This window comes from Sphaerochaeta globosa str. Buddy (assembly GCF_000190435.1).
Taxonomy (GTDB): Bacteria; Spirochaetota; Spirochaetia; order Sphaerochaetales; family Sphaerochaetaceae; genus Sphaerochaeta; species Sphaerochaeta globosa.
Genome location: NC_015152.1, coordinates 1,785,902 through 2,013,123, shown reverse-complemented (window position 1 = coordinate 2,013,123; position 227,222 = coordinate 1,785,902). Strand labels below are relative to the sequence as shown.

218 protein-coding genes and 3 tRNA genes (1 of these 221 cut by a window edge) are annotated in these 227,222 nt (G+C 49.6%); 123 read left to right on the top strand and 98 right to left on the bottom strand.

What is annotated here, in order from left to right; all coding sequences use genetic code 11:
* Positions 1-240: 240 nt before the first annotated feature.
* Positions 241-489, bottom strand: a complete 249-nt coding sequence (locus SPIBUDDY_RS09415; protein ID WP_041380703.1) for a hypothetical protein — start codon at positions 487-489, stop codon at positions 241-243.
* A gap of 738 nt (positions 490-1,227) precedes the next feature.
* On the opposite strand from SPIBUDDY_RS09415, the gene SPIBUDDY_RS09410 reads away from it, so the two are divergent.
* The 11 genes from SPIBUDDY_RS09410 to SPIBUDDY_RS09370 all read left to right on the top strand — a co-directional run bounded on the left by SPIBUDDY_RS09410 (position 1,228) and on the right by SPIBUDDY_RS09370 (position 5,732).
* Entirely contained in the window at positions 1,228-1,755 is a 528-nt protein-coding gene (locus SPIBUDDY_RS09410) for a hypothetical protein (protein ID WP_013607524.1), read from the top strand.
* A 66-nt stretch (positions 1,756-1,821) separates the two neighbouring features.
* Positions 1,822-2,022 carry a hypothetical protein gene (locus SPIBUDDY_RS09405; RefSeq protein WP_013607523.1) on the top strand — a complete coding sequence of 67 codons (201 nt, stop codon included), beginning with the start codon at positions 1,822-1,824 and terminating at the stop codon, positions 2,020-2,022.
* A gap of 104 nt (positions 2,023-2,126) precedes the next feature.
* Entirely contained in the window at positions 2,127-2,291 is a 165-nt protein-coding gene (locus SPIBUDDY_RS16275) for a hypothetical protein (RefSeq protein WP_013607522.1), read from the top strand.
* Between the two features lie 10 nt (positions 2,292-2,301).
* Positions 2,302-2,547, top strand: a complete 246-nt coding sequence (locus SPIBUDDY_RS09400) for a hypothetical protein (RefSeq protein ID WP_013607521.1) — start codon at positions 2,302-2,304, stop codon at positions 2,545-2,547.
* Positions 2,547-2,702, top strand: a complete 156-nt coding sequence (locus SPIBUDDY_RS16270) for a hypothetical protein (RefSeq protein WP_013607520.1) — start codon at positions 2,547-2,549, stop codon at positions 2,700-2,702. Before SPIBUDDY_RS09400 ends, SPIBUDDY_RS16270 begins: the two co-directional genes overlap by 1 nt.
* Positions 2,699-2,926 (top strand): hypothetical protein, encoded by a 228-nt coding sequence (locus SPIBUDDY_RS09395; protein ID WP_013607519.1) that lies wholly within the window; start codon positions 2,699-2,701, stop codon positions 2,924-2,926. Before SPIBUDDY_RS16270 ends, SPIBUDDY_RS09395 begins: the two co-directional genes overlap by 4 nt.
* Positions 2,916-3,806 (top strand): ArdC family protein, encoded by an 891-nt coding sequence (locus tag SPIBUDDY_RS09390; protein WP_013607518.1) that lies wholly within the window; start codon positions 2,916-2,918, stop codon positions 3,804-3,806. Before SPIBUDDY_RS09395 ends, SPIBUDDY_RS09390 begins: the two co-directional genes overlap by 11 nt.
* 148 nt (positions 3,807-3,954) lie before the next feature.
* Positions 3,955-4,359 (top strand): hypothetical protein, encoded by a 405-nt coding sequence (locus SPIBUDDY_RS09385; RefSeq protein ID WP_013607517.1) that lies wholly within the window; start codon positions 3,955-3,957, stop codon positions 4,357-4,359.
* A 1-nt stretch (position 4,360) separates the two neighbouring features.
* Positions 4,361-4,831, top strand: coding sequence for a JAB domain-containing protein (locus SPIBUDDY_RS09380; RefSeq protein WP_013607516.1), 471 nt, complete (start codon positions 4,361-4,363; stop codon positions 4,829-4,831).
* Between the two features lie 31 nt (positions 4,832-4,862).
* Positions 4,863-5,174 (top strand): hypothetical protein, encoded by a 312-nt coding sequence (locus tag SPIBUDDY_RS09375; RefSeq protein ID WP_013607515.1) that lies wholly within the window; start codon positions 4,863-4,865, stop codon positions 5,172-5,174.
* A 9-nt stretch (positions 5,175-5,183) separates the two neighbouring features.
* Entirely contained in the window at positions 5,184-5,732 is a 549-nt protein-coding gene (locus tag SPIBUDDY_RS09370; protein WP_013607514.1) for a DUF1281 family ferredoxin-like fold protein, read from the top strand.
* Between the two features lie 205 nt (positions 5,733-5,937).
* Here the strand turns inward: SPIBUDDY_RS09370 and SPIBUDDY_RS09365 are convergent, their stop codons facing one another.
* Entirely contained in the window at positions 5,938-6,297 is a 360-nt protein-coding gene (locus SPIBUDDY_RS09365) for a helix-turn-helix domain-containing protein (RefSeq protein ID WP_013607513.1), read from the bottom strand.
* A 122-nt stretch (positions 6,298-6,419) separates the two neighbouring features.
* Between SPIBUDDY_RS09365 and SPIBUDDY_RS09360 the strand changes: the two genes are divergently transcribed.
* The 17 genes from SPIBUDDY_RS09360 to SPIBUDDY_RS09280 all read left to right on the top strand — a co-directional run bounded on the left by SPIBUDDY_RS09360 (position 6,420) and on the right by SPIBUDDY_RS09280 (position 15,160).
* Positions 6,420-6,743, top strand: a complete 324-nt coding sequence (locus tag SPIBUDDY_RS09360) for a hypothetical protein (RefSeq protein WP_013607512.1) — start codon at positions 6,420-6,422, stop codon at positions 6,741-6,743.
* Positions 6,744-6,838: 95 nt separating this feature from the next.
* Positions 6,839-7,099: a hypothetical protein gene (locus SPIBUDDY_RS09355; protein ID WP_013607511.1), complete on the top strand. Its 261-nt coding sequence runs from the start codon at positions 6,839-6,841 to the stop codon at positions 7,097-7,099.
* Positions 7,100-7,257: 158 nt separating this feature from the next.
* Positions 7,258-8,040, top strand: coding sequence for a hypothetical protein (locus SPIBUDDY_RS09350; RefSeq protein ID WP_245523766.1), 783 nt, complete (start codon positions 7,258-7,260; stop codon positions 8,038-8,040).
* Complete coding sequence (locus SPIBUDDY_RS15705) at positions 8,033-8,896, top strand: ERF family protein (RefSeq protein ID WP_013607509.1); 864 nt, start codon at positions 8,033-8,035, stop codon at positions 8,894-8,896. The genes SPIBUDDY_RS09350 and SPIBUDDY_RS15705 overlap by 8 nt, the downstream gene beginning before the upstream one ends.
* Complete coding sequence (locus tag SPIBUDDY_RS09340) at positions 8,893-9,303, top strand: hypothetical protein (RefSeq protein WP_013607508.1); 411 nt, start codon at positions 8,893-8,895, stop codon at positions 9,301-9,303. Before SPIBUDDY_RS15705 ends, SPIBUDDY_RS09340 begins: the two co-directional genes overlap by 4 nt.
* Before the next feature lie 2 nt (positions 9,304-9,305).
* The gene (locus tag SPIBUDDY_RS09335; RefSeq protein WP_013607507.1) at positions 9,306-9,710 is read left to right on the top strand and encodes a single-stranded DNA-binding protein; all 405 of its coding nucleotides are present in this window, start codon (positions 9,306-9,308) and stop codon (positions 9,708-9,710) included.
* Positions 9,711-9,719: 9 nt separating this feature from the next.
* The gene (locus SPIBUDDY_RS09330; RefSeq protein ID WP_013607506.1) at positions 9,720-9,968 is read left to right on the top strand and encodes a hypothetical protein; all 249 of its coding nucleotides are present in this window, start codon (positions 9,720-9,722) and stop codon (positions 9,966-9,968) included.
* A gap of 13 nt (positions 9,969-9,981) precedes the next feature.
* On the top strand, positions 9,982-10,215 hold the full coding sequence (locus SPIBUDDY_RS09325) for a hypothetical protein (RefSeq protein ID WP_041380701.1): 234 nt from the start codon (positions 9,982-9,984) through the stop codon (positions 10,213-10,215).
* A gap of 10 nt (positions 10,216-10,225) precedes the next feature.
* On the top strand, positions 10,226-10,681 hold the full coding sequence (locus tag SPIBUDDY_RS09320; protein ID WP_013607504.1) for a recombination protein NinG: 456 nt from the start codon (positions 10,226-10,228) through the stop codon (positions 10,679-10,681).
* Positions 10,674-11,015 carry a Lin1244/Lin1753 domain-containing protein gene (locus SPIBUDDY_RS09315; protein ID WP_013607503.1) on the top strand — a complete coding sequence of 114 codons (342 nt, stop codon included), beginning with the start codon at positions 10,674-10,676 and terminating at the stop codon, positions 11,013-11,015. Before SPIBUDDY_RS09320 ends, SPIBUDDY_RS09315 begins: the two co-directional genes overlap by 8 nt.
* Before the next feature lie 598 nt (positions 11,016-11,613).
* Complete coding sequence (gene tas / locus SPIBUDDY_RS09310) at positions 11,614-12,411, top strand: TIGR-Tas system RNA-guided endonuclease (protein WP_013607502.1); 798 nt, start codon at positions 11,614-11,616, stop codon at positions 12,409-12,411.
* Positions 12,412-12,795: a hypothetical protein gene (locus tag SPIBUDDY_RS09305; protein ID WP_013607501.1), complete on the top strand. Its 384-nt coding sequence runs from the start codon at positions 12,412-12,414 to the stop codon at positions 12,793-12,795. It abuts the gene before it with no gap.
* The gene (locus SPIBUDDY_RS09300) at positions 12,782-13,195 is read left to right on the top strand and encodes a helix-turn-helix domain-containing protein (RefSeq protein ID WP_013607500.1); all 414 of its coding nucleotides are present in this window, start codon (positions 12,782-12,784) and stop codon (positions 13,193-13,195) included. Before SPIBUDDY_RS09305 ends, SPIBUDDY_RS09300 begins: the two co-directional genes overlap by 14 nt.
* Position 13,196: 1 nt before the next feature.
* Entirely contained in the window at positions 13,197-13,838 is a 642-nt protein-coding gene (locus tag SPIBUDDY_RS09295) for a hypothetical protein (RefSeq protein WP_013607499.1), read from the top strand.
* Positions 13,835-14,203: a nucleoside triphosphate pyrophosphohydrolase family protein gene (locus tag SPIBUDDY_RS09290; RefSeq protein WP_013607498.1), complete on the top strand. Its 369-nt coding sequence runs from the start codon at positions 13,835-13,837 to the stop codon at positions 14,201-14,203. The genes SPIBUDDY_RS09295 and SPIBUDDY_RS09290 overlap by 4 nt, the downstream gene beginning before the upstream one ends.
* A 53-nt stretch (positions 14,204-14,256) precedes the next feature.
* Positions 14,257-14,460 (top strand): hypothetical protein, encoded by a 204-nt coding sequence (locus SPIBUDDY_RS09285; protein ID WP_041380699.1) that lies wholly within the window; start codon positions 14,257-14,259, stop codon positions 14,458-14,460.
* Between the two features lie 208 nt (positions 14,461-14,668).
* Positions 14,669-15,160: a hypothetical protein gene (locus tag SPIBUDDY_RS09280; protein WP_013607496.1), complete on the top strand. Its 492-nt coding sequence runs from the start codon at positions 14,669-14,671 to the stop codon at positions 15,158-15,160.
* Here the strand turns inward: SPIBUDDY_RS09280 and SPIBUDDY_RS09275 are convergent.
* The 5 genes from SPIBUDDY_RS09275 to SPIBUDDY_RS09255 form a co-directional block, all read right to left on the bottom strand.
* Positions 15,157-16,455, bottom strand: coding sequence for a tyrosine-type recombinase/integrase (locus SPIBUDDY_RS09275; RefSeq protein ID WP_013607495.1), 1,299 nt, complete (start codon positions 16,453-16,455; stop codon positions 15,157-15,159). The genes SPIBUDDY_RS09280 and SPIBUDDY_RS09275 overlap by 4 nt on opposite strands.
* A 120-nt stretch (positions 16,456-16,575) precedes the next feature.
* Positions 16,576-16,659 (bottom strand) — tRNA-Leu (locus SPIBUDDY_RS09270).
* A gap of 9 nt (positions 16,660-16,668) precedes the next feature.
* Positions 16,669-17,136 carry a hypothetical protein gene (locus SPIBUDDY_RS09265; RefSeq protein ID WP_013607494.1) on the bottom strand — a complete coding sequence of 156 codons (468 nt, stop codon included), beginning with the start codon at positions 17,134-17,136 and terminating at the stop codon, positions 16,669-16,671.
* Between the two features lie 105 nt (positions 17,137-17,241).
* Positions 17,242-18,465, bottom strand: a complete 1,224-nt coding sequence (locus SPIBUDDY_RS09260) for a threonine synthase (protein ID WP_013607493.1) — start codon at positions 18,463-18,465, stop codon at positions 17,242-17,244.
* 59 nt (positions 18,466-18,524) lie between these two features.
* Complete coding sequence (locus SPIBUDDY_RS09255; RefSeq protein WP_013607492.1) at positions 18,525-19,994, bottom strand: pyridoxal-phosphate dependent enzyme; 1,470 nt, start codon at positions 19,992-19,994, stop codon at positions 18,525-18,527.
* Between the two features lie 378 nt (positions 19,995-20,372).
* Between SPIBUDDY_RS09255 and ygfK the strand changes: the two genes are divergently transcribed.
* The 7 genes from ygfK (at position 20,373) to ygeW (ending at position 32,940) form a co-directional block, all read left to right on the top strand.
* Positions 20,373-23,612, top strand: a complete 3,240-nt coding sequence (gene ygfK / locus SPIBUDDY_RS09245) for a putative selenate reductase subunit YgfK (protein ID WP_013607491.1) — start codon at positions 20,373-20,375, stop codon at positions 23,610-23,612.
* Between the two features lie 14 nt (positions 23,613-23,626).
* Positions 23,627-24,949 carry a putative aminohydrolase SsnA gene (gene ssnA, locus SPIBUDDY_RS09240; RefSeq protein WP_013607490.1) on the top strand — a complete coding sequence of 441 codons (1,323 nt, stop codon included), beginning with the start codon at positions 23,627-23,629 and terminating at the stop codon, positions 24,947-24,949.
* A 47-nt stretch (positions 24,950-24,996) separates the two neighbouring features.
* Complete coding sequence (locus SPIBUDDY_RS09235; protein WP_013607489.1) at positions 24,997-26,214, top strand: YgeY family selenium metabolism-linked hydrolase; 1,218 nt, start codon at positions 24,997-24,999, stop codon at positions 26,212-26,214.
* Between the two features lie 321 nt (positions 26,215-26,535).
* On the top strand, positions 26,536-27,924 hold the full coding sequence (locus tag SPIBUDDY_RS09230; protein ID WP_013607488.1) for an 8-oxoguanine deaminase: 1,389 nt from the start codon (positions 26,536-26,538) through the stop codon (positions 27,922-27,924).
* The gene (locus SPIBUDDY_RS09225; RefSeq protein ID WP_013607487.1) at positions 27,921-28,754 is read left to right on the top strand and encodes an FAD binding domain-containing protein; all 834 of its coding nucleotides are present in this window, start codon (positions 27,921-27,923) and stop codon (positions 28,752-28,754) included. Before SPIBUDDY_RS09230 ends, SPIBUDDY_RS09225 begins: the two co-directional genes overlap by 4 nt.
* Entirely contained in the window at positions 28,751-31,630 is a 2,880-nt protein-coding gene (locus tag SPIBUDDY_RS09220; RefSeq protein ID WP_013607486.1) for a molybdopterin-dependent oxidoreductase Mo/Fe-S-binding subunit, read from the top strand. Before SPIBUDDY_RS09225 ends, SPIBUDDY_RS09220 begins: the two co-directional genes overlap by 4 nt.
* Before the next feature lie 110 nt (positions 31,631-31,740).
* Positions 31,741-32,940: a knotted carbamoyltransferase YgeW gene (gene ygeW / locus SPIBUDDY_RS09215; protein ID WP_013607485.1), complete on the top strand. Its 1,200-nt coding sequence runs from the start codon at positions 31,741-31,743 to the stop codon at positions 32,938-32,940.
* Positions 32,941-33,000: 60 nt separating this feature from the next.
* On the opposite strand, the gene SPIBUDDY_RS09210 is transcribed toward ygeW, so the two are convergent.
* Both SPIBUDDY_RS09210 and SPIBUDDY_RS09205 read right to left on the bottom strand, forming a co-directional pair.
* The gene (locus SPIBUDDY_RS09210; RefSeq protein ID WP_013607484.1) at positions 33,001-33,363 is read right to left on the bottom strand and encodes a VOC family protein; all 363 of its coding nucleotides are present in this window, start codon (positions 33,361-33,363) and stop codon (positions 33,001-33,003) included.
* A gap of 9 nt (positions 33,364-33,372) precedes the next feature.
* On the bottom strand, positions 33,373-34,581 hold the full coding sequence (locus tag SPIBUDDY_RS09205; protein ID WP_041381274.1) for a BaiN/RdsA family NAD(P)/FAD-dependent oxidoreductase: 1,209 nt from the start codon (positions 34,579-34,581) through the stop codon (positions 33,373-33,375).
* Between the two features lie 62 nt (positions 34,582-34,643).
* On the opposite strand from SPIBUDDY_RS09205, the gene SPIBUDDY_RS09200 reads away from it, so the two are divergent.
* Entirely contained in the window at positions 34,644-35,237 is a 594-nt protein-coding gene (locus SPIBUDDY_RS09200) for a hypothetical protein (RefSeq protein WP_013607482.1), read from the top strand.
* Here SPIBUDDY_RS09200 and SPIBUDDY_RS09195 read toward each other — a convergent pair.
* Positions 35,225-36,229, bottom strand: a complete 1,005-nt coding sequence (locus SPIBUDDY_RS09195; RefSeq protein ID WP_013607481.1) for an NAD-dependent epimerase — start codon at positions 36,227-36,229, stop codon at positions 35,225-35,227. The genes SPIBUDDY_RS09200 and SPIBUDDY_RS09195 overlap by 13 nt on opposite strands.
* A 107-nt stretch (positions 36,230-36,336) precedes the next feature.
* On the bottom strand, positions 36,337-37,623 hold the full coding sequence (locus SPIBUDDY_RS09190; protein WP_013607480.1) for an NCS2 family permease: 1,287 nt from the start codon (positions 37,621-37,623) through the stop codon (positions 36,337-36,339).
* 291 nt (positions 37,624-37,914) lie between these two features.
* Here SPIBUDDY_RS09190 and ade point away from each other — a divergent pair, with 291 nt between their 5' ends.
* Positions 37,915-39,660: an adenine deaminase gene (ade, locus tag SPIBUDDY_RS09185; protein ID WP_013607479.1), complete on the top strand. Its 1,746-nt coding sequence runs from the start codon at positions 37,915-37,917 to the stop codon at positions 39,658-39,660.
* Here ade and SPIBUDDY_RS09180 read toward each other — a convergent pair.
* From SPIBUDDY_RS09180 to SPIBUDDY_RS09170, 3 genes are read right to left on the bottom strand one after another with little or no spacing between them, the layout of a single operon-like run.
* Positions 39,650-40,405, bottom strand: a complete 756-nt coding sequence (locus SPIBUDDY_RS09180; RefSeq protein ID WP_013607478.1) for an ABC transporter ATP-binding protein — start codon at positions 40,403-40,405, stop codon at positions 39,650-39,652. The genes ade and SPIBUDDY_RS09180 overlap by 11 nt on opposite strands.
* Positions 40,402-41,418 carry a FecCD family ABC transporter permease gene (locus tag SPIBUDDY_RS09175; protein ID WP_013607477.1) on the bottom strand — a complete coding sequence of 339 codons (1,017 nt, stop codon included), beginning with the start codon at positions 41,416-41,418 and terminating at the stop codon, positions 40,402-40,404. The genes SPIBUDDY_RS09180 and SPIBUDDY_RS09175 overlap by 4 nt, the downstream gene beginning before the upstream one ends.
* Positions 41,415-42,518, bottom strand: coding sequence for an ABC transporter substrate-binding protein (locus tag SPIBUDDY_RS09170; protein WP_013607476.1), 1,104 nt, complete (start codon positions 42,516-42,518; stop codon positions 41,415-41,417). The genes SPIBUDDY_RS09175 and SPIBUDDY_RS09170 overlap by 4 nt, the downstream gene beginning before the upstream one ends.
* A 148-nt stretch (positions 42,519-42,666) precedes the next feature.
* Between SPIBUDDY_RS09170 and SPIBUDDY_RS09165 the strand changes: the two genes are divergently transcribed.
* From SPIBUDDY_RS09165 to SPIBUDDY_RS09145, 5 genes are read left to right on the top strand one after another with little or no spacing between them, the layout of a single operon-like run.
* Positions 42,667-43,998 carry a glutamate-5-semialdehyde dehydrogenase gene (locus SPIBUDDY_RS09165; protein ID WP_245523765.1) on the top strand — a complete coding sequence of 444 codons (1,332 nt, stop codon included), beginning with the start codon at positions 42,667-42,669 and terminating at the stop codon, positions 43,996-43,998.
* Entirely contained in the window at positions 43,995-45,119 is a 1,125-nt protein-coding gene (gene proB, locus SPIBUDDY_RS09160) for a glutamate 5-kinase (RefSeq protein ID WP_013607474.1), read from the top strand. Before SPIBUDDY_RS09165 ends, proB begins: the two co-directional genes overlap by 4 nt.
* Complete coding sequence (locus SPIBUDDY_RS09155; RefSeq protein ID WP_013607473.1) at positions 45,109-46,029, top strand: glycosyltransferase family 2 protein; 921 nt, start codon at positions 45,109-45,111, stop codon at positions 46,027-46,029. Before proB ends, SPIBUDDY_RS09155 begins: the two co-directional genes overlap by 11 nt.
* A complete protein-coding gene (locus SPIBUDDY_RS09150; RefSeq protein WP_013607472.1) occupies positions 46,026-46,769 on the top strand; it encodes an N-acetylmuramoyl-L-alanine amidase in 744 nt (247 codons plus the stop codon). The genes SPIBUDDY_RS09155 and SPIBUDDY_RS09150 overlap by 4 nt, the downstream gene beginning before the upstream one ends.
* A gap of 13 nt (positions 46,770-46,782) precedes the next feature.
* The gene (locus SPIBUDDY_RS09145; protein WP_013607471.1) at positions 46,783-47,379 is read left to right on the top strand and encodes a GyrI-like domain-containing protein; all 597 of its coding nucleotides are present in this window, start codon (positions 46,783-46,785) and stop codon (positions 47,377-47,379) included.
* A gap of 1 nt (position 47,380) precedes the next feature.
* On the opposite strand, the gene SPIBUDDY_RS09140 is transcribed toward SPIBUDDY_RS09145, so the two are convergent.
* From SPIBUDDY_RS09140 to trmL, 4 genes are read right to left on the bottom strand one after another with little or no spacing between them, the layout of a single operon-like run.
* The gene (locus tag SPIBUDDY_RS09140) at positions 47,381-48,832 is read right to left on the bottom strand and encodes a nicotinate phosphoribosyltransferase (RefSeq protein ID WP_013607470.1); all 1,452 of its coding nucleotides are present in this window, start codon (positions 48,830-48,832) and stop codon (positions 47,381-47,383) included.
* A 3-nt stretch (positions 48,833-48,835) separates the two neighbouring features.
* The gene (gene serS, locus SPIBUDDY_RS09135) at positions 48,836-50,125 is read right to left on the bottom strand and encodes a serine--tRNA ligase (RefSeq protein WP_013607469.1); all 1,290 of its coding nucleotides are present in this window, start codon (positions 50,123-50,125) and stop codon (positions 48,836-48,838) included.
* Positions 50,126-50,135: 10 nt separating this feature from the next.
* Positions 50,136-50,951 (bottom strand): pyrroline-5-carboxylate reductase, encoded by an 816-nt coding sequence (gene proC / locus SPIBUDDY_RS09130; RefSeq protein WP_013607468.1) that lies wholly within the window; start codon positions 50,949-50,951, stop codon positions 50,136-50,138.
* Positions 50,952-50,953: 2 nt separating this feature from the next.
* Positions 50,954-51,454 carry a tRNA (uridine(34)/cytosine(34)/5-carboxymethylaminomethyluridine(34)-2'-O)-methyltransferase TrmL gene (gene trmL, locus SPIBUDDY_RS09125; protein ID WP_013607467.1) on the bottom strand — a complete coding sequence of 167 codons (501 nt, stop codon included), beginning with the start codon at positions 51,452-51,454 and terminating at the stop codon, positions 50,954-50,956.
* 133 nt (positions 51,455-51,587) lie between these two features.
* Here trmL and SPIBUDDY_RS09120 point away from each other — a divergent pair, with 133 nt between their 5' ends.
* Positions 51,588-52,412: an undecaprenyl-diphosphate phosphatase gene (locus tag SPIBUDDY_RS09120; protein ID WP_013607466.1), complete on the top strand. Its 825-nt coding sequence runs from the start codon at positions 51,588-51,590 to the stop codon at positions 52,410-52,412.
* A 1-nt stretch (position 52,413) separates the two neighbouring features.
* Complete coding sequence (locus SPIBUDDY_RS09115; protein ID WP_013607465.1) at positions 52,414-53,562, top strand: MFS transporter; 1,149 nt, start codon at positions 52,414-52,416, stop codon at positions 53,560-53,562.
* Positions 53,563-53,592: 30 nt separating this feature from the next.
* Here SPIBUDDY_RS09115 and SPIBUDDY_RS09110 read toward each other — a convergent pair whose 3' ends face one another.
* The 4 genes from SPIBUDDY_RS09110 to SPIBUDDY_RS09095 all read right to left on the bottom strand — a co-directional run bounded on the left by SPIBUDDY_RS09110 (position 53,593) and on the right by SPIBUDDY_RS09095 (position 57,906).
* Positions 53,593-53,991 (bottom strand): YbaN family protein, encoded by a 399-nt coding sequence (locus tag SPIBUDDY_RS09110; protein WP_013607464.1) that lies wholly within the window; start codon positions 53,989-53,991, stop codon positions 53,593-53,595.
* 152 nt (positions 53,992-54,143) lie between these two features.
* Complete coding sequence (gene dinB / locus SPIBUDDY_RS09105) at positions 54,144-55,340, bottom strand: DNA polymerase IV (protein WP_245523764.1); 1,197 nt, start codon at positions 55,338-55,340, stop codon at positions 54,144-54,146.
* 5 nt (positions 55,341-55,345) lie between these two features.
* A complete protein-coding gene (locus SPIBUDDY_RS09100) occupies positions 55,346-56,428 on the bottom strand; it encodes a D-alanine--D-alanine ligase (protein ID WP_013607462.1) in 1,083 nt (360 codons plus the stop codon).
* Positions 56,425-57,906, bottom strand: a complete 1,482-nt coding sequence (locus SPIBUDDY_RS09095; RefSeq protein WP_013607461.1) for a Mur ligase family protein — start codon at positions 57,904-57,906, stop codon at positions 56,425-56,427. The genes SPIBUDDY_RS09100 and SPIBUDDY_RS09095 overlap by 4 nt, the downstream gene beginning before the upstream one ends.
* Before the next feature lie 93 nt (positions 57,907-57,999).
* Here SPIBUDDY_RS09095 and SPIBUDDY_RS09090 point away from each other — a divergent pair, with 93 nt between their 5' ends.
* From SPIBUDDY_RS09090 to miaA, 8 genes are all read left to right on the top strand, one after another.
* A complete protein-coding gene (locus tag SPIBUDDY_RS09090) occupies positions 58,000-59,076 on the top strand; it encodes a hypothetical protein (RefSeq protein ID WP_013607460.1) in 1,077 nt (358 codons plus the stop codon).
* Positions 59,077-59,155: 79 nt separating this feature from the next.
* A complete protein-coding gene (locus SPIBUDDY_RS16265; protein WP_013607459.1) occupies positions 59,156-59,332 on the top strand; it encodes a hypothetical protein in 177 nt (58 codons plus the stop codon).
* A 68-nt stretch (positions 59,333-59,400) separates the two neighbouring features.
* Positions 59,401-60,861: a glutamate ligase domain-containing protein gene (locus SPIBUDDY_RS09085; protein WP_013607458.1), complete on the top strand. Its 1,461-nt coding sequence runs from the start codon at positions 59,401-59,403 to the stop codon at positions 60,859-60,861.
* Positions 60,858-61,727 carry a YicC/YloC family endoribonuclease gene (locus SPIBUDDY_RS09080; protein ID WP_013607457.1) on the top strand — a complete coding sequence of 290 codons (870 nt, stop codon included), beginning with the start codon at positions 60,858-60,860 and terminating at the stop codon, positions 61,725-61,727. Before SPIBUDDY_RS09085 ends, SPIBUDDY_RS09080 begins: the two co-directional genes overlap by 4 nt.
* A gap of 11 nt (positions 61,728-61,738) precedes the next feature.
* On the top strand, positions 61,739-62,263 hold the full coding sequence (gene cmk / locus SPIBUDDY_RS09075) for a (d)CMP kinase (protein WP_013607456.1): 525 nt from the start codon (positions 61,739-61,741) through the stop codon (positions 62,261-62,263).
* Complete coding sequence (locus SPIBUDDY_RS09070) at positions 62,250-62,717, top strand: hypothetical protein (RefSeq protein ID WP_013607455.1); 468 nt, start codon at positions 62,250-62,252, stop codon at positions 62,715-62,717. The genes cmk and SPIBUDDY_RS09070 overlap by 14 nt, the downstream gene beginning before the upstream one ends.
* Positions 62,718-62,796: 79 nt before the next feature.
* Entirely contained in the window at positions 62,797-63,000 is a 204-nt protein-coding gene (locus SPIBUDDY_RS09065; RefSeq protein ID WP_013607454.1) for a hypothetical protein, read from the top strand.
* Positions 62,966-63,925, top strand: coding sequence for a tRNA (adenosine(37)-N6)-dimethylallyltransferase MiaA (gene miaA, locus SPIBUDDY_RS09060; protein WP_013607453.1), 960 nt, complete (start codon positions 62,966-62,968; stop codon positions 63,923-63,925). Before SPIBUDDY_RS09065 ends, miaA begins: the two co-directional genes overlap by 35 nt.
* Here the strand turns inward: miaA and SPIBUDDY_RS09055 are convergent.
* The 4 genes from SPIBUDDY_RS09055 to SPIBUDDY_RS09040 are packed head-to-tail and all read right to left on the bottom strand — an operon-like array spanning position 63,885 to position 68,963.
* Positions 63,885-65,360: a hypothetical protein gene (locus tag SPIBUDDY_RS09055; protein ID WP_013607452.1), complete on the bottom strand. Its 1,476-nt coding sequence runs from the start codon at positions 65,358-65,360 to the stop codon at positions 63,885-63,887. The genes miaA and SPIBUDDY_RS09055 overlap by 41 nt on opposite strands.
* On the bottom strand, positions 65,347-66,195 hold the full coding sequence (gene amrB, locus SPIBUDDY_RS09050) for an AmmeMemoRadiSam system protein B (protein ID WP_013607451.1): 849 nt from the start codon (positions 66,193-66,195) through the stop codon (positions 65,347-65,349). Before amrB ends, SPIBUDDY_RS09055 begins: the two co-directional genes overlap by 14 nt.
* Entirely contained in the window at positions 66,188-67,618 is a 1,431-nt protein-coding gene (locus SPIBUDDY_RS09045) for an NFACT RNA binding domain-containing protein (RefSeq protein WP_013607450.1), read from the bottom strand. Before SPIBUDDY_RS09045 ends, amrB begins: the two co-directional genes overlap by 8 nt.
* Positions 67,599-68,963 (bottom strand): bifunctional folylpolyglutamate synthase/dihydrofolate synthase, encoded by a 1,365-nt coding sequence (locus SPIBUDDY_RS09040; protein WP_013607449.1) that lies wholly within the window; start codon positions 68,961-68,963, stop codon positions 67,599-67,601. Before SPIBUDDY_RS09040 ends, SPIBUDDY_RS09045 begins: the two co-directional genes overlap by 20 nt.
* Positions 68,964-69,382: 419 nt before the next feature.
* On the opposite strand from SPIBUDDY_RS09040, the gene SPIBUDDY_RS09035 reads away from it, so the two are divergent.
* Both SPIBUDDY_RS09035 and SPIBUDDY_RS09030 read left to right on the top strand, forming a co-directional pair.
* The gene (locus SPIBUDDY_RS09035) at positions 69,383-71,122 is read left to right on the top strand and encodes an AMP-dependent synthetase/ligase (protein ID WP_013607448.1); all 1,740 of its coding nucleotides are present in this window, start codon (positions 69,383-69,385) and stop codon (positions 71,120-71,122) included.
* A gap of 14 nt (positions 71,123-71,136) precedes the next feature.
* A complete protein-coding gene (locus SPIBUDDY_RS09030) occupies positions 71,137-71,442 on the top strand; it encodes a YhbY family RNA-binding protein (protein ID WP_013607447.1) in 306 nt (101 codons plus the stop codon).
* Positions 71,443-71,658: 216 nt separating this feature from the next.
* Here SPIBUDDY_RS09030 and SPIBUDDY_RS09025 read toward each other — a convergent pair whose 3' ends face one another.
* Positions 71,659-73,134: a beta-N-acetylhexosaminidase gene (locus SPIBUDDY_RS09025; RefSeq protein ID WP_013607446.1), complete on the bottom strand. Its 1,476-nt coding sequence runs from the start codon at positions 73,132-73,134 to the stop codon at positions 71,659-71,661.
* Between the two features lie 194 nt (positions 73,135-73,328).
* On the opposite strand from SPIBUDDY_RS09025, the gene SPIBUDDY_RS09020 reads away from it, so the two are divergent.
* The 4 genes from SPIBUDDY_RS09020 (at position 73,329) to SPIBUDDY_RS09005 (ending at position 77,814) form a co-directional block, all read left to right on the top strand.
* Positions 73,329-74,537, top strand: a complete 1,209-nt coding sequence (locus SPIBUDDY_RS09020) for an ROK family transcriptional regulator (protein ID WP_245523763.1) — start codon at positions 73,329-73,331, stop codon at positions 74,535-74,537.
* On the top strand, positions 74,530-75,438 hold the full coding sequence (locus tag SPIBUDDY_RS09015; protein WP_013607444.1) for a carbohydrate ABC transporter permease: 909 nt from the start codon (positions 74,530-74,532) through the stop codon (positions 75,436-75,438). The genes SPIBUDDY_RS09020 and SPIBUDDY_RS09015 overlap by 8 nt, the downstream gene beginning before the upstream one ends.
* Positions 75,439-75,441: 3 nt before the next feature.
* Positions 75,442-76,293: a carbohydrate ABC transporter permease gene (locus tag SPIBUDDY_RS09010; protein ID WP_013607443.1), complete on the top strand. Its 852-nt coding sequence runs from the start codon at positions 75,442-75,444 to the stop codon at positions 76,291-76,293.
* A gap of 162 nt (positions 76,294-76,455) precedes the next feature.
* Complete coding sequence (locus tag SPIBUDDY_RS09005; protein ID WP_013607442.1) at positions 76,456-77,814, top strand: ABC transporter substrate-binding protein; 1,359 nt, start codon at positions 76,456-76,458, stop codon at positions 77,812-77,814.
* A gap of 53 nt (positions 77,815-77,867) precedes the next feature.
* Here the strand turns inward: SPIBUDDY_RS09005 and SPIBUDDY_RS09000 are convergent, their stop codons facing one another.
* Positions 77,868-78,917, bottom strand: a complete 1,050-nt coding sequence (locus SPIBUDDY_RS09000) for a LacI family DNA-binding transcriptional regulator (protein WP_013607441.1) — start codon at positions 78,915-78,917, stop codon at positions 77,868-77,870.
* A 293-nt stretch (positions 78,918-79,210) separates the two neighbouring features.
* On the opposite strand from SPIBUDDY_RS09000, the gene SPIBUDDY_RS08995 reads away from it, so the two are divergent.
* The 4 genes from SPIBUDDY_RS08995 to SPIBUDDY_RS08980 are packed head-to-tail and all read left to right on the top strand — an operon-like array spanning position 79,211 to position 84,314.
* Positions 79,211-81,142, top strand: a complete 1,932-nt coding sequence (locus tag SPIBUDDY_RS08995; protein ID WP_041380692.1) for a glycoside hydrolase family 127 protein — start codon at positions 79,211-79,213, stop codon at positions 81,140-81,142.
* 47 nt (positions 81,143-81,189) lie between these two features.
* The gene (locus SPIBUDDY_RS08990) at positions 81,190-82,536 is read left to right on the top strand and encodes an ABC transporter substrate-binding protein (protein WP_013607439.1); all 1,347 of its coding nucleotides are present in this window, start codon (positions 81,190-81,192) and stop codon (positions 82,534-82,536) included.
* 24 nt (positions 82,537-82,560) lie between these two features.
* The gene (locus SPIBUDDY_RS08985; protein ID WP_013607438.1) at positions 82,561-83,463 is read left to right on the top strand and encodes a carbohydrate ABC transporter permease; all 903 of its coding nucleotides are present in this window, start codon (positions 82,561-82,563) and stop codon (positions 83,461-83,463) included.
* Entirely contained in the window at positions 83,460-84,314 is an 855-nt protein-coding gene (locus SPIBUDDY_RS08980; protein WP_013607437.1) for a carbohydrate ABC transporter permease, read from the top strand. The genes SPIBUDDY_RS08985 and SPIBUDDY_RS08980 overlap by 4 nt, the downstream gene beginning before the upstream one ends.
* A gap of 35 nt (positions 84,315-84,349) precedes the next feature.
* Here the strand turns inward: SPIBUDDY_RS08980 and SPIBUDDY_RS08975 are convergent, their stop codons facing one another.
* Positions 84,350-86,848 carry a beta-mannosidase gene (locus SPIBUDDY_RS08975; protein ID WP_013607436.1) on the bottom strand — a complete coding sequence of 833 codons (2,499 nt, stop codon included), beginning with the start codon at positions 86,846-86,848 and terminating at the stop codon, positions 84,350-84,352.
* A gap of 94 nt (positions 86,849-86,942) precedes the next feature.
* Between SPIBUDDY_RS08975 and SPIBUDDY_RS08970 the strand changes: the two genes are divergently transcribed.
* Positions 86,943-88,331 (top strand): GGDEF domain-containing protein, encoded by a 1,389-nt coding sequence (locus tag SPIBUDDY_RS08970; protein ID WP_081454636.1) that lies wholly within the window; start codon positions 86,943-86,945, stop codon positions 88,329-88,331.
* A gap of 58 nt (positions 88,332-88,389) precedes the next feature.
* On the opposite strand, the gene SPIBUDDY_RS08965 is transcribed toward SPIBUDDY_RS08970, so the two are convergent.
* On the bottom strand, positions 88,390-90,048 hold the full coding sequence (locus SPIBUDDY_RS08965) for a diphosphate--fructose-6-phosphate 1-phosphotransferase (RefSeq protein WP_013607434.1): 1,659 nt from the start codon (positions 90,046-90,048) through the stop codon (positions 88,390-88,392).
* 124 nt (positions 90,049-90,172) lie between these two features.
* Between SPIBUDDY_RS08965 and SPIBUDDY_RS08960 the strand changes: the two genes are divergently transcribed.
* Genes SPIBUDDY_RS08960 through SPIBUDDY_RS16330 form a run of 3 tightly spaced genes read left to right on the top strand, consistent with a single transcriptional unit; the run spans position 90,173 to position 93,636 of the window.
* Complete coding sequence (locus SPIBUDDY_RS08960; RefSeq protein ID WP_013607433.1) at positions 90,173-92,512, top strand: glycoside hydrolase family 2 protein; 2,340 nt, start codon at positions 90,173-90,175, stop codon at positions 92,510-92,512.
* A gap of 4 nt (positions 92,513-92,516) precedes the next feature.
* The gene (locus tag SPIBUDDY_RS08955) at positions 92,517-93,056 is read left to right on the top strand and encodes a YaiI/YqxD family protein (RefSeq protein ID WP_013607432.1); all 540 of its coding nucleotides are present in this window, start codon (positions 92,517-92,519) and stop codon (positions 93,054-93,056) included.
* 25 nt (positions 93,057-93,081) lie between these two features.
* Entirely contained in the window at positions 93,082-93,636 is a 555-nt protein-coding gene (locus SPIBUDDY_RS16330; RefSeq protein ID WP_041380689.1) for a helix-turn-helix transcriptional regulator, read from the top strand.
* A 41-nt stretch (positions 93,637-93,677) separates the two neighbouring features.
* Here SPIBUDDY_RS16330 and asnS read toward each other — a convergent pair whose 3' ends face one another.
* Positions 93,678-95,066: an asparagine--tRNA ligase gene (gene asnS, locus SPIBUDDY_RS08945; protein ID WP_013607430.1), complete on the bottom strand. Its 1,389-nt coding sequence runs from the start codon at positions 95,064-95,066 to the stop codon at positions 93,678-93,680.
* Between the two features lie 232 nt (positions 95,067-95,298).
* On the opposite strand from asnS, the gene SPIBUDDY_RS08940 reads away from it, so the two are divergent.
* The 7 genes from SPIBUDDY_RS08940 to SPIBUDDY_RS08910 all read left to right on the top strand — a co-directional run bounded on the left by SPIBUDDY_RS08940 (position 95,299) and on the right by SPIBUDDY_RS08910 (position 103,441).
* A complete protein-coding gene (locus SPIBUDDY_RS08940; RefSeq protein ID WP_013607429.1) occupies positions 95,299-97,218 on the top strand; it encodes an AMP-dependent synthetase/ligase in 1,920 nt (639 codons plus the stop codon).
* An 89-nt stretch (positions 97,219-97,307) separates the two neighbouring features.
* The gene (locus tag SPIBUDDY_RS08935; RefSeq protein ID WP_013607428.1) at positions 97,308-97,643 is read left to right on the top strand and encodes an arsenate reductase family protein; all 336 of its coding nucleotides are present in this window, start codon (positions 97,308-97,310) and stop codon (positions 97,641-97,643) included.
* On the top strand, positions 97,643-98,416 hold the full coding sequence (locus SPIBUDDY_RS08930; RefSeq protein ID WP_013607427.1) for an MBL fold metallo-hydrolase: 774 nt from the start codon (positions 97,643-97,645) through the stop codon (positions 98,414-98,416). The genes SPIBUDDY_RS08935 and SPIBUDDY_RS08930 overlap by 1 nt, the downstream gene beginning before the upstream one ends.
* Positions 98,413-100,236, top strand: coding sequence for an AMP-binding protein (locus SPIBUDDY_RS08925; protein WP_013607426.1), 1,824 nt, complete (start codon positions 98,413-98,415; stop codon positions 100,234-100,236). Before SPIBUDDY_RS08930 ends, SPIBUDDY_RS08925 begins: the two co-directional genes overlap by 4 nt.
* Positions 100,237-100,279: 43 nt before the next feature.
* Positions 100,280-101,356, top strand: coding sequence for a 3-deoxy-7-phosphoheptulonate synthase (locus SPIBUDDY_RS08920; RefSeq protein ID WP_013607425.1), 1,077 nt, complete (start codon positions 100,280-100,282; stop codon positions 101,354-101,356).
* Positions 101,357-101,369: 13 nt separating this feature from the next.
* Positions 101,370-101,915, top strand: a complete 546-nt coding sequence (locus SPIBUDDY_RS08915; RefSeq protein ID WP_013607424.1) for a DJ-1 family glyoxalase III — start codon at positions 101,370-101,372, stop codon at positions 101,913-101,915.
* Positions 101,916-101,926: 11 nt separating this feature from the next.
* A complete protein-coding gene (locus SPIBUDDY_RS08910; RefSeq protein WP_013607423.1) occupies positions 101,927-103,441 on the top strand; it encodes a DUF1846 domain-containing protein in 1,515 nt (504 codons plus the stop codon).
* 2 nt (positions 103,442-103,443) lie between these two features.
* Here SPIBUDDY_RS08910 and SPIBUDDY_RS08905 read toward each other — a convergent pair whose 3' ends face one another.
* Entirely contained in the window at positions 103,444-104,484 is a 1,041-nt protein-coding gene (locus SPIBUDDY_RS08905) for an AbrB family transcriptional regulator (RefSeq protein ID WP_013607422.1), read from the bottom strand.
* 153 nt (positions 104,485-104,637) lie between these two features.
* On the opposite strand from SPIBUDDY_RS08905, the gene SPIBUDDY_RS08900 reads away from it, so the two are divergent.
* The 4 genes from SPIBUDDY_RS08900 to SPIBUDDY_RS08885 all read left to right on the top strand — a co-directional run bounded on the left by SPIBUDDY_RS08900 (position 104,638) and on the right by SPIBUDDY_RS08885 (position 106,950).
* Positions 104,638-105,045 carry an RrF2 family transcriptional regulator gene (locus SPIBUDDY_RS08900; RefSeq protein ID WP_013607421.1) on the top strand — a complete coding sequence of 136 codons (408 nt, stop codon included), beginning with the start codon at positions 104,638-104,640 and terminating at the stop codon, positions 105,043-105,045.
* On the top strand, positions 105,042-105,458 hold the full coding sequence (locus SPIBUDDY_RS08895; protein WP_013607420.1) for an RrF2 family transcriptional regulator: 417 nt from the start codon (positions 105,042-105,044) through the stop codon (positions 105,456-105,458). The genes SPIBUDDY_RS08900 and SPIBUDDY_RS08895 overlap by 4 nt, the downstream gene beginning before the upstream one ends.
* A 92-nt stretch (positions 105,459-105,550) precedes the next feature.
* Complete coding sequence (cysK, locus tag SPIBUDDY_RS08890) at positions 105,551-106,480, top strand: cysteine synthase A (RefSeq protein WP_013607419.1); 930 nt, start codon at positions 105,551-105,553, stop codon at positions 106,478-106,480.
* A 29-nt stretch (positions 106,481-106,509) separates the two neighbouring features.
* Positions 106,510-106,950 carry a hypothetical protein gene (locus SPIBUDDY_RS08885; protein ID WP_013607418.1) on the top strand — a complete coding sequence of 147 codons (441 nt, stop codon included), beginning with the start codon at positions 106,510-106,512 and terminating at the stop codon, positions 106,948-106,950.
* Here SPIBUDDY_RS08885 and SPIBUDDY_RS08880 read toward each other — a convergent pair.
* Complete coding sequence (locus SPIBUDDY_RS08880; protein ID WP_013607417.1) at positions 106,910-107,554, bottom strand: hypothetical protein; 645 nt, start codon at positions 107,552-107,554, stop codon at positions 106,910-106,912. The two genes, SPIBUDDY_RS08885 and SPIBUDDY_RS08880, sit on opposite strands and share 41 nt — an antisense overlap.
* Positions 107,555-107,627: 73 nt before the next feature.
* On the opposite strand from SPIBUDDY_RS08880, the gene SPIBUDDY_RS08875 reads away from it, so the two are divergent.
* Together SPIBUDDY_RS08875 and SPIBUDDY_RS15700 are read left to right on the top strand one after the other, a co-directional pair.
* The gene (locus SPIBUDDY_RS08875) at positions 107,628-108,389 is read left to right on the top strand and encodes a DNA-3-methyladenine glycosylase family protein (RefSeq protein WP_013607416.1); all 762 of its coding nucleotides are present in this window, start codon (positions 107,628-107,630) and stop codon (positions 108,387-108,389) included.
* On the top strand, positions 108,386-110,092 hold the full coding sequence (locus SPIBUDDY_RS15700) for a cyclase family protein (RefSeq protein WP_013607415.1): 1,707 nt from the start codon (positions 108,386-108,388) through the stop codon (positions 110,090-110,092). The genes SPIBUDDY_RS08875 and SPIBUDDY_RS15700 overlap by 4 nt, the downstream gene beginning before the upstream one ends.
* Here the strand turns inward: SPIBUDDY_RS15700 and SPIBUDDY_RS08865 are convergent.
* A complete protein-coding gene (locus tag SPIBUDDY_RS08865) occupies positions 110,089-110,952 on the bottom strand; it encodes an aldose epimerase family protein (RefSeq protein WP_013607414.1) in 864 nt (287 codons plus the stop codon). The two genes, SPIBUDDY_RS15700 and SPIBUDDY_RS08865, sit on opposite strands and share 4 nt — an antisense overlap.
* Positions 110,953-111,061: 109 nt before the next feature.
* Here SPIBUDDY_RS08865 and SPIBUDDY_RS08860 point away from each other — a divergent pair, with 109 nt between their 5' ends.
* The gene (locus tag SPIBUDDY_RS08860; protein WP_013607413.1) at positions 111,062-111,703 is read left to right on the top strand and encodes a cytidylate kinase-like family protein; all 642 of its coding nucleotides are present in this window, start codon (positions 111,062-111,064) and stop codon (positions 111,701-111,703) included.
* Positions 111,703-112,092 (top strand): NanQ anomerase/TabA/YiaL family protein, encoded by a 390-nt coding sequence (locus SPIBUDDY_RS08855; RefSeq protein WP_013607412.1) that lies wholly within the window; start codon positions 111,703-111,705, stop codon positions 112,090-112,092. Before SPIBUDDY_RS08860 ends, SPIBUDDY_RS08855 begins: the two co-directional genes overlap by 1 nt.
* Here SPIBUDDY_RS08855 and SPIBUDDY_RS08850 read toward each other — a convergent pair.
* Together SPIBUDDY_RS08850 and SPIBUDDY_RS08845 are read right to left on the bottom strand one after the other, a co-directional pair.
* Complete coding sequence (locus SPIBUDDY_RS08850) at positions 112,067-112,723, bottom strand: GntR family transcriptional regulator (protein WP_245523762.1); 657 nt, start codon at positions 112,721-112,723, stop codon at positions 112,067-112,069. The genes SPIBUDDY_RS08855 and SPIBUDDY_RS08850 overlap by 26 nt on opposite strands.
* A gap of 97 nt (positions 112,724-112,820) precedes the next feature.
* On the bottom strand, positions 112,821-114,074 hold the full coding sequence (locus SPIBUDDY_RS08845; RefSeq protein ID WP_013607410.1) for an FKBP-type peptidyl-prolyl cis-trans isomerase N-terminal domain-containing protein: 1,254 nt from the start codon (positions 114,072-114,074) through the stop codon (positions 112,821-112,823).
* A 214-nt stretch (positions 114,075-114,288) separates the two neighbouring features.
* On the opposite strand from SPIBUDDY_RS08845, the gene SPIBUDDY_RS08840 reads away from it, so the two are divergent.
* From SPIBUDDY_RS08840 to SPIBUDDY_RS08820, 5 genes are all read left to right on the top strand, one after another.
* Positions 114,289-114,993: a transposase gene (locus SPIBUDDY_RS08840; protein ID WP_041380684.1), complete on the top strand. Its 705-nt coding sequence runs from the start codon at positions 114,289-114,291 to the stop codon at positions 114,991-114,993.
* Positions 114,935-115,366 carry a transposase gene (locus SPIBUDDY_RS08835; protein ID WP_081454635.1) on the top strand — a complete coding sequence of 144 codons (432 nt, stop codon included), beginning with the start codon at positions 114,935-114,937 and terminating at the stop codon, positions 115,364-115,366. The genes SPIBUDDY_RS08840 and SPIBUDDY_RS08835 overlap by 59 nt, the downstream gene beginning before the upstream one ends.
* A 422-nt stretch (positions 115,367-115,788) precedes the next feature.
* Complete coding sequence (locus SPIBUDDY_RS08830) at positions 115,789-116,298, top strand: nucleoside deaminase (RefSeq protein ID WP_013607409.1); 510 nt, start codon at positions 115,789-115,791, stop codon at positions 116,296-116,298.
* A complete protein-coding gene (locus tag SPIBUDDY_RS08825) occupies positions 116,298-117,317 on the top strand; it encodes a translation initiation factor eIF-2B alpha/beta/delta subunit family protein (RefSeq protein ID WP_013607408.1) in 1,020 nt (339 codons plus the stop codon). The genes SPIBUDDY_RS08830 and SPIBUDDY_RS08825 overlap by 1 nt, the downstream gene beginning before the upstream one ends.
* Positions 117,314-118,021: an MTAP family purine nucleoside phosphorylase gene (locus SPIBUDDY_RS08820; protein WP_013607407.1), complete on the top strand. Its 708-nt coding sequence runs from the start codon at positions 117,314-117,316 to the stop codon at positions 118,019-118,021. The genes SPIBUDDY_RS08825 and SPIBUDDY_RS08820 overlap by 4 nt, the downstream gene beginning before the upstream one ends.
* Here the strand turns inward: SPIBUDDY_RS08820 and SPIBUDDY_RS08815 are convergent.
* The 12 genes from SPIBUDDY_RS08815 to SPIBUDDY_RS08765 all read right to left on the bottom strand — a co-directional run bounded on the left by SPIBUDDY_RS08815 (position 117,982) and on the right by SPIBUDDY_RS08765 (position 129,303).
* Positions 117,982-118,905: a homoserine O-succinyltransferase gene (locus SPIBUDDY_RS08815; protein WP_013607406.1), complete on the bottom strand. Its 924-nt coding sequence runs from the start codon at positions 118,903-118,905 to the stop codon at positions 117,982-117,984. The two genes, SPIBUDDY_RS08820 and SPIBUDDY_RS08815, sit on opposite strands and share 40 nt — an antisense overlap.
* Complete coding sequence (locus tag SPIBUDDY_RS08810; protein WP_013607405.1) at positions 118,896-120,194, bottom strand: O-acetylhomoserine aminocarboxypropyltransferase/cysteine synthase family protein; 1,299 nt, start codon at positions 120,192-120,194, stop codon at positions 118,896-118,898. The genes SPIBUDDY_RS08815 and SPIBUDDY_RS08810 overlap by 10 nt, the downstream gene beginning before the upstream one ends.
* A 339-nt stretch (positions 120,195-120,533) precedes the next feature.
* On the bottom strand, positions 120,534-122,030 hold the full coding sequence (gene putP, locus SPIBUDDY_RS08805; RefSeq protein ID WP_013607404.1) for a sodium/proline symporter PutP: 1,497 nt from the start codon (positions 122,028-122,030) through the stop codon (positions 120,534-120,536).
* Between the two features lie 114 nt (positions 122,031-122,144).
* Positions 122,145-123,191, bottom strand: a complete 1,047-nt coding sequence (locus SPIBUDDY_RS08800) for an extracellular solute-binding protein (RefSeq protein ID WP_041381268.1) — start codon at positions 123,189-123,191, stop codon at positions 122,145-122,147.
* A gap of 42 nt (positions 123,192-123,233) precedes the next feature.
* On the bottom strand, positions 123,234-124,037 hold the full coding sequence (locus tag SPIBUDDY_RS08795) for an ABC transporter permease (protein ID WP_013607402.1): 804 nt from the start codon (positions 124,035-124,037) through the stop codon (positions 123,234-123,236).
* Complete coding sequence (locus tag SPIBUDDY_RS08790; protein ID WP_013607401.1) at positions 124,034-124,975, bottom strand: ABC transporter permease; 942 nt, start codon at positions 124,973-124,975, stop codon at positions 124,034-124,036. Before SPIBUDDY_RS08790 ends, SPIBUDDY_RS08795 begins: the two co-directional genes overlap by 4 nt.
* Positions 124,972-126,102 carry an ABC transporter ATP-binding protein gene (locus SPIBUDDY_RS08785; RefSeq protein ID WP_013607400.1) on the bottom strand — a complete coding sequence of 377 codons (1,131 nt, stop codon included), beginning with the start codon at positions 126,100-126,102 and terminating at the stop codon, positions 124,972-124,974. Before SPIBUDDY_RS08785 ends, SPIBUDDY_RS08790 begins: the two co-directional genes overlap by 4 nt.
* A 286-nt stretch (positions 126,103-126,388) precedes the next feature.
* Positions 126,389-126,580: a hypothetical protein gene (locus SPIBUDDY_RS08780; RefSeq protein ID WP_013607399.1), complete on the bottom strand. Its 192-nt coding sequence runs from the start codon at positions 126,578-126,580 to the stop codon at positions 126,389-126,391.
* Complete coding sequence (locus SPIBUDDY_RS16435) at positions 126,567-126,692, bottom strand: hypothetical protein (protein WP_281047946.1); 126 nt, start codon at positions 126,690-126,692, stop codon at positions 126,567-126,569. The genes SPIBUDDY_RS08780 and SPIBUDDY_RS16435 overlap by 14 nt, the downstream gene beginning before the upstream one ends.
* 691 nt (positions 126,693-127,383) lie before the next feature.
* Positions 127,384-127,842 carry a hypothetical protein gene (locus SPIBUDDY_RS08775; RefSeq protein ID WP_013607398.1) on the bottom strand — a complete coding sequence of 153 codons (459 nt, stop codon included), beginning with the start codon at positions 127,840-127,842 and terminating at the stop codon, positions 127,384-127,386.
* A gap of 10 nt (positions 127,843-127,852) precedes the next feature.
* Positions 127,853-128,620, bottom strand: coding sequence for a S1 family peptidase (locus tag SPIBUDDY_RS08770; RefSeq protein WP_215904710.1), 768 nt, complete (start codon positions 128,618-128,620; stop codon positions 127,853-127,855).
* 609 nt (positions 128,621-129,229) lie between these two features.
* Positions 129,230-129,303 (bottom strand) — tRNA-Arg (locus SPIBUDDY_RS08765).
* 204 nt (positions 129,304-129,507) lie between these two features.
* Between SPIBUDDY_RS08765 and SPIBUDDY_RS08760 the strand changes: the two genes are divergently transcribed.
* Positions 129,508-130,134: a superoxide dismutase gene (locus SPIBUDDY_RS08760; protein ID WP_013607396.1), complete on the top strand. Its 627-nt coding sequence runs from the start codon at positions 129,508-129,510 to the stop codon at positions 130,132-130,134.
* A gap of 230 nt (positions 130,135-130,364) precedes the next feature.
* Positions 130,365-130,778: a DUF4032 domain-containing protein gene (locus SPIBUDDY_RS08755; protein WP_013607395.1), complete on the top strand. Its 414-nt coding sequence runs from the start codon at positions 130,365-130,367 to the stop codon at positions 130,776-130,778.
* 115 nt (positions 130,779-130,893) lie between these two features.
* Here SPIBUDDY_RS08755 and SPIBUDDY_RS08750 read toward each other — a convergent pair whose 3' ends face one another.
* The 7 genes from SPIBUDDY_RS08750 to SPIBUDDY_RS08720 all read right to left on the bottom strand — a co-directional run bounded on the left by SPIBUDDY_RS08750 (position 130,894) and on the right by SPIBUDDY_RS08720 (position 136,500).
* On the bottom strand, positions 130,894-132,369 hold the full coding sequence (locus SPIBUDDY_RS08750; protein WP_013607394.1) for a tripartite tricarboxylate transporter permease: 1,476 nt from the start codon (positions 132,367-132,369) through the stop codon (positions 130,894-130,896).
* A gap of 16 nt (positions 132,370-132,385) precedes the next feature.
* Positions 132,386-132,838 (bottom strand): tripartite tricarboxylate transporter TctB family protein, encoded by a 453-nt coding sequence (locus SPIBUDDY_RS08745; RefSeq protein WP_013607393.1) that lies wholly within the window; start codon positions 132,836-132,838, stop codon positions 132,386-132,388.
* A gap of 64 nt (positions 132,839-132,902) precedes the next feature.
* A complete protein-coding gene (locus SPIBUDDY_RS08740; protein WP_013607392.1) occupies positions 132,903-133,874 on the bottom strand; it encodes a Bug family tripartite tricarboxylate transporter substrate binding protein in 972 nt (323 codons plus the stop codon).
* Between the two features lie 46 nt (positions 133,875-133,920).
* Positions 133,921-134,556: a bifunctional 4-hydroxy-2-oxoglutarate aldolase/2-dehydro-3-deoxy-phosphogluconate aldolase gene (locus tag SPIBUDDY_RS08735; RefSeq protein ID WP_013607391.1), complete on the bottom strand. Its 636-nt coding sequence runs from the start codon at positions 134,554-134,556 to the stop codon at positions 133,921-133,923.
* Complete coding sequence (locus SPIBUDDY_RS08730) at positions 134,553-135,506, bottom strand: sugar kinase (protein WP_013607390.1); 954 nt, start codon at positions 135,504-135,506, stop codon at positions 134,553-134,555. The genes SPIBUDDY_RS08735 and SPIBUDDY_RS08730 overlap by 4 nt, the downstream gene beginning before the upstream one ends.
* Complete coding sequence (locus SPIBUDDY_RS08725) at positions 135,503-136,294, bottom strand: IclR family transcriptional regulator (protein WP_013607389.1); 792 nt, start codon at positions 136,292-136,294, stop codon at positions 135,503-135,505. The genes SPIBUDDY_RS08730 and SPIBUDDY_RS08725 overlap by 4 nt, the downstream gene beginning before the upstream one ends.
* 133 nt (positions 136,295-136,427) lie before the next feature.
* Positions 136,428-136,500, bottom strand: a tRNA-Pro gene (locus SPIBUDDY_RS08720).
* A gap of 60 nt (positions 136,501-136,560) precedes the next feature.
* Between SPIBUDDY_RS08720 and SPIBUDDY_RS08715 the strand changes: the two genes are divergently transcribed.
* Positions 136,561-137,205 (top strand): endonuclease III domain-containing protein, encoded by a 645-nt coding sequence (locus tag SPIBUDDY_RS08715; RefSeq protein WP_013607388.1) that lies wholly within the window; start codon positions 136,561-136,563, stop codon positions 137,203-137,205.
* Here SPIBUDDY_RS08715 and SPIBUDDY_RS08710 read toward each other — a convergent pair.
* Positions 137,150-137,596, bottom strand: a complete 447-nt coding sequence (locus SPIBUDDY_RS08710) for a hypothetical protein (RefSeq protein ID WP_013607387.1) — start codon at positions 137,594-137,596, stop codon at positions 137,150-137,152. The two genes, SPIBUDDY_RS08715 and SPIBUDDY_RS08710, sit on opposite strands and share 56 nt — an antisense overlap.
* A 234-nt stretch (positions 137,597-137,830) precedes the next feature.
* On the opposite strand from SPIBUDDY_RS08710, the gene rpmB reads away from it, so the two are divergent.
* From rpmB to thrC, 3 genes are all read left to right on the top strand, one after another.
* Positions 137,831-138,061 carry a 50S ribosomal protein L28 gene (gene rpmB, locus SPIBUDDY_RS08705; protein WP_013607386.1) on the top strand — a complete coding sequence of 77 codons (231 nt, stop codon included), beginning with the start codon at positions 137,831-137,833 and terminating at the stop codon, positions 138,059-138,061.
* A gap of 117 nt (positions 138,062-138,178) precedes the next feature.
* Positions 138,179-140,575: a bifunctional aspartate kinase/homoserine dehydrogenase I gene (gene thrA / locus SPIBUDDY_RS08700; RefSeq protein WP_013607385.1), complete on the top strand. Its 2,397-nt coding sequence runs from the start codon at positions 138,179-138,181 to the stop codon at positions 140,573-140,575.
* Positions 140,576-140,584: 9 nt separating this feature from the next.
* Positions 140,585-141,853, top strand: a complete 1,269-nt coding sequence (gene thrC / locus SPIBUDDY_RS08695) for a threonine synthase (protein WP_013607384.1) — start codon at positions 140,585-140,587, stop codon at positions 141,851-141,853.
* Positions 141,854-141,905: 52 nt separating this feature from the next.
* Here the strand turns inward: thrC and SPIBUDDY_RS08690 are convergent, their stop codons facing one another.
* The 6 genes from SPIBUDDY_RS08690 to SPIBUDDY_RS08660 all read right to left on the bottom strand — a co-directional run bounded on the left by SPIBUDDY_RS08690 (position 141,906) and on the right by SPIBUDDY_RS08660 (position 156,223).
* On the bottom strand, positions 141,906-144,473 hold the full coding sequence (locus SPIBUDDY_RS08690; protein WP_013607383.1) for a hypothetical protein: 2,568 nt from the start codon (positions 144,471-144,473) through the stop codon (positions 141,906-141,908).
* 11 nt (positions 144,474-144,484) lie between these two features.
* Complete coding sequence (locus SPIBUDDY_RS08685; RefSeq protein ID WP_013607382.1) at positions 144,485-151,354, bottom strand: hypothetical protein; 6,870 nt, start codon at positions 151,352-151,354, stop codon at positions 144,485-144,487.
* Positions 151,355-151,447: 93 nt separating this feature from the next.
* Positions 151,448-152,752 carry an ISL3 family transposase gene (locus SPIBUDDY_RS08680; RefSeq protein WP_013605953.1) on the bottom strand — a complete coding sequence of 435 codons (1,305 nt, stop codon included), beginning with the start codon at positions 152,750-152,752 and terminating at the stop codon, positions 151,448-151,450.
* Between the two features lie 38 nt (positions 152,753-152,790).
* Positions 152,791-153,402, bottom strand: coding sequence for a hypothetical protein (locus SPIBUDDY_RS08675; RefSeq protein ID WP_013607381.1), 612 nt, complete (start codon positions 153,400-153,402; stop codon positions 152,791-152,793).
* Between the two features lie 484 nt (positions 153,403-153,886).
* A complete protein-coding gene (locus SPIBUDDY_RS08665) occupies positions 153,887-155,161 on the bottom strand; it encodes a galactokinase (protein WP_013607380.1) in 1,275 nt (424 codons plus the stop codon).
* A gap of 9 nt (positions 155,162-155,170) precedes the next feature.
* Complete coding sequence (locus tag SPIBUDDY_RS08660) at positions 155,171-156,223, bottom strand: UDP-glucose--hexose-1-phosphate uridylyltransferase (protein ID WP_013607379.1); 1,053 nt, start codon at positions 156,221-156,223, stop codon at positions 155,171-155,173.
* Between the two features lie 87 nt (positions 156,224-156,310).
* Between SPIBUDDY_RS08660 and SPIBUDDY_RS08655 the strand changes: the two genes are divergently transcribed.
* Positions 156,311-157,285 carry a LacI family DNA-binding transcriptional regulator gene (locus SPIBUDDY_RS08655; RefSeq protein ID WP_013607378.1) on the top strand — a complete coding sequence of 325 codons (975 nt, stop codon included), beginning with the start codon at positions 156,311-156,313 and terminating at the stop codon, positions 157,283-157,285.
* A 71-nt stretch (positions 157,286-157,356) separates the two neighbouring features.
* Here the strand turns inward: SPIBUDDY_RS08655 and SPIBUDDY_RS08650 are convergent, their stop codons facing one another.
* The 4 genes from SPIBUDDY_RS08650 to SPIBUDDY_RS08635 are packed head-to-tail and all read right to left on the bottom strand — an operon-like array spanning position 157,357 to position 162,023.
* Positions 157,357-158,877, bottom strand: a complete 1,521-nt coding sequence (locus SPIBUDDY_RS08650) for a RecQ family ATP-dependent DNA helicase (RefSeq protein ID WP_013607377.1) — start codon at positions 158,875-158,877, stop codon at positions 157,357-157,359.
* Positions 158,878-158,908: 31 nt separating this feature from the next.
* Entirely contained in the window at positions 158,909-159,880 is a 972-nt protein-coding gene (locus tag SPIBUDDY_RS08645; protein WP_013607376.1) for an aldo/keto reductase, read from the bottom strand.
* A gap of 14 nt (positions 159,881-159,894) precedes the next feature.
* Positions 159,895-160,839 carry an ADP-ribosylglycohydrolase family protein gene (locus SPIBUDDY_RS08640; RefSeq protein WP_013607375.1) on the bottom strand — a complete coding sequence of 315 codons (945 nt, stop codon included), beginning with the start codon at positions 160,837-160,839 and terminating at the stop codon, positions 159,895-159,897.
* A 53-nt stretch (positions 160,840-160,892) separates the two neighbouring features.
* Positions 160,893-162,023 (bottom strand): aldo/keto reductase, encoded by a 1,131-nt coding sequence (locus SPIBUDDY_RS08635; protein ID WP_013607374.1) that lies wholly within the window; start codon positions 162,021-162,023, stop codon positions 160,893-160,895.
* 136 nt (positions 162,024-162,159) lie between these two features.
* On the opposite strand from SPIBUDDY_RS08635, the gene SPIBUDDY_RS08630 reads away from it, so the two are divergent.
* Together SPIBUDDY_RS08630 and SPIBUDDY_RS08625 are read left to right on the top strand one after the other, a co-directional pair.
* Positions 162,160-163,350, top strand: coding sequence for an MFS transporter (locus SPIBUDDY_RS08630; RefSeq protein ID WP_013607373.1), 1,191 nt, complete (start codon positions 162,160-162,162; stop codon positions 163,348-163,350).
* 46 nt (positions 163,351-163,396) lie between these two features.
* A complete protein-coding gene (locus SPIBUDDY_RS08625) occupies positions 163,397-164,071 on the top strand; it encodes a lysophospholipid acyltransferase family protein (protein ID WP_013607372.1) in 675 nt (224 codons plus the stop codon).
* On the opposite strand, the gene SPIBUDDY_RS08620 is transcribed toward SPIBUDDY_RS08625, so the two are convergent.
* The 3 genes from SPIBUDDY_RS08620 to SPIBUDDY_RS08610 all read right to left on the bottom strand — a co-directional run bounded on the left by SPIBUDDY_RS08620 (position 164,068) and on the right by SPIBUDDY_RS08610 (position 167,897).
* On the bottom strand, positions 164,068-165,288 hold the full coding sequence (locus SPIBUDDY_RS08620) for a lysophospholipid acyltransferase family protein (RefSeq protein WP_013607371.1): 1,221 nt from the start codon (positions 165,286-165,288) through the stop codon (positions 164,068-164,070). The genes SPIBUDDY_RS08625 and SPIBUDDY_RS08620 overlap by 4 nt on opposite strands.
* Positions 165,285-166,598 carry an MFS transporter gene (locus SPIBUDDY_RS08615; RefSeq protein ID WP_013607370.1) on the bottom strand — a complete coding sequence of 438 codons (1,314 nt, stop codon included), beginning with the start codon at positions 166,596-166,598 and terminating at the stop codon, positions 165,285-165,287. The genes SPIBUDDY_RS08620 and SPIBUDDY_RS08615 overlap by 4 nt, the downstream gene beginning before the upstream one ends.
* A 78-nt stretch (positions 166,599-166,676) precedes the next feature.
* On the bottom strand, positions 166,677-167,897 hold the full coding sequence (locus SPIBUDDY_RS08610; protein ID WP_013607369.1) for a serpin family protein: 1,221 nt from the start codon (positions 167,895-167,897) through the stop codon (positions 166,677-166,679).
* 122 nt (positions 167,898-168,019) lie between these two features.
* Here SPIBUDDY_RS08610 and SPIBUDDY_RS08605 point away from each other — a divergent pair, with 122 nt between their 5' ends.
* Complete coding sequence (locus tag SPIBUDDY_RS08605) at positions 168,020-169,552, top strand: 4Fe-4S binding protein (RefSeq protein WP_013607368.1); 1,533 nt, start codon at positions 168,020-168,022, stop codon at positions 169,550-169,552.
* Here the strand turns inward: SPIBUDDY_RS08605 and SPIBUDDY_RS08600 are convergent.
* Positions 169,549-170,430, bottom strand: a complete 882-nt coding sequence (locus tag SPIBUDDY_RS08600; protein ID WP_041381263.1) for an AEC family transporter — start codon at positions 170,428-170,430, stop codon at positions 169,549-169,551. The two genes, SPIBUDDY_RS08605 and SPIBUDDY_RS08600, sit on opposite strands and share 4 nt — an antisense overlap.
* A gap of 151 nt (positions 170,431-170,581) precedes the next feature.
* On the opposite strand from SPIBUDDY_RS08600, the gene SPIBUDDY_RS08595 reads away from it, so the two are divergent.
* Positions 170,582-172,726: a putative bifunctional diguanylate cyclase/phosphodiesterase gene (locus SPIBUDDY_RS08595; RefSeq protein WP_013607366.1), complete on the top strand. Its 2,145-nt coding sequence runs from the start codon at positions 170,582-170,584 to the stop codon at positions 172,724-172,726.
* Here the strand turns inward: SPIBUDDY_RS08595 and SPIBUDDY_RS08590 are convergent.
* From SPIBUDDY_RS08590 to SPIBUDDY_RS08575, 4 genes are all read right to left on the bottom strand, one after another.
* The gene (locus SPIBUDDY_RS08590) at positions 172,698-172,991 is read right to left on the bottom strand and encodes a hypothetical protein (protein ID WP_013607365.1); all 294 of its coding nucleotides are present in this window, start codon (positions 172,989-172,991) and stop codon (positions 172,698-172,700) included. The two genes, SPIBUDDY_RS08595 and SPIBUDDY_RS08590, sit on opposite strands and share 29 nt — an antisense overlap.
* On the bottom strand, positions 172,988-173,935 hold the full coding sequence (locus SPIBUDDY_RS08585) for an alpha/beta hydrolase fold domain-containing protein (RefSeq protein WP_013607364.1): 948 nt from the start codon (positions 173,933-173,935) through the stop codon (positions 172,988-172,990). The genes SPIBUDDY_RS08590 and SPIBUDDY_RS08585 overlap by 4 nt, the downstream gene beginning before the upstream one ends.
* 3 nt (positions 173,936-173,938) lie before the next feature.
* On the bottom strand, positions 173,939-174,688 hold the full coding sequence (locus SPIBUDDY_RS08580; protein WP_013607363.1) for a CPBP family glutamic-type intramembrane protease: 750 nt from the start codon (positions 174,686-174,688) through the stop codon (positions 173,939-173,941).
* A 100-nt stretch (positions 174,689-174,788) separates the two neighbouring features.
* Entirely contained in the window at positions 174,789-175,646 is an 858-nt protein-coding gene (locus SPIBUDDY_RS08575) for an LCCL domain-containing protein (RefSeq protein WP_013607362.1), read from the bottom strand.
* A 198-nt stretch (positions 175,647-175,844) separates the two neighbouring features.
* Between SPIBUDDY_RS08575 and SPIBUDDY_RS08570 the strand changes: the two genes are divergently transcribed.
* On the top strand, positions 175,845-176,942 hold the full coding sequence (locus SPIBUDDY_RS08570) for a PAS domain-containing protein (RefSeq protein WP_013607361.1): 1,098 nt from the start codon (positions 175,845-175,847) through the stop codon (positions 176,940-176,942).
* Here the strand turns inward: SPIBUDDY_RS08570 and SPIBUDDY_RS08565 are convergent.
* The 3 genes from SPIBUDDY_RS08565 to SPIBUDDY_RS08555 all read right to left on the bottom strand — a co-directional run bounded on the left by SPIBUDDY_RS08565 (position 176,917) and on the right by SPIBUDDY_RS08555 (position 179,089).
* A complete protein-coding gene (locus tag SPIBUDDY_RS08565; RefSeq protein ID WP_013607360.1) occupies positions 176,917-178,119 on the bottom strand; it encodes a nucleoside-diphosphate kinase in 1,203 nt (400 codons plus the stop codon). The two genes, SPIBUDDY_RS08570 and SPIBUDDY_RS08565, sit on opposite strands and share 26 nt — an antisense overlap.
* Positions 178,120-178,203: 84 nt before the next feature.
* Positions 178,204-178,755, bottom strand: a complete 552-nt coding sequence (locus SPIBUDDY_RS08560; RefSeq protein ID WP_245523761.1) for a cysteine hydrolase family protein — start codon at positions 178,753-178,755, stop codon at positions 178,204-178,206.
* Complete coding sequence (locus SPIBUDDY_RS08555; protein WP_041381261.1) at positions 178,712-179,089, bottom strand: desulfoferrodoxin family protein; 378 nt, start codon at positions 179,087-179,089, stop codon at positions 178,712-178,714. Before SPIBUDDY_RS08555 ends, SPIBUDDY_RS08560 begins: the two co-directional genes overlap by 44 nt.
* 143 nt (positions 179,090-179,232) lie before the next feature.
* On the opposite strand from SPIBUDDY_RS08555, the gene SPIBUDDY_RS08550 reads away from it, so the two are divergent.
* The 5 genes from SPIBUDDY_RS08550 (at position 179,233) to phoU (ending at position 184,024) form a co-directional block, all read left to right on the top strand.
* Positions 179,233-180,234, top strand: coding sequence for a PstS family phosphate ABC transporter substrate-binding protein (locus SPIBUDDY_RS08550; protein ID WP_013607357.1), 1,002 nt, complete (start codon positions 179,233-179,235; stop codon positions 180,232-180,234).
* A 72-nt stretch (positions 180,235-180,306) separates the two neighbouring features.
* Complete coding sequence (gene pstC / locus SPIBUDDY_RS08545; protein ID WP_013607356.1) at positions 180,307-181,221, top strand: phosphate ABC transporter permease subunit PstC; 915 nt, start codon at positions 180,307-180,309, stop codon at positions 181,219-181,221.
* A gap of 1 nt (position 181,222) precedes the next feature.
* A complete protein-coding gene (gene pstA / locus SPIBUDDY_RS08540) occupies positions 181,223-182,482 on the top strand; it encodes a phosphate ABC transporter permease PstA (RefSeq protein ID WP_013607355.1) in 1,260 nt (419 codons plus the stop codon).
* Positions 182,479-183,309: a phosphate ABC transporter ATP-binding protein PstB gene (pstB, locus tag SPIBUDDY_RS08535; protein WP_013607354.1), complete on the top strand. Its 831-nt coding sequence runs from the start codon at positions 182,479-182,481 to the stop codon at positions 183,307-183,309. Before pstA ends, pstB begins: the two co-directional genes overlap by 4 nt.
* 16 nt (positions 183,310-183,325) lie before the next feature.
* On the top strand, positions 183,326-184,024 hold the full coding sequence (phoU, locus tag SPIBUDDY_RS08530) for a phosphate signaling complex protein PhoU (protein ID WP_013607353.1): 699 nt from the start codon (positions 183,326-183,328) through the stop codon (positions 184,022-184,024).
* An 8-nt stretch (positions 184,025-184,032) separates the two neighbouring features.
* Here the strand turns inward: phoU and SPIBUDDY_RS08525 are convergent, their stop codons facing one another.
* Complete coding sequence (locus tag SPIBUDDY_RS08525; RefSeq protein WP_013607352.1) at positions 184,033-185,868, bottom strand: ATP-binding protein; 1,836 nt, start codon at positions 185,866-185,868, stop codon at positions 184,033-184,035.
* Between the two features lie 174 nt (positions 185,869-186,042).
* Between SPIBUDDY_RS08525 and SPIBUDDY_RS08520 the strand changes: the two genes are divergently transcribed.
* The gene (locus SPIBUDDY_RS08520) at positions 186,043-187,116 is read left to right on the top strand and encodes a lipid II:glycine glycyltransferase FemX (protein ID WP_013607351.1); all 1,074 of its coding nucleotides are present in this window, start codon (positions 186,043-186,045) and stop codon (positions 187,114-187,116) included.
* Here SPIBUDDY_RS08520 and SPIBUDDY_RS08515 read toward each other — a convergent pair.
* Genes SPIBUDDY_RS08515 through yqeC form a run of 4 tightly spaced genes read right to left on the bottom strand, consistent with a single transcriptional unit; the run spans position 187,104 to position 191,762 of the window.
* On the bottom strand, positions 187,104-188,078 hold the full coding sequence (locus tag SPIBUDDY_RS08515; RefSeq protein ID WP_013607350.1) for an XdhC family protein: 975 nt from the start codon (positions 188,076-188,078) through the stop codon (positions 187,104-187,106). The two genes, SPIBUDDY_RS08520 and SPIBUDDY_RS08515, sit on opposite strands and share 13 nt — an antisense overlap.
* The gene (locus SPIBUDDY_RS08510) at positions 188,075-189,199 is read right to left on the bottom strand and encodes an aminotransferase class V-fold PLP-dependent enzyme (RefSeq protein WP_013607349.1); all 1,125 of its coding nucleotides are present in this window, start codon (positions 189,197-189,199) and stop codon (positions 188,075-188,077) included. The genes SPIBUDDY_RS08515 and SPIBUDDY_RS08510 overlap by 4 nt, the downstream gene beginning before the upstream one ends.
* Before the next feature lie 59 nt (positions 189,200-189,258).
* Positions 189,259-191,061 carry a selenium-dependent molybdenum cofactor biosynthesis protein YqeB gene (gene yqeB / locus SPIBUDDY_RS08505; RefSeq protein ID WP_013607348.1) on the bottom strand — a complete coding sequence of 601 codons (1,803 nt, stop codon included), beginning with the start codon at positions 191,059-191,061 and terminating at the stop codon, positions 189,259-189,261.
* Positions 191,058-191,762: a selenium cofactor biosynthesis protein YqeC gene (yqeC, locus tag SPIBUDDY_RS15695; protein ID WP_013607347.1), complete on the bottom strand. Its 705-nt coding sequence runs from the start codon at positions 191,760-191,762 to the stop codon at positions 191,058-191,060. Before yqeC ends, yqeB begins: the two co-directional genes overlap by 4 nt.
* Positions 191,763-191,855: 93 nt before the next feature.
* Here yqeC and SPIBUDDY_RS08495 point away from each other — a divergent pair, with 93 nt between their 5' ends.
* Positions 191,856-192,479 (top strand): hypothetical protein, encoded by a 624-nt coding sequence (locus tag SPIBUDDY_RS08495; protein WP_013607346.1) that lies wholly within the window; start codon positions 191,856-191,858, stop codon positions 192,477-192,479.
* 13 nt (positions 192,480-192,492) lie between these two features.
* Here SPIBUDDY_RS08495 and SPIBUDDY_RS08490 read toward each other — a convergent pair whose 3' ends face one another.
* Together SPIBUDDY_RS08490 and SPIBUDDY_RS08485 are read right to left on the bottom strand one after the other, a co-directional pair.
* Positions 192,493-193,167, bottom strand: a complete 675-nt coding sequence (locus SPIBUDDY_RS08490; RefSeq protein WP_013607345.1) for a response regulator transcription factor — start codon at positions 193,165-193,167, stop codon at positions 192,493-192,495.
* A 119-nt stretch (positions 193,168-193,286) separates the two neighbouring features.
* A complete protein-coding gene (locus SPIBUDDY_RS08485; RefSeq protein ID WP_013607344.1) occupies positions 193,287-194,624 on the bottom strand; it encodes an acetate kinase in 1,338 nt (445 codons plus the stop codon).
* A gap of 129 nt (positions 194,625-194,753) precedes the next feature.
* Here SPIBUDDY_RS08485 and SPIBUDDY_RS08480 point away from each other — a divergent pair, with 129 nt between their 5' ends.
* The gene (locus tag SPIBUDDY_RS08480; RefSeq protein ID WP_013607343.1) at positions 194,754-195,818 is read left to right on the top strand and encodes a hypothetical protein; all 1,065 of its coding nucleotides are present in this window, start codon (positions 194,754-194,756) and stop codon (positions 195,816-195,818) included.
* Here SPIBUDDY_RS08480 and murB read toward each other — a convergent pair.
* Entirely contained in the window at positions 195,778-196,695 is a 918-nt protein-coding gene (murB, locus tag SPIBUDDY_RS08475; protein WP_013607342.1) for a UDP-N-acetylmuramate dehydrogenase, read from the bottom strand. The two genes, SPIBUDDY_RS08480 and murB, sit on opposite strands and share 41 nt — an antisense overlap.
* Before the next feature lie 51 nt (positions 196,696-196,746).
* On the opposite strand from murB, the gene cysS reads away from it, so the two are divergent.
* The 5 genes from cysS to SPIBUDDY_RS08450 all read left to right on the top strand — a co-directional run bounded on the left by cysS (position 196,747) and on the right by SPIBUDDY_RS08450 (position 202,717).
* Positions 196,747-198,162, top strand: coding sequence for a cysteine--tRNA ligase (gene cysS / locus SPIBUDDY_RS08470; RefSeq protein ID WP_013607341.1), 1,416 nt, complete (start codon positions 196,747-196,749; stop codon positions 198,160-198,162).
* A 27-nt stretch (positions 198,163-198,189) separates the two neighbouring features.
* On the top strand, positions 198,190-198,708 hold the full coding sequence (locus SPIBUDDY_RS08465) for an RNA polymerase sigma factor (RefSeq protein ID WP_013607340.1): 519 nt from the start codon (positions 198,190-198,192) through the stop codon (positions 198,706-198,708).
* A gap of 3 nt (positions 198,709-198,711) precedes the next feature.
* Positions 198,712-199,248: an anti-sigma factor family protein gene (locus SPIBUDDY_RS08460; protein WP_013607339.1), complete on the top strand. Its 537-nt coding sequence runs from the start codon at positions 198,712-198,714 to the stop codon at positions 199,246-199,248.
* A 104-nt stretch (positions 199,249-199,352) separates the two neighbouring features.
* Positions 199,353-202,001 carry a valine--tRNA ligase gene (locus SPIBUDDY_RS08455; protein WP_013607338.1) on the top strand — a complete coding sequence of 883 codons (2,649 nt, stop codon included), beginning with the start codon at positions 199,353-199,355 and terminating at the stop codon, positions 201,999-202,001.
* 89 nt (positions 202,002-202,090) lie between these two features.
* Positions 202,091-202,717, top strand: coding sequence for a nitroreductase family protein (locus SPIBUDDY_RS08450; RefSeq protein ID WP_013607337.1), 627 nt, complete (start codon positions 202,091-202,093; stop codon positions 202,715-202,717).
* A 54-nt stretch (positions 202,718-202,771) separates the two neighbouring features.
* On the opposite strand, the gene SPIBUDDY_RS16260 is transcribed toward SPIBUDDY_RS08450, so the two are convergent.
* The 6 genes from SPIBUDDY_RS16260 to SPIBUDDY_RS08425 all read right to left on the bottom strand — a co-directional run bounded on the left by SPIBUDDY_RS16260 (position 202,772) and on the right by SPIBUDDY_RS08425 (position 209,415).
* A complete protein-coding gene (locus tag SPIBUDDY_RS16260; protein WP_013607336.1) occupies positions 202,772-202,945 on the bottom strand; it encodes a hypothetical protein in 174 nt (57 codons plus the stop codon).
* Positions 202,946-203,040: 95 nt separating this feature from the next.
* Positions 203,041-204,192 carry a glycosyltransferase family 2 protein gene (locus SPIBUDDY_RS15690; RefSeq protein WP_013607335.1) on the bottom strand — a complete coding sequence of 384 codons (1,152 nt, stop codon included), beginning with the start codon at positions 204,190-204,192 and terminating at the stop codon, positions 203,041-203,043.
* Positions 204,189-204,935: a hypothetical protein gene (locus SPIBUDDY_RS08440; protein ID WP_013607334.1), complete on the bottom strand. Its 747-nt coding sequence runs from the start codon at positions 204,933-204,935 to the stop codon at positions 204,189-204,191. Before SPIBUDDY_RS08440 ends, SPIBUDDY_RS15690 begins: the two co-directional genes overlap by 4 nt.
* A gap of 4 nt (positions 204,936-204,939) precedes the next feature.
* The gene (locus tag SPIBUDDY_RS08435) at positions 204,940-206,223 is read right to left on the bottom strand and encodes a peptidase U32 family protein (RefSeq protein ID WP_013607333.1); all 1,284 of its coding nucleotides are present in this window, start codon (positions 206,221-206,223) and stop codon (positions 204,940-204,942) included.
* A complete protein-coding gene (gene lon / locus SPIBUDDY_RS08430; RefSeq protein ID WP_013607332.1) occupies positions 206,213-208,684 on the bottom strand; it encodes an endopeptidase La in 2,472 nt (823 codons plus the stop codon). The genes SPIBUDDY_RS08435 and lon overlap by 11 nt, the downstream gene beginning before the upstream one ends.
* A gap of 86 nt (positions 208,685-208,770) precedes the next feature.
* Complete coding sequence (locus SPIBUDDY_RS08425; RefSeq protein ID WP_013607331.1) at positions 208,771-209,415, bottom strand: queuosine precursor transporter; 645 nt, start codon at positions 209,413-209,415, stop codon at positions 208,771-208,773.
* A gap of 113 nt (positions 209,416-209,528) precedes the next feature.
* Between SPIBUDDY_RS08425 and SPIBUDDY_RS08420 the strand changes: the two genes are divergently transcribed.
* Positions 209,529-210,269 (top strand): SDR family NAD(P)-dependent oxidoreductase, encoded by a 741-nt coding sequence (locus SPIBUDDY_RS08420; RefSeq protein WP_013607330.1) that lies wholly within the window; start codon positions 209,529-209,531, stop codon positions 210,267-210,269.
* A 181-nt stretch (positions 210,270-210,450) separates the two neighbouring features.
* Here SPIBUDDY_RS08420 and SPIBUDDY_RS08415 read toward each other — a convergent pair whose 3' ends face one another.
* The 6 genes from SPIBUDDY_RS08415 to SPIBUDDY_RS08390 form a co-directional block, all read right to left on the bottom strand.
* Positions 210,451-211,347 (bottom strand): dihydrodipicolinate synthase family protein, encoded by an 897-nt coding sequence (locus SPIBUDDY_RS08415; protein ID WP_013607329.1) that lies wholly within the window; start codon positions 211,345-211,347, stop codon positions 210,451-210,453.
* Between the two features lie 19 nt (positions 211,348-211,366).
* On the bottom strand, positions 211,367-212,320 hold the full coding sequence (locus tag SPIBUDDY_RS08410; RefSeq protein WP_013607328.1) for an aldo/keto reductase: 954 nt from the start codon (positions 212,318-212,320) through the stop codon (positions 211,367-211,369).
* 12 nt (positions 212,321-212,332) lie between these two features.
* Positions 212,333-213,622 (bottom strand): TRAP transporter large permease, encoded by a 1,290-nt coding sequence (locus SPIBUDDY_RS08405; protein WP_013607327.1) that lies wholly within the window; start codon positions 213,620-213,622, stop codon positions 212,333-212,335.
* 3 nt (positions 213,623-213,625) lie between these two features.
* Positions 213,626-214,126: a TRAP transporter small permease gene (locus SPIBUDDY_RS08400; protein WP_013607326.1), complete on the bottom strand. Its 501-nt coding sequence runs from the start codon at positions 214,124-214,126 to the stop codon at positions 213,626-213,628.
* Between the two features lie 74 nt (positions 214,127-214,200).
* Positions 214,201-215,202: a C4-dicarboxylate TRAP transporter substrate-binding protein gene (locus SPIBUDDY_RS08395; protein ID WP_013607325.1), complete on the bottom strand. Its 1,002-nt coding sequence runs from the start codon at positions 215,200-215,202 to the stop codon at positions 214,201-214,203.
* Between the two features lie 55 nt (positions 215,203-215,257).
* Positions 215,258-215,911, bottom strand: a complete 654-nt coding sequence (locus tag SPIBUDDY_RS08390; RefSeq protein ID WP_013607324.1) for a GntR family transcriptional regulator — start codon at positions 215,909-215,911, stop codon at positions 215,258-215,260.
* Between the two features lie 183 nt (positions 215,912-216,094).
* On the opposite strand from SPIBUDDY_RS08390, the gene arcC reads away from it, so the two are divergent.
* Both arcC and SPIBUDDY_RS08380 read left to right on the top strand, forming a co-directional pair.
* The gene (gene arcC, locus SPIBUDDY_RS08385; protein WP_013607323.1) at positions 216,095-217,039 is read left to right on the top strand and encodes a carbamate kinase; all 945 of its coding nucleotides are present in this window, start codon (positions 216,095-216,097) and stop codon (positions 217,037-217,039) included.
* Positions 217,040-217,046: 7 nt separating this feature from the next.
* Positions 217,047-217,589, top strand: a complete 543-nt coding sequence (locus SPIBUDDY_RS08380) for a hypothetical protein (RefSeq protein ID WP_041380673.1) — start codon at positions 217,047-217,049, stop codon at positions 217,587-217,589.
* On the opposite strand, the gene SPIBUDDY_RS08375 is transcribed toward SPIBUDDY_RS08380, so the two are convergent.
* Positions 217,545-218,819: a lipoprotein N-acyltransferase Lnb domain-containing protein gene (locus tag SPIBUDDY_RS08375; protein WP_041380671.1), complete on the bottom strand. Its 1,275-nt coding sequence runs from the start codon at positions 218,817-218,819 to the stop codon at positions 217,545-217,547. The two genes, SPIBUDDY_RS08380 and SPIBUDDY_RS08375, sit on opposite strands and share 45 nt — an antisense overlap.
* An 85-nt stretch (positions 218,820-218,904) precedes the next feature.
* Here SPIBUDDY_RS08375 and recO point away from each other — a divergent pair, with 85 nt between their 5' ends.
* The 9 genes from recO to SPIBUDDY_RS08330 all read left to right on the top strand — a co-directional run.
* A complete protein-coding gene (gene recO / locus SPIBUDDY_RS08370; RefSeq protein ID WP_013607320.1) occupies positions 218,905-219,660 on the top strand; it encodes a DNA repair protein RecO in 756 nt (251 codons plus the stop codon).
* Positions 219,661-219,736: 76 nt separating this feature from the next.
* Entirely contained in the window at positions 219,737-221,821 is a 2,085-nt protein-coding gene (gene recJ, locus SPIBUDDY_RS08365) for a single-stranded-DNA-specific exonuclease RecJ (protein ID WP_245523760.1), read from the top strand.
* A gap of 93 nt (positions 221,822-221,914) precedes the next feature.
* Complete coding sequence (gene rpsU, locus SPIBUDDY_RS08360) at positions 221,915-222,124, top strand: 30S ribosomal protein S21 (RefSeq protein ID WP_013607318.1); 210 nt, start codon at positions 221,915-221,917, stop codon at positions 222,122-222,124.
* Positions 222,125-222,368: 244 nt separating this feature from the next.
* Positions 222,369-223,253: an NAD(P)-dependent oxidoreductase gene (locus SPIBUDDY_RS08355; RefSeq protein WP_013607317.1), complete on the top strand. Its 885-nt coding sequence runs from the start codon at positions 222,369-222,371 to the stop codon at positions 223,251-223,253.
* Positions 223,253-224,335, top strand: coding sequence for a 3-phosphoserine/phosphohydroxythreonine transaminase (gene serC / locus SPIBUDDY_RS08350; protein ID WP_013607316.1), 1,083 nt, complete (start codon positions 223,253-223,255; stop codon positions 224,333-224,335). Before SPIBUDDY_RS08355 ends, serC begins: the two co-directional genes overlap by 1 nt.
* A 6-nt stretch (positions 224,336-224,341) precedes the next feature.
* On the top strand, positions 224,342-224,797 hold the full coding sequence (locus SPIBUDDY_RS08345; RefSeq protein WP_013607315.1) for an Lrp/AsnC family transcriptional regulator: 456 nt from the start codon (positions 224,342-224,344) through the stop codon (positions 224,795-224,797).
* Between the two features lie 157 nt (positions 224,798-224,954).
* Entirely contained in the window at positions 224,955-225,947 is a 993-nt protein-coding gene (locus tag SPIBUDDY_RS08340) for a dihydroorotate dehydrogenase-like protein (RefSeq protein WP_013607314.1), read from the top strand.
* Between the two features lie 3 nt (positions 225,948-225,950).
* On the top strand, positions 225,951-227,084 hold the full coding sequence (locus SPIBUDDY_RS08335; RefSeq protein WP_013607313.1) for a 1-acyl-sn-glycerol-3-phosphate acyltransferase: 1,134 nt from the start codon (positions 225,951-225,953) through the stop codon (positions 227,082-227,084).
* Between the two features lie 64 nt (positions 227,085-227,148).
* A protein-coding gene (locus SPIBUDDY_RS08330) for a hypothetical protein (protein WP_155816086.1) crosses the window boundary here: on the top strand, positions 227,149-227,222 show its start. It continues 436 nt past the right edge of the window; the window shows 74 of its 510 coding nt (coding positions 1-74); it begins with the start codon at positions 227,149-227,151; its stop codon lies off the right edge, out of view.

Genomic DNA, 227,222 nt, shown 5'->3' with positions numbered 1-227,222 from the left:
ATTGAGCTTGGTATCCACAATAAGGCTTGGTGTGGTATGGGTGTACAAATTGGTGCTTACTACCTGGGTTTAGGTGTCTACTGGTAGCGAGATAACTGGTATCTAAATGGTTAATGAGTGTAGGGAAGCATAGCAAGGGTATTCCCCCCGATTTGGTTCTAGGTTTGTATACCCTTGCTTGACTTTATTTGCCTTGCCTTCTGAATATTCTTTTAATTCACCGGCCAATTATAAAATTCTTCAATCTTGGCTTGGTTCTTCTTTGTTTGGAGCTGTTTTGCTCTCTTGTGCGATATTGGTATATATATTATTACCACTATGGGCAAGGAAGTACCTTAATGCTTCTTTGATAGCTCCCTGTACACTCCCCCCATTTTGTTTCACTGTATCAAGATACGTGATAATATCCATATCATTACTTTTCATTAAATACATACTGTAATAAGATTTATTTTCTTTGTCCCATTGTCTTTTAGCTTCACTTCTCAACTTTTTACCTCTATAAAAAAATATTTTTTCTATCTATTTCATTATAGCATAAGTAGGTGTTACTAACAATGGTGTTACTACCCTAAAAAAGATGAAATAATTTTTAAAACATTGCTTGACATAAGTGTTACTAACCTTTAGTGTATGGGCATACGGTTAGTAACACTAACTGAAACGATAGAACGAAAGGAGGAACTAATAAAACTCACTGGAGCACCAAACTCCAAACAAGCTTTCCTTCAGCTTTCGGGTTGAATAGGTGTTGACTCTAGGGCTTTCGGGCAAGAGGGGAAACAAGGGGAAGTAAGAAGAGGGCCAACGGTACTAGGGACACTGGTACAGAGTTGTAAAACATGGGTTTTTTGACAGAAGTGTGATTTGTCATCATGCGTTACCAGTACAGACGGTTTCGGCTTGCTGTATATGGAATTGAATGGGAAGTATCCGCAAAACTTTGGGACTAACCGCTGTAAACCTTAAAAATAGCACGATTTAGCTGGGTTTCGGGGAACGACAGAGTAGGTACTATCCGATAGCGAAGCCACTATGCCCGAAATGGGAAAGGTGGGTGGACTGAAACTGTAGCCATACAGGAGTAAACACAGGTGAGCAAAAAACCTCCATAGCGTACGCAGGAAGAATTCAAACATTGCATTATTCCCTGTTTTACAGGTAATAGTGGAACGCTTGAGCGTCCCTAAAATTTAAAACGGGCAAAAAATGCCCTAGGAGTGAATCATGAACGCAACCACCAACACCAAGACTGCACAGGCTATCGAAGAGGCAAAACAGGTTATTCTCGCAGTAGGAAAAGTAGACCAAGCCGCAAAAGAAGAGGGTGGGGAATTTGCCGCACAACTGAAACAGGCAACTGATGCTTTATCACTCGCCTTGACTTGGAAAATTGGCCTTGAAACCCATATTGCAGTACTCAAAGACGGTACTGTACGCAAATACATCAAGGTGACAAAAGGTATGCCTAGAGACCTTGATGTAATCCTCCTTGAAGGCAAGGGACATACCATCAAGGTGAAGAGTTATTCCAGGGATGTACGCCACGAGGAAAAGGGAACCAATCCATTGTCATCCGAGCAAGTGGACTATAACAACGCTATGGATTCGTGGCAGGCGAAGTGTGATAAAGAGTCGAAGGCTCGCCTTGAGAAGGTCCTCAAAGATGCCAACACATGGGATGCATTGTGGGGATATGTGGCCCTTATCGAGAGAAACAACGAGATTGCCAAGTCTGAGAAGTATTTCGGCTAAACGACCCAATGATCCACCCGAAGCCCATCAGGAATGGTGGGCTATTTTTTTACATAAGGAGAGCATATGACAATTTTTAAGTTTCTCAACGAGAGGAAAGCAGAGGGTTTAAGCAATGGCGAAGCAATGAAAAAAGCATTCGAATTTGAGCAGTCTGGAGGTAGGTTTGAGGTGATGGGTGACGATGAATTCGTATTCTTCTGCAAGTCGCAAGGGTATGCCGAAGAGCTTATCCCTCTGTTCCGCAGTCTATACATAGGCAATTAAAGTTTACTCACCCTGTGCAGGCAGCAAAGAGAGGTTCAAGTCCTCTCGCAGGGTTTATATCCCCGGCAGGTTAAGTCGGGGAATTTTTATTTAGGAGGCTCAATATGAGCATTTGGCACATGGAAAACGGGGCATTTTTGGAAGAGTACGACTCGATGGATACGGTTATCAGCATGGGTATTCCAACCGACAACCTGTATTACGTGGCTAGTGACAAAAACGGCTTTGAAGTCACCAGCGTCATATCATGGTCAACACCGCTTATCTAGGAGGCGAAGCATGAAAACAGCATACGTTTATTTAGTCGATGGGAAGTATACCGACAGGTACAAATTGGAGCAGATTGACGCTACGCACTTCTATCAAAAGCTCTTGAATGCAGATGGATCAGACAGTAGGCCAGACAGAAAAGGCATGGTCCAGCATGTGGCACAGATAGGCAACAACAAGCCTTTCTATGAGGCAGTGTGGGAGTGGCTTCAAGGCAAGAGAGACCTGCAGAACGTAGGATTTGAGGTTGCATGATGGGAGAGAATCAAAGCAAGATGTGGGAGCAGCTCTGTACGCTGTCAGGGGAAGAAGTGGCACGACTGTTTACCGACTATCACGGGATGCAGTTGTTGGATGAAGGATTTGAATTGCACATGAAATTCGAAGGTTATAAGGAGAGCGAAGAATGAGTTTATACGAAAAAGAACCAATCATGGTCAAGCTGGAAATGAATGTACTCGATCGAAAAGGAGATTGGGTACTCGTCCAATACTTCACCGACCCGACTATTGCGGAAACTTTCCTGTACAACACGAAGGAAGAGAAATGCTACGGAGGGTATCTCGATATAGATGCCGAAGAGCTTACCGAGGATTGGTATAGGCTCACAGGAGATACCCGAAATGAAGAGTGAACAGAAAAATTCCGTGTATGAGATAGTCACGCAAAGAATCATCGATTTCATCGAGCAGAACAACGAACTTCCTTGGAGGAAACCGTGGGCAACGGTTGAATCGGCTCAACAGAATTACAAGAGCAGAAAGCCCTATCAAGGTGTCAATGCCATTCTTACAGGGATGAGTGGATTTTCCAGCCCTTTGTGGTTGACCTTCAAACAGGCAAGAGAACTTGGTGGTTGTGTCAAGAAAGGCGAGAAGTCAACGCCTGTAATTTTCTGGTCAACCATCGAAAGAAAGGTCAAGGATGATGAAATAGAAGATGATGAGACCACCAAGAAATTTGGTTTCTACCGTCTATATTCCGTCTTCAATTCGTCTCAGATAGAGGGTATCGAATTCCCTGAAATCAACAAGCCTACGCAGAATTTCAACCCAATCACCAAGGCTGAAGAAGTCATCAGAAACATGCCAAATTGTCCCCATATCAGCAGGGATGGTAATGGAGCATATTATTCCCCTGTTTTCGATACCGTGACGATTCCTGACACGTTTTTCACACCAGAGGAATTGTACTCAGCTCTGTTTCATGAGCTTGTCCATAGTACAGGACACCCGTCCAGGCTCAACAGGTTCAAACAGGAAGGCGATGACCACAAGTTTGGTAGCCAAACCTACTCAAGGGAAGAGTTGACTGCCGAAATGGGTTCTGCATTTGTTCTCAACTCGCTGAACATCGCAAATGAGAGCACTGACAATAATTCTGCCGCCTATATCAAGAGTTGGCTCAGGGCACTCAGGAATGATCCACAGATGGTCGTTACCGCAGCAAGCAAGGCAGGGAGAGCTGCCAACTATATTATGAACAAGGAGGCAGACAATGTCGTGGGAAACTAATGATGACGTACTAGATATCATCGCATCCACCGGCTCAATCGGTGGGACCAGAATGTAAAAGACGGCCATATTTCTACAGCCGTCCAACCAAAGAATCGAGAAAGCCTGTCACTGATACTGACGGGCTTCTTTTATGGAGAGTAACACAATGAAATACTTTGCACAACTTACAAATAATGAACAGCTGATGCTGCTTGAGAGGCTTGTAAAGGTCCTGAAAAAGGATTTGGGAGAGCATGAGACTATCTATGATGCCGTGGAAGCGGCAATCAACAGCAAGGTCGATGACTTGGAAGATGTTCTTGAAATAAGAATCTGTACTGAATGTGAAGCGTTGATGGTTGAGGGCTACTGCATCGATGGAGGCTCTGAGTATTACTGCTCCGATACCTGTCTGCACGAACACTATTCCAGAGAAGAGTACGATGCAATGTGTGCCGGTCTTGATCCAACCGATGAGGAAGAGTTGGAGACACTCAGAAGCTCAACAGAAGAAGAGCTTGAAGAAATGCGTGGTGGAAGCGACACCTACTTCACCAGTTGGGAGAAATAACATGAGAAGCGATATTATGAAAAAGTACGAAAACCTGAAAAAGCAACAGCTCCTTGATATTTTAGTGAGCTTGTCTGTTGCTGAAACCCCCTCAATCGGAACACCATCCGAAGCTTATACCAAGCTTTTGCAGTGTATACCTCCTGTAGACTTCTTTTACAATGAATACTTCTTCACCGTTACCCTTAATGGAGCACACCAAATTATTGATGCCCACGTTATTTCCAAAGGGCTGGTTAACAGGACATTGGTTCATCCCAGGGAAGTTTTTAGACCTGCAATTTTAGATAATTCCACAGCTATCGTAATAGCTCACAACCATCCTAGTGGAAACCTTGAACCTAGTGCTGAGGATAAGGATGTGACATTTAGAATTAGACAGGCTGGAGATTTGATTGGGATTAGAGTACTTGACCATCTAATCTTTTCGCAAAACGGGTATTTCTCGATGCTTGAATCAGGTATGTTTTAGTATCTATATAAGATACCGAGAAGGGATTAATATGAGTGATTGTATTGAAATAGTGAAACATTATTGCTGGATGGCTAGTTACTTTATAAACAACGATTTAAGTAGCTATACGAAGGGTGAGTTAGCCCAGATTGAGAAGTTTGAGGAAGAGCTGAAGGAAGTGTATGGAGCATCTGTTGAGGTTATTGACTGCTCAGAAGATTCTGAGTTCGGAACACCTGATTACGGTGGTCTGAGAGGCACGCTATCAGCGTACAAAGTCAGGTATGAGCCGAGTGATCTCCCATCAGAATTTTGGGACGATGGATACAAACAAGAGGCTTTGAGAAGCCGTTATTGGTAGGAGGATGATATGGCAAATTGGGTTAAAACTTACGTTAAACTGAAGGGCAAGAAGGAAGAGCTGGACAAGATTGAATCGATGATGACGCTTAAGTATGGAGGAGAGAATTACGAGGAAAACCAAAACTTCTTCAACAGCCTTGTGCCGATGCCTTGCATGCTGCCTGAGCTTGAATGGCTGTACAAACATTGGGGGACTTGTACTGAGGCTGAGGAGCTTTGGTATGACAGGGATGACGATGAGCTTATTGATCTTGCATTTGAAACAGGGTGGGCAACACCACTGAAGATATTTGAAGCAATAACCAGGCATTTCCCATCGGTTGTTTTTGCAGGGTATTACGCTGATGAGAATGCAGGTTTCAACTGCGGTATTATCTTTGGTCGCAAAGGTCGAGTCGATAAGCTTGATATTGGCGAAGGTAGAAAACCTCACATCCGGTTTGCTTCACATGTTTTGGATATGAATGCCGATGGCGAATATTTCGGCAAAAGCTTTGAAGCCCTCTTGGGAAGACCTATTCCGAAAGAGTTCATCGAGGTCGGTTTGGGTGACTAGAAAAATGAGTTATCCACAAGTTATCCACAACCCCAGTAATAGGTTATCTTCTCTTTAGAGATATAAGATGCTTATATTATATATTAAAGCTTAATTATATATAATAAAGCTATTGGTCAATAAGCTTATTGGTCAATAATCAAAATTAAGCTTAATAGCCTAAATGCCAATTAAGCATTTTAGGCTAATTAAGCTTTGAATTAAGTCATTTGCCAAAAGTCTTTTGATTGCTTGCCGCATAAGCTACGAAGTTTTCAATCATTGCTACGACATTCTCTGGGCATTTGGTCAGCAAGTAGGCAATCTCCATGATTCTGTCGTTTTTGATTGCTACAGCGAACTTGGCATCAATGGCATCCTCATCCTCACCGGAAATCAGCCATTTGAGAGAAACCCCGAAATATTTAGCGACCTTGTAAGCAAAATCAGCTCTAGGACTTGCTCCTCTGCCGATTGATGCTGATATGTAAGACGGTGAGAGATCCAATTCCTTGCTCAATTCTGCTTGCGTAATTCTATGTATCCCAAGCAATCCCTGCAATCTATCCCAAAATGTAGTTTCCATAGCCACCTCTTTATAGACTAAGTATACTCATAAAAATTCGAAAAGTGGTTGACAAAAATCAAATTAAATCGATAATGAAATGACAATTCGAAAAAATACGTAACATATGTAAAGGGTTAAGCATGAATAAAATTTTAAGCTATCAGATTGCATCAGAGGAATTTGACAGGCTTGTTGAAGCTGAAAGGAAATACAACGGGCTTATCAAACTCATCAATGCAAACGATTCCAGATTTGTCACGGTGCTCATGATTGCTAATGCACACGGCATAAGCAGACAAGAGGCAATCAATCGTCCTTGGATGCTTCCAAATTTCGGTATTACGGATTTCCAGACCGAAGGAAAGCGGAAAAAACGATTCTGGCGATATGACGAGTACTTGGACTGGATTGCAATACCGGAACATGAACGAATTACAGAATTCCGAGCTTTGAAAAAGCGGTGACGGTTCAGCCGGGTTCAACTCCCGGACATCGCATACCTCCTTTGTTGGAGTTTATCACTAAAAAGCCGCAAGGTTAATGTGGCGAGGAGTATTTTATGACGGTACTGGAACGGAGTCTTTTGGAGAGCATGAATCTGGTTCAACCAGAGGTTGAGAAGATGGCTGTTGAGATTGACGAGCTTAAAGAGAAGCTGGAGAAGGCAACCAAGAATAGCGACATGTGGTATGGGTACTACAACGAAAAAGATTCGAAAGTGAAAAAGCTTGAGGCAGAGATAACAACCCTCAAGGCACAAAAAAAGGAGCAGGAAGTTGCCGCTTCCAACTCCTTCGATAACCTCAAGGAGGCAATCTAATGAAGGTCACAAATAAATTTAACCTACCAGAACCTTACTACAAAAGCTGTCTTCGTGACAATCATCCGAGATTTGGTTGGGATTCATTCTCTGTAACGGAGCTGATGAAGGGCACAAGGGAAATCGTCCTAAATAGACGTTACTGGGAAGAGCTTGAAATGGACTGTGTGGATATGATCTGGACCGTATTCGGTACTGCCGTTCACAGCGTCATGGAAGGCCATGAGAGCGAGAATGAGCTGGCTGAAGAGCGTGTCTCAATTGAGATTCCCTGTGGCGAATATGGTGTCAGAAAGGTCTCTGGCGGCTTTGACCTGTACAACGGTGACACCAAGATTCTCACCGACTACAAGACCACTGGTGTTTTCTCCTACCAGATGAAGCTCCAAGAGGGCACTGACAGTGATTGGGCGAAACAGTTGAGAGTCTACTGGCTGATTCTCCAGAACGCTGGTTTCCCTGTGAAGGGTGTGAGAAACACTGTGTTCCTCAAAGACTGGTCTAAGACCCAAGCAAAGAGGGACCGTTCCTATCCCCAAAAGCCGATTCTCAATATCGACTATGACTTTGGGAGCGTGTTCAGAAGCGATGTTGCGGCTGATATGATTGCCGACCTTTCCTACAAGATCCAAGAGATTCTGCAATACAAGGATGCATTGGAGGAAGAAATTCCAATCTGTACTCCAGACCAACGTTGGGAGAGGGATGAATGTTGGGCAATTATGAAGAAGGGCCGAAAATCAGCAGTCAAACGCCACCTCAAGAAATATGATGCAGAGCAGCATCTTGCATCGCTTGATGCAAACCATTTCATCGAGCATCGACCCGGTGTTCCTGTGAAGTGCATGGATTACTGCAACTGTGCTGAGAAGTGTTCGTTCTACAAAAAATACATGGCTTCAGTTGAGGAACGCCAGAATGAGGAGACCATCAATGAGTAACAATATTTACATGGCAATGGCTGAGGTTATGAGGGATGTTGAGGCTATCGGAAAAGACCAGAAGAACCAACAGCAAGGCTTCAAGTTCCGTGGGATTGACGATGTTTACAATGCCGTCCACCCAATCTTTGCAAAGCATGGTGTCTTCACCGTTCCTACCCTCCTAGCCGAGAGAACCGAGGAGAGGCAGACCAGAAACGGAGGAAACCTCATCTATCGCATCTTGACAATGAAGTACACATTCTATGCCTCCGATGGGTCCAACGTTGAAGCTGTGGTCGTTGGTGAGGGAATGGACAGCGGTGACAAGGGAGCGAACAAGGGCATGGCTATCGCTCACAAGTACGCCCTGCTTCAGACTCTCTGCATTCCTACCGAAGATATGGTTGATCCCGATTCAGAATCTCAAGACCCGAGCAACAAGAAGCCTGACAATCAAGCATCTATATCGAGAGGCCCGGAGAGACAGCCTAAGCCAGAGCCAACAAGTCCAGCCGCTCCGAAGCAAGCTGACAAACCCGTAGTTCCTCCGTACGACCCTGCCAAGGCTTCAATGCCGAAGGTAGCAAGTACGACCAAGGCAATAATCATGAATTCAAATCTGATTGTGCCTGGAATGTTCACAATGAGAAGGGCATGGAATCAGATTCTTGAGATTTGCTCTGGTGACAAGGATTTTGCCAAGGGCCTGTTTGAGCAGTTTGGAGCACCAACTTCCGAGGAGATCACCTACGACATCTATAAGGCTGTGTTCAATGCCATCAAGAATCCTACTGGTGAACCTGATGGACCAGAATTGTTCGAGGGTGACAGTCTGGACAAGGTTCCCTTTGAGGCCAGTGGAGCGATTGCATGAAGCTGACGTTTGTTATTCACGGTAGGGGCTTCCGAGTCCCTGCCGGATATGAAGCTAGGTATGAAAAGCTTCTTGAGCAAGCACTAAAAGGTGACGGAACGATAAAGATTACTGTCGAGCCGAATTACCAGCAGAGAACGATGAAAGAGAATGCTTACTTTCATGTGCTTTGCAAAAGGCTTGCTGAAATGGCTGGAGGGACACCCGAGGATATGAAAGAAATGGCAAAAGCTAAAGCTGTTTCACTTGGGTATCCAGTAGCAACCGATGAAAAAGGTTTTCCTGTTGCAGTGAAGTATGGAGTGAAGGGTATTCCTTCCAGCGAGGCTAACGTTGGGGAGTGTGCATTGTTGATCGAGGCCGTCCATATGATGGCTGCGGAGAACGGTTACAGTCTGGAGGACTAATTATGGCAGATATGTGTTCAATCATGATTACTGGAAGGCTCACTGCTGACAGTGAAATCAAATATGCAGGGCAGACACCGATTCTGAAATTCAGCGTTGCTGTTGGACGATATGACAAAGGACAAACCACTTCTTCTTTCTTTGATGTAGTCCAGTTTTCAAGAGCCGCTGAGGGGCTAACCGGAAAGCTCACAAGAGGAAAGCCTGTTGTTGTCCGGGGAGAAATGAGACAGGAGTTCTGGAGTGCCAACGATGGGTCAAAGCGAAGCCGTTGGGTATTGGTTGCTGATTCGTTCGGTGTACAGCCGCTTGGTGGTGGACAAGAAGACAGGTACGAGCGAGGAGAGCCGACAACGCAGAACATGTATAGCAGTCTAGATGATGATGGTGACGATATTCCTTTCTAGGAGGGTGTAATGGAAATACTGTGCAGAAAGTGTCCTAACAAATGTAAGGATGAAGGCAAAAAGGGTCGTGTTCTCAAGTATTGCGGCAACGCTCCTGAGAACATGAGGATTTTAGAGGATTTTAGGAGAACCGAGAATGTCAGCAGCAAGAAATCCAAGAAAACCAAAACAGCTAAACCTATCCCCGTCGAAAGCAAGGATGTTGTATGGAATGCTTCCGATTGGGTCGTGGAACGCAATCTCAAGGCAGGAGCTTAGCGATCTTTGGGGTATGGGAGACAGGTCGGCAAGACTGGTGATCGCCGAGCTGAGGAAGATGGACTTTGGTGACAATTACATCATCGTCTCATACTCCGATGGCAAGGGCTATTACCGTACTGCAGACATAGCAGAGATTGAGGCGTTTGCCGCTGAAATGAGGTCAAGGGCATTGCAAATCTTTGCTCCCCTCAAGAAGGCGAACAGGATCATCAAAGAATACGGGTCACAGACCCTTGGGCTATAGAGGAGTTTCCATGCCAAGTGCGAGAGAGAAGGCGTTAACCGCATTCCAGAAATACCGAAGATATCTACTAGCAGATGGGAATGGTTTTGCAACATGCATTTCGTGCGGCAAGGTTGGACATGTTTCCAAGATGGATGGCGGTCACTACGAAAGTCGGAAGAACAAGGCAACAGAGCTTGAAGCCGACAATGTGTGGCCTCAGTGCAAATACTGCAATGGGCCTCTGTCTGGAAACCATGTTGCATACAGGAACAACCTGATCTCTCGCATTGGCGTGGAACGTTTACAACGGCTTGAGGATATGGTGATGGCTTCCAAAGGTTCGGAGGAAGCGATGGAAAGATTGCCCAGGATGGATAGGTTGTCTGTAACTACAAAGAAAAAGGACAAGGATTATCTGGAATTGGCGAAGCGTTATGACAAAATCGCCAAGGAATTGGCTAAGGAGAAGCTGATACATGCGTGAGATTTTCTTTTTCAGGCACTATATTACAGAGCTTCAGAATCCCAACATTGCGGCACTGTGGAAGCGGTGGGGAGCAAAGGGATACGGGCTTTACTGGCATGTCTTGGAGAGGCTCTATGCCGATCCTGCACACATGCTGGTCTACAACAAGGTCTTGCATCGTGACCTTGCGAAGGCGGCAAAGTTGAGTAGGCTCAAGGTTGGCATGGTGCTTATCGATATGGCCGCTCTCAGGCTTATCAATGTCAACAATGAGCATATCACTTGTGACCGGGTCGAGAATGAAATCAAGGAAGTAATCAAGTCGAAGAACAGACGCAAAGACGTTTCATAAATCATTCAATTACCGATTTTTGAAAATAACCCATCTATGACGAGTGAACCAACCGAAACGAGAAACCTTGTACAGGCGAGTGAACCAATAAATGCTATGAAACCCAAAATATAGAAGTGGACCAGAAAGATAGATGCGACAACGTACTGAGTGAGCCGATTTAATGGAAGCAAGCGGAATCATTGAGCGAACCAACAGGATGGAAAAATACGTAATTGTGAGTGAACCATAAGAATCAAACAAAAACGGTAGGAAGAGTGGGCCAAGGTTAACCAGAACAACAAAATCAGATGAGCGAACCATGTAAAACGAGAAACACAGCTAATAGAAGTGAACCACTTGGGCGATAAGCACAGAAAATAGAAGTGAACCAAAATGGGAAATAACCCGTAGATTTGAAGTGGACCAAGAGTGAAAACAAGCCCAATTGTCATGAGTGAGCCGTTGCCAAGAATAAAGCAATTATACCTGAAGCGAACCAAGAAATAAGGAACCATTCATTAATCAAGAGTGAACCAAGAGATTAGAAACCATCGTTACTAGGAGTGAACCATTTGGAGTTTATCCAAAAAGTATAACCAAAGAAGAGGAGTTAATTATGTCTGACTATGAAGTGAAGAGACAGAGGATCAAGGGAATCGTGCGAACCATCTATGATTATCAGGATATACGTATCAAGATGGGCAACCGATTAAGATTCAAAGCTGATGGAACTGACCAAAAGACAAATGGGACTGAAATGGCTGTCAATGCAGAGGACATTCCATCCCTTGTTGATGCTTTCCAAGATTCAAAGGAGATCGAGGAGGCTTTGGCCAAGTCGCTCAAGAAGGAACTGAAAGGAATCAAGGTCTACGATGAATTTCTTAAGGGGGTAAGAGGCGTAGGCCCGATGATGGCAGCAGTGATTATTGCTGAATATGACATTCACAAAGCACACACAATCAGTGCAATGAACCAATTCACAGGACTCAACCCCGGGCTTGTCCCCGGAAAGAAACGTGTCGGTGATGCGGTTGTGGCGACTGATACTATGGTACGTGGTGACAAGCTCACTCCCGGATTCATTGCTCCTTTTAATACAAGGCTTAGGACCAAAATGCTTGGAGTGCTTGGCTCATCATTCTTAAAGTCGAAATCACCGTATTCGAAGTACTACTATGACTACAAGAGCCGCCTTCAGAATGAGGATAGAATCATCGAGGGCCGTGATAAGAAATGGTCTGAGACGAGCGACTTGCACCGCCACAATGCGGCAATGCGGTTCATGGTGAAAGCATTCATCAAAGACTTGTATGTTGCTTGGAGGACCGCTGAGGGACTTGTAGTACGCTGTCCGTATGAGGAAGAGTACCTGGGCAGGAAGCATCATTACTACGAAGGCGAAATTGCATAAATGGCAAAGAAACCAACAACCATAATCGCTAGAAGGGTTCAAAGGGAGTTGGGTGATCTTGGTATATACCTTCATAACAAAGCAGTGACCACTACTAGCTGGTACTTTAAGTTTAAGGACGAGAGGATACGAAGCCTCACAGTCAGAGATCATAAGACCAAACCAGAGTACAGATACAAGTGGAATATTGTAATTGGATATACAGGGCCTAAGAAGGTTTTAGATAGGGGTGTTCCACGATACTTCTATTCGGAAAATGAGGTTGATGAGTTTCTGGAACATGTTAGGCGGTATTACCAGACAATACTAAAAAACGAATCAAACTCTGCACAACAAGTAAGTAATACAACGAAAATTATAGGAGCAAATTATGAGAAGTTATGAATCAATAAGAGAATGGCTCATTAAGAGAGCTGAGGTAGTAAGTGTTAGACAAATTGCAAGGGATACTGGTTTAAACCATGCAGCAATCCATCGTCTCATGGACGGAACTGTTTCAAATCCAAGGATTGATACTCTTTCAAAGATTGAGGCTCTCATGGGACCCGAGAATGACAATGTTGCCTATATCAGAGGTACAGAGTTTGTAGCTATCGTTGCAGACGAAGTAGAAAATACAATAAATATCAAAACCAACATTAGCAACAAAGACCAGGCACTTGCTCTTGTCGTAGTAGCCGCTTGCAGGTATTCGATAGGGGAAAACGTAACAAGGAATATGTTGGTTGGGATGGTGTCATCGACATATGAAGCCATAAAAAAACAGGATAAGAAGGTAGGTTGAAATGAGCGTTAAGATTCCTAAAGGTAAAGAAGGCTGTGAGTGGTGCGGAGAGGACGGGTTCATTACTCATATTGATGTTTTTGGTGTGGATCGATATACGGTTCACTTTCAGCCAGCTAAGGTTAAACACGGAGCTTTATCATTCCGTCCCAATATTATACAAAGTGAGTATTGCCTGTCTGTAGAAATGGATGGCAGCACACTAGCAAGAGTATTGTGTGGTGAGACAATCACCTTAGATACTCAAGAAGTAAGTAATGCTCGGACGGTTTATGTAGTTGTTAGTGGTGATGATGAGGACTGGGATGTCGAATGTGTTATGTCCGACAAGGATTTGGCTCAGAGATACTGCGATATAAAGAATATCACCTTCGAGTATCCTTACTGCAGGGTTTATCCATATGTTGTTGACGGAGTCACGGTTGGGGATGCCCCTGTCATGCAAGCAAGGTATTATCTTCAAATACAAGGGGATGTGGATGGAGCAGTCTCATACGGTGAAGTGTATGAGCATCAAGAATCATTTATGGAGTCCGAGGATGTGTTTGCATGTACTGTTGACTTCAATAATGAACGCTCAGTCATGGGAGAATCCGTACTCAAGAAATATAAAGAATTCATAGCAGCAAAGGAAGGCCTATGACAGTAAAGCAGCTCCAAGATAAATGCTTTGGACATGCTCTCACTCATGGCTTCATCAGAAAGAATATGGATATACAAAAGCTTCTTGACGAGGTTCATGGTGAGGTTGATGAGGCTCTCTATGCCAGCGTTGCTGGCAAGAGGGCTGACTATCAGAAGTATTGTGAGGTTGGCAAGGGTAACGAAGCTTTTATTAAGTACGTCAAGGATTCTCTGGAAGATGAGCTTGCCGATACTGTGATGAGGGTTGCTACAATCTGCGGTTATCTTGGAATAGACCTGCAGAAGCATATCGCTGAGAAGATCGCTTTCAACAGAAGCCGTGGGTATCTCCACGGCAAGACCAATAAATCCAGCCTGTCGTAAGATGGGCTTTATCTACATCAAAGAGGTACTAAGGGTTGCATAGGGCAATTCCCGTGATTGCATTCGAGAAAAGGGACACCTGGGTATTCGAATCGATTGCGGATGCCGCCATTGCGTATGGCGTGAACAAGAAAGTCATCCTTGACCGCATCAATGATGGTTGCACACTCAAGGACGGGTACACCACCCTTGATTGGCATTCCAGTGAAGCAGAGACGGTTCAGGAGCTTAGGGAAATGCGAAGGTATATCCTTTAGGCAGATTTTCTTGATCTAGATATGAAACGACTAAAGCAGTTGCATGTCATGACAATGTCATGGCAACCTTGCTCCACCCCTTTGAACAGGTTTTCCCCCAAATAACCCATACATATATTTTATGTGCGATTGACTGCATAAAAATAGTATGGGACTATTCTGCATTACTATATTATAGTAGAGCGCAATCAAAAAGTGGGGGAGCAACTTGAACAAAAACGATACTTGCATCCAGCAATTATTCAATTCCCGGAATTCTCGCAAGTGGCTGGAAGCAGATACTCATGCAAGAGAGCTTGAAAGCAAGGATGGGCAGGATCGAATAGTTCTCCTTGCTGATGAAGAATATTCCATACTGACTTTGAATGATTGCTATGCGACTTTTTCACATTATGAAGATGAGCTGGCTGAAGAGATTCATATTGAAGAAGCTTTTTACAATGCTCAGGATGGGCTGCCGCTCTACGCTTTCTTCGACCTTGTGTTATCAGTGAAAGGTGGTTGTTCGGATTATTTCACCCGTTCATATACAATGCTAATGTCCAAGAATTTTATTATGGAAGAAGCTTCCGAAATTATGGATGACGAAATTTCCATGATGCTCCGGCAAAAGCTACCCCCATGCTCCGACCTGCTGTTCTTGACGCACTACCTGAAGGAGCATTGGGAAAAATTTGGAACGCCATTTGTCTGGGATTAGATAATGTTGCTGAGCCTATCCCGGAGGCCTTGGAGCTGTTCAAGTCGTTTTTTACCGGCACGGTGGTCATAGTCTTGTCGATACTTTGTATGACCCATCAGCTCCTCAACATGGCTCTTCTCAACTTCACCTGCAATCATCGTTTGGAATGTGTGTCTCAAACTGTACTGAGTTCGCCCATTGAGTTCTATGCCCGCTTTTGTGGCAAACGATTTGAAATGCTTTTGTGATGTAAAGGCTGTAACATATCCAGTCTCCACCCTGAATAGGAATTCTTGATCTTTTGGCATTCTTGCAATGTGTAAATCTAACAACCTGCAGCATTGGTCTGAAAGCAATCCAATCTTTGCTTTTATGCCTTTATCGGTAGTTTTGATACGTTTAACTACATTCTTGGTAAAACTGTTGACGGATTGAGAGGTATAGATTCCTCCAAGCTCACGGTAATAATTATCTCTCGTTAATCCAGCAATTTCACCCGGTCTGAATCCTGTGCATTTCATGATATGAAAATAACTAGCCCACATAAGACCACCCCAAACCCAAATTGCCTTGTGGTCAAAATCTGGAAACATAATCAACATTTCTTCTTCAGTGAATGGCTGACGTGGATTCGAATCTTCTGAAATCTTGTCAACCTTACTGCAGGGATTGGTGTCAATTATACCTACATTCACTGCTTCTTTCATGATATTGGAAAGGCACATGAGGATTTTATTCATTGAATTGGTAGCCATCTTTTCACCGCTCGTAGCTTTCCTTATAGAAACAAACCACTCATCAATCATCATGTGGTCAATGTTCCTCATGTAGAGGTCTTTGAATATTGGCAGGATGTAATTGCGATATCTTCCGTCCATTGAATAGTAATAGTGATTTTCGTAATGACGGTTCTTCCTCATATTTTTTGCTCTGAAAGACCTCTCGTCAGTTCTGGTGTAAAAGTTTTCGGAGAATTCCCCAAAAGTTATGTCCTTGCTTTTATTCTCCCTAACCCGATTTTGTGCCCACAACGTTGCGTTCAATTCGTCAGAGTAACCTGAGGATATCCAGGAATCAGACCCCTTGAATTGCACTTGTATGTTGCGTCCTCTTCTTCTGACCAATTTAAAGTCTTCGTGGGCAGGTTTCTGCAGGAAATCGCTTTTGTTCCTAAGTTGGGCTTCTGCCCAAAGGGTTGCATCCTTCTTCGTTGAACAACCCGAAGAGACCCACTTATCAGTTCCATCGAACATGACCTGAATGCATCGACCTTTTCTCTGGGTAATGCTGAATTTTTCTTTCTTGGTTTCCATGCCCCGATTATGAGTAAAAACTTAACGTTTGTAAACAATAAAATGTACACAAAAGTACACTTGTACTCAACTGTGCAATTTTATTTCTATGTAATATAATAAATTAAGTAATAGGAACTTTGCCGAAAACGGGACTTGAACCCGTACGCCCTTGCGAGCAAGGGATTTTAAGTCCCTTGTGTCTACCTATTCCACCATTTCGGCAAGTATGTATCAGTCTTGGGTATCCACCGTCTGAGGCAGGACTGCTGCATCGGTCTTGATCGGAATCAAGCGCTTGATGAACGGTTGCACCCCAACATAGGTTTTCTGGAACTCATCCTCACTTTCTTTCAAAGCTGCCTGCCAAGCTGCCCCAAAGCCGGGACTATTGATCGTAAGGCGATCGACTGCAAGTTGATACACATGCAATCGGGCAACTTCCTTGCGACCCGGTTTTTGTGAGTAGGTGCCCAACGTGATTCGTAGATTCTCATTCTGCTTTTTCAAATCTTCGTTCTGTTCCTTCAGCTTGGAAAGGCCGTCACTTTCTAAATCCATGCGGTCGGTCAACATCCGCTTCAATCGCTCGGTTTCCTTGCTGACTGCAAGGTTTTCCTGATGCCGCTTGACGGACATGATTACCACGAGGACGATAGCCAGTACTACTCCGATACCAAGACCGATTAGAAAGCTCTGCATGCAAATCTCCTCATCACAGAACAAAAGGTACTGTAAGCAGACTCTTTTGTCAAAGGTGAAGAGAGCAAGCGGCATGAATTGATGCTGCTTGCTCCCATTAATCCTTTACTTGAATCGCTTTTGAACAGCCTCAACACTATTCTCAATGGATTCTGGAATGGAAACCGTACCTTGGAAAACAGCCATATCCTTGAATCCGGTCCCTGTCAGCAAAGTACATACCTTCACTTCCGATCCAAACCGTTTGACAAGCATTTCGCTGTCTGCTGCCAATGCCGCCCAGGCACATGCAGCCGCAGGTTCAACAAAAATTCCGGCTTCCTTGGCCAACTCAAGCTGTGCAGCAAGAATTTGCTTGTCATCCACTTCCGTCGCCCAGCCTTCACTTTCGTTGATATACCGGACTGCCATGCGGCCGTTTGCAGGACTTTCAACACTGATGGAGTCGGCACGGGTGGTAGCTTTTGCAAGATTTGAGAAATCGCCGGTTTTCCATGCCCTGCTGATTGCATTGCTCTGCTTGCTTTGTGCACATACCAGATGCGGGATTTTCTTGATGAGTCCAGCTTCCTTCAAGTCATAAAAGCCCTTGTAGACTCCTGCAAAGATGCATCCGTCACCCACCGAAACATATACAACATCAGGCACGCTTCTTCCCATTTGCTCAAAGAGTTCGATAGAGACACTCTTCTTCCCTTCGATGGTCATCGGGTTGTACGCAGTATTGCGGTTAATACCCCCAAACTCCTTGGTATAGGCAATGGAGAGAGCAAACGCATCGTCGTAGGAGCCCTTCACCGGAACAACGGTAGCCCCGTAGAGGACACTCTGCATAAGCTTGTTGATCGGTGCGGTAGCAGGAACGAATAGGATTATCTCAAGTCCATAGGCTGCACCTGCACAACTCATTGCAGCGCCGGCATTTCCAGTGGATGCCAGAGCTATTTTGTGCTGCTTGTGGGCGATTGCTTGGGCTGCGATCAACTGACTGGCCCTGTCCTTGAATGAACCGGAGGGTAGGGCGCTGTCAAGCTTGCAACTGATGTTCTTCAATCCATATTTTTTGCCAAGACGCAGAGGTTTTGCAAGTGGGGTGCCTCCTACCGGATACACTTCGGGAGTGGGAACCGGGTAGGGGAAAAAGTCATACATGCTGACATGTTCTTTGCCTTGCAACGCCTTTAGGTCATCCTGGTTGAGCTTGACAATGACATTGCCTTTTGGAAAAGATGTCCCATCATTCTCATGGGCACACTTCGGACATTGATAGAATACTTCATCCGTTTCATAGACGGTGTGGCAATCACAACACTCATAGGTAAAACGCATACATCCTCCGTAAGAAAAAATGCCGGACACAAGGCCCGGCATTACTCGTCTGAACTGGTCTATTTGGCCAGTACTTCCTTGTTGAATTCCTCAATCATAGCATCAATTTTATCGGCGTAGGCAGGAATCTGCTTCCAGTAGTTCTTGTCGTACCACTGTGCATTAATCTCCTCATACGTCTTGCCCTGCTGTTCAACCCAGGTGTAGTACTTGAGGTTATGTACACGCAGTCTCTCGTAATACGTGAGCTCAAGAGCCCCATCGATGGACTGGTGGTGCAGACAGCCGGCAAGGGCGCGTACTGCAGCGTACTCATCAAAGGCTCCCTGGATCTCGTTCTGTTCAGCGAGGCGGGACGTGTACATCTCAGAGCTATCGGTCAGGACAGTGAAAATTACATCATCCTCTTCCATCTCGTAGTACTTGGCCATTTTGATGGCAGCGAGTACGTTTCCGATACCGCTGATACCGTAGAGGGGGAGATTTTTAATATCCTCTTCACATACGCCCATCTTTTTCAGGTATTCGATGCCGGTCGGCTCATTGAAGAGGCGGTAGACATCCATGCAGTCCTGATCGTCAACGGCGATGACCATGTCGGTGTTCTTTACGTTGTGGACCCAAGGCACGTGCTTATCGCCGATACCTTCAATCCTATGACCGCCAAACCCGTTGCGAAGCAGCGTCGGGCACTGCAAAGCCTCACTAGCTGCAATCTTAAGGTGTGGATACTTGTCCTTCAGGGCATCGCCGGCTGCAAGGGTTCCACCAGAACCTGTTGCTGAAACAAAGCCACGCACATTTTGGGCAGCCACTTGTTCATCCTTCTCAAGAACCTCGAGAATTGAGCCGCCGGTTACGGTGTAATGCCAGAGGTAGTTGCCGAACTCTTCGAATTGGTTGAAAATTACAATATGTGCACCGCGTTCTGCATCCAGTTCGTGGCACTTGTCAAAGATTTCCTTGACATTGGATTCACATCCGGGGGTGGCAATGATTTCGCCGGCTACCGTCTTCAGCCAAGCAAAACGCTCCTGGCTCATTTCCTCGGGGAGGATTGCGATGGATTTGCAACCAAGAAGAGCGCTGTTATAGGCGCCGCCGCGGCAATAGTTGCCGGTGGAAGGCCATACAGCCTGCTGGTTCACTGAATCGAAATTGCCACTGACCAAGGCAGGGGCGAGACAGCCATAGGTTGCCCCGACTTTATGAGCTCCGGTTGGGAACCACTTGCCCACGAGAGCCAGAATTCTAGCTTTCACTCCAGTTAGTTCATGAGGAACTTCAATATAGTTGACACCACCGAAGGTACCGCCGGTTTTGGTGGGTTCGTTTTTCCAGGTAATCCTGAAGAGGTTGGACTTGTCCAAATCCCACAAACCTACATGGGAGAGTTTTGCCTTGACATCCTCAGGTACGGTAGAGGGATCAACCATCTGCTTGAACGTGGGAAGCAGAATTCCCTTTTCTCTGCAGCGTTCGATATTTTTTGCCCGTACTTCTTTATTGACATTCAAATTGATTAGCATGTCTTATCCTCCGTGGTGACACTGTGTTGCTTTTTCCGATTAATCAAGTATACCGTAAAGAAGTAAAATGTAAAGCGATAATTCGTGAAAGTTGAATTTTTGGAATATAATTTGCGTTAAGTGGTAGTATGAATTTGATATTTTATCGAAAAGTACGTTTTTTGGAAGAGTGGATTTCTATTTTCAACGCCTTGAGTGCCTTGATATTCTTCCAAAAAGGAAGAGGAGCCACTCACTTGTATCACAAACTGTTTGTAGACAAATATACGCATAATTTGTTGCGAAATGTTGCATTTTTTATTGACTTCTCTTCAATCTAGATTAGAATGAATAAGGGTCGGGATGCATGCCCGACTAACCTTTTAGGAAGGAGTCAGTATGGGAGATATCATGCGCCCCGTTCCCTTCTCGGAACTTATCAGTCGTATTATCGGTGAATACCGAAATCATCATTCTATTTTTGGCATTGCCGAAGAGCAATTCTATCAGGATTCAGGGAAAAAGAGCATCAAGGTATTCAATCAGAGTTGCAGCACCGCCCTCGGCCCTGCAGCCGGTCCCCATACCCAGCTTGCCCAGAACATTATCGCCAGCTACTTGGTCGGCGGTCGATTCATGGAGCTGAAGACTGTACAGGTCATGGATACCTTGGAGATCGACAAGCCTTGCATTGATGCCCGTGATGAAGCGTACAACGTCGAGTGGTCGACGGAGTTCACGCTTCCCAAAGCTTGGGATGAGTATGCCAAAGCATGGATTATCCTGCATCTCTTGGAAGCTGCAATGCACAAGGGAAAGTTCGAGAAACCCTCGTTCATTTTCAATATGTCTGTAGGCTACAATCTCGAAGGCATCAAGACGGCGAAGATGCAACAGTACATCGACAGCATGATTGATGCCCATAAGGACGAGCGGTTCAATCAATACCTTGCTGAAATGGAAGCCCTGCTCGATGAAGGTATTTTCGAGGGTACCCCGTGGGAGGGACTGGAAAAGAAACTGAAGGGTTTGAGCACAAAAATCAGTGCAACCATCAGCCCATCCACCACACTCAGTACCATGCATGGCTGTCCTCCCAAGGAAATTGAAGCCATTTGTACCTATATGCTCACCGAAAAGAAGGTCGACACCTTTGTAAAGCTTAATCCGACGCTCCTGGGCTACGACCAGGTTCGCAAGATTCTGGATGACCTCGGCTACACCTATATTACCTTGACTCGGGAAAACTTTGAGCATGACTTGCAGTATGGCGATGCCATTGCAATGCTGCACCGGCTTGTGGACCTTGCGAAAAGGGAAGGCCGCGGATTTGGTGTCAAGTTGACCAATACCCTGGGGTCAGTCAATGACCAAGGTGTGTTGGGCGGCAATGAAATGTATATGTCCGGCCGCTCGCTGCTGCCGATTTCAACCACGGTTGCAACACTGTTGAGCAAGGAGTTTGCGGGAAAGCTTCCCGTCTCCTACAGTGGTGGGGCTACCGCCTTTACCGTCAAGAGTCTCTTTGAAAGTGGTATCAGGCCGATTACCTTGGCAACTGATATGCTCAAACCCGGTGGATACACCCGTCTTACGCAAATGGTGCAGACTCTTGAGAAGAGCAAGGCTTGGGATATGAGTGGTATCGACCTTGCTAAGCTTGAGAAACTTTCCAATGATGCACGCTCTGGTTCCTTCAATGAAATCGAGAAGGATTTTAGAGGGGATGACACAATCAAGATTGGCGAGAAGCTGCCGATGTTTGACTGCTATGTCGCTCCCTGTCAGGTGGCATGCCCCATTCATCAGGATGTACCCGAGTATGTCCAGCTTGTCGGCCAGGGTCGTTACAGCGATGCACTCGCTCTCATTTACGACAAGAACGCACTTCCCGCCATCACTGCTCATATCTGCGATCATCAGTGCCAGTTGCATTGTACCCGCATGGACTATGAAGGTGCTGTGAAAATTCGTGATATGAAGCGCATTGCCGTGGAGAACGGTTTCGAGGAGTTCAAGAAACAATGGGAAGGTCCGACTGATAAGACAGAGGTCAAAGCCGCCGTCGTCGGAGCAGGACCTGCCGGACTTTCTGCTGCATACTTCCTTGCCCGTGCCGGTTTCGATACCGCAGTTTTTGAACGAGAAGAGAGTGCCGGTGGAGTGGTCCGTCATGTCATTCCCGGATTCAGGCTTCCTGTTGAAGCCATCGAGAGTGATATCCAGTTCATCAAGGCCCATGGGGTGCAGTTCAACTTTGGTGTAGACACAAAAGAGATGACCGTCCAGGCCCTCAGGGATGAGGGATACTCGTATATCTTCTATGCCATCGGCAGTGAAGTGGACAACGATATTCCCTTGAGCGGTGATAGAAGCCGAGTAAGGCCGTCGCTTTCGTTCCTTTCCGCTTTCCGTAAGGATCCGTCTTCCCTGAGCCTTGGCAAAAACGTCGTTGTTGTCGGAGGTGGAAACACCGCCATGGACAGTGCACGTGCAGCCCTTCGTGTTCCAGGGGTTGAGAAGGTATCGGTCATTTATCGACGAACCGAAGCTGAAATGCCTGCCGACCACGAAGAATACGCACTTGCAAAGAAAGAGAATATTCCGTTCATCTTCCTTGCAAATCCTGAGAGTTTTGACAAAAACATTCTTACCGTCCGCAAGATGGAGCTTGGGGAGAAGGATGCCAGCGGGAGAAGAAAACCGGTTGCAACCGATCAGACATTCACCATCGAAGCCGACACCATGATCACCGCCATCGGGGAACATGCCGACTCCGAGAAGCTTACGTGGTACGGGGTTCCGGTAAATCAGAAGGGCTGGCCCAAGGCTGATGAAGAGACCAAGGAATCCGAGGTCGAGAACGTATTTGTCATTGGTGATGCCCAAAGCGGTCCTTCCACGGTGGTGCAGTGTATTGCCAGCGCAAGAAGCGCGGTTGAAGCTGCCATCGACAAAGTCCTGGGTCCTGAGGAAGAGGAAGATGACTGCGGTTGCGGTCACGACCACGATCACGACCATGACCACGAGTGCACCTGTGAAGATGGCTGTCATTGCGATGACGAAGACGAGGAAGAGGAAGAGATGTCCGACGAAGAGCGGGTGGAACTCGAAAACGACGAGAACGCCTTCTTTGCCGAGGTAGCCGGGAAGAAGAGCAAAATTCTTAGTTCCAAACAGTTTGGGGACGCAGAGTTTGCTGCTACTGAAGCTGCAAGATGTCTTGAATGCTCCTACCTTTGCAACAAATGCGTCGATGTCTGTCCGAACCGTGCAAATGTCGCCATCGATGTCCGCAATACAGGGGTCTTTGCCGACCCATTCCAAATACTGCACCTCGATGCCTACTGCAATGAATGCGGCAACTGTGAAACATTCTGTCCGTATGATGGCGGTCCGTATCGTAAGAAGTTTACGCTTTTCAGCTTGAAAGAGGACTTCGAGAATTCACAGAACAGTGGTTTCTATGCTGAGGGCGAGGATATTCTGGTTCGTCTCGATGGCAAGATATACGAATGCTCTCTGGACAGTGATGGAATTCTGACAGGCGATGAGGAAGGCATTACCGATGAGGTGGCCGCCCTGATCGAGGAAATCTATACTTCCTACAGCTACCTGCTCGGGTACGTGGAAGCATAATTTAGGAGAACGCTGTGGCTACTACTGTTATTACCAATACGACAGTCATGCAGACCCAGAGCCCTTTTACCGTAACCGAAGGTGTTGACATCGTCATCGTCGATGATGTCATCACCAAGGTGGCTAAGGATGCTTCTGTAGGCCTGAAGGCTGATAAGGTTATCGATGGAAGGAACAAGACCGTCATCCCTGGCAATGTCTGTTCTCATCATCATTACTATTCGGGGCTTTCCAGAGGCATGCTTATTTCAGCAGGTCCCCAGGAGGATTTCATCCAGGTGCTGAAGGAGTGGTGGTGGCGTCTTGATCGCGGACTTGATGAGGAAGCTTGTTATTACAGCTCCCTGATTTGTTCCATCGATGCAATCGCCAGTGGAACCACTACCTGCATCGACCACCATGCGAGTCCCAATTATATCGGCGGCAGCCTCGATACGATTGCCAACGGCATGGAGGAAGTAGGCGTCCGCGGTTCCACCTGTTATGAGGTGACGGACCGAAACGGTGGCATGGATGAAGTTGAGGCGGGCGTTGCAGAGAACCTGCGCTTCGCCATGTCGGCAAAAAGCAGACCTTTGGTCCGCGGCATGATCGGCGGTCATGCACCCTTCACCATCCCCGATGAGGGATTGAAGATGATGGCTCAAGCCATGCGCGAGTCAAAGTCCGGTATGCATCTGCATGTTGCGGAAGACAAGTACGATGTCGTATTCAGCCATCACAAGTACCATCTGGATATCATCGACCGACTGGAGAAGTTCGACCTGTTGACCGATAACACCCTGTTGGTACACGGGCTGCATCTCAATGAGAAAGAGATTCAGAAACTCAATGAGCACAACTGTTTCTTTGCCCACAATGGTCGCAGCAACATGAACAACAATGTGGGGTACTGCAAGCATATCCAGAACGTAAAGAACCTGGTCATCGGTACCGATGGCTGCGGCGGCAATATGTTCGAGGAGCTCAAGCTTGCTTTCTTCAAGCATAAGGATCAGGGAGGCTCTTGGTGGCCTAGTGATTATGTTGCAGCTCTGAACCGCGGCAACCGATTGGTGGAAAAGTATTTTGATGGAAAATTCGGAAAGGTTGAATCCGGGTACAAGGCCGATCTGACCATCTGTGATTACCATGCTCCCACCCCCTTGGTTGCGGGCAATGCTGCAAGTCATTTTGTCTGGGGAATGAGCAGCAACTGTGTTGAGAGTGTTATGGTGAATGGGAAGCTGGTGATGGAAAATCGACAATTTCCTCACCTCGATGTACCGAGAATCTACGCCGAGGCAGCCAAGGTTGCCAAGCGCGTATGGGAAAAAGTAGACAAAATCGCTCCCTGAGCGGGCGAGAATGATGATATGACCTATGGTCAAAGGGGAAATGGAAGATGACAATTCACGAACAGATCAGGGCAAAGGCAGCCGAGTACCGTGATTATACGGCTCTCAATCTCTCGAAGATGGTACAGGTTAAGAGCTATAGCTCACAGGAAGAGGATGTTTGCCGCCTTATCGTTACTCTGTGTGAAGAAGCCGGGTTTGATGAAGTGCGTATTGATGGTCTGGGTTCAGTTATCGGACGCGTGGGTAATGGTCCGAAGAAACTCGCCTTTGATGCTCATATCGACACCGTTGAAGTCGGCAACCTGAAGAACTGGAATTTCGATCCGTTCAGCGGTGAGATCAAGGACGGAAAGGTGTGGGGCCGTGGATCTAGCGACCAGAAGGGTGGTGCTGCTTCCATGATCACAGCCGGACGTATTCTCAAGGAACTCGGCTACGGTGGTGAGTATACAGTGTATTTTACCTTCACCGTCATGGAAGAGGATTGCGACGGCATGTGCTGGAAGTATCTGATCGAGGAAGAGAAGTTCCGCCCCGATTTGGTAGTTTCCACCGAACCCACCAGCTGCAGACTGTATCGTGGCCATCGCGGCCGTATGGAGATCCGGGTAATTCTCAAGGGTATTTCCTGCCATGGCAGCGCTCCCGAACGCGGTGTCAGCGCAGCTTACAAGGCAGCAAAGGCAGCCTTGGCAATAGAACAACTGAACAAGGATCTGCAACCCGATGCTGAGAAATTCCTCGGTAAGGGAACCATCACTGTCAGCCAGATGGATGTCAAGGGACCCAGCCAGTGCGCAGTCGCAGACTATGCCATGCTGTATCTCGACCGCCGTTTGACCTGGGGCGAGGATGCAGAGTTGGCCATAAGCCAGGTTCGCGATTACATCAGCAAGGCAACCGGCGACGATCCTTCCTCGTTTGTGGTAGAGATGCCCAACTATGAGAAAATCGGCTGGACCAAGAAGGAGTACTCCCAAGAGCTCTACTTCCCGACTTGGAAGATTGATGCCGATCATCAGTTGGTGAAAGCTGGTGTTGCCGGTCATGAAGCCTTATTCGGCAAGAAGCCAGTGGTGGATAAGTGGACTTTCTCAACCAACTTGGTTGCAACCACCGGCCGCCATAAGATCCCTGCCATCGGTTTCGGCCCTGGCGATGAATCGCAGGCCCACGCTCCGAATGAAATCAACCGAGTTGATGATTTGGAGATTTGTGCAGCGTTCTATGCCATGCTTCCCTACTCGCTGGAGAAGAAGTAAGCACACCGGTATTATCGGTAAGCGTGTTATGGTATACTTCAGCCACAGGGCATCTGCCTTGTGGCTGTTTGAAGCTTGGGTTCTTCCGTTGTATTATAAAATACGCAATGGAGGATTACCCCGCCTTTAGGATACAGAAGGGGCTCTGTCCGAGAGGTGCCATCGATTGAACCAAGGTAGTGGAAGGGACCCCTTACTCTCCACACCTTCCTTGCGGAACAGCCCGCATGCCGAAGCCGAGTTACAGCAAGACCGGCTGTCCATCGTTTCCCAAAGCATTGGAAAAAGCCGATCCTTGCTCATCAAAGGAGATTCGAAGGCATGAGTTCCTCGCTTCTATTGAAAAATATCTATTGCCTCCAACCCACGTTCGACGGACCACAGTATCATGGTGCCGACCTTTTGATCGTAGGGAATAAAGTAGAGGCGATTGCCCCCAACGGGAATCTGCAAGCTACAGGAAAAGTGCGTACGATCGATTGTTCCAAGCATGTGGTAATTCCCGGCTTGGTGAACACCCATCATCATTTTTACCAAACACTTACCCGCAATCATCCTGCAGTTCAGAATGCAAAACTTTTCGATTGGTTGAAGTTCCTCTATGAGGTTTGGAAATACGTCGATGAGGATGCAGTGTATCACTCATCCCTCTTGGCTATGGCCGAGCTGATGAAAACGGGATGCACCCTTACCACCGATCATCATTATTTATATCCCCGCTCCTTCAAGGGTGACTTGATGGGTCTGCAGTTTGAAGCTGCCGATACGCTGGGCATGCGTTTCAGCCCCACCCGTGGTTCGATGAGCCTGAGCAAGAAAGATGGCGGGCTTCCTCCCGATAGTGTTGTGCAGACTGAAGACGAGATTTTGCGTGACAGTGAACGTTGCATCAAGACCTATCACGATGGTGCACCTGATGCCATGCATAAAATTGCCCTGGCTCCCTGCAGCCCCTTCAGTGTCACCAAGAGTCTGATGAAAGACACTGCCACGCTGGCACGTCAATATGGTGTGCGCCTGCATACCCACCTCTGTGAAACCTATGATGAAGCGGACTTCTGCCAACAGATGTATGGCATGAGACCGGTTGCCTTGATGCAGGAGTGCGGTCTCATCGGAGAGGATGTGTGGTATGCCCACGGTATTCACTTCAATGATGAGGAGCTGAAAATCCTTCAGCAGACCAAGACTCATATCGCACACTGTCCTTCTTCCAATATGCGACTTGGCAGCGGCATTTGCCGGGTCAAGGAGATGTTGGAAATGGGCATCAATGTTGCGGTTGCCGTCGACGGTAGTGCAAGCAACGACAGTTCCGACATGCTTGCTGAAGTTCGCCAGACCATGCTGCTGCAGAGAGTCCGCTATGGCTCTGATGCGCTGACTGCCAGCCAGGCTTTCAGCATGGCAAGCGAGAACGGTGCCAAGTTGCTTAACTTTGGAAAGGTCGGAAGACTGGAGAAAGGATGGGCTGCCGACTTGGCAATTTTTGATGTGTCCACACTTCCGTATGCAGGAAGCCAGAGCGATCCTGTGGCCAGTCTGCTGTTCTGCGGAACCAACCATAATACAGATTACACAATCATCAATGGAAAAGTGGTAGTCGACCATGGCCAATTGGTCGGGTATGACGAACAGGAGCTTGCACAGAAAGCGAATGCGATCAGCAAGCGGATGATGGAACAAGCTGGTAGAGGAGAAGTCGTATGATTCAAGAATTTCTCATTGCAACGGATACAGAAGATGCCCTTAGACTGAAGCGCAACAAAGCCAAAAGCGTATGGTATGCCGGAGGGACGGAGATCAACCGGCTCAATTCAGGCGTAGAGGCAAAGATTGCCATAAGCCTTGCGAAGCTGGATTTGAATACCATCACCGATGAAGGTTCCACCATTCGCATCGGCAGCATGGTGACGTTTCAGCAACTCATCGAATCGGATCTGGTTCCCCAGTGGCTGAAGGATGCTGCCTTGACCTGTGGGTCCTTTACCCGCAGGAATATGGCCACCATCGGAGGCAATCTTTCACTGATGAGTGATCACTCCTATTTGTGTGCTGCTTTGCTTGCCTCACGTTGTCGCCTGCTTACGGCAAACCTCACAGAAGGCGGGGCGTACAGCGAAGATAATATTCCCATCAGGGAATATCATACGTATCATCAGCAATTCAGCGGAACGCTCCTTTTGGCTGTAAGTCTTTCCAAGGATGTGCGCTTTGTAGCCTCCAAGCGATATGCAACCAGTGTGCAGAATCGCAGTGCCGTGCATGTAGGATTCGGGGCAACCCTCAACAGTGAGCAAGTCATCGACCATGTACGGGTGTTTGCCGCTGTCCATGGAAGTGGAGTGCAACGCCTCAGTGATGTGGAGAATGCCATCGAAAACGGAGAGTTGACGAGTCGCTCGGATGTCCAGCTGGCTGTGCAACATGCAGTGAAGGCCATCGACGACAGCGTCGGCAGCGCAGAATACAAACGATATATCGCCAGCGAAGGCATCGGCCAGCTCTTTGCCGATTTCCTGAAAGGAGGCGCGAAATGAACAAGATTGCCTTTACGGTAAACGGCAAGAACCATACGACAACCTGCGAGGCTTCTGAAGACTTGCGTTCAGTGCTTGTACGTCTGGGGTACACCAGCGTGCGGGACAGCGATGATCGAGAAGGTTTTGCTGGAAGCGACACAATTATCTATAACGACATTCCGATGTATGCCAACCTCATGCTTGCATCGCAGGCAGAAGGTGCGACTATCCGCACCGCAGAAGGCTTGGGAACAAGCAGAAGCCTCAACGTCGTTCAGCAGGCCCTTATTGATGCGGGAGTGGTGCAGAGTGCCTATAATGCTCCGGCTGCCGCTTTGCTGTTGACTTGGCTGCTCGAACGACAGAGCAATCCCACCAAGGCACAGATCGACGAGGTGCTCAGTGGCATTTTTATCCGTGATACCGGCTATGAACACTACTATCTGGCTGTCAAGCTGGCAGTGGAGCGCATGCAGACCGGTTCCTACAAAAGCGAAATCGCCCCTTCCTTCAGGGATGAGCTGACCTATATCGGCAAGCCCAAGGGGAAAGTGGATGGACCGCAGCTAGTCAGTGGTGAGCCCTGCTTCGTGGAAGACAGGGTGCTTCCTGGATATTACTCGATGGTTGTCCTGCGCAGTCCCTATGCCCATGCCTACATAACCTCGATTGATACCAGCGAAGCGGAGAAGATGGAAGGCGTAATTGCCATCATCACCCATGAGAATTGTCCTGATGTTTTCTATATGCAGGCAGGACAGGGCAATCCTGAGCCCAGTCCGCACGACCGAAGGCTCTTCAACCGCAAGGTCCGCCATGTCGGCGACCGTGTTGCCGCCATCGTTGCAGAGACCGACGAGCAGGCCCGTGCCGCACGGTCGGCAATCAAAGTGGAGTACGAGGTCCTCAAGCCTGTCTTGACGGTTGAGCAGGCTATGGCTGAAGGTGCCCCCTTGATCCACAACGGCATCGTTGAGTATCGCGCAGGGGCCCCCAAGGACTTGGACGAATACAACAAGACAGCCGACCCGAGGGATGGAAAGGTAATCTATCAGTTCCCGCTTCATGGGGATATCCATCACAACGTCGCAAGTGCCGCCCATGGGCATATCGGTGATGTCGAGAAGGGTTTCAAGGAAGCTGACGTGGTAGTGGAAAGAACCTATCAGACCAGCCAGATTCAGTGTACCCCGCTTGAACCGCATATTTGCTATGCAAAAATTGACGGTGGCAGATTGGTTATGCATGCCTCCACCCAGGTGCCTTACCATGTACGGCGCATTGTAGCCTGGGTATGCCAGATTCCCGAGAACAAGATCCGTGTCATCAAGGAACGAGTTGGTGGCGGATACGGCAGCAAGCAGGATATCTTGGTTGAGGATTTGGTTGGGTATGCCACATGGATCACCGGCAAGCCGGTTCTTTACCGAAATACCCGGGAGGAGGAGTTCATTGCAAACTCCACCCGCCACCCGATGCGTGTTACGGTGAAGATGGGCGGCAAGAAGGATGGCTCCATTACTGCAGTGTACATGGATGTCCGTGCAAATACCGGACCCTACGGCAACCATTGCCTCACCGTCCCGATGAATGCATGTTCAAAGACGCTTCCTCTGTTGAAAGTCGACAACATGAAGTTCGATGTCATTACGTACTATACCAACATCGCTCCGACCGGTGCCTATCAGGGCTACGGCGCCCCGAAGGGCAGCTATGCCCTGATGATGTGCATGGCAGAGCTTGCCGACCAACTGGGTGTTGACTACTACGAGATGGCCATGAAGAACAAAGTCGAACCCGGGTACATGCTTGAAATCCTCAAGGGCTTGGGTGAAGGTCGTGAGGGCACGGTTGTTCCCGTTGGTTCCTGCGGTCTTGATGAAGCGTTGGTGAGGGGTGCTCGGATGATACAGTGGGGCAAGAAGGAGAAATCGAGCGATCCCGACTGGAAGATCGGCAAAGGCTTTGCCATGATTCAGCAGGGAAGCGGACTTCCCGGCCTCGACCACTCCAATGCATGGGCCAAGCTTCTGACCGACGGGACCTTCCAGATTTTCAGCGGTGGTGCAGACCTTGGAACCGGATTGGATACCATCAGTGCCAAAATGATCAGCGAGGCTTTCTGCGTACCCCTGGACAAGGTGACGGTAACCAGTGGCGATACAGACAGTTGTACATTCGACACCGGTGCCTATGCGTCCAGTGGAACCTACTTCAGTGGTGGGGCATCATACAAGGCTGCCCAGGATTTGAAGAAGAACCTGCTCGATGAGGCTGCCTACCAAATGCAGGAGAACGCCGAGGATTTGGTCGTCCGTGCTCCGGGTGAGGTGTATAGCACCAAGACGGGCAAGACGCTCAGCTATGCAAAACTCAGCCACGATGCACTTACCGGTACCGGGCGTGGTCAGGTGATGGGAAAGGCTTCCTTCACCACAAACCACAACTCCATTCCCTATGGAGCACATTTTGCCCAGGTCGCCGTCAATGTGCGTACAGGACAAATCAAGGTGCAGAAGTTCTACGCCTTGCAGGATGCGGGAACCCCGATCAACCCGGAACTTGCACTCTGCCAGATGTATGGTGCGGCTCTCAAGTCCATCGGTCATACGCTCTACGAACAGATGATTTTGGATGAGAATGGTGTGTGCCTCAATCCCACGCTTGGTGATTACGGTGTTCCGATGATCAGTGAGAAGCCCGAGGATTTCAAGGCGATCCTGATCGATATCAATGATGAGGCCGGCCCCTATGGAGCCAAATCCATCAGTGAAATCGCCACCAACGGAGCAGCGCCCGCCATAGCCATCGCAATCCATGATGCAGTAGGTGTCTGGATGCGAAATTGGCCCTTTACACCGGAGAAAATCCTGAAGGAGATGGGAAGAATCTAGGGGATTCTTGCAACAAACTGCAACATTAAATCTAGACAACGGCACACCGTCATGGTATAGTGCCATTGTCTGGATTTTTCTATGAACAAAACCAATGGAGGTTCCACAACATGAAGGACAAAGCCACTATTAAGCAGATGATTGAGGAGCTTAAGACCCTCAAAACCGACAACATGTATCTCAATGACTTTTTTCATACCTGGAAGGAGTCTGATGACGAAATTGCAGCTGTGTTCCAGGTAGCGGAAGTTCTGCGTGCCATGCGCGAGAACAATATTTCCACCAAAGTGTTTGATAGTGGCCTTGGAATCTCAATATTCCGCGATAACTCCACCCGAACACGTTTCAGTTTTGCCAGCGCATGCAACCTGCTGGGTCTTGAAGTACAGGACCTGGACGAAAAGACCAGCCAGATCGCCCATGGTGAGACCATCCGCGAGACGGCCAACATGGTCAGCTTCATGGCCGACGTCATTGGTATCCGCGACGACATGTACATTGGCAAGGGCCACACCTACATGAAGACGGTTGCCGAGGCTGTCCAGGATGGCTACGACGATGGCGTTCTTGAGCAGAGACCCACCCTTGTGAACCTCCAATGCGATATCGATCATCCGACCCAGAGTATGGCTGACATGCTGCATGTCATCAATCATTTCGGTGGAGTCGAGAATCTGAAGGGCAAGAAGATTGCCATGACTTGGGCATACAGCCCCTCCTACGGTAAGCCGCTTTCCGTTCCCCAGGGAATCATTGGATTGTTCACCCGTTTTGGGATGGATGTCGTACTTGCCCACCCCGAAGGGTACAATGTAATGGCTGATGTTGAGGAAGTTGCCAAAGAGAATGCAAAGAAGAGCGGTGGTTCCTACAAGCGAGTCGGTTCCATGGCTGAGGCATTCAAGGATGCAGATATTGTCTACCCGAAGAGCTGGGCTCCCTTTGCCGTTATGGAAGAGAGGACCAAGATTGTCGAGCATGGCGACCAGGATGCTCTGAAGGCTCTTGAGAAGAGCTGTCTTGCCAACAACGCCAAGTTCAAGGATTGGACCTGCACCGAGGATTTGATGAAGACCACCAAGGACGGCAAGGCTTTGTACATGCATTGTCTTCCTGCCGACATCAGCGGCGTCTCCTGCAAGGAAGGCGAAGTTGAGGCCTCTGTGTTCGACCGCTATCTGGTTCCCCTCTACAAGGAAGCCAGTTTCAAGCCGTACATCATTGCTTCCATGATTTTCCTCTCCAAGTTCCAGAACCCCTCTGCAAAACTTGACGAGCTGCTCGATTCTGCAGCCAAGAGAATCAAATAAGCTAGTACTTTTAAGCGTTTACACACTACGAGCCGGGAGAAATCCCGGCTCGCAGTATAGTTAGCGCCTCTCGACGAATTGAATTTTCAAGCCATTGGGATCAAGGACATAGAAGAAGCGAACGTGTGGATTGGGAGCGATCGGTCCCTCATAGAGTTCCAAACCCAAGTCCTTGACGGTCTGTATCATCACCTCAAGATCCTCGACGGCAAACCCAAGGCTGATGCCTTTGCCCATAGGCTGCGGTTCTGCATTCGAGCGGTGAACCAACTCAATCTGGGTCTCGGATGTACCCAGAAAGGCCAGTTCGGTGAACTCATTGCTCTTGACCCGCCTTACAAGGGGAAGTCCCACGACCTTCTGATAGAATTCCAAACTTTCTTCCATGTCGGCCACTGTCACTGTTGCCCATACAAAATGCATAGCTTCCTCCTAATTGTGTAGATGCTTGACAGCAAGATAGGCAGTAGAAAAAGCTGCCTGAATATTGAAGCCCCCGCTTTCTCCATCGTAATCGAGTACTTCGCCACAGAAGAAGAGACCTTCTGTGAGATTCGACTCCATGGTCTTTCGATTGACTTGTGCAAGGTCCACGCCTCCCGAGGTGACCATGGCTGACTGGAAACCCTTTGTACTGGATACCGTCATTTCCATGGCGGATGCCAATTGAACCAGTGCTTTTCGCCTTGTCTTATCAAGTGTCGCGGTAGTGGTTTCCTTATCAATGCCTGCCATTTCGACCAATGTTTGTGCAAGGCTTGAAACCATTCCTGTTTCCTTCAGTGCATTGGCTATAAGTTTTTTGGGCGCATTCAACGCCCTGAGGACTGCTTGTTCGGCCTCGCTGTGATTCTCTGCCGTGATCAGGGAAAGCTTGATACGATCCTGCTTGGCAATCAAACGCGAGGCGCAGAGAATTGCCGGTCCTGAAAGCCCGTCGTGGGTGAACAGGACGTCTTTTTGCCTCTGGTCATAGGCTGTGCTCTCAGTGTTGTGGTAGAAAGAAACCCAGGCATTACGTACCGAGTTTCCTGCCAGGTGCTTGAAGGGGTAGGTTTCAATGCTGACGGCGACCAGAGCCGGCTTTGGTGGTACGATGCTGTGCCCCAAGGCTTTTGCCAGTTCATAGCCACTGCCATCACTACCGGTTCTTGGATAACTCATGCCCCCGGTGGCCAAAATAATATTCTTTGTTTCATAGGTAGCGCTTGTTGTTTCGATCAGAAAGCCCGCGTCCTGCTTGGTGATGGCTGCAATCTGAACTCCTGTGACGATAGGTGCCTTGGAATGCCTGACCAAAAAATCGCGCACATCGTGGGCATCAAGACTCTGGGGAAACACTTTACCGTCCTCACGGACGAGCAAGCGAAGCCCACGTTGTTCAAACCATTCGTATACAGAATCCGTGGGGAGGTTCTGTAATGCCGGCAACAGGAAATTGCGTTGTTGCTTGTTTCCGAAATGTGAGAGAAATGCCTCAGCAGGGAGCGTATTGGTAAGATTGCACATCCCCCCTCCGGTGATCAGCAATTTTTTACCCACTTCTTGAGCGTGGTCGAGCAAAAGCGCATTGGTTGTTGTGAGGTTTGCACTGGCAAAAAGGCCGGCAGCACCGCCTCCAATGATGATTACATCGTACATATGCATAGTCTAGCAGAGTCAGACTCTTGTGTCCTACTCCCTCTCGTAGTATATAGCTAATTATGAAGAGAATTGTACTGATCCTTCTGTATCTCAGTATAGTCCTTGTCTCGGCTTGGGCAGGAAGCGGCCTCAGTATGGAGGCGCTCTATCGAAACAAGAGCGGGACAACCCTCATTGGTATGTCGCGTTCAGACTATGAGGGCAAAGAGGCAGAGATTTTGTTTACCAGCAAGAGTACCGTAGATGATGTATATGCTTTCACCTTCTTCGGCGGTTTTACCAAAGCTCTTTCTTTGGTCTCTGATGGAGTGGAAAAAGATGTTTCTTCCGTTCCTCTGGGCTGGTTCTACGGAGTAGGCAATGCAATTCTGGTTCCTTTCGGGGACGGCACCGAGGCAGAGGTGAGTGTCGGGTATGACGCTTCCTACCTGGAGTACCTAAATTATGAGAGCAGGGTTGACCATCTTCGTATCGGCCTGCGTTTTATCCAGACTTCCTATGAAGGCCTGCAGTTCTCCCTAGGCTTGGAGTACTTGCGCCCCTTATGGGGACGGGTGATTTATGATGCACCACCGACCTATGCTGTATATCGGCCGCATTATTCTGGTTCAGCCTTCGCTGTTTCGGTCGGGCTGGGCTATCAGAGCTGGTAGTAGCTCTTGAACCAGCTGACGAAAGAAGCCAGACCATTTTCCAGCGGGGTGTCGGGCTTGAAGTCAAAGTCCTTCATCAAGTCAGTTACATCGGCATACGTTTGGTATACATCGCCGCTTTGCATGGGCAGGTATTCCTTTGTTGCTTCCCTACCTAAACAGGTTTCAAGGATTTCTACGAACCTGCTCAGCCTGACCGGCTTGTTGTTGCCGATGTTGTAGATTTTGTATCGATCCTTGGCTTCATTTGGTTCGGGTGGGTTGGGAATGATTCGTTCAATGGCGGCAATGATATCGTCTACATAGGTAAAATCACGCCACATGTCACCGTTGTTGTACACCTTGATGCCCTTGCCCTCCATAATGCGCTTGGCAAAGGAGAAGTAGGCCATGTCGGGTCTGCCATAGGGACCGTAGACGGTAAAAAAGCGCAGTCCGGTTGAAGGAATCTGGTAGAGGTGGGTATAGGCATGGGCCATCAGCTCATTCGATTTCTTCGTTGCTGCATACAGACTTACCGGATGGTCGACCTGGTCAGTGGTGGAGTAGGGGATTTTACTGTTCAGCCCATAGACGGAAGAGGAAGAAGCATAGACCAGATGCTTGACCGTATGGTGCCGGCAAGCTTCCAGAATATTGAGAAAACCAACCAGGTTCGACTGCAGGTATGCATAGGGATTATCGATGCTGTACCGTACTCCCGCCTGGGCGGCAAGGTTGATGACATAGTCGATGGCGTGCTGCTCAAAGATGTCATCCAGTGCTTTCTTGTCGGCAAGGTCAGCCTTATAGAAGTAGAAGTTGTCACAGGCGAGCAATCGCAGCCGTTCTTCCTTAAGGCTCACCTCGTAATAGTCGTTCAGATTGTCAAACCCGATGACGCTACACCCCTGGCTTAACAGCCTCTGGGTCAAATGAAACCCGATAAAACCGGCAGCACCGGTTACTAGGTACGTCTTCTTTGTATCGAGGGGGACTAAGTTGGTACGCATGCATTGCTCCTTGGCCTTGGTATTGTAACGTAGAAATTTCGAGAAGGGTAGAGGCAAAAGTATGGACCTCCTTGGAAGGAGGTCCAGTAAAAACAGAGCAGAAGCTCTTAGAGAGCGCCGAGAATAATCTTGAGAACGAACAAACCAAATACAACCCAAGTCATCTTCGGGATTTCATTGTTCTTCTTGGTCAACAGCTTGAGCAACACGAATGAGACAATACCGAACATGATACCATCGGCGATGCTGTATGCAACGATCATGAAAATGATGGTAAGGAAGGCCGGAATTGCTTCGGTCATTTCGTTCCATTCAATTTCCTTGACCGGGCTCATCATCATAACACCGACGATGATCAGGGCAGGGGCGGTAGCAGCACTGGGGATCGAGCCGAACAACGGTTCGAGGAACAGTGAGAGTGCGAACAGAATTGCTACAACAAGAGCGGTAAGACCGGTGCGGCCACCTTCGACGACACCAGCGGAGGATTCGACGAAGGTAGTAACGGTGGAGGTACCAAGGATTGCTCCAACGGTGGTTCCGACTGCGTCAGCGAACAGGGCTTCTTTGCAGTTGGGGATCGAGCCGTCTTTCTGGATCATGTCCGCCTTTGTTGCACAGCCGATGAGAGTCCCAACGGTGTCGAACATGTCAACAAAGAGGAAGGTGAACATGATGACGATGAAGTCAATGCTCATGATGTTGGCAAATTCAAAGGGGAAGAAGTAGGGTGTGGGAGGAATATACGAACCACCGGCGTACTTGGTGATTCCAAAAGGAATGCCAATAATGGTGGTGATGGCGATACCGATCAAGAGTGCGCCGTTGACTTTGTAGGCAAGCAGAACGCCGGTGATCAGAAGGCCAATCATGGCAAGACCGGGAGCTCCCTTGAACCAATCGGCATTGAGGCTGACCAGTGTGGCGCCGTCAACGATGATACCTGCATTCTGCATGCCGATGAAGGCGATGAACAGGCCGATACCAACACCGATTGCTCGCTTGAGGTTTGCCGGGATGCTGTTGACGATTGCTTCGCGGATGTTTACAGCAGTGAGAATCAAGAAGATGATACCTTCTACGAATACTGCGGTAAGAGCAAACTGCCAAGTATATCCCATGCCCAACACAACGGTATAGGCAAGGAAAGCGTTCAGACCCATGCCGGGGGCGAGGGCGAACGGCAGGTTGGCCAACAGGGCCATCATCAGAGTGGCAATTGCAGATGCAATGGCGGTTGCTGCAAATACCTTTGAGAAATCCATTCCGGCGTCGGAAAGGATACCAGGGTTGACGGCAAGAATGTAAGCCATGGTGAGGAAGGTGGTAATACCTGCCATAACTTCAGTCTTGACGGTCGTTTTTCGTTCCTTGAGCTTGAAAAACTTTTCCATCTATGCACTCCTTGCAGATGTTTTGAATATCGATATTCTACCGCAAATGATGCATCTCGTACAGAAAAATCGTTGGATTTGTTATTTAACCAAATTTCTTGGTACATTTTCCTCAATGTGGATAAATTAATTCTCATTATTTTGCTATATACTTAAAAAACCAGAGGATTACTATCGAGACAAATTCTTAAAAAGAGCGTGAATTAATGGTTCATTTTTCCCTTGAAGAATCTCGTTAAGGTGGTAAACTAAGAAAAATATGTTGCAATATGTTGCTAAAAAGGAGGGCTCATGGATTCCCTTGATACACTTAAAGAGGTAATCGCGACTGCCTCACTACGAAAAGAAGCCCAACTCTGCATTACCAATGCCCGCGTTTTGGATGTATATAATAAAGAGTGGTTTGAAGCCGATGTCCTGATACAGAACGGATATTTCACAGGCTTTGCAGAACCTGGACATGGTATTGCTGAAACAATTGTGGATGCAGCAAGGCGCTATCTGATACCTGGTCTCATCGACAGCCATGTCCATATAGAGTCCAGTCATGCCACGCCGGCGCAGTTCAGCAACCTCGTCGTTCCCTGCGGAACGACCACTGTCGTTGCCGACCCGCATGAGATTTGCAATGTCTGCGGACTTGACGGACTCTCCTACATGCTCGATGCCTCAGAAAAAAATGCTCTGCAAGCTTTCTTTGTCGTCCCTTCCTGTGTTCCTGCAACCACGTTTGAACATAGTGGAGCGGTCATGCATGCTCCCGATTTGGTCAAACCCTTGCAGCATGAACGGGTTCTCGGCCTTGGGGAGATGATGGACTACCCTGGTGTCATTGCCGGCTCGTCGTTGGTATTGGACAAAATCTGGGAAGCTAAGAAAGCTAGGAAAATTGTTGACGGACATAGCCCGGCTCTCGTAGGATCTGACCTCGATGCTTATGCAGCAGCTGGGATTCACACCGATCACGAATGTGAGACCGAACTAGAACTGAAAGAACGCATCAGGCGTGGTATGTATGTCATGCTGCGTGAAGGCTCGGCCTGCAACAACGTGCTCAACCTCCTTGGCGGGGTGCATGAACGCAATAGCCGACGCTGCCTATTCTGTACCGATGACCGTCAGCCTATAAGCATTCTCAGTGATGGCCACATCAACAACAATGTTAGGCTTGCCGTAGGTGCCGGATTGGATGCGATTGAAGCGCTGTGCATGGCAACAATCAACAGTTGCGATTGTTATCACCTGGTCGACCGTGGTGCCATCGCACCCGGGTTGCGAGCCGATTTCTGTCTATGCAACGACCTCAAGGAATTTTCCATGCATCAGGTGTATATCGGTGGAAAATTGGTTGCCGAAGATGGGCGGATGCTCAACCTCGACGAAAACAGTTTGGATCGGCGCGTGCTTGGACGTATGGACGTTCAGAATTTCAGCAAAGACCGATTAAGACTGCCGCTGTCCGACAACCATGTTCGGGTTATTGATATCGTTGCCGGCGGGGTGGTCACTGAAGCCGGTGAGGGGGTTGTTACTGTCAAGGATGGCCTGTGGGTGCACAATCCTGACCAAGACATAGTCAAGCTTGCCGTCATCGAACGGCATAAAGGGACCGGCAATGTAGCAGTTGCCCTTCTTGGGGGCTACGGTCTGAAAGGTGGAGCGATGGCAACCTCGGTGGCCCATGACTCGCACAACATTATCGTAGCAGGTGACAACGACGATGATATGCATGTATGTGTATCTCATTTGATTGCAAGTGGGGGAGGCATGGTTATTGTAAAGCAGGGAAAAATTCTTGCCTTCTTTGCCCACCCGGTAGCCGGCCTGATGAGTATCGAGGATGGACCGACCATTGCCCGTAACCTACAGAATCTTCACCGAATTGCTATAAGCCAGCTTCAGGTCAGAAAAGAAGTGGATCCCTTTATGACCCTCTGCTTCATGTCCCTGCCTGTCATTCCTGTGTACAAGCTCACCGACATGGGCCTCTTTGATGTCCGTTCGTTCCATTTTGTGCCGCTGGAGCTCAATAAATAAGAGTCTTTCCCTCTACCATGCCAACATGCATCGGTGTTTCGTAGAGGGTTGTAAGCATCTGCGATGTCACCGTCTCTTCCTTGGTGCCATAGCAAAGCATTTTCCCTTTCTTGAGCATGGCCACATGGGTGGCCAGCTCATAGGCAAGATTTGCATCATGGGTGGTGAAAAGCAACGTTTTCCCTTGCTCTGAGAGGCTCTTGAGAATATTGATGACCCGCATGCGGTTGGCAGGATCGAGAGCACTGGTCGGTTCATCCAGCAAAAGAACTTTGCTTTGCTGGGCGATTGCCCTGGCTAGCAGCAGCAGTTGGTGTTCACCCCCGGAGAGACTGGTGATAGGACGGTCCTCATAGGCTGCGAGTCCTACTTCCTTGAGTGCTTGGGAGGCAATTTCTGCATCCTCCTGGGTCGGGATTCCCATTTGTGAAAGGTAGGGACTTCGGCCGAAGAGTGTATACTCAAGCAGCGTAAAGGAAAAGTTATAGTGCTCGCTCTGAGGAACCAAGGCAAGCGTTCTGCCCAGTTCCTTGCGCCCGTATGAGGAGAGATCCTTACCAAACAGGGAAACATCGCCGACTTTATTCCAACCCAGCAGTATGTCAAGCAGCGTCGACTTCCCAGCCCCATTTGAGCCGAGAATTGCGACCGACTGTCCCTCCTCGACACTGAATGAAATCTCATCAAGAGCTTTCGTCCCCCCCGGGTAGGTATAGCTTATTTGCCTGAGTTCGAGCGCTTTCATGCTTTTCCCTCCTGATGCTTGAGCGAGAGGATGACGATGAAGACGAAGGCGCCCAAAAAGCTGGTCAACAAACCGATGGGAATTTCGGTAGGAAGCAGTGTCCTGCCTATCGTATCGCAGATCAAGAGGAACATGGAACCGAGAATCATGGAAGCAGGAAAGCTGAAGGAGCTGTCAGAACCGAACAGTTTACGGCCCAGGTGGGGAGTGATCAAGCCAACCCATCCGATGAGACCGGTGATTGAGATGGTGAGGGTGGTTCCCACCGTTGCCACGACAAGCAGGATGAGGCGGTCTCGCCTGGGATTCAATCCAACACTGAAGGAAGTTTTTTCCTGCAATGAGAGCAGATTGAGTTTCCAGCGGTAGCTGAATAGGACTGCCATGCACAGCACTACGATGCTGAGAATGGAAAAAACCTGATTCCAAGAGGCATTCCACAGGCCTCCCATCATCCAGAAGGTAATGTCCTGCAGGTCTTTTGTCGGTTCCGCCACCAACTTGACTACGCCTAAGGCACTACTGAAGATGGCAGAAACGGCAATACCACTGAGAACCAGGCGCAGCAGTGCTCCACCAAAACGAAAACGCTGGGCCAAGACGTAGGAAGCAAGCAGGGCAACCAATCCGAACAATGTGGCACTGAGCTGGACGAAGACGCTGCTGCCGGTTCCCAGAACGATCATCAGGGCAGCTCCAAAGGCCGATCCTTGGCTGACGCCCAGAAATCCCGGCTCAACCAAAGGGTTGGAGAACAACATTTGGAAGGTGAATCCACTGGCACTGAGCATGGCCCCGCTCAAGAGGGCCAGCAGTATTCTTGGAAGCCGTACCTGCAGCAGGATGGTGGTGACCATCGGGTCATTCCAATCGGAAGGAAAGGTAAACCCTGGCTTGGGATACCGGCCGGCAAAGAGAAAGAGTGCGGACAGCATGAGGGTGATCACCAAAAACAGTGACAACAGTGCCCTCCGTCTTTTCTGCTCTGCTGTGTACGGCGTTACAGCGCTCATTTGGAGTTTGAGGCTATCGAAGTGCGATAGAGGTCCAAGAGAACCTCCAATTTTGCTTCGTCGGCAATATGGTAGAACTCCTGATAGAACGTCCTCACCGCAGCTTCCATATCCAAGTCGGCGAACAGGGTCGGATATGCCTGTTTTGCCAACCATTGAAGGCCGAGTATCCAGGAAGCAACCGGTTGGATGTAGTTCATCATGTCGTACGGGCTCGCCTTGATTTGACCTGTCTTGACTGCATCGAGGTTTGCCCATACCTCTGAGTTCATCACAGCCTTCTGGTACTGCTCGCTGGCATCCTTATAGCTGACTAATACAATCAGGTCGGCATCCCATGCTGCAATCTGTTCAAAACTGACGGTCGACCAACCATTGGCAGCCTTGTTGGCCCCTTTCCAGACAGCATGTGCCCCAGCTGTTTCCACCATCCATGTCTGCATCCAACCATCGGGAGCAATTTTATAGGCAAATGTTGCATCAGAGCGTTCTGCCTGCAGCAACAGCACGTTGATTTTTTCTTGTGGCTTAAGAGTCTTTACCTTGTCTGTGATGTATTGCACACGTTCTTCATAGAGGCCGATCAATGCTTCGGCTCGGCTGGTGTTCTTCAATAATTTGCCCAGCTGCCTGAGCTCGGTTTTCCAGTCTTCATAGGACTCGAGGTTCATGGTGTAGTTGGGAATACCCAAGGCGTCGAGCTTACGGGCGATGCTTTCAAAGTGAGTGGCTTTCATAAGTACCAGGTCGCTGTTCTTGCTTGCAATCTCCTCAACGCTGGCAGTTTGGCTGATGCGCGGCTTCTGATTCAGTTCCGGTCTGATGAATGAGAAGAAATCTCCCAAACCTTGATCGGTTTTGGGCAGGGTGAGATCCATTTCAGCTACTTCCTCAAACAGAAAAAGAGCGTTTGCCGGCATATTGCCGGCCTTGCCTGCAATGAGGATGCTTGAAGGTTTTTCTGCCAGTTTGAGCGTACGGTTGTTGGCATCAGTTGCCGTATAGTAGTCTGAATCAAGCATGGCTGATTCAGCTGAAGCTTGAGCAAAAAGGAGGGCAGGTAGCAAAAAGATGCAGAGTAAGAGTGAACGAATCTTCATGAAGAGACTCCTTGGTGTTGCGGTTGGTTGCAGTTTACCATTGTATTTTTAAAAGTGCAATCGGATTTCGCCATAGTCGCCTTCTCTTTTCACCTTGATACCTTTGTGCATTCAGTTTACTGTATAGACAGCACAAAGAAGGACCTGAATGATGGAGACAAACGCATTACACCAGCGGATCCGAGCTCTCAGGGCAAATGCCAAGCTGCTCTCTTCCAGCACGCAGGAAGAGAGAAATGCACTCTTGCTCGCCATAGCCGAGAATCTGCAAACAACATACCCAGCCATTGCGTCTGCAAACCAAGCAGATGTCATTGCGGCACGTGCACAGGGACAAAAGGAATCGCTTATCAAACGCTTGATCTTTTCCGAGGAAAAGCTTGAGGCCTCCCTGGCAGGACTGAAACAAGTAGCACAGCTTGCTGACCCGATTGGAAGAGTGAAACAGCGCCGCTTGCTCGATACCGGCCTGCTGCTTGAACAGGTAAGCTTCCCCATCGGGGTGATCGGCATGATTTTTGAAGCACGACCGGATGCCCTCATCCAGATAGTCTCGCTCTGTTTGAAGAGCGGCAATGGCATAATTCTCAAAGGGGGAAAGGAAGCCCAACGAACCAACACGGTTTTGGTGGAAGTCATCAAGCAAAGCTGTGCATCCTCAAGCCTGGGTGATCAGTGGTTGACGCTGTTGGAAAGTCATGGCGATGTGGACCAGATTCTGGGAATGGAAGAGGACATCGACCTGCTCATTCCCAGAGGGACCAACCAATTTGTAAAATATGTGATGGAGCATACATCGATTCCTGTGCTCGGCCATGCTGATGGGATTTGCCATCTGTACATCGATGAAGCAGCAGACTTGGACAAGGCAATCGAGATCGCCTATGACTCAAAAACGCAGTATCCTGCTGCCTGCAATGCAATTGAGACCATTCTGGTGCATAAAAAGGTTGCCAGATCATTATTGCCTGGCTTGGCAAAGAGGCTCTCTGATGCAAACGTGGTCATCCATGGTGATCGTGAAGTCTGCTCTCTCATTTCTGCCATACCGTATCAAGACGGTGATTGGAAGTGCGAATACCTGCAAAATGAACTGAACATCCATATGGTGGATTCCCTGCAGATGGCAATCGATCATATCGAGGAGTATGGCTCACACCATACCGATGTCATTGTCAGTGAAGACCCCCAAGCGATGAGAACCTTCTTCTCCCTCGTCGATAGTGCCGATGTTTTTGCCAACTGCTCTACGAGGTTTGCTGATGGCTATCGGTTTGGACTGGGAGCTGAAGTCGGCATCAGCACGGCCAAGATTCATGCCCGTGGGCCTGTTGGCCTGGAAGGGTTGATGAGTACCAAGTACCTGATACGGGGAAGCGGGCAGGTAGTCTCCACCTACACCGGCTCTGAGCCCCGGCAATTCCTGCATGAAGAGCTTTCCTTGGAAGGGGACTCCTTGCTTTCAGGAGAAACGGTATGAGTCGTGATATACAGGATGTTAAGCGCATTGTATTGAAAGTAGGTACAAACCTGCTCAGTACGAAGGATGGCATTGACGAGGCGTGCATTGAAGGCATCGTGGGCCAGATTGCCGTTCTGATGCAGAAAAACTATCAGGTTCTGTTGGTCACCAGCGGCGCCATCGGCATGGGAGCGAAAGAACTGCATCTCAAAGGACCGGTCAAGCAGGTCGCAATGCGACAAGCCTGTGCTTCGATCGGCCAGCCGCTTTTAATGTCCAGCTATCGCAAAGCATTCAAAAAGCATGCTCTGGTATGTTCGCAGATTCTGCTTACCCGCAAGGATTTGAACAATCGTCACACGTATGTGAACCTGCGTAATAGTATTTTTACGCTCTTGGATTTAGGAGTGATACCCATCTTCAATGAGAATGACGTTGTCAGCACAGCCGAAATTGGTTCGGCTTTCGGGGATAATGACCGCATGAGTGCAATGGTTGCAAGCAAGATCGATGCCGATTTGCTGATCATTCTCACCGACATCCCCGGCCTCTATACCGCCGATCCCAAGAAGGACAGTGAGGCCAAATTGCTTCATGAGATAGAAGTCCTGGATGAAACGATACTCGGTTATGCCGGAGGTGCTGGCTCCACCTATTCAACCGGGGGTATGAAGACCAAGCTTTTAGCTGCGAAAATTGCTTCGATTGCCGGATGTGCGACCATTATCGCCAGCGGATATGAAGAGCGGGCATTGCTCAGGATTGTGGAAGCTGAGCAGTTGGGAACCTACATCCACCCTGCAAAGCGGCTCAGCCAACGGGAGCGGTGGATTCTCAACAACTCCCATTTGGGGTCGATAGAGGTGGATGATGGGGCAAAACAAGCCTTGCTTTCCAAGAAGAGTCTGCTCCCCAAGGGTGTGGTCAGAGTGCATGGGGTCTTCAGTGAAGGCGATGTGATCCAAATCTGTTCGGTTGACGGCAAGCCGTTTGCCAAGGCAGTTCCGTACCTCAACAGCACCGACATTGCAAGTGTAGCGGGACACAGCAGCAAGGATATCCAACTGATTCTAGGGACCGGTTACAAGGACGTAATTTTCCGTCCTGAGGATTTGGTGTTGCTCGACGATGTTGAATAACTATCGGATTTACCGCAGGAAGCAGGAGCTCGGAAGTAGAATCACTCGGTTGCATAACACCGAGCAGCTTGCCATCGGTATTCTCGATTCGGGAAATCTGGAACAGCTGACCAGTTGTCTGGATTGGTATGTGCAACAGATGAACTACAGCCTGCATGTTGTCACCCAGGAAGGTCGCTTCGACATTCCCAGCATGCAGGAAGCCTACAAGGATGTGACGTTTCTGGTTTTCACCAGCCACACCTTCACGGGAGAAAAGGTCAATGCCGTAGCCAATGAATGCAGGACAAACCTTTTTCTGATTGTTCGTACGGACTTGTTGCTGGTCAAGTTCGATGGTCCTTCCCTGTTGGAGGCCATGGCGCAAAGCGAACATCCGGCAGCCTTTGCTGCAGTTGTAGCCAATGCGTATCGGGAAATCGTACCTTGCAGGAGGATGCCCCGTCTGAGAGAGCGGGAATTGGATCCTGATTCCGGCTTTCCCAGTCTTGATGAAACAGCAAGCCTTCCCTCACTCTATCCGTTCATGTGTCTCGGTCTTTACGACCGGGCACTGTTTCAGAGGCTTCGGGGCTTCGACGAATCAATCCATAGTGAATATTGGCAGGCCTTGGATTGGGGCCTGCGTTGCCACCTGCTGGGTTACACCATTTCCATCAGCAGTGCCCTCTTGGTACAGTTCCCCAATCGGGAAAGTGTCATTGAGGATCGCAGTGAAGCGGAAGGGTATCTCAGGTGTTATACCAAGGCACTTAGTGTACAACAAATCAATACCAAAAACATCGCAAGGAAATATAAGGGGTTTTTCGACAAGGAGGTCTATCAGACTGAGGTGAAGAAACGGATGCTCTGGCTGCAAAAGCTTGACTTTGCCCAACTTTGCGCCCGTTGGCCCAAGGAGGATATGTGAAGAAGGTTCTTGGTTTCGTATCTATTCTAATTATGTGTACCACCCTCTATGCGGCCTCAGACCCCTTCTTCTATCCAGTGCAGACACTTATTCTGGATGCAGGGCATGGAGGACATGACCCGGGAGCTTCCTATGCCTGGAGTTTTGCCGGGGGGACCGTATATGAACGCGACTTGACATTGGATATCACCAAGCGCCTGTATGCACTGCTGGCTGTTTCCCACCCCGAATTGCAACTGGTCATGACCCGTAGCGATGACACCTACCTCAGTCTAGAGCAACGTTCAGCGTTGGCCTATTCACTTGCGCTCAGACCGCAGAGCAGCGCCCTCTTTGTCTCCATACATATCAATAGCGCCCAAGCCAAGGATGCCTCGGGGTTTGAGATTCTCACCAAGCAGCAAAGCAAGCGGGTGAGCTTCCTCGATGATAAGACTCCTATCGAAAATATCAGTATGTTTTCCTCGCACTCTATTCTTTCGCTCAATCGACTACTCAATCATCGCAACCTTGTGGTAGCTTCCAATTTTGAAAAGACGTTATCTGAACGTCTGGTCACCAGCCGCAACCGGGGTGTGAAGGAGCGGGATATTTATGTCCTGAATGCAAGCAGAATGCCTTCGGTGCTGGTTGAAGTGGGCTTTTTGACCAATGAAGAGGACGCTCGGAATCTCGTTTCACCCCAATATCGACAGCGTGTAGCACAAGTATTGGCTTCAGCCATTGAACTCTGCCTGTGAAAGGGGGCTCAATTTGCACGAGTATGATGTAAAAAAGGTGCACAAGAATCTCTACTCTCCTTCCCTTGAACCCACGTTGGTGCAGGTTCCCCAACAGGTTTATTGCATGGTCGAAGGCGAGGGGAGGGCACAGGATGAGGCCTACGAGGTGGCGGTCAAACTCCTCTTTGCCATGAGTACCGCCTTGCAAAAGGAATTCGGCAGGCATCGGTTGTATCAGAGTTTCATCATCGCCCCGCTTGAGTGTGTCTGGTCACCGCTCCAGGAGGAGAACCGCCAGACGTGGCGATACAGCGCTATGATCGCCCAGCCTGATTGGCTGGACGAACAGATTTTTCTGCAGGTTCGCGACCAAGTGGCCTTTACGCAAGGCCTTCCTGCCTTGGATGTGCATTTGGGCTCACTTGAGGAGGGGTTGTGTGTTACGATCCTACATATCGGTTCGTATAAGGATGAAGGACGCAGTATGGAATCCATGCAAGCCTTCTGTGATACCCACTCACTGAAAAGAGTGGGAACCTCACACCGGGAAATATATCTGAGCAATCCCAGCCATACACACAGCAGTCTGCTCAACACTGTGCTCCGTTTCCCGGTCGAACGAATCTAAATCACAACTCTTCCTTGACCTTTCTTCGTTGTGCAACCAACAAATCCATTTTCAGCTTCTTGAGTTTCGAAGAGAGGCTGACCTTGTAGATATGCGGGTTGATCTGGCGTAAAAAGCTCTTATGGAAGGTCCCCAAATTCTTTTGGGCGTACGCTTGGATCGCTTGCACGGTAGGTTTCTCCCCGACACGTTTGCCCTGATGCATGCGTATCTCGAGCAAAGGTTCGCAACGGGAGTACCGCTCGCTCAGCATCTCAAAGAAATCGGCTTCGGCAAAGGGGTGGTAGAACGTGTACTTCTTGCCAGGTACAATTTGCTCGTGATGAAGCGTAACCAGGTCGGCAATCGCCCCGCCCTCAGCGTCATAGAATCGATAGACTTGCTTGATACCGGGATTGGTTGTCTTTTCGAAGCTATTGGAAATCTTCATCGTCGGAACGATTGTCCCGTCTTCCTTCAGTTTTGCTGCAAGCTTGTAGACACCGTTCAGCGAGGCTTGGCTTCCTCCTGTGACCAGGTGGGTACCGATACCCCAACTGTCGATGGGGACTTCATCGTGCACCAGCGTCTGCACAATTTCTTCGGTCAGGTCATTGGAGACTACGATTTTTGCATTTGCAAGGCCTGCATCATCGAGCTTTTTACGAATGACACGGGGCAGGTAGGAAAGGTCTCCGCTGTCTATGCGTACTCCAATGGGTTTGCCGATTTTCTTCTGCTCAAGCCCGACGATGATGGCGTTGTCGATTCCCGACCCCAGTGTGTCATAGGTATCGATGAGCAGGACAGTATTGTCCGGATACAGCTTTGCATAGGCGCGGAAGGACTCCAATTCGCTGGAAAAACTCATAATCCAAGAGTGGGCCATAGTCCCTGCCACGGGAATATTGAAAGTCTTTCCGGCGAGCGTGTTACTGGTTACCTGACAGCCTCCGATGAAGGCAGCCCTGCTTGCCGAGAGCGCACCGTCGTTTCCTTGGGCACGCCTAAGACCGAACTCCATCAAGCTGCCTCGATTACTGGCCAGTGCCATACGAGAAGCCTTGGTGGCGATGAGGCTTTGGAAATTGAGGGTATTCAGCAACAGGCCCTCGATGAGCTGGGCTTCTATGAGGTTGGTGTGAACGCGAAGCAAAGGTTCGCTGGGAAAGACCACCGTTCCTTCCTCGATGGCAAAAATGTCACCTTCAAAACGGTAGTCTTTCAAATATGCAAGGAAGGAAGGGTCGAACATACCCAAGCTGCCCAAGTACTCGATGTCCTCATCACTGAATTGAATTCCTTCCAGCTTGTCTATCAAGTCATGAAGGCCGGCAAATACTACATACCCGCCTTCGAAAGGGTTGGTCCGGTAAAACATGTCAAAGACAACCTGTGGATTGTGCTTGTTCAAGAAATACCCTTGCATCATCGTCAATTCATAGAAATCGGTCACCAAGGCGCTTGTATACATCGTTTATTTTCCTTTTGCTCTCGTCTCAATCTTGGCAAAGCCGGTATACGGTACCAAGATCTGAGGAATGAGTACCGAACCATCTTCAGTTTGATAGTTCTCCAGGATTGCGACCATGGCACGGCTGAGTGCGATGGCAGTTCCGTTGAGCATGTGTACAAATTGGGTTTTCCCTTCTTCATCGCGATACCGGATGGAAAGGGAACGGGCCTGGTAGTCGGTGCAGTTGCTGGTGGAAGTAACCTCACCATACTCACCGTCCTCTCCGCGGCCGGGCATCCAAGCTTCAATATCAAATTTTCGATAGGCGGGGGCTCCGAGGTCTCCTGTACACGTATCGACAACGCGATAGGCAAGACCGAGACCGCTGAAAATCTCCTCTTCGATAGAAAGCAGCTCCTGATGGTACGCCTCTGACTGCTCAGGCAGACAATAAATGAACATCTCAAGCTTGGAGAATTGGTGTACGCGATACAATCCCTTGGAGTATTGTCCTGCACCACCTGCTTCCCTGCGGAAACAATGGGAGAGTCCTGCCATTTTTATCGGCAACTGCTCACGATCCAGAATTTGGTCGGCATAATACCCACCCAAGGTAATTTCAGCAGTACCTACCAGACAGGTTCCTGTTCCTTCAAGGGTATAGATGTTGCTCTCCTCCCCGCGGGGATTGAAACCGATACCGCTGAGAATTTCTTCCTTGGCAATGTCCGGTGTAATGAACGGGGTGAATCCCCTTCTGATAACAATATCCGTGGCATAGCGCTCCAGTGCCATCTGAAGCAGAACAGCCTCCCGCTTGAGATAGTAAAATTTCGGTCCACTGACTCTGGTGGCGGTATCGAAATCGATGAGGTCGAGCGTCTCCCCAAGCTGCACATGGTCTTTTGCCTTGAAGGAGAACTGAGGAACGGTACCGACGAACTTGATGGCGGTATTGTCCTTGTCTTCCTTGCCCACGGGCGCCTGGGGATGAGCATAGTTGGGGATAGTCCTTGCTTGGCTTTGGAAGGTTTGCTCGACTGCACTCAATTGCTCTTCGACTGAAGCAATACTCTCCTTGAGCATTTTACCCTCGGTGATAAGGGTTGTTCTGGTCTCGGCATCAAGCTTGCCCTTCATCTTTTGGGCATTCTCATTCCGTTTTGCCCTCAGGTTCTCGGCTTCCTGCATCAAAGCCGAGCGGCTTTCCTGCAACTCAATGATTGCGTCGATATCGACATGCATATTTCGTACGCGGATGTTTTGGGCAATCTCATCACGTCTGGCTTTCAACTCTTTCAAATCAATCATATTCTTTCTTTCACCTCTTCTCGGTAGTATCACGGACTTGCATTGCTTTCGCTTCCATTTCCCTTGATTTCTCGCAACTAGCCTCGACGGCCTGCATCACCACTGCATCGAAGGCTCCTTCGGCAAGGGTTTGCATCCCTTCAATGGTAGTCCCGCCGGCAGAGCATACCATGGTGGCAAGTGCCACTGGATGCTGCTTGGAACTGGAAAGCAAGGCATTGGTGCTGTTCATCGTTGCACTGACAATCTGCAGCGCCTGGGGATAGGCAATACCTTCCCGTACTCCTCCCATGCTCAGGGCATGGCAGAATTGTAGCATAAAGGCTATTGCCGAACCGCTGATGCCGATGAATGCTGAGAACTGGTTCTCATTCAGCAAAAATGCCTGCCCAAACGACTGGGCAATGTTTTGGGCATATGCAAGGTGCTCGGCAGAGCACTTCTGATGGCCTGCATAGGCTGTCACGGCTGCCTTTTCGGAGGCTGCAATGTTGGGCATGAAACGAACTACCTGCTCGGTTTGCAATTCTTTTTCCAAAACAGCAAGAGGTACTCCGGCAGCAATGGAAATCCAATGTTTTCTGCTGCTGTTGTGCTGTCTCAAGATTGGGTAGAGCGAGGGTAGCACCTGCGGCTTCACGGCAAGCAGGATGCACTGTGCCTTGTCCAGCAACTCTTGTAGGCTGGATGCCGCTTCGATGTGGGCAAACCGGGTAAGCGTATCCACCTTCTGTGTGTCGCTGTCATAGACGATCGCCCCGTCGGTAAGGCTTTGTGCAATTGCACCGCCCATGTTACCGCATCCAATGATTCCGAGCTTCTGCATGCTTACTCCTTCCAGGAAAGGCGATGCAACGTTCCCGTCGTGCTAAGGTCGGAAAACTGTGCCTGCCTGAGATATTCATAGGTGGCAATAGCCACACTGTTGGATAGATTCAAACTACGGGCCTGTGAACGCATAGGAATGCGTACACAGGTTTTTTGATGTTCAACGAGGATTGACTCCGGAATTCCTGCACTTTCCTTGCCGAAAACCAGATAGGTCTCCTCGGGATAGGTCAGCTCGGTATAGGAGTGTTTTGCCTTGGTGGTAAAGAAGTAGAGGTTTTCCCCACTCTTTTTTTGGAAAAATTCGTCCACATTTGCATACTCGCATAGCGTCAGCAAAGGCCAATAATCGAGGCCGGCACGCCTGAGGTGTTTTTCCGAAAGGCTGAAGCCAAGGGGATGGACCAGATGCAGCGTAGCCCCGACTGCAGCGCAGGTACGGGCGATGTTGCCGGTATTCTGTGGTATTTCTGGTTCAAACAGGACAATATGCAGTGCCATGGACTTCTCCCTTAAGCAAATCTACCACTTGCAGGGAATCAGTACAAGGTGGTCTGACTTACCGCTTTGCCATTAATCAACCTTGTAATGGCTCAAAGTTTGGTCTAGACTTGCTGCAGTTCGGAGGTATGGTATGGCTGAGATGCTGAAGTCATTGGTTTTAGGAATCGTGCAAGGGATTACCGAGTGGCTGCCGATCAGCTCAACCGGGCATTTACTGCTCCTTGATGAAGTGCTCCACCTTCGTCTAGGCGAGAATGCGAAAGAGTTGTTTATGGTCATCATCCAACTGGCATCCATTCTTGCCGTCGTAGTACTATACTTTTCCACGCTTAACCCCTTTTCAGCAAAGAAGAGCAAACAGGAACGCAGTGCAACCTACCTACTCTGGGTTAAAGTCCTGATTGCAACCATTCCCGCCGGCATTGCGGGTGTGCTGCTGGATGATTTCATGGATGAGCACCTCTATCGCTGGCCGGTCATCGCCATTGCTCTGTTCTCCTATGGGGTTCTGTACCTGTTTTTGGAGAAGAGCAGTATCGGAAGAGCTCAAAAGAGGGTGAAGAATCTTAGCTCGCTCACCCATAAGGATGCACTGTTTCTCGGATTGTTCCAGATGCTTGCCTTGGTTCCCGGAACCAGTCGTTCAGGTTCAACTATCCTGGGTGGCATCATTATCGGACTTGAGCGGCAGGTGGCCGCCCAGTTCTCCTTCTTCATGGCTATTCCTATCATGGCCGGCGCCTCACTGCTGAAGCTGCTGAAGCTGGGCTTTTCCTATACCCGTGAGGAGTACATCCTGTTGATAATCGGGTTTGTCAGCTCATTTCTAGTCTCCCTGGTTTGTATCAAAGCACTTATCGCCTATGTGCGTAAGCATGATTTCTCAGTTTTCGGTCTCTACCGAATCGTACTTGCGGTTGTAGTTTCCGTCTATTTCTTGACGATAGGAGCCTAGGATGCGGCTGTTGATACTCATTTACCTTGCCTTTATCAGCCTCGGGCTTCCTGACGGGGTGTTGGGCAGTGTCTGGCCGGTCATGCGCTTGGAACTTGGTCTGCCGCTTGCAAGCGCCGGCCTGATCGGAGCCATCGGCTCGATTGGCACAGTGGCGTCTGCCTTACTCAGCTACCGCCTGATCAACCGGTTTGGAACCGCAAAGGTAACACTGGTCAGTGTGCTGCTGACATCCATTGCACTTTTTGGGTATTCAATTTCCTCTTCACTTCCCGCCTTGATGCTTTTCGCCATCCCCCTTGGCCTGGGAGCCGGGTCGGTGGACTCCGCGTTGAACAACTATGTCGCACTCCACTACGAAGCAAGGCATATGAATTGGCTTCACTCCTTCTGGGGGCTGGGTGCGACAAGCGGCCCTGCCGTGATGGGTTTGGTCCTCTCTCTTCATTTGAGTTATCGGGCAGGGTATCGCACCCTTGCAGTACTGCAACTTCTGTTGGTGGTTGCCCTGAGTGCTTCGGTGCCTTTGTTTGAACGACCGAAGAAACAGCCGATCGAATCGAACAAAAACAGCCAAGGACCAAGGAAGAAGCACAAGGCTTTGCCGTTCGCCCTCTTGGGCTTCTTTCTGTATTGTGCCTTGGAAGTTTCCACAGGATTATGGGCGGTAAGCTATCTGGTTGAAGTGAAGGGACTGCTTCCCGGTGAAGCCGCCCTCTACGGTTCGCTCTTTTTCTTGGGAATCACCTCAGGACGTATAGTCAGCGGATTTGTTTCCATGCGGATTTCCAATACCAAGTTGATCTATCTAGGGTTGGGCATTTGCCTGGTAGGTCTGTTGTCCCTGAGCATTTCGCCTCTTCCCTTTGCGGGCTACTCGCTCTTATTGCTGGGTTTCGGGTGCGCTCCGGTCTTTCCGAGTATGATTCACGAAACTCCCAGGAGGTTTTCCATTGAATCAAGTCAGCGAATCATCGGTCTGCAGATGGCCTCAGCCTATATAGGAAGTACGCTGACACCGCCTCTCTTTGGTGTGCTGGGGACGGTGGTGGGCCTTAGGTGGATGCCCCTGATGCAGCTAAGCATTCTACTGCTGCTTTTTCTTTGCATGGTGATGCTTGGTCGCCTGACCAAGGTCAATACTCTCTGATCGAGCTCTCAATAGGGGCATGTTTCCCTATTACGTCAGTTTGCTTGGTGCAACCCGGGGCCGTGGCTTTATGCTGATGATATAGATGCTGACAATGCTTCCTATGGTAGCAAGCATCGCAATCAACATCGGTTTTTGCAGCAGGAAAAAGGTAAAGGAAAGGCTTGCCCAAAGTAGTAGCAATACCTTGATTTTCACAGTCTTTGGAATGCCTGTGCCTTCTTTCCAATGTTTCAGGTACGGGCCGAAGGTCCTGTTTCGTTCAAGCCAGCGTGCCAGCTTCTGATTGGAAAATGAAAACAGCAGGGCAGCAAGCAGGATGAACGGGGTGGTGGGAAGTATGGGAAGGAGAATGCCCAAAAAACCAAGCCCAACGCACAGAAGACCCAGTATCGCCAACATGACTCGTAGTGCTTTATGTCTTACCAAGTGGATGACTCCTTAGTCGCTATACTACAAGAAATATTAAAAGAAAGTAAAGTACTAAGAATTATCGAAAATTGTGCGCAATACAGTTCTCAAGATACCGGTACGCTCAGCAGCCTGAAAGAAGGAGGCCAACAAATCTCAAAGCCGATGGGTTATGCAAGAGGGCTGCCATTGGTATCCGGCATTTCGCTCTTTCGTTCCAGGTTGGTCGCTTTGACAACCTGCTTTCCTTCTTTATGCAACTTCAGGACAACTTGCTCCAGTTTTCTCTTTTTCTCATAAGGATCTTGGAAAAGCTCTTCCTGCAGCGGCCGCTCTCCGCTGTACAACTGATACATTCCGAGGCCTATGAGACGTACCGGTTTGCCCTCACTCCATTTTTGCAGCAAAAGAGTTTTTGCATACTGGAATATCTGTTCTGCACTGTAGATGGTCGACTGAGGGGTAACTTGCACCGTGAGGGTGGTAAAGTCGGGAAACCGCAGTTTCAGTCCGACAGTGCGTCCCATTTGCTTCTCCTCGAGTGCGCGGAACATGACGTCATGGCTCATCCACAAGAGCGTCTGCTCAAGTGCCTCAGTAGTACAGACATCCTCGGCAAAGGTCGTCTCGGTGGAGATGGAATGACTTTTCGCCTCTTCCTTGAAAATGCCCGGATCGACACCCCGGCAGGCAAGGTACAGAAACTGTCCCATGCTGCGACCAAACAATGCTTGCAGTGTTTGCTCGCTGTAGGTTCTCAGTTCCTGCGTGCTGGTGATGTGATGCTTTGCCAATACCTGTTGGGTAACCTTTCCCACCCCCCAAAGCTTTTTGAGTCCCACTGCATCGATGAAGGCAATTTCCTTGCCGATTGAAACCCTGCAGAGTCCGTCGGGTTTGTCGTAGTCACTGGCCATTTTGGCTATGAATCTGCTTGGCCCAATTCCTACCGAGATGGTTAGTCCAGTCTCCTTGTTGACTTTTTCTTTGAGTAGCTTCCCCGCTTCACGCGGAAGGCCGAAAAGCCGGAAGGTCCCACTCATATCCAGAAAGGCTTCGTCGATGGAAATTTGATGGACATCGCTGGAAAACGTTTTAAGAATTTCCATGACTTGCTTGCTCATCTCGCTGTAGCGCTGCATACGCGGCTTCACTACAACGGCCTGCGGGCAAAGGCGCAGAGCTTGAGCCATGGGCATCGCCGAATGGACGCCAAAGACTCTCGCTTCGTAGCTGGCCGTAGCGACTACCGAGCGTTTGCTCATGCCCCCGATAAGCAGGCATTTGCCCTGGTAGTCAGGGTTGTCCAAAACCTCCACCGAGGCATAGAACGCATCCATATCAACATGAAAAATTACAGTTTCCATACGCATCAATATCCGGGTGGTGTATAGATTCGCAGCTTTTCTTGTGCATTGCGCAGTAAGGCATTTTCCACCAAATGCTTGCAGACAGAAGAAAGGTCATAGCCAACCGAGGCAAGCAGGGCGGGGTAGTGACTTGTGTCGGTCAAGCCGGGAGAGGTATTGATTTCATTGAGATAGATCCGATTTTCACTGACAAAAAAATCGATGCGTGCATACCCATCACCCTTTATTGCCAAGAATGCCTTGCGTGCATAGTTTTTAATGATTGTTTCAGTTGTGTCATCAAGACCGCTGGGGATTCTGATATGGGCGGTATCGACCTTGCCGTACTTGTGTTCGTAGCTGAGAAAGCCTACTGTTTCCTTGGCGGGGTCGATCACCAAGCCCGGTCCTGCCACCACAAGACCTTTGTCCCGGGTTTCCAGAACTGCGGTTTCCAATTCTTGCAAGGGATGGATGAGCAGCTGGATAAGAACACGCTCGCTGTAACGGCGAGCCAGTTCAACAGCCTGCTGCAAGGCCTTGGCGTCACAGTCCTTCAAGGCACTGACGCCTACCGAAGAGCCACTGTTCTCAGGTTTTACAAATAGATCAGGGCCAAGGGTGCTTCGGGCACGCTCTAGAAGTGTAGTATACTCAACCTGCTGCACGGCATTCTTATCCAGCAACAGCGTCGGTACGGTGGGTATGAGTGCCTGCATAAACAGTTCAGAAGCCAAATGCTTATGCATGCCTAAGGCACTTGAGACGGTATCGCAGCCGCAGAGCGGGAGACGGCAGAGCATGCATAGGCCTTGCAGGTTTCCATCCTCGCCGCCATAACCGTGGGTGGTGGCAAAGACTGCATCGATATCCAGTTTTGCATCTTGGACGTAGAGTCCGAGACCAGGAACTGCATGAATGGGTATGGTGGCATCGATTGATTTGCTTAGCAGATTGGGCTGTAAATACCATCGGCCATCGAGGGCGATGGCGATAAGCAGTACACGATACCCTGCTTGCTTGAGGGCCCGATGCACTGTCAGGGCACTGGCGATGGAAACCTCATGTTCGGTGGATCTTCCCCCATAGACAAGGGCTATGGTCATTTCCGTTTTTCCTCTTCAAGTCGAAGCGCCATTTCTACTTCCTCGACTTCATCCCAGCTGATTTTCCCATCCATGCGCTCAATGGTTTTTTCATGGCCTTTGCCCAAAAAAAGGAGGGTGTCACCACATTGGGCGATTGATACAGCCTTGCGGATCGCCTCACGGCGGCTTTCAATCTCCCATACCCTGCAAGCAGGATTGTTCATATGGAAGCGTAGGTCAGAAAAAATCTGCTGATTGCCTTCGCGCCTGGGGTCTTCTTCTGTGAGAATGATAGTCGAACAATACTTGTTTGCAATCTTTCCCATCGGAGATCGCTTGGATGTGTCACGCTCTCCGGCACACCCGAATACGGCGATGATGTCACCTCCTTCGCAGGTCCGTTTGGCGAAGAAAAAGATTCCATCGTAGGCGTCGGCGGTATGGGCGAAGTCAATGATGGTCCTCACTCCCAATGTGTTCTCAATCTGTTGCATCCTGCCCTTGACCGGCTTGAGGCTCTTGATCAGCACAAGCAATGCGGTGACATCGATTCCAAGCAAATGGCTTGCACAGAAGGTTGCCAACAGGGCGTTGGTTGCCAGACTGGGAAGCAAAAGCGAGGTCTGGATGCGTTGATCCAGAATATCGACCACCACTCCCTGGTACCCCATGAATTCAATCCGCAGCATCACATCCTTTCCCAGTATCAAGGCTTTGGTGGTGCTTCTGAGTTCGGCTGTGAAAGCTTCGAGTTTTGCGTTGTCGGTGCTGGTTACAAACAGGCCGCCATCCTTGAGCGACCGAACCAGATTTACCTTGGCCTGGGTATACTCCTCAAGACTATGGTGAAACTCCAAGTGCTCACTGGTGACCTTGGTGACGATAGCGGCTTCAAAGTGTATGCCGGCCAGGCGGTCGAATGTATCGCTCAGGGCATGACTGGTACACTCCAGTATTACTTTCTGCACCTTGTTTTCAACGCAACGGCGCAAGAATACATGCAACTGGTCTGGTTCTGGTGTGCTCTGGCGGAAAGGAGAGTCGACTTTTCCCGATCCGTCATCCATGCTGACAGTAGTGAGCAACCCTGTTTTGACTCCGTTTGCTTCAAGGATTTGGTAGAGGTAATCACACGTAGTGCTTTTGCCGTCGGTACCGCTAACCCCGATGATGCCCAGCTTGTCCTGGGAATTGTCATTGAGTGCAGAGCACATGAGAGCAAAGGCTGTATGGGGTTTATGGACCTGGTGCCACTGAACCTTGGCAGGCAGGTTCAGATTTGAGAGGTTCTGGTCGCTGATAATGCAGACAGCCCCATGCTCGATTGCTTCCTGAATATAGAGGATTCCATCGGTACGCAAGCCGTGGAAGGCGAAGAAGACAGAGTTTGCCGTGCATTGCTTGGAGTGCTGGCTTATGGTTTCAATGAGTATGGAGGCGTTCTGCGGCGTAGAATCAATGCCGATAGCCTCCAGTAAGGTTCGTAGGGTTTTCATTGCCTTATGGTACTTCACATTCTCAAGCTTTGCAAACAACTGGTGGCTTGTTGTTCTGTTTTTTGTTATGCTTAGTCAAAGTGAGGTAAGACGATGGCCAAAAGGATGATGCTGAGCAGTCTTGTGCTGATGCTGTGTGTATCAGCGGCTTTCTCGCTTCCTTTGGACTTGGCCTCCAGCTCATCCTGGGGTATGGCAAATGCCGGACTTTCACTCGATTATGAAAGTGATTCTTTTCTGGCAAACCCTGCCTTGTTGGGTCAGGACAAAGACAAGGATACTTCGTTCTTGTCCTCGTTTCGCTTTCAGGATGCATTGGTTGCTTCCAACTATACCCTTTCCCCATTTGCGACACGATTGGAAAATCCCGTAGCGGATTGGTCACTATCCTTCATTTCAGGCAACCTGGCTTTTTCAATACAGAATAGGAATTCCTTGGAGGACCGTCAGATTTATTCGAATGCGTCTGATTACACGGGAAAGAGAAAAACACTATTCCAGTTTGACTGGGCTATTTCCCGTTCCGTTTTTTCCTTCGGGGTAACAGCCCGGGCTGTTGCCACCAGCGAACGAAGCTTGGTGACGATCATGGACGATAGGATTTTCCTCGATTACTTCGTCGAGACCGCTGTGGGCAGGTACGAGGCTGTGGACGATGTCTCCAGTGTAACCTTCGGAGTGGGGATTCTCTTGGATTACGAGTGGTTCAAAATGGGAGTGGTAAGCGACCAACTGGCCTACGGCAGTGCCGAACAGTCGTTGGTAATCAGTGTCGATTCCCTGCTGAAGACGCTCGACTGGGGTTTTTCATTCAGCTCTGCCACCTACGATGGGAGTAATCAGTTGCATCTTTTGAAATTTCAGGGTGCCTTGGATTTTGTAAATCTCGGATCCGATCAGGATCGGCAGCTGAGGCTGGGCCTTTCAGCGAAATTACAGCTGCTGCCCACCTGGTCGGTCAACCTGCAGATGGGGTATAGTGAAGACAAACCAACACCGTCGGACCTTTTGAAAGTTTCGCTGGCACAAGGCAGTCAGACGCTCGCCCTCAATGCCCAGTTCGATACCGTAAAAGTCAGCATCGGCTGCAGCTGGCCTACTGCGTGGTACTCCAAAACCCCTACTTCCGAGCGGGCGGTTCTCCTTCTCGGGGCGACCTTGATTCTATGAAATTACTCTACTTGACACACGCGTATGACCACTATATAGTCAAACGGTAGAACGTTTGAACCTGTAAGGAGTAGAGTATATGTCCAAAGCACATAGAGGCAGTGGGATCAGGAGCGAATTGAACCATGGACGTGGTCAGTGCCCCGTTTGCAAAAGAACCGAAGTCAAGGTAATGTATGAAGTGACCATTGAAGGTCAGAAAACCAAGATTTGCAAGCCTTGCAATGCCCACCTCAAGGCAACTGCATCCAACTAAGAGCATCTGTTGGGAATGAGACTGTCCTCTGTGGCAGTCTTTTTTTTATGAAAAAAGTGGGAGTTGGTATGGATTTTCAAGCACAGCGTTGGTATCTGGTAGGGATGAAGGGTACAGGAATGGCTAGCCTTGCCGTCCTGCTTACCCATATGGGCTGCCAGGTACGAGGCTGTGATAGGGATGAACTCTTCTTCACCGACGCCCTGCTTGCAAACCATGGACTGGTTTGTGATGTTGGTTTTGCTGAAAGCTTGTTGAGCAGCGACATCACCTCGGTCATTTACAGCAGTGCCTATCCCCTGACGACACCCATCCTCAAGGCAGCCAACGAGAGGAATCTTATGCTGTATTCGTATCCGGCTTTCATCGCACTTCTTACGAAGCGCCAGGATAGTTATGCGGTGGCGGGCACGCATGGCAAGACGACGACATGTTCGGTTGCATCCCATTTGCTTGGCCAGGCAACGAAGTCACAATTCCCGTTTTATGCAGTCTATGGGTCCTCCCAGAGCGGGCTTGACCGTTATCCCTACTATGGTTCTGAGTGTGCTCTTTTTGAAGCGTGCGAGTATCAGGATCACTTTCTTTCCTATGATTTGCGAGCTGTATTGGTTACTTCCATTGAATATGACCATCCTGATTATTTCCAATCGATTGATCAGGTTAAGCGGAGTTTTGAATCGTTGGTCACCAACCTCAAGGGCGGGGGCATTTTCCTATACTGCGCAGACGACGAGGGCGCCTCAGCCTTGTCAGCCTATGTGCTTGCCCATCGTAAGGACATCACCGTCGTTGCCTATGGCTTTTCTGCCCCTGGACCGTTCAGAATTATGAGAAATGGCCCCGATCGATATACACTTGCCGTATTGGAGGACCTTCCCTTTACCATCCAGGCCAAAGCCGAAGCCTTGGTATGTGACCACATCGGAGCGTTGGTCCTGTCCTTGGCCATGATACTCGATCGTCCCGAGCCTAAGCTCTATGTTCAGGATCAAGGCCTCATCACCGATGAGGTGCTGCCAACCTTGGTTGCCTCTCTTTCCCGGCATCTGCGTTCCTATACTGCATGCATCGGTCGCACCGAGGTTCTGTTTACCCAGGACGGGGTGGTGTATATCGATGACTATGCCCACCATCCGACAGAAATTCACACTTCCTTGGAAGAGCTGCGTGCACGCTATCCCCGGTATAAGATGCTTGTGATTTTCTGTCCTCATACCGCTAGTCGGACCCTTGCATTTCACCACGAGTTTGTAGAACAACTTGCTCAGTGTGATGCGCTCATCGTGCAAGCTACGTATGCTTCGGCCAGAGGGGATGGCCCCACTGCTGAGGATCCTGCAGAGGATCTTGTGCGCCAGGTTGGTTCTCTTCTGCCGAATCGCTGTGCCTATGCAAAAGACGAGCAAACGGCCGAAGCCTTAGGTTCGCTCTGGTTGCAAGAGAGGTGGTTGTGTATTACGATGGGTGCGGGTAATAATCGTTTCCTTTGCGAGCGCATTGCCCGCCGAAGAAGGAGTCATTCATGAAAAGCATGACCGGATACGGATTCAGTGAATCCGTGGGTGAGCAGTTCCAGCTCGCCGTGGAGCTGAAGTCGTACAACAATCGGTATTTGGATATCAATCACAATATTCCGTATATGCTTGCTCCCTATGAGATGGAAATCGACAAAAAAATTACCGATTTTGCCAGCCGCGGACACGTGGAAGTGAACATTCGGGTCAAGAACTTGGCCAGTGACGTACAACTTTATGTCGATGAACAAGCAGTGAAGAATTATTCCGAAGCGTTTGCTTCCATCGCAGCACTCAGCGGCAAGGCCCTCAAGCCGCAACTCTCTGATTATCTGGGAAGTGAAGGGGTGCTGGTGAGTTTGAAGGGCAACGATAGCGAGCGCTATCGGCAGGTCTTGTTTGAAACACTGCAGGCAGCTCTTGTACAGTTCTCGGAGAGCAAGGTTCGCGAAGGGTCTTCCACCCAGCGAGACCTGGTTCGGTTGGGCACTGTCGTCAGTGAAGGTCTGGATGTCATAAAAAGTCATGCGAACGAGCTTGAGCAGATGGTCAAGGATACCTTGCGATCCCGTTTTGTGGAAATGCTTGGTGATCAGAACTACGACGAAAACAGGATTTTGCAGGAAGTTGCCGTCATGCTCGTCAAATATTCGGTTCATGAGGAGATCAAGCGTCTGGGCGTACACCTGAAGGAGTATTTCTCCCTGCTTGAAAGATCAGAGCCGGTCGGTAAACGCCTGGACTTTCTCTGTCAGGAGATGAATCGGGAGATAAATACCATCGGAAGCAAGAGCCAGATGGTTGAACTGAACATCCAGGTTGTTAAGATGAAGGATGGTCTGGAAAATATTCGTGAACAAATCCGCAACATTGAGTAACGGGGGAAAGCGTGCGCATTGCAATTAGTGGAAAGAGCGGCTGTGGAAATACCACGGTCTCTCAGTTGGTGGCCGAGAATTTGGGATATCCCATGATTAATTTTACGTTCCGTACGCTCAGTGAAGAGAAGGGGATCGAGTTCTGGACTTTCTGCAAGATGGCGGAAGAAAGCGATGAGTTCGACCTTGAGGTGGACAAAAGGCAGGTAGAGATGGCTCTCGCACAGCCTGACTGTGTTCTAGGCAGCCGCCTGGCCATTTGGATGCTCAAGCAAGCCGATCTCAAAGTATATCTAACCGCAAGTTCCATCGAACGTGCGCGCAGGATAACCCAGCGCGAAGGGGGGACTCTCTCTGAGCGCCTGGAGCAGACTCAAATGCGTGATGCCAATGACAGTGCACGATACCTGCGCTTGTACAACATAGACAACAGCGATACAACGGTGGCGGACTTGGTAATCGATACGTCCGAGTTGGAACCCGAGCAAATCGCCGCCCTCATTGTCAAGGAGGCCAAGGCTCGTGAGAAACGCTAAGGCAACCCTGCTCATCCTTCTTCTGCTTGCAAGCTTCACCCTGGAGGCTGGACCGTATGTGGGCATAACCCAGTCGACGATGTCAACCGGGTTGGAAGTAGGCATGCTCAGTCGAACGTTTGAGCAGAACCTTGCTCTTTCACTGCCATCGGCTTCGCCTTCGTTTGAAACACCCAGTGTACAAACGACGATGCTCTATCGTTTTGGGCATTTTTCCCCTTTGATGATAGGCATGGGTATGAAAGCCCAGCTGGGATGGGAGCATGCCGTAGGCTATGAGCTTGGTTTGGGGTTTGCACTGTCTCTCTCCTACGAATTCCTTTTCTCAAGGGGGATTGTGTTCGTTGAAGGATCCTATCTTCCTTGGATTACAGCGCAAGGGTCGGCCATCGATGCATCAGTGAGGGATATGGTGAGGCAGTACATCCGCTTCGGTTACCGCCAAGTTTTATAAGGTCTGTACATTTTAGTAGAAAATCTCTATGATAAAAGAGTTGTATCATTACTGTCTTTTAGGGACAAGGAGTTGAACGGTGAGCATTCCATTGAATAGCCTTATTGATTATGAGGGCAATATCTATCAGATTACCTGCGTGGCGATCAAAGAGGCGATTATCCTGAGCAATCCCGGATGCGGCGGAAAAGAAATTGAGGAGAACAACGGCAAGATTGTCAGTGAAGTCCTCACGAGAGCTCTAAAAGGTGAAATCCATTTCGAAGCACCCGACGAAGAGTAACGCATTCGAACCCATTATTTTCATCTTCGGCCCTACCGGGGTCGGAAAGACAGAACTTCTGCTGGATCTTGATCCGCAGAGGTTTTCTGTTATCAATGCAGACTCGATCCAAGTCTATCGACATCTCGATATAGGGTCGGCAAAAGCCTCAAAGGCGGTTCGTTCTGCGATTGAGCATCACCTGATCGATATTTGCGACCCCTGGGAGCAGTTTTCCGTAGGCAATTTCATAGAGCGAGCCGACCAAGCCTGTCAAATGATTCATGACCAAGGAAAAATTCCTGTGATCAGCGGGGGGACCGCCTATTATTTCAAGCATTTCCTGTATGGGCTCAGTGAAGCACCACTCAGTGATGAGAATATCCGCAAGTCCCTTTCCCAACGCATCGAAACCGAGGGCAGGGAATGGGCATACCAGTACCTTCAGCGGATCGATCCCATCAGTGCCAAGCGTATCCATCCCAGTGATATGTATCGGGTAAGTCGAGCTTTGGAAGTGTGGGAAACCAGCGGAAGGCCTTTGAGTAGTTATACGATTCCCACAACTGTGCGCAATGGTATGAAGCCATTGGTCATTGGTCTGATTCGCGAAAGCGAAGTGCTTCGTCGTCGGTTGAACCTGAGGGTGCAGGCGATGTTCGATGAAGGGCTGGTGGAAGAAATCAGGGACCTTTTGAAAATGGGGGCTCAGTCTTGGTGGCCGGGCTTGCAGGGTATCGGGTACCGCGAATTCTTCCAAGCGATGGAGCATGGTGAGTGGTCACGTGCGATCATTGCCGACCAAATAGAACGAAACAGCCGCTTGTATGCAAAGCGGCAGATGACGTTCTTTAAAAGTTTTGCTGATGCCAAATGGTTCGACCCTGAAAATAAGGCAACCATTCTCACTGAGATTGAGCGCTACCTTCAAGGCGGGAGTAGGTAGGGACAACGATGCTTTGTAGGGGTTGTACCGACACTGAACTGATATCGGTAATCTCATACCATCCACGTTTTCCCCTCTCCACCGTAAACTGCTGCTCGATTTGATAGGTAAAGATTCGCATTCCCTTCTCAGCTTGTTCCGTCACCTCTTCCTCATTGCTGTAGGAGTAGGGTGTATAGAGCTTTCCCTCTGCAATAAAGGTTCTCTCATCGACGGGTTTGACCTGTAGATCTGCTACCCCGTAGAGGAATGTTCCTTCGAGAATGGCGGGCTTGCCTTCATTGATCCAGCGATTCGGATCGATTTGCGTGTTGATCCCTTCATATGCCTGTCTCGTTTGGCGGGTTACAAAGAGGTTGGTCACCTCCATGCTTGCCGGATTTTTCGTCTTCTTGGCAAGGGATGCTTCCATTTTCTGCAGGTCAAGTGCATTTTGGCCGGCATAGAATTCCTCAATGATTGTAATCGGCGGCATGCCCGCAGTATAGGGGGGGGCGAGCGATGTCTGGATGCGGCTGGTGGTGAACCATGCCACTGCGATAACGCTCACTGCCACGGTTATGACGATCCACCCTTTCTTTCTCCAAAATCTGTTCCGCCCGGCCCGCTTTTTTTGTCCTTCGAGAAATGAAGCACAAGCAGGGATTGCACTGAGGTCCTCTCGTTTTCTGGGCTCTTTGAGCATCGGCAGGTCCCATATAAGCTTTTCTGTTTGGGCTAGGAAAAAAGCGAGTGCTTTCTGGCTTTCCAGATTGCCGCTCACATCACGCATTTTTGTCAGGCTCAAGGACAGGGTTTTATCGATGAAACTGGTAGTAGCCTTGTTGAGATTGACCGAACACAATGCAAGCGGTACCGCCTTGAAGGCATCTTCACGGGTGTCCTTGTCATAAAAGGGAGCGAAGCCCACAGCGGCAAAGTACAAGAAGGCGGTTAGTTGGTCGATGAGGGCAAACGGTGCATGGATGCCATGGTGGACCCACGCTCCTAGGTGATAGAACCGCTTCTGCTCATCCGAACAGGAAGCAAATAAATCTGCAACATCCTGGGGAAGGATGAGCAGGCTTCCATCCTCGACACCCCAGACCCTCCATAACGGCAGAATGCCGCTGCTCAGGTCCAGAAAGGAGGAGGGCAGACCCATCAATGCACTGGCAAGATCCCGTACCAAGCTAAGTGCATGATTGCGCTTGGTGCTGGCAATTTGTTCGAATGCAAAAATCTCAAGAGGGTCGAAATAGATGCAGCGCTTCCCATCGACGACCGTCAAACCTTTCCAATACCACCGGGAGAGTGTGCCGTCTTTGTACAGATACCCATGTGCTTTCTCTCCCTGCAGCAGGTAGGTCGGCAGTTCCATGCTCTGATCGCCGATGACGATCAGGCGCATGAGCCGGTCATCGATGGTATATTCAAATGTCTCATTGGTAATCATGGGAAGCTCCTAGCGTGGCACTGATATGCCAGACATGTTTTTCAGGGTCATCAAGTTCGGCTTCGATGGTCTCATATTCCTTGCCGCCAAGGAACATCGCCGTGATGTCCCAGTGCCCGTTTGCCCAGCTCTGGGCGGCCACAGCATCCAAGCTGGCAGCATTGCAGCTGCTGATGGTGTGTGTACGAAGGCCCTCACATAGGCTAGAGCCCTTTGAAAGAGTTCTGACAAAAGCAGCGGCGTGCTTTGCAGCCTCCGTTGCCGGCAGAACGGCATTGGCATTGGACGAAACAATGAATAGCACCTGTGGGGCGAGCTTGGTGATAGCCTGGAGTACTTTGGTATAGACGGCAAGTTGGGCTCTGTTGCAGCTTCCACAAAGAAGCGGGAGCGTCGGCGTATCGCCAAAGTAGCTTTGGATAAAGGGAAGGGTAAGTTCAAGAGCCGGTTCTTCGATAAAATAGCTATCCTGCTTCACCACCTGTGTAGGAAACATGGTACAAAGTTTGTCAGCGAGGGAGGTTGCAAACAGATGGTCAAATCCTGCTATGGTTATGCCTTCCGATTCAGGGGTGAACAGAAAAGCCGGCTCATCCTCGCTGAGCACCTCCTGGTGCAAGGGACCAAGGAATACGACCAATGAGGGTTTGAGCATCTGAACCTGTTCAAAAGAGCGGTGCAATGCTTCAGAAACCATGCTGTAGGAAGCGTGGGGAACAAGCACCGCGCAAGGCAGTGAGCAGGGTTTCACTGATGCTGGCCTTGGTTTTGTACACTCATCAAGCTTTGTACGGTCTTCAGGGTAGAAAATCATGTGATGTTGGGATTTAAGCATTGTCATCTTCCAAAAGTAATCGTCTTAGCCTTGTTTCGTCCAGTGTTATACTTAAGTTTTTTTCCTGAGTTGGCAACACCAAGCCGGTTTTTCCGCCTTTTACTCTCCTCAGGTGTTTGACCTGTGTGTAGTAGAGGTCGGCCTTTCCCTCCTTTTTTGCCTTGCTGAATACGACAGCCAGGTTGGCCGCATCCAACAGGACTACAAGCGGGACAGTCTTGTTTTTGATGAACTTGATGAATACATAGCCTCCGGGTACATCACGGGTATGCATCCAGTAATCGTTGCCCCTTGCATAGTGGCGCAATAGCTCATCGTTCTCCTTGGCATTGCGGCCGACCAGCAACGTGAACTGCCCGCTTTGCATCGTCAACCCAGGGGAATGGACCTTGTCGTGTGCTTTGGTTTCGGCGCTTGCCAGTTCGCGTTTCATTGCCCTGATGGCATTCTGTGGCTCTGTTGCTTCAAGCAGTTGTACGTAGTGAGCTTCCCTCTCGGCAAGCTGGGCTTTCGCCTTCACCACTTCGCTCAGTGCATTTTCGTAGGAACCTTTTGCTTTCTGATATCTTTCATAGTAGAGAAGGATGTTTTCCCTTCCCTTGAGCTTTGGGTCGAGCTCGATGACTCGTTTTTCCGAGCTTTCCCAATCGTCCAGTTCAATGCTGTCCTGGTTGTCCTTCAGTAGATGTTGGTAGGCGCTCAACAGATCGGCTGTCATTTTGTGCCGATCATAGCCTTCATTGGCCTTAAGGGTGTGCATTTGACTTGCCAAGGTGGTTTGTAGTGTTTTCAACTCCCGATCGCGTTTTGCCTCTACTTTGCGTAGGAGCTCTTGGAACGTCAGCTCGTTGCTTTGGCTTCCATACTCCATCTCAATCTGGCGGTTGAAGGAGGTATCAGTGCGAGAGCGCACGACAAATCGATCGTCCTCTCCTGTTTTTGGTTCGCCTATAATGAATGGCTGGCCGCTCTGCTCTCCCCTAGCGGGACGACGATACAGAAGTTCAAGGATGATGTCCTGCTCATCGGTAATGATTACATTGGCCCCCGGACCGCTATAGAAGCGCATGTACAGGTTAAGAAGCGTACCATGGTTGTCCAGCTTGAGATGGACCATGCGGTCATACGGTTGCTGAAAGACTTCCACCACCTTGGACCCTTCAAGGTGGGCTCTGAGGAACTGGATGAAGCGTTGCAGTTTTGCAGTCTTGCCCTGTTGGGCCACACTGAGGCTCTCGCTGGCCAAGTGCAAGCGGGAAAATGGGGTGCCCAACTCAGTATACAGTGTCCATCTGCCAATTGTCTGATGGTAAAAGTTCCAACTTATGGCATGAAAGTCATGTTGTACTGTCTGTTGCAGTGAGCTGCCGACCAGCGGCAATTCCTCAAGGATGAGCGCAATTTCACGCCAGTTGAGACTCATAGGTACTCCGTATCTGCTCAAAAGCAGCTTTCACACCCCCTGCAAGGTAAAATGATCCGCAAACCATGATGGCAGAGCTATTGCTTGTCATTGAGTAAGCAGCTTTAAGAGCCTGTGTATTGTCTTCGACTAACAAAATCTGATAGGTCTGCGACCGCTTTCGGGCAAGGTCGCAGAATAGGGCATACAGGCTTGCAATATCACTCTTCTTGTACGTTCCGGGACGACTGATGATGATCTGCTGGAAATGGTCTAGCACCAAGTTTGCCATGTGATGGTGATCCTTGTCCTCCAAGGCTCCGTAAATGATGGTGTTCGTCCCCTCGTGATGCAATGAACTGAAACTGGAAAGCAGGGCTTTCAAGGAGTGGGTTGTGTGTGCCCCATCGACATAGAGACAGGGCGAGGTGGATAGTTGTTGGAACCGTCCGGGAATCTGGTTTTTCTCAATGGCCGGGATGACTTTTTCGTTGTAGAGGCCCAGTGTTCTGAGCACAAGCAGGGCAAGGGCGCTATTTTGTGCCTGTACACTGCCGCGCATCGAGAGCAGCAAGTGCTCCTCTGTCCCATCCTTCCATTGATACCGAACAAGTTCTCCCTCGGTGGTGGTTTTGCTTGACAACTCCTTGATGGACTCGCTGAGCAGATAGGTGGGGCTGTGCATCGCTTTGGCCTCAGCAAGAAAAACAGACATGGCGGCTTCTTCTTCAAAGCCTATGAAGGTTGGCACTCCGTTCTTGATGATTTTGCTCTTCTCTGCGGCAATTTTCTCGATGGTATCACCCAAAATTTTCGTATGCTCAAGCTCGATGGGGCACAGTACGCAAGCTTCAGCTGTGATGGTATTGGTCGCGTCCAGCCTTCCACCCAGGCCGGTCTCTATGACTGCCCAATCACAGGCGCTGTTCTTGAAAAGCATGTAGGCATAGGCGGTGTAGAGTTCGAATGTCGTTGGATTGGTTTCTCCCCACTGGTCGGTGAAATGAAATCCTTGCACCAGAATCTGCAACTCCTTACCGGTCTGTACGAGCAAGTCATCGCTGAAGAAGGTTCCGCTGAGACTGAAACGTTCGCGGTAGTCAACCAGATGAGGGGAGAGATACAGACCAGTCTTGTATCCCAAAGCGGTAAGGGCGCTTGCAAGATAGCTGGCCGTCGAGCCTTTGCCCTTCGAGCCGGCCAGATGAATTTTCTTAAAAGACAGCTCAGGATTACCTAGGTAGGCAAGCAAGGAATGCATGCGGTCCAAGCGGTATGTTCTGGTTGTATAGTGCGTGGTCTGCTTCTCAAGATTGGGGAAACTCTCCATGAAGCGGACTACATCGTCAAAGCATGTAATTACCATGTAGTATATACCTCGTCGTAAACTGTAGACGCAACGCCTGTTTTGGTCAACGCAAAGTAATCGATTCCTGACCTGCTGTTGCAATCTCCACAGAATAGATACCCCCAAGAATGAGAAATGATAGGACTTACCCATTTCTCTTTGCTAGCAAGTATTGCTTTCGTAATTCAGGGTACGGCCAATATCGCCATCAGCGATACTGATTTGTAAGGAAATTACTCGTAGTACCTGCAGAAGGATAAGCTTTTCAGATTGTCACTCCCGCTCTTTGTACAGTTCCTGCATAAAGATGCATACACAGGGGCAAAAGTGCATTACACAATGACGTATAGTGAATTTGTGTCATGATAATCTTGATTTTATACGATTCTTCTGCCTATAGTAGAGTAAGTTGTAGTGAATTATCGAGGAGATGGATTATGGCACAACAGAAACATGCACCTAAACCGTGGGATTTTCTGGACGAGTACCGCGGTAAAGTATTCCAAGGTCAATGGCCTACTATTGTAGAGATGTTTGAGATATCGGTAAGTCGCTATCCTAATAATAAATGTTTCACTGCTTTTGTCCCTAAAAAGGAGACGTTTACCTATACACAAGCACATCAGTATGTACTGAAGACGGCAAACTATCTCGCCTCAAAAGGGGTGGGCAAGGGTGTCAAGGTTGCGGTATCGGGTAAGAACAGTCCCGAATGGGCGATTGCATATCTGGGAATCTTATTTTGCGGTGCTATCGTAGTCCCCCTGGATAACATGCTGAGCAATAAGGACATGGCAAAACTTATGGACTTTGCCGGGGTAAAAATCCTGTTTGCCGACTCTGACAGACTCGAGAATTTCGATAGTGAGAACAAGCTTGGGTTGTCCGAAAGAATTAGTCTTGAACCAACTAAAGAGCATACTTTTGTGATGGAGTTGGATGCCAAGGAAATGAAGCGGGACAAGGCACAAAGTGAAGATACCGCTGCCATTCTGTTCACCAGTGGTACAACGGGAACCCCCAAAGGTGTCATGCTCAGCCATTTCAACATGATAAGTGACTGTTATCTGGCCCAGGGCAACATGACACTCTATCCTACCGATGTATTCTATGCCATTCTTCCCATCCACCATGCCTATACCATGATGGCCGTTTTCTTTGAGGCACTCAGTGTGGGAGCTTCCATTGTATTCGGCAAGAAGTTGATCATCAGCCAAGTCCTCAAGGAGCTGAAAGAGGGTGAGGTAAATATGTTCCTCGCAGTTCCGATGCTCTTCAACAAAATGATTGCTGCACTGATGAATGGTGTTCGGGAGAAAGGCATCGTGTTGTATGGAATCATCCGGTTCCTCATGGGTGTTTCCGGACTGCTGAAGAAAGTGTTCAAGGTGAATGTCGGTAAGAAAATGTTTGGTTTCCTGCTCAAGAAACTCTCGTTGGACAAGAACCGCATCTGCATAAGCGGCGGTGGTCCCCTGCCGGCTAGCACGTTCAAGATGTTCAATGAGCTGGGAATCGACTTTGTCCAGGGTTACGGCCTGACTGAGACCAGCCCGATTACCCACCTCAATCCGATCGAGGCATATATTGAAACTTCGGTTGGCAAGAAAGTTCCTCAGGTCGAAGTCAAAATTGTGAATCCCGATAGCGATGGCAATGGGATTATCTATATCAAGGGACCCATGGTCATGCAGGGCTACTACAACAATCCTGAAGCTACGAAAGAAGTGCTCGAGGATGGGTGGCTCAATACCGGTGACGTCGGTTATCAGGATGCGCAGGGCTATCTGTATCTGACGGGACGTGCGAAGAACATCATTGTTACCGATGGTGGTAAGAATGTGTTCCCCGAGGAGATCGAGGACCATTTCCAGCTTTACAGCGAGATAGAAACCATCTGCGTGCTCGGGTATCTGGTCGATAAGAAGACCAAGAGCGAAGGCATTCGGGCTTTGGTGTACCCAGCAGAAAAGTGGCGGGATGAAATGGCCAAACAGCACGGTGCGCAGGCCAAGAAAAAGATTGAGGAACGCATAAATCAAATTATTGGTGAAGTAAACAAGGAATTGCAATCCTACAAGAAGATTACCCGTGTGAATGTCATCGATGAACCGCTTGAAATGACGAGTACTAAAAAAGTTAAACGCTTCGTAGTTGCACAAAAGTACAAAGACTAATTATAGTACTACGTATGAATAGCAGTGTAAGAAGTTTTCTGAAGGCACAGGCTCACTCCCTCAAGCCGATTGTCATGGTCGGCAAGAGTGGATTGGAAGAGCGGGTGATAGCAGCCATGAACGAAGCCTTGGGCAGTCATGAGCTGGTCAAAGTAAAGTTTCAGGCCTTCAAGGATGAGATACGTCCTCTCGCAGAGGAGCTGGCAGTGAAGACCAAGAGTGAATTGGTCAGCATCATTGGCTTCATTGCAACGTTTTATCGTGAGAGTGAGGAACATTTGATTCATATTCCCAAGGATTTGCTGAAAAAGGGCGAGTAGGGATAGGCTGGAACAAATAAGGCATCAGGGTGAAATACTCTGGTGCTTTTTTCTTGTTATACTTGTTTTTGTTTTTTTTACTTTTTCTTGTATGTATTTCTTATAGAAATAAGACAGGCCCGCCGTCCAACGGAGGCAGGGCCTGCATAGAGAAAATCCACCAGAAGGTGTACTTACTTCATAGCACAGACGATGGATTCACACAATATGCCTTGTCTATGCTCCTCGATAACAGTTGATGTCCAAAGCCTGACAAAGCTCTGTCAACACACCTCGTGTTTCCAAGGTCATTTCTGCTTTTTGATTCTTCCAAAGTTGCTGGGCGAGAATCATAAGGCGGGGGAATAGTAAATACTCAGCCTGGCGTGAGGTGGTTACCTTTTCCGTCCATAGGTTTCCCTGTGATCCCAATACAGAGGTTTTTGTGCTCGCTTCCATTATAGAGGGAGTTGGTGTGAAACGGGCTACCTGCTCAAGTGTGCTGACACCCAGGTTTCCCATCTCCTCCTCACTGTCTTGGTGTTTGTAGTCGAAATAACAACCCTCGGTATTGGGGCACATAATCACTTCATGGCCGCGTTTGCTTGCTTCCAATCCACCCGCAAGGCCTCTCCATGACATGACGATCAAATCCTCTGGGAGTCCTAACAGTTCGGTTCCCTCAAGCACCTCATCCCATCCGATGGGACGCTTGCCTGCTTTATGCACCATTTCGCAAACTTCTTTGGTCATCCAACTTTGGAGTTGCCGGGCATCGGTTAACCCTAATTGCCGGACTCGGTTCTGACAGCGGGGACACTGCCGCCAAGCGGTATGCGGACATTCGTCACCGCCGATATGGATATAGGGATCAGTGAAAAGCTCAGCAATTTGGGTGATGGCATCGGAAAGGAAGGCCATCAGCTCATCACTACCGGGGCACATTACCTCTTCAAAGATTCCAAAGCGATCCTGTGTTTCATACGGCCCTCCTGTACATCCGAACTGAGGATAGGCAGCAAGCAACGCCGATGCATGGCCTGGAGTCTCAATTTCAGGAACTACCAGCATGTGACGTGCATGTGCATACGCTTGTACTTCAAGGATTTCACTACGGGTGTACAGCTGGCCGTACGTTCTGCCGTCGGTGTATTGCAACTCTGTTCTTTTGGCTGCAATGCTCTCCAATTTGGGCCAATTCTCAAGAGGGATACGCCAGCCTTGGTCGTCGGTCAGATGCCAATGGAAACGATTGAGGTGGAATAGGGATGCCACATCGATGAGTTTTTTCAAGAAGGCTGGGGTGAACTGATGTCTGCTGCAGTCGATCATGAAACCGCGCCAAGGAAAATCCGGTGCATCCTCGACTTTGCAGCAGGGCAACAGGTTGCCACTGAGCATGGCTAGCTTGCGGATGGTGCTCAAGCCTCTGAAAGCGCCGTCGCTGGTTGTTGCTTTGACCACAATCTGGGTCTTGGTGATGGTCAGCACATACGCTTCGCTTCCCAAGCCCTCTTGGTGTTTGAAGAGAATATCCTCACCACCAGCCTTGCAGCCGAGCACTTCGAGTGAAAACGCATGCAGGTCTTCAAATCCTGCTTCTGCTGCAATACTGATGCGTGGGTGCAGACGAAAGACGCCTTCCCGATCCTCTATGAACCGGGGTTGGGGGACGATGAGCTCGCTTGCTTTACGGACATGGTGTGTTTGCATGGATTCTTGGTACCATGGCTTTGCCTACAAGTCAAGTTCAAACGTTGTACAAACCGCTGGACAAGGAAGCAAAATTATCTGCTTGACAGGTGGGATGGTGGATGGTAGGCTTTGTTTGTACAGAGAGCGAACAAACTAATGGAAGTGTAACTTCACTTCGATACCGAGGTCGTAGACCAAGTATACTGAGGCTTATGAGAATCAACAATAATAATTTCCAGAAGAATGCCAACACCTCACTTGTTGCTCAGCTTATCTGGAAGAGTCCAGGAATCAGCAGGGTTGATATCGCGCGGGAGTTGAATCTCTATCGTTCGACGGTTACCAACATTATTTCCACCCTTATCGATGACGAAGTCGTCTATGAAGGGGAGGAAGGAAGCGGCATGAGCCGGGGCGGTCGCAAGCCGATCATCCTCAGACTGAACGATAAGTTCGGCTGTGTCGTGGGTTTCGATATCCAACCCTCCCATTATCGGGCGGTAATTCTTGATATAACCGGCAGTCTTCTGTTCCAAGACAAAGGCAAACTTCCCGAAGTGGATTTTGATGGAATCATCACCTTCTTGATGGAAATAGTTCTCAAGCAGGTGGAAAAGCTTGGTATTCCGCTTCTAGCCGTGGTTGCGGGAATTCCCGGGATTGTGGATACGGAGAATGGCGTGATTCTCTATGCCGAGCCGTTTGATTTGCATAATTATGATTTTTATTCGTTCTTCACAAAGAACTATGATGTGCTGGTCTTTGTTGAAAATGATGCCAACTGTACTGCCTGGCTTGAGATGACCATCAACCGTAATGTCAATTTAGGCGATTTTGTGTGCATGATAGCCGACTACCACGAAGGCAGCTATCAGTTCGGTGACCGAGCCGGAATCGGTGTAGGTATAGGACTGTCCATCGGAGGGAAGGTGTATCATGGGTCGCATCATAGCAGTGGTGAAATTTGTACGCTTAGCTGGCGCGGTCACAATATCGGTCAGACTGGATTGCCGGAGGACCTGCTGATCAAGTCGGTTACCGATGAACAAGCTTGGAAGACTTGGATGGTAGACCTCTTCAGCTCATTGGTTCCGGTTCTCTCGGTCTTTGACCCAAGAGTGTTTTTCATTCATGGCAAACCCTTCTCCGACGAGCAGAGAATTCGTGATCTGCTTACTAACGATTGTCCGCAATTTTTGGATTTACTGAAGAAAATTCACTGCAAGCTTATTTTCGATACACAGGACGAGTCCGTGGTTGCGAAAGGGGCGGCAATGATGTTCCTGCAGAAATTATTTGCAGTTCCCGAGCTCTCTGAAATTGAATGTCGCACCCATTTTGACTGGGAGGATGTGATTGCACAGGCTTATCCCATGAAAAAGTCATACAGGAAACCGCGGTTGGAGGTTTCGCATGCCTAAAGCGCACACGTTGGCGGACACGAAGAAGGAGCAGAAAAGGGCATACTGGATGCTTGTCCTTCCCGGCTTCCTCATCTATGTATCGGTGATGGCGTTCCCTACCATATTCTCTGTGATCCTCAGCGTCACCGACTACAATGGAGGAAAACTCTTTGGGGGAAAACCGGTCTCGTTTGTAGGTTTCAAATGGTATGCCCGCCTGTTTGTGGATGAGTACTTCTACCTTGCCCTGAAAAATAATCTCTGGATTGTTTGTGTTTCGGTATTCGGTCAGATTCCGCTGGGATTCTTCCTTGCCTATGTGCTGCATAGGGGATTGGTGAAAAAGGGTGATTTCTTCCAGACCATGATCTACCTTCCCACCGTCATTTCCACGGTCGTCATTGGTATTCTTTGGAAGTCGTTCTTCGCCCCCTATGGAGCGTTCCCTGAGTTGGTTCGGCTGTTCAATCCCACGTATGAGTTTGGTATCAGCAACCATCCCATCCTGCCGGTTCTCTTTGTAATTCTCTGGATGTATACCGGCATGTATATGATCATATTCATGGCAAACTTGCAGAAGATTGACGGTGCCGTCATCGAAGCAGCCCGCATTGATGGCGCTTCGGAAGGCCAAACGCTGCGTTACGTAATCCTTCCGGCTCTTTCGGGTGTGTTGGTTGTATCGGCAATCCTCGCAATCAGCGGCTCGCTGAAGAGTTTCGACCTCATTTATGTAATGACTGGAGGAGGTCCGGCGAATCGGACTACCGTCCTGTCCATCTATATGTTTGACAAGGCATTCAAGGGTGCTCCCAACTATCCGCTGGCCAATGCAATCAGCACGGTCATGGTAATCATCAGTTTCTCCCTCATCGGTCTTACCAAGTGGGTTGAACGCAGATTTGGTGGGAAGGAGTAGCATATGAATGATATCAAGGATACTAAATCAGTCAGCGCAAGAATCAATATATTTTTTACCTATGCCGTGATGGTGTTCTTCACCTTGATGGCGGCATATCCTCTGTTGTGGTTGGTCATGAACTCCTTCAAGACGACCACTGAGTTTCAGATGAACAAGTTGGGTCTTCCTAAAGAGTGGGTGATGGTCAACTACCAGGATGCTTGGATTCGCGGTAAGTTTCCTCGTTTGATTCTCAATAGTTTCATCTATACCGGCATTACCACCATCGCCACCTTGGTCTTCTCTTTCATGGCCGGTTTTGCTTTTGCCAAGATTCCCAACAAGGCGACCAAGTTCCTGCATGGTACCTTTGTCATTGGATTGCTTCTCACATTGCAGTCGATCATGGTTCCACTCTTTCTCATCATCAATTGGGTAGGGCTGTATAATACCAGCCTTGGTGTCTTGATCCCCTATATCGGCATTGCCATGCCGATGGGCATCTACCTTGGTACTGAGTTCATTAAGGCGATTCCTGATGCCTTGGTGGAATCAGCACGCATCGATGGGGCGACGTACCTGAAGATTTTCATTTCCATCATTGTACCCATGGCTGCACCGGTGGGCGTTACGGTGGCAATCATGACCGTTACCGGTACTTGGAATGAGTTTATGTTGATTAATATCTTGACCAGCAGCGATGCACTGAAAAGCCTTCCCGTAGGTGTGCAGAAGTTTGCCGGTGCACTGTCCAGTGACTTTGGCAAGCAGTTTGCTGCCTTGGTCATCGGCTTGGTTCCGATGCTTGTTTTCTATTTGGCATTCAGAAAAGAGATCACCAAAGGTGTTGCCGCAGGAGCGGTGAAGGGCTGACAAAGGATTTTGTTTGACAGCCCTAAAAGAGCATGATAGCATTAGTTTGTACAAAGTATGAACTATTAAAATGGTTACTTCACCCTTGTATGAGGGGTGAGAAAAAATGAGCGCAAGGGACTATCCAAGCGCAATTGATGGACAAGTCATTAGGAGGTAAAAATGACTGGATTCAAGAGAGTTTCTGTACTGGCTCTTGCATTGCTGATGGTCGTGACATCGGTATTTGCACAGGGAACCAAGGAAGATGCAGCAGCAGGAAAGCAGATTGAGCTGACCGTGTTGAACTACATCGACATGTCTGAACCAAACAGCGCAAATGATATTACGATGATTTGGGACAAATTCGAAGCAGAGAACCCCGATATCAAGTTGGTACGTGAAGATCTGTTCAATGAGCCGTTCCATCAGAAAACAGAAGCCTATGTAGCCAGCGGCCAGGTTCCTGACGTTCTGTATATGTGGCCAAGTGGACGTTCGACCAGCCTGCATACCACCAAGAGCGTAAAAGACCTGAAGCCCTTCCTTGTGAAGGACGGTCTCGTGGACCAATACAATCCCGCTACGGTTGCCCCTCAGTTTGCTGGCTACCTTGCCATGCTTCCCAATGGTGTAACAACCACCCATATGCTGTATGTCAACACCAAAGTGCTCCGCGACAATGGCCTTGCCATGCCGAAGAGTTATGCTGACATGAAAGCAATGGTTGCCCCGCTGAAGGCAAAGGGTATTGATTTGATCGCCATGGACAACATGGACGCTTGGGTCATGCAGAGCTGCCTGTTCTCAATGGTAGTAGGCCGCTTCGGTGGTGTTGACTGGTATGACCAACTTGCTGCCGGCAAGATTTCCTTCACCGATGAATGGTTCGTCAAATCCTTGGACCTGATCGATGATATGTACAAGTCCGGTATGATCAACCGCAACAGCCTGACCAGCCCCTACGGTTCATCCCGTGGCAGTTTCGCAGCAGGCAAGGCCGCTTTCTATATCGATGGCGACTGGTCCACTGGTGCCTTCCAGACTGATATCACCACCGGAAAGGCATTGGTCAGCCCTGCATTGCAGCAGAGTGATTTCGAGTTGATGGTTATTCCCAATCTTCCCGGCGAAGTAATTCATAACTCCAACAGTGGTGTTATGGGTACCGGCTGGGGCATGAGCGCCAACATTCCTGCAGGCTCTGCCAAAGAAGCAGCTGCTTGGAGATTGATCAAGTACTTGCAGGGCGAGTATGTCCAGACCTACCGCCTCTCCACTGGTGCTTCCTTCCCCTCAAACCTCAACGTTGATGTGGAAAAAGTTGTTAAGGAGAGAAATCTTGAGCCGTTCATTGCAAAGAGAGCAGCATATTACGCCGCTCATACTCCGATCACCCCGGTTGTTGATGGTGTGTTGCACAGTGATGTGTACAACGTAATCAACGTCGGCTTGCAGGAGATTGGTCTTGGCTCGAAGGCCCCGAAGCTGATCGCTGCTGAAGTGCAGAAAGCTTGGGAGACCTGGAAGAAGAACCAATAATCAGGTACGTTAGATTGCAAGGCAGGAAGGCTGTAATGGCTTTCCTGCCTTTTTTATACTTGGTGTAGGGAAGAATGAAATCCCGTAGACTCCCGTTCAATAATGGCGCAATCGAGCAGAATACGACTCGGGTGAGTTTTTTCTTTGTTCTCAATCATATCCAGCAGTATGGAAGCTGCAGTATGGCCAATCTCAAAGAGTGGCAGGGCCACAGTGGAAAGGGAGGGACGGCAGACCGAAGAGATTTCACGGTTGTCAAAACCGATGAGAGCCACATCTCTGCCGACCTCGATTCCATGTTGATTGCAGTAATCCAATACTCCCATTGCCATTAGATCGTTCATGGCAAAAATGGCTGTTGCCCCTCGTTCAAGGAGTTCAGCAGCGCATTGATAGCCTTGGTCCCGTGTCCAGTCGGCATAGCAGATGAAATGTGGATTATACGGTACCGAGTGCTCATACAGCGATTCCTGAATGCCAAATAGGCGGTTGTTTGTATGAAAGGAGTCCTTCACACCTGCTACAACGCCTATCTTTGTGTGACCTTTTGCCAGCAGGAGATTGGTTACCTTCTTCGCAGCTTCACGATCGTCAAAGATGACTGCAGGAATGGATGGGTCCTCACTGTAACAGTAAGCACATACAAAGCGCGTGCTTTCATTGCGGGAGAGTATGGTCAGTGCATGGCTGTGACAGCCGATATAAATAATACCATCGACTTGCTTGCTCAACATCTGATCCATCATATCCAGCACAAGACGATTCTTTTGATCGGCATTGCCGCTCTCATGGCCAAAGAGTTTGTCAAAACGCAAATTTCCCAGAATATAATGAAACGAGCGAGATTCACAACAGACACCGATACCATCAATGATATCAGGGGTATTGAAGACCGTCAGGTCCTCGGCAATGATACCCAATGTCTTGCTGGTACCCGTCTTGAGATGTCTTGCATTGAGATTGGGGCGGTAATTGAGTTTTTTGGCTGCATCGAGGACCAATAGTTCAGTCTCCTTGCTGACACCGGTTTGATTATTCAGAACCTTGGAGACGGTTGCAATCGATACCCCTACATATTGTGCGAGTTCCCTTATGGTTGCCATAGAGTAGAGTATAGCATGAATAACGTTTATATCCAGCGTAGAATACCTTGATTGTAACTGCTTTCAGATGAATAAAATCCATATTCTAATAAAAAACGTTTACTATTTACAGCTTCTACTAATTCTGTGAGAAATTATGTAATTGCTATAAATATAGAAAATAAAATCTTTACAAATAAGAAAACTGGTTGTAATCTACTAATATAAATATTAAACGTTTACCATAGATATAGTAAATATGGCTAGAAACAGTGAAACAACGGATGTAAAAATAAACGTTTACCATGAGGGATATGATGCAAGAAAGCCTGTGTAGTGTAGATTTACGGAGCATAGAGATAACAGACCCACTCTTCTCCCACTATGTTTCCATGATTAGTGATGTGGTTATCCCCTACCAATGGGAAATTCTGAATGATAGGGTGGAAGGAGCTGTTCGCTCACACTGTCTGGAAAACTTCCGAATAGCAAGTAAACAAACTCAGGGGTCTTTCTATGGGCAGGTGTTTCAGGATAGCGATGTGTACAAATGGCTGGAAGCCCTTTCCTATTGTCTGTTGAGAGGAAAAGCCATGTCATTTATTCCTATCGCTGATGAGGTAATCGCTTTATTGGAAAGTGCACAACAAAGCGATGGGTATCTGCATACCTACCATATCATCAATGGACTTGATAAGCGTTGGACCAACTTGCTTGAGGCGCATGAGCTTTATTGTGCAGGGTATCTGATAGAGGCTGCAATAGCTTACCATGAAGCAACAGGAAAGGAACGCCTTTTGGGTGTAGCCCTTCGTTTTGCCGACTTGATTTGTGCTACATTCGGTCCTGCAGACAACCAGATACACGGATATCCAGGACATGAGGAGATTGAGCTGGCACTTATACGGCTCTATCGGCATACACACACGAAACGGTATCTGCAAACTGCCCAATACTTTCTGGAAACTCGAGGATCAGAACCGAATTATTTTGTTTCTGAAATTGCCAACCGAAAAGGACCGTGTCTGTTTGAAGAGTTCAGGGACTATGACCTTTGCTATTCACAGGCCCATCAACGACCGGTGGATCAAAGAAGTGCAGAAGGCCACGCGGTACGAGCTCTCTATTTATATTGTGCAATGGCTGATTTTGCTCAGGAAAAGGGTGATGAAGCTTACCGGATAGCCTGTGAAGCATTGTGGGAGAGCATCGAGCAAAAACGGATGTACATTACAGGTTCTGTGGGCTCCTCAGGGCTTCTTGAACGATTTACCACTGATTACGATCTTCCCAATGATAGAAACTATGGGGAAAGTTGTGCATCGGTTGCTCTGATGATGTTCGGTCGTCGTATGGCCAAGCTGACCGGAATGGCACGCTATCATGATACGGTTGAGCGAGCACTCTTCAATACAGTGCTTAGCGGTATAAGCGCTGATGGACTGCATTACTTCTACGTCAATCCGCTGGAAGTCTGGCCAGAGGCATGTATGCCTTTCACCAGTATGGCTCATGTAAAACCGGTCAGGAAGAAATGGTTTTCCGTAGCCTGCTGCCCCACCAACATCGCACGGACATTGGCTAACCTTGGCAGTTATATCTATGAAAGCAACGGAAATTCTGTAGTTGTCAACCAACTCATCTCATCCAGTATTGTCATAGAAATTGGAAAGGAGAAAAGAATTCTGCATTTGGATGTATCTGATTCAGGCAGAAGTCATCTCACCTTGTCGTGCGATAAAGACCTTTTGGTACAACTACGTCTGCCATGGTATGCCAATCATCCAACTTGTAAGGAGGATGGGACTAAAAGAGAGGTAATTGTAGCACATGGCTATGTACAGATACAACTTCATGCAGGGAAAACCGTGACCATGGATCTGCATGTTGAGCCACAATGGATGGCTGCCAATCCTCAGGTTCGGGCCGACCAGCACCGGGTTGCTTTGCAGTATGGACCGTTTGTGTTCTGCCTTGAGGAGACGGACAATTCTGCAAACCTCGCATCCCTTGTCGTCGATAGTACGAGAAAGCCCACTGTATCCGGGTTTTTGGAGGAATTGCCAGGCAAACTACCAATATTGGGCTATGAAGCCTGGAAAGTGGAAAGCGAAGAACAAGGACCCTTGTATCGGAAAGCTTCGTATAGGCTGAAACCACGTCAGGTACGTGCGATTCCCTATTGTATGTGGGGAAATCGTGAAAAAGGGGAGATGTTGGTCTTCCAATATTTGAAAACTGTGTGAAAATCCAAACCAGCAGAGCTGGTCTGAAAACAAAAGGAAGGTAGAACATGAAAAAAAGAGGTTTCTTGACTGTACTGCTATGCATCCTTATAGCAGTGGTGTTGCCTGCAGCAGGTTCCAAGGAAACAGCAATGGAAAGCCAGAAGGTGAGTATCACCTATTCGTTCTGGGGTACTCCTGATGAAGGAGCTGCCGTACAAAAGGTTGCTGATCAGTTCAATGCATCGCAGGATAGGATTTCTGTAGAAATCATGGCAATTCCGCATGATACCTATGTGACCAAGCTCAATACGCTTGCAACGGCAAGGAATTTGCCTGACTGCGGTATTATGAGCGAGGCCGGAGTACTGCAGTTTGCAGAGAACGGACTGTTGTATGACATTTCGAATATGTATGGGGCGGGTGAATCCAAGCCTTTGGATTCATTGGCATTCCGCTACCAGGGAAAGCCGGTTGCCTACTCGGCAGCAAATGAGATTCTGTTGCTCTATTACAACAAGGCTATGTTCGATAAGGCGGGAATCGCGTACCCCCCGACCGATGCGAAGAATGCATGGACGTGGGATGAGTTTGTACAGGTTTCCAAACTACTTACCTTGGATGCAAATGGTAACAATGCGACCAGCTCTGCCTTTAATCCCAACACGATTGTTCAGTACGGTTGCATGGTGGAGAACTTGACATGGCAGTTGGAGGTATGGTGCCTGAGCAACGGAAGCGGTTTCTATACAGAGGATGGGAGCAAAGTCATCATTAACGAAGCAGCTGCAACTGAAGCACTGCAGAAGATTGCCGATCTTCATCTGGTGCATCATGTCGCCCCGATTTCCTCCGGACTGACCGACGACGGTGTCCAACGTTCACTGATTGCAGGCACGTGTGCCATGACTACCAACGGAGCTTGGAATGTAGGAACCAGCCTCGCTTCTGCACGTTCTGAAGGGTTGAACTACGGTGTAGCGGTACTTCCTTACATGAAAGAGAAAGTAACCATTTGTACCGGAGGCCCGAATGTTGTATTCAGCCAGACAAAGCATCCAAAGGAAGCGATGGAATGGGTGAAGTGGTACATGCAGGAAGAGAATAGCTGGTCACTGATCGAGACAGGCATCTGGATGCCAATTCTTGAGAAGTGGTACACCGATGAGTCTTTTACCCGCAAATGGGTGGAAAATCCAAATTTCCCGCCGTATGATGACTACAAGAAAGCGGTGGTGGACTACGCAAGGGACTATTCTCGTTCAACATCATGGTACTATGTGAACAATACCAATGACTTCAACACTCTCCTGGGTTCTGTCCTTGGCGAAGTGTGGACAGGAAAGAAATCGGCCAAAGATGCAATTGGGCAGAGCTATCCTCAATTAGTCTCCGCTTTCAAGGGCGAGCTGTAACAAATTAAGGGTAGGGGGCTAAGGATGAGAAGTTTGAACGCACGCCAAAAAAGTGAAAGCAGGGCAGCCTATATCTGTCTGTTTCCCTCAATTATTGGTTTGGTCTTTCTCACCTACCTTCCCTTGCTCAGTGTTTGCATATTAGGGTTTTTTAAATGGGGAAAGGGGGCGGTAGAGCCGATTTTTGTGGGCTTTGACAACTACCGCCGTCTTTTTACCACCGATCCCTATTTTTCTGATTCTCTGAAAGTCACGTTGCTGTTCAGTCTTCTTTCGGTTGTGATGAGCATGGCTTACTCCCTTTTTATTGCCATGCTGCTCAACCGAAAGATTAAGGGCCGGCTGTTCTTCAGAGCAATTTTTTATCTTCCTTATGTACTGCCGGCTATGGCCGTTTACATAGGTTGGTCTTGGTTGTATGAGTCCAATTTTGGGTTGTTCAACTACATCCTCTCTGCCTTAGGATGTACGAAAGTCAAGTTTCTTGCCGATTCTTCGTTGGTTGTTCCTTCCTTGGCGCTAATCGCCGTTTGGCTGGCAGGCAATCTCATAGTAATCTTCCTTGCAGGACTTCAAAATGTACCAAAAGTATACCATGACGCAGCCGAGATTGATGGGGCGAACAGCTTTCAACGGTTTGTGCATGTTACCGTTCCCTGTATGACACCGATACTCTTCTACAACCTACTCATGGCGCTGATTACCAATATGCAGATAGTCACTCCTGCCTTGGCATTAACCAACGGAGGACCCGGGAATGCTTCCACTTTCATGACGTATCTGATGTATCGATATGCCTTTGTAAGTAATCAACTGGGGTATGCCGGTGCTATCTCCTTTGTGTTTTTCCTCATCATTGCAGTATTTACGATTCTCTTGTTTGCAACCAGCAAACACTGGATTTTCTATGAGGGGGAGAAGGCATGAATACGCTACAAAGCAAGCAAAAGCTGAAAAGGATGTTTGATATTCTTACATTTGGGATATTGTTTGTTCTGGGAGCATTGGTCCTATTGCCTATTTGGTGGATGGTACGTTCCAGCCTGATGACCAATACCGAATTGTATGCTTTCCCCCCGGCCTTCTTTCCCGACAAATGGCTCTTTTCCAACTATGCAGCAACCCTGGAATTCTTTCCATTTTTCAAGTACCTGGGGAATACCCTTACGATCATTGTCCCTTCCGTGTTGGGTGGAACCCTGACAGCAACGATGGGAGGCTATGCTTTTGCCCGGCTTCGCTTCAAAGGAAAAGACTTTCTCTTTTTGCTGTGTGTAGGGTCAATGTTGCTTCCCACAATGGTTACCTTGCTTCCCTTGTATATTCTTTGGACCCGCTTGCTTGGTGTCTACGACTCCTATCTGCCGTTGGTGCTTCCTCATTTTTGTGGTGGTGGAGCTTTCAATATTTTCTTGATTCGTCAGTTCATCAAATCCATTCCGAGGGAGCTGGATGAAGCCGCTACCATTGATGGAGCAGGCCCACTGCGAGTTTTGGCCTCCATCATTGTTCCCGCCATCAGATCAGCCATGATTGTAGTTGCCCTTCTGTTGTTCATCATGCTCTGGAATGATTTATTGCAGCAGATCATCTACATCAATAGTCTGGATAAATTCACCATAGCCTTGGGACTCTCCCAATTCAAGGGAAGTCTGGGAACCGATTGGTCGATGATCATGAGCGCCACCTGCATGTCCTTTGTCCCGGGTATCCTATTCTACTTGGTTGGACAGCGATATTTTATTGAAGGCATCGTCATGACAGGCATGAAGCAATAAAAATACCCTGCAAGCTTTCCTGCAGGGTATTGATGCTATTTGCTGCTGCTGAATACGTCGAAGACCTTCAGCTTCTCCTTGAACTGCAAAGCGGTAATACTCTCATGAGTCTTGAAGAACACCACCTTCTGCGCTGTAGGTCGGATATTGAAAAGGTTGTCACTGAAAACCCCCTTCAGGTCCTGGGCATCGAGAGCGACCTCGAATGCAGGATGGGTGCAGCTCACGGTGACCAAGAAACCCCCGCTCGCTTTTTCTATGTGCGTTTCAATACCAGGATCGCAGAGTTGGCAAGCTTTGGGTTTATCCAGAAGCAGGCAGTTCTCAATGTACAGGTCATCGCTCTTGAGCTTGAGATAGATAAATGTTTTTTGTCTATCGATTTTGGGTTTCTTCTTCAAGTCGATGGTGCACATATGGGTGCTGCTTTTTGCATCGATGGTAAGCCGATATTCCTGCTTGCCGAGCTTTTGGCCGTCGAACGTGCAGAACTTCACTGAGAGCTTTGCATCCTCAATACCCTTCGGCCCGTCATTGACGATGTACACCTCAACCTTGCCATCCTCCTTCTGATAGGCGATGGGAAGGGCAGGGGCATAGAAGCGCTTTGCAGCATAGTGCAAGAGCTTCCACTTGAGGGTATAGTCGATTGAGGACCAGGAAGCTACCGGCCAGTTGTCATTGAGTTGCCAGTACAACGTACCCATGCAATGGGGCATGGTGGTTCTCCAGTACTCTATGGCCATTTTCATGGCAGTAGCCTGCTGAACCTGACTGAGATACAGCATCTGTTCAAAGTTGGTTGGAAAGCGGTAATAGCGGCTGAAGTTCTCGATTATGATGGAATTTCCCCTGGGATTCTTCTGGTGGTGTTCCATTTCGACGCTGGTAAGATTCCACATGGAGGGATGGGCATACGTTGCGACAGTGGATAATGAAGGGAAGCTCTGATAGCCAAATTCACTGACAAACCGAGGCTTGATTGAATAATACTCCTCGAAGCTCTTTCCCTCATGCCAGACCGACCAGAAGTGCATGTCACCGCGTTTGTCATTGTGCCAGTTGTCTGAGAAGTCGCTGGGACCTGCCGACGGACTGCTGGGCCACCACGTTCGATTGGGATCGAGCTCTTTGATGACCTTTCCAACGACGCCTTCGTTGAGCCGGTCATAGTCGATGACATAGCGATATGGATTCTTGCGTGACTCCTCATACCAGCTGATGGCCCCCAAGTCCTCGTTGTTTCCGCACCACAGGGCCAGGCTTGGGTGGTCGTGCAGACGATTGACTTGGTAGCGGAGCTCCGCCTCGACACTAGCGAGGAAGGAGGGATCGGATGGGTACATAGAGCAGCTGAACATGCAATCCTGCCAAAGCAGAATGCCTTTTTCGTCACAAAGCTCGTAGAAATCCTCTTTCTCGTATAATCCACCACCCCAGATCCGCAGCATGTTCATGTTGGCATCCATTGCGTACTGCAGCAGTTGTTCATAGCGGTCCCGCTTCAGGCGGCCCATGAAGGCATCCATGGGAATCCAGTTGGCGCCCTTGGCAAAAATATCCCTGCCGTTGACAGAGAAAACCATACCTTTGCCGCCCTCTGCATCTTCCTCGGTTTTAACAACCAATGTCCTGAAACCGATACGTTTGGATACTTCTTGGCTTCCTATGGTCAGGTTTAGGGGATACAGCACTGCTTTCCCTTCGCCGTTCGGCCACCAACGTTGTACCTTGTTGCAGACAAGATGAAAGGTAATCTTGTTCAATCCAACCTGGGTTTCAATGGATCCCTGTTGTGTAACGCCTGAACAGGTTGCACTGCAAGGCAGGATCTGAGCTTTTTGGGCATTGAAAATGACCTGTACAACCAAGTCCCAGCTATCATCGGAGAGCGGTTTCGTGTCGCAGGTGACGCTTTCGATAATGCCTTCGTCGGCAAAGGTCAGCTGGATCGGCTCATAGATGCCGAAACTCAGTATGCATGGACCCCAATCCCACCCGCTGTGGCATTGGGTTTTGCGCACCAAGTTCCGATGTTTTGCCGAAACCGGATAGACTGAGTACGGAATGGGGTAGGCAAGCTTCGCGGCTTCTTTGATGGCATGATTCTCTGCACTGGTGAAAATCAGTTTGATGCTGTTTTGCCCTACCTGCAATGCAGAACCGATGTCAAAGCGCCAACGTCTGAATTGGTTGTCGCAGCTGCCTATGTGTGCATCATTGACCAGTATATCTATGATGGTATCGGCCATAGTCAGGGTGAGGATTGCATGAGTATCGCGTAGGTCAGCCTCGGAAATCGAGAATGTGCGCTGTAAAACCCAATCGTTTTGTCCGACCCATTGGATATCCAGTTCCTGTGTTCCAAGGTAGGGGTCCGGTATAATTGAAGCAGCGAGCAAAGCCGAATGAATGTCGCCGGGCAGGGTACAGGGGATGTGGTCATGGTTCAGGAAATATTTACAATGCGGGGCAATCTTTTCTGTATCGAGCGGATAGAGATTCCAGACTCCGTTACTATCGAGTGTGTGCATGAATGGTGACCTCCGATGGCAGAGTATACCATAGGCAAGGGCGGCTGCGTCGAAAAAGCTTGAGGTGCTCCTGCCGGCAACCTATACTTGAGCCATGAGGCAAAGAAGGAACGTGAATCAGGGAGCCTCATCGTACGAGGCTCACCATACGCAAGACTCCACGCTAAAGCTTGGGGCGTTGCTGCAGGCAATTTTTGTTACGGTTCTCCTTCTGTTGATAACGTATACCCTCTACCAAGGGTGGAATGAACGGCTGGTGGAACGGGGAAAGCAAGCAGGACAGTCGGAGTTGTTGGGCATACGGAAAAATCTCTTTCTGTTGATGGGAAATCAGGAAATGTTTACCGCCCTGTACGGACAAAGAATAGAAGAGAGCCTTTTTATCGGGGAGGTGCCCAAGCTCGCCGACCTTGCCACCTATCTCGACTTCTTGAAAAAAACGCATCCATCCTTCAGCTTTGCAACTCTCGACCGTGAGATGGTGGTGCTTGACCGGTATCCAACTTTGGGACCCTATGGAATAGGATACAACTATCAGAATATTGAGCAGTATGCATCGCACATCATGCAAACACTCCTCAATGATAGTGCAACCTTGGACGGTCCCATCAAAGATGAGGATCATAGAAACTATTTGGTAAGCCGATATGCTCTATCCGACAACCGCGCCCACTGGGGCCTGCTAACCCTCTATTTCGACTTTGAGCAGTTCCTCATAGAAGCAGGGGCCGATGAGGTTTCCAGCCAGTATCAGGTGTCGATGAATTTCTCACACGAAGGAGGAGAAGAAACCTTCGTATGGGGTGCTGAGTCACTCGCTAGTGAGGATGCTGTTTCCATGGACTTGTCATATTCGTCGCTACGCTGGAATATGAAATTGGCACCCAAAGATTCTTGGGTTGCATTCTCCCTGCCGTTGTTGCTTTACGGAATAGTCAGTACTCTCGTCTGTTTGGCAATAGGGGTGCTGATTTACTTGCATCAAATCCGCTACGAGTTGGTGAAAGCACGCTCGCGCACCGACAGCCTGACCGGCTTGCTCAACCGCAGGGAATTTCTCAATTTACTTTCACAAACCGATTCGGGTGAACAATCGTATGCCGTAGCATTGATCGACATCGACAACTTCAAGGAAATCAACGATACCTACGGACATCTCAACGGGGACAAGGCCTTGCTTTCCCTGGTGGAGACACTCAAGCACCATATCCGCATGAGCGATGTCATCGCACGATTCGGGGGTGATGAGTTTATTCTGCTGTTTCGTGACTGCTCCAACATCGACTTCTGCAAACGCCTTTTCCAAGCGATCAGGCATACGAACGTGGAACTCGAGGGGAAGCAGGTCGAAGTGGTAATCAGCATGGGAATCGCATTTTCCGCTGATGAAGAAAAAAGCCCACAGGCTCTTATCGCTACCGCCGATCGTCGACTCTACCAAGCCAAGCTTGGTGGGAAAGGCCGACTTTGCAGTTTTGGCTGAACATGAAAGAGACCGGGGCGTTCAACCCGGTCTCATTTCCTAATCTAGTGGGAGTTGCTTAGTTGGATTGCTCCAAAGTCAGCGTGACTGTAGTTCTGTCACACACCTCGGCTGGACCAAAGTACTGTACAGCTCCGGGATAGGTGAAGCATGTCTTGCGTGCCCACTGTGCGCGATGCTCGGCAAAGTATTTGAACGGCTTGCCTTGTAGCTCTACCAAAGCTTTCTTGATAACAGGTTTCTTCTCCCCATGACGAACTTCCATGTTCATCATCATGGTGATGGGAATCCCGCCTGCATTCCACTCATTCGCCGGTGCACAGAGGTTTGTTATCGAACTGAGGTAACCGCTCACCCCTGCTGCGATGAGGCAGAAAGCATTATACCCAAGGCTGTAACAGTAATCAGCATCAAAATTGGTCGGGAAGGCACAACGTCCCTCATACCCGAAGAAGTGCGTCATCGAGCTGAACTTGCCCTTGTAGGTGTGCTCAGCCTTCAGCTGCTTCAGTCGTGCGTCAACCATGGTGGAGAGCAGTTTGTCGGTCTCGATGCGCGATACCTGCACATTCCCGTGCGGGTCGCGGTCCATCAACAGCTGCTTCTGGATCTCATCGGGAAGAATGGTGAAGACTTCCCGGCTGTTATTGCTCAAACGGCTGCTGACGAAGTCGATGCGCTGCTCACTGTCGGAAAGGGCATTGAAAGCACTCTCTTCTTTGGAAAGCAGGTGGTTGATCTCGTCGATCAAAGCCTTGATCTCGGGAATGAACTCAACCAAACCCTCGGGAATGAGTACTACACCGAAGTTGTTTCCATCCTCAGCGCGATCGCGGACAGTCTGAGCAATGTACTCTACAATGCTGACCAGGCTCTGCTTGTTCGCCTCAACCTCTTCGCTGATCAGACACACATTCGGCTGGGTCTGGAGAGCGCATTCCAATGCGATGTGGCTGGCACTGCGGCCCATGAGTTTGATGAAGTGCCAATATTTCTTGGCACTGTTGGCGTCACGGGCGATATTACCGATCAATTCGCTGTAGGTTTTGGTAGCGGTGTCGAAGCCGAAGGAAATCTCAATGAATTCATTCTTCAAGTCGCCGTCGATGGTTTTGGGACAGCCCATTACCTGGATGCCATGTTGCTTCTGCAAGAAATATTCTGCAAGAACTGCTGCATTGGTGTTTGAGTCGTCACCACCGATGATGACCAGGGCGCTGATAGCGTGCTTCTTGCACACCTGGGCGCAAACTTCAAACTGCTGTTGCGTCTCGAGCTTGGTTCGACCACTGCCGATGATGTCAAAGCCACCGGTATTGCGAAACGATTGCAGGAACTCGCTGCTGATAATCTGGTAGGAGTCTTCCAGAATACCGGAGGGACCACCTTTGAACCCGTAGAGGGTGTTTTCGGGATTTGCTGCCTTGAGGGCATCGAACAATCCACTGATGACATTGTGTCCACCGGGAGCTTGGCCGCCGCTGAGAATGACACCGACATTGCGCTGTACTTTGACGGCTTTGTTGTCGCCTTCAGTGAAGGTGATCCTGCTCATTCCATAGGTATGAGGGAACAGTGCCTTGATGGCATCGGCATCGGTTGGGGCACCGGTTGCCTCGCCGAAAGCGGGGGCAATGCTGGCGATGTCCTTTCTAAGAATTGCGGGCAGCTTTGGCTGGTACGCATATCGAACCTGCTGCAAAGGGGAAATGTCCATAATGAACTCCTGTCAAATTTGGTGTCTGAACATGCTAACCATAGAACAAAAAGGCCCTGTGTTTCAAGCATAGACACTTGCTTGGCGACTCCTGGGCTGGTATATACAAAGAAGGGGGACAACGATGTACCAAGAGATTCCCGCCAACAATGGTTGGTCTTTTTTTCCGGGCTTTGAAGAAGCGTTTCTGAAACCTGATTTTGACAGCAGTTCGTGGCCACAGGTAGACCTGCCGCACAGCCCCCACCTGTTTGAGATTGGCTATAAAAAAGAGGGTTTTCATCAGGGTTTATCGACCTACCGACGCAAATTCTCCGTCCAAAAGGAGGAAAAACACCTGCTTGCCCTCCGGTTCGACGGTATCGCAAACAGTGCTGTTTTCTACTGCAATGGCAAGCAGGTTGGCAGTTGCACGGGACCCTACCTGCCGTATACCCTTGAACTCGGAACATTGGAGGAATGTGTTCTTACCGTTGTCGTCGATGCTACGGAAAATCCGCAGTTTCCTCCCTTCGGTGGAAGTATGGATTACATCACCTTTTGCGGCATCTATCGCTTGGTCACCCTGATCATCAAAGAAAACGAGAGCCTGTCCTTCGTGTATGCATCGAGTACCGAAGCTGATAGTGTGCACATTCATGGCAGGGCAGTAAACAGTGAATCTCGCAGAGTGCAGGTTCGCTTGTATGACCAAGAAGTACTCCTTGCCAAAGGAGAGACCGTCATAGAGAAGGGCTCCTTCTCACTTTCACTTGGCAACCTTTCTCTTAAGCGTTGGTCTTTGAACGACCCCTATCAGTACACCGTGGAAGTTACACTTGCCGATAAGCAAACCAAGGTTGTCCGCTTCGGCAGCAGGTCGGCCGAATTCAGAAGCGACGGTTTCTATCTCAACTCAGAAAAGCTTGTACTGACAGGACTCAACCGTCACCAAGATTACCCCTATGTGGGGTATGCAGCACCCCCGAGCCTACAGCGTGAGGATGCGAAGTTGTTGAAGGCTATCGGAGTAAATCTGGTACGAACCAGCCATTATCCGCAAGATCCGAGTTTTCTGAGTGCCTGTGATGAACTGGGCCTGCTGGTTTTCGAGGAAATTCCCGGATGGCAGCACATCGGAGGGCAGGAGGCATGGAGAAAGGCTTGTCTTGAAAACACACAGGCGATGATCGAGCGGGATTGCAATCACCCAAGCATCATCCTGTGGGGTGTGCGGGTCAACGAATCAGCTGACGATCATGAACTCTACCAAGCAACAAACGCTCTTGCGAGAAACCTCGATCCCTATCGTCAGACAGGGGGGGTGCGCAATCTCAAGCACAGTGAATTCCTTGAGGATGTCTATACCTACAACGATTTTTCCTATGCCGGCAAGGGAAAGGGACTTCAGAAGAAAACGAACGTGTGCCCCCGCCAGGTACCGTACCTTGTGACTGAATACTGTGGTCATATCTATCCGACCAAGCGATTCGATCCGCCTATGGTGCGTAGCGAGCATGCCCTCAGGCATTATCGGATCCTTGATGCAGCACACGCTACTGTCGGGCTCTCTGGTGCCATCGGCTGGTGCATGCACGACTATTACACCCATGCAAATTTCGGTAGCGGAGACCAGATCTGCTACCATGGGGTCACCGACCTGGCACGCAACCTGAAGGCTGCGGCCTTTGTCTACCAGAGCCAGCTGGACGAGAAGCCCCTGCTTTGCGTGCTGTCCAGCATGGAAGGGGGAGACCATCCGAATGCCTGCCTCGACCAAGCGGTGGTTGCCACCAACTGTGATGCGGTACGACTTTGGTTCAATGAGGATGAGGTGGGACTTTTCTACCCCGACAGGAGGCAATTCCCCCACCTGGCCCATCCCCCTGTCATTATCAGGGACTTTATCGGCGATCGACTTAAAGCAGAGGCTTATCTTACCGAAAAGCAGAGGAAAGCCCTTGCAAGACTCCTAGGCAAGGTTGGCAGGCAAGCTGTACAGCTGACCCTCCTCGATACTGCCAAATTGGGCTTCTTCCTAGCTCGCCATCGAAAGAAATATGGCGATGCGGTACGCATGTTCAATACGTATGTGGGCAACTGGGGAAGCAAAGAAGCCGTTTGGCGTTTCGAAGGTTTGATCGATGGGAAGGTGGTGGCCCGACAGGTCATTGAGCAAGCCCTTGCTCCTTCTTTACAGCTCAAGTGCTCGACGAACACACTCTCCTTGGGCCTTTCTACCTATGATATGGCCCAAGTCCAGGTGCTGATAACCAAAGCCGGGCAACTGCTGCCCCTCAGTTATGCCTGTATCGGTTTCTCAGTCAGTGTTGAAGGTCCTCTTATTTTAGCTAGTCCCTCGGTCAGTTGCACCGTAGGAGGTAGTGCAGTGATTTACGTGAGAACGAAACAAGAGGCCGGTGAGGCAACGCTGACGGTTCACTCTGCATTGGGTGACACAACAATACATTTTGCAGTAGGCTAGTTGCATGGTGAAGTTGTATATAGATGCCGACTCCTGTCCGAAAAATCTTCGTCAGATCGTGTTGAAAGCGATAATGAGGCACAATCTTGTCTCGTTCTTTGTCGCCGACCGTCCGCTGAAGGATATTGAAATTGCCTATCAGGAACACACCTCCTTGCTGCGAAAAGCGGCCAAGGAGGCAGGGGAAACCGATGCGAAGGTCCTGCGCTCAATAAAAAGCACCATTACCATGGTTATCGTACAGCCGGGAATGGATAGTGCCGACGATTGGATAGTCGAACAAGCCGTTGCCCCGGCTATGGCTATCACCCATGATATCCCGCTTGCCAGCCGCTTGGTGGAAAAAGGCTTGACCGTTCTCGATGACCGCGGCAAGACGTATACGCGTGAGAATATGGCAGAACGCCTTTCGGTGCGTAATGCAATGACAGAGTTTCGGGAAATGGGATTGTTTGCCGAGAAGCATGAGCGTATGGGAAACAAGCAGATCAAGGCCTTCAGCGATGCTTTCGACACTCTGTTGACTGCGATGCTGAAGCAATAAAGGAAATCGCTGTTCTTAGTGGGTAATGAAACGAACAGCCGTTCTTCTGTATCACAGCGTATTGGAACGTGAGCAACTGCTCTGTCGCTTGTCACCGATATCCTTTCTTGAGCTCGATTGCAAGAAACTCGAAGGAAAGGAATGCATGGAATACCGCGCACCGGTAATCTGTTTTGCACGCGACCTGCCTACAGCCCTGCACCTTAAGCAGCAGGTGAGCTGTCCATACTTGCTGCTGTTCTGTCCGCCTTCGCTTTTGGGGATGTGCAGCCTGCTGGAGGATGCACATTGCAGGGCGCAAAGTCTTTCGTGCTCCGTTTCAACCCTGCAGCAGACTCTGCTTTGCTGTACCGATGTACGGGAAAAAGAGTGTGTACAGGAACAGGTGGTCGCACTGACCAGACGTGAAGAACAGGTGCTGGCCTTGATGATCAGCGGACAGGACATACAGTCGATTGCTCTGATTCTTGGCATTAAACGTTCTACGGTTGTCGCCCACAAGAAGCATATGTTTTTGAAAAGCGGGGTGCATACCACCAGCCAATTGGTGGTATGGGCCATGCTCAAGCAGGTGTGCTAGCGATACAAATGAAAGGCGGTGGATGTACCACCGCCGGAATGCTAGAAATCAGCGAGCTTGGGAGCTCTGGGGTAGGGAATGACATCTCGGATGTTGCCCATACCGGTGATGTACTGAACCGCCCGTTCAAAGCCAAGTCCGAATCCTGCATGGGGAACCGAGCCAAAGCGCCTGAGGTCGAGGTACCACCAATAGTCCTTGGGGTCGAGCTTGAGTTGCTGCATGCGAGCGATCAGGGTGTCAAGGTTTGCTTCACGCTCACTGCCTCCGATGATCTCGCCGAGGCGGGGAACAAGGACATCCATGCCCCGCACCGTCTTTTCGTCGGCGTTGAGCCTCATATAGAAGGCCTTGATCTCCTTGGGATAGTCGGTGACGATGACCGGGCGCTTGCACACCACTTCAGTCAAGAATTTTTCGTGTTCACTCTGCAGGTCACTTCCCCAGGCTACAGGGAACTCAAAAAGCTCATTGTGCCTTTCCAGTTCCTTGACCGCTTCGGTGTAGGTCATGTGTGCGAAGGGAGTCTCTACGATGTGCTGGAGTGTCTGCTCCATGCCGGCTTCCACAAACTTGCTGAAAAAGGCCATATCCTCAGGGCATTTCTCCAAAACAGTCTTGAAGAGGTACTTCAAAAAGGATTCTGCAACTTCCATGTTGCCGTCGAGCTCACAGAAAGCCATTTCAGGTTCAACCATCCAGAATTCGGCAAGATGACGTTTGGTGTTGGAATTCTCTGCACGGAAGGTCGGCCCGAAGGTGTAAATATTCTTCAGTGCCATCGCGTAGGTTTCACCTTCCAATTGTCCACTTACCGTCAAAAAAGCTTCACGACCGAAAAAGTCCTTGGAATAGTCGATTTTTCCTTCCTCGGTCTTGGGGATGTTATGCAAGTCCAAGGTGGTTACCAAAAATTGCTCACCGGCCCCTTCTGCATCGCTGGCACTGATGATGGGCGTATTTACATAGGCGAATCCTCGTTCCTGGAAGAACTGATGCACCGCATAGCTGAGAGTGTTGCGCACTCTCGCCACTGCTCCGAACATATTGGTTCTTGCCCTGAGATGGGAAATTTCGCGCAAATATTCAATGGTATGTCGCTTTTTCTGCAAAGGATAGGTATCAACCGGGCATTCACCAACCAAGGTGATGTCGCTTGAGGCCATTTCCACGGCTTGGTCGCCGCCGGCACTCTCTACGATGGGGCCTTTGCAGATTACCGAACATCCGGTGGTAATGGCAGAAAGGATATTTTGGTCGGCAAGTGTATCCTTGTCGATGACCACTTGCAGTCCCTTCAGGCATGATCCGTCATTTACCTCAAGGAAGCATACATTCTTGCTGTCACGCTTGGTTCTAACCCAACCTTCGGCGGTGACGATCTCTGTGGATGGTGTTCTCTTGAGCAATGCTGAAATTCGTTCTTTCATGGATCAAAACTCCTTCTCGTATTGAGCCATTATGATTCCTTTGCCGCTAAAGAGTCAATAATCCTCACAGTTTGGGAGGGGAGGAAATGCTGGTCCCAGTTTGCTGTTTCGATGCTTGATCAAGATGTTTTATAAGATAAGAAGGAAAAACGAGTTATGCTCTATTTTGACAGATTGACAAATTATGATAATGTGTATATATAATAGATATATTCCTACAGGGAGGCCTCGTATGTATAAGACCATTCCTCAAACATTTGAGCAAATAGTAGCACAATATCCTGCCTATGCAGTGCAGATGAGTAAGGATAAGAATGGAGTTTTTTCTTCAACATCCTATTTGGAACTATCCAGCGAGGTAAATAGTCTTGCCGCCTCCCTCTCCAAGCGCGGAGTAAAGCGCGGCGATCTCGTTGGTTTGATCAGCGACAACCGAAGCGAGTGGCTTGCCGGTGATTTGGCCATTCTCAGTCTTGGAGCCGCCGATGTCCCCCGCGGCCGCGACGCAATGCCGTACGAGATCAGCTTTATTCTCGGTGTCACCGAAGCTCGTTTCTGCTTTGTGGAGAATGCTGTACAGCTGAGAAAGCTAGTGAATCTGCTGGACAAGCTTCCCCTGCTCAAGCACCTGATAGTCATGGACCAGGAATTCGATATGCAAATGGCTGCAGAGGTAGCGAAACCTGAAGATGTCCAGATTCTGTTCTATCGCGACCTGGTCAAGGAAGGACGCACCCTTCTGGATGATCGAAACGTTGCTCGTTATATCGAGAATGAACGCAAGAAGGGTACCATCGATGAAGTTGCCACCATTATCTTCACCAGCGGTACTACCGGCGACCCCAAGGGTGTTATGCTTACCCATAAGAACTTTGCCTACCAGCTGGAAGCGGTTCCCAAGCTGATCCAGAAATTCGCTCCCGCCCAGAGATGGCTCAGCGTATTGCCCGTCTGGCACTCTTTTGAACGGATTTTACAGTATGTCATCATCAGCAATGCTTCCACCATTGCCTATTCCAAGCCGCTTGGTTCGATTCTCCTTGCCGACCTTGCTGTGGTAAATCCCCACTGGATGGGCTCGGTCCCCAGAATTTGGGAGGCGGTGAAAGCTGGTGTCTTTGCCAGTATGAAGAATAAGAGTCCGATTGCAAAAGGCCTGTTTGCCTTCTTTGTGCAAATTGCCCGGCTCTACAGCCATAACAAGGATTTGCTTTTGGGAGAAGTAGCAACCTTCCAAAAACGCAACAGGGTTTTGGACGTATTGGTCTCTTTCCTGCCCACGGTCTTGTTGTACCCCCTGTATAAACTTGGAAACAAGCTTGTGTTCTCGAAGGTGAAGCATAAGCTTGGAAAGAATTTCATTGCCGGAGTCAGCGGCGGTGGTTCCCTCAGTGAAGGCGTCGACCTTTTCTTCGCCTCGATCGGCATCAAGCTGCTTGACGGGTACGGTCTCACTGAAAGCGCTCCGGTCGTCGCTGTGCGTCCGTTGTCCCATGGGGTGAAGCGTACCATTACTGCATTGGAAGGCACTGAGGTTCGGATCGTTGATGAGACGGGCATTGAAGTGAAGCCCGGACAGAAGGGCGTCATCCAGGTCAGAGGTCCCCAGGTCATGAAGGGCTACTACAAGCGACAGGACCTTACCGACCGCGTACTTTCAAAGGATGGTTGGCTGGATACAGGAGACCTTGGCATGTGGACGCATAAAGGCGAGTTTGCCATCCGTGGTCGGGCCAAGGATACCATCGTGCTCAGTGGTGGTGAGAATCTTGAGCCGGTTCCCATCGAAGCCAAGTTGTGCGAGAGCGAGTTCATCGAAAGTGCCGTGGTGCTCGGCCAGGACCAGAAGTATCTGGGTGCTTTGATCGTACTGAATAAGAAACGCATTGAGGAATACCTCACCGAGAAGCAGATTCCTTACCTTGTCGACAAGCTTTCTTCCATGAAAGAGGTGAAAGAGCTCATTGAGAAGACAGTAGGCGAGATTGTCAGCAGCAAACAAGGTTTCAAGAGTTTTGAGCATATTGTGAAGTTCAAGCTGTTGGCAAAGAGTTTCGAGGTAGGCAAGGAGCTCAGCGCCAAGCAGGAACTCAAGCGTTTTGAGATCCAACGGCTCTATCAAAATGAGATTCAGGAGCTATTTGTCAGTTAATTGACACCCATGGCCTTGCTGTCAGCTTTATTGCTTTTTTCTCCTGTCTTCTATACTATAAGAGTATACAATGGAATTCAGGGGATGCAATGATTCAGATCATCGGCACTAAGAAGTGTAAAGAGACAGCGAAGGCCATACGTGCCTGCAAGGAGCGTACCATTACGTTCCAATTTGTAGACTTGGCAGAACGCGAACTCTCCGCCGGTGAATGGAAGTCGCTTTTTTCTACCCATACTCCGCTCTCACTGGTTGACAGTGAGAGCGCTTACTATAGCAAGGAAGGGTATTCGTATCGAGAATTCGATGCTGAACAGGAATTGGTGGAGCATCCCCAACTGTTGAAAACCCCTATCCTTCGGTCCAAAGGTCGAGTACATGTAGGATTTGATCTGCAGGTTTTGACTGAGTGGGGAGCACAGTAATGTTGCAATATGCCGTGCTTGGCAGCGGTTCCAGTGGAAACAGTTATGTGTTTTCCGATGGCTGTACCTCCATTCTCATCGACCAAGGCTACAGTGTTGTTGAGTTGAGACGGCGCCTCGATCGTTTTGGTATAGACCTGGATACGGTGAAAGCGGTAGCTGTCACCCATCTGCATCCCGACCATGCCAAAGGGGTAGGCACCCTGTGTCGAAAACAAGGCGTGCAAACTCTCATCAGCACACGGTCGATAGGCGAACAAAAGCAATTGTTTGAAAAGCTTTGCATTCCTGAAAACCAGGTTACCCCTGTTGCTCCGTTCGAGATGATTACGATAGGTCCCTTTTGCCTGTTTTGTTTTGCTACCAGTCATGATAGTGCAGGATCGGTAGGGTGGTTTGTCACCTATGAGGATCAAAGTCTGATGGTACTCACCGATACCGGTCTTACCACAGAAGAGCACAAGATGCTTGCCAAGGATGCCAAAATTCTCTTTTTGGAAGCAAACTATGACAAGCAGATGTTGCAAAACGGTCCGTATCCCCTTTACCTGAAACGACGTATCGATGGTTCGTATGGCCATCTTTCAAACGAGCAAGCCCTATCTTTTTTACAAGAAAGTGGTTTCGCCGGCGAGCATATCTATTTCATTCATTTATCAGATGTGAACAATGATCCCGCCCTCTTGGAGAAAGCAGCACACCGGTGTATCCAAACACCATTTACGGTGTGCCATAAGAACCAATGGTATGGTCCACAACGGGAGGCGCTATGAAGAAAAGCAAGAAAAACAAGGAAAAACGTCAAGTATGGTCGTATCGCAAGATTCGTAAGCTCAAGCGCGAGGACGGCCTGACGATGAAGGCAGTCACCAGCTACACGATGGAATCGGTGGTTGAGTGTACCGTTAGCAGGAATGCCAAGCACATTGCCCTGCGTACCTATGGTGAGGATGAGGGCGAGGTAACCTATGCCCAGCTGAAAACCATGAAAGATGCCATCGGTGTCTTTCTTTTGGAGCATGGATATGTTCGAGGCGATCGTATCGCCATCATGGGCGAAAGCTGTCCCACCTGGCTTATTGCCTACTTCGGCATAACCAGCATCGGATGTACGGCAGTGCCCGTTCTCCCCGATTTCTCCGCGAAGGAAGCCTGCCAGATTCTGGCGCACTCCAAGGCGAAAGGCATTGTTGTCAATGCAAAGAACTTTGAGAAGGTAATTCCGTTTGTGAAGGATAATCCCTCCCTTTTAGTTCGAATGGAAGACCTCTTCCACATCCCCGATCCCATCAGCAGCCAACTGACCGACCGCCAACAGTTTGCGGCGGCTCCCGGTCGCGATATCCGCAGGCGCAAGCTGGACAAGAAGGCGGAAGAGCTCAGGCTCTCCTCGCTTGCCAGGGAAGAGGATCTTGCATCCTTGATCTATACCAGCGGGACTACGGGAAACAGCAAGGGAGTCATGCTCACCCACAAGAATTTAGTTTGGAATGCGGACATCTCCACCGATGTCTATGTCAACCTCAAGCCCGGTGACAAAGTCCTTTCCATTCTTCCGATCAGCCATGTATATGAGTTCACTACCGGTCAGATTCTGGAACTGATGCGAGGCTGTGAGATCGTCTATCTTGGCAAGGCTCCTGCCCCCTCCATCCTGCTTCCCGCCCTCAAGGAAGTCAGACCCAGAATTGTAATGACTGTTCCCCTGCTCATGGAGAAGGTGTACCGCAGTTCGGTCGTTCCTGTGCTCAGGGACAACAAGAATCTGCAGAAATGGCTTAAGCATGCCGTTGTCAGGCGTTTCATCTGCCGCGTCATCGGCCGCAAGCTCAAGATGACCTTCGGTGGAAGACTGAAGTTCTTCGGTATCGGCGGAGCTCCGCTGGACCGTGAGGTGGAACAATTTCTCAGCGATGCAAAGTTCCCGTATGCCATCGGCTACGGTTTGACTGAAACAGCTCCCCTGATTGCCGGAGGCCAACCGAAGAAGCACTATGTGGGTGCCATTGGAAAATTGGTGGAGCACGTGGAAGTCAAGCTTGAAAATCCCGATCCCGCAACCGGGGTGGGCGAAATTCTGGTCAAGGGACCCAATGTCATGCAGGGCTACTACGATAATGATGCACTCAACGCAGAGGTCTTTACCAGCGATGGGTACTTCAGGACCGGAGACTTGGGACACTTGGACAAGCATGGAAGGCTGTCCATCAAGGGTAGGACCAAGACCATGATCCTGGGCAGCGGCGGTGAGAATATTTATCCGGAGCTGATCGAGGCAGTCATCAATAATCAGAGTTATGTCACCGAATCCTTGGTGGTTCCTGAGAACGGAGGCCTGATCGCCCTGGTTAAGATTGACTTTGACATGTTCGCCCAAAAAATGGCAATCAATGTCAACGATGCCAAAACCGAGGCTCTCAAGTATGTGGCAAAGCTGCGTGAGGATGTGAACAAGGAGCTCAGTGCCTTCAGTAGGATCAGCGCCGTTGAGTTGCAGGAAGAACCGTTCCAGCGTACGCCAACCCAGAAAATCAAGCGATTCCTCTATTCCAGAATCAAAGATGATGGGTCAAAGGAGAAACCACAGACTTGAGTCTTGAGCCGTTGGTATGGTATATCTTTCAAAAGGAAAAACCATGGCAAACGTAGACATCAGGATTCGAAAGGTGGAGGCTCTGGCCACACCGGATGAACTGTACACACAGTTTCCGGTGGATGAGGCAACCAGCGAATCCATTCACCAGACACGGCAGACCGTGAATGATATTATCCAAGGAAGGGACCGGCGATTGTTGGCAATCGTAGGTCCCTGTTCTCTGCATGACCCTGTTGCAGCAATCGATTATGCGAAAAAGCTCAAGGTTCTTTCATCTGAGATCGAGGATGAGATGTTTGTGGTCATGCGTACCTATTTCGAGAAACCTCGGACGGTGGCAGGCTGGAAAGGCCTCATTCTGGATCCAAAAATGGATGGGAGCTACGATATCGGCGGGGGAATCGCACTTGCCAGGTCCTTGTTGCTTGAGATTGTCAAACTCGGCCTTCCCGTCGGTTGTGAGGTGCTCGATCCCATCATTCCCCAGTACATCGATGAATTGATGAGCTGGTCGAGTATCGGGGCGAGGACCACCGAAAGCCAGATACATCGTAACCTTGCCAGTGGATTGAGCGTGGCGGTAGGCTTTAAGAACAGTACAAGCGGAGATTTGGTCAGTGCGGTGAATGCGATCAAGAGTGCCTACCAACCGGCTTCTTTCATCGGTATGGACGGCAAGGGAGCCAGTGCAATCTTCCGTACTACGGGAAACGATTGCTGCCATCTCATTCTTCGCGGGGGGGACCAGAGTCCGAATTACTATGAGGACGATGTTGAGAGTGCCCGCATTCTTTTGGAAAAGGAAGGTCTTGTACCGGCGATCATCGTCGATTGCAGCCACTCCAACTCCCGTAAGAACTATGAACGACAAAAGCGGGTGTTGCGTTCGATTATCGATCAGGTCTGCTGGGGAGAGAAATCCATTCGTGGTTTCATGCTGGAGAGCAATCTTTTACCCGGTTGCCAGAAAATTCCTTCCGACTTGTCAAACCTCAAGTATGGGGTGTCTGTAACCGACGCCTGCATCGGATGGGATGAAACTCAGCGAATAGTATTGCATGCTTGCGAATTGCTTCGTAAGGCTCGACTGGAAGGCGGTAGCGTCCAACCGCTATAGCACAGGAGGTAGTATGGTTCCTTCAGTATTGGTGATTCTTGCAGAGGGCTTTGAGGAAGTGGAAGCGGTCACCCCGATTGATTTGCTCAGGCGTAGCGGGGCCAAGGTCACCGTTGCCGGTCTTGATGATTTGTTGGTCAAGGGCTCCCATGGTTTGGTCGTGGGGTGTGACCGACACCTGAGTGAGTGCATGGATGATTCGTACGACTGCGTGGTGCTGCCAGGCGGTGGGAAAGGGTCTTTGAACCTTGCTTCCTCTTTCACTGTTCTTGAGGCGGTGATAAAAACTGCACAAAAAGGCTTTGTAGCCGCCATTTGTGCCGCTCCGGCGGTAGTATTGGGAAAGACAGGCTTGCTTGACGGCAAGCGTGTAACCGGCTATCCGTCTACTGAGGAGCACTGTCCCGGGCTGGTGCTGGAGAATGAGCGGGTGATCACCGATGGAAGGCTTATTACAGCCCAGGCTGCAGGAAGTGCCGTTCAATTTTCCTTGGCCATCATCGCGGCATTGTTTGATACAAAGACTGCAGATTCAATTGCAGAGCAAATTAAATTTTAGGGGTACAAAGTATGGAGATTGGGTTTGATAACGAGAAGTACCTTTCCGAGCAGAGACATTTCATCCTCGAACGGGTGAAGCAGAGTGACGGAAAGTTGTATCTCGAGTGCGGGGGAAAGTTGCTCTTCGATTATCATGCAGCCCGGGTGCTCCCGGGTTTTGATCCGAATGTGAAAATGCGGGTTTTCCAGTCTCTGAAAGACCAGATCGATGTCATTATCTGCATTCACAGCGGCGATATCGAGCGACGCAAGATGCGCAGTGATTTCGGTATCACCTACGACACCGATGTCTTTAAGATGATCGACGATTTTTCCAAATGGGGTCTGACAGTCACCCGGGTGGTCATCACCCGCTTTGATGAGGAACCAGGGGCGGTGCATTTCAAGAATATCCTCGAACAGCGCGGAATTACTGTGTATACCCATAAAGCCACCCGTGGATACCCAAACGATGTGGATTTGATTGTAAGCGACGAGGGCTATGGGGCCAATCCCTACATCGAGACTGATCGTCCGGTGGTTATTGTAACCGGGCCCGGTCCTGGTTCCGGCAAGCTGGGGACCTGTCTTTCTCAGATGTATCATGACTACAAGGATGGAAGGCACAGCGGATACTCAAAGTTTGAGACCTTTCCCATCTGGAACCTGCCGATCGACCATCCTGTCAACATCGCGTATGAGAGCGCGACTGCTGATTTGGGAGACAAGAATCTCATCGATCATTTTCATGCGAGTGCGTATTCAACCATTACGGTAAATTATTCGCGCGACTTGGAAGCCTATCCGCTGTTGAACAGGATACTCAGCAAGATTACCGGAACCGATTGTGTGTACAAGAGCCCTACCGACATGGGGGTGAATCGTTGCGGGTTCGGCATCATCAATGACGCAGTGGTCCGCAAGGCCGGTCAGCAGGAGATCATCCGCCGCTACTATCGTGCAGCCTGTGAATATGTACAGGGCATTGGAAGCAAGGAGACTGTGGAGCGCAGCCGCTCGATCATGGAAGGCGCCAAGCTTTCCATCACCGATCGCATGGTGGTTCCTGCCGCACAAAATGCCTTGGAATCTGGAATTTCCCGGGGCAAGGGGCTCAATGGGATTGTGTGTGCCGCCGCAATCGAACTGCCTGATGGACGGATAGTGACAGGGTGCAACTCACCTTTTTTGCATGCATCCTCGGCTCTGATTCTTAATGCAGTGAAAATGCTTGCAAACATCGATCATGAAGTTGACCTCATACCGCCGGCCATTGTGCAATCGGTTACAGCGATGAAACGCGATGTACTGAAAGGTAGGGGGGTGAGCCTGAATCTCGATGAGGTGCTCATTTGCTTGGCCATGAGTTGTGCAATCAGCGAGGATGCAAAAAAAGCCTCGGCTGTTCTTCCCTCCCTGAACGGGTGCGAAGTCCACATGACCCATATCCCTTCCTCCGGTGACTCATCGGGTTTGAGGAAATTGGCTTTGAATGTGACCAGTGAACCTAGGTTTCCGACCTCGAATCTCTACAATCCGGCGTAGTTTCAACCAAACATCCCGGCGAGTACGGGAAGTACCCCCAAAACGGCCAAAATGCGGAACGTATGCATCAGGACGATTTTGGGGGTTTCCAATCCCAGCTCATCACTGATCAACCCCATCTCCTGGATGCCTCCGGGGGTGGAGGAGAAAAGCGCGGTGGCCCAATCCATCTTGCACACCTTATGTAGGATGAAAGCGCTCAAAAAGGCCATGACAAACAGTTCGACAGTAAGAATGAGGGCAGGGACGATCAGAATATCCACTTCCATAAAGGTTTGGGCGGTAATTTTACTGCCGATGTACGTGCCGGCAAAAATCTGTACCAGTACTTTGACTTTGCTCGGATAGCAAGCATTTTGGCCGACGATATTCAGGATGGCGACTGCTATGATGGAACCGAGAATTGCTCCTGCCGGAACGTTGAGCACATACAGAAGCAACCCCCCGCCCAAGGCGCAGGCAAACGTCAGGATATAGTGCAGCAAGGTTTTTGTACGTTTCTGTGTGCCCTGATTTACCTTTTGTTCACTATCAAAAGGTGGATGCTTGATTTTAAGCATGGATCTGATCATCGGGGGGAATACGATGATTACCAAGGTGAGCCTAAAGAGCTGCAGGAGGGCAACATGCTCCATCACCGCTCCGAAGTCGGTTGCCACCAAGGCGAGGTCGGAGACTCCACCGGGGGCGCAGGCAAAGAACGAAGTCATGAAGCTCAGCACTGTTGTGTCTTCCATGATGAAGGCGAAAACCAGGTTTGTTGCCAAAAGGACGGTGACCAAGACGATGACCGGCACTGCCATTGTCTTCAGTGATTGAACATCGGAGCGTGAAAACCGGGTTCCGATGACCAGTCCGGAAATAATCTGTACTACGATTCGCAAGGTATAGGGATAGGCTGGCAGCATGGTGGAAAAACTGTTGAACAGCATGACTGCAAGCATGGCACCCACAAGGGCCCCAGCAGGAAGTCGGAATTTTCTGAGCAACAAACCACCAACGGCTCCCACCACATGCAGTAGAACAAGAAGAAGTAAATTCATAAGGAATCCTTGCAATTTGAAATGGAGTAAGGAAGGCTGTTGCAGTGGCAACCCCTATCAGGTGCTGATTGTATCACAAGATTTGCTTTAGAGAAACATTGATAGCCTTCCAGAGAGCTTGACGTGCATCTATGGTACTGATACCTTCTAGATATGAAATTATCGACAAAAGGTAGGTACTCCCTTCAGACCATGGTGTATTTAGCCACGTGTAGGGAAAACTGCAGTATACGTAGTATCAGCGAGGCCACCGGTATCAGCAGTGGATATCTTGAGCAACTGATGATTCCTCTTCGCCGTGCCGGTCTTGTGCAAGCAGAGCGCGGTGTACAGGGTGGCTATCGCCTTGCGAAGAGCGGCATCACCTGCGCTGAGGTGCTTTCTGCCAGTGAGGGTGATTTCGAGCCGGTTCCCTGCCGAAACTGCCCCAGGACCGATGCCTGCAAGACGCATCAGATTTGGACCATGTTGCAAAGCACCGTTGTGGATTTTACCAGCCAAGTCACCATTGATGAACTCGCCTCTCATTTGGTGGAGAGTGAAGCGGGGGGTGGCATATGAAAATTTCAACACGAGGTCGGTACGGTCTGAGACTGCTCGTTGACATCGCCGAGCATTCCAATGAGGGACCCATCGCTCTCACGGTCGTGGCCAAGCGGCAGGACCTCAGTGAGAAATACCTTCAGCAAGTGGCTTTGCTGCTTACCCGGGGTGGCTTTTTGACTTCGGTCAAAGGATCGGGTGGTGGGTATCTGCTTGAACGCAGTCCTGCATCCATGATGATTTACGATGTGCTTGATCTCTTGGAGGGCAACATCTGTTTTGAGGAGCCCGTGCAAGGCGAGGAGAATGCCATCGAGCGTGTCATCAGATTGCATGTCTATCAGAAGCTCGACCAAGAGGTGAAGAAAGTCTTTGAGGGATTGACGTTGGCCGATGTAACCAAGGCTGCGTGGTTCACCTACGTCATCTAGGGGCGGGGGCTTGACGAAAACGCCTCCTGAAATTACTATTATATCTACAACAATACTAGGATATAAAAACCAGCCGTAGGAGGCCCCGAACCATGAGTACACACATATATCAGAACATCACGGAGAAAATTGGCAATACCCCTTTGATCCGTCTCAATCGGCTCAATACTACCAAAGCAACCATTTTGGTGAAGGTGGAGAGTTTCAATCCGCTTTCCAGCGTGAAGGATCGTATCGCCTTGGCGATGATCGAAGGGGCGGAAAAACGTGGTCTGCTTACCAGCGGTTCGGTCATCATCGAACCTACCAGCGGAAACACCGGTGTAGGGCTTGCCTATATTGCCGCAGTGAAGGGCTACCGCCTTATCATCACCATGCCCGAGACCATGAGCATTGAAAGACGGAAGTTGCTCTCTGCTTTGGGTGCGGAACTTGTTCTTACCGATGGCTCGCTTGGAATGAAGGGTGCCATTGCCAAGGCAGAAGAAATTGCCCGCCATACGAAACACTCGTTCATTCCCTCCCAATTCGAGAATCCAGACAATCCAAGTGTCCATTATGCGACAACCGGTCCGGAAATATGGGCGGACAGCGGTGAGAATGTTGATCTCTTTATTGCGGGGGTTGGTACCGGTGGAACCATAACGGGAGTGGGTCGCTACCTTAAGGAGAAGAATCCGTCGGTCAAGATTGTGGCTGTCGAGCCTGCAACCAGTCCCGTGCTCAGTGAAGGGTATGGCGGACCGCATAAAATCCAGGGAATCGGTGCAGGGTTTGTTCCCAATACCCTCGATCGCTCGGTCATCGATGAGATTTGCACGGTAGAGGATGCAAAAGCCGGGGATGCTGCCAGACAGGCTGCCAAGCTGGACGGCCTGCTTGTTGGTATATCCAGCGGTGCCGCCTTAAGTGCTGCACTTTCCTATGCACAGAAAGACGAATGGGCGGGCAAGACTATCGTGGTATTGCTCCCCGACAGTGGAGAGCGGTATCTTTCGACCTGGCTGTTCGACGAGGCTTGAGAAGCTGGACATCCGTGGTACAATAGGGTATGAGAGAGCTGTTCAGGTATCCAGGTATCCAAGCAGCCCGAACGGCTGCTTCCTATCGGTTGCTGAGTCCGAATGAGCTTCACTCGATGGGTGTTGCCCATATCGAGCGGACGTTGGCGCAGCAAGAGTACAAAATCCTTTTTCAGAGTGGAAGCCCGACCCGCTTCCCTCAGCTGAAGGCCTTCAAAAAAGGGGAGTGCTTGTGGTGGGTCGTGGTAGAGGCCGCTATGTACCCGCATATTCCCCAACTCAGCGACGATGTTGGCCTTGAGGTGCTCAAGTATGCCCGGTCGGAAGAAGCCTTGGTCATGTACGCCCCGGTGATGTTCATCAATACAAAATCACAAAACCTCTCCCTTCCCAGCCAAAATGGAACCTTCTCGGCCCTATTCAACGGCTTTATCGAAGTGAGCAAACAGTCGCTTCGTGAAGGTAGGTAGGTTTCATTCGTTTGAAACTGTCCTTGTCCGGGCCCCAATCCAGTGCGAACGCTGCCGACAGGGGGAAGCTGAGTACCTTCTCGATGAAAAACTCTTCACTGCATGCTACTTCAAACAACCCCAGTTCCAACGATTCTCTCACCCCGCTTTCCAAAGCCACTTTTGCTTGCCTAAGGAGTCTGTACAAATCCGGCTCAAACGCTGAATCGACCATTGCCTGCAGCAACGGGCTTTCCAGGTACTTGATGGAAAGCTCAGTAAGCCTGTCCGATTGTGTTCCCAGGGCAAGCAGGATGGCGTTCCCACTCTGATATGATACCGCTACCAAGGCTTTTCCCTCATGCTCAGTTGCCAGTTCCAATGCAACATCGAGTACTCGACATTGTTCGATTTCACTCAGCGATGCAAATTTGTGTGCCAGAAGTGGATAGTCATAGAGGTGCAGATCTGCAAAACTGAAAGGGTAGAGCAAGGAAAAGTCACGGGGTGGTAACGAGGCTTCAATCCTGCCTAGTTGTTTCAGCTGGCCCACATCGAACAGCCCCAGCAGGGAGCCACTCTGTGCAATCAGATGTTCATAACGGATTTGCTGCAGGGTTTCCATGCAATGCCTCCTGTGTTGTCTATACTGGTTCGCTTTGCTTGCATTAGCTTCAGCGCTTTGCTACAGTAGCCACATGAGTGCGTCGATTCATCTAGAAGCAACCCTATTCTCAGGCCAAAGTTTTGCATGGACACAGCAGGATGGCATCTATCAGGCTGTGCTGAATCAGGAACTGGTCAGTTTCACTGAAGAGAGCTTTCATACCGTAGTTTCCTCCAACCCACAGCTTCGTCACTATTTCGACATGGATTGGGAGTATGAAAAGGCCCTCTCCCATCTGAGCTCTCTGGATGGGCATCTTTCTGAAGCAATACAGTCCTATAGGGGAATCCATATACTCAATCAGGACCCCTGGGAGGTTCTGATGAGTTTCTTGCTCAGCCAGAACAACAACATCAAGCGCATCAGATCGATGTACCAGAAGTTGTCAGAGGTGTATGGGGCGCATATCGAAGGGCCTTGGTATGCATTCCCGCGCCCTCAACACCTGCAAGGGGTGACACAAAGGGAACTGCGTGCATTGGGCATGGGATTTCGTGCTCCCTATCTGCTGGATGCCATACAAAACCATGCTATACTTGCCGGCATTCCCCTTCTTTCCGATCAGAAGGCATCCGAGGAGCTGCAAACCATCAAGGGCGTAGGGCCGAAGGTGGCCTTGTGCATCCTTGCTTTTGCGTATCATCGACAGCAGGCCTTTCCTTTGGATACCTGGATGCTGAAGGTAATGAAAACCTACTATCCCGGCCGAGACGCTTCCTACTTTGCACCCTACGCAGCACTCGCCCAGCAGTACCTGTTCCACTATGAGCGCACCCAAGGAGGCCGGTCGTGATTCCCTTTACCATTGTGGGTCTTCGGTTTGACCATCTGAGCCCTCCAGAGCAAGCTGTTTTTGCATTCGAGGAAGGACGGCTTAGCGATGCTTGTGTCAAGATTAAGAAGCAGACGCAGAGCCGGTCGGTCATGCTGCTTGGTACCTGTGACCGCATCGAGCTTTGGTGTGAGGAGCCTCGGACCAGCCTTGTAGAGCCCCTACTCAGAGGTCTCTCCCTTTCACCGCTGGCTTGGGCCAAAGAGGTGTATACCATCAAAGCGCAAGAGAGTCTGATGCACTGTTTTTCCTTGGCATGCGGACTGCTCAGCCCCCTTTTCGGGGAAGACCAGATTATCAGCCAAATACAGCAAGCGTTCAATCGTAGTGTGCAGGTCGGTTGCGCTTCTTCGATGCTTGCTTACTTGGTGCGGGAAGTCGTTACAACGGCGAAACAGGTCCAGACAACGGTCGACCTGCAAATTGTGGACCAGAGTGTGGCAGAGTACGTACATAGGTTCCTCGCTCCCTATGCGGGACAGCAGATTCTCGTACTGGGGAGCAGTGCCCTTTCGCGTTCGGTCGCATCGTATCTGGCAGAACGAGGATTTGTGATATGGATGACGTTTCGTGACACCGATAAGGTCGATCTGTTGCTTCCTCCCAAGGTGCACGCCATAGCGTACGACCAACGGTTTTCGTACCTGCCCAGGTGCTTTGTCGTCATCAGCGCTACCAAGGGTATGGAGTATACGATACGAAAAGACCAGGTACAGGGGCCGCACCTCTACCTGGATCTGGCACCGGTCAGGGATATCGATCCCGGTATAGACGGGGTGATCCGCATCGAAGACTTGGCGATCCCTCTTGTCCAGCGGGAGCAGCAAACTTCAAAAGCCTTGGCAATCATTGAAATCGCCTGCCGCAAGGTGGATCAGTATATCGCCTATCGGAGTGCGGTGCCTGAACTGCAGAATCTCGCCATCGATGCTGCAAACGATTTGGTGTACCGCCTGCAGGCTCCCCTGAAGGCTCTCGGTGAAGAGAAGGCAGTTTTGGGTCCGAGCATCTACGAGACTGCAAGAAAAGCCTTCAGCCATTACCTCTATGCACAAAAGAAGGCCCAGTCAATGTATTGTCATCTTGATCTTACCAAACCGCTTGAAAACGGTCAGAGCAGCTATGCCGGGGACCCCCCTGTCGTCCTTTCCGCCTTTCATACCTTGGAAAGGGAAGGGTGGCGGTTGACGCACCTGCAATTCGGTTCGCATGCAGGCACGCATATGGATAGTCCTGCCCACATGCTCGAGCAAGGGTTGTATCTGGATGAATTTCCTGTTTCGCGATTCTTTGCAACAGCCTATGTATTGGATTGTGCTGACCTTGGGACCATCAGCATCGATGCCTTGTCGGCAATCCCATCCGGTTGTGATGCTGTGCTTTTCTTCACAAAAGGCGGCTCTTATTTGGATGAGGAGGCTGCAGCCTACCTCGTAGAGCGGGGTATACAAATCGTGGGCTTTGACACGGCCAACTGTGACCGTGATGGGGATCTGTCCTTTCCCATCCATCATATCATGCTGGGCGGTGGAGCCCTCATTCTCGAGAATCTGGTGAACCTCGAACGCATTCTCCACCGCTCGGTACAACTGACGGCCCTCCCACTCTTTTTTACGCATGCAGACGGCGCCCCTGCAAGAGTGGTTGCGACCTATGAGGTCTAGAACACGGTGAAGGTATTGCAGAAGGTTCTGCTTTCTCCTTGCGCCAGGTGCATCATTCCTTCCATTTCTGAAAGCTCACTCTTACGGCTGGCATCCTGAAAACTGTACATCGGTTCTACGCAGACATAGGGAGCCTGGGCTTTTTCCTTCGTCCAGATGACCAGGGTGGGAAGATCCCCCCGGTCGATGGTGACTCCTGCCTTGCCGTTCTTGCTTTTCAGGCTGACAAAGCGGCTTTTCAGGCCGTTGAGAACGATCGGACCCTTGTCCAACTCTTGTAGGCTGAGAGCGAGGGTGCTTTGCTTGTCCAGAAAGCCTGCCTGCTTGGCAAAAATTCCCTGTACCGGATAGAGGCGGTCTGCACTCTCCTGTGTTTCAAACTCGATATAATACGATTGTAGCGGAGCATCGGGGCCGTTCATAGCCAAACTGAAAGCAGGGTGCCATCCGAAGGTGCAGGATAAAGCTTCCTTGGCGGTAATGACGGCTTTGCTGCTGTAGCCGTTGTCCAATAGGGTATGGGTGACCGTCAGGCTGAACTCATAGGGGTAGAAGGCACGGGTTTGCTCGTTTGCATGCAAGACAAACGTTGCCTCATTCTTTTTCTGGGTGACAACATCGAATTGCAGGTCGCGGGCAAATCCATTGACCGGCATAGCATAGGTTTTGCCTTTTGCTTGTACTTTGCCATCTTTGAGCGGTCCTGTTACGGGAAAGAGCAGCGGGGTATGACGAGCCCAATAGACGGGGTTGCCATCAAAGATATACTGGATATTGGTGTGTGTGTTGTACAGTGAGTGAATCTCGGCACCCACTTCTGAAATTTCCATTACGAGATTGTTCTGGTGTAAGGTAATCATGCAATTTCTCCCTTACAGGCATCCTACGGCAACTTCTGCCTTGTTGCAAGTTCCCTTAGGCATACCTAGTGCGTATGTGGTATACTGTAGGCAGTGGAGGAACCTGCATATGAGTACAAACGTAGTGTTTACAATCGGCAGACAATTCGGAAGCGGAGGCAGGCAGGTAGGGAAAACCTTGGCAGAGAAGCTTGGCATACCCTTCTACGATAAGGAACTCATCGCCATCAGCGCCCGCGACAGCGGACTGAGCGAGGCCCTGTTCTCGAATGCGGATGAGAAAGCCACCAGCAGCATCTTCTATTCATTGGTGATGGGCAACTATCCTATGGCCAGCGGGGCGTTGGGTGTAACGGAAATGCCGTTGAACGACCAGCTGTTCCTTATCCAGAGCAAAACGATCAAGCGTCTAGCCTCAGAGGGCTCCTGCGTCATCGTAGGCCGCTGCGCCGACTATATTCTCAGGGATATGGACAATGTTGTGAACATTTTCGTACATGCCGACCTGAAAAACCGAGTTGAAAGGGCGGTACGCGTGTACGAAGTCCCTGAGAACAAGGCAGAGGATGTTTGTCTGAAGGCAGACAAGCAGCGTGCAAACTTCTACAACTACTACAGTGACCGGAAGTGGGGCATGTGTCGGACGTACGATTTGAGTTTGGACAGCGGCATGCTGGGTATCGAAGGATGTGCAGATCAGATCATCTCGTTTGAGAAACTGTGGCGTGCTCATAAGGGTCAGGGTATTTAATGCTGTTGGACCTTTTAGACAACCTTGAATGGTATCGCCTTTTGCATCCGAAGATGCAGACAGTCATCGATATTCTGGATCGCAGCCTTCCGTATGAGGATGCGGTGGGTCAGCACAGAGTTGATAATCTTTCCTACCAGATTCTTACCTACATGACCGATGAGCAAGGCGTCATGCAGAGTGCAGCTGAACGGCAGTTGCATGTGATGCTCGAGGGTGAGGAGCTTTTCAGCCTGCAGGATGATGGACAACCTTTGGTGGTTGCCCGCTTTACAGTCAGCTCGTTTGTATTGGTAGCAAAAGGAGAAGTGTATCGGCATCAACAGGTGCTCAATACCTCCTGTGCTGTCAAGAAGGTGGTTTTTAGATTGCCTGAGTCTGAGCTCTGAACCGATCACGTTTACGCCAGAGGTGGGAGAGCATGAAACGCTCTCCCTCTTTTTCGTTCCGATCCCTGATCGCCTGAACGATGCGGCGATGTTCTGCCTGTGTTTTGGTGATACCGCGGTCGGTGATGTTTTGGGCGAAAAGCAGGGCGGCTTCACTGAGGTTCAGCCGGCTGTAGGTGAGAACGAGCAGGTTGTTGCCCGAGAGCTTGACCAACTCAAGATGGAACTGGTAATGCAGGCTGCTGAAGGTCTGTACATCGAAGGTCCTGCCTCCTTTCCAGAGTTCATCCATGCTGTCGAGAATCTGCTCCAATACTGATGGGTCGGCGCCGTTCTCACAGGCAAGTCGCATGGCGAGTGCTTCCAGATAAGCCCTGACTTCGGTCAGCTGTTGATAATCAACCATGGTGATGTCTTTGACATAGCTACCGCTGTGGGCGATGATGACCACAAACCCATCCTGCTCCAACCGTTTGAGGGCTTCACGGACCGGGGTTCGGGAACATGAGAAGTCCTTGGCTAAGGTATTCTCGGAAAGCTTTGCCCCGTTAGGGAGCAACCCTTGCCGAATCTGATGTTTGAGATGGTTGTAGATTGTATCAATCAGTTGGCTTTTACTCTGTGTGTCCATCGGATGCAGTATAACCAATGCCATCGTTTATGCATAGCATAAGACAAAATAATGGCCGCAAGCATAAGCTGCGGCCATACAAAGTACCTTAGGATGCTTATTGGTCGATTCCAACCAACTCGATATCGAAAATCAGTAGAGCGTTGGGAAGAATGGTCTCAGTACCCATCTCACCATAGCCGAGGCTGGGGTGAATCCAGGTTCTGAGCACGCTGCCGGTATTCATGGTGAGCAATGCTTCGGTGAATCCAGGGATCAAGCCATCAACCGGGAAGTGAGCAGTCTGTCCCATGTCGTAGGAGCTTTCAACTACGGTCCCGTCGATGAGCTGCAGCTGGTAATTGACCTCAACGGTATTGGTGATCACCGGTTTGGCACCGGTTGCCTCAGTGAGCACCTGATATTGCAGACCGCTGGAAGTGGTGATGACTCCCTCATTGGCCTTGTTCTGCTCGAGGAAAGCTTCAGCATCAGCGAGGTTGCTGACGGCAATCTCGGCAATCCATGTCTGGTAATCCTCTTCCAGAATCTGCTGGTACTCGGTGAAAGCCACCTGCATTTCAGCATCGTTCATCAACAGTTGATTCTCACAGGCAAAGTCCAAGGCACCCTGGGCATACAAATCGCCATTGACCGTAATTCCCTGTCCAGCCATATTGAGGGCCAGCAGGTAGCCGTAGGTGTAGCTGAATGCATCGGACAAATCCTCAGGTTTTGCAAAGGAAGCAACATCACTGATGCTTGCATAGCGCTTGCCGTAGTCGGTATTGGCCAGCCCTGCATTCCAGATTTTCTCCTGGTAGTCATTGACATTCGCATACAGCTCTTCGAGCGTGTAGTACCCTTGGGGGACTTCGCTTAAGGAATCCTTGTATCCATCGAGTGCTCCCTTTACATAGTAGCCTGCATCGAAGAACAAGCCCTGGGAGGAGAAGGACTGGATCAGCAGGTACCCGTAGGTGTAGCTGAATCGGTCGGTCAAGCTCTCAAGCTCGGTAGCCCTGTCCATGCTGATGGAGTAGGGGAAAACACCCAAGGTTACCAAGGGGTTGATGTACCGGATGTTTACGGCCTTATTGTTGTCAAGGACCACTTCCACGTAATCTCCGGCTGCCAAGCTGGCAACAGGATAACTTGCATCAGTATACGAGCCTGCCTGGAACACAATATCCTCATTCCCGGTGGTTCTTGCTACCAGCTCTACCTGGCCGTTCTGATTGACTGAAGTAAGGATGCGTACGGTCAGAGCTGCTGGGTCGCTCTCTTTCATACCCATCGCGAAGAGGGTTGCAGAAACGAGGATCATGGCCAGCAGGGTCACGACCACCTTTGTTCGATTACTCTTATTCATAGAGGCTCTTGCAAAATAGCAAATGCCTGATATTTTCATTCTTCTGAGCTACTTGAGGCAGCTTCAGAAGCTCATCCTTGCTGCAAACAAGCACGTTATTTGGATATTTGTATAGAAATGGACCTGACAATCCTTTATAATATGATTAACTACAAACAATTAGAAGGAGAGCAGGTCCATTAAAAGCATAGCAGAAATCCTCGGCGGTTGCCAGATGGTATTCGGTATTTCTTTCGACATCCAAGAGGTTTTCGAAGGGTATGTGACCGCCGAACACCGTACGTTCATCCAGATGCTGCAGGTGCTAGAGGAATTCCTGCCGGCGTGCGACGGCAAGGCAAGCCTGCTTGGGCGCAAAGGCTATGATGAGACGGCGATGATCCGTTCGGCCCTGGCCAAGCAGTTTTTCAAGATTCCCACCGTCACCTCGCTTCGCAACCGCCTGCTCAGCGATCCGTCGCTGCGGCAGGTCTGCGGGTTCACCTCCGTACCGAGTGAGGCCACCTTCAGCAGGAAATTTGCATCCCATGCACGCCAAAAACTCATGGAGAAGGCGCTGGGCCCCTTGGTAAGCTCCTATCTGGACGGCCGCATCGTGGGTCATGTCAGCCGGGACTCCACAGCCATCGAGGCGCGCGAGAAGGCCGTGAACAAGAAGAAGGAAGTAATCCCGAGGGGGAAACCCGGCAGGCCCAGGAAAGGCTCTGAGTCGAAAACCAAGAAGCAAAACGTTCTGCAGAAGCAACTTGGCCAGACTGCCGAACAGGCAGTCGAGGAATTGAACTCCCAGTGCAGCTGGGGATGCAAGCGCACAAGCCAGGGCACCCGCAACTATTGGAAGGGCTACAAGCTTCACCTGGATGTCACCGACAGCGGCATTCCCCGTCAGCACCATCGTCACGGGTGCCAACGTACATGACAGCCAAGCGGCGATTCCCTTGGAGCGGATGACCGGGCAGCGGATCAAACACCTGTACTCGCTGATGGACAGCGCCTACGATGCAAAGCCCATCAAGGACTTCATCATCGGAAACGGCAGGATGCCCATCATCGACCCGAACAAGCGGCGCAAGCAGCAACGGGTCCTCTCCCCCTCTGAAAAGCAGCGGTTCAGGATCCGTTCGACCGTGGAGAGGTCCAACTCCCACCTGAAGGATTGGCTTATTCCGCCGAAGATCATGGTCAGGGGGACGGAGAAGGTCTCCCACTGCCTGATGACCGGCGTGCTGTGCCTTGCTGCAATCAAGATACTGCAGTATTGCATCCTGCCGGGCATCCAGAAAACTGCGTAACACCACAAAGAGCAATGATGCATTAGCCTATCGTGGGGTAGGTGTGTCTTCTTGCACTCGATTATCGATGGACCGGGCGTATTTACTCGTTTGAAGCCCTTGATTGGACGGTTCGCTCCTCTTAATCAATGGTATTAGTATCGTCGGATGGATTCAATTTCTCAATGAATCCTCATTTTGCAAGAGCCTCCATAGTCATTCCTTTTTGTAGGGTGGTTGCTTCTCTAGCAACTTCTCCATACTGTACGTTCTCTCAAGTCAAACGTCAATGCTCGATTTTTCAAGAATTTGCTGACTCTTTTCCTTATTGTACTACATTATCATCAGATAGGTCCATTCTTGTAGTTTTGTGAACTTGCACCTCATTGCCAACAGGAACATTGCATGCTAGGGTTAGTGCACATCAAAGAGAGGAAGAAGCTATGAGCATCATAAAACGCAGCACACCCAATGAGCAGGATATACAACTTCTGTACCAGACCGTTCGCATCGCACATACTGCAAAAGAGCAGGGAAACCACCCTTTCGGGGCCCTGCTTGCAGACAAGGATGGCAACATCCTTCTCGAACAAGGCAACAGCTATGAGGAAGGGGGTTCTGCTATGCACGCAGAGACACTGCTTCTCTTCAAGGCAAGCAGGCTGTACGCACCCGACTTCTTGGCGACCTGCTCGCTGTATACCAATGCAGAGCCGTGCGTCATGTGCACCGGTGCGATGTATTGGACCAATGTGCGACGGCTTGTATATGGCATCACCGAAGCCAAATTGCTTGAGCTGACGGGTGCCGATGAGCAGAATCCCACCTTCGACCTTCCCAGCCACGAAGTATTGGCCCACGGGCAAAAGGATATCGAGGTCGTAGGTCCTACCGACGATGAGGATCTCGTACAAGCAATTGTTTCCGACCATCTTTCGTTCTGGGTGCACTGATGATCGAGCTTCCGTATGTGCTCAGGCATGAGAATATCTGCCGCTTGGAAGGCAATAGGTTGTTGATCGGAGACCGGAGGGTTTTTCCCTTCGAGAAACGATTTGAGGTCTGTGCGAATGTCCAGGAGGTTGCCCGCTCGTTGCAGGCGATGGTAACCCAGGGGGGAGGGCCGCTTGAGGTAGCCTTGCAAACCATGATCCTGGTCACCAATCAGATGCAACAAGGATTGTTGGGCCATGGCTTTGAAACACTCACCGATGCTGCAAAGCTTCTCATCGCTGCCAGGCCGACCAATACGACCATGCACAGGGCCCTTTCCCATTTGCTTGCCGCTGTACAGCCGAAGCAAGCGGATCTCGAAGAACTAGCAAGTGCTTTGAAGCAAGAAGTTTCTTCGATGTTGGATGGATACGATCAGCTCTATCATCAGATGGGGCGTTTGGGAAGCTCTCTGATAGCCGACCGTTCTGTCATCCTGACCACCTGCTTTGCCGAGCATACCTTTCTGCTCTCCTTGGCCTATGCGAAAGAGAGCGGTAAGGAAGTACGCGTCCTGGCCAATGAGACCAGGCCCTACCTGCAAGGCTCAAGGTTGACAGCCGTGAGTCTTGAGGAGATGGACATCGAGGTCAATGTCATTACCGATGGCATGGGTGCAACCTTTATGGAGGCAGGGAAGGTGGATGCGTACATGACAGCGGTCGACCTGCTCTGCATGGACGGGACGGTGGTGAACAAGGTGGGAACGCTTGCCAATGCCATAGCCGCACGATACGCATCCGTTCCCTACTATGCTTTCAGCATCTCCCCCGATCCCAGCAAGCAGGGGAGAGCCGATGTTACAATGGAAATGCGTCCCCCCCAAGAGGTTAAGCGATGTATGGGCTCAGCCACGACGTTGGATTCAATCAAAGCCCTCTATCCGGCTTTCGACAGTATTCCCGCCCAACTGGTAACAGCCCTCGTTACCCCCAAAGGGATACTCAAACCGGAAGAAATACAAAGGAACTTTTCATGAAAGCAATTATTGGTGGAACCGGTGTCGATTCCTTGGAAGGTCTTACACTCAAGAAAACGGTTGTAGGAACTCCCTATGGAAAGGTTGCGTTGTTCGTAGGTGATGATTTGGTCTTCCTGCCCCGCCACGGCTCTGATCACAGTGTCCCTCCCCATTTGATCAATTATCGGGCCAATGTGGCTGCTTTGGCTGCCTTGGGGGTGCAAGAGGCCGTCGGCATCTATGCAGTAGGCTCCATTTCAAAAGCACTTGAGCCCGGGGATATCGGCATTGTCTCTGACTTTATCGACGTCAGTGGGGGCGCTCGGGAACACACCTTCCACATCGGAGGCTCCAGCGGCGTAAGGCATTGTGCGATGGACGAGGTATTCGATGTTGCGCTTAGTAATCGCATGAAGGCACTCGCTCCTTACCTCAAGGATGCTGGGGTGTATGTGTGTACAAACGGACCGCGTTTGGAGACCAAGGCGGAAATCCGTATGTTTGCACACATGGGTTGTGATGTGGTAGGGATGACGTTGGCCACCGAGGTGGGCTTGCTTGCGGAAGCCGGCATCCGCACGCTCGCCCTTGCATACAGTATCAACTGGGCCGCAGGGGTCGAGCAGGCGAATGTGAGCTTTATCGGTGATGCCCAGATAGAAGCCTTGAAGGAACAGATGACTCAGCTGTGCTGCAAGGCTTTGCTGATCTCCTCCAACTGATACGGGGTGTTCTGGTAGACCTGATAGTTCAGCCAGTTGCTGAACAGCAGGTGTGCATGTGACCGCCAGCGCACCGCAACTTCCCCGTTTTCATAGTAGTTGACGGGAATTTGGGGATTCATTCCTGCTGCGAGGTCGCGCTGGTATTCATCGTGCAATGTCAGCTCGTCGTATTCGCTGTGTCCGGTGACAAACGTTTTTCTTCCATCCTTGCTTGCAGCTACATAGACACCTGCCTCTTTTGAGTCGGCAAGAACCTCTAGGTCCTCATGGGCATAGAGGCTTTCCTCGTCAAGGGCTGTGTGACGCGAGTGCGGCGCCCAAAATACATCATCGAATCCCCGAACCAAGGGAGTGCCTTTTTTGCGTACGCTATGACTGTATACACCTGAGAGCTTTTTCGGAAGTTGGTGTTTCCCTATCCCATAGTAGTGGTAGAGGGCAGCCTGGGCCGCCCAGCAGACAAAGAAGGATGCATATACATGCAAGTCGGCCCAAGACAGGATGCTTGTCAGTTCCTGCCAATAGGCAACTTCTTCAAAGGCCAGGGTCTCGACCGGGCTGCCGGTGATGATGAGTGCGTCGAAATGACGGTCTCGTACTTGGTCGAACGTCTGATAGAACGTCTGCAAGTAAGAAACCGGGGTGTTCTTGCTCTGATAGGTTGCCGTAGTCAGGAAAGTCAGCTCGACCTGCAGGGCTGTGTTGCCCAAAAGCCTGAGAAACTGTTCTTCCGTGCGGCTCTTGTTGGGCATCAAATTGAGCAAGGCCACCTGCAGAGGTCGTATATCCTGATGGATTGCCCGCTCCTTGGTCATAAAGAAAATGTTTTCCTGTTTCAGCACGAGAGCGGCAGGCAGATCTTGGGGTATGGTTACCGGCATACTGGTCCTCCTATCGCATCAAAGGCTTGGGCCAAGTCGTCGATCAAATCCTGGGCATGCTCACAGCCTATGGAAAGGCGGATGGTCGTCCCCTTTATTCCCTGGCTTTCCTGCTCTTCTGCATTCAACTGGGAATGGGTGGTGGTGGCCGGATGGATGACCAGCGACTTCACATCGGCAACATTGGCGAGCAGGCTGAAGAGCTTCAATGAGTCGATGAAGGCCCTGGCCTCTTTTTCCGTTCCCTTTATGTCGAAGGTGAAGATGCTGATGCCTCCCTTGGGGAAGTATCGCTTGTACAAAGCATGATAGGCATTGTCCGTAAGGCTGGGGTGACGCACAACATCGACCAAGGGGTGCTTGGACAGGAACGCCACCACCTCAAGGGTGTTCTCAACGTGGCGAGTCACTCTGAGGGCAAGGGTTTCGAGGCCTTGGAGGAAGAAAAAGGAATGGAAGGGGGACAGGCAAGAGCCGGTATCACGCAGAAGGACGGCACGGGCTTTGGTGATCCACGCAGCACGACCGCCCGCTTCGGTGAAGCTGATCCCGTGATAGCTGGGATTGGGTTCGGTGATCGACGGAAATTTGCCGCTTGCCTTCCAATCGAAATTGCCGCTGTCGACGATGACTCCCCCGAGGCTTGTCCCATGGCCGCCGATGAACTTCGTTGCAGAATGGACGACAATGTCGGCTCCCAGCTCGATGGGCCGAACCAGATAGGGTGTGGCAAAGGTATTGTCCACCACCAAGGGAATTTTGTGACGGTGGGCGAGGGCCGCCAACGCCTCAAGGTCGCACAAGGTGGCATTGGGATTTCCTATCGTCTCCACAAAGAGTGCCTTTGTTGCATCGGTGATCGCCTGTTCGACCTCACCCAGATTCGAAGCATCTACGAACGTGGTGGTAATACCCCACTCGCACAGCGTATGCGAGAGCAGGTTGTAGGTGCCCCCGTAGATGGTCTTTGCCGATACGATGTGTTCTCCCTGCTTGGCGAGGTTGAGCAGGGAATAGGTGATCGCTGCCGACCCGCTGGATACGGCAAGGGCGGCAATGCCTCCTTCAAGGGCGGCTATGCGTTGCTCAAAAGCATCCTGGGTGGGATTTGTAAGCCGGCTGTAAATGTTTCCGGGTTCGCTTAGGTTGAAGCGTGCCTCGGCGTGGGCACAATTGTCAAACACATAACTGGTCGTCTGATAAATCGGAACAGCTCTTGCTCCGGTTGCACTGTCAGCCCGTTCTTGGCCCGCATGGAGGGCGATTGTTTCAAAATGATAGGTAGCCATAGGGATTCTCCTGGTGTATGAATGCACGAACGTCTGTTCGTGGGCAGTGAGACCAGAAGCGTCACATGTGGTCGACTATCGATCCACAACGAGGATGTTTTGCTTGTTTCATGAAAGTACCTTGGAGTTCTTAGGTGAGTGCCGTGCGGCACATCATAGGATCAGAGGATTCAGTTGCGCTTTGCATCTGCATCATGGTGTGCCTCCTCCAAGTAAAATATCCTACCGAAAGGCTGGATTATGCCGAAGTATAAAGTCAGGTTGTTGTTGCGTCAAGAGGTTATTCTACAAAATTAGGAAAATAGTAAAAAACCGGGGATTGCTCCCCGGTTCAACCTGTCAGTCTTCGATGGCCATATAGGCATCGAATTCTGCCACCATCGCCTTATCTGGATTTTTTTCCAGAAGGCTGAATATCACCATAAGAATGGAAGCGAATATGAAGCCGGGAAGCAGTTCGTAGACATCAAAGAGGCCACCGGACAGTTGCTTCCAGATAATGACTGTCAGTCCACCACCCACCATGGCTGCAATGGCTCCATTACGGGTTGCCCGTCTCCAGAAGAGGGCTGCGATGATGACTGGCCCGAAGGTTGCACCAAATCCCGCCCATGCATAACTGACAACGTCGAAAATAGAAGAGTTGGGGTCCATTGCCAAAAAAATGGCAATGATGGTGACGGCGATAACAGTAATACGACTTACCAAAAGGGTCTCCTTATCGGAGGCGTTCTTGCGAAGCATTGCCTTGTAAACGTCTTTGCTGAAGGCTGAGGAGGCAACAAGCAACTGGCTATCAGCGGTACTCATACTGGCGGCAAGAATGGCACATAGGAAGAAACCGGCAATGAATGTGGGGAATATTTTCTGCATGCTTGCAATGAATACTGCCTCTGCTGCACTTTGGCTGGCGTAGGTCGTTGGCAGGAGGAAAATCTTGCCTACAACACCAACGAGCAGTGCTGCCGCCATTGCAATGGTAACCCAGATCATGGCAATCCTACGGCTGGTCTTAACTTCAGCATTGCTGCGAATTGACATGAACCGTACCAGGATGTGGGGCATGCCGAAGTAGCCAAGGCCCCAAGCCAGCGCGCTGAGAATCTGCAAAAAGCCGTAGGTCGTTCCCGGAGGGGTGATGAACGGGTTGATGAAGTGTTGACCGAATTCTGCGAGTTTGGTGAAAGTATGAACGGGACCACCTGCCATAAAAAGGGCAAGAATTCCGGTCGCAACAAGGGCTATGAACATCAAGCTTCCTTGAACGAAGTCTGTTGCAACGACAGCCAGGTACCCGCCGAGCAGAGTATATCCAAGAATGACTACCACTCCAAGGATGAGTGCGACGTAGTAATTCATGCCGAAGACGGAGGTGAAGAGCTTCGCACAAGCAAGGAACCCGCTGGCTGTATACACGACAAAAAACACAAGAATGATAATCGAGCTGATAATCTGCAGTGTTTTTGATTTGTCGTGGAACCGATTGGTCAAAAACTCGGGGATGGTGATGGAATCCTTAGCATGGATGGTATACTTGCGCATTCGTTTGGCAACGAAGAGCCAATTGAGGTACGTCCCCACCAAAAGTCCCACTGCAGTCCAGAAGGCTTCCTGCAGGCCGGTAAAGTAGGCAAGTCCGGGAAGGCCCATTAAGAGCCAACCACTCATGTCGGATGCCTCAGCACTGAGGGCGGTGAACCAGGGACCGATGGATCGTCCGCCAAGGAAGTAGTCGCTGGTGGACTTGGTCTTGCGGAACGTAAAGAACCCGATGGCCAGCATGAGGCCAAGATAGAGTGCAAAGGCGATACCGGTAATAATTTGATAGCTATTCATGGATCATTCTCTCCCCAACAAAAGCATGTTGGTTCAGAATACCTGTTGTAAAACCACGTTGCAAGAGTAAACTAGAACAGAATGTAAAAATCATGCATAAATATGCAAGAATTTCTAATGATACCGTATGACTTGCCACAGCTGATTGTATAATTCCAAATCAGATCCTAAATCGCTGATGTTGTCAGAATGGGAAAGATCTTCGATGGAAAAGAACGGTTGTTCTGTTTTCATGAAGGCAGCGGCTCCTGTATTGGTAGTGGGAGGAAGGCTGAAGGTATCCAAGAAAACGGCATAATTTTTCGGTTCGTGGATGAAATTGATGAAGGCATGGGCTGCCTCCAAATTTCTCGATCCTTTGGGTATGACCATGTTGTCGATGTACATCATTCCACCTTCAGGAGGGATGAAGAAGTCAATCGACGACCACTTCTCCTTGCTGATTTCAGCAAACACATTCTCCGGATACGCGTGTACTACAACGAATTCACCTCTGCTGAACGCCTTGCCGAACGATTCAGAATCGAACTTTACCAGATTGGGCTTCCACTTGGTGTTGATGAGGTCGGCAGCTTGCTGCAGCTGATCGCGGTCTATGGAGTTGCCGCTATATCCCAGATGTTTGAGGGCCGCTCCCATTACTTCGCGCATGTCATCGAGCATGGACATGCTCCCGGCCATGCGGATATCGGAGAAAATGTCCCACGTGCGCTCATACCCGGCAGGAGCTCGCTGTGTATTCACAGCGATGCCGCTAGAACCCATGAAGTAGGGGACGCTATAGCGGAAGGCAGGGTCGTAGTCTGCTTTTTCCCTGAACAAGGGCGAGAGGTACTTGAGGTTTGGAATCATGGTATGGTCGAGCTCGGTCAACAGACCAAGCTTGATCATAATCGCTGTGTAATCAGAGGAAGGGAATATGAGGTCGTATCCCTCATTGCCGCCCGCCATGATTTTTGCAAACATCTCTTCGTTGGAGGCAAAATTATCGATAACTACATCAATACCGGTTTCTTTCTCAAACTGGGCCACCAAAGCATCCGGAGTGTAATACGTCCAGTTGTACAGATACAGCTTGCTGTTCTGCTGTGCGGGTTTCCTGCAACCCATGCCGGTAAGCATGAGTAAGCAGACAACCAGTATGGAAAAATACCGGAACATCTTGTGCACGACGCACCTCCAAATGAGATCATGCCTCCAACCTTAGCTGCTCGCAGCCACAGTTTTTAGGAATTTCCTGAAGATGAATGCGATGACCATGGTACCGAGAATCATAACGAACGACAGTGCGTTGATCACCGGGGAGACGCCGTAGCGAATCATCGAATATACATACAGCGGAAGGGTACCCGAACCAGGTCCGGATACGAAGAATGTAATGACAAAGTCCTCAAGGGACATGGTAATACACATCAAAAAGCCCGAGAGTACTGCCGGAATAATGCTGGGTATAATGACTTTGGTTAATGTCTGCCGTTCATTGGCACCCAAGTCCCTTGCTGCTTCCACGGTGGAATAGTCGAACTCATCGAGGCGTGCTGTGACCATCATGAACACAAAGGGGAGGTTGAACGTCGTATGAGCTGCATAAATGGTAAACATGCCCAAGCGTACCTTGACCGCTGAGAAAAAAATCAACATGGAAATACCGATGATGACTTCGGGAAGGACCATCGGAAGGTAGCTTACGGTCGTGATGTAGTTGCGGCCATGGAAGCGATACCACTTAATGCCGATGGCTGCAAGAGAGCCGAGTACGGTTGCCGTAATGGAGCTGGTAAGCGCTATGACCAAGCTGTTTCTGAATGCTGCCCACAATGAGGGGCTGTCAAAAATCAGCGTCTTATACCACACCAGCGAGGCGTGGTCCCATTGCATTCCCTTTGCGTTGTTGAAGGAAAAGAATACTACAACAAACAAGGGGATGAACAGAAAGACTATTACCAGGGCCAACATTCCGTAGGAGAAAGAGAATCCTGATTTGCTTGAGTATCTGTGGTAGTTCATTTGGCACCTCGATGGTTGTGATGTGCCCTGATGTTGTGCTCAAGTGCCTGTTGGGTGGTTTTCTTTGAACCGCCTTCCTTCTGCATTTGCTCTCGTTTGCCGTTGTACAGCATCCAGAATACCCCAACCAGGGAGATGAGGGTGAGTATCATGGAGAAAGCCGAAGCCAACGGCCAGTTTCTTGTTTTTGAAACCTGGTCGACGATGATATTGCCGATCATGGTTGAGTCCTTGCCGCCAACCAACAGCGGAACAGTGTATGCTCCAAAGATCGGGATGAAGGTAAAAATGAATGCCGTGCTCAACCCACTCTTGATATTGGGGAACATCACTCTGACAATCGAGCCGAGTTTTGTTGCTCCAAGGTCGCGTGCTGCATCGAGCAGGGAAAAATCAAACTTGTCGATGGTGGTGAACAAAGGCAGGATGGCGAACGGCAGGTACATGTAGATGAGAACCAACACGACAGCCCCGTTGTTGTAGATGAGTTTCAGACCTTCATCAATCAGGCCGAGTTTCATAAGCAGGCTGTTGATGAAGCCCTCGGTGGATAGAATGGAAATCCAAGCGTAGATTCTGATCAGCGAATTGGTCCAGAACGGAATGATAATGAGGAAAAGCAGGAAGGTCTGGTGCTTGCTCTTCGCCATGGCATAGCCGCAGGGTATGGCTATGAGAATGCACAGGAATGTGGAGAGTATACTAATCCATAACGTTCGCAGGACCACCATGCCGAAACTGGGATTGAACATCTGTTTGTAGGCAGTGAGGGTGAATTCCCACTCCACACCCCCGTACAAACCACGCTTCATGAAACTATAGAGAATGATGATACCCAAGGGGACCGTGAAAAAGAGGGTGAACCACAAGCCCATGGGACCACCATACATGGTTCCGAGCATTTGTTCACGTTCCCTTGGCTTGAGGGTCTTTTTCATCGGTCGGTATCCTTTACCAGATAGCCGTCAGCTGCTGTCCAACTGACGTAGACAGAATCCTTCCATTCAATGTCGGGACCATCCTCAAGGAATACGGTGTGCTGCTTGAAGACTTTAACCTGGGTGGAAGGCACCCGTTCGAGTTTGACATAAAATTTGGATTGGAATCCCGAATACACCGGTTCATCAACCACGCCCTTGAAGGTGTTGAGTTCTTTCACGGTACTGCGGGGAGGGTTGGCGGAGATCCGTACTTTCTCCGGACGTACGGTAAAATCGAGTGCAGCTCCAATTGCCTGGGGTTCATAATCGGTAACCGATATTTCCCCTTGCAAGGCTGGAACGTCGACACGTATCAGATATTCGCCTTCATACGGTTCGCAGGAGACTACCGTACACGGGAAGCTGTTTGATTCGCCGATGAACTGGGCAACAAAACGAGTTGCCGGAGCCTCGTAAATTTCGTAGGGAGTACCAATCTGCAGAACCTTGCCTCTGTTCATGACGGCAATACGATCTGAAACAGAGAGTGCTTCGCTCTGGTCGTGCGTGACATAGATGAATGTGATTCCAACTTTGTCATGGATTTGGTCCAGTTCAACCAGCAGGTTTTGGCGAAGCTTTGCATCGAGGGCGGATAAAGGCTCGTCAAGCAACAGTACTCGTGGTTCGTTGATGAGCGCCCTGGCAATGGCAACGCGCTGCTTTTGACCGCCGCTGAGCATTGAGGGTTTTTTATTGACATGGTCTTCAAGCTGCACGAGGCGCACGTATTCCATGACTTTGGTTTCGATGGTTTGCTTGTCTACACGTCTGAGACGTAGAGGGAAGGCAATATTTTCGTAGACCGTTAGGTGGGGGAATAATGCGTAGGTCTGGAATACAGTGTTGGATTGCCTTTTATCCGGCGGCAAGGGCAAAATGTCCTTGTTGTCGAACGCCACGCTTCCAGAATCAGGGTAATCAAACCCAGCGATAATCCTAAGCAGGGTGGTTTTGCCACACCCGGAAGGCCCCAGCAGTGAGAAGAACTCACCTTTGTTTATCTTGACACTCACATCGTCGAGTGCCTTGAAATCGCCATAGGAGCGGGAAACCCGTTCGACAGAAACTTCAACACCTTTCAATCTTTTCCATTCCCTCCACTCGTTTCAGGCATAGAATTTCCATAGTTGGAGACTATGGAGCCTTCACGATTCAATGCGAATATCGAATATTTATCCACCTCTGTCAACTAGTTTACCTAAAATTCCTTTACATTTAAAAATACTAAAACAAAATATTACAAAATAACAACTTATAATTACAAAACCTTTCAGACAATTCAGGGTCTGAACGATGAGTTTTCTTGTTGGTAAACGCTATCCCAGTATTGTGATACTGTCCAGCGATTTAAGCCTTTCTGCTGTACGGTCAGTGAAGAAAATCTATACGTACAACCTCCCCTGTATCAGGATCCTCCCGGTAGACGGCCGGTCCTTCTTCATCATAGCCAAACCATTTGACGCGAGTGAAACGCAGTAGTTTGGCTTCCTTTGGAAAGTCGAAGACCCGACAATAATCGAAGTGATGTTGTGCCTGGATGCGAAGATCAAATGGCAGCATCAGTCAAGCCTCCTCTAGTTTCTGCCTGAAGGAAAAACAACCTGAAGAACAGTTGTTCACTGCGCTGTCTCTGAGGCGATACACCTAAGAAGTCCACAAAGATGCCTCTCATGGCATAAGCGTAGGACCTTCTACGCGAGGCGTCAAGATTGAACTATGACACTTCCCTTGCAATTATCATGAGATATGTCAAAAGCCGAAGTTTTTTAGACGGATTCTTTCAGGAAATCGATGCGAACCACCATCCCCGTCTCCGGATTCTTTCTATAAACAGCAGGGCCTACTTCGTCGTAGCCATACCAAATTAGTCGAGTATATTCTCTCAAATCATCATTACTCATTGAGAAGACTTTACAGTAATCAAACAAACAATTGACCTGAACACGTATATCATATGCAAGCAAAATCAATACCTCTTTTTCCCAGTGGGGATGTAAAGCAGTACGAGTAAATGTAGAGGGTCAAGTCTTTCACATGAGGATTTAGCCCAATCAGAAATGCCCGAATTCACACTACGTCAAGGTATGTCAGAAGTCAAGGAAAAGGTATAGGAAATCAAGAAGAAAGATACTATTCATAGAATCAGACCGCTTGATCGAATACACCAGGAGGAGGCGAGATAAGACCTACTGCTTAGAAGGCGCCATTGTGGGTTTATCAACCGCTATCAATGACAATCATAAGAGATTAATTGATAAAGAAATATAAGCAGATAAGAATAGGTAGTTTTATCAGCAACTATCAGCGTATATACATCAATATTAGAGGTTGTTAGGAAATTTGATTTAGAATTGGTGTAGTAGTTACAAAGCTTCCATCTCATCATAATACGTTGAGCAATATGCATTTTTTCCGACCTTAATAGCAGCACAAACGATAAGTACAATAATCGGAGCCAAATAAGTTGCTGGTATTCCAAATTTGATTCCCATGTATGCTGAGACATTAGTAATAATTATAGTTCTTAATGTATCACTTTCTTTGAAAAACTCTTCTCTATTTGTAGAGTATTCTGGATGACCGCATATTAATTTATTGAGTTCTTTTAAGAAATTTGGCCATAAAGCCTTCTTTGATTCTTTAGATTCCTTGCTTGTAAACGGTTCTCCACCAAATGGTTGCATATTGTCAGGGCCAGAAGTTAAGAAATATGTTTCTGCAGCTGATAAGTAAGCTTCTTTCTCACCGAGCAATTCAATAACTAGTCTTCGTTGGAATTTTGGAAGTTGAGATATGACATCAGAAAAATCTTGAGATTGCATAATTAGACTCCTACTCTTCGAGCATCTCGGAAATATACTCAGCAGAAATACACTGAGTTGTCTGGTTAAGTTCTCTAGGATTAATGCCCCCAAGAGATATTCCACAATCGATGGCATATGCGCCAGCTAGCATTCCCACAATCTTATTTTTAGTGGGAGAAAAAACAATACTTCCAGATTGTCCCGGTCTGGATTGAATATTTAAAACACCAAACTTTGATTTGATATTACTGCTAGACAACAAGATCTTCGCTCCAAGCTCTGCCTGCTGTGCTGTAAAAACTCTTCTGCCCTCAACACAATGTGGAAAGCCGAAAACCCAAAGTGTTTCTAGTATAGAAGTATCATCAAATGAGCCCAATGGAATCAAATTACCAGAATAGCTTATGTCAGTTTTCAAAATTGTAATATCAGAAAAAGGATTCTGTGAGACAATCTCAGCAGGAATTGGTTTGCATTCAGTATTGGAAACGTCTTGATATGAGTTAATCTCCAAGATTTCAGGGAAAAAAATAAAGAGATTAGAAGTATTTCCACCAATAACATGTGTTGATGTTGCTATTAGGTTGTTTTTAATTAAGAAACATGTTCCTAACATTTCATAGAACTGAGTGCTCTGATTAAATTTACCCAGAACAAAGCATGTTTTGCAGAAATAATTAAGCAAATTATTCCGGGATTGGTTCACAAATGTATTTAGTGTATTTAGACCTGTAAAATCAGAACTTGTCATTATTTTGACCCCCATTGCAATACTAAGACAAATATTATCACTCATTGACTAGGTTGACAATGTAAATTATGAATTAAGTACCTCTGGTTAATCTATTACTCCATATCTGGCCGTTTAGGCATAATCAGGACTCTTTGGCTTTCTCCTGATAAAGACAAAACCTTGGCTCAATTATCAAGGCTCTGCAAGGAAATTCTTTGAACTCTTTTCTTCTGTTGCTATGCATATTTTGAACAAGCTTACTTACCAAAATCACCGAATGTAGCGGGACTCAGAGGTTTAGATTATGTGAATCAGAAAGCCCATGAAATGTGTTCTCATGCTCCAGGATCAGCTCAGCTCTCTGAATCATCAATAGCACAACTCTGCTTTTCCCTGCTGTAGCCAGGATGAAATTGAAATACACATACTCATCCTATCTCCAAATCATCCTCAGCGCTTCGAGGTCGCTCTCAAACAAGTTCTTCCGCACTTCCTGTGAGAATACCTCTCTGTTCATCGGCAGAACTGCTGGTGACCCATCGCTTGAAAGATCTTTATCTTGCTTCTTGATGTAGATCACGATGTAGCTTAGGGTAGGGTAGTCTGGTATATAAAGAAAGGATACCGGTTTTGTAGCCAGTATCCTCTTTCTTTATAGTGGTTTGTTTGTACTACGCCAAGTAGGAATCGAACCTACGACCTACTGCTTAGAAGGCAGTTGCTCTATCCAACTGAGCTATTGGCGCATGCTTACAGGTACCATAGTACCGGAAACGTGGAAACCTTAGCGTAAATTAGAAAAAAGGTAAAGATGCCTTACAAAGAAACGTATTGGAATAGATACAATGGTGTTCCATTATATTTATACTTGCCTAATGGGAGAATATTGGGTATACTCAGTTTACCTAGTAAATTACTAGGAATAACAGTACTTGTTAGGAGGTACGTAGATGTTTACGCAAGTTGCACTTTCCTATGGATATGCCGACCTACAGCCCCATATCGACGAACTGACCATGGTGACCCACTATACGAAGCACCATGCAGCCTATACCAATAATCTGAACGCCGCCCTGGATAAGGACGCAAGCCTTAAGAATCGTTCCATTGAGGATATTCTCTTACATTTGGATACCATCAAGGATGAGGCGCTGCGGACGAGCGTGCGAAACAATGGCGGCGGGTACGCAAACCACAACCTGTATTTTGCTACGCTTTCACCGAATGCCACCCTCAGCCCCACAGGAATTCTTGAAAGGCGAATAACACAAGAGTTTGGCAGTCTCGATGCCCTGAAGGATGAGCTGAGTAAACAAGCAGCTGGAAGGTTCGGATCAGGATGGGCGTTCTTGGTAGCCCAGGCCGATGGAAAGCTTTCCGTGGTGAATACACCCAATCAGGATACCCCTCTGATGACCAAGAACGGGGGAGTCCCCATTCTTGGCATTGATGTCTGGGAGCATGCCTACTATCTGAAGTACAAGAATGTGAGAGCCGACTATATCAAAGCATTCTGGTCGGTACTTGACTGGGCTGAGGTACAGAAACGGTATGAGCAAGTGATTAAGTATCAGTAATTCATACCATTCATTTCGATGCCCTTCTTCATAATCTGGAGGAGGGCATTTTTTGTACATCAAAACTGTAATATGAATATACAAACTGTATGATAGTATCTGGTTAAAGACTGAAATATCCAAATAGAGAGCGGCACAATACAAATATATTAGTCTTTTAGTACTTGCTATCAAATGCCATAAATCCTTACAATACCAGTGTAAACAGAGAAAAACAAAAGGAGCAAATCATGCAGAATAATGATTTACACAAAAAAGAAAGTATTGAATTCCTGATCAAGAACACCGATATGTTCCTTGATGCAGATTACGAGAAGCTTGCTTCTCAAATAGAAGGTCATCGCTACTTCTTAGGGAAGAACCTGCAAATGCCCATTACCTGGGATGAAGCAGTCTACTCTTGGATGAGCAACCTCTACGAACCCATCAGTCAGGTGATGGAAACTTGGACTACGCAGATGAGCTTCCCCGGAAAAAGGAAAGCAGACCTGTTCTTCGAAGTGTGTGACCATCTGTACTACCTCAGTGTAGCAAAACAGAGTGAAGTGAACGCATATGATGCAGTGCTTGATTATAACGCACAGTACGGAAAGACCCTCGGAAGGATCCTTGCCAAACTGATGTCCTTCAACCACGCAGCGTAAGAGATATATCTCCAGTTTATTTGTAACTCATAGGGTGGCGTTGCCACCTTATGTTGTTTATGGACACCAAAGGCCGCTTTTCTTGGAAGCGGCCTTTGTATAATCATTGCAGCACTTACGCTACGCGCTTTTTCTTCAATACATCGCCGACTACCGGTCCAAGCAACGTGATCAACGTCAAAATGACAAAGACCCATGCAATCGGGGAAGCAAAGAAGATGGAGTAGGAACCTTCGCTCATCAGTAAAGCCCGTCTATAGTTGGTTTCCGCCATCGGTCCGAGGATTAAGCCAAGCACGGCAGGGGAGACCGAGATATCGGCCTTCTGCATGAAGTAGCCAAGAATACCGAAGAAGAGCATGACACCCACATCGAAGAAGTTGGTGTTGATGGCATACGAGCCAACCACACAGAGAATGAAAATCATGGGTGTGAGGATTGCCTTCGGAACAGAGAGCACCTTCACAAACAACTTCAAGCTGGAAAGCCCCAGCACCAACATCGTAACATTTGCAACAAACATACCCAAGAATATTGAATAGACCAAGGTTGTATGTTCGGTGAACAAAAGAGGCCCCGGCTGCAACCCTTGTACCGTAAGGGCACCAATAAGGATTGCTGCAACTGCATCACCGGGAACACCCATGGTGAGCATAGGAATCAAGGCACCGCCGGTTACACCATTGTTGCCAGCCTCTGGAGCAGCAATACCCTCGGGTATACCGGTGCCGAAGCGTTCAGGATGTTTGGACATACGCTTTGCCTGTCCATAAGAAACAAACGCTCCGATTTCTGCCCCGGCTCCGGGAACAATGCCGATGATTGTGCCGATGACACCAGAAATGGGCGTGATTTTGAGAATCACTTTCCAGTCGCTCTTGCTCGGCCAAACTTTGGAAATTTTCTGGGTGACCTGGTCGGGAACAAAAATCTTCTCAACAGTTGAGAAAGCTTGACTCATCGCAAACAGACCGATCATAACTGGAATGAATGACATCCCGCTGAGCAGATTGATATTGTTGAATGTGAATCGGGGATAGCCGGTGATATTGTCGATCCCGATGAACGAGAGGCTGATACCCAAAGCACCGCACAGCACACCTTTTGCCAGACTGTTTCCTGAAATGGAGGCGATGATGGAAAGGCCGAAGACTGCAAGCAGAAAGAATTCGGGGGCGCTGAAGCGCAGAGCAAGCTTTGCAAGCTGCGGGGAGATCAACCACAAGGCCAAAACACTGACAACTCCTCCAATAAAGGAAGACACCGTAGAAATACCCAAAGCACGGCCACTTTCACCGCGCTTGGAAAATTCATACCCGTCCAAGACCGTGGCCGCGGCAGCCGGCGTTCCCGGAGTCCTGAGTAGGATTGCAGAAATGGATCCACCATAAATTGCGCCCACATAGACACCGATAAGCAACAGAATACCGGGAATAGCTTCCATACCGAAGGTAAGCGGTAGAACCAGGGCTACACCCATAGTTGCTGTAAGACCAGGAAGCGCTCCGATGCAAATGCCGGTAAAAACTCCCAAAATGATAAAAAGGAGTATCTGGAAGCTGAATACTGAGCTTAATACTTCTAGTAGCATGTTATTCCTCCCTTGCCTATATGAGCAAGCCAAAACGCATCGGCACATTGAGTACTGAACCGAAGAGCAAGAAGATGCCAATGGAAAACAACACACCAATCAAGATGCATTTCCACCAAGAACGTTTTCCAAACCATTTGATATACAGAGTAAGCATGATAGAGCTGGTAACGATGAATCCAATCAGGGGAAATGTTATTGCATAGACAATAAGCCCTGCCATGGTGATGTACACATTCAAGACGTTCTTGCTTTTCAGGTCGATTTCTGTATCCTTTTCCTTCGGCATACGGAGCGTCAGAAGGGCAAGAGTCAGTGCTGAGATAAGGATGAGACCGGCTATCAGGATGGGGAACATGCCGGGCCCGGGAACCCCATGATTACTGGGAGGATATCCCAAAGAGATGGCGATGATAACAATCGCAAAAGCGGCAAACACGCCGCTGACAATAAAATTGGCTTTTTTCATAGGTACGATTCCTTTGCGGGAAGGGTTACCACAGCACCAAGCGGTGCTGTGGTACGTAAATAGGTTACTGCTGCTTCAGTCCAAGCTCTGCGATCAGGGCCTTGAACATCTCATTGTCCGTAGCGAGTTTTTTGCCATAGGTTGCGCTGTCCAGTACATCAATGATGTTGTTGCTGCCGTTCATGAATTTCACGAAAGCATCGGACTTCGCTGCCTGGCTGAAAATGGAGTAAATCTTGTCGACGATCGGCTGAGGAGTGTCCTTGGGTACACCAAGCCCTCTCCAGGTACCGATAGCAACGTCGTATCCCAATTCCTTTGCGGTGGGAATGTTCGGGGTTGCTGCAATGCGCTCGGGAGCGAGAACTGCGAGCACCTTCAGATTACCGGCTGCTACCTGGCTTGCAACCTCTGCATAACTAACCGTTACTGCATCGATATGGCCGCCAAGCAAGCTGGTGATGGCAGGAGCTGCACCTTCAAACGGAATGTGGTTGAAAGAAACGCCGGCTGTCTTTCCAAGGCCTGCAGCTGCCAGGTGCCAAATTGCTCCGACACCGGAGTTACCGACACGCATGGTCTTGGTCTTTGCTGCATCCAAGAAATCTTTGAGTGTGTTGTACGGTGAGTTAGCCTGAACGGTTACAGCACTGTAAGCACTGTTGACCATCATGATCGGCTTGAACTGGTCATAGTACAGACCGGCACCGGTTCCGGTGTGCGGAAGGGTTACCAATTCAACGGTGATCATGGTAATGACACTACCATCGGCCTTTGCATTTGCACCATACGACATACCGACAGCACCACCGCCACCGGTTCTGTTCTCAACAGCAATGTTCTTCGGGAAGGATGCTTTTGCAGCATCTACCAGAGCACGAGCAACCAAGTCGGTTCCACCACCAGCAGAATAGGGAACAATTACCGAGACCGGTCCGCTGGGATAGGAGTCAGCTGTAGCTTCAGCAGTGCCTTGGGCAAATGCTGAACCAAGAACGAGAGACAGAAGCACCAACAAAACGAGGAGTTTCTTCATTTTCTCACCTCTTTCCTTTGTGAATATATTTCGCAAAACTACGAAATCAACGTTGATTGGCTTGCTCAATAAAGAGCTTAGCACGCTGTGTGATGGTCTCCCAAGCTTTTTGTTTGGAAAGCTCGGGATTTGCCAGATACGAGCCGACACCCACAGCAAAGGATCCGGCTTTCATGAATGCGGCAGTATTTTCAACAGAGACTCCTCCCACAGGAAGCAGTTTCATGCCATTGAATGGGCCGAGGAGGTCTTTAATATATTGAGGCCCTACACCGCCGGCGGGAAAAATCTTCAGCAAAGGAGCTCCACAGCGGTGGGCGCTATAGAGCTCAGTCGGGGTAAAAACACCAGGGACAGGAAGTACATCGTGGGAAAGGCAGTACTCGATAACCTTGATATCGAGCAGAGGGGAGAGCACGAACTGAGCCCCGGCTCTAATGCACTCTCGAGCCATGTTCACATCCAGTACCGTTCCAGCCCCTACCAAAAGGCTCTCATCCAAACGTGCCTTTTCAATGATTGCAAGTGACTGATTGGTGTTCATGGTCACTTCCAAGCAAGAGACTCCACCTTTCTTGAGTGCGGCAATCACGTTTGCCGCCGCTTCATATTCAATTCCCCTGATAATGGAAATTACTTTGCTGGTTCCAATGGTCTGCAATACAGTCTGTATGTGTGTCATCGTTCGATTTCCTTCTCATCCAACATCAAATCATCAAAGGCCTTGCGATCGGGTAAGCCTTCCACATCACCATAGCTGCTTACCGCCAACGCTCCCATCAGAGCACCCATCCTAGCGCAGTGCTGGATGGGGCTTCCCTCCAGGATTCCTGCAAGAAAACCCGCATTGAATGCATCGCCTGCCCCTATGGTATCCACTACCTTTACCGGATAGGGTGGGATATCGAAAATCCCTGTTGCATCGGCAACATAGGCCCCATCCCCACCACGCTTGATTCCTACGGCTTTAGCCCCTTTTTCCAGCAACAGGGAAGCAATACGGTGTCGGTCATTGCTGGCAAGCAGCAGTTCCCCTTCATCTTCTCCCATCAGAACAATGTCAGCCTGAACAATGAGCGGTGACAAGGTGCGCTTGGCCTCTGCTTCACTCCATAGCTTGCGACGGATATTCGGATCGAAACTGATAGGAATGCCTTCTTGTTTTGCAAACGAGAAGAGTTCATACACCACATCCCTGCAGGATGCGCTCAAAGCCGGAGTAATGCCTGAAAGGTGCAAAATCTTTGCTCCTTTCAGGTATTCCCAATCGAGGTCACGAACTTTCAGCGTACTGGCAGCCGATCCTTTCCTGTAATAGAAGACTTGGGAAGCCAAGTTTGCGGAGAATTGCTTGAACATAATACCTGAAGGCCCTTCGTCACTGACCAAAACATGGCTGGTATCGACACCCTCGGCGCGTAATTCACGAATGATGTACTGTCCGAACTCATCGGTGCCGACCTTGCTGACCCAGCTGGTGGGATGCCCAAGCTTGGAAAGCCCCACCGCTACGTTGCTCTCAGCCCCTGCAACCACTTTGCTAAACTGCTGGACATACCGAAGTTTGGTGTGTGCATTGGGTATAAATGCTACCAGACTCTCTCCGATGGTGATTACTTGGCTGCCCTTCATACTAACTCTCCACTATAGATCCAATGGTTGCGGTGCTCACTGATGATCTTTCGTATTTGTGCTTTCGCATCGAGCAAAAGCGTTTTAAACAAAGCTTCCCGCTCCTGGGTATATCTAAATTCAGGCACTGCAATGCTCATTCCCGCGAGTATTGCACCGTCCACATCAATGGCGGTTGCCACGCATTGAATACCGTCGGTCGACTCTCCGTTTTCATAGGAGAACCCTGTACGTCGTATTTCGGCAAGCTGTCCATTGAGTTCAGCAACAGTTTTAATTGTTTTTCCGGTCACAGGCTTAAGCGTGCCAGCCGGATAAAACTGTTCCATTTGTTCCTTGGAAAACTGACTGAGCAGTGCTTTGCCATATCCGGTACTATAGGCAGGCAGCTTATTGCCGGGGTTGGATATCACCCTGAACTGGGAGAAAAGGTCCATTTTCACCAAGTACAAAACATCCAGATCGGAAAGTACGCCGAAATAGAGTGTCTCGTTGGTTTTCTGATTGACCGAAAGCAGTACGCTCCTGATCTGCTCCAGAATATCGACATTATTGATGAATTTGTTGCCGTACACAAACAGACTCTCCCCGGCGTAGTACTGTTCTTCCCTATGGTTGTAGTTAAGGTATTTGCGTGCAGAGAGGGTGGTGACCAGCGGATGCAGACTGCTCTTGGGAATTTCAAGTCGACGGGCAATGTCGGCAAGGGTGATTCCTGTCGGATGTTCTGCAACCAATTCCAATATGTCAAGAATTCTCGCTGTGGTTCGGTGCGTAGATTCAGTCATATTTTCCCTTTAGAGTTCGTATATACGAACGGTGTTCGCTTATACGTATATGATACACCAAATCGGTAGATTGTAAAGAAAGTTTTCTCACTGAGCATGAAAAAAGGCAACCAAAACTGGTTGCCTTCATGAATCGGGGCGAAAGGACTCGAACCTTCGATATCCTGCTCCCAAAGCAGGTGCCCTAGCCACTGGGCTACGCCCCGAAACTTTCTGGAGTATACGCACTTGAGAAGCTAAGCGTCAAGGGGTACCATAGAAAGCCTATGAATAAGAAACAACGCATGCAAGAGATATTTTCAACCTTGGATACCCTGCTTCCCCAAACCATACAGTTTTTGGAACAACGCGATCCCTTCCGATTCCTCATCAGTGTCATTCTTTCGGCACAAACAACCGACAGGATTGTGAATGTTGTCGCCAAGGAGTTGTTTGCCAAGTACCCGGACAAGCAAACCCTTGCCCAAGCTTCGTCAGAGGATGTTGAAAGCATTATTTACCCCACCGGATACTATCGCAACAAGGCTAAGCACATTATCGCCTGCTCCGAGGCCCTCTTGGATTGCGACCTGCCCGATACCATGGAAGAATTGGTCAAGCTTCCCGGGGTAGGGCGCAAAACAGCCAGTTGTGTGCTGGGAGACATCTACGGTAAATGCGCAATTATAGTAGATACTCACTTCTCTCGGGTGGTGAACCGCTTGGGCTTGGTCGATACCAAGGACCCGGAGAAGGTGGAAAAACAGATAGCTGTTCTTTTGGATGACCCCAAGCAGTACCGCTTCTCAATGACGGCCAATCTTTTTGGCAGGACAGTGTGCCATGCCAAGAAACCGGAGTGTGAGAACTGTCCGCTCAGCTCTCTTTGCCCGAGTCGAGATGCCTTTCTGAAAGCACGTTCCAAAGGGTGAGATCCTCTGTTCTCTCAACCGTGAGCATTGCAAGGCTGACACTGTTGATGGTAAAACTCTGGATAGGAACCGATACCTGCTCAGACCCGAGATAGATGCCCGAAATTGGGTAATCGGTGGCGAGCTCGTTGCGCAACGGGGCCAAAACCTCTCTCTCTAGAGGAAGAAAGAGTTGGCCTTCTTCGAAATGAAGGGTTCCGTCAATTAAAATTGGAAGCTGGGGACAGGATACGAACGGCACACTCGAAGAGGGGTCGCAAGGTCCAAGGATGATACAAGGCTCGAGACAGCAAAAGCAGCTCTGTCCGCTTTTTTCGAACAACAGAGTCCTGATTTTGATTAACTTGGTTCTTAGGTCGTTACCCAACCTGAGGATATAATAGCTCTCCATACACTAAGGATAGCTAAGCTGACAAAGCTCGGCAAGGGAAAAAATAGAAAAGATGTACCCTTTCTCTTTACACAAAAGCCGTTATCTGGTAATTTGGCTAAGGTTGAAGTCTCCAATGCGATAACCTTGTGGAACTGCTCACGGACAAGAGGTTGCCCGTACAAGGATAGCCGTGACTTTAACAGGCCTCGGTTCGGCCAAATAACGAATTATTTTGACAAGGTGGATATAGCTATGGCTCGTAGATGTGAGATTTGCGGAAAAGGAACGGTAGCCGGAAACAGTGTTCCGAGAAAAGGTCAGGCCAAGAAGCATGGTGGTGTCGGTCAGCACATTGGCGTAACCACGAAGCGCGTATTCCGCCCCAATCTCGTAACGATCAAGACTTTGATCAATGGTACTCCTCGCACCATTAAGATTTGCACTCGTTGCCTGAGAAGCGGAAAGGTCGAGAAGCTCGTATAACAGCTTTTGTTACACTATCTCGATCGACAGAGAGCCCACTACTGGGCTCTTTTTGTATATTTTGGCGACGCGTTTGTTCAGTGAGTTGTTCATTATCTTGAAATGGGGGTAGTTGCTATGAGCAGTATTCGTGTACATGCAGTAGAGAGCGCCAACCTAGTCTCTAAAGATGGTTGTGAGAAGATTTTACGTATTTTCAAATCGGCAAAGGAGACTCATCAGGTCTTCGTGCTGGCACCGCTTAGGGATACGGAGTTTGAGCTTTCCAGCCTCCTGCTCTCGGCAAAAGGGCGCGATGAGCGGCTCTGGTCGCTTCAGGAGCAACGGTTCTCCAGCTGGACGATGTTGGTTGAAACCATACTATCCGTCCCCTCGGGTAAAAAAGTGCTGGAACGCATCAAGCAGGGGTTTGCAGACATAGAAGACATACTTCGTTCTGTATGGTTGGTGGAGGAAGTCTCCAGTGGTGTACAGCGCTATCTTGAGAAGCTCTGCGACAGCTGGATAGCTGATCTGCTCTGTCACTACGCGACTACCAGCGGAATCACAGCCGACATGGCTGAGTACGGTGCTGTTTCATCCATCGCTCCCCAAACATATCAAATGCTCTTCGTATATGGCCAGCTTCCCCAAGCAGAGGGCTCTTTCTTGCGTGATGGCAGAAGTGAATATGCAGCCTCACACCTTGCCGGGGTACTGGGTGCACAGGGGGTGACATTCTGGAACAACACTTCGCTGTTGAAGAATGCAGACAGCAATGAGGTTCCTTCCGCTTTGGTAATCCGTTCGCTTTCCTATTCAGAAGCCACCGAACTTTCCTTCTTTGGTGCTCCGGTAATCCATCCGCAAGCCTTGCTGCCGGCGATCAACAAATCCATCAACGTACAACTTCGTTGGTGGGGGCAGGAGGATGAAGAGGGTACCAGTATCAGCAAGGATGGTGAGGGTGAGCAACTCAATAGGGTGAAGGGTTTTTCCATCATCCATGACATAGCCCTGATCAACGTCGAAGGTGCAGGCATGAGCGGTGTGATCGGTATTGCCAGCCGCCTGTTCAGTGCCATGCGCAAAGCCTCCATATCGGTAGTCTTGATCAGCCAGGCAAGCAGTGAATACTCAATCTGCTTTGCCGTACCTGAAAGTCAAATGGAGAATGCCTGCTCTGTCGCAAAAGATGCCTTCGCCCACGAAATGAACGAACATCTGATCCAGAGCATCGAAGGGGAGCCTGGTTTGGCCATCCTCGCAGCTGTAGGCAAACAAATGACCGGCCAAGCCGGAATTGCCGGCAAGTTTTTCTCATCGCTGGGCAGGGCCGGCGTCAACGTGATAGCCATCGCCCAAGGCTCAAGCGAAACCAACATCAGTGCGGTAATCAAAGGCAGTGATTCCAAAAAGGCCCTTAGGGCCCTGCATGCCCGTTTTTTCCTCTCCAAGCAGGCCCTTTCGGTCGGCCTGATCGGACCTGGGAACATCGGCAGCACCCTGCTTGAGCAAATTGCCTCTGAAAGCCATCGGCTGAAAGAACAATTCGGTGTTGATATTCATATTCGCGGTATTGCCAATTCCAAGAAAATGATGCTCGATCAGGACGGAATCGATCCGAGCCACTGGAAAGAACGCTTCGAAACAGAAGCCGTTCCCTTGGACCTCGAGCTGTTCACCCGGCACATAGGGGCGACCTATTTTCCCCATTCGCTTCTGATCGATTGTACCACCAGCAGTCTTCTGGCCCAGCAGTACGACAGTTGGCTTGAGATGGGTATTCACGTCATTACCCCGAACAAGAAGGCCGGTACCGCCCCGATGGCCTATTACAACAAGCTCTTTGACACTTGTCTGAGAACCGGCCGTCGGTTTCTGTACGAGACCACGGTAGGGGCGGGACTGCCGGTGATCTGCACCCTGAAGGACCTGGTCCAGACCGGTGATCGGATTCACCGCATCGAAGGTATCGTCAGCGGGACCTTGGCTTGGCTTTTCTCCACCTACGATGGGACGGTTCCGTTCAGCACCCTGGTTCGGAAGGCCAAGGAAATGGGATATACGGAACCCGATCCTCGTGACGACCTATCAGGAATGGATGTCGGACGCAAGACCGTCATCCTCGCACGAGAGATGGGCTATGAGGTTGAATTTGAGGATATTCCCATCCAAAGCATGGTTCCCGATGGCATGGCTTCGCTTTCCATCGAGGCCTTTATGCAGAATTTGGAAGCGTTGGATCTTTCTATTGAACAAGCATATCGTACAGCTGCTCTGAAGCAGGAAAAACTTCGCTATGTCGGTATTGTTGATGAACAGGGCTCTTGCAGCGCAACGCTTGCGAGCTTCGGGGTGGACCATCCCTTTGCCCAGACCAGTGGAACCGACAATGTCATTTGTTTTACCACCGACCGGTACCTAACCCAGCCGTTGGTGATCAAGGGGCCTGGGGCAGGGCGGGAAGTTACTGCCGGTGGTGTATTCTCCGATATGCTGCGTCTTGCAGCATATCTCGGTGCAAGAATTTAGGAGGTAGGAATGAAGTTTGTATCAACACGCGGTAAAGAGCCGGCAGTCACTGCCAGTGAAGCCATTATGCAAGGACTGGCCCCGGATGGGGGCCTGTATGTTCCCCAATCGTTTCCTGCCCTGACGCATCTTGCAATCCATGAGATATCCAGCTACCCCGAACTTGCGTTCGAAGTTCTCGCACCCTTTTTTGAAGATGATCCACTGAAGGATGACCTTGCAGAAATCTGCATGGATGCCTTCAATTTTCCCGTTCCCTTGGTTACGCTTCGGGACCAGGAGACGGTTCTTGAACTTTTCCACGGCCCTACGGCAGCGTTCAAGGATTTCGGGGCCCGCTTCCTTGCAGCATGCATGGAGCGCATGCTTACCAAAGAGCAACGCAAGCTCACTATCCTGGTTGCCACCAGCGGTGATACCGGAGGGGCGGTAGCCGCAGCGTTTGCCGGTCGTAAAGGCATTGACGTGAAGGTATTGTATCCCAAGGGCCGGGTGAGCGGACGCCAACAGCAACAACTTACCTGCTGGGGTGGGAATATTCAGGCGTATGAGGTTGACGGATCCTTCGATGACTGCCAGAAAATGGTCAAGGATGCCTTCATGGATTCGGAACTCTCCCAGCAATGGGGACTCTCCAGTGCCAATTCCATCAATCTGGGGCGGCTCCTTCCCCAGAGTGTGTACTACGTGTTTGCTTCCCATCTCTATACCCAGGCGTTCGGCAAAAAACCGATCTTCATTATTCCCAGCGGCAACGTCGGCAACAGCTGTGCAGCTTTCTGGGCTTTGACGATGGGAGCTCCCATCGAGCAGATTGTTCTTTCGGTGAATGAGAATAAAACCATTCCCGACTTCCTAAGTAGCGGAACCTACCAGACACGAGCTTCGGTGCAAACCTTGGCAAATGCCATGGATGTAGGGGCCCCGAGCAATATGGAACGTCTTTTCAACCTCTATCCGAATACCGATACCCTCAGAAGCATGATCAGCGCCTATGCCGTAAACGACCAAACGATTGAAGCCACGATCAAGGAGGTCTATGAGGAGCTTGGGTATATTCTTTGCCCTCATACGGCTACAGGAGAAAGGGTCAGACGGGACCATTTTGCAGGCAAGCCCACCATTGTGGTTTCTACCGCCCACCCGGCCAAGTTTGAGCAAGTGGTCGAGCCATTGATCAAACAGACCGTTGAGGTTCCTGAGAATCTGGCCAAGTTGCTTATGAAGCCTTCCAGCTTCAAGGCGATCGGCACTGATTACAGGCAGTTGTTCAACTAACATGAAACAGGGCAGCGAACGCTGCCCTGTTTGCCAATCCAAGTACTCCAATCTATTTGCTGAAAACTCCCTTGACGGTCAGCGTTGAGGTGATTGCATCGTCGTTGTTGTCCAGCAGGGAATCATAGAAACTCACATCGAGATTGGATGAAAGGGTAATCAGGCCAAGACGTTTTTCCAGTGCAAAGGAACCGGTGACCTTGTAGGCCTCAAGTGATGCCCTGAAGGCTTGGTCGAATGAAGCGGTGAAACTGATAGTATCGAAGAACGTTTCCTTTATACCGAACTTGGCATCATAGCCAAAGGCAGTGATGGAGTTTGCTTCCGTGCTCCAAGCATGATCGAACCCCAGTGAGAGTGTATAGCGGCTGAAGTTTACACTGCCCGAGAGAGCATAACTCAACTCAAAGAAGGAAGTGCCATCCTTGACGCCGTCAACGGTAAGCTGGGTGACATAGGAATCTTTGGTCTTCGCACCAAAATTCGTAGTCACCGTGCCCATTTTATACCGGGCGCTGCGCCATCTCAATTCCCCTGTATGGGTGAGGGTCACATCGCTCTCCGTCGAGGTTCTGATTGCCGTAGCAACAGTAGCATCGGCGGCATCCTTCGCCAAAGCCTCAGCATTGGTCGTTTCCCATGCAAAGGTGTAATCGAAGCCAAGGGTTCCCAGCAGCTTATGCTGCGGGGTGTCCACTCCAGCTTGTGCGGTATGCACGATATGGGAGATGTCGTTGGCGGTAGGAGTCGAACTCGGGGCAAGATCGGGTTTGATCAGGGCAATGATATCGTTGAAAAGAATATCGGCGATGTTGTCCATCTTGAAGGAGTAGCCGCCACGGAACGAAAAATCTCCGGCTTTCTTTTCCACCGTAGAGCCAAAGGTGAATTCATCGGTTGCCACCGAGGAACCCAAGCTCTTGTAGGTTGCATCGGTCTTACGCACCCATGCCAGCAAGCCAAGATTCGGCACCTTCACATCCAAGCCGTAGCTGATGCCCCACAGGTCCTTGTCGATGATACCCGAGACCAACCCGTTGGAGGGGAGGAAGTAGTCGAGAATCGGGAAGATTGCATGCACCTTGTCCAAATACCCTACATAGGTGCTGAGATCAGGTCCTCCTTGTCCTTCCAAATCGGTTGCCAATTGGTTCACATCCACAATGGTGCTTGCATTCTCGTTGTACAGGCTTAATGAGAACGAGGCATCCACACTGAAATGCTTGTTCCAATGCCCGGTGGAGAGACCGAAGAGCATGTTCTGGTCGGGCAGCACACTGCCAAGGTCGTACAATGTTCCAATATCCGATGTTGCCCCGCTTTGCTTGAGGTCGGTATATCGGCCTTGCAGTGAGCTGATGAAGGAGAGGTTTGTCTGTAAATACCAAGCTTTCTTGACCTTTATGGCAAACTGGAAGCCGAAAAAGTTCTGCGGCCAAGCCACTTGATAGAGACCCAGATCAGTAAGACCCTTGCTGACTTTCAATTCCAAGAAGCTCAAGTCGAGACCGATCGAGGTACCCCTGAAACCCATTTCATTGATGGTCTCTTTCTGGAATGTTGTTTTCTGGTCACCGAACTGGTAGGTCAGGGCAGGACCGAAGAACGAGACCTTTACCAGAAACTGATTGTCATTGTCGAACTTCCTGGCGACCTCACCCGTATAGTCAAACTCATTGGCGAAATCAATCGGGTTATACAGATTGAGAATGTTCTGCAAATCGGCCTGCAAGGTATTGGGATACGCTTCAGTAATGTCGAAAAGTGAAACAGTATCCTTCAATGTTCCCAATACTTGCAACCCTACCGGGCCTGCCTTGAGATAGGCATCACCACCGACTTCGTAGGTGAGGTTGAGCTGATGGTCCAAATCTGAAAAAAGTGTTTCCAAGTCGCTGGCGTTGGCACTTTTTCCCATTCCAAGGATGTACTCGAGCTCCACATTCGTCCTGTATCCGGCAGTGGCCTGGAACATCGGGGCTTTCTCTGCTTGGACAGTGAAACGAATCTCCTCGGTGGCAGTATTGCCGTAACGGTCGGTCATGGTAATGTTCGCTATACTCTCTGTCTGATTGGTTGGAGTAACCAAGAATGAGAGATATTGGTTGAAAACGCCGCTGCGCGTTGCCTCCTGTCCATCGAGGGTTACGGTGAAACTGCTCAGTGCACTCTCATCGATTACTTCAAAGATTACCACTTGTTCCTTGCCGAGCGCCAAATCTGCACTCTTGGGAGAAACCAGTTTCAGCTTCGGGGCTGTGGTGTCCTTGATCAATCGGGCTTTCTGCTCACCGATCTGGGGAGTTCTGAATACAGTTCCATCCGTATTCTGCATGACTGCGAAATAGACCAGCTCTTCCTCAGTCAGATACGTGTACGGAATGTTGGCCACCCACATGCCCCGCTCTTCGGTGAATTCACTGTACAGCGGATCGCGTGCGCCGGTCTGATAGAAGAAGAAGCGTGCCTCCTTGATGGTCCCCTCAGCTTTTGAGGGGGTGAGTGTAACCTTGAGGTTCTGATACGCAGGTACCGCATTCTTAACATCGACTTCCAGGGCATAGAGGAGGAAGGTTGTCAGTACAAGTACTATAACAAGTAGGGTGTGTTTGTATTTCATGTTCTTCCTCCTTACATCCCGAATCCGGGTGCGCCACCGCTAAAACCACCACCTAATCCGCCACCAAAACCACCACCTAATCCGCCACTAAAACCACCACCAGCTCCGCCACTAAAACCACCACCAGATCCGCCACTAAAACCACCACCACCACCAAAGAACGCGTCCATATACCCTCCAAGTCCTGGATCAGGGGCGCCTCCTCCCATACCTGGGCCGAATGGAGGCGGATAATTGGGCGGCATGAAGGAGTCAATAGGCATCCCCATTTGGAAATAGTTGGATGGAGGAGGCGGGGGAGTCGGCTCGTTGTCAGGCCCTTGCGATCCTGGAGGAATATCAATATTTGTTCCTCCGCTTACTTGTTGTTCGACTGGTGTTGGAATCGAAGAGAGTATTTGTACCGGCTTCAACACAGACACAGTCGATCCGTCACTACCGACAGCTTCGGCTGTGATGATATGCTCTCCCTCACTGATGTCTGCAAGGCTGTCAAAAGCGAGAGTGTTTCCTGTACCAAGCACTCCATCGAGATGGGAACGCCAGCTAAAGGCTGAGGCTTCCAGCATTTCTCCGTTACGGTCGAAGCCTTCTGCGTGCAAGCTTGTAGCCGCCCCTTTTTGGAGGATCAATGCTTCGGTCCCTTCAAGCAGGGAGAGCGTCATGCGGTCGAGTACCTGCAGCCTCACGGAGGTTTGGGCAACGATATTGCCACCTGCATACGCTAGGGCGGTAATCGAGCGTTCTCCAGCTTTGAGATCAGCCTGGGTCAAGTCAAGCGAGAAGCCACTTGCCACCGGTTCGGAGGAGAGGTCATGCATCCATGTGACCTGGTTGACTCCCGTCAAATCGGCCAAGGTTGCATGAATGACCACTGAGTCGGTTGTCTTGTCAAAGATTGCCGGCACATCCTCTAGGAAGATTCCCTTCCTGCCGGCAAAAAGGTTCAGGCTGGTAGCCGAGGTTCGTTTTATACCGGGTTCCTGGGCAGTGAGTACTACTTCATAGACTCCTTCCTTGGCAAATTGAGCGGGGGCAATGGTTGTTCGCACCGTCTTTCTGCCTTCTCCAAATTCCCAGGTGAGTTTCTGCTCAGATCCATTGATCGTAAGCGAGAAGGTGGGTTCTGTGAAACCCGTCAATGCTGCCTCCATCACAATATCCTGACCGACTCTCAGTACGGAGTCGGAAAGAGGACTGATAATGGAGAGGGTGGCATCGGAAGTGAAAGCGAGCGTGAAGTCCTTGCGTAGGATTTCCGCTTGACTCGCATCCCCGGTGCTGTCCGAAAGGATCATGGTAACGAGGGCATTTTCCCTGAGCAGTTGTGTAAGCTCGGTAAACAGGAGATAGGTTTCCTTTCCCTCTTTCTCCAGCACCCTGTTGCCCTGTCTGATCCGCCAGGTAACCTTGGGTTGTATGCCTCCTTCAACGCTGGCCTTCAGTGCCAATGGGGGCGAAGCCTCAGCGATGAGATAGGAAGGAAGACCGTTGTTCACCACGACATCGACCAGCTTCAGCGGCTCGTAGAAGGAGACTGAAACCTGGGAAGCACCCTTGCTTTGGCTTATATCGGTTGCTTCTGCCTGTATCGTCGTCCTACCGGTTTGAGTCGGGATATAGATGAGGGGATTTCCAACTCCAATCACCTTCTGGTCCGCGGTGGTCCACTGTACTGCACCGCTGAACACCTGATCATCCTCGATTGCAGCCGAAAGGATGATAGGCTGTCCGACCTGATAAGCAGTTCCTTCGGTCAACGTGGTAATGGTGACCTTCGGCGGTGCATTGACCGTAAAGGCAACCGAGGCTTGTTTTCGTTGGCCTTCAGCCTGGTAGGTAGCCGTCAAGGTATACAGTCCACTCTGGGTTGGTGCTGTGAGGGCTCGAATATCGGCGATGGGATTGCCGTTGAGGCTCCAACTTACCGACTCTGCCTTGGCTCCTTGAGGAAGGCCGACCAGTGTCGGGCGTAGAGGTATTGCGGCATTTACCAGACTTCCATGCATCCAGTTGATGCTCAGGTCGATCGGCTCATTCTGTACATCGACGGTAATCCGTTTTCTTGCACGTTCCCTTGAGGATACATCGGTGTAGAAGGCGGTAATCTCCACCTTTCCAATGGCCTTGCTGACAAACTTTGCCTCTCTGCCTCCCAATGTCTCCTTTGCAAGCGCCGGATTATCCAGATACTGGATTTCCCAGCGATACGAACCGCCTTCATCGGCAACCGGTGAAGCTATCAGAGGAATCTCCAAATTCCTGTAGTAGCTCTTGTCTTCTTGCGGTGAGTGCAAACTCATGGCAAGCGTTGCCTCGGCAACGGTAAAGCGAACACTTTGGGTGGTTCTTTCTCCCATGGAATCGATGGTGGAAGCGCTTAGGGTATGCGGGCCCACATCGTTGGCAACCAAAAGCCTTGAAGCATTGGCTGCGAGCGGGATTCCATCAAGGGTGTACAGGATGGTTTGGTTTGTCAGTTTGTCTTCTGCATCAAACGCTGTTGCTGACCATTTCAGATTGTCAGTCGTGTATTGAATCGGCGGCACTGACAAACTTAGGCTTGGGCTCGTATTCTTGTTCAGCGTGAAGCTGACCATACGCTCCCTGCTTCTTGAGAAAGCAGTGGTGACCAACGTGAGTTGCACATTGCCTGTCAATCCACTTGGATTGAATTGGGCCTGGCTTCCTACGGCCACCACGCGATCTCCCAACTTCCACAGGAACGTTGCCCCACTCTCGCCGCTGGCTTTGAGTTCAACCGGTTTGGCATCCGAGTAGGTCAGGCTTTGTCCATTGGATGGAGCGAGGATGGTGGGTTGCACAATGTCACGGACCGTTATTGTCAGCTCACCGCTGGTGCGTTGCATACCTTCGTTGTCGTAGCGGCTCTGGATGGTGAACGTGCCTGCCTTGTCAGCGGCAAATTCATAGGAAAGCCCGCTCACATTCGTGGTTTGGTTATTTAGGAACCAACGGATGTGTTGTGCTGCATCGCTGACATTCACTGCTGATCCCGCTACCTTTTCAACTCCGACCAGACAGGTAACCGGATTTCCCAATACGACTTCCATCGCGCCTGTATTTCCCATCAGGTTCAACTGGAAATCACTTTGTACTTCCACTTGTACTTGAGCTGATATAGTATTTCCGCCCAGATCGCGAGCACTGGCCGAAATCATATGGCGTCCTGCTGAAAGTTTTCCCAGATTCCCGGTCAAGAAATTGCTGTTCCGCACGATTTGGTTGTCCACTCTCCAGGTAATGAGATTCTGACTTCCGCTCTTGACCTCGAGGCTACCCAGCACTTCGCTATCGGGTGACAGCCTTTGTCCCTCTTTCGGTGAGGTGATAGCGATGGAAAGAGGTTTGTAGACCACTATCTGCTTTTCTGCTAGCTTGGTGTTCCCATATATGTCGGTGGAGCGAACTCCCAGGACATGGGTTCCAGGCGGCAGTGAGGCGATGGTATACCTACGGTTTGCCGGCATGCGTTCTTCCTGGTACACCTTCCCATCGACCAGATACGTAAGCGATGCCGTCAGATCGGTGGACTGCTGCATCACCAGATTTGCCGTGACGGTGACGCGCTGTCCTTCCTGAACGCTGTCGGGTGCAGTAATCGAACCAACATAGGGCATGGTGGCAACATCGATATCGCGACCGGATATACCGCTTTGGTTTGTGGGTTCATACTCACCGAGTGTCCCATCGGTCAGCCGCACCGAGGTTGCAATTCCCTTCAGATCGATGGAATGTTTTCCTGGATTAAGGGTGACGGTTGAACCTGAATGGAGTTGCGTGTCAACCATCCACACAAGCCTGTCAATATCCCGGCTTTCAGCCATCAAGGGCAGCGGAGTGCCTGCTGGATAGAACTTGTAGGTATTCAGAATTTGCGGCATGATAATGCTGTAATAGGGATCTAGAATCCTTACATTGAAGTTCCTATCCACGCTAATCTCGTTACGGAGCGCCCGAACAGTCAAGACCGCATTCTTTTTATTTTTCGGGAACTGGATTGCAAGGCGTTCGTTTGCACCTACAACGGTGCCGTCCAAAAGCCACGTGAAAGTTTCGTCAGTCTCACCGCGGACCATGAAGTTGTACGCAAGGCCCGCAATCAATCGGTCGTTGTCCACAAGCCCTGAAACCTCAAACTTCGGGGGAGTTCTGTCAACAACCCTGAACGTAACAATCTGTGGTTCCGTTCGCTGCAGTTCGCTTGTTCCCGTCAAGTTGTACAGGCCACTTACCGCAAGGGTGTATTGGCCGACGGCCAGTGAGTTCCAATTGAACTGATCGGTGATCGCCGTACCATTGAGTGTCATGGCATAGGAAACAACATCCACACCTTCTAGTGTCGGTATGGGTATCTGACCTTTTGCAAACTGCATGTTGGATTTGGGATTGGTGATAACAACCGTCGGGTTGATGATCCGAACCCGCCACTCCTGGGTAACTTTCTGGCCGTAGGCATCCGCTATGCTTGCACGAACCGTATAGAGCCCGGGTCCCCAACTTTGATGGGAAATGCTCTCTGCAGTGACTCTCCTGATCTCGGTATCAGCTGAGTGGATGGTCCATTCTGGAGTGATGAGGGTGTTTTCGCTCGCCCCTTTTACCATGAATACGACTGGCTTATTCTGTACCTGACTGATCAGGGAGGTTGCCGGAGTAAACGTGGTTATCACCGGAGGTTTCTCACTATACACCGTGAGATTGAAGGAGTTGGCTTCAAGCCCTGTAAATGTGGTAAGTCCTCCAGAGGGGTTCAGAGCCTCCACCTTATACCCTGCACGGATGGTATGAGTGCCTGTTTTTGTGATGGTGTAATCCCAATCAGGAACTTCAATCCCGTCAATTTGCCAGAACAGGTCGCCGTCCACAACCGAAGCTGCGATAGGAATTCTACTTCCTGTTACATAGGCCGCAACCGAGGGTTTGGTACTATAGACAGCAGGATTTGCAATCTGCAATTGTATGGATTTGCTACTTCTCACCCCGTCACGATTTACAGCATGATAGGTTGCATTCACGAGTTTTTTCTGTATCGAAGCAGCAGGAGTATAGGTAGTACCTGTCAGCCGCGCTCCATCGACTTCCCAATATTGACTGGTAATCGGGGATGCAGAACTGACTTCCGCAGACAAGGTGTATGATTTGCCTGCAACCAGCTTTGACCCATCGGATGGGGATGTAAGGATGATCACCGGTGGTTGCAAGTCTTTGATGGTAATGGAAACAGGGTTGGAGCTTTCTCCGTATTCCTTTGGGTTCCCCAAGGGATCGACGACATTCCAGAAGGCTCTGGCATACAAGGTGTACGTTCCGATGCCGATCGAAGAGAGGTCCAGCGTCGAGCCGTTGATTAGTTTGTTGTTGAAAAACCAAACTACGCGATCAGCATTCGGCGCGTTGATAACCGGAGTAAGACTTGCAGTAAGTGGATGTACAGATTGTGTCAGCGGTGAGGTTATAGCAATCTGAGGATCGATGACCAATACCCGCAACGATGAGCTGCTAGCTTTTTGATAGATATCGGTAGCAGTAAGGGTTATGGTATAGTCTCCAACAGATGTCGGATTAAAGCTCGCTTGGCTGGAAGAGGTGCTAAATGAGCCTGAAGCAGCTCCGCTGTATGTCCATTGTGTGCTCTGAATCGTATTATCCCCGCTCACCTGTGAAAGAAGGTCCAGCGAAGTACCCAGTACGATTTCCACTTCTTTAGTCGGTCTGGTGATAGCAACCACCGGTCCGCTTCCGACTGCCGTGATGGTTTGGTTTGCGGATTGCACAGTTTTCGTATTGCCATTGATGTCCGCCGGACTTGTTCCACGGGCAAAGAGGGTGAAGGTCCCACTTTCACTGAAGGTGTAGCTGATGCTATTTCCTTCTCCTATCACCGTGTTGTCCAAATACCAGGAAACATTCTGTAAATCCTTGCTGGCTTGGGTATCGAGTGAGAGAGTAAGCGAGCTATCCTGGGCAACGGTGCGGGTTGTCCCTCCTTGGAGTGCTATGGCGGGGTCAAGAACGGTTAGGTAGAGTTTGGAGGAGTCCTTGCTGAGGTTGAGGCTGTCCACAACATTGATATACGCCAAAAGGCTGTTTGCCGGGTAGCGACGTGTTGGGGTATAGGCGATGCTTGTCCCATTTTTTGTTTCTGTGCCAATTCTCCACTGTGCACTTTTTTGGGTGGCGTCATCGCTGAACGTAGGAGTTGCCAAGAAGTTGTACGACTGGCCGACAAACAACACGGCATTGTTGATAGGATCTTCAACATCGATAGAAAGATTGGTATGGGCTATGGTGGTAAACGATTTTATAATGCCGCTCGTACTTGGGAAGAAATTGGTATTGTCCTTGTTTATCGGCATCACATGCCAGGTATAGGTTGTGCTGGGGACTAACAGGGTATTCGGGGTATAGCTGTTGCTGGTCGTGTATCCATAATATTGGCCGTTGAGGTAAATACGGTACTCTTTCACCCACGACTCGTAATCGTCATTGAAACTCCAGGAGAATTCCGGGCGGAAGGGAGAGGAAAGATCAACCGAGGTTGCAAATTTAGGAGTAGGGAATTTGATGGAAGTAGTGGTGCTGTCCACCAGATACCCTGCGGCATCCTTGAATTCGATGGCAAAGGAGTAGGTTTCTCCTGCTCGGAACGTAATGCCGGACAAATCATAGGTGACTTCCCCATTAGGCAAGTCACCCGGATATCCCTTCAGTGCATCACTGGCTGAAGCTGTAACCCGGTTGTGATTCTTGGTGAGGACTTCGGTGACGCCAGGTCCCGAAATAGAGAGTTTGGTTGTAGAGGTATTGGGAATCGTGCTATCGCTGTAATAGGGAATCTCCGGTACACGGAATGTCAATTCCTTTGTTCCAACTTCTGGAGTTGTGAGAACTGCAATGGTCCCTACGGTAATTACCTTGAAACGGCCTTTCGCTGTTTATAGTGGGTAGCTCTACATGATTGGCTGCAGGGGAAGGGACAATTCTCCACAGACGAAGTAGATCATATTCATGAAGTTCCTCATGTTCCTGAAGCCTCTCGCACGGCTCTTGATGATGCTTATCTTCGAGTTGAACCCCTCCAGGATTGCATTGGTCCTCAGGGTCTGGAAGTAGTTGAGAATCTCCACCGCATTCCTGGTCAGGCACTGTGCAAACTTGCGGATTTCCATGACCGCCGAGTTGGCGAATCTGATGGCCAGCCGCTCAAAGTCAGACACCATGTCCTCGTCATAGGCCTTGTGGGTCTCATAGAAATCCTGCAGCTCAAGACGGCAGCTGTAGGCCTGGACCGTATCCAGATATTCGACCTGGAGCAGTTGGCCGAGCCGCTCCCGCTGCCTGTCGGTGAGGTTGTCGGGGTTCTTCAGCCAGATGTACCGCGTCTCTTTCAGGTCCTTTGTCTTTGCGGCGTTCTTGCTGCGCATTTCCCGTTTCCTGGTATTGTCCACCGCATCCGAACAATTCTTGACCACATGGAACTTGTCCACGGTGACGACGGCCTCGGGAAAGCTCTCCCCCAGGACGCTGCGGTAGCCGTGGATCATGTCGCTGGTGGCAACCTTCACCTGCCCGGGTTTTCCGTCCTTCTCCTTGAAACGCTCAAGAAAACGTTTCACGGCATCCTTGTCTTTTCCTTCCGTCACAAAGAGTACCCTCGCTTTCCCCGCCTGCCTGCGCCTTCCAGCCTCATCGGTGACGACATCGGGATGGGAGAGGAATACCGTGATGTAGTTGTGACCCTTGTGGCTGTACTCGTCCACCCCTATCGCACTGACATCCGAGAAGTCCTGGTCCTTGAGGGCCTCCCCCACATGGTAATCGATCAGGCGCCACAGCTTGGTGTCGTGCTCCCCGATCTCACGGGCAACCGTCCTGACCGGCATATGCTTCACCAGGGTGAGTATCACCCCCTCCATCATCAAGGTGAAGCCGCTGCCGCTTCTTGCCCAGGGCACCGGGACGGTCCTCACCTTGCCGTCGGGCGTGATGATCCTGGGAACCCTCGCCGTGATGTAGCAGCGATACTGGAAGAAATTGAGATGCCTCCAGGTTCTCTCCCGTGTGTCGTGGACCTTGCAGCCCTGGTCGAAGCCTGGACACGGGAAACTCGACCCTTCCTCAAAATCGATCCGTATGTGGAGTTCCAACAGCGTTGGCTGCTTCTCGGACGGAACCATCTCCAGTGAAGTGATGCGCCAAGGTTCCTCAAGGCCCAATCCGAGGCTGAAAAGTTTCTGAATATGCGGATCGATCATCTGCTTTGCTCCTTGCTCTAAACATAGCAAATTACCCTCTATTCATGAATACCCAATTGAGTCTTACCCACCAGAAACAGCGAATAACCCTTGAAACTGACGGACTGCTTTGCTTTGATTACACTACCGGTAGCATCGTTTTCGTTTGCCAATTCATAGGCGGTGAGTGAAAGCGTATATTCACCTTCCGGAATGCTGCGGTTGGAACTGGAAAAGAAGTCGGAGGTGATCGAGTCCATACTCGTGACACCAAACGCATCCCTGATTGATTGGGGAGCCGACCCTCCACGTACATTTCCTGTATAGCTAAGCAAGTCGGTATTGGTGAATGTCAGCGACTGATTGGCGGTAAACTGTTTCACAATTTCCGCTGTTGCCGTGTTCTCACCGGTAATGGAGGTACTGTCGATTTTCAGTTCCAGAATGAGGAGCAGCCACGCAGGGGTGGCATCGTTGGAGATGGTGATGGAGACCATGGGAGTAGTGAGAATGTCCCCAAGTTTGAAGTTTGCTTTCCTGCTGGTTACCAGATTACCCGGTATAGAGAGTACTCTTGAGGTTGCTCGGCTTACTTTGGCAGTAAGGGGAGACACTACGACGCATGCGAGCAATATGATGCACAGAGCAATGAGTAATACGTTACGTTTCATACCTACCTCCAACCCGATTCAAGAACGAATATTTCCAAACACCTTTGTGGTGTTTTCAGGAAATGGGAAGGAGTACCTTCGCTTTCATTGATGCATCTGCATCCATGAAAGGACAACAATCATACAGTGAAGGAACGACGGGGTAATGAGGGCTGAATAAGGAGTGCAAGGTATCCTCTATGCCGCAAAACGTTCCCAATCACATACTCATGTTCAAGTGCAATTTTGGATTTGTCAATATAGCCGATGTATCTAGGAGTGAAGAACATTTGGCCTTCAATTTTCTCTTTGTCCTCCAGGAATGCTGGAACGCTCAGAGTCTTCTGGAAATTATGCGGTTACGTCCAATTAGTTGTCAATTATTGTAGGTTTTGTAGGTGTTTGTTCGAAATTCACACCTCTGAAAGAACAATGGGTTTACAAATTTTCCGGTGCGATAAAAAAAGCAGGCCATTTAGGACCTGCTTAGATACATGCTCGTTTGTTAGTCTGCTATGCAGCAAGCCGGCTTGCTTCGCACAGCAATCGTGGTGACGCTTTTCTTGCCGAAGACAGCTTCCATGCCTTGTACATAGCGTTCTAGGTCAGCCTTTGGTACATAGGCTTGGATGGTACCGGCAAAGCCGCCTCCATGCACCCTGACCGTAGCAGTACCGCCAAGCATGGCTTTTGTCATGGCGATGGCAAGACTCAGCCCCTGATCCTCGGGGAAGAAGGAAGGGTAGAGATTCTGCAGGAAGCAGAAGGAACTCTCTCCGCTTTGTCTCACAAACTCCAGGTAGGAGTTGATCTCATTATCCTTCAGAGCCTTGAGCATGCTCTCTACCCGTTCATTCTCTGCGAAGAAGTGTATCGCGCGAAGGATGCAACGGTCGTTGTTCAATGTTTTTCGAAGCTCGGGCAAAGCCTTGGTAAAGGCTTCTTGATCTACTTCACGCAAATGGTGTTTGCCAAAGAAGGATGCAACTTGCCGCATTTCAGTGGGAACCGATGCATACGAGGGGGTAAGGTCGGCATGGTTTCCACCGGTATCGACAATACACAGATGGTAGCCCTGCTCAGAGAAGGAGTATTGGATCGGCTGGATGACGGGATTGGCTTCGTCTGCAAAATCGATGCCGATAATCCCTCCATAGGCACAAGCCATTTGGTCCATCAAACCCGAAGGCTTGCCGAAGTACGTGTTCTCACTGAATTTGCCGATGATGGCCAAGTCTACGGGAGTGAGTGCATCGACATTGTACAGATGATTGAAAATGGTCCCGCATAGTACTTCAACTGCTGCAGAAGAGGAAAGGCCGGAACCCTTGAGCACCCGGCTGGTGGTATTTGCCTGCCAGCCTCCGATAGTCAGTCCCCGCTTCCTAAAAGCCGCAGCAATCCCACGAACCAAGGCTTCGGTGGTGTTCTTCTCGCTCTCCTGTACTGCAAGGTTTGCCAAGTCCACTTCCACCGAAGGATACCCTTCGCTGGTGAGAATAACCTTCAGATCCTCGCGTTTGGTAACGGCTGCGATGGTATCGAGGTTGATGGTCGCCGCCAGGACGCGACCGAGGTTGTGGTCGGTATGATTTCCTCCCAGCTCGGTTCGCCCGGCAGTGGAGTAGAGGGATGGATTTTCATGCCCAAACAGCCTCTGATGCTTTTCGACGAGCTGGACAAAACGCATATCCATATCAGCTGCATCGAAGGTATCACCATACAAAGCTGGGTAGTGTTCGTGTAACAGTCCTTGTTCTATTGCGTGCTTGGTTGCCATAGGTATCTCCTAGTGTAGAGTGCTTCGATAGTGCACATCGCTTTGTTCTCTGAGCTTTTGAGCAGCCTGCTCAGCGGTGATATCGCGCTGGGGCATAGCCATCATCTCATAGCCTACCATGAATTTCTTGACGGTGGCGCTGCGTAGCAAAGGCGGGAAATAGTGCAGGTGCATGGTGTGTCCCGGATAGGCCTTCCCATCGGTAGGTTTCTGATGTACTCCCATGGAGTAGGGGAAGCTGGTTTGGAATACATTGTCGTAGCGGATTCCCAGCTGCTGCATCGTGTAGGCGAGGTCTTTTCGTTCTTCTTCGGACAGATCGCAAAGGCTCTGCAAATTTCTTTTGTAGGGGAGAATCATGGTTTCATACGGCCAAACAGCCCAGAAGGGAACAACAGCGAGAAAGTGCTTGCCTTGGACGACCACCCGTTCGCCAACCTCTTGTTCAAAAAGAGCATAGTCCATCAACATAGTGCTTGTATGGTTTGCGTAGTACATCGCTTCCTGTACAAGTTCGGTTGCTGGAATGTCCGGAATGATTTGTTCGCTCCAAATCTGTGCATGCGGATGGGGATTCGAACACCCCATGATCGCCCCACGGTTCTCGAAAATCTGCACGTAGTTGATCTTCTCGTTGCTTCCAATCGTCTCATATTCCTTCTGCCAGACTGAGAGGACTTTCTCGATATCCTCTATCTCCATCCTAGCAAGGGTAAGGTCATGTCGGGCTGAGAAGCAGACTACTCTGCATTGACCGCTTTCACCATTCGCCTTAAGCAGTCCATGCGGACCCATTTCGATTGCATCGCTGGGTGTGGTAGGCAGCAAGGAGGCAAAATCATTGTCAAACACATACACATCCTGATAGTCAGGGTTCCGCTCTCCGCCCGAGCGCTGGTTGCCCGGACATAGGTAACACGTGCTATCGTACGAGGGAAGCTCTTGCAGATTGGGCTTCTCAACCTGTCCGTTCCAAGGACGCTTGGTCCGGTGGGGCGAGACTTTCACCCACTGTGCGAGCAGCGGATTATACCGGTTGTGTGTATCGAATTGTAAATCCATAGCTGTTACATCCCTCTTGCTTTCTTAAATGTACACGTGTACACTACACCTGTGACAATGCTTTGTCAACGAAAAATGGAGGCCCTGATGAGAATTACCCGCGACAGTGTCGCCTCCCTTGCGAATGTCAGCAGTGCAACGGTTTCCCGAGTCTACAATGCCCCCGATTCAGTCTCTGCTGATTTGCGGCAGCGAGTCTTTGAGGCGGCAGAGACGCTGGGCTACTCGCCCAACTGTCTTGCCGCAAGTTTGAGGCGCAAGGGCACCGGAACGCTTGCGTTTGTCGAGTTCAATAAAACAGGCAGACCCTATTATTGGGGGAATTTTCCCAGCTTCGATTGGTTCTTCGGCAGATCCCTGCGGGGTGTGCAGCAAGTCATCGGCCAAAGCTCCTGGCAGTTGCGGTTTTACAACGTACGTACCAAAGAAGATATGCAAGCACTCCAAAAGCAGTGTGATGGAATCCTTTCCTATGACGTTGATATGAGCGAAGAGCTGGCTTTGTTTGAGGATATTTCCATTCCCTATGTACTCTCGCATCATCTGCACGAAAGTACGCAGGGCCTGTGTGTACGTACCGACAACCGGTACGGGGGAGTACTGCAAGGAAACTACCTCAGGGACAAGGGGTGTGTCAGGCCTTTATACATCACGGGGTTTATTGAAAGTGTAATGCCGCATGCTGAACGCTTGGAAGGCTTTCTGAGTGTCTACCCCGAAGCAAGGGTGCTGCATACAAGTATTGGAGCTGCTACCTCGATTACATCGATACTGCCTCAGATAGAACAGATACTTAGCTCTGACCATATTGACGGAATTGCAGCGGTGAACGACCTTACCCTCTTTGATGTACTGATGCGTCTGCCACTGGACATGCCTGCAGTAGGGTACGATGCTTCTCCCTTCTCGGCACTTCTCGGTGCCAAGGCGGCAAGCGTGGATATCCAATGTGGACAACTTTATCAGAAAGCCACCCAGAAGCTTTTACTGCTGCTCAGTGGCCAGCAGGAAGAGAGTAGTACCATCCAACCCCGTTTGGTTATCGGTTCGGCGGGGATGTGAGCAGCAACAACAATTTTTTCCATGAACGTGTGAGTTTTCTTATAGGAGGCTTGAACTGTTGCTCCAACTGCTTAATCGGCAGGAATGGACGGGGCATGGTCTGGTAGGTCTGCTGTGGTACATGCTCGGTTTTCTTTCGTTCCATACGTAAGTTTTTTATAGAAGTGATGTGCTGTCAAGAGTGTCACATACGTTTTGCAGGGAAGATACAGGCGTCTAGAGCGCCTGGTCATGCACACCTTTCCCTCTGAAAGCAGCAAAAGCAAAGCTGAGCGTATCTCCTTCTGCCTCCACGAAGAAAGTGTTTTGGAGAAGCTGTTGTAGGCTGCTTGGGATGTAAGCAGCGTAGAGAGAGAACTGGGACTGTAGCGCAATGGATGCCAGGCAATACTGCCAAGCAGTGCATCCTCTCCTTGTCGTTTTGCATCTACGGTATGGCTACATACATCACAACCGTTGCAGAAATCCAGTGACTCACCGAGTTCTGCAAGCAGACTCTCCCGATAACATGCATCCACTGAAAAGAAGAGTTGGGTAAGTTTTCCTTTTTCTGTGCCGTCGAGGAGGATGAAAGCCCTGCTTTGCCTCCCATCGCGTCCACCACGGCCGCTTTCCTGCAAATAGGAGAGGGCATCGTCTGGAAGCTCTCGGTGGATGACTGTCCTGATGTTGCTCTTGTCCACTCCCATACCGAACGCGTTGGTTGAAAAGAGGACGCCTTCCTGCTGGTTTCCAAACCAGCTTTCCAAGGCTTTGCGTTGGTTGGAATCCAAGCCTGCATGATAGTACCTGCAAGGGATTTGAGGATGGGTTCTTTGCAAGGCGTTGCAGGCAAAGAGCGTGCTTTCGCGCGTATTGCAGAAAACAAGTGCTGGACGGAAGTTCTTTTGTGCAAGCAGAGCTGCCAAGGTATGGTCTTTGCTCAGTGTACGAAAAACATGGTAGCTGATATTCGGCCGGTCACTGCTACAGCGTACCAGATGAGGTTTGCCCCTGGTGAATATGAGATCATTCAGACCTTGGATGACTGCCTGGTCGGCTGTTGCCGTAAAGCAAAGGATTTGTTTGATGGGCAGGAAGGCGAGCAAGGGAGCGAGGGATGCAAAAACAGGTCTGAAGCCCTCCCCCCAGCGAACAATGGTATGGGCTTCATCGACTACCAACAGACTGATGGTATGATGGGCAAGTTCACAAAAGACTGCCTGTTGGCTCAAGCATTCTGCATTGGTGATGACCACTTTGCAGCGGTGGTCGTCCAGAAGGGAGAACAATGCTTTTCTCTGCTCCCTCGATTGCCCTCCCTGGATGGCGATGCATGCGATCCCCAGCTTGGTAAACCGCCTTACTTGGTCGTTCATCAAGGAGCGTAAAGGGTAGACGATGACAGTCAGGCCTTCGACTAGCAAGGAAGGGAGCATGAAGCACAAGCTTTTGCCGCTGCCGGTGGGCAGGGTTACCAAAAGCCCTTTGTGGTTCACATTCTGTGCATCGAGCTCAAGAATGCGTTGGATGACAACCGATTGAAACGGTCTGAGCATTTGTATGCCGAAGACCGTTGACGCAAGATCTTTGATGGTGTGATCCAACTCCATGCCCCAAAGGCGGCATTGAAGCTGGATTGCTTCAGCTTCGTTCCTCGGTGCGGTCGTGGGCGGGAGGAAGCGGGGGGCTGATTATATCCAGTTGTTGTAGCACTTCCTTGCTTAATGGATGGGAAAGTGCATCCAGCGATGGTCTGAGTTGGTCGATATCGGCTGCACCCAAAATTGGGGCGGTGACCGCAGGATTCGAGAGTATCCACGAAATTCCCAGTGTTGCAGGGTGCATGCCAAGCTGAGCTGCATAGGAAGCAAACGAGGCTCCGACCTGCTCATAGAAGGCTCCCTCATACCGAATTTTGTACTTGGGATTTTCTATCAGGCGGCCACTCTTCCTTCCCTCAGGACTCACATACCTTCCGGTGAGCAATCCTCCGGCGAGAGGACTGTAGGTGATCACTCCCATTCCCTCAGCGCGTGCCATGGGAAAGAGTTCCACCTCAGCCATTCTCTTGGCAAGGTTGTACATCGGCTGGATGCACTGTACACCGACGAGATTTTTCAGCTCGCTCACCCGAAGCAGTCGCTCAACCTGATAGGCGGCATAGTTGCTCACCCCGATACTCAGGACCTTTCCTTCACGCACGAAACTGTCGAGGGTTCTCAACACTTCTTCCTCGCTCGTGGTAGGATCGAAATGGTGCAGAAAGAAAACATCCACATAGTCGGTTCCAAGGCGCTTGAGACTCTGATGCAGGGCATTGCGCAGGTTTTTGGCGGAGCAACCCTTGTCGTTCACCCCGTCCCCCATAGCTCCATACGCTTTGGTCGTTATCACCACCTTGTCACGCTCAGCTGCAATGAAGGAACCCAGATACTCTTCAGCGAGGCCTTTCTGATACACATTGGCGCAGTCGAAGAAGTTGACACCCTTCTCCCTGCACAGGTTGTACATCGCCTGTGACTGGGCCTTGTCGGCACGTGAGCCGAACGACATGGTGCCGAAGCACAGCTGCGATACCATGATGCCGGTTTTTCCTAACGGTTTGTATTCCATCACATCCTCCAATCTCAAGCTAATTCGAGCAAGCTTTTTGCAAGCGAAGCTGCCAACTTCTCCATATGTATCGTTTCCCGTTTGAAGAGGGTTTGTTTCTTGATCATCGACTCAAGGGCCGCTGAAGGGAATATTTCATCGATCCAGCGTTCGGGAATGCACTGGCTTCCATACAAGCCTGCAGCCAAGCCTCCATAGACGGCGCACGTAAGCCGAGCGTTTCCCCCTCGCATCACCAGTGCCTGCATTCCCGCTTCGTAGGAATCGAAAGCGATCAGGGTGTGCATGACAACTAAAAGGGTTGTAAGGACGAAGGTGCTCTGTTTTGCATCATACAAGGGAAGCGGTTTCTGATTGATGGCTGCCTGCAAGCAAGTGATGATGCGCTCATCGAAGCGGCTGCGTTTTGCAAAGCTTTGCAGCTCTGTCACAAACGTGAGGCCTTGGTCATACCCTTGCTCCAACAGTGAAGCAAACCCGTAGGAGAGCAGCAATGCTGCTTGCAAAGAAAGATCACTGCTGCTGGTGATCTGATTCTCTGCCTTGAGAAAGGTGAGCCACTTTCCCTGGCTCTGTGATACTTTCAAAATCCCGTGAATGGGGGAGCGGGTGAGAGACAGGCTGTGGTCAGCCTTGGATGGCTCGGTCTGAAGAATGTGGCTGACATGCTCGGAGGGGCCATCCCCTTCCTGGATATATTTTCTATAGCTGGCTTTTACATGGTGGACGTCGCATGCCTTGTTGCTTGCAATACTGAGACCAAGCAGGGTTGGTAAGTCACTGACATCGCTTGACATTCCGCATAGGGGCCGGACTTCTTCCAATGTGTAGAGTTCCTGTATCCCCTCGGGACACAATACTTCCACCTCGCTCGCTTCCATGCCATCGGTCTGGCTGCCCATCCCATCACCCGTATACCATCCTGTAAGGATTGCAATTGCTTTCTCTTGGTTGTCCATCACCTCACTCCTGGCCTCACGATATAGTAACTTGGGAAAAAAGACGAGAGCCCTCAGAACCGCAGTGATTCCAGTTCACTGTGTACCCGTTTCAGGTCCTCAGGGATATTGATATGCTGAGGGCACAAGGGGACACACTGACCGCATTCGGTGCAGGAAGTCGGGCGTTTGCCCAGCTCCTTGGCATTCTCCCACTGCGCCTGTATCACCTGATAGGAGTCAAACATCCTCTGCTTGTTCCACAGGGCAAAATTGCCGGGAATGTCGACACCGAAGGGACAGGGCATGCAATACTTGCAGCCCGTACAACCGTTTCCGACTCTGTCACGCATGGTTTGTCCGATTGCATCGAGGGTAGCACGCTCAGCCTTTGAAAGCCTTTTGGGAGACTGAAACGTTTTTAGGTTCTCTATCACCTGTTCAGGTGTGGACATGCCGCTGAGAATTACCTTCACATTTGGATGGTCGGCGACCCACCTTAGTGCATAGGAAGCACTCGAGGCCGAAGGATCGAGTGCCTTGAGTTTTGCTTCGAGGTCGGGGGGAAGATTGGCCAGCAAACCACCTTTTATGGGCTCCATCACGATGACGGGTATACCCAGCTTGGTACTCAAATCATATCCCTTATCTCCCGCCTGGTCCTCGGTATCCAGATAGTTGTACTGCAGTTGGCAAAAGTCCCAGGTCCTGGAGGCGGCGATATATTCGAAATCCTCATAGATTGAGTGAAAGGAGAAGCCTAGCTGTTTGATCTTGCCTACCTTCTGCTGTTCTTCAAGATAGCTGACCACCCCAAGCTCTTGCATACGTACGTAGGCTTGTTTATCAATGGCATGGATGAGGTAAAAATCGAAGTACTGATGCTGCAGGCGTTCCAACTGTTCAGAAAATAGGCGTTTTGCATCATCCAGTGTTTTTACGAGCCATTGCGGCAGTTTGGTTGCCAGTTGGTAGGTGTTTCTTGGATATTGCTTGAGAAACGAACCCAAAAAAAGTTCGCTCTCCCCATTGTGATAGGTATAGGCGGTATCGAAATAGGTGACTCCGCTCTCATAGGCCTCTTTGAGCATTTCAGATGCAACTGCTCTGTCGATGCTGAGCGTATCAGAAAGCGGCAGGCGCATCGCGCCGAAGCCCAAGAGGGAGGTAGTGAGGTCGGCTTTCTCCCATGTTCTCGTTTCCATGGCGGTCTCCTTCGTTGAATATGTCATTCAGCATACCATGAATTCTGCAAATATTGGGTATTCAATGGGTACATTTCTTGCCTCCTGTACGTTCTAGGCGTATGATGGGCAAGGTTTGCCTACAAGGGGGAGGAACATGCGATACACAAGAAACATTGGTTTGGCCTATGCATTCTCATTTTCCCTCAGCCTCTCCTTCACCCATGGCCTTTGGATGATCTACCTTGCCGGCAAGGGTTTCTCCCTGATGCAGTTGGGTCTGCTCGAGGCAATCTTTCATAGTACTTCGTTTCTGATGGAAGTCCCAACCGGTTCGGTAGCTGATATCTGGGGAAGAAAGGCAAGCCGCATTGCAGGCAGGGTCAGTTATACCCTGAGTCTGGTTTTCATGCTGTACAGCTCCACATTCCTCTTGCAGGTACTTGCCTTTGTGTTGAGTGCATTGGGATACAACCTTGAATCGGGAGCCGGCGATGCCCTGCTGTATGACTCACTGCTGCTTGATGGTCAACAAGATCGATACATCAAGGTGAAGGGCAACGATGAGCTGATCAACCAGATAGGGTCAATCCTGTCCTTCTTGGTGGGGGGCTATCTTGCTTCCCTCAATTTCGCTCTCGCGTTCTATGCGACCATCGGTTCTGCCGTCATTGGCTTATGCATAGCGCTTTTCTTTCGTGAACCGGAGTTGGAAAAGCAGGAAAGCAGAGTGAGAACGTCGGTCTGGGCATCGGTACTTTCCTCCTTGAAAAGCCAAATTCTGGACAGTGGCAAGGTATTCAAAAAAACACCGCGTATCGGTTTTTTCATTCTTTTCAGTGAGTCATTGTTCGCCTTCATGGTTTGCTTGTTTTTCTATTTGCAGAACCATTGGACACACCTGGGCTATGATCCAGCATCAATCGGTATCGTGTTTTCCATCCATGCAGCAGTTGCAGCATTCTTCTCGGTGAAAGCACATGCGATTGAGAAACGAATCGGTCAAAAAGGATTACTAGTCTGCTGTCCTCTCATGCTGCTTGTCACGCTTTGGGGAGTGGCGCTCACGCCCTATTCGATGGCCTTCTACGTATTGTCAGCATCCATTGAAGGATTGTTGATCCCCACTATTTCGACCTATCTGAATCAATTGATTCCCTCCAAGTTCAGAGCGACCATCCTCAGTTTCCAGAGCATGGCCTACAGCCTGTTCATGATTGCCATTTTCCCCTTGGTCGGACTTGTGGGCAACCTTGTTTCCTTGAGGGTTGCCTTCGCTTTACTGGCCTGTCTTGCCACTTTGCTGGTGATACCCTACTTGGTTATGCTATCCAAGCAGAAAAGGTGACCATGTACTTCTTGGCAGGAGGGGGGCAGTCTGCTATTATGAGGCAATGAAACTGTCAGAACGCATGATCAACAGCCTGCTGAGGACATTCTTCAGGCTCTTTTTTCGCATCGACCGCAGTGAGCTTGCCAAAGTCCCGCAAGCCGGCCCTCTTTTGATGATGGTGAACCACACCTCGAATTTGGAGGGACCGATGCTGTATGCTTTCCTCCAACCCCGTCCGTTGCATGCCATTGCAAAGCAGGAACTGTGGGAACACAAGTTCATGGCGTATCTGATGAACACGTGGAAGAGTATTCCTGTTGATCGGCAGAATATGGGCAGAAGCACGATGGATGCTTGTTTCAAGGTGCTGGATGAGCAGCACATCCTTGCCATCGCTCCTGAAGGGACGCGTAGCAAAGATGGATGCCTGCAGGAAGGCAAGGGAGGCGTTGCCTTCATCGCCCATAAGAAGGATGTCCCGATGATTCCCGTAGTTGTCATGGGCTTCAATTCGTTCTCCAAGAACATCAAACGCCTGAAACGGACCGTTATCACCATCAAGGTTGGGGAAGTTTTCGAGATTATCCAGAAGGGAGGGCGCATTGATGGCGATACCCGCCAAGCCCTTGCGGATGAGATCATGCTCCGCCTTGCGATGCTGATGCCCAACGAGAGAAGGGGTCATTACAAGGACCATCCGATTTCCTTTACCTTGACGAAGACAGTCAAAGCTTAAGGCACCAAATCATCACTGGTTTTCTGTAAACCTTGAAATACCGCTTCATGCATGAGGTCCAGGCGCTTTCGGCGTCCGCCTTTCTGTGTTTCTTGGCATTGGAAACGAATTGGATCCCCGATGAGAATGGTGGCTCGCTTTCTTTTGGGACTGTAGCGGGTGTTTATTGAGCCTCCAGCAAGACGATTGTTGACATCCAGAAGGTTCAGCGCAACTTCAATATTGCGATTCTGCTTATTGCTTCCCTCTGCGTAGAAGGGGTCCAGGTATTCCAGGATATCGACAACTTGGCTGATACGTAAAAAGTGGAGGGCTCCTGCCTGCCTGTAGGCAATGCTTGCCTGCTTTACAAACGGGCGTGGACTTTCTTTCTGGTTGAACAGGGTGTCCTCACCTGCATAGCGGAGCCCGAAAAGTCTATCCAATAGTTTCCCTTCTCCACAGGTAAGCCCTGCTTGCTGTTCTCCGAGTGTAAGCAAGGCTTCACAAAGCAGATTCCTGCGTACAAGGAAATCGGGTTCATCCGAAAGCGGAAGGCCAAAGAACGAAGCAACCAGCTGGAGACTTTTTTCACAAGCTTCCAGTAGCCGCCCTCGATCGTCTTGGTTGGTAAGGAGAAGCCCGGTTTCTGCCTGCCAACGCCTGAGCAGGGAATCTAGACTGTTGGTATAATGGTAGCCAATGGCGATGGGGAGAATGGTTACATCCTTGTTGCTTTCCAAAGCCCAGGAAGCCATGGTTGCAACCCCCATTTCAATAGGTTGGCAACGGTGGCTGTGATAGGTGACCTGTCCTTCCGGTGCCAGTGTGAGAGGAAAACGCCCCTGACTTACTTCCTTGCGCAGATAGCGCATGCCTTCCTTGTTGTTCCCGCGATTCTGTACTGCTACAAACCCCAGGCGTGGGAAGAGAAACTTAGTTGCCTTTCCAGCCCAGTTCAGGACATCCCGTCCATAGAGAAACGTCAGATGACTTTCTTTTACAGCCGCCAACAGGGCAGGGGCATCCTCCTTCGCTGTATGTCTGAAGGCAATGATGAGACTCTGCTTCCCCTCTCTGAAGGTTTGTATTTCCCGTGTAAGAATAGGGCGGTTAACCACTTTCAGGGTGTTGATGCCCAGTGCAAACCGCACATAGGGCCTCCCAATGATGCGGCTGAATCGGTAGATAGACCTGCTGAAGTGCGGGGTGGGGAATTGTTCAGTAGATTTGTTCACGCGTTGTCCCGCTTTGCAATCATCTGTTCATAGTAGACCCGGTCTATGGGATAGGTGCGCAAAATCCAAATACCGGCAATATACCAGAGAAGCGGCAAGGGTCCGCAAATGAGCACAATGCCGATTTTTGCAACCTCACTGATGTGTTCACTCTGATATCCGAACAAGGCAAGTATCCATCCATTCAGTGCGAGGGCCAATGCTTGTCCGAGTTTGCTGGAGAACGTCCAGAGGCTGGAAAAAACTCCCTCACGCCTTCCTTTGTTCCTTGTCACCGCGTCATACTCGACAATGTCGGGAAGAATGGAATGAGGCATTACATAGTGGGTGGAAAGCCCAACCCCTGCAAAACCCATCACAATGACTCCGAAGGTAGGTCCGAGCTTGGTCCCTAGCAGGCTGAACAGCATTACCGCTACGGACATAATGGACATGCCGATCATATAGCACGCCTTCTTCCCGATGCGTTTGGATACCTGGACCCAAATCGGGATACACAGCAGGCTGAAGGACAATAGGGCGACAAGGGCGAGTTGGAAAAGGCCTTCGTTGCCGAATATGTAGGCGAAATAGTAGACCAGCGCACCTTGGATCATGGAAGTGCCGGTGATGAAAAACGTCCAGGGAAGCAAGGCGGAGAGGAATACCTTCTCCTTCATCACATCGGCAAACGTGGATGCAAAGCCATCGAGCTCGCTCGTTCCTGAATAGGTGGGCTCCTTGATGGCGAAAATTGTTGCCAAGGTGGAAAAGAGCATGACTGCTCCCATGAAGGTTCCCATCATCGACCATCCCACCGAGACGGAGCTGAACAAGCCGATGATCGGCATGACCAATGCCGCTCCCACAAAGGTTCCCACTACGGCGAAACTCATGCGGTATCCAGTGAGGATTGTCCGTTGGTTGTAGTCTTCGGTCAACTCCGGCAGCAAGGCAGCGTAGGGGATGTTGACCAAGGTATAGGCAGTATTGAGTGTACAGTACAGGAAGGTGACATACACAAACAGTCTCATCTGGCTGGAAAGTTGGACAGGAGTGAACATCAGACCCATGCAGAAAAAGGAGATGATGGCCCCTACAAACATGTAGGGCCTTCTGCGTCCCCATCGGGTACGGGTCCGGTCTGATACATAGCCGGTGATCGGATCGGTGATGGCATCCCATACTTTGCCGATCATCAGGGCGGTACCGGCAAGGGCCGGCAAAAGGCCGATGATATCGGTGAGGTAAAAGAGCAGGTAAAAGCCCATGATGGTGAAAAAGAGATTGCCGCCCAAGTCTCCTATGCCGAACCCGAGCTTGGTACGCATGCTAAGGTTTTTGATGATGTGCCTCCACGTTTTTAGCAGTGTACATCACCGGATGTCGCTTCTCAAGAACGTTTTGCGTTATGGCTTCGGATTCTCCAGTACTCCCATGAAGAGCGGGATATGCATTTCAAGGTCCAAAATCGCATAGACGAAGGGCCGATTGAAAATCAGGCGCAAGGAACTCTGAGGTGCCATGCTGGTTGCTTTCATCATGACAGCGGTGACGGCTGCGGCTTCTGTACCGGCCTCATCGACACGGATGAATGTCTTGTGCAGTACCTCGTCGATGACAGCTTCGGGCTGTTTGGAAGCAAGCATGGCTGAGAAATCAGCCTTGTTCGTATCGAATGCGTACTGCATTCCCATAGCTTGGAGTTCATCCACCAAGCTGTCGGAGTATCTGCTCTCGAATTTGGGAAAGGAAAGGTCGATGTTCGTATACTGTGCCTCTTCAAATGCTGCAAAGAGTGAAGATGAGAAACCCTCATGTTTCTGCTGTGAGAGGAAGGACTGCAAATCCTTTTCCTCATCGACCAGGATGGCTGTTAGGATATATCGCTCGTTCTTATAGGGCAAAAAAAGGTAGGAAGCCCCATTCTGATGGAGATAGGGAAAATGGCCTTCTTGATTCAGGAACAACGAAGAGACATCACCTTGGGTTGTGTGGAAGGTCAAAGGCCGAGTCGCCCTTTCCTCGAATTCGTTTCTCCATGCATCCTTGAAGCTGATGGCGTTGATCACATAGAGAATCATGGAAGGCTCTACGCTATCGATGATGCTGTCGATGGCACCTTTGGTGGCATCCTTGACCCAGTCATTGATGGTTTTTGTGTTTTTGGGGGAGAGAAAATCGAGATTCCGAGCTTGTCCCTGATATGACTTTCTGACTCGGGAAAGAAAGGACGAGGAAAGTGTTACGTTTTCATTTGCCCACAAGCTGTTTGCGATGCTTACTTCCTTGGAAGTTTGTTTCAGGTAAGCAAGGCTCGCCAGATTCAATGCTTCCATGGAAAGTGAAGAGTCGGTGAGCACCCTAAGCATTTGGTCCTGCGTCTCTCCCTCAGCCCCGTTTGCAGTCATCGCGAGGGCGAGCAGCACAGAAAGGGGGGAAACCATCCGATTGGAGGCTTTTGCATCATGGGCAAAGAATAACTTGTCTGAAAACCCTTGTACTGACTTGACAAACAGCTCTGCCTGCTGCTCTTCTGAAAGCAGAGGCTTTTGTTGTTCCTGTACCGGCATGGCCGCCAAGGAAATACCGAGTAGCAGTACGAGCAAGGAAAGCGTAAGGGTTCGCATATCGTCCTCCTGATGAATACAAAGTGTAGCATACCCAGTAGGTTTTACCGATACTGAAGCAATGCTCCATATAGTTCACACAATCAGCTCATACGCTGGTACGAAATAGGAGAGGGCAAATCGTGAAAACGCTGAAGAAGAAGCATATTCGAATCCGAACAATCGTGCAGATTGTTTTTTTTGTCTGGGTGGTAGTGGTCATAGCCTTGGGAACGGCGGCAGAGCGGGGAGTAGTACTTCCGTTTACCCCCAGTACCGCTTCGTTGCACGCAATCTGTCCCTTCGGCGGCGTGGTGACGGCATGGAATTTGATTACCGAGGGTACCTTGGTCAAGAAAATCCATGATTCCTCGGTAATTTTAGGGGTCCTCGGACTGTTGCTTGCCTTGCTGTTCGGACCGGTCATCTGCGGTTGGATTTGTCCATTCGGAACATTCCAAGAGTGGGTAGGGCGTATTGGGAGAAAAATTTTCAAGCGACGCTACAATACCTTCGTTCCCCAAAAGATAGATCGATGGCTTAGACTGCTTCGCTACGTTGTGTTGGTGTGGGTATTGGTCATGACCAGTGTCTCAGCAACCTTGGTGTTCCAAGCCTACGATCCTTATTATGCACTCTTCTCATTCCTGCGCAGCGAGTTCTCCCTTGCCGGGACCATTATACTGGGCATTGTCGTTCTCCTCTCACTCTTTGTGGAACGCCCCTTCTGCAAGTATGCGTGTCCCTATGGAGCGTTGCTGGGCATCTTCAACCGGTTCCGAATTTTCAAGGTCCGCCGCGTTGAACAGACATGTATCAGCTGTTCCAAGTGCAATCGTGCATGCCCGATGAATATCGATGTGCAAGGTGGGGCCGCCGTTACTTCTGCACAGTGTATTTCATGCATGGAGTGCACCAGCGACCGCGCCTGTCCGGTGCCCAAGACGGTAACAACAGGCATAAAAGCCGATAAGGCAGTAGTCTCGACGAACAAGGTTGGTCTTTTGACTACAGCCATCCTTGTCGGAGGAATTCTCCTATCAGTTGCCCTGGGACTTTGGAGTACGGTATCCAGCAAACAGCCGGCCTTGATCAAGAGCGGTGACTTCGCCGGTTATGCCAATCCTGCCGACATTCGTGGCTCATATACCTACCGTGATGTCCTTAAGAGCTTTTCGATTCCCGAAGCATCCATACTTGCGGCATTCCAAAGAACTTCGCTCGATGAACGGCTGGGAGATTTGGAGACCCTTTGGGCTGGTGTAATTGCTGAAGGAGCTGAAGTCGGAACTGATTCGATCAGGCTGTTCGTCTCACTCTATACGGGTATTCCCTATGAGGCGGAAGAGACAACCCTGCTGCCTAAGAGTGCCATTGAGGTATTGGTCAGGGAAGGAAAGAATACTGATCCAAATTTTGAGCGCTATACGCGTGACGCGGTTACGCTGCCCGAAGGCCTTTCCACCCAACCTGTGGTTGTGAAGCCGGAAGCTGAAAGTGGTACCCTTACCTTTACCGGTAAGACAACACTTGGGGATTTATTGATCGCAGGCTACAAACAAGAGGAAGTGGAAGCCATTCTCGGCCCCCTGAAGAAAACCGACTCCATCAAGACGGTTGCTGAGAGCCAAGGCTTGAGTTTCTCTGAGGTTAAAACCAAAATACTCGAGCTTTAGCCTGCCAAGGCAAACGAGAGGGGAATGGTAATGACTCCCAGCAGTGTGGATGCCAGAACCATGGTGCTGGCAAACTGGTTGGGCAGTCCATACCGCAGCGGAAGGATACTGGTGAACATGGCAGAAGGCAGGGCGGTGGCGACAATGACCACCGTCCTGGTCAACCCGGTTAGGCCGAAAGCCATGGCAGCAAGATAGCCGATGAGGTAGCCTCCCACAAAACGCAGCAATAGAGCTCCTATGAGGTTCCAGCTAAAGGTGAACTTGATCGATCGTATGGAGACTCCCAGAGCAAAAGCTGCCAGGGGGGAGGCGGCTTCTCCTGCAAAGGTGAAGGTTGCCACAAGGCTGGAGGGCATGCTCAACGGTGTCAGCCGAAAAAGAAAGCCCAGCACCACTGCCCAGAGAATTGGGGAATGGAACATGGACAGCAAGCTCTTTTTGCTGAAGCCGCCTGTTATGACCAGAATGCCGAGGGTGAACATGAAAATGCCCTGTACTTGGTCATAGATGAGGATGAGATTCATAGCCTCCATACCTCCCCAGAGTTTCATCAGGGGGATGCCTAAGAAGCCTGAGTTCATGAATACAAGGGGAGGGACGGTCGAACGGATATCCTCTTTGGCGAGCTTTGCCCAAAGAAATGCTGCTGCAAATAACAGAATACAGACCAAGGCGGATGCCTTGGATATATCGCTGATGGCTTGGCCGCTGAGGTCGCTTTCTGTCAGGGAGATGAAAATGAGTGCCGGCATAAAGAAATCCGAGACTACGTTCACCAAATCCTGTACCTTGATTGTGTATAAGGCGCTGAGCACATAACCACCCAAAACAACGAGCAGGATGGGCAGCATTTGTAAAAATGATGAGGCTATCATGAGGGGTACTATAGGAGAAAGAACATTTGCTTGCAAGCCTGCATGCTCTGCTTGAGAAATTGTAAAAAAATATGAGCATATAATCAGAGATTCCTTGATTCTCCTCTTTCTTGCGATATACTGAAGACACACCAGCGGTGTAAGGAGCTGTATGCGAAATACTCGCTTGTATAGTAATTGGAAAGCCCTGCCGAACAAGGGTGTTCATATACAGCGAAGAGGACATGTCGCCATTCGGCTCATTCTCGCGGGTTTCCCTATTGTCTTGATCATTATTCTCGCATTTTTTCTCTTCTACACCCGCCTCGATGCATTGCTGGATGAAGAAAAGCAAAATCAGTATGAGCATCGGGCCCGCCAATGTGCCGACCTCATCACCTTCCAAATAGAGGCTGACCGCAATCGGCTTATTGCCCTGGCTCAATCGCTTTCTACGCTCTCTGCACAAGAAAGCCTCGAGGTTGTGCACGGCATTGTCAATGCAGATATCAATCTCGTTCTTGACCAACATTCATCAATGACTCAATCCTTCACCGTAGATTCCCAGCAAATGATCCATAGCGTCGCCTTGCAGCTCGCCGACGGCAAACAAGCCTTTCTGCAACTGAAAGTCAATCCGCTATCGTATTATAATTTGCTTGCGTGTCCAGAGTATTCGGAAAGTTCGAGTATGCTCTGGGCGGCAGAACATGGTGAGATACTCTGGCACTTCAAGGATGATGCACAGCAATTTGAGCCGAAGACGTTGCAAGAAATGGTTCCAGCGTGGAAGCAAGGGCAACAGATGCAAACCCTGCAAAAGACTGGATTGTCCTTCATTTCCATTATGCCCCTTGGCGATGGCTATGGCTATTTTGTCCTTGAAAGTCAAGACAGGCTACTTGAGATGGCGTATCTGACAATTCTCCAAGCTTCGCTTTCCATGGCTGTTTTGGTCTCTCTGCTTTTACTTTCTCTTTTGGTCTACCTGCTCTACAAAGACCATGTGTACGAACAAGAGCTCATGCATCTGGCATTTCAGGATGAATTGACCGGGTTGCCGAACAAAAACCATTTCGTACAGGAGTCCTCCCTGTTGCTTGAGCGGGCGCGTAGTCCCTATGCAGTCATCATTTTCGATATTGGAAAGTTCAAGCTTATCAATGACCACTTCGGCTATGCCTTCGGGGACTCTCTCTTGGTGCATTTCTCCAAAGTCCTGCCACGCTATACAACCAAGGACGGTGTGTGCGCCCGCCTTAGCGGGGACAAGTTCATTCTTTTATGCAGTTATCGGGAAAAAGAGACCTTGGAACGAAGAATCAGTGTTATCACTGAAGAACTCAAAAGGTTTTCATTTCCTGGTACGTCTCCCTTCCAGCTGGACATACTCATCGGTGTCTCCTTGATCGAGGGCAACAAGGTACCCATCAACCAAGCCGTCGACAAGGCACTGTTCGCCCTCTCTGCACTCAAGGAACGGCAGACCAGCGGCCACCTCTACTACGACGAAGTATTGCGTTCCCAGTTGCTTGAGGAGAGTGAATTGGAAAAGGTATTCACCAAAGCACTCAAGGATGGTGAATTTCATATCGTACTTCAGCCAAAGTACTCGCTTACGACTCGTCACCTGGTCGGCTGTGAAGCCTTGGTGAGGTGGGATCATCCGAGCAAAGGCTTGTTGCCTCCTTCCCAGTTCATCCCCTTGCTGGAAAAACACAATCTTTTGGTGACACTGGATATGTTTGTGCTTGAGCAAGTTTGCAAGCTCGTCAGGCAATGGCAAAGCAAAGGCTTGCCGATTCACCCGATTTCAGTCAATCAATCACGCTCCTACCTCTTCAATACCCATTATGACCAATCACTGGTCGATATGATCGACCGCTATGAAGTACCCCACCATCTCATTGAGTTCGAGTTGACTGAAAGCCTGTTCCTCAACGATGTAAAGCATCTTTCCCTGGTACTGGCTTCGCTGCGATCTCACTCGTTTCTCGTATCCCTTGACGATTTTGGCAGCGGTTACTCCTCCCTTACCATGCTCAAGGATGTTGCCATCGATGTAATAAAATTGGACCAGGGCTTCCTCAAGGGTAGTGATGAGCATCAAAGAGGAATGGTTGTTGTCCAGCACATTATCTCCTTGGCGAACCAGTTAGGCATCACAACTGTAGCAGAAGGCGTTGAAACCCGCGAACAGGTGCAGATGCTCCAACAGCTGGGTTGTGATGTCGTTCAGGGGTTCTTTTTCAGCCAACCCTTGCAGGTAGCGGAGTATGAAGCGCTGCTTATCGATGACCGTCTCCCTTCTTCCTGACCAAGGAGAGGGTTCCGAAACCTCCCACAATTGCCAGATAGAAGCCAAACTCATACCACCATCCTGTATTGTGTACTGCATAGATGCGTATGGCTGGATTGAACAGGCGTACGATAAGGGCGATGGGGGCCATCCAACCATGCCATACACCCAAGAAGAATCCTGCTACGTTTGACGTCGGCTGCATTGCATCACGTGCAAGGCAGCCGCTGAGAAGCAAAATCACTATAAGGGAAACACAAAGCAATAGTACTGGTTTCTTCATATCCGGCCTCCAATAATATGAGCAATTCTGGTTTGGGCGCGTCGTGCTTCAGGAATGGGGAAGAGCGGATAGTCATGATTCATCCGCTTTGCTTCATGATATTCCAACATGACCAACTCCTGTTTTGCCTTTCGCTTCAGTGAGCGGGCATCGGCAAGAAAAAGTTCATGGGTCCCTACAAACAGGGTGATCGGTGCTAATCCAACAAGCGAACCGTACAATGGGCTCACCCGCCAATCCTTTGGGTCGACCTCCCCGCTCCAAGCTTTTCCATAGAGGAGCAGCTGTTCCTTGGAAAGCATGGGGTCGCTCTTTTGGAGAAAGTCGGTAGCCGGGTTGGCTAAGGCAATATCCAGCCAGGGGGAGAGAAGGATGATGTGATCAAGTTCTTTCTTCTGCCTCTCGTCCATGCTCTGTGCCAGGGCAAGGGCAAGTCCACCACCTGCAGAATCTCCCATAAGGGTGAGATGATCACTTTCCTGCATCCTGTAGAGCCGCAGAAGGGACGGCAGTACCTTGGTGACCTGGTGGTCGGGAGCCTTTGGGTAAATGGGAACGATGATGCGACAATTGCTGAGGCGCATGATGCGTTCAAGGAACATCCAGTGTGCGAACGAAGGTTGTTCGACATAGGCCCCGCCGTGAAGGAAAAACACCAAGTTGTGCGATCGTTTGTCCCCAAGGCTGAATACCTGCATGTTCTCAAAGGCGAATTCCTCTATGGTGGCAAGCAGGCTCAGGCCCAAGGGCAAGGTGTATACTTGCCGATTGAGAAGTGCCAACTCATCCAGACTCTTATACAAAGGGACCAAACTTTGGTGAATTCTCAGATAGAGCAACCGTTCACCCATGAAACTGGACGCACTGCGTTTCTCCCGGATTCTCACTATGACGGAAAAGGCCGTCAGAACTCCAAGGAACAACAGCAGTGCACGAATATCCATAGGCTAGAGGATGAAGAAGCGCAAAATCGCTTGGTTGAAGAGGTGGGTGAGGGCATGGGCGAGCATTGCGTACTGCAGGCCTTTTTGTATATACAGAAGCCCAAACACAAAACCCAGCACTCCATTGAGCAAGAAAGCCCGACCGACCAAAAGGGGAGTAAGGGAACCGAAGGCCATCTGCGTCGCAGGAAGGTGTCCGAGTGCAAACAAAAGTGCGGCTAGGGTATTTGCCGTCCAGTAATACCAACGGGGAAGAGGCTTCCCGTTCTTGGTTTTTCTTCCTATAAGATCAAATATGAATACCACAAGCGAGAGGAAAAAAAGACGAAGCATAATCTCTTCGATAATGCCTCCGTAGAGCATGGAGAAAAGAAGGGAAACAAGCGTAAAGGATTCCTTGGTATAAACGGCTTTGATTTGTGGGATCAAGGGAGCAAAGAGAAAGTAATCACTGACCATCACCAAGGCACAGCCAAAGCCCACGAGTATGGTATATATCGTTTCTTTTCTGACGAAGGCAAATGGTTTGATCAAGTCGGTTTTCTGTGCAAGCAGGTAGCCCACGTAGGAGAGAGTGAGGGTATAGATGAAGGCTACCTGGATAAGGGAAGAGAATACAAGCAGTGCGACAGGAGCGTCCATGCCTCCTTGACGCATGACGGTGATATTCGTCATCGCCAGATAGATACTGCATAGCACGCCTACAGGCAATAATCTCAATCCTAATTGTAAGGCACTCTTCTGTAATTTCATGATCAGCTCCTAGGCTCTGACTGTATCTCACTCGTTCTTTGATGACAAGAGAAGAGGGCTGCACTGCAGCCCTCCTCAAGCATTAAGACTCGGTAATCGATCAAAGGACGAAGGTGAATGCATCGATCGGAGCATCAAACTCGTAGCTGGAGATGCCGTTTTTCTCCGAACCGGCAAAGAACGCACGCCTGGGCAACTGCTCCACGGTAACCTTTCCCCCTGCAGCAACGGTAATCAGGCCCGTATGAACGGCAGCACTTCCGATGGGCGTATCACCGGTATAGGGATCTGAGCCCCAAACGTCTCTTAGTGATCCTCCCGCCGGCAAGCTGACGGTCATTCTCTCTCCGATTTCAAGACCGAGCTCCCGTACTGTGTCGGACCATTCGATGTTGACTCCTCCTGTGGATTCCAAGGAAATGGGATTTCCCTGTGCATCCACAAAGATGAAACTCAACGGCCATGATTCGTACGAGCCCGAAACCACTCCGTTACGTAAAAGGCCGCCATAGCTGGTACGGCCATCGGTAATCTCGATGGTGACTTCGCCGCCCTTTGCAAAGGTGATCAAGCCCATGTGTACCGCGGCAGTTCCAATGGAACTGTCGGTGGTATAGACTCCCAGCCCATAGATTGCGGATTCAAACCCATTGGCAGGGAGCTGAAGCGTAACCCGATCACCGATGATGTTGGTAAAACTTTCGGGATTCTGATCCCAGGCTGCAAGCGAAGGCAGCTTTCCTTTGACAGTCTGGGAAGGCGCAGCCTCTTCCTCAATTTCCGCTTCCACCACAGCTGCAGGTTCAACCTCCACTACTTCGGCTTGTTTTGCCTCTTTGGAATATTCAAGATTCAGACTCGGTCCACCGGGCCCAATTTCAAAGGAACCGGATGTGCACCCGATGAGCAGACCGATGAGCAAAAGAACGCTCATCCCCTTCAGCATACCTGTTTTCATGGTTACCCCTCCTAGAGTATGCGGGGCATAGCACAAGTTCGTAGCAAGATTTTGTTGTACCACACCCCAAAAATTGCAATCGACGATATTAGCATACTCTGCATAGGGAGAAACCGAAAGAGGCAGCTCCTGTCATTTTTTGATTTTGTCCTTGCAGGAAAGACTTGCTTGCTACACACTTGAATCAGGAGAGACCGCATGGAACTGATACACAATCCAGATCATCGCATTGAGCAACTGAAGCACTATTTAGGCCTCCTTTGTAGTGGTACGACCGATAAAGAGACCTATCTGAGGTATGCCGGTGTGTTGGAAAGCGCTACTGCCTTCGAAGCAAACAGCGCTCTTGAGTCGATACTCTCTGCTACTAGGGATGTAACGGTGTATACCGCCGCTGTTGCCCGATTCATACGCTCCGTCGGCAAAGGCTTGGAAAGCCAAAGCCTGCCCCGCTATCCCCAGTATTCGTTGTTTGCCTCCCTCGATGAGGAGAATCGGCGGATTGTCCGATATATGGAGGATTTGCAAACCCTGGCAAAAGAGCTGCAAAAGCAAAAGAGTGCAGACCTTTCCCCTCTGCTGGAGAAAACAGCCTCTTTTCATCTGATCAAAGAGCACTATGCACGGTTGCAGAATGAGCTCTTTCCGCTCTTTGAGAAAGCAAGCACCGAGCATAGTTGTGTCAAGTTGATGTGGGCGATTCAGGATACAGCCCTTGGTTTCCAGAAGGAAGTACTTGCTTATGGAGGCAAGGACCTTGGAGCACTATGGAAGGTCTTCGGCCAGTTTTATGTACAGGTTGGAATTCTGAGTTATCGGGAGCAATATATTCTGCTTCCCGTAGCATACCGTGCGCTTTCAACGCAGCAGGAAGTGGGACCGATGCAATCACCGTTCAAGAAATTTGTGAGCAGAACCGGGGCCCTGTCGCAAGAGGAGTTGGAACGAATTTTCTCGATTCTCCCGTTTGACATCGCCTTCATCGGCAGCGATGACCGCCTGAAGTTCTATTCAGACCCACCGCATCGCATATTTGTGCGTACACCCGAAGTCATCGGACGGTTGGTACAAAACTGCCACCCTCCCAAGAGTGTGCATACCGTCCAAGCCATCCTCGACTCCTTCAAAGAAGGGAGGGAGGATTCGGCTGAATTTTATCTGGTAATGAAAGGGAAATTCATCCACATCCAGTACTACGCAGTGCGTAGTACTGATGGTGAGTACCTAGGTTGCATGGAAGTAACCCAGGACGCAACGCATCTCAGGTCTCTTACAGGTGAGAAGCGGCTGCCTTAGAGGCTAAATACTCCGAAATCAGGGAATAACAGAAGTTTTCCTCAGCTTTCAGGACGCCCATCTCACGCTGTGCATTCTCTGCAGAGTCGCTGGCGTGGGCAGCATTGACACGGATATTGGAACCAAACTCTCGTCTGATCGTACCTGCTGTAGCCTTGTTCGGGTCGGTCGCCCCCAAAATGGTGCGGATTTTCTGCACCGCATCCTTGCCTTCATAGACGAGGACCATGCATTTGACCAAACCGGGCTTGTCCAAGTCCTCAGGCTTGCATTCGCTGGGTTTGAGTCCTGCCATGAACTCTACAATCCGCTCGAACTGCTCTTCCGAATACTTGTCGCCGAAGCTGCTGGTCAGAATGTCCTGCATCTGCACATCGAGGTGCACATTGAACTCGTGCTCGAGCAACTCTCGTGCCTGCATGCCGTAGATGGGTGCAAGTTTGGCCTTCAGCCCTTCCTTGGTGGGACCATAGAACTGTAGTGCCTGGTTGACGGACATCTTGAGTACCTTGATACCGACGATTCTCAGCCCGCTGCGGCTGAACATGTCGATGATCATACCGGGTCTGCTTGAAGCATACTTCCAGTTGTCCGGCTTGATGATGACCAATGTCCGCTGTACATCGGCATAATATTCTTCGGGTCTGTTAATGATGATGTTGCTCTGAACTGCAAGCCAGGGTTTGAAAAGGGCAAGGGTGGCATCAGCTTCTATCTGGGACTGGGCAGTAATTACTGCAGGCTCAAAGTATCTGACTTTTTCCTGGCTCTCATCGGTGAAAATCAAATCGGCATAGGTATCGCGAATCGATTCTCCGATAACGGTTTCAACGCTTCCGGTCTCTTTCTGGAAAGAACCCACCACCTGGGAAAGCTGTTCACAGGGATTTTCGCCTTTGAACAACAATAAAAGTGAGCGATGCCGCACGCCAAGGGATGGACCCATGCTCTGTTCGATATAGTCAGAGAGCAGATCGGATATCTTGAAACCTTCGACTTTCTTTCTATTCTTGATGATACTTGCATATTCACTGGCGAACTGTTGGTCCATTGCAACCATTTGCACGCCGACTAGTTCCAATGAAATGCGGGAGAGGAGTCTGGATAGTACCCCGCCGGTTCTACTTTTTGCGACCGTATAGGGTGTCACCAGAACATACGATAAGGACTGTTCCATGAGCAGCCTCCTTCTAGGGATGTCTGTATATCGTATCCTACAAGGCAGGCGGTGAGTTTGTCCATCGGGTTACGGGCAAACGACCTAAAATACTTCTATTTGACAGGACCTCATCGTCTCCAGTGCTGCATGATGAGCTTGTATACTGGTTCCTGCACAACAAGCACTATCAACCACTATGGGAAGCTCAGGGCAGAACGCCTTGATAAGCAACGCATTGGAAACAACGCAAATGTCGGTACAGACCCCAACCAGCTGTACCTGACTGATCTCAGGATGCAGGGAAATCCACTGTGCAAGTGCAACGGAACCAAACGTTGGTTTCTCAAAACAGTGTGCAGTACTGAGCAAACGCTGAAGTGAAGGCACCAACGAGTGGCCTTCGCTTCCCTTGATGCAATGCTCTACTGCCAGATGCCTGCCTTCACTGGTTGCAAGGTAGTCGCTTTGATGGGTGTCCAAGGTATAGGCAAGCAGTCCTTCGTGCCGACTGATTTTCTGTTCCACCTTGCTGACTACTTTTTCAGCTTCCTTGGAGCCCAGGCTCCCGCTTATGAAATCCTGTTGCATGTCGATGACGACAAGCAGGGATTTAGAATGAGACTTTGAAGAGTCCGTGGACATTGCAGTAGACATATACATCTCCATGATCTTTATCGGTGAATACCGTCGTTGCAGGGCTGTTGCTCTTGATGTCGCTGCGCCTGATCGTCTGCTTGGTGACAAGAACGATGCAGGTGATCTGATGGTCCTCACTCTGCGGATGGGGCTTTTTGCCTACCTCCACATACAAGAGTCCTGAACGATGCTTCAACACGGGCAAATGATACTCATCGGCTTGGTCCTCGGTTTTTGCGGTAAGCAGTTGCATGCTCTGCCCGCAACAGGTCAGCGAGTGACCTCCGTTATCGATGAGCTCCACAAGCGAGTGACAGACTGGACAGCGATAAAAAAGAAGTTTCTTTGCCATACCTATAAGGTACTGAGGTTGGACGAAAGAGGAAAGGGGTAGGGCCCCTGCAATGTTCAATGAAATATTCATGGTCTCTGCACACTTTTCTCATATATTGCCCGTACGCTATGGCCATCACAGTTCCCAATATGGAGGAAACCATGAAAAAAGCAACTATCGTAATGATCGCCATTTTGGCTCTTCTGATGCTTCCCGTCTTTGGTGCAGGATCGAAGGAAGCAAAACCGCAGGAAACTACTCAATTCGCCTGGGTTGAAGAACAGGGAGTCAATGGACTTCCCGGTGTCAACCCGATCAAGGTAAGCGGAAATATCATCACAGCCGGCAGTTCCACCGTGTATCCCTTGTCCGAACGAATGGCTGAGCGTTTCAAGCAGGAAGGCTACAGCGGTGTCATCACCATCGATTCCATAGGCAGCGGTGCAGGCTTTGAGCGTTTTACCGTAGCCGGTGAAACCGATATCGCCAATGCGAGCCGCGCCATCAAGGCCAAGGAAATCGAGGCTGCCAAGCTCATCGGCCGCTCTCCCATCGAGTTCCGTGTCGGCACCGATGCCCTTGCTGTCGTGGTGAGCAACCAGAATACCTTTGCAAAGAATGTTACCAAGGAAGAGCTGGCCAAACTGTTCAGTACCGCCAAGAATTGGTCTGACGTAAATCCCGCTTGGCCCAATGAACCGATCCAGCGCTTCATCCCCGGAACCGATAGCGGCACCTTCGACTACTTCAGTGAAGAAGTGTTCAAGAACAATCCCGAGCCGATGCTTTCAGCCCAGAACCTGCAACTCAGTGAGGATGACAACATTCTGGTACAGGGAATCAAGGGTTCTCCCTACGCCGTCGGATTCTTCGGATATGCCTACTACGCCGAGAATGCAGACAGCCTTAGCATCCTCTCGATCAACTCCGTACAAGCAAGCAAGGCGAATGTCGACAACGGGACCTATCCCTTGGCAAGGCCGCTTTTCATCTACAGTGATGCACAGATCATGAGAAGTAAGAGCCAGGTTGCAGCCTTCATCGACTTCTACCTCAGCTATGTCAATGAAGAGGTCATCGGTGTAGGGTACTTCCCGGCTAATGACGAGGAACTTGAGAAAGGTCGCCAGACCTGGCTCAAAGCAATGAACGGCACCTACTAAGAAATGAGATTGAAAGAGGGTATAGGCCGCAGTATGCGGCCTATGGCCTTCCTTGAAAAGGATGTTGCATCTATGCCGACCCAAAATACACAGTTCAGAAAGAAACATCGATTGCATGAACGGATCATCGAAGCAATCATGTTTTTATTCGCCCTGTTTTCCTTACTGATTACTGTCGGGATTGTAGTCATTTTGCTACGTGAGTCCTATCTGTTCTTCAGCGATCCGAAAGTCAATCTGCTGGGGTTTCTAACCGGTAAGGATTGGCAGCCGATGATCGACCAGTTCGGCTTTCTTCCCTTGCTCAACGCAACCTTCACCACCAGCATCATAGCGATGTTGCTGGGCATCCCCGTAGGGCTGTTTGTGGCAGTGTACCTTGCAGAATATGCGAGTGACCGCATGCGGGGCATTCTTAAACCCACGTTGGAAGTGCTAGCCGGCATTCCGACCATCGTCTATGGGTATTTCGCCCTTACTTTCATGACGCCACTCTTACGAATGCTGTTTGGACAAGAGCGCGTGGAAATCTACAACACTGGTTCCGCCGGCTTGGTAATCGGCATTCTCGTCCTCCCTTTGATTGCCACCATGGCCGAGGATGCAATCAGCTCGGTGCCCAAGGAGTTGCGTCTGGCCTCCTATGCATTGGGAGGGACAAAGATTGAAACCACCTTCCAAGTGGTAATTCCTGCCGCATTGAGTGGTCTTTCGGCTACCTTCCTGTTAGCTCTCTCAAGGGCAATCGGAGAGACGATGGTTGTCGCTCTCGCCGCGGGGGCTGGTCCGAAACTGACTGCCGATCCCTTCAAGGCAGCTGAGACGATTACCGGGTACATCGTACGAATCAGCGGGGGGGATGTCAGTTACAACTCTGTTGACTACAACAGCATTTTCGCCCTTGGTCTGGTGCTCTTTCTGATCACCTTTACGCTGAATCTGATATCCCGAAAGATTTCCAACGTGTTCCATCAGGAGTATGAATAATATGCAAAGTTCCTTCGCATTTGGCACACAAGAGAATGTTCTCCGGTTGATGGAGAAGCGAAGAAGAGCCTCGGTGGTTTGGCAGGCAGTCTTTTTGCTGGCAACTTCCCTGGCGATTCTGTTCCTGGTGTTGTTGCTGGTCTCGGTCATCGACTCCACCTTCGGTTTTGCTGCCCTGCAGTATGATGTTGAACCGAAAACCCTTATTGCAGGCAAGCAGCACCTCTCCGAGTTTTCTCATCTGGAACTTGAACAGGTTGCAAAGAGCCGGCTCTCGGGCGGCATCCTTCGGCGTGTGGAGTACGAGAAACCTATCGCTGACCGCTCCGACAAGGATTTGATCGCCCTTATCGAGCAGCATGTGATCAAGCCCACCGTTCTCAGGACGTGGGGCCTTTGGGATTCCTTGGTGAACCAGGGACAAATCGATGCATACCTCTCTGAACAGGAAGGCGCGCATCTGACATTCAAGAGCTGGCTTACCTTTGACTTCCTCGTAGCCGACCAGAGTGCAAATCCTTTGTATGCAGGTATCAGAACCGCCTTGCTGGGCTCGTTGTGGATTATTCTAATCACGTTCCTGTTTGCCTTTCCCATCGGGGTCGGCTCGGCTGTCTATCTGCAGGAATATGCCCCCGATACGAAAGTATCCCGGATTTTGCAGCTTAATATATTCAACCTCAGCGCCGTGCCTTCGATCATCTATGGCCTATTGGGGTTGGCAGTCTTTGTCCGGGCGATGGAAGGTTTTACCAGCGGCTCATTCTTCTCAAGGGTTGCCGATTCCACCGCCAATGGAAGAACCATCCTAAGTGGTGGCCTGACACTGGGCTTGCTCGTGTTGCCCATTATCATCATCAACACCCAAGAAGCACTGAAAGCCGTCCCTGATACCCTGAGAATGTCCAGTTATGGTATTGGGGCAACCAAATGGCAGACCATTTGGGGGCAGGTATTGCCGGTCTCAATCGACCGGATTCTTACCGGGACCATTCTTGCCCTCTCAAGGGCCCTTGGAGAAACAGCTCCCTTGGTGGTCATCGGAGCATCCACGTTCATCAGTGTCGACCCTTCAGGAATTTTTTCCAAGTTTACGACATTGCCCATTCAGATTTATCAGTGGTCCGCACGACCCCAGGGTGCATATCGCAATGTGGCGGGAGCTGCGATCATTGCCCTTTTGATCCTGCTCATGGCTCTGAACAGCAGCGCCATCATACTACGAGACAAACTATCCAAGAAGAAGAGGATGGAATCATGAATACTACCAATTTGGCCGAGAATCTGCAGCTGCCCTTCCAAAGTGAGAGCAGTGTGGAGCCTCTGAAAACCATTATCAGCCTTGATAATGTCAACATCCGCTATGGCTCCTTTCATGCGGTGAAGGATGCAAGTATGGAAATCTATGAGCATCAGGTCACCGCGTTCATCGGGCCCTCGGGATGTGGAAAAAGTACTGTGCTGAGAAGCATCAACCGCATGAATGACATGATTCGCGGTGCAACACTGCAAGGCAAGGTCTTGTTCAATGGACAGGACCTCTACGAGAAATCTGTCGATCCCGTTCTGATTCGAAGACGAATCGGCATGGTTTTCCAGAAACCCAATCCGTTCCCCAAATCCATTTATGAGAATATTGCCTGGGGAGCACGGGTGAATGGATACCGGGGCGATTACGATGAATTGGTTGAGACCAGCCTGCAGAGAGCTGCCTTGTGGGATGAGGTCAAGGATAAGCTCAAGCAGAATGCCCTGCGCCTCAGCGGCGGGCAACAACAGAGGCTGTGCATCGCCCGTACCATTGCCGTACAACCGGAAGTGATACTCATGGATGAACCCGCTTCAGCACTCGATCCCATCGCCACCTCGAGAATTGAGGAGCTGATCCTTCAGCTGAAGCAGTCCTACACCATCATCATTGTCACACATAATATGGGACAGGCCAGCCGTGTCTCCGACTACACGGCCTTTTTCATGGTGGATCAGAACAGAACCGGATACCTACAGGAGTACGAAGCAACCGAGCAACTGTTCCTCAATCCGGTACACAAGAAGACTGAAGAGTATATATCGGGAAAATTCGGTTGATCGAAGGAGGTACGACATGGACGAAAAACATACCAGTATGCTGGATGAGAAAATGCGGTTTTTTCAGGAGTTGTTGATCCAGATGGTGAACAGGGTGGAGGAGTCAATCCTGTTGGCCCATGCAGCGTTCAGCAATCACGATGAGGAATTGGCAAAGAAAGTCATTGCCAATGATTGGTTCATAGACCAACTGCAGGAGATGGTGGAGAACGACGGGGTACGTCTGCTTATCAGCGAAGCTCCGTACGGCCATTATATGCGCCATATTATTGCAGGTATGAAAATTGTTTCCAGTCTGGAGCGCATGGGAGACCATGCCGCCCACCTCGCAAAAATGACAAGGTGGGAGGAGTCTCCGCAGTTTGCCCCCTTTGTCCAGCGCATCAGCGAGATGGCCTTGCTCGGGGCTACCATGACGCGCCGTGCAGTGGAAGCCTTCATCGATGTCAAGGCTGAGAAGGCTATCGAGGTGGCTGCCATGGATGACCAGATGGATCAGCTGCGTGATGACCTCAATCGTGATTTGTATGCACTGAAGCCTGAGACGGAGAAAGAGATGGAACGGATTTTAAATCTCTACTATCTGACCAAGGAAATGGAGCGCCTCGGTGATCACGTGACGACCATCTGCCGCTGGATTGTCTACATGGAGAAAGGGCAGCGCCCCAAACTCAATGGACCGAAACTGCAGAATCAAGCCATCCCGAGAGTCTGATTCCTGTATTATGGGGCGTTGTGGTACAACGAATCACTGCGCTCTTCCAATTCCTGCAATATTGAGCCACTTCGAGGCAGCTTGAGAATAAACAGGCTGCCTTTTCCTACCTCGCTTTGCACCGCAACACTACCATGGTGCACAGCAGTGATGTGCTTGACGATGGAAAGTCCCAGCCCGGTTCCCCCTTGGCTTCGGCTGCGTGCCGCGTCCACCCGGTAGAACCGCTCAAAAATTCGTTCCTGATCTTCTTTGGGTATCCCGATTCCTTCATCCTTGACCGTGAAGGTGGCTGTTTCATCATCCACGTGACAACCAAGCACGACGACGGATCGTTCGGCGGAATAGGTCAGTGCATTGATTACCAGATTTGTAAGAGCCTGGGTGAGCAGCATCCCGTTGCAGAGAACTTCGTACTCCGATGGATTATCCACCACCAGGCTCAGCGTACTCTGCTTCTCCTCGAATCGATACTTGCAACTCTGAACGGTCTCCTCAAGTATCTGCTCGATGCGTGTCCAAGCCATGGTTGGATGGGCGTTTGTCTGTTCGAGGCTGGAAAGCAGCAACAGGTCATCGACGATTCTCTGCATGCCTGCAGCCTGGCGATGGATGATTTGGGTGAATCGTTGGTATTCCTGATCGTTCTTTGCTTGCAGCAGGGCCTCTGAGAATCCCGTAATGGAAGTAATGGGTGTTTTCAGCTCGTGGGAGACATTTGCGACAAAATCTTTTCGTATTTGCTCCAAGCGGGTGAGTTCGGTCATATCCTGGATGGAAACAACCAGTGAGTTGACTTGCCCTGAATCGGTGGTAAGCGCTGAACAGAGGAATCGAAGGGTTTTTGTTTTTCGCTTTCCGATTACAGAGGCGGTCTGCCCATAGAGATGGTTGTATTGCGCTATGGTAAGGGAATTGCTTCCACCTTCCTTATAGCAAGTGTTGCAAAGTGCAATGACCTGAGGTGCACTGATCACCTCACTGAGGCGGCGACCCAAAAGATTCCCATTCAGCAGCTTGGCTGCTTCCTGGTTGGCCACCTCGACAGTAAGTGTAGTGTCCAAGAGGAGAATGCCTTCATGCAGGTTGTCCAGAATGGCCTTAAGCCGATTGTGCGCCGTCTCTACGCTTTCCATATTGGTACGCAACAGATGCGCCATTTGCTGAAGCGATGTTGCAAGTTCGGCCATTTCCCTGGGACGTTGGATGGTTAGTGATGTCTTGAGTTGCCCTTGGGAATAGCGTTTAACCAAGTCTTGTATTTTCTTCAAGGGCTTGGTGATCAAGAGAATCGATATTGTGGCTATGAGTAAGCCCAGAACTACAAGAATTGTCAAATTTGCAAGAAACAGATTCTGATAGGTTTGTTGGAACCCTTTCAGCTGGTTCAAGGTCTTGGAAACGCGCAGAACTGCGATGCTGGGATGGCCTTCTATAGAGAGGGCATAATACAGAACAGGAAGGTTTTCAGTGGTGCTGGGTCGCTCGCTCTGGGAACTTCCCGTGGATAAAGCCTGCTGTACTTCCTGTCGATACAGATGGTTGTTCAAATCAGAAAGCGGGTATTCGGAGTCAAAGAGCACCACCCCGTCTAGTGCGATCAGGGTGATTCTGGTTGCCGTGGATTGGGCGTATGCATCGAAGTGCCCTTCCTGCCATGGATGTGAATACTGTGCGATGAGATTTCTGAGGTATTCGCCATTCTCTTGCAGTTCGGCATAGGTGGTCTCCCTCAGTGCAGCGTTGAATGCCCGATTGGAGAAACCGAAACTGAGAATAAGGCTCAAGAGGAGGATGAGAAGGGTGGAAACAAGCAGATTGGAACGGATGCTTGAAAATTTCATGGTACCAACTCCCAAACAAGGAAAGGATTGTGCATAGGTGTACTGTAGCAAGGATGAAGTGAGGGACACAAGGATGAGGCACCAAATTCATAGTTTTCTCATATCTTCATCCGCTCTTCCTTCTTTTTTCTTTTCGTGATATGGTTTTCCAAAAATCATATTAGGGAGCATGCGATGAACGTCAGTGTGCAGGAGAAAGAACCTGCGTACCTCTATGATACTCCGCTGTTGCATCAATCCTCATTTTGGTCACAAGTAAAACAAAAACAAGGTTTCGAAACGAAAGCTTTCGATTTGAAAGTCCGCTCAGAAGACTTGCAGGGGTCTCCAGCCTCCTCTTATGTCCTGGACGACGTGCTGGTGCAACTGGTGCCTGTCAACAGGGAGCAGACCATCGGCTATGTACCCTACGGGCCGGTACTCAGTCCCCAAGAGGACCGCATGGGGCTATTCTTGGAAGAGCTATCCATGAATCTTCAACAGAAGCTGCCACGACACTGCATCCTGTTGCGGTATGACCTTCCTTGGCGCACCATCTGGGAGGATGAGGATTTACCGCTGTCACTGCAGAACCTGAGATTGAATTGGGGTACCAGCAGGCACAACTTGCAAAAGTCTGTCTCCAACCAACTTCCCAGCGATACCATGCTCATCGACCTCAGGCCTAGTGAGGAAGAAATACTCTCAAGAATGCATTATAAAACGCGCTACAACATCAATCTAGCATTGCGAAAAGGAGTGGAGGTACGTCAGGTGGGACACGACCACCTCGATACCTTCTATGCATTGTATCGCGAGACGTGTGAACGCAATCGCATCAATCTGCATGACCGATCTTTTTTTGAATCCCTCTACGGACCTTCGGATGAGAGTGCCGGAGTGACGTTGCTCATGGCCTTTTTTGAGGGAAAACCGTTGAGTGCCATGTTCCTCAGCCGCTCGAAGAATCGAGCGACCTATCTCTATGGCGCTTCATCGTCAGAACTGAGAAACACCATGAGCACCTATGCCCTGCAGTGGGGTGCCATAACGCTGGCAAAAAGCTGGAACTGCAACGAGTATGACTTGTTTGGTGTATCACCCTCCCAGGAAAAGGACCATCCGATGAGTGGGCTGTACTCCTTCAAAAAAGGGTTCGGGGGTAGTTTGCTGCACCGCATGGGCTGCTGGGATTTCGCCTACAATGAGGAGGACGCAAGAAACCTCTTTGCCTATGAGATGGTGGGAGAGGGCTATCACCACCGCTGAAAGAGCACGCGCACCATCCCCCCGCAAATCATCCCAAGCTCTGAGGCCTTTGCATTGGACAGGTTATAGACGGCCACCTGCTCGGCGATGGTGCACTCTTTTTGCATCTGTTTGGCCGTCTCTAGTGCCTTGGCTTCCACAGCACCCCCTCCGATGGTCCCTTCAACCGTTCCATCCTCAAACACTACCAGCTGAAAGCCTACCTCGCAGGGAGCCGAACCGGTTTTTTCTATCACCCGGGCCAAGACGTAGCTCTGCCTGCTATGGGCAAGGTGGGTGAGCAGATTCCTGTCCAGCTGTACTGCTTGCGGTGTCAATCGGGCTGTCTGGATAATCTGGGCAAGAATGGAGATGGCGATTTCAGCGGCGGTCACCGCCTTGATGGGAAGTCCGATCGGGGAGTGGACTTGATCAAGTTGTGCTTGGGTAAACCCAAGGCTCAGCAGATTTGAAAAGGTTGCCGCAACCTTGGTTTTACTGCCGATCATACCGATATACCGGTGGGGAAGGTTCAGAATTTTTTGTAGACACACTTGGTCAAACATGTGACCACGCGTAGCAATGACGAAGTAGGGTCGGATCCACGTCTGTTTGCACTCCAACACTTCTTCAAAAGGCGCACACAGACAGCTCTCAGAAGGAAATCGTTCGTGATTGCAATACTCTTTTCGTTCATCGATGATTGTCGTGTGATACCCAAGCCGCCTTGCGTACGTTGCAAGCTCCAAAGCGATGTGGCCGCCTCCGCAGATGACCAGTTCCACGTCGGTTTGCAGTAGTTCTGTCAGCACCTCTCCAGTTTCCCAGTCCGGTTCGCTGTCATATCGCCAAGCAAGCAGCTGCCCATCCTGGGAGAGCTCCTCACAGCCTACAGAGGGGCCGCTTATCAGTGTTTTCCGAATGACATCGCCTTTTTGTAATGCGTGAAGCAACAGTGCTTGGTAGGAAGTAGGGTTAATCACGATAAAAGCTCCTTCATTGCCGCAATGGTATAGTCTATCTGTTCGCTCGTCGTCGCCCAACCGCAGCTGAATCGTATGGTTCCCGTCTGCAGCGTTCCCAAGCTTTGGTGGGCAAGGGGAGCACAATGCAGGCCGTAGCGAGTCTGGATGCCATATTCCGATCCAAGACGGTAGGCAAGTTCGGCAAGGTCGAATCCTTGCACGATGATGCTGAGTACGCTGGTGCGCTCCTGCATGGTTTTGGGCCCAATGACGGTGATTCGGCCGTCTGAGAGAAAATAGGAGAGTAATCGGCTGCAACTTGTACGATCAGCATCGCCTTTCTTGGGCAGAAAATCCAATGCGGCAGAAAGTCCGACGATTCCTACAATGTTTTGTGTCCCCGCTTCCAGTCTGTCAGGAAACGTTTCGGGCATGGCAAAGCTGTCACTTCTGCTGCCCGTCCCCCCTCCGACGGTGGGAACTATGTTGTTTGCAAGTTGCTCTGAGAGGACAAGGCCCCCAACTCCTTGCGGTCCGGCAAGGCCTTTGTGGCCGGTGAAGGCGATTGCATCGATCAAGGTGGGCTGGAGCCGGCAATCGACGGTGGGTGTTCCTTGGGCCGCATCGATGCAGGTCCAAAGTCCGTAGCTTTGGGCAAGCATTGCCGCCTTTTGGATAGGCTGGATGGTCCCCGTTACATTGGATGCACTGCTCAGTATGAGAGCCTTGGTTTTAGCTTTGATCAGAGCCGGCATCGCCTCAGGGATAAGTCTGCCTTCGCTGTCGCACGGAATGATTGAGTAGGGAATACCATGCACATGCAGGGCTCGCATGACTGCGTTGTGCTCTACGCCGCTGACCAAGACATGGTCGTCACGTGTCAGAAGGCCCGCAATCAAGGTGTTCAGGGCAGTGGTGACATTCAGCGAGAATGTTACCAGGCGAGGGTTGTCCGAGCCAAAAAGTTTAGCCAGTTTGGCCCTGCAGTCCATCACATTTTCCATGGCTTGGAAGGCATGCTCATAGCTGCCCCTACCGGGATTGGCTGCATTCTCAGTCAGGTAGTCATTCATTGCCTGAACTACTCCCACGGCTTTGGGAAAGGAGGTGGAGGCATTGTCCAAATAGATTCTGCGCATGGTATCAGTGTAGCCGAAAGCAATGTATTAATCCATTAAAGTTTTAAAAAATCAATGGCTTATGCTCGGTTGAGAAACGCATCCAAGGCCTCAAGTACAGCTCCTGCTATGGCATAGGCCTTCTCGCTGACTGTAGTATGATCAGCCTCTTCTCCCCTTGGGTCGATATCGGCCACCTTGAAATGTTCACTGACAGTAAGACCCGAATTGAGCAAGCCCCTCAGCTTGCCATCAATCGGGGCGACAATCGGCTCTCCATCCACCCAGGCGATGATACTGCCTTTACTTACTATATCCCCAACTTTGCATGCAGCTTTGAAAACTCCACTTTTGGGGGAGTGGAGCACCCGCTCCTTGCCAAATCCATCCACTAAGCCTGGGATGCCGGTATTTGCTATAGCACACCCTTTTCTGATGATGCGTCCAAGGCTGTGTCCCCGCTTGGTCTCTATGACCACATCAGCATCCACTCCCGCCTCAAAGCCCGGACCGAGGGCAATGACGAACGGAGCGTCGTCGATGCGGGTCCCCAGATTTCGTTTCGCGATAATTGCATCCACAACACAGACGGGATTGACTTCTGCAATGCATTGCATGTCAGGATCACAAAGGATGGGGATACGCTTCTCATCCAGCACGTTGAACGCCTCTTTGACACTGCTGCAACGTTGCGCTTGGACGCCCTCGACTATTACCGTACCGCTATACATGGCTTGGGCGAGGCTGACGGTGGTTCGGATGACTGTCGGCTGTTCGGTCTCCAGAACGATAACCCGATAGCCACTGCGATGAAGCCTGAGGATTACTCCTGTTGCCAAATCGCCGCCCCCCCGAACCAATACGACCTTTTTGCCCAGGTTCTTCATGCTGCCACCGCTTGCGTTATGAAATACTTTCATGACTTCTGCAATGACCGACACAGCAATTTCCTGGGGTGTTTCACTTGCCAAGTCAAGTCCGATAGGGCAGTAAAGCTTTTCCAGTGCCTCAGAATCGAGATGAAAAGAGGTAACAAGTTTTTTAGCTTTGTGACGCGAGCCGAGTACCCCAAGGTATGCAATATCTTTTTCCAGCAACAGTTTGGCGGCTTGCTGGTCGAACGCGTGGCTTGCGATGATACAAGCGGTATGATGATTGCAGTCCACATCCCCCAGGGCCATTTCAAGGGTCGGGGCAACGACGCGTCGCTTGGCGTGAGGAAATAAATCCGCTGTCGCAAATTCACTTCGCGTCTCTACCACTTGGGTGGACAACCCGACAAAATGGGCAAGATTGGCTATCGCTTGATTCACATGACCACCTCCGATAAGCAGCAGGCCATGCGCTTGGACCGGCACACTCAGGTGGCACATCCAGTTGGAATTTTGTATGTAGCGTGCCCTGTCCTCTGCGAGTGCTTGCTTGGCTTGGGTGAGGAACTCAGCATGGACATCGCCGATGGTAGCCCCTCCTTCAGAGAGCCCTAAAAGGGAGAGCGACGGCAGGATCTGTAGGCCCATGACATGGTGCATCTGATGTTCTTGCCATACACCGAACTGCAGGAAAGCCGTTTGTACAGCTTCGTTGGTAGAGGCAAGCAACAAGAGGTGCACTGTCCCGGCATCGGCAATTTCTGCCTGCGCAACTTGGTACTTGAGATACCGATACGGCTCCCCGTTTTGTAAGAGAACCAAGGCCTGCCTTTGTGCATAGGCTTCAGTCTCTCCTCCCCCGATGGTACCGGTGATGGTTCCCTCTTCATCGACAACCATCGAGCCTTGGCTTCGGCTTGCAGAACCCTCTGTTTTAAGGATGCTGATATACACAAATTTCTTGGCCTCACCAATGAGCGTGACAGCCTGCTGTACTACTATTGTATTCATACTACCTTCCTGTAAAAAAGTCTGTCGGTCTGCATGGAACCAAAAAAGAGCGGTGCCCGGTCATACCTTGAGCTAAGGTGGGACATGGTATCAAACGTTGTGCTTTCCGCCTGATTGCAAAGCACCAGCGTTTTTCCTATTGCCGCTTTCAATACGCCTTGTGGATGCGTCAACAACTGGAGATAGGCATTTTCATCTGCGATACGATCGGGATCTCCCTCCCATCCAAAGCAACATTGGCCAAGAGGTTGATCCCAACCGGACATACCGACCACTGCCAGCGTTGTGGTGGTGAAATCTGGTACGACTGGGTCTCGTTCACTGTGAAGCTTCAAAGGTTTGTGCTGTGCTCCATCAGCTTCAAGCAGCAGAACATCGTATGTTGCAGTAAAGGCTTGTAGCTCTTCAAGGGGAGGAGCAAGTGCCTTCTCTGTGCCTTGGAGGGCATAGAAGACCTTCTGCCCTTTTGATGGTTTGTAGAGCTGGATGCGTTCATCGCTGAAGTAGGTGTCGCAAAGGTAGTCTCGTTTGGAAGGGAGCTCGAGCTTGGTGGTCGTAGAGACCAAAACCCGTTTGCCACGCTGGGCGTACAGCGATGCGAGTGCAATCAGGGTGGTGGTTTTTCCTCCGCTTCCCGTGATGCTGATGCAATGAGTGTCCTCATCGATGTACGTACTGAGTGCAGCAAGCAAACTAGCCATGAAAAAAACTGTAGCACTAGTTGCGCTTTGTTGCAACAAAAGAGGATTTCTTTTATCACTGGTACAAGTACGAGGAGTTGGTATGCTCATTTCATGAAAGAAGAACACGATGAAACGGGCGGCGTCGATATTGTGGATGACCGCTATGTGCTGTGTATTGTGGATAACCAGGGAATGCATCCCCGCTATTACCGTGGCAGAGCCGATACCCCCCTCGGTCAGGCGAATTTTTTTGGCAAGGTAGGGCAAGCCCCGTTGCTTATGCCCTCTGGCGATCTTGCCGCCCTGGCTCTTTTGCGGTTGGGTGAAGAACAGGTGGTAATCAAGGATGAGTCAGAGCATTTTGCCGTATGGGCTGCGGCAGGGGTAAAACGGGGTCAGCAAATGGCAAGGTTTGCTGCACTTCAGCTGTTTGCAAAACACCATCCATCCGACTCTCTCAGCGAGAAAGATACGCAGCATCTGTTTCTGTTGCAGGATGCAGAATTAACAGCACTCCTTTCTGTGGTAGAAACCAGTCAAACCCTCGCTGAAGCAGTTCTTGGGGGAGTTGGTGATGCTACAACCTACAGCAAAGCGTTGAGAAATGAGGAGAAAAGCCGTCAAGACCCGGTTATTGGCAAAACGATTCCCAACCAGAGGGAAGCTTCACTGTTCAGCGAAGACGACACCAGTTTTTTAGCGAAACTCGATCGAGAACTGAAAAAACTGCAATGAGTGAACGAGCAAATCAGTTCTCTTTGTAGGAATAGCCAATACCCCATACAGTTTTGATTCTTGAGCCGTACGTACCGAGTTTCCTTCTGATGGTTGCTACTTGGACATCGATGGATCGATCGGTGACGGGGTAATCGCTTCCTTTGATCCTGGTGATCATCTGATTTCGGGTAAAGACTTGTTCGGCATTGCCGGCAAGCAGGTAGAGCAGTGCGAACTCGGTGGCGGTAAGCTCGACTTCTTGGTTGTCCACCATGCACAAGTGCCTGGTTTGGTCCATGACCAAGCCTGCATGGTGTACCACAGATGGGGTTTGCACCTGTTCAAAGCGCCTCAGGACGGCACGGATTTTACTGCTCAGCACATTCATGCTGAATGGTTTGGTGAGGTAGTCATCGGCTCCAAGTTCCAAAGCCGTTATGATGTCACTCTCATCCCCCTTTGCCGATACCACAATGATGGGAGTGGTGTCGTTGAGGGAGAAGCGTAGGGTTTTGATGAACGAAAGCCCATCCATGACCGGCATCATGATATCAAGTATGATCAGGTCGACGGTTTGTGTTCCAAGGACCTGAAGAGCCTGCTTGCCGTGTTCAGCTTCTAGGACAGCGTAGCCGTTGCTGGTGAGGGTGTAGCGTTCCAGTTCCCGGATATCAGAATCGTCTTCAACTACCAGAATCGTATTCATACCGTAACGGTAGTATACAATCCGTTCAGAAGGCAAGAGTTGAGAGGGTTTTTCACAGATTATTCACACCTATGAAAAAGGACGCCCGAAGGCGTCCCCATGTGCAGTGTACTATTTGCTTAGCGAGGAATGGCAAGAATGGATGCAAGCTCGGGATTCTTTACGAGGTTCTTTTTCAGATCCCTTTCTCGACCCTTGTTTACATACGTCTTCTCTTCGAACGTATAATGGAAGTTGGTATGGACATCGTAGGTGCCATTCATCAAGGCATAGGCATCCTCGGTCATGACCAGCTCTTCGTCGGTGGGAATTACCAGAATCTTGACCACAGAGTCGTCGGTGCTGATTTCAAACTCACCGTTTCTGCTGAAGCAGACGTCGTTCTTGTGCTCATCAAGCTTTGCCCCGATCGCCTCAAGGCCCTTGCAGGCACCCAGGCGGACGTGGCGAGCCATTTCACCTACACCGGCAGTGAAGACGATTGCATCGAGCTTGCCATCAAGCAGCGTGGCATACCCACCGATGTACTTCTTCAGTCTGCGGCACTCCATGTCGATCGCCAGCTTTGCACGATGGTCGCCTTCCTGGCTTGCTTTGAGTACATCGCGGCGGTCGCTCTTTCCACACAGGCCGATCAAACCACTCTTCTTGTTCAGGGCGGTGTCCATCTCCCTGGCGCTCATACCGGTGTTCTCCATCATATAGGGAATAATTGCCGGATCGATATCGCCGCTGCGTGAGCCCATTACCAGGCCCTCAAGCGGGGTGAGACCCATGGAGGTATCTACACATACACCATTCTTTACCGCACACACGGAAGCTCCGTTGCCGATATGACAGATGATGACGTTGGTATCCTTGTTTTCTTTGCCAAGGACTACAGCAGCACGCTTTGCACAATACAGGTGGCTGGTTCCGTGGAAACCGTAGCGTCGTACGTTGTACTTGGTGTACCACTCATACGGAACGGCATACATGAACGCTTCATCGGGCATGGTTTGGTGCCAAGCGGTATCCAGAACAATAGCCTGGGGAACATCGGGCATTGCCTTGCGGGCGGCCTCGATGCCCATGATGTTGGCGGGCATGTGAAGCGGTCCGAGGGGGATGACTTTCTTCAGCTGTTCAATGACCTCATCAGTAACCAATGCAGACTGCTTGAACACCTCGCCCCCATGCAGAACCCGGTGTCCGACTGCTCCGATCTCTTTCAGGTCCTTGATGACGCCATACTCTTCATCAAGCAACATGCGGATGATCAGTTCGATGGCTTCCTTATGGGTGGGGGAGGAAAACTCTGCGTGGTACTCCTCCTTGCCGTTGGCTTTATGTTCGATAGTGGAATATTCCAGTCCGATTCTCTCTACAACACCTACAGCAAGAATATCCTTGTTTGCCCAGTCGTAGACTTGGTACTTGGCAGAAGAGCTGCCACAATTCAGGGTCAGAATTACCATGAAAGACTCCTATAGTTTCGTATGGTTTACCTATACTTTGGAATGTTGATTGATTCCAAGTCATTAAATCACTATTAAGCAGAATAATCAACCTGAAGCAAAACAGGAAGTGCTAGGTCTTTTCCTATCATGAAGGTAGCTCTCGTATGCTTGATGCTTTGTCCGTTTTCCCTGCTCTTCGGGCAACAAATACTCAATCTGTCCTTGGTTCCCCAGCAGGGGCTCTACCAAGCTGTCCATACCTATTCGAATGAGAGCTTCGCCCTACAATATGAACTGAAGGCGAACGTGAGAGACGAAAGCATACAGGATAGACTTGTCTCTGCTATGTATGGGGCATTCTCCTACACCGATAGTCTTTGGCTTTCAGATTATGCATTTCTTTCGAAGCGGTCGTGGAAAGCCTTGCGGTATCAGAGGCCTGGTTTTTCACTTGCACTCTTGGACGATGGGAATCAGCAGAAATCCGCCATGTTGAGAGCCGGCTCGTTCTCAGCTTTCTATCTGTTTGGGCCAAAGAACATCCAATCTGATGAAATCGAGTGTATTTGGGATCGGTACCTCTTCGGTCAAAACTGCATTGTCCACTATACATATGAAGGTAACCGGGCATTTTTTGTTTTGGAAGGGCTTTGGGGAGAGTATCGAAGGCTCGATTTCTCTACTACGTTGGGCCTCAACCTTGGGCCGTGGACCCTTCAGAGCCAATTCAGGGGACAAGGGTATTTGAAAATGCGCACGGTGAGCATCCAGGTACAGCACAAGGGACTCGAGGTGCAGCATACATGGACTACAAGCCTGGGGTTGGCACCTATTTACAGCGGCCAGTATCAGACGATGAACCTGACCCTTGAAACCAAGGCAACCTATAAACAGATTCGGCTGCTCTACGAACAGAGCTTTGCCTTTGATGCACAAGGATCTCGTGCATGTGACAGGGAAATGCAACTTTTCTACAGTACAGCTTTCATGCAGGTTGGTTTGCGCTTTACGGGCGAGCCAGGCCCGATTGTATCCTTTACCAGCGGGTCGTCAAATGTGGTTTGGCAAGCTTGTTCACTCGCTGCAACCTTTATCTTTCAACGCAGCTGGGGCTCGGTTAGGCTTGTGTTCCATCCCTCAAACGGTTTGACGATTTCGTACGCCTATGTCCTTACCAGCGGCCTACATAGTGAATCTCTTCCTCAAGCATGACCTGGTGTTTTTCGAATACCTGATGACGTACATACTCAATAAGTTCTTTCACGTCACCGCTGGTCGCGCGTTTATGGGTATTGATAATGAAATTTGCATGACGTTGTGAGACTTTCGCCCCGCCGATCGTATACCCTTTGAGGCCGCATTCATCGATGAGCTGGCCGGCATGCAATCCTTGTGGGTTCTTGAAAATACAGCCGATGCTTGGATTGTCATACTGCCCATTCTGCTTTCGTTTGGCTTTCACCTCATCCTTGCGCTTGCGGGCTTCGTTGGTTTGGGTAATCGGAAAGAGTCGGAATCCTGCTTCGTAGATTATGATGTCGTTTCGGTTGGAGAAAGGGGTATTACGATAGGAAAAATCTTCGCGGTGAATCTGCTTTCGGTGCAATTTCCCGTCGAGGGTCATGTAATCGACATAATATAAAAGATCAGCAATATGAATCCCATGGGCTCCACTATTGCCTGCTATAGCCCCTCCGACAGTGCCCGGAAGACCTCCCAGCAGCTCCAACCCACCCAGCCCATCCTCAATGGCTAAGTCGATGGCCCGGTCCAGAAGCAGACCGCTGCGAACGCAAAACATCTGCCCTTGGACATGGCGGCGGGTGAGATGGGAGGTGATGATGGTCAGACCTTCAATACCTTTGTCACTTATCAGACTATTTGTTCCACCACCGAGGACGGTGATGGGAAGATTTTGTCTCTGAGCATACTCAAGAAGGGCTCTCAGTTCCTCAAAATCGGAGGGGTAGGCGGCCAGATCGGCTTTACCGCCGGTATGGATGCCAGAGTGAATAGCCAGTTCAACCTGCTCGATGAGCAGGTGATCAAGGTTGATTTTTTCATCGCTATTGCGTACATTGATATGCATGGATACATCTTACCCCCTTTTTCTGGGGTGGGCAACCTAAAGGAGCTCTGCATGCCTGTCCTTCTCTACAATACGATGAGTCGAGCTTTGGAACCATTCCATCCAATAAAAGAGTCTGAAGTAGGACTCTATTCCTGTGGACCAACAGTCTATAATTATGCACATATCGGCAATTTACGGACCTTTTTATTTGAGGATCTCCTAAAACGAACCTTGCGTGTTTCCGGATTCACGGTAAATCATGTAATGAATATCACCGATGTCGGGCATCTGACCGGAGATGGCGATGACGGTGAGGACAAGCTTGAGAAGATGGCTCATACAACCAATCGCACGGCATGGGAAATAGCCGCCTTCTATACTGAAGCTTTCTTCAAGGATTATGATGACCTGAACATGATCAGGCCCAGCACTGTTTGCAAGGCCACCGATCATGTCCAGCAGATGATTGATTTAATCAAACGCCTTGAAGCGGGTGGGCATACGTATATAAGCGGCGGTAATGTATACTTCAGCATTGATTCCATCCCCGACTATGGCAAGCTTGCCAGACTTGACCTTGATGCGCTCAGAACTGCAGTGCGCGAGGATGTCGAGGTGGACGGGAATAAGAAGAACAGCAAGGATTTCGTGCTCTGGTTTACCAAGAGTAAACATGGGGAACAAGCCATGATGTGGGACTCTCCGTGGGGCAGGGGTTTTCCCGGTTGGCATATCGAATGCTCGGCGATGAGCATGCACTACTTGGGCGAGTCGTTTGACATCCACTGTGGAGGCATCGATGCAATACCGGTGCACCATACCAATGAAATTGCCCAAAGCGAAGCTGCTACAGGCAAGGGTTGGGTCAACTACTGGCTGCATGGCGAATTTTTGCTTGATGAAACGGGAAAGATGAGCAAAAGTAAAGGGGAATTCCTTACCTTGAGCCTGCTTACGAGTAAAGGCTATGAGCCGATGGATTACCGCTACTTCTGCCTTGGCGGGCACTACCGCAGCCAGTTGAAGTTCAGCTTTGATTCACTGTCCACAGCCCGTACCGCACGACGCAATGTCTATGATCGGATTCAGAATCTCCTCACACAGGGAGCTAAGCAGGTAGTGTTGCAACGCGATGAGGCCTTGGCTTACCAAACTGCGTTCCTCCAGCACATTCAGAATGATTTGAATACTCCTCGAGCTCTTGCGGACCTGTGGGGAGTTCTCAAGGATGAAAATCTGAGCATCGATGAGAAATACTCACTGTGTCTGTTCTTCGACCAAGTGTTTGGTTTGAAGTTCGACTCAATTACCAAGGCCGAGGAGCAAACGTTCCCTTCCCAGGCATTAGCGTTGCTCGATCAACGCACAGAAGCCAAGAAGGCGAGAAACTGGGCGCTTGCGGATTCATTGCGTTCAGAATTGGAATCTATGGGCTATGTTGTCAAAGATACACCTTCGGGAAGCTCTTTGGAAAAAAAGATGTAACTTGGTTACTGGTGAGTTGTTAACGTTATGGAAATACAGAGCAACGATGAGCGAGCGTTCAAGCAGGTCTATGAAGCGGTATTCCCGATATTGATGCGTGTGGTTTATCACGTAACCAATAATCAGGACCTTGCTGAAGAGATTTGCCAGGAAGCTTTCATCAGGTTTTTTGACAAGGGGATGGAGTTTGCCACTCTTGATGATGCCAAATATTGGCTGATCAGGGTGTCGAAAAACCTTGCCATCAACCAAGTAAAACGGAAAGCCCGGGAGATGGGCATGGTTGAGAAGCTGAAGAAGTTTCCCACCATGCATGCCAATACTTCCGACGGCGCCCAGGTACTGGTGGAGAAGGAAACCCGCAAACTCGTTCAGGATGCAATAGATCAGCTTCCTGAGAAGTTCCGGCTAGTCATCGTGATGAAAGAGTATACCGACATGGATTACAAGCAGATTGCGAGTGTGCTCCATATTTCCGAAAGTAACGTGAAGGTACGAGTCTATCGGGCACGCAAAATGCTCGAGTCGATTCTCAGCCAGGAGTAGAGCATGTGTGTGGATGACGAACTGTTGAATACCTATCTTGACGAAGAGTTGCAAGAGCCTTGGAAAACCCAGGTTCAGGAACATCTTTCCTACTGCAATGCCTGTCGCCAACGCTTGGAGCAGCTGCGCTCATTGCATCAGAAAATGTATGATGCCAGGTTACGGGACTCAGACATACAGGCTCGCCAGGATCGGGTGCTTGCTTACTTTGAGAAGACCCGGTTTCCTTCTACAAACAAAAAAATGCACATTTTTCGCAAAAAGGTTCAAATCAAACTGGTTCCAGCCTTGATTACCAGTGCTGCTGCGTTTGTGGTGGTTTTTATTGGTGCCTTCATGTTGTTCGGGACGCAACCCCAGATGGGACAGGAAATCCTGCCTGGAGTTGTCGCCCCTATTGATAGTGCTCACATTCGGCAGGTGACCGATGTTCAGAAACCTTCTCTTGATATGTTCAGTCTGGAGCAGATTGTTCAGCATCTTGACGCCATGGGGTATGCTGTCAAGTTGGAATTGAAGGCCGTGACTCCTCTCGAATAAGAGATAATTCCTCTCGCTCTCATGTTGAAGGCTCTACATTCACTTGTAGAGCCTTCCCTATTTTGCTACTATGGGTAGACTCTTTTTCGAGTAGGAGGCAGCGTGTGAAGGCAGTTGAATTATCCAAGGCCTATGATCCCAAATCATTTGAGGACAGAATATATCAGACATGGATGGAGAAGGGGATGTTCAAGCCCGTAGCGGGAGAACAATCACCCTTTACCGTCGTTATGCCTCCTCCCAACGTAACCGGAATTCTGCACATGGGTCATGCGTTGAACAACTCCCTGCAAGACATCCTGACTCGGTATTACCGCATGACTGGCAGACCCACCCTTTGGGTGCCGGGAACAGACCATGCAGGTATTGCCACCCAGAATATTGTGGAGCGCCAGCTGGCCAAGGAAGGTCTGCGAAGACAGGACCTCGGGCGTGACCGTTTCATTGAGCGCACATGGCAGGTCAAGGAAAAGCACCATGGCATCATCAAGCAGCAGTTGCAGAAGATTGGCTCCAGCTGTGATTGGGATCATGAACGCTTCACCATGGACGAAGGTCTCAGCCAGGCAGTGCGAGAGAGTTTTGTCACCCTCTATGAGCGTGGACTCATCTATAAAGGCGAATACCTGGTCAACTACTGCCCGAAGTGTGGAACTGCGTTGGCTGATGATGAAGTTGAATATCAGCCGGTCAGTGCATTCCTGTATGACGTTCGCTATCCTTATAGCGATGGAAGCGGGTTTATAACCGTTGCCACCACTCGACCTGAAACCATGTTCGGTGACGTTGCCGTTGCTGTAAATCCCGAAGATGAGCGCTATACCCATCTTATCGGGGCGTTGCTCGACCTTCCCTTGACCGACCGTAAGATACCCATTATTGCCGATGCTTTCGTCGATAAGAGCTTTGGGACCGGTATGGTGAAGATTACTCCCGCCCACGATCCAAACGACTGGCAATGCGGCAAGCGGCACAACCTTGAAAAGGTCAACGTACTCAATCCTGACGGAACGCTCAATGAGAACTGTCCACAGAAATACCGCAATTTCAGTGCCGTTGAGGCACGAGGGATGGTGGTTGCGGACTTGAAAGAGCAGGGTTTTCTGGTCAAGGAAGTTGCCCATAACCACGATGTAGGACATTGCTATCGCTGCAATACCATCATCGAACCGTATTTGTCCAACCAATGGTTTGTCAGTATGAAGGGTATGGCAGAAAAGGCCCTGCAGGCTTGGAGAGACGAGAAGGTTGTTTTCTATCCCAAGCGTTGGGAGAATACCTATACCCATTGGCTGGAGAACATCCATGACTGGTGTATCAGTCGCCAGCTTTGGTGGGGTCATCGCATTCCTGTGTGGGAATGCCAGGACTGTAAGCAGGTCATTGTAGCAAGACAAGATCCCACCGAATGCCCGAATTGCCACAGCGCGAACCTTGTACAGGAAACCGATGTGCTGGACACTTGGTTCAGTTCATGGCTCTGGCCGTTCAGTACCTTGGGTTGGCCCCAAAAGACTGCAGACCTTGCAACCTATTTCCCAACTTCCACCTTGGTTACCGCCTATGACATTATTTTCTTCTGGGTTTCCCGAATGATTATGGCGTCGCTCGAATTGATGGGGGAGGTTCCCTTCCGGGATATTTACATCACCGGTCTGGTACGAGACAAGCAGGGCAGGAAGATGAGCAAGAGCCTGGGCAATGGTATCGATCCGCTGGAAGTGATTGATCAATACGGTGCCGATGCGATGAAGTTCACCCTTAGTTACATGGCTACCCAAGGCCAGGACATTCTCATCGACATGGACTCCTTCAGGCTTGGCTCTCGCTTTGCCAACAAGGTTTGGAATGCCGCCCGCTTCCTTTTGATGAATCTCGAGGGGGTAAATCTAATTCCCGTCTCTATGGTGACCCTCACCACGATGGATACGTGGATTTACAACCAGCTCAACGTGGCTGCTCAGAACGTGCAGATAGCCCTGGAAAACTATAAGTTCAACGATGGCGCCCAGGCTGTATATGATTTCTTCTGGAACGACTTCTGCGACTGGTATGTCGAAAGTGCTAAACGCGGTCTGTATAGTGATGATCCTGCAGTAAAGGAACGCCAAGTTTCCCTTTTGTTGGACCTCCTGGCCGAGTCGATGCGCCTCATGCATCCCTTTGCCTCGTTCATCAGTGAAGAGATTTATCAGAAGCTTCCCAATGTTGAAGGGCTTTTGATCAACAGCACCTACCCATCGTTTAGAAGCGACCGTGTCTATACCGAAGACGCCTTGAAGGTGCAAAGACTGCAGGAAGCAGTTACCTCGCTGAGGGCGCTTCGCTCTGATCTGGGTATCGCAGTGGAACGAAAAATCCGGGTGGTCGTCAAGTGCGACCCTGACTTCGTCGCCGCATCCTTCTTTGAGGAACAGAAAAATCTCATTGCAGGGTTTGTTGGGGCTTCCTCTTTGGAAGTTGACAACAGCATGGCAACCGACAAGGCGGTTCCTGTTGCAGGTACCGGCTATGAGATGTATGTCTTTGTCCGTGAGGCCATCGATGTGGAGAAAGAGGTACTGAAACTGGGCTCGGATATTGAGAAAAACCGCAAGAGTCTTGAAGCAGTGCTAGCCAAGCTCTCCAATGAGAAATTCACCTCCAATGCGAAAGCGGAGGCGATAGAAAAGGAACAAGGCAAGAAGGCTGAGTTTGAAGAGAAAATTGAGAAAGGTGAAAAACACCTGGCCCTGCTAAAAACCTTCCTGTAAAACTGTCGGTGCTCCTTCGGGAGCACATTTTTTTGCCCCTGCTGTCTGCATTATGACGTATGATGGCATAGTGAAAGGGGAGGGCTAGTATGGAATTCTACGAGGTTGTGAATTCGAGAAGAACGATACGTGATTTTGAGCATGCAGTCATTGAGGATGCCACCATAGAAAGAATTCTCAAGGCGGGTTTACAGGCTCCGTCCAATGACCACATGCGTGATTGGCACTTCATCGTGATTAAGGACAAGCATGCTATTCACAAACTGATAGATATCATTCCCAGAGGAATTTCAGATGCCGCAATGGCTGCCTTGATCAAGGATTGGAATCTGAGCGATCCGATACAGCAGGCCTGCTACAAGGATGCTGTTCCCAAACAATATCGAATGTTTGCCGAGGCCTCCTGTTTGGTAGTACCGCTCTTCAAACAGAAAACAGCTGTGCTCGGGGCCGAAAACCTTTCACAGCTCAATGGATTTGCATCCATATGGTGTTGTATTGAAAACATGCTTCTGGCGGCCACTGATGAACAGTACGCCTGTACACTGCGTATTCCCCTTGGACAGGAAGAGCCATGGACCAGACAGCTCTTGAACTATCCTAAGGATTACCTCATGCCTTGTCTGATTGCTATCGGCAAGCCGCGCCCTGATGCTGCAAGGGTCAAACAAACAGAATACTCAGTGCAAGAGAGAATCCATCTGAACCAGTGGTGAGGGGTGGAGCTAAAGAAATGGCGTCCCCTAAAGGACGCCATACTGAAGACTGGCTTATTCGCCTTTTTCTTCCTGAATTTCTTTTCTGCGGTCCTTGCAAAGCTTGGCCATTTCTGCGAGAGCCTTTCGTGCTCTTGCCGCCGATACCTTTACTCCTTTTTCAGTGAACTTTTGGTTCTCTGTGAGGTACGTTTCATACTGCATGACAATCTGTTCGTGAATAGTCATTGATTCCTCCATGTGTCTAGGTTACCTAATTCTATCACGCTTTCATGCCAGTGCAAGGGAAAAACCTGCATATAACGCGTTAATTTAGCGTTTTTTTAGGAAATTACGCGTCCTTTCCATTCAAATCCCTTACCACTGAGACGTAAAAGCATTCCATTGAGGTACATCAGCACTACCAACAGGATGGTTACCGGACCGAAAAGGCCCGCCTTTTTTGAGAATCCAAAGTACATTGCACAGCGTTTCCAGGTCGCAAAGAGCAGGAAGCTGCCAAGCAACGTGAAGAGAAATGGAAGGAAAAACAGCTGGTTCGAAACGGCAAGCACTCCAAACCAAAGACCCAACAGAGGGGAGAAGCTGAGCAACAACAGTACAAGCACAATAACGAGAATCAGAAGGAATCCGAGAATGCCTTGCTTGACCACTCCGTTGATTGAACGCTCAAGACTCTTCCATCCCTGATTGAAAGAAGTGAACATTTCGCACTGCAGGGCTGTCTGCATGGGAGCGAACAGTTGCTTGTACCCCCGTTTTGCACATAAGCGTGCAAGCGCCACATCGTCGCAAATCTGACTCTTGATCGGGACGAAGCCTCCCAGTGCATCCAGAACATCGCGCTTGATCAGCAAGTACTGACCGATGGCCATGGAAAAAAGCGGCCACTGCAACGATGCCTGGTAGCGGAAAGGAACGAACAGCGCAGGATTGAAGAGCATGACACTGACCAGTACCTCAATACCCAGGGATTTTGCTATCTGCTTTGGATAGCCGCTGATCATAGAGCCCCCCTGCTTCTCAAGCAGTGCAAGTCCGTAGGCAACGGAGTCGACAGTATGCTGGGTATCGGCATCGGAGAACAGGATATACTTGCCTTTGGCAGCCTCATAGAGCTGTTGCATAGCAAAAAGCTTTCCCCTCCAACGTTTTTCCAATACACGACCCTGGATTAGGCGAACACGACAATCCTGTGCTTGCAAAGCAAGGACCTTTGAAGCTGTGGCATCGGTGGAGTTGTCATCAAGCACAAGAATCTCAAGATTGACATGAGTCTGTTTCAGCAAGGAACGTACACATGCTTCAATGTGGTGTTCCTCGTTACGCGCCGGGATGGCTATGGTGACCAATTCCTGGCTTTCAGGGTCCTGCCAGTTCTTGGTTATCCGATCAAAATACCGCCTGTTGCTCGTATAGAGAAACGCCGACCATAGGCCGACAAAAAGAATTATGCTGGAAAGCAATACAATCATAGGTGTGCTTGGACCTCTTTAAGGTATGTATCGAGCGTTGGATCGAAGTGGTAGAGAGACTTTGCAGCCTCCAAGTAGCCCTTTGCAGTCGCCCACTCTTTGCGCTTCATGCTGACTACACCAATACTGCTGTACAGACTGGCTGTATCCCATCGCGAAAGGACCGGTTTTGCTTCATTGAGCAACATCAAGTAGATTTGCAGTGCCTTGTTCACATCACCGCCTGCAATCGAAGGAGCGTACAAAAGGCTGCTGGCCTTCATGAGTTGTGCATATACCTGCTGGGGATACAGTTTGTAAGCTTCTTTGATTTTCGCATTGCTGCTGATTCCTTTTCCCAAGCTTTTAGGATTGATAAGATAGTAGATGGAATCGATTTCTGCTTCCAGAATGAGAGCAAAATACGAGTTTTTCTGCAGTGCAGGCAAATCTTGCTCTGCTTCCTTGAGCAGCTCTTTGGAACGAATGAGGTTCTTCGGTTCAATTTCGGTATACAGCCGCCCAAGCAAGGTTGCTGTACGAATAGACAGCACAGACCGTTGCTGCTCTTCCACAAGGGACTGAAGAAGCTTTATCCGCAACTCTTCGCCTTTTTGCACATCGCCTTCATCCCGCACTGCTTGCACAAACTGTACAAAGGCAGGAATTTCTTGAAGAAACGAAAAATCATCCACCAAGGCTGCACTTGGAAGCGAGAGGAGTGTACCAATGCACACAACAAGGGTGAAAAGGATTCGCTTCATAGTGCTATTTAACCATAGTTTCACGACGGATGATATAGCCGGTCTGCAGCGATTTATCGGTTTTCAGATATTGCACTTTCCCATGGTCGGCTTGTGAAATCGGCTGAAAATTCTCATCAAGCAGACAAAAGGCATCGTCTTCGATGCGATAGACATCACTTCCGATATATTCGATGGCCATTCCCTGGCGCAGTTGATTTTTCAAATCCATTGCCCAGATTCCCTTTTCAATCTGCTTTCCGATGAACCCACAGAAAAGATAATTCCTGAGGTACCCCTGTTCGGTGCTTTTGTCGATTCCCTGTCCCATTGTAGGGTCAACCGGTCCATGACCGAAGAAAAAACCGGTGGAATACTCACGATGGCTGATATCAAAGAGGTCCTGACGAAACAGTTTCCAGCTATCAGAGCCCGTACCGATGGCATCCAAGGCCTTGCGATACGCCCTCGAAACAACGGCAACATAGTAGCTGCTTTTCATTCTGCCTTCTATCTTGAGTGAGTCGACTCCTGCATCGATAAGTTCTTGCAGATGGTCGATCATGCACAGGTCCTTGGAGGAGAGAATGGTGGTATAACCATCCTCTTCGCGTATGGGGTAGTACACACCTGTACGCTGTTCCTCTTGCAGGGCCAGTTCACCGCTTGCCAATACCTGGGCAAGTTCCTCAGATTGGGCTAGTTGGTAATTCCATCGGCATGTATGGCTGCAATCACCTCTGTTCGCACTACGTCCGGCCAAATGGCTGGAGAGGAGACAACGGCCCGAATACGCCATACACATTGCACCATGGACAAATACCTCGAGCTGGAGATCGGGATTGGCATCCTTGATACGCCTGATATCCTCGAGCGGGGTCTCTCTGCCCAAGATGACTCGGCTGAATCCCATTTTGTGGTACATCGATGCACTGCTGGAGTTGGTACAGCTTGCCTGGGTTGAGAGGTGGAGCTCAACCGAAGGTCCCAGTGCATCCTGTAGCAGCGGCACCAAGCCGATATCGCTGATGATGAATGCATCAAACGGCCAGGTTTTGATGAGTGGCAACTGCTCTTTGAGCGAGGCAAGATTTGCTTCGTCAAAGAGCATGTTAAGCGTACAGTACAGACGCTTGCCACTATCGAGCTTCAGTTGCTTTACCTGCTCTAAGTCCTCTGCTGTAAAGTTTTTCGCATTTGAACGAAGGGAGAAGTCCGAAAGACCCAGATATGCTGCGTCAGCTCCATAGGCGAACGCAAGACGCAGCTTCTCAAGATTACCTGCCGGACTGAGCAGCTCAATGCTCACTCAATGCCTCCCTGACTGCCAGGGCAATCGCTTTGCTGATAGCTTCGATTTCACTGGTGTTGGTCTTTGGGACAACGGGGAGAATCGGTTCCATGACCGAGCGCTTGCCGTCATCCGGGAAGGCATAGGAGAGTACCTGCTCAACTGAACCGACCAAGTGGAAGGTGATGCCGCTCTTTAATGCATCGTCCAGCTTGTCCAAGTCGCGCTTGTTGAATTGGGGAATGATGATCGTGTCGATCTTGTTCCTTCTGGCAGCAAGCACCTTCTCCTTGAGTCCTCCGATAGGCATTACCTTACCTTTGAGCGTCAGCTCTCCTGTCATCGCAAGGTTGGGTGCCATCGTCTGGCCGGTTACCAAGCTGTAGAGGGCGACTGTCATGGTTACGCCTGCCGACGGGCCATCCTTGGGAGTAGCCCCTTCGGGTACATGCAAGTGTATTGCATTATTCTCAAACCAACTGGGATCGATCTTATGTTCCTTGGCATGCGCCTTCAGGTATGTGTAAGCGATGCTCACCGACTCCTGCATGACCTCTCCAAGCTGACCGGTGAGTTTGATCTCGCCTTTTCCCGGAGTATTCTGCGCTTCGATGATCAGGGTATCGCCACCCATGCTGGTCCATGCAAGACCGATTGCCATTCCCGGGCGGTCGGCTTTGAGAATTTCATCTTCCACAAAAACCGGCTCTCCAAGGAATTCATGCAACAATACATCGTCGATGACCACCGGCAATGTTTCCGGCTTGCTCTCGATCAAACGAAGTGCAACCTTGCGATTGATCTTATGCAGTGACTTCTCGAAATTTCTGACTCCTGCCTCTCTGGCATACTCATCGGCAATCTTTCTGAGAATAGCCGGTGTGTACTTGATTTCATCCTTGGTCAGGCCATGCTTCTCCATCGACTTGGGTACCAGGTATTTCTTTCCGATGGCCAGCTTTTCCTCGCTGGTATAGCCGGAGAGCTGGATGATTTCCATGCGGTCCAAGAGGGGCCTGGGAATGGTATCGAGCGTGTTGGCGGTACAGATGAACAGAACCTCACTTACATCGAAGGGGATGTCAAGGTAGGTATCACGGAAGGAGGAATTCTGCTCGGGGTCGAGTACCTCAAGCAATGCACTGGCAGGATCTCCCTGGTAGGAGACACCCATCTTGTCAATTTCATCGATGAGGAAAACTGGGTTCTTAGCCTTGGTAATCCTGAGCCCTTGGATGATTTTTCCAGGCATCGCCCCGATATAGGTCCTTCTGTGGCCCTTGATCTCGCTCTCATCATTCATGCCGCCGACTGAGAAGCGGAAGTACTGCTTCTTCAGCGAACGGGCAATGGAAATACCCACGCTGGTCTTGCCGACTCCCGGAGGGCCGACAAGGCAAATGATGGAACCCTTGGTATCCTGCTTTTTCTTGCGGACTGCAAGGAACTCAAGAATTCGGTCTTTTACATCCTTCATACCGTAGTGATCCCGTTCAAGAATCTTGCGGGCGCTTTCGATGCTGAAGTTCTCCGCCTTGGGTTCCTTCCACGGCAGGTCGCTGATGATTTCCAAATACGTACGGCTGATGGAGTACTCAGGACTTGAGGGATCCATAGCTTCGAATCGAGCCATCTCACGGTCCACCGTTTCCTGGGCTTCAGTTGAGAGGGGGAGGCCCTTGAATTTTGCCTTGAGTCGGTTTATCAACTCAACCTTGGGGTTGGTTGTCAATCCCAGCTCTTGTTGGATGGACTTGAGCTCCTCGCGTAGGAAGTACTCTCTCTGGTTCTTCTCAATCTTCTGGTTTACCCTGGCTTGGATTTTTGCCTGCACCTGGGCGATATTCTGCTCGTTCTTGATGAATACCAATACTTTTTCTATGCGCCTACGCACCACCAGTGTTTCAAGAATGGCTTGCTGCTGCTTGCGTTCGACATTCAGGATGCTTGCGATGAAGTCGGCAAGCTTGCCCGGATGGTCGATATTGACCATGTTCAGGCGCATCTCCTCACTGAAGATTTGGTTGTTCTTGGTAAGCATTTTCATCTCGGAGAGCAAGAGCCGGGTCCATGCCCTCAGCTCCTCCGGTTCATCCTCTATGTCCTCGAGGTATTGCACCTCGGCAACAAGGTACGGACCGCTTGGGTAGTACTGCTTGGTCTCAAAACGCTTGAGCGTAGAGATGAATATGCTAATGCCCCCGTCGGGGAGCTTGATTTTCTTAACGATTTTGGCAACAGTTCCCACACTGTACAGGTTCTCTTGGGAGTACTCCTCGCTCTCGGTTTCATCCTTGATGAGCAAAAGTCCCAAAAAGCCACCATGTTTGATAGCCTGGTTGACGATTTCGACATCCTGATTGTCGGTGATCATCAACGGGGTAAACAGTCCAGGGAACACAGGGTTTCCCGTGACTGGAAGAATAAACAAATTATTGGGAAGCAGTTGCTCGATCGGCAATAGTTCCTGTTCAGACATAGCGCCTCCATATAACAATTACATACGGGCGGCAATGACGCCCGCCCGAACTAAAGGTAATAAAACTTCTTCCTAAAGGAAAGTGGCTAGTTCTCTTCTTTGGAAAGCCATTTTACCCCAAGGTAACAGAATGGGGTATCCAATAGGGCAAAGACAACCTTGAACAGCCAATAGGGAATTATGAGGCTGAAGACAAAAGCAACCGTGAATTTTGGGGTGGTCTGATAAAAAGCAATGAACATGAAAATGACGGTATCGATGAATTGGCTGGTGATGGTACTGAGGTTGTTTCTCAGCCAAAGCTTTTTGCCGTTGCTTAATTTCTTGAAAAATAGGAAAATATTTACATCGACTGTCTGGCTGATAGAAAAGCTGACCAGTGAGGCCAGGCTCATGCGCATGCTCATTCCAAAGATTTGGCGGTACGCTTGCTGTAATTCCCAACTGGGGTGTGGGGCAACCTGCACGAATAGTGCTGTTGTTACAAAAAGGATTACCAGCATAATGATGGAATAGTGCACAAAAAGCGAGGCGTGTTCGTGACCCTTCACTTCACCGACAATATCGGTGACCAAAAAGAGGACCGGCATAAAGAAAATTCCCACAGAAACCCTGACACCAAAAAGGTTTATGATTTTGCTTCCTACCGTATTAACCAATACTATTCCTGTTATGTAGAGAGCAAAGAGAAAGAGTTCCTTTTTGTTCATGCCTTGCGACTGTTTATCCATGCTGTCCTCACTTGGCGCAAGTGTAGCGAAAAGGGTGGGCAGGGTCAAATAGGGACGCAAACTGAAGAATTGTTCCCTGCTTTCTTGTATACTGTATTCCTAAGGAGTCAACGATGAGATTAGCAAACAAACGGGTGATTATCACTGGGGGGAATCGGGGAATCGGTAGAGCAATCACCGAGCGTTTTCTCAAAGAAGGGGCACGGGTGGCACTTCTTGTACGCCGTGATGTTTCTCCCTTCATCAAGGAACTTACCGATAAAGGGTATAGCGTACAGGCAAGGCAGACCGATATCACCGACTATGAGCAGGTGAAACAAGCTATTGATGCAATAGTCCAAGCATGGGGCGGCGTTGATATTCTGGTGAATAATGCAGCAATCATTTCCCGTGAGGGGGTATTGGATATGTCACTAAAGGCTTGGCATGAGGTAATGGATGTGAATGTCAATGCAGCTTTTTACTGCAGCAAGGCAGTAATTCCATATCTGAGTGCTCAGAGAAGCGGTACTATTCTGAACATCTCCTCCGTAGCTGCCAAATGCGGCGATATTACGGCAGCTCCGGCCTATGGGACTTCCAAGGGGGCCCTAACCACCTTCACCCGGTCCCTTGCCCGTCAGTTGGCACCGTACCAAGTTCGGGTAAATGCCATCGCTCCCCATGCCATTGTTACAGAAATGAGCGCTCAGTGGTCGGATGAGAAACGTAAGCAAGTTATCAGTGCCATTCCGCTCGGTCGCATGGGTACTGTTGAGGAAGTAGCCTCGACGGCGCTTTTCTTGGCAAGTAATGAAGCCTCGTTCATAACCGGTGAGACGGTCAATATCAATGGTGGGTATTTGATGGACTAATCAAAGAGGGCACACCGATCGGTATGCTCCTTCTGAAGAAAAAAGAAAAAGTAATAATAATATAAAAGAGAAAGAAAAAGAAAAAATAAAAGTCTTCAGTCCCGCCCTTTGCCCCTTGATGTATCATAGTATGCTCAGCTGGCGGGTTTTGGGGTGGGACTGAAGACAATCGTTCAAATTTCTAGTTCAATACTCCTGCTTGGATCAACGCCTTTTTCAGAAGTTCCTTGCTCTCAATGCTCATAGGACCAACGGGGGCGAAACAGGGACCGGCATCGATGCCCAAGAGCTCAAGGCTCTCCTTGAGGATGGTGGGGAAGGAACCCAGGTTGAAGGCCATTCTCACCGGGGCAATTCTGTACTGGGCCTCAAGTGATCCCGCTACATCACCGCTGACATACTTGTCATAGATGTCTGCCATCAGGCGTGGAGCAATGTTTGCACATGCTGTAATTGCACCATGACCACCATAACAGAGACAGGCATGAATCAGGGTATCCCGTCCACTCAGAACATAGAAAGGTTTCTCTGCCTGATAGGTATTGCGGATGTACTCGCTGGTCAGGGTAAAATCGCCGCTGCTGTCCTTAACCCCTACGATATTCTTAATCTTGGAAAGCTTCACCACAGTATCCACACCAATGTTCACATTGGTCTTTCCCACGTTGTTATAGAGCAACATCGGTAGCTTTGTGGAAGCAGCAATATCGGCATAATGTTGATAGAGTTCTGCCTGGGTGACGCTGATGAACATCGGTGTCAGCACGCTGATGGCATCGGCTCCCGCTTCCTCGGCCATTTGGGCGTAGCCTACGGCCTCGGCGGTGGTAATGCCGTTTACCCCGGCATACACGGGGACCCGTCCTTTCGCCTCATCGATGCAGATTTGGAATGCATCGCGACGTTGTTCTGGTGAAAACCCGTAGAATTCACCGGAAGTGCCGACTACAAACAGTCCATGCACTCCTCCATCGATCATATAGTTGACCAGCTTGCGTAGTCCTTTCTCGTGGATCTTATAGTCAGCTGTCAACGGGGTAACCATTGCAGTGATAATACCTTTTGCTTCGAAATTCATAGGTGTATGGTACTCCTTGCTATTGTAAGAACTCTTCGTTCTTTTTCGTTTCATAGGTTTTGAACAGCTCAGTCTTCTTAATGGCTTCGATAAGGTTCTGTTCTTCCTCGCTCATGTGCAAGTCCTCGAGAATGGATGCAGAATCATAGAGATGCTCTGCCTTTCCTGTTCCGTAGACAATACTCGATACTTCATCGAAGGAGTAAACCCACTTCATGGCTGCATGGGCGAGCAATGTCTTATTCTCAATACCTGCTTCCTTGGCCATCTCAAAGAGGGAGCCTTTCATGAAAGCCTCTCTTGCAACTACACCCATACCGAGTTTCGCAGCTTCTTTGAATACTCGTTTTGTACCCTGGTGATCTGCAAGGTTGAAATTGATGTAGACTACATCGAAACTGCCGGTGGCAATCTGCTTGAGGTAGGTGCTCTCCCCGCTGAAGGTATCGGCACATGCGAAGCGAATGAGGCCTTCCTTCTTGAGGTGTTCGATATTGTAGGAAATCTTTGCCAAGTACTCAGGATCGTGCTCAAGAGCACTTTTCATGAAAGCAAAGTTGAAAAAGTCGATACTGTCACGTCTGAGCAACTTGAGAATTCTCACAGCCTCGGCTTTGAGGGTCTGGTAGTCGGCCATTTTCTTGTTGTGCTCATCGTAGGTGTAGACAAACCCTTCGGGTCGGGTCTGGATATATACCGGGTAGGGTGGAGGAAGTTCAAGGAAGTTCCTACCTAACGCATCCTTCTCCGAGTCATGGGTCACATCATAGAAGTTTATGCCCAGGTCATAGGAAGCCTTGAGGATGTTCTTGCGGTTCTCTCCCCCGAAACCGGGGAAGATGTATCCAGCTGTGATGGCCTTCTCAAAGTCCTCGTTGAAACCTCTGGACTTATGATTGGGTAGGTATTCATGGCCTCCCATGCTGATCATGGAGATATCGATGCCGGACTTTCCAAGTGTTTTGTATTTCATCTCTACAGCTCCTTAGCTGGCTACGCCGTACAGCATGTTCGGCAAGAAGAGGATGACATCGGGGATAGCAAGGAGCAGTACTCCCACGAGAATGGTGACGATGAAGAAAGGAATGCTTTCTTTCAGATATTCAGACATCGGTACACCAAGAATTCCGTTGACAATGTACATGGCTATACCTACCGGTGGAGTAAGAATGCCCATGGTGACGATGATGCTGGTCACAACACCGAAGAGAACCGGGTCGATACCGATGGTACGGACGATCGGCATGAGAATCGGGGTGAGCAGAAGGATGACGATCGAGCCGTCCATGAACATGCCGAAGATGACATAGAGGAAGAATACGATGCCCATTACGACAAACTGGCTGTTGGTGAAACCGGTGATCAGGGTGGTTAATTTCTGGGGAATTTGGTCCATCGGGATGCCGTAGGCAAAGACTGCGCTCATGGAAATCATGAACATAATTCCACCGATATCCCTGATGGCTTCCTTGAGGGTAGCAATCAGGCTCTTGATGGTCATTTCCTTGTATACGAAGAAACCCACAATGAGTGCATACACGCAAGCAAATGCACCGACCTCAGAGGGGGTGAACAAGCCCATTCTCAAGCTTCCAATCAGAACAATCGGGAAAATCAAGGCCCAGATGGTATCTTTCAAGGAAAGAACAATTTCTTTGATGGATGCACGATGCTCACGGGCTTTAGGGAACTTACGAAAGCGTGCAGTAATTGCTACGGTAATCATGAATGCTGCCATCATAATCAAACCGCTCATAATACCGGCAGAGAACAATCTTCCGATGGAAACCTCGCCAACCGTTCCGTAAAGTATCATGCCGACTCCAGGAGGAATGGTGGAGGTAATCAAGCTTGTGAAGCCGATTACCACGGCGGTATACCCGCGGGGATACTTTTGCTTGAGCATTTCAGGTCCAAGAATACGCGCTTCCATGGCCGCATCGGCATTGGAGGAGCCGGAGCAGCCACCCATAAGGGTGCTCAGAACAACGCTGACCTGCGCCATTCCTCCGCGCATATGGCCGGCAAGTTGCATGGCAAGCTTGATCAGGCGGGTGGTGATTCCCGAGCTGTTCATCAGGCTTCCTGCAAAAATGAACAACGGGACTGCCAACAATGTCACACTTTGTGTTTGGCTGATCGGCAGCTGCACAACGGTTGCCAAGGGCAGTTCCATATGTTGCAGAAAATAGAATATCCCGGAGATACCCAGGGAAAAACCTACGGGGACTCCGATGAAGAGCAGCAACAGGAATATAAGTAATACAAGAATCATGTCTTACCTCACTTCTTTTGAGCCGACGGCACTGTCATTTTTCAGAAGATTACGAATTTTTAAACAGGTGGTGATGATCATGAAAACCGAAGGAATGGGCATACTCAAGGTCGCCCAGGTATAGCTCATAAAGGGAATACCCTGGAAGGTACGGAACCTGGATGAGTATGCGAGGTAGAAACCGTAGTAGACCATAAGAAAGAGGAAGAGAAGAATGAGTATATAAATGACTAATTGCAAAATTTTCTTTGTTTTGGGTTTGAGAAATTGTTGAAAAATCTCGACGTTGACCATTTTGTCATCCCGAAGGGCAGTATCAGCACCTACGTAGACTGACCAGGTGAACATCAGTAAGGCAAGATCGAGCCCCCAGTTGATTGGAAAGCCAATGGTTCTGAGGATTGCTGCAAAGGTAAGGATGAAGACCGTGGAGATGAGCAGGACAGCCCCGACGGCAAGTTCGATATCGCAGAACTTTTTATAAGCTTTTGCTATACGGTTCATGATTAACCTCGTTGAAACGTGAAGACATCGGCCTGCAATCTATCTGATTGCAGGCCAAAGAAGCTGGTGTTCTCTTATTTCCCGAGTTCAGCGTAGACTGCAGCTTTTGCAGCATCCAAACCGAGTGCCTTATAGGCAGCTTCGCCGGAAGCCTTGAAAGCGGCAACATCAAGATCGCTGTGCGGGATGTAGGTCATGCCCTGGTCGATCATGAACTGGCGGTCTGCTTCAGCATTCTTGAGCAGAATGTTGGAAGCAACCAAACCGGCCTTGTTACACTCTTCGATCAGGATCTGCTGATAGTCGGCGGGCAGCTTGTTGAACCAAGCAGCACTGACAACCATGACGTTCAGCTGGAAAATGTGCTGGGTTTCAACAATGTAATCTGCAACCTCATACACCTTCAGCTGTTTTGCTGCGGCATAGGGGAGCTCACAACCATCAACAACTTTGGTCTGGATGCCGTTGTACAGCTCACCATATGCCAGTGCGACTGCCTTGCTGCCAAGGGAGTTGACAGTTGCAAGCCATGCCGGAGCGTTTGCAGTTCTGATCAAGCTGTTGCGCAGCTCTGCAGGGCTCTTTCCAGGCTTGTTGGTGAAAATGTTGCGGAATCCCTGTACCCATGCGTACGATACAACCTTGATCTGGTGCTGCTTCTCGAGCTGGTCGACCCAACCCTTTACGACTTTGGAATCGAGCAGTTTCTCTACATCATCAATGCCACCAAGGAAGAACGGCATGTACAGTATACCCCATTCCTTGACATAGTTGCCAAGACGGGCGGGGTCGGTCTGCCAACCAACGTTGGAGCCAAGGCGAATTTGTTCAAGAACGTCTTCCTCGACACCGAGTTGGGCGCTGGGATAGACCTCAATCTTCAACTTGCCATTGGTTCTGGCTGCTACAGCCTTCGACCATTCCAAATACTGCTTGTTGAATGTGTCCTCAGGAGTGAGCACATGGCCGAATCTCAGCACATACTCTTGGTCGGGTTTTGCTTCGACTGTTCCTTGAGCAAAGACGGGCATCAGCAGCAGTGCTGCGAGTGCCATAATCAGGATACTTTTCTTCATAATAATCCTCCACGATGTATTGTTAGGGCCATATAACGACCCCTGAAGCAGAATCTTAGGCGTAAAAGGAGGTCAGAGACGTAAGATAGGTGTCAGCCAATGCCTTGCACGTATTACTCAGGTGCTGGTCCATCAGTTGTTCACACAAATCCGCGTCACGTTTTTCCAGGGCATCCAATATCTTGAGGTGATCTTGGCGTGAATTTTCCTCGATTGCAGTCCTGTTTTTGGTTAGATTTCTGGTGAGTTTCATCAACGATGAAAGTTTGTAGGTGAATTCCTTGAGGTAACGATTCCCTGCAAGTTCAATCAGATAATCATGTACCTCATTGCCGACGGCGATCGCTTTGCTTCCTCCATCCTTATCGATATCCAGACCGAGAAGCTTAGCCCTAAGTTCTTGGATCCTCACATCGATATCAGGGGCTTTGGTAAAACAAGCATAGCGGGCACAGGCTCCCTCGATGGCTCTCCGGGCATTGAAAATTTCTACCACATCCTGAAACGAAAACTGGCGAACCTGATAACCGCGATTCTGTTGCACGGTAATCAGACCAAGCAGAACCAACTTATTCAGCACCTCGCGAATAGGAGTTCTGGAAAGCCCATATTCACTACTGAGGTCGCGTTCGACCAACCAGGCTCCGGGAAGGAACTCTTCAGAGATGATGCGTTGCTGCAAATCAAGGAGAACTTCTGTTTTTGTCATGCACTCCCTCGTAGTATCCCAGTGGTATACCACCAGAATACCATGCTTGGGGAAGCTGTCAAGAAAAATTTTTGAAAAAGGTGGAAATACCGCAGAGACCAAGAAAATCTGTTGCAATTTGTTGCAGACATGCTATGATTGAGACGTAGACTCAATGTCTCTGCACAGAAGGAAGGAACCTATATGGATAGCAAACTTATTGTAATAGCCATCGGCGGGAACTCATTGATAGAGGACCCAAAACACGTCACCGTAGAAGCCCAATATGAGGCAGCTCGGAAGACTGCAGCGCATATTGCCAAACTGGTGAAAGCCGGTCACCGGGTGGTCATTGCCCATGGAAACGGACCGCAGGTTGGTTTCATTCTTCTCAGGGCGGAATTTTCCCGCTCCATATTGCACAGCGTTCCCTTGGATAGCTGTGTTGCCGACACGCAGGGAGCCATCGGGTATCAACTGCAGATGGCATTGAAGAATGAGTTTACAAAAATCGGGATGAATCCTGAAGTTGCAACGGTGGTTACCCAGGTTGAAGTCAGCGATGCAGACCCTTCCTTTGGCAAGCCTACCAAGCCGATCGGGTCCTTCATGACCAAGGATGATGCAGATTACCACAGCCAGCACGATAATTGGGTGTGCGTAGAGGATGCAGGCCGAGGATACCGCAGGGTTGTAGCCAGTCCGAAGCCAAAAGCCATTGTGGAACTTGAGACGATTCGCACCCTGTTGAACAATAAGGTTATTGTCATCGCCGGAGGTGGTGGTGGTATTCCTGTAGTACGTGATGAGAATGGTATGCTCAGCGGCAGGGAAGCGGTCATTGACAAGGACCTTGCAGCCGCCCTGATGGCCAAGCAGTTGAAGGCCGATCTCTTTGTCATTTCAACAGCCGTTGAGAAAGTATGCCTGAACTACGGCAAACCCAATCAGAAGACGTTGGATACCATTACCGTCAACGAAGCCGAACAGTACATCACCGAAGGGCATTTTGCTCCTGGCAGTATGCTTCCAAAGGTGCAGGCCATCGTAGATTTCGTTCGCTCTACCGGTAATGTCGGCCTGATCACCGATCCTGCCAACCTGTATGGCGCCCTGTACGAAGGTAAAGGTACGAAGATTGTCCTCTAAGAAGCCGATGTTTCCCAACCTCCGCAGTGCCATCGTCAGCATTGCGGTGGTTGGTTTGCTTAGTGTGTTCGCGCTGTTTGCCATCGACCGTAACAATGTCAATCGTCTGGGCAGCTACCAGAAACAAGCGCTCGGGGATCTGCAAAAGGTACGGTCGCATATTGCCTTGCGTTTTGATTACGCCAAGGCTCTTTCAGCGTTGCTTGAGCAGAATGGACATGAAGCAAGTCTCGATTCGGTGGTGGGTGAGTTTGAAAAGGAGCAATCGGTTGCCGACCTAACTGCAAGGTATCTGCTCTTGGATGAAGCATTGGGATTGTTGCAAAGAAATCTTTACGCCGATCCTGCATACTTGTCCTATGCACCCTATTTTGAAAAAATGTATGAAGAGGAACTTGCCTTATCGGATGCACTTCTTTCCTATCATACAAAAGCTGAGTATTTCAACAGGCAAAAGCATGCGTTTCCTGCCTTGATTGTTGCCAATCGACTTGAGATGGAGGACCTAGCGCTTTTCACCCTTGCTCCTGCTTTGAAAGGCCGACCCTAATATATAGGTAGGAAGCAGGACTGCAATGGTTCTCAGGTTGTCCTGCAGGGCAAATGCGGGAACGAACCATTTGAGCACAAGTAACACCAGCATGATTGCAGAGCAGTAGGCCAAAAACCTGGAGCTCTGCTTTTTTTGTATCAGGAAGCTGAAAGCGGGAATCAACAGCAAGGGATTCAAAAAGAGAATGTTTTCATTGAAGTAGGTCATATCCATATCGGAAAATACCATCATAAAGAGTAGCAGCGAGCCCAATGCGGCCAGGCCAACCATCAACAGGCCGAAAGCTACTCGTCTAAGAGCAGGAAATTTTTTTCCGATAAGCCCAAGAAGCAAGGCAAGGCTAAGGCCGAAGAGCCAATACGCCCAGTCATAGTTGACCAATTTGTTTCCCACGGTGAATCGGATGTTCTCTTCGGATGTATCCTGTAAAATGTGTTCTTCAGCAACCAGTCTTGTACCGTCTGCATACGTGAAATCCACAACTGCTTGGTGAAGTTTTTCAGGCAGGAACAGCTCGTCATAGCGATTCAGCCGGGTATCGATGATTCTGCTTTGGAGGGTGTCGAGCACCCAGAAGAGTGCAGGACTGTGTATCAGGTTCTGCATGGTCAGCTGACGATAGCTGCCTTGTGAGGGGACTATGCTTGCCCAAGCGCTGAACTCTCCATGGGTCGCAAAGTCAATGATATCGCGGATTCTTGTCGCGCAGTTGTCATAATAAAAGTGGTAGAGATAGGTGCTGTATTCAGTCTTGATGTTTTTTTGCAGGAAGGCGATGAGCGCAAATTTTGCTTCCTTGGGGAAATTCAGTTCAACAATTTTGACATCGCGCATCTCATCGATGGCTTCTTGGATGCGCCAGGACGCCTCGCTTGCCACCACATAGTAATACATTCTTCCCCGTGCGAAATTCAGATAGAAATTTTCTTGGTCATAGTCAAAGATTCCCCAGTCATACATGATCTGCGTCCCTGAAGGTTGCTTTACGATGAGGGCGGAGTGGCCGAACCAGGCATACAGGGGATCTCCCGGCCCTACCGTCATAAGAGAAATCGAGGTCTGGTCGACCCAACTCTCTTGATTGGCAGCCAAGGGCTTGAGGAAATCGATTTTGGAAAGCTCTTGTGTGCTGTCAAAGGGCTGCTCTACTTCTTGGGGGATTATGCTGTAAGCCGACAGCGAAAAGCACAGAAGTACTAGGTATAGGCTGAGGATGGTCCGTTTCATTGCCGATAGCATATCACAGAGCTGCTCAGCTTCCAACCAGTTGATTTTTTACCTTGTTCCCTCTACTCTAGTTTTTGGAGGGTCCATGGAGCGTAATGTATCGTCTTTGGCTATCGTCTTGCACAGTCAGCGGCACGGTCAGCTGAATCGACGACTGAAGCTTCTCAGTGTGGACTTCGGGATCATTGATGTTATCAGCTATGGGGCACGTAAGTCACTGAAGTCGGTAAAGGCCGAAGTTTTTACGGATGCACAGTTTTTCCTCTACTATAATCCAGTAAAGAAGGATTATACGCTCAAGGATGCCCAGGTTGTAGCCACGCACGATGATATCAGGGATGACTTGTCTCGTACGTATTGTGCCCTATTTTTCTGTGAGTTGCTGCTCAAGACCAATGGAGGAGAGAGTGCAGGGGAGTATCAATTGTTGAGCACTGCTTTGGATATGCTTACTGCATTTCCAAAGCGAACCGATCAGATACTTATCCAATTCGTCCACCGGCTGACCGACTTGCTTGGCCTTCGTACCGATTTGACCAGCTGCCCCATCTGTGAACGGTTGTACGGGGAAAAAGAGATCCTCAGTTTTTCCTCTTCCCTTTCCTGTCCCTGTTGCAGCGCATGCGCATCGCTTGATTCTGGTATGTTGCTCCCCCCTGGGGCACGCCGATATTTAGTGCTCACCTCCAAGTTGGGATATGAAGAGAGTGTACTCGTACCCCTGAGTCCGACTGCCACCCAACGGATCAAGAACTACCTACTCAGGTATGCTCAGATCATAACCGGTGGAACACTCAAAACCTTGTCTGCAGGCATCCTTCAGGAAGGAGCAGACCAATGATTGGCAAAATAAATAGAAAGGTTGTATATACATGGTTTGGAATAAGTCTCCCGTCTCCGCTCAGGAGATACGGCGTTTGCATGAACAGTATGGTCTGGATATGCTCAGTGCATCCATTCTCGTCAGAAGAGGACAGGTCTCCAGCGAGCAAGTAAAGTTTTTTTTGGAGCAAGAGTTAACGTATTTACATAATCCCTTCCTCTTCGATGACATGGAGGAAGTGGTGGATCGCATCAATGAAGCAATCGTTGAGGGCGAGAAGGTATGTGTGGTCGGGGACCGCGATGTGGATGGGATTACCAGCACCGCCTTGTTGGTGCAGGAACTCAGGACCATGGGGCTTGAGGTCGGCTATCAGTTGCCCGAGGGAGACGATCCCTACGGCATGACCCTGCGTGGTGTGGATAAGGCATACGAGGACAAGGTGACGTTGATGATCACTGTCGACTGCGGTATTTCCAACTTCGCAGAGATCGCCCATGCCCATAGCCTTGGAATCGACACGATTGTATTGGACCACCACATCAGCGGCGATACGCTGCCCCCGGCCTTGGCCATTATCGATCCCAAAATGCCGGGTTCGGGGTATCCCTTCGAGCATCTGGCCGGTTGTGGGGTGGTAGCCAAGGTAATCTGGGCTCTACGCTTCAGCCAGACTGATTTCTACCGGGAGGAATGCATCCTGCTTCACGCCCAGCCTGGACACGATACAATTATCATCCAAGCGATGCGTATCCAAAACCTGTTGGTCATCGATCGGGTGATAGAAGAAATAAACCCGGGTTTGCTGCCTCCTTCCCAAAGCAAGGCTTTGGCCTTTCTTTCGTGCGGCTTGCCTATTTTGGTACTCGATGCCCAAGCAGAATTGGTGCAGCTGAAACAAGCATTCTCCAAAAAAATTGATATTCATGTGGTGGATATGCGTTCACAAATGGAAGCTGTGATGCCTGTCATGAAGAACAAGGGTCTGTTCGCCCTTTCCAATATCAGCAGGGCCATCAAGTACTCTCCTTTCGGCAAGGATGAGCTGCAGGTTCTCTTTACCTTGTTTGTAGCCTATTGCATGAAGCGCTATCCCGGTCTGGATACTGAATATGAGTCGATTCTTGACTTGGTTGCCATTGGTACCGTTGCAGATCTTATGCCGATGGAGGATGAGAACCGCATAATGGTCAAGCGTGGGTTGAAGGTTTTGGCCCAAGGTAGAAGAGAATCTCTGATGCCTCTGTTCTCCATGCAGAACCTTCTTGGAAAACAACTTTCAACCAGCGATATCTCCTGGCAGATCAGTCCAGTCATCAATGCCTCCGGAAGAATGGGGAAGCCATCCGTTGCGTTGGAAATGATGCTCAGTAACGATATTTCCCAAACAGAGGAGCTGGCCGGTCAACTCCTCAGGCTCAACAAGGAGCGGCAGAAGCTTGGAGAGGAAGCCTGGGATCGAATGCTCAAAATGGCAAAGGACAGCTTTGAGGCTACCGGCTCCAAGCTGGTGGTTGTTGAGGATTCCACGTTGTCACGAGGGATTACCGGTGTTATGGCAAGTCGGCTGCTTAAGCAGTTCAATGCTCCTGCCATCGTACTTGCAACGGTAGCGGAGGGAAGGGTCAGTGCTTCGATGCGAAGCCCGGACTCGTTCAATGCCCGTGATTTTCTCAGTCGTTTCAGTGATTTGTTTCTTGACTTCGGCGGCCATGCCTGTGCCGGCGGCTTTTCCATGGATATTTCTCAGCTGGAGATTTTCAAAAAGCGGGTTATGGACGAGATTGATTCCATGGACTGCCTGCCTGAAGAAGTTGCAGAGATCAACATCGATTGCACCCTGCCTGAGGCATATATGACTCCCGACATCATCAAGGTAGTCGAGTTCTTTGAACCCTACGGGGAGAAGAATACTCCTCTGGTCTTTTTGATGGAAGGGGCGGTTATTGAGAACATACAAATCATGAACAATAAAAACGGTTCGGTGCAGCATGTAAAAATGACGCTTGCTTTCGGAGAGTACAAGTGGCCGGCTTTATATTGGAATGCTGCCGACCGTATCGGCAAGGATTTTGATGTTGGGACCAGCGTGGATATAGCCTTCAGGCTCGGCAGGAATTACTTTCGTAATCAGGAAACATTGCAGATTACGATTCTGGACCTAAAGCCGTCAAATTGAAGCGTGAAATGTACTTGACACGGAGGGCCTGTTTCGGGCAATCTAGTTCAGGTGAAAACGAACCCAGTAATAGGGAAGGGGGGTGATTAATATATGGCATTCGTAAAAGTAGACGACAATGAACCTCTTGAAAAGTCAATCAAGCGTTTTAAGCGCATGGTTGAGAAAGAAGGTATCATCCGCGAATGGAAGAAGCGGGAGTACTTTGAAAAGCCCTCCACCATCCTTAACAGGAAAAAGAAAGCTCTTGCACGCAAGCAGATGAAGAAGGTGCGCAAGCTCCATGGCACAAAAGGCTTTTAATTAGTATGCAAACCGCCGGTCTCCGGCGGTTTGTTGCTTGTTGGGGTACTTGCATTGCAAAGTTTCGCTAGGAAATGCTATCAATTCTTCCTATCCGGAAACATTTACCCCTAATTTTTATTAATACGTCATATTTTGTAAAATAAATTAGACAAAATGCATATTTTTGGTGTACAATTCCCTCATACAAACGTGCAAGGGGTTACAACCCGTTGCCAACTAGCAAAGAGAGGAAAGAAACGCCATGCTAATTCTGATTTCTGATGCTTTTGATGCTTCACTTCCCCAAAAGCTCAAATCGTTCGGAGAAGTAACTACTGACAAGAATCGGCTGAGTGAGGCACATGTTGTGCTGGTGCGCAGCAAGACCAAGTGTACAAAAGAGTACATCGACCAAGCCCCGAATCTAAAGTTGATCATCCGCGGTGGTGTTGGTATCGACAACATTGACAAACCGTATGCAGAGAGCAAAGGAATTATTGTTCGCAATACTCCCAAATCCTCGGCGATTGCCGTGGCGGAGCTTGCTTTTGCCCTGATGCTGAGTACTCCCAACAATTTGGTTGCCTACCACAATGGCATGAAGAGGGGAGAATGGCTGAAGAATCTCAAGCGTACCGAGCTGTACGGCAAGACTTTGTGCCTCTTTGGTATCGGTAATATTGCTTCCAAGGTTGCCGAACGTGCAAAGGCTTTTGGCATGACGGTCGTAGCATATGACAAATATGTCTCTTCTTCCCCCTTGGCAAAGATGGTAGGAACCCCTGAGGAAGCAGTAGCTGATGCTGACTACATCTCCTTGCATCTTCCTTTGACCGATGAGACTCGCGGTATGGTAAACAAGACTTTGATTTCCCACTGCAAGAAGCAGCCGGTGGTCATCAATACCGGTCGTGGACTTTGTGTGGATGCCCAGGATATGGTAGCAGCCCTCGCTGATGGCAGCGTCGCCTGGTATTGTACCGATGTGTATCCCTCCGACCCCCCCAGTGAAGACTATCCGATTCTCAAAGCTGAACGGGTGACGCTCACCCCCCATGTCGGTGCCAATAGTGAAGAGAACCTCGACCGTATTGGTGAGGAAACGTATGAAATCATGGATGAGTTGCAGAAGGGAGGAAAGATCTAATGGAACGCAAGAAAAATTATTTTGCCGGCCCCTCGGTGATGCCGGTTGAGGTATTGGAGAAGCTTCGGGACCAGATGGTCGAATACAACAACCAAGGCTTGTCCATGATTGAAGCCAGCCATCGCGGTGGTATGTTCGAGGATATGTACGACGATTGTCTTGCCTTGTTCAAGGAACTGCTGGGCATCAGTGATGAGTATGATGTGTATTTCCTCGGTGGTGGAGCCACCTTGCAATTTACCATGATTCCCATGAACTTTTTGCGTCCCGGTACCGTTGCTGACTACATTCGCAGTGGCACTTGGTCCAACAAGGCCGCCGATGATGCCGAGAAGCTGGGCAAGGTACATTACTATTATGATGGCAAGGCCAACAAATATACCTCACTGCCGGATGCCAAGAGTGTGAAGCCGAGCAAGGATTCAAGCTACTTGTACCTCTGTTCGAATGAAACAATCGGGGGCATTGAATGGCAGGATTGGCCTGATACCGGTTCAGTTCCTCTTATCGCCGACATGTCCAGCGACATTTTCAGCCGCCCGGTGCCTGTGGATAAGTTCGACATGATCTATGGCGGGGTACAGAAGAATCTGGGTCCTGCAGGGGCTACCTTCATTATTATGAAGAAGTCATTGCTTGAGAAACAGAACTCCAATCTTACCGCTTATATGGATTATAGCCTGCACAGCAAGGAAAAGGGATTGTACAACACTCCTCCTGTATTTACCATCTGGACGGTGAAGCTCATGCTGGAATGGATTAAGTCAAACGGCGGGACCTTGGGCATGCAGAAGAGAGCACTCGAGAAGAGCAAGTTGATTTATGATGTCATCGATTCTTCTTCCTTCTTCCTCAGTCCTGTCGATCCTACTTTCCGTTCAAAAATGAACCTGGTATTCCGCCTTCCCAGCGAAGAGCTTGAGGAACAGTTCCTTGGTGAAGCAAAGAAGCATGGAATGCTTGGCTTGAAGGGACACCGCTCTGTTGGAGGTTTGCGTGCTAGTCTGTACAATGCGCTTCCTGTCGAAGACGTGGTTGCCCTTGCTCAGTTCATGAAGGAATTCGAAAGGAAAAACGGGTGATAAGTCATGAAAGTTAAGATGGACGAGACGAACAAAGCGATTATCAGGCAACTTTGTGATGGACGAAAGCCGTTCAGTGCCATCGCAGAAGAACTGAGTATTACAGAGAATACCGTTCGCTCCCGGGTCAACAAGCTGATTGATGAGGGCGTACTGCAAATTTCAGGCTTGATCAATCCTGAGGCCATTCCAGGCCTTCAGGTGGTCATGATGGGGGTGAAGCTTAAAACCCTCGATCTGGAACGAAAAGCCAAGGAATTTTCTGAACTCAGGGGTGTTATCTCTGCAGCTGTGGTGACCGGCCGCTATGATCTTATCGTCCAACTGGTGCTCAGCGAGGAAGAAGGCTTGAGTCTGCTCGATTTTTTCAAGTTTGAACTTGATAAAATCAGCGAGATTTCCGAGGTTGAAACCTTTGTTGTCTATCAGTCGCATAATTTCAGGATTCCCTACATCCTGTAGATGCAAATACTTTTCAGAAAGGTGTCTTCGGGCACCTTTTTTTATGCTGTTTTACCAAGAATATCCAAGCTCACTGGAGAAAGAGTCATATTCATGCTATAGTGAGTATAACTGTGCCGGAGCGCACTGCCCAGTTGTATGAGTTGAGGAGAACATCATGGCAGACCTGTCTACATCATATCTTGGATTGAAGCTTAAAAACCCCCTTATTGCAGGAAGTAGTCCCCTGACCGCATCGTTGGACAACCTTAAGCGTTGTGAGGACGCTGGTCTTTCCGCAGTGGTTTTGAAATCTATCTTTGAGGAACAGATCGACGTGGATAGCGACAGTGCCGTTGATGGGGCAGAAGAGTATCTTGCCCATGCGGATGCGTATGGCTTTGTGAAGGGTGCAAGCATGGAGCGACACATAGATGCATACCTTACCCTGCTTGAGGATGCCAAACGCTCTTTGCAGATTCCTGTAATCGCATCCATCAACTGCCGTCAGAGTGGCAGCTGGATTGAATATGCAAACCGCTTTGCTGCTTGTGGTGCCGATGCTATCGAACTCAACCACTATACGGTCGCAGCTGATGTTGAAGTAGAGGGAAATGCCATTGAGAAAGAGTACCTTTCTTTGGTCAAGGCAGCTCGCAAGCAGATCAAGCTTCCCCTGAGTCTGAAGATGGGGCCTTCTTTTTCGTCCCTGGCCAACATGCTCCGACGTTTCGACGAGCTGTCCATCGATGGTGTGGTCCTGTTCAATAGGTTCTACAGCCCTGACATCGACATTGAAAAACTTTCCTTGGTGCCGGCCCAAATGCTCAGCAGCAAGGATGAATATGCACTTTCACTGAGGTGGACCGCTTTGATGAGCGACGAGGTCCGCTATGATATTTGCGCCTCCACCGGTATTTATAGCGGTAGCACTGTCATTAAGCAGTTGCTTGCCGGGGCCAAGGCCGTTCAGCTGTGCTCCGTCCTTTTGAAACAGGGACTCTCTTCTGTAGCAAAGATAGAGTCGGAGCTTGCACAGTGGATGGATTCACACTCCTACTCCAAGATTTCTGACTTCAATGGAAAACTCGCACAGGAGCGTATGCCCGACCCAGCCAAATGGGAGCGTGTGCAGTACATGAAGTCAATCCTGGATGCACAAAAGGGTTGAGCCATGGATATTACAAAGTATGATGATATAGCTCCCTACCGGGGGCAGGCTGTTTGTGACGCCATAACACGCATTCTTGAGAACAAGGATGCCCTTTACAAGATTCTTGCTTCGTTGGGTCCATCCGAAACGGCTGAGCAACAGAAGCAGCTATCTGAAAGTGCCGCTTATATTGCAAAAATTCTTGCAAAGGTACAGAGCTATGAAGATTTTCAGCGGTATATCACCGCAGGAATTTTCTTGCCAGCCATCATCCAAAAGAGCGTCAATACTTTCTCGTATAGTGGTGCCGAACAAACCGAGAAGGAACTTTCCTATCTGTTTATGAGCAATCATCGGGACATCGTGCTCGACTGTGCATTGATCGACCTTGCCCTGATTAAGGCTGATAGAATGCCCTGTGAGATGGCGATCGGGGACAACCTCTTGACCAATCAATTCGTCACCGACCTCTTCAAGCTCAATGGAGGGGTTACCGTCAAGCGAACACTGCCGATGCGTGAGAAATATCTGGAATCAATTCGCTTGAGTTCTTATTTCGTTGAGTTGATCACCGAAGAGAACAAGTCCATCTGGGTCGCCCAGAAGAGTGGGCGGGCGAAGGATGGACTCGATGTCACCACCCCTGCAATTATTAAAATGCTTCACCTCTCCCAGAAACAGAAGGGAGTGACCTTTAACGAGGTAGTCAACCGCTGTCGGATAGTTCCAATCGCCGTGAGTTATGAGTACGATCCCTGCGACCTGATCAAGGCTGGTGAGGAAGTGGCACGCATCAAGAGCGGTGAACATACCAAGAAGCGATATGAGGACCTCATCTCCATATCCCGTGGTATGAAGGGCTACAAGGGCAACGTACATATTGCCTTCGGCAAGCCCATTCAGGGTTTCTATGAGAACTCCGAACAGGTTGCCCAGGAAGTGGACAGGCAAATCCATACACTGTACAAGCTTTGGCCGACCAATCTCTTTGCGTATGACTATCTTGAGGGTGGCAGTCGATTTGCTTCCTCGTATCAGAATTTCGATTCTGAAGCGTTCCTCTACCGATTCAAGGGTGCAAGAGAGGATGTCCGACTCTATGCCCTCAACGCATATGCAAACCCGGTTCGGTCATATCTTGCAACGCAAGTATAAATTCATAGCTTTTTTCCTGCTTCTCCTCCTCCTGCTCACAAGTTGCAGCAGGGAGGAGCTTGAGGTGGTTAACCTGCAAGCCAATGTGCAGACGCAGGTATATCCTGCTGAGAACAGCATGATGCAGGAACTCATCCT

Bases quoted from the DNA above. Each gene is read 5' to 3' on its own strand.
- SPIBUDDY_RS15705 (WP_013607509.1), top strand. From the start codon at position 8,033: ATGAGTAACAATATTTACATGGCAATGGCTGAGGTTATGAGGGATGTT.
- putP (WP_013607404.1), bottom strand. From the start codon at position 122,030: ATGAATAGCTATCAAATTATTACCGGTATCGCCTTTGCACTCTATCTT.
- pstB (WP_013607354.1), top strand. From the start codon at position 182,479: ATGAATACTACCAATTTGGCCGAGAATCTGCAGCTGCCCTTCCAAAGT.
- SPIBUDDY_RS09120 (WP_013607466.1), top strand. From the start codon at position 51,588: ATGGCTGAGATGCTGAAGTCATTGGTTTTAGGAATCGTGCAAGGGATT.
- SPIBUDDY_RS08800 (WP_041381268.1), bottom strand. From the start codon at position 123,191: ATGTTCCGGTATTTTTCCATACTGGTTGTCTGCTTACTCATGCTTACC.
- SPIBUDDY_RS08730 (WP_013607390.1), bottom strand. From the start codon at position 135,506: ATGAAGGGCAGCCAAGTAATCACCATCGGAGAGAGTCTGGTAGCATTT.
- SPIBUDDY_RS09370 (WP_013607514.1), top strand. From the start codon at position 5,184: ATGGCAAATTGGGTTAAAACTTACGTTAAACTGAAGGGCAAGAAGGAA.
- SPIBUDDY_RS08940 (WP_013607429.1), top strand. From the start codon at position 95,299: ATGTATAAGACCATTCCTCAAACATTTGAGCAAATAGTAGCACAATAT.
- SPIBUDDY_RS08745 (WP_013607393.1), bottom strand. From the start codon at position 132,838: ATGAAAAAAGCCAATTTTATTGTCAGCGGCGTGTTTGCCGCTTTTGCG.
- murB (WP_013607342.1), bottom strand. From the start codon at position 196,695: ATGCATATCAATGTACGCAATAGCGATGAAAAAATCAACCTTGATCAC.
- SPIBUDDY_RS08920 (WP_013607425.1), top strand. From the start codon at position 100,280: ATGGCAAACGTAGACATCAGGATTCGAAAGGTGGAGGCTCTGGCCACA.
- SPIBUDDY_RS16270 (WP_013607520.1), top strand. From the start codon at position 2,547: ATGGGAGAGAATCAAAGCAAGATGTGGGAGCAGCTCTGTACGCTGTCA.
- SPIBUDDY_RS09020 (WP_245523763.1), top strand. From the start codon at position 73,329: ATGAGAATCAACAATAATAATTTCCAGAAGAATGCCAACACCTCACTT.
- SPIBUDDY_RS08560 (WP_245523761.1), bottom strand. From the start codon at position 178,755: ATGTCTACTGCAATGTCCACGGACTCTTCAAAGTCTCATTCTAAATCC.
- SPIBUDDY_RS08915 (WP_013607424.1), top strand. From the start codon at position 101,370: ATGGTTCCTTCAGTATTGGTGATTCTTGCAGAGGGCTTTGAGGAAGTG.
- tas (WP_013607502.1), top strand. From the start codon at position 11,614: ATGTCTGACTATGAAGTGAAGAGACAGAGGATCAAGGGAATCGTGCGA.
- SPIBUDDY_RS08865 (WP_013607414.1), bottom strand. From the start codon at position 110,952: ATGATTACCTTACACCAGAACAATCTCGTAATGGAAATTTCAGAAGTG.
- SPIBUDDY_RS08615 (WP_013607370.1), bottom strand. From the start codon at position 166,598: ATGCGTACCAAGCTCGGGTTCGGCATAGGAGACTTGGGCGGCAATCTC.
- asnS (WP_013607430.1), bottom strand. From the start codon at position 95,066: ATGAAAGAACGAATTTCAGCATTGCTCAAGAGAACACCATCCACAGAG.
- SPIBUDDY_RS08845 (WP_013607410.1), bottom strand. From the start codon at position 114,074: ATGAATAAGAGTAATCGAACAAAGGTGGTCGTGACCCTGCTGGCCATG.
- ade (WP_013607479.1), top strand. From the start codon at position 37,915: ATGGATTCCCTTGATACACTTAAAGAGGTAATCGCGACTGCCTCACTA.
- SPIBUDDY_RS09235 (WP_013607489.1), top strand. From the start codon at position 24,997: ATGACAATTCACGAACAGATCAGGGCAAAGGCAGCCGAGTACCGTGAT.
- SPIBUDDY_RS08850 (WP_245523762.1), bottom strand. From the start codon at position 112,723: ATGGACACACAGAGTAAAAGCCAACTGATTGATACAATCTACAACCAT.
- SPIBUDDY_RS08340 (WP_013607314.1), top strand. From the start codon at position 224,955: ATGGCAGACCTGTCTACATCATATCTTGGATTGAAGCTTAAAAACCCC.
- SPIBUDDY_RS08625 (WP_013607372.1), top strand. From the start codon at position 163,397: ATGAAACTGTCAGAACGCATGATCAACAGCCTGCTGAGGACATTCTTC.
- proC (WP_013607468.1), bottom strand. From the start codon at position 50,951: ATGCAGAAGCTCGGAATCATTGGATGCGGTAACATGGGCGGTGCAATT.
- SPIBUDDY_RS08830 (WP_013607409.1), top strand. From the start codon at position 115,789: ATGAGCATCATAAAACGCAGCACACCCAATGAGCAGGATATACAACTT.
- SPIBUDDY_RS08715 (WP_013607388.1), top strand. From the start codon at position 136,561: ATGAATAAGAAACAACGCATGCAAGAGATATTTTCAACCTTGGATACC.
- SPIBUDDY_RS08380 (WP_041380673.1), top strand. From the start codon at position 217,047: ATGTTTCCCAACCTCCGCAGTGCCATCGTCAGCATTGCGGTGGTTGGT.
- SPIBUDDY_RS09155 (WP_013607473.1), top strand. From the start codon at position 45,109: ATGTTGAATAACTATCGGATTTACCGCAGGAAGCAGGAGCTCGGAAGT.
- cysS (WP_013607341.1), top strand. From the start codon at position 196,747: ATGCCTGTCCTTCTCTACAATACGATGAGTCGAGCTTTGGAACCATTC.
- SPIBUDDY_RS16275 (WP_013607522.1), top strand. From the start codon at position 2,127: ATGAGCATTTGGCACATGGAAAACGGGGCATTTTTGGAAGAGTACGAC.
- SPIBUDDY_RS08660 (WP_013607379.1), bottom strand. From the start codon at position 156,223: ATGGATTTACAATTCGATACACACAACCGGTATAATCCGCTGCTCGCA.
- proB (WP_013607474.1), top strand. From the start codon at position 43,995: ATGAGTCGTGATATACAGGATGTTAAGCGCATTGTATTGAAAGTAGGT.
- SPIBUDDY_RS08955 (WP_013607432.1), top strand. From the start codon at position 92,517: ATGGTGAAGTTGTATATAGATGCCGACTCCTGTCCGAAAAATCTTCGT.
- SPIBUDDY_RS09390 (WP_013607518.1), top strand. From the start codon at position 2,916: ATGAAGAGTGAACAGAAAAATTCCGTGTATGAGATAGTCACGCAAAGA.
- SPIBUDDY_RS08750 (WP_013607394.1), bottom strand. From the start codon at position 132,369: ATGCTACTAGAAGTATTAAGCTCAGTATTCAGCTTCCAGATACTCCTT.
- SPIBUDDY_RS09395 (WP_013607519.1), top strand. From the start codon at position 2,699: ATGAGTTTATACGAAAAAGAACCAATCATGGTCAAGCTGGAAATGAAT.
- SPIBUDDY_RS09230 (WP_013607488.1), top strand. From the start codon at position 26,536: ATGAGTTCCTCGCTTCTATTGAAAAATATCTATTGCCTCCAACCCACG.
- SPIBUDDY_RS09115 (WP_013607465.1), top strand. From the start codon at position 52,414: ATGCGGCTGTTGATACTCATTTACCTTGCCTTTATCAGCCTCGGGCTT.
- SPIBUDDY_RS08680 (WP_013605953.1), bottom strand. From the start codon at position 152,752: ATGATCGATCCGCATATTCAGAAACTTTTCAGCCTCGGATTGGGCCTT.
- SPIBUDDY_RS09010 (WP_013607443.1), top strand. From the start codon at position 75,442: ATGAATGATATCAAGGATACTAAATCAGTCAGCGCAAGAATCAATATA.
- SPIBUDDY_RS08335 (WP_013607313.1), top strand. From the start codon at position 225,951: ATGGATATTACAAAGTATGATGATATAGCTCCCTACCGGGGGCAGGCT.
- SPIBUDDY_RS08640 (WP_013607375.1), bottom strand. From the start codon at position 160,839: ATGGACAACCAAGAGAAAGCAATTGCAATCCTTACAGGATGGTATACG.
- SPIBUDDY_RS09350 (WP_245523766.1), top strand. From the start codon at position 7,258: ATGGACTGTGTGGATATGATCTGGACCGTATTCGGTACTGCCGTTCAC.
- SPIBUDDY_RS09200 (WP_013607482.1), top strand. From the start codon at position 34,644: ATGAAGAGAATTGTACTGATCCTTCTGTATCTCAGTATAGTCCTTGTC.
- SPIBUDDY_RS08465 (WP_013607340.1), top strand. From the start codon at position 198,190: ATGGAAATACAGAGCAACGATGAGCGAGCGTTCAAGCAGGTCTATGAA.
- SPIBUDDY_RS08840 (WP_041380684.1), top strand. From the start codon at position 114,289: ATGGTATTCGGTATTTCTTTCGACATCCAAGAGGTTTTCGAAGGGTAT.
- SPIBUDDY_RS09365 (WP_013607513.1), bottom strand. From the start codon at position 6,297: ATGGAAACTACATTTTGGGATAGATTGCAGGGATTGCTTGGGATACAT.
- SPIBUDDY_RS09140 (WP_013607470.1), bottom strand. From the start codon at position 48,832: ATGTATACAAGCGCCTTGGTGACCGATTTCTATGAATTGACGATGATG.
- SPIBUDDY_RS09165 (WP_245523765.1), top strand. From the start codon at position 42,667: ATGATGGAGACAAACGCATTACACCAGCGGATCCGAGCTCTCAGGGCA.
- SPIBUDDY_RS08875 (WP_013607416.1), top strand. From the start codon at position 107,628: ATGAGTGCGTCGATTCATCTAGAAGCAACCCTATTCTCAGGCCAAAGT.
- SPIBUDDY_RS08425 (WP_013607331.1), bottom strand. From the start codon at position 209,415: ATGGATAAACAGTCGCAAGGCATGAACAAAAAGGAACTCTTTCTCTTT.
- SPIBUDDY_RS08980 (WP_013607437.1), top strand. From the start codon at position 83,460: ATGAATACGCTACAAAGCAAGCAAAAGCTGAAAAGGATGTTTGATATT.
- SPIBUDDY_RS08565 (WP_013607360.1), bottom strand. From the start codon at position 178,119: ATGGAACAGTCCTTATCGTATGTTCTGGTGACACCCTATACGGTCGCA.
- SPIBUDDY_RS08345 (WP_013607315.1), top strand. From the start codon at position 224,342: ATGAAAGTTAAGATGGACGAGACGAACAAAGCGATTATCAGGCAACTT.
- SPIBUDDY_RS08905 (WP_013607422.1), bottom strand. From the start codon at position 104,484: ATGAATTTACTTCTTCTTGTTCTACTGCATGTGGTGGGAGCCGTTGGT.
- SPIBUDDY_RS08935 (WP_013607428.1), top strand. From the start codon at position 97,308: ATGATTCAGATCATCGGCACTAAGAAGTGTAAAGAGACAGCGAAGGCC.
- ygfK (WP_013607491.1), top strand. From the start codon at position 20,373: ATGGGAGATATCATGCGCCCCGTTCCCTTCTCGGAACTTATCAGTCGT.
- lon (WP_013607332.1), bottom strand. From the start codon at position 208,684: ATGTCTGAACAGGAACTATTGCCGATCGAGCAACTGCTTCCCAATAAT.
- SPIBUDDY_RS08580 (WP_013607363.1), bottom strand. From the start codon at position 174,688: ATGAAATTACAGAAGAGTGCCTTACAATTAGGATTGAGATTATTGCCT.
- pstA (WP_013607355.1), top strand. From the start codon at position 181,223: ATGCAAAGTTCCTTCGCATTTGGCACACAAGAGAATGTTCTCCGGTTG.
- SPIBUDDY_RS08375 (WP_041380671.1), bottom strand. From the start codon at position 218,819: ATGAAACGGACCATCCTCAGCCTATACCTAGTACTTCTGTGCTTTTCG.
- SPIBUDDY_RS09265 (WP_013607494.1), bottom strand. From the start codon at position 17,136: ATGCAGAGCTTTCTAATCGGTCTTGGTATCGGAGTAGTACTGGCTATC.
- SPIBUDDY_RS09300 (WP_013607500.1), top strand. From the start codon at position 12,782: ATGAGAAGTTATGAATCAATAAGAGAATGGCTCATTAAGAGAGCTGAG.
- SPIBUDDY_RS08460 (WP_013607339.1), top strand. From the start codon at position 198,712: ATGTGTGTGGATGACGAACTGTTGAATACCTATCTTGACGAAGAGTTG.
- SPIBUDDY_RS08395 (WP_013607325.1), bottom strand. From the start codon at position 215,202: ATGAAGAAAAGTATCCTGATTATGGCACTCGCAGCACTGCTGCTGATG.
- SPIBUDDY_RS08965 (WP_013607434.1), bottom strand. From the start codon at position 90,048: ATGGACATTTCCCCTTTGCAGCAGGTTCGATATGCGTACCAGCCAAAG.
- SPIBUDDY_RS09040 (WP_013607449.1), bottom strand. From the start codon at position 68,963: ATGGTAATTACATGCTTTGACGATGTAGTCCGCTTCATGGAGAGTTTC.
- SPIBUDDY_RS08595 (WP_013607366.1), top strand. From the start codon at position 170,582: ATGCGAAATACTCGCTTGTATAGTAATTGGAAAGCCCTGCCGAACAAG.
- SPIBUDDY_RS08690 (WP_013607383.1), bottom strand. From the start codon at position 144,473: ATGAAATACAAACACACCCTACTTGTTATAGTACTTGTACTGACAACC.
- SPIBUDDY_RS09095 (WP_013607461.1), bottom strand. From the start codon at position 57,906: ATGAAAACCCTACGAACCTTACTGGAGGCTATCGGCATTGATTCTACG.
- SPIBUDDY_RS09255 (WP_013607492.1), bottom strand. From the start codon at position 19,994: ATGCTAATCAATTTGAATGTCAATAAAGAAGTACGGGCAAAAAATATC.
- SPIBUDDY_RS08405 (WP_013607327.1), bottom strand. From the start codon at position 213,622: ATGATTCTTGTATTACTTATATTCCTGTTGCTGCTCTTCATCGGAGTC.
- SPIBUDDY_RS08885 (WP_013607418.1), top strand. From the start codon at position 106,510: ATGAGAGAGCTGTTCAGGTATCCAGGTATCCAAGCAGCCCGAACGGCT.
- thrC (WP_013607384.1), top strand. From the start codon at position 140,585: ATGAAGTTTGTATCAACACGCGGTAAAGAGCCGGCAGTCACTGCCAGT.
- SPIBUDDY_RS08665 (WP_013607380.1), bottom strand. From the start codon at position 155,161: ATGGCAACCAAGCACGCAATAGAACAAGGACTGTTACACGAACACTAC.
- SPIBUDDY_RS09210 (WP_013607484.1), bottom strand. From the start codon at position 33,363: ATGCATTTTGTATGGGCAACAGTGACAGTGGCCGACATGGAAGAAAGT.
- SPIBUDDY_RS09405 (WP_013607523.1), top strand. From the start codon at position 1,822: ATGACAATTTTTAAGTTTCTCAACGAGAGGAAAGCAGAGGGTTTAAGC.
- SPIBUDDY_RS09005 (WP_013607442.1), top strand. From the start codon at position 76,456: ATGACTGGATTCAAGAGAGTTTCTGTACTGGCTCTTGCATTGCTGATG.
- SPIBUDDY_RS16265 (WP_013607459.1), top strand. From the start codon at position 59,156: ATGTCCAAAGCACATAGAGGCAGTGGGATCAGGAGCGAATTGAACCAT.
- thrA (WP_013607385.1), top strand. From the start codon at position 138,179: ATGAGCAGTATTCGTGTACATGCAGTAGAGAGCGCCAACCTAGTCTCT.
- SPIBUDDY_RS09035 (WP_013607448.1), top strand. From the start codon at position 69,383: ATGGCACAACAGAAACATGCACCTAAACCGTGGGATTTTCTGGACGAG.
- SPIBUDDY_RS09015 (WP_013607444.1), top strand. From the start codon at position 74,530: ATGCCTAAAGCGCACACGTTGGCGGACACGAAGAAGGAGCAGAAAAGG.
- SPIBUDDY_RS09290 (WP_013607498.1), top strand. From the start codon at position 13,835: ATGACAGTAAAGCAGCTCCAAGATAAATGCTTTGGACATGCTCTCACT.
- SPIBUDDY_RS16330 (WP_041380689.1), top strand. From the start codon at position 93,082: ATGAAACGAACAGCCGTTCTTCTGTATCACAGCGTATTGGAACGTGAG.
- SPIBUDDY_RS08755 (WP_013607395.1), top strand. From the start codon at position 130,365: ATGCAGAATAATGATTTACACAAAAAAGAAAGTATTGAATTCCTGATC.
- SPIBUDDY_RS09080 (WP_013607457.1), top strand. From the start codon at position 60,858: ATGAAAAGCATGACCGGATACGGATTCAGTGAATCCGTGGGTGAGCAG.
- ygeW (WP_013607485.1), top strand. From the start codon at position 31,741: ATGAAGGACAAAGCCACTATTAAGCAGATGATTGAGGAGCTTAAGACC.
- arcC (WP_013607323.1), top strand. From the start codon at position 216,095: ATGGATAGCAAACTTATTGTAATAGCCATCGGCGGGAACTCATTGATA.
- SPIBUDDY_RS08880 (WP_013607417.1), bottom strand. From the start codon at position 107,554: ATGGAAACCCTGCAGCAAATCCGTTATGAACATCTGATTGCACAGAGT.
- amrB (WP_013607451.1), bottom strand. From the start codon at position 66,195: ATGCTTAAATCCCAACATCACATGATTTTCTACCCTGAAGACCGTACA.
- SPIBUDDY_RS08490 (WP_013607345.1), bottom strand. From the start codon at position 193,167: ATGAATACGATTCTGGTAGTTGAAGACGATTCTGATATCCGGGAACTG.
- SPIBUDDY_RS09190 (WP_013607480.1), bottom strand. From the start codon at position 37,623: ATGGAAAAGTTTTTCAAGCTCAAGGAACGAAAAACGACCGTCAAGACT.
- SPIBUDDY_RS08400 (WP_013607326.1), bottom strand. From the start codon at position 214,126: ATGAACCGTATAGCAAAAGCTTATAAAAAGTTCTGCGATATCGAACTT.
- SPIBUDDY_RS08495 (WP_013607346.1), top strand. From the start codon at position 191,856: ATGAAAGAAGAACACGATGAAACGGGCGGCGTCGATATTGTGGATGAC.
- SPIBUDDY_RS08655 (WP_013607378.1), top strand. From the start codon at position 156,311: ATGAGAATTACCCGCGACAGTGTCGCCTCCCTTGCGAATGTCAGCAGT.
- SPIBUDDY_RS08480 (WP_013607343.1), top strand. From the start codon at position 194,754: ATGAAGGTAGCTCTCGTATGCTTGATGCTTTGTCCGTTTTCCCTGCTC.
- SPIBUDDY_RS09180 (WP_013607478.1), bottom strand. From the start codon at position 40,405: ATGAAAGCGCTCGAACTCAGGCAAATAAGCTATACCTACCCGGGGGGG.
- serC (WP_013607316.1), top strand. From the start codon at position 223,253: ATGGAACGCAAGAAAAATTATTTTGCCGGCCCCTCGGTGATGCCGGTT.
- SPIBUDDY_RS08930 (WP_013607427.1), top strand. From the start codon at position 97,643: ATGTTGCAATATGCCGTGCTTGGCAGCGGTTCCAGTGGAAACAGTTAT.
- SPIBUDDY_RS09055 (WP_013607452.1), bottom strand. From the start codon at position 65,360: ATGATTACCAATGAGACATTTGAATATACCATCGATGACCGGCTCATG.
- SPIBUDDY_RS09315 (WP_013607503.1), top strand. From the start codon at position 10,674: ATGCGTGAGATTTTCTTTTTCAGGCACTATATTACAGAGCTTCAGAAT.
- SPIBUDDY_RS08910 (WP_013607423.1), top strand. From the start codon at position 101,927: ATGGAGATTGGGTTTGATAACGAGAAGTACCTTTCCGAGCAGAGACAT.
- SPIBUDDY_RS09000 (WP_013607441.1), bottom strand. From the start codon at position 78,917: ATGGCAACCATAAGGGAACTCGCACAATATGTAGGGGTATCGATTGCA.
- SPIBUDDY_RS08585 (WP_013607364.1), bottom strand. From the start codon at position 173,935: ATGGATATTCGTGCACTGCTGTTGTTCCTTGGAGTTCTGACGGCCTTT.
- SPIBUDDY_RS09340 (WP_013607508.1), top strand. From the start codon at position 8,893: ATGAAGCTGACGTTTGTTATTCACGGTAGGGGCTTCCGAGTCCCTGCC.
- SPIBUDDY_RS08610 (WP_013607369.1), bottom strand. From the start codon at position 167,897: ATGCGAACCCTTACGCTTTCCTTGCTCGTACTGCTACTCGGTATTTCC.
- SPIBUDDY_RS08985 (WP_013607438.1), top strand. From the start codon at position 82,561: ATGAGAAGTTTGAACGCACGCCAAAAAAGTGAAAGCAGGGCAGCCTAT.
- SPIBUDDY_RS09025 (WP_013607446.1), bottom strand. From the start codon at position 73,134: ATGCAAACACACCATGTCCGTAAAGCAAGCGAGCTCATCGTCCCCCAA.
- SPIBUDDY_RS09400 (WP_013607521.1), top strand. From the start codon at position 2,302: ATGAAAACAGCATACGTTTATTTAGTCGATGGGAAGTATACCGACAGG.
- SPIBUDDY_RS15690 (WP_013607335.1), bottom strand. From the start codon at position 204,192: ATGATTGTATTGCTTTCCAGCATAATTCTTTTTGTCGGCCTATGGTCG.
- SPIBUDDY_RS08825 (WP_013607408.1), top strand. From the start codon at position 116,298: ATGATCGAGCTTCCGTATGTGCTCAGGCATGAGAATATCTGCCGCTTG.
- SPIBUDDY_RS09355 (WP_013607511.1), top strand. From the start codon at position 6,839: ATGACGGTACTGGAACGGAGTCTTTTGGAGAGCATGAATCTGGTTCAA.
- SPIBUDDY_RS08960 (WP_013607433.1), top strand. From the start codon at position 90,173: ATGTACCAAGAGATTCCCGCCAACAATGGTTGGTCTTTTTTTCCGGGC.
- SPIBUDDY_RS08775 (WP_013607398.1), bottom strand. From the start codon at position 127,842: ATGCAATCTCAAGATTTTTCTGATGTCATATCTCAACTTCCAAAATTC.
- rpsU (WP_013607318.1), top strand. From the start codon at position 221,915: ATGGCATTCGTAAAAGTAGACGACAATGAACCTCTTGAAAAGTCAATC.
- SPIBUDDY_RS09170 (WP_013607476.1), bottom strand. From the start codon at position 42,518: ATGAAGATTCGTTCACTCTTACTCTGCATCTTTTTGCTACCTGCCCTC.
- SPIBUDDY_RS08550 (WP_013607357.1), top strand. From the start codon at position 179,233: ATGAAAAAAGCAACTATCGTAATGATCGCCATTTTGGCTCTTCTGATG.
- SPIBUDDY_RS08635 (WP_013607374.1), bottom strand. From the start codon at position 162,023: ATGGAAACGAGAACATGGGAGAAAGCCGACCTCACTACCTCCCTCTTG.
- SPIBUDDY_RS09260 (WP_013607493.1), bottom strand. From the start codon at position 18,465: ATGCGTTTTACCTATGAGTGTTGTGATTGCCACACCGTCTATGAAACG.
- rpmB (WP_013607386.1), top strand. From the start codon at position 137,831: ATGGCTCGTAGATGTGAGATTTGCGGAAAAGGAACGGTAGCCGGAAAC.
- SPIBUDDY_RS08900 (WP_013607421.1), top strand. From the start codon at position 104,638: ATGAAATTATCGACAAAAGGTAGGTACTCCCTTCAGACCATGGTGTAT.
- SPIBUDDY_RS08740 (WP_013607392.1), bottom strand. From the start codon at position 133,874: ATGAAGAAACTCCTCGTTTTGTTGGTGCTTCTGTCTCTCGTTCTTGGT.
- SPIBUDDY_RS08760 (WP_013607396.1), top strand. From the start codon at position 129,508: ATGTTTACGCAAGTTGCACTTTCCTATGGATATGCCGACCTACAGCCC.
- phoU (WP_013607353.1), top strand. From the start codon at position 183,326: ATGGACGAAAAACATACCAGTATGCTGGATGAGAAAATGCGGTTTTTT.
- SPIBUDDY_RS09325 (WP_041380701.1), top strand. From the start codon at position 9,982: ATGGGAGACAGGTCGGCAAGACTGGTGATCGCCGAGCTGAGGAAGATG.
- SPIBUDDY_RS08790 (WP_013607401.1), bottom strand. From the start codon at position 124,975: ATGAAAAAGACCCTCAAGCCAAGGGAACGTGAACAAATGCTCGGAACC.
- SPIBUDDY_RS08780 (WP_013607399.1), bottom strand. From the start codon at position 126,580: ATGCTGCCATTTGATCTTCGCATCCAGGCACAACATCACTTCGATTAT.
- SPIBUDDY_RS08820 (WP_013607407.1), top strand. From the start codon at position 117,314: ATGAAAGCAATTATTGGTGGAACCGGTGTCGATTCCTTGGAAGGTCTT.
- SPIBUDDY_RS08990 (WP_013607439.1), top strand. From the start codon at position 81,190: ATGAAAAAAAGAGGTTTCTTGACTGTACTGCTATGCATCCTTATAGCA.
- SPIBUDDY_RS09030 (WP_013607447.1), top strand. From the start codon at position 71,137: ATGAATAGCAGTGTAAGAAGTTTTCTGAAGGCACAGGCTCACTCCCTC.
- serS (WP_013607469.1), bottom strand. From the start codon at position 50,125: ATGATTGATTTGAAAGAGTTGAAAGCCAGACGTGATGAGATTGCCCAA.
- SPIBUDDY_RS16260 (WP_013607336.1), bottom strand. From the start codon at position 202,945: ATGACTATTCACGAACAGATTGTCATGCAGTATGAAACGTACCTCACA.
- SPIBUDDY_RS08855 (WP_013607412.1), top strand. From the start codon at position 111,703: ATGCTGTTGGACCTTTTAGACAACCTTGAATGGTATCGCCTTTTGCAT.
- SPIBUDDY_RS08355 (WP_013607317.1), top strand. From the start codon at position 222,369: ATGCTAATTCTGATTTCTGATGCTTTTGATGCTTCACTTCCCCAAAAG.
- yqeC (WP_013607347.1), bottom strand. From the start codon at position 191,762: ATGGCTAGTTTGCTTGCTGCACTCAGTACGTACATCGATGAGGACACT.
- SPIBUDDY_RS09090 (WP_013607460.1), top strand. From the start codon at position 58,000: ATGGCCAAAAGGATGATGCTGAGCAGTCTTGTGCTGATGCTGTGTGTA.
- SPIBUDDY_RS08795 (WP_013607402.1), bottom strand. From the start codon at position 124,037: ATGAACTACCACAGATACTCAAGCAAATCAGGATTCTCTTTCTCCTAC.
- SPIBUDDY_RS08390 (WP_013607324.1), bottom strand. From the start codon at position 215,911: ATGACAAAAACAGAAGTTCTCCTTGATTTGCAGCAACGCATCATCTCT.
- SPIBUDDY_RS08410 (WP_013607328.1), bottom strand. From the start codon at position 212,320: ATGAAATACAAAACACTTGGAAAGTCCGGCATCGATATCTCCATGATC.
- SPIBUDDY_RS09295 (WP_013607499.1), top strand. From the start codon at position 13,197: ATGAGCGTTAAGATTCCTAAAGGTAAAGAAGGCTGTGAGTGGTGCGGA.
- SPIBUDDY_RS08600 (WP_041381263.1), bottom strand. From the start codon at position 170,430: ATGATAGCCTCATCATTTTTACAAATGCTGCCCATCCTGCTCGTTGTT.
- SPIBUDDY_RS09220 (WP_013607486.1), top strand. From the start codon at position 28,751: ATGAACAAGATTGCCTTTACGGTAAACGGCAAGAACCATACGACAACC.
- SPIBUDDY_RS08895 (WP_013607420.1), top strand. From the start codon at position 105,042: ATGAAAATTTCAACACGAGGTCGGTACGGTCTGAGACTGCTCGTTGAC.
- SPIBUDDY_RS08510 (WP_013607349.1), bottom strand. From the start codon at position 189,199: ATGCGCAGAATCTATTTGGACAATGCCTCCACCTCCTTTCCCAAAGCC.
- SPIBUDDY_RS16435 (WP_281047946.1), bottom strand. From the start codon at position 126,692: ATGAGAGGCATCTTTGTGGACTTCTTAGGTGTATCGCCTCAGAGACAG.
- SPIBUDDY_RS08860 (WP_013607413.1), top strand. From the start codon at position 111,062: ATGAGTACAAACGTAGTGTTTACAATCGGCAGACAATTCGGAAGCGGA.
- SPIBUDDY_RS08485 (WP_013607344.1), bottom strand. From the start codon at position 194,624: ATGGTAATTCTGACCCTGAATTGTGGCAGCTCTTCTGCCAAGTACCAA.
- SPIBUDDY_RS09330 (WP_013607506.1), top strand. From the start codon at position 9,720: ATGGAAATACTGTGCAGAAAGTGTCCTAACAAATGTAAGGATGAAGGC.
- SPIBUDDY_RS08650 (WP_013607377.1), bottom strand. From the start codon at position 158,877: ATGGAGTTGGATCACACCATCAAAGATCTTGCGTCAACGGTCTTCGGC.
- SPIBUDDY_RS08815 (WP_013607406.1), bottom strand. From the start codon at position 118,905: ATGCCGGTAACCATACCCCAAGATCTGCCTGCCGCTCTCGTGCTGAAA.
- SPIBUDDY_RS08420 (WP_013607330.1), top strand. From the start codon at position 209,529: ATGAGATTAGCAAACAAACGGGTGATTATCACTGGGGGGAATCGGGGA.
- pstC (WP_013607356.1), top strand. From the start codon at position 180,307: ATGCCGACCCAAAATACACAGTTCAGAAAGAAACATCGATTGCATGAA.
- SPIBUDDY_RS08770 (WP_215904710.1), bottom strand. From the start codon at position 128,620: ATGAGTGATAATATTTGTCTTAGTATTGCAATGGGGGTCAAAATAATG.
- SPIBUDDY_RS09305 (WP_013607501.1), top strand. From the start codon at position 12,412: ATGGCAAAGAAACCAACAACCATAATCGCTAGAAGGGTTCAAAGGGAG.
- SPIBUDDY_RS08725 (WP_013607389.1), bottom strand. From the start codon at position 136,294: ATGACTGAATCTACGCACCGAACCACAGCGAGAATTCTTGACATATTG.
- SPIBUDDY_RS09100 (WP_013607462.1), bottom strand. From the start codon at position 56,428: ATGACCATAGCCCTTGTCTATGGGGGAAGATCCACCGAACATGAGGTT.
- SPIBUDDY_RS09335 (WP_013607507.1), top strand. From the start codon at position 9,306: ATGGCAGATATGTGTTCAATCATGATTACTGGAAGGCTCACTGCTGAC.
- SPIBUDDY_RS09205 (WP_041381274.1), bottom strand. From the start codon at position 34,581: ATGTACGATGTAATCATCATTGGAGGCGGTGCTGCCGGCCTTTTTGCC.
- SPIBUDDY_RS08575 (WP_013607362.1), bottom strand. From the start codon at position 175,646: ATGAAAACAGGTATGCTGAAGGGGATGAGCGTTCTTTTGCTCATCGGT.
- SPIBUDDY_RS09045 (WP_013607450.1), bottom strand. From the start codon at position 67,618: ATGAGTCTCAACTGGCGTGAAATTGCGCTCATCCTTGAGGAATTGCCG.
- SPIBUDDY_RS08415 (WP_013607329.1), bottom strand. From the start codon at position 211,347: ATGAATTTCGAAGCAAAAGGTATTATCACTGCAATGGTTACCCCGTTG.
- SPIBUDDY_RS09275 (WP_013607495.1), bottom strand. From the start codon at position 16,455: ATGGAAACCAAGAAAGAAAAATTCAGCATTACCCAGAGAAAAGGTCGA.
- SPIBUDDY_RS09385 (WP_013607517.1), top strand. From the start codon at position 3,955: ATGAAATACTTTGCACAACTTACAAATAATGAACAGCTGATGCTGCTT.
- dinB (WP_245523764.1), bottom strand. From the start codon at position 55,340: ATGGAAACTGTAATTTTTCATGTTGATATGGATGCGTTCTATGCCTCG.
- SPIBUDDY_RS09085 (WP_013607458.1), top strand. From the start codon at position 59,401: ATGGATTTTCAAGCACAGCGTTGGTATCTGGTAGGGATGAAGGGTACA.
- SPIBUDDY_RS09360 (WP_013607512.1), top strand. From the start codon at position 6,420: ATGAATAAAATTTTAAGCTATCAGATTGCATCAGAGGAATTTGACAGG.
- SPIBUDDY_RS08975 (WP_013607436.1), bottom strand. From the start codon at position 86,848: ATGCACACACTCGATAGTAACGGAGTCTGGAATCTCTATCCGCTCGAT.
- SPIBUDDY_RS09175 (WP_013607477.1), bottom strand. From the start codon at position 41,418: ATGAGCGCTGTAACGCCGTACACAGCAGAGCAGAAAAGACGGAGGGCA.
- cysK (WP_013607419.1), top strand. From the start codon at position 105,551: ATGAGTACACACATATATCAGAACATCACGGAGAAAATTGGCAATACC.
- SPIBUDDY_RS08810 (WP_013607405.1), bottom strand. From the start codon at position 120,194: ATGGCTACCTATCATTTTGAAACAATCGCCCTCCATGCGGGCCAAGAA.
- SPIBUDDY_RS09195 (WP_013607481.1), bottom strand. From the start codon at position 36,229: ATGCGTACCAACTTAGTCCCCCTCGATACAAAGAAGACGTACCTAGTA.
- SPIBUDDY_RS08440 (WP_013607334.1), bottom strand. From the start codon at position 204,935: ATGAAGCGAATCCTTTTCACCCTTGTTGTGTGCATTGGTACACTCCTC.
- SPIBUDDY_RS08970 (WP_081454636.1), top strand. From the start codon at position 86,943: ATGAGGCAAAGAAGGAACGTGAATCAGGGAGCCTCATCGTACGAGGCT.
- SPIBUDDY_RS08520 (WP_013607351.1), top strand. From the start codon at position 186,043: ATGAACGTCAGTGTGCAGGAGAAAGAACCTGCGTACCTCTATGATACT.
- SPIBUDDY_RS09375 (WP_013607515.1), top strand. From the start codon at position 4,863: ATGAGTGATTGTATTGAAATAGTGAAACATTATTGCTGGATGGCTAGT.
- SPIBUDDY_RS08450 (WP_013607337.1), top strand. From the start codon at position 202,091: ATGGAATTCTACGAGGTTGTGAATTCGAGAAGAACGATACGTGATTTT.
- SPIBUDDY_RS09225 (WP_013607487.1), top strand. From the start codon at position 27,921: ATGATTCAAGAATTTCTCATTGCAACGGATACAGAAGATGCCCTTAGA.
- SPIBUDDY_RS08835 (WP_081454635.1), top strand. From the start codon at position 114,935: ATGTCACCGACAGCGGCATTCCCCGTCAGCACCATCGTCACGGGTGCC.
- SPIBUDDY_RS08630 (WP_013607373.1), top strand. From the start codon at position 162,160: ATGCGATACACAAGAAACATTGGTTTGGCCTATGCATTCTCATTTTCC.
- SPIBUDDY_RS08925 (WP_013607426.1), top strand. From the start codon at position 98,413: ATGAAGAAAAGCAAGAAAAACAAGGAAAAACGTCAAGTATGGTCGTAT.
- SPIBUDDY_RS08555 (WP_041381261.1), bottom strand. From the start codon at position 179,089: ATGGCAAAGAAACTTCTTTTTTATCGCTGTCCAGTCTGTCACTCGCTT.
- trmL (WP_013607467.1), bottom strand. From the start codon at position 51,454: ATGGCACTGCATATTGTCCTGTTTGAACCAGAAATACCACAGAATACC.
- SPIBUDDY_RS09380 (WP_013607516.1), top strand. From the start codon at position 4,361: ATGAGAAGCGATATTATGAAAAAGTACGAAAACCTGAAAAAGCAACAG.
- SPIBUDDY_RS09320 (WP_013607504.1), top strand. From the start codon at position 10,226: ATGCCAAGTGCGAGAGAGAAGGCGTTAACCGCATTCCAGAAATACCGA.
- SPIBUDDY_RS08590 (WP_013607365.1), bottom strand. From the start codon at position 172,991: ATGAAGAAACCAGTACTATTGCTTTGTGTTTCCCTTATAGTGATTTTG.
- SPIBUDDY_RS08995 (WP_041380692.1), top strand. From the start codon at position 79,211: ATGATGCAAGAAAGCCTGTGTAGTGTAGATTTACGGAGCATAGAGATA.
- SPIBUDDY_RS09410 (WP_013607524.1), top strand. From the start codon at position 1,228: ATGAACGCAACCACCAACACCAAGACTGCACAGGCTATCGAAGAGGCA.
- yqeB (WP_013607348.1), bottom strand. From the start codon at position 191,061: ATGAATACAATAGTAGTACAGCAGGCTGTCACGCTCATTGGTGAGGCC.
- SPIBUDDY_RS08675 (WP_013607381.1), bottom strand. From the start codon at position 153,402: ATGAAACGTAACGTATTACTCATTGCTCTGTGCATCATATTGCTCGCA.
- SPIBUDDY_RS08735 (WP_013607391.1), bottom strand. From the start codon at position 134,556: ATGACACACATACAGACTGTATTGCAGACCATTGGAACCAGCAAAGTA.
- SPIBUDDY_RS08525 (WP_013607352.1), bottom strand. From the start codon at position 185,868: ATGAAATTTTCAAGCATCCGTTCCAATCTGCTTGTTTCCACCCTTCTC.
- recO (WP_013607320.1), top strand. From the start codon at position 218,905: ATGGAGCGTAATGTATCGTCTTTGGCTATCGTCTTGCACAGTCAGCGG.
- SPIBUDDY_RS08645 (WP_013607376.1), bottom strand. From the start codon at position 159,880: ATGGAATACAAACCGTTAGGAAAAACCGGCATCATGGTATCGCAGCTG.
- SPIBUDDY_RS08570 (WP_013607361.1), top strand. From the start codon at position 175,845: ATGGAACTGATACACAATCCAGATCATCGCATTGAGCAACTGAAGCAC.
- SPIBUDDY_RS08710 (WP_013607387.1), bottom strand. From the start codon at position 137,596: ATGGAGAGCTATTATATCCTCAGGTTGGGTAACGACCTAAGAACCAAG.